Source organism: Curtobacterium sp. ZW137, from assembly GCF_003762905.1.
In the GTDB taxonomy this organism is placed as follows: domain Bacteria; phylum Actinomycetota; class Actinomycetes; order Actinomycetales; family Microbacteriaceae; genus Curtobacterium.
In genome coordinates this window covers 167,303-395,257 of record NZ_RJKS01000004.1, presented here as the reverse complement: position 1 = coordinate 395,257, position 227,955 = coordinate 167,303, and the positions used below count along the sequence as shown (strand labels likewise).

The window sequence follows — 227,955 nt, the reverse complement described above, 5'->3', positions numbered from 1 at the left end:
TCGGGGGTGACCGTCGCGCAGTCGTCTGCCGTGAGCTCACGAAGCTGTACGAAGAGGTCAAGCGCGGCTCGCTGGCCGAGCTGGCCGAGTGGGCCGCCGACGGCGTGAAGGGCGAGATCTGCATCGTCGTGGCCGGGGCGTCCGGTTCCGCGGACGACGTCACGATCGAGGAGGGGGTCCGCCTCGTGCTGGAGCGGGTCGCGTCGGGGACCCGGATGAAGGAGGCGTCAGCCGCCGTCGCGGACGCCACGGGGCTGTCCAAGCGGGACCTGTACGAGGGTGCGCTGGCGGCGCGGTAGACGCGACGAACACCGGACGGGAGGCCCGGTGCGGGCCCGCCACGGGCCTCCCGTCCGGGTTTTCCACAGTCCACTGCCGGACGCGTCATGCGGTTGCCGCGCGCCCGTAGGATGGTCCGCATGTCCGACGGCTCCTCGTTCAGCATCACCACGCCGATCTTCTACGTGAACGACGTTCCCCACATCGGGCACGCCTACACAGAGGTCGCCGCGGACTTCCTCGCGCGCTGGCACCGTCAGCGCGGTGACGACACCTGGCTCCTCACCGGCACCGACGAGCACGGGCAGAAGATCCTGCGCACCGCCTCGGCGAACGACGTCTCCCCGAAGGAGTGGGCGGACCGCCTCGTCACGGACGCCTGGAAGCCGCTGCTCGACACCGTCGACATCGCCAACGACGACTTCATCCGGACCACCGACGAACGCCACGAGCGCGGCGTGACCGCGTTCCTGCAGAAGCTCCACGACGACGGCTACATCTACGCCGGCGAGTTCGAGGGCTTCTACTGCGTGGGCTGCGAAGAGTACAAGCAGCCGAGCGACCTGGTTCCCGGCACCGGTGCGTACGAAGGCCAGCAGGTCTGCGCGATCCACTCCATCCCGGTGGAGGTGTTGTCCGAGCGCAACTACTTCTTCCGGATGTCCGACTTCGAGCAGCGCCTGCTCGACCTCTACGAATCGAACCCGGAGTTCATCCAGCCGGAGAGCGTCCGCAACGAGATCGTCTCCTTCGTCAAGCAGGGCCTCCGCGACCTCTCGATCTCACGGTCGAGCTTCGACTGGGGCATCAAGATCCCCTGGGACCACGACCACGTGCTCTACGTCTGGTTCGACGCGCTGCTCAACTACGTCACGGCGCTCGGCTACGGCAGCGACGACGACGAAGCCTTCCAGCGCCTCTGGCCGAGCGTGCACATCGTCGGCAAGGACATCGCCCGGTTCCACGCGGTGATCTGGCCCGCGATGCTGATGGCAGCAGGGCTCCCGGTCCCGAAGCGCGTCTTCGGCCACGGGTGGCTGCTCGTCGGCGGCGAGAAGATGTCGAAGTCGAAGCTGACCGGCATCGCCCCGTCGGAGATCACCGACACGTTCGGCTCCGACGCGTTCCGGTACTACTTCCTCCGCGCGATCACCTTCGGGCAGGACGGCAACTTCAGCTGGGAAGACATCTCGGCGCGGTACCAGGCCGAACTCGCGAACGGTTTCGGCAACCTGGCGTCGCGCATCCTGGCGATGCTCGAGAAGTACTTCGGCGGCGCGGTCCCGGCGCGGGGCGAGCTCTCGGCGTCCGACGTCGCGATCGACGACCTGGCGAAGTCCGTCACCGAGCGGGCCGACGCGGCGATCGCGGCCTTCGCACCGCACGACGCGATCGCGACCACGTGGGAACTCGTCGACGCGCTGAACGGGTACATCACCGAGCAGCAGCCGTGGGCCCTCGCCAAGGACGACGCCCAGCGCGAGCGCCTCGGCACGGTGCTGGCGACGGCGCTCCGTGGCCTCGGTACCGTCGCGGTCCTCGCCGCGCCCGTGATGCCGAAGGCGACCGAGAAGCTCTGGGCCTCCATCGGTGCCGGCGGGTCGATCGCCGAACAGCGTGTGGACCGCGCGTACGACTGGCAGGGCGCGTCGCAGGTGACGCCGCTCGAGTCCGGGCTGTTCCCGCGCATCGAGCAGGCGGAACAGGGCGCGGCGTGACCGACGCCCACCTCCGTTCGCGTGGCGACGGCGACGGGTCGAATCGCGACCTGACGTACCCGCCGCTGCCGGAAGCGCTCGTGGTGCCCGTCTACGACAACCACACCCACATGGAGATCGCCGACGGCGGTCCCGACGGGGCGCTCGACTACCGGGAACACCTCGACCGTGCGTCGAGTGTCGGGGTCCGCGGCGTCGTGCAGGTCGGGACCGACCTCGCGACATCGCAGTGGTCGGCGGCGATCGCGGCGCGCGAGCCGCGCGTGCTGGCCGCCGTGGCGCTGCACCCGAACGAAGCGCCGCTCCTGGCGGAGCAGGGGCTCCTCGACGAGCACCTCGCGGGCATCGAAGCACTCGCCGCGCTGCCGCGGGTGCGTGCGATTGGTGAGACCGGGCTCGACTTCTTCCGCACCGGCGACGACGGCCGTGACGCCCAGGTGCGTTCCTTCGAGGAGCACATCCGCATCGCGAAGGAGCACGACCTCGCGCTGACCATCCACGACCGCGACGCGCACGACGCCGTGGTCGAGGTCCTCGACCGCGTCGGCGCCCCGGAGAAGACGGTGTTCCACTGCTTCTCGGGTGGGCCGGACCTGGCACGCCTGTGCTCCGAGCGCGGCTGGTACATGTCGTTCGCCGGCACGGTGACGTTCAAGAACGCTGCGCTCCTCCGCGAAGCGCTCGAGGTCGCGCCGCGTCGCCTGCTCATGGTCGAGACGGACGCGCCGTACCTCACGCCGACGCCGTACCGTGGTCGCCCGAACGCGCCGTACCTCATCCCGCTCACCCTCCGGTCCATGGCCGACACCCTCGGCACGGACCCGTCGATGCTCGCGGCGCAGATCGCGTCGAACACCGAGCTCGTCTACGGCGCCTGGGATGCCGAGCCCGTGACGGTCGACGAATGAGCGCACTGCTCGGCCCGGCCGAGATCCGCGAGCTGGCCGCGCAGCTCGACGTCACCCCGACGAAGAAGCTCGGCCAGAACTTCGTGCACGACGCCAACACCGTGCGGCGCATCGTCGCCGCGGGTGGCGTGACCGCCGACGCACAGGTGCTCGAGGTCGGACCGGGCCTCGGCTCCCTGACCCTCGGGCTGACCGAGACCGGCGCTCCGGTCACCGCCGTCGAGATCGACGCCCGGCTCGCGGCGCAGCTGCCCACCACGGTGTCCGCGATGCAGCCGTCCGCGCGGCTGACGGTCGTGCACCAGGACGCACTGCAGGTGTCCGCGGACGACCTCCCCGCAGCACCGACGCACCTCGTCGCGAACCTGCCGTACAACGTCTCCGTGCCGGTCCTCCTGCACCTGCTCGCGACCTTCCCGTCGATCGAACGGTCGCTCGTGATGGTCCAGGCCGAGGTCGGGTACCGCCTCGCCGCGGACCCGGGCAGCAAGGTCTACGGGTCGCCGAGCGTCAAGGCCGCCTGGTACGGCACCTGGCGGATCGCCGGACAGGTCAGCCGCCAGGTGTTCTGGCCGGTGCCGAACGTGGACAGTGTGCTCGTGGGGTTCCAGCGGCACGATCCCCCGGGGGACGAGCAGCTTCGTGCGCAGGTCTTCGCCCTGGTCGACGCGGCCTTCCAGCAGCGGCGGAAGATGCTCCGGCAGGCGCTGTCGGGCGTCCTCGGCGGCAGTGCGCACGCGTCCGACGTGCTCGAGGCAGCCGGGATCGCCCCGACGGCCCGCGGTGAAGCGCTCGGCGTCGACGACTTCGTCCGGCTCGGTCGGACGGTCCTCGCCGAAGGCACCCGCGAGGGCGAAGACACCCGCGAGGGCGAAGGCACCCACGAGGGCGAGGGCGACGCCCAGGCCTAGTCCGCGCTCCCGGTCATGACGCGCTGACGTCGACCACCGTGCCGCCCGTCAGCGCGACGAGCTGGTCGAAGGTCAGCGGCATCACCGAGTTCGCCGTGCCGGCCGCCGACCACACCGGGTCGTACTCGGCGAGGGCGCGGTCGACCACGGTCCGGATCGGCTGCGGGTGTCCGACGGGGGAGACGCCGCCGATCGGCTGACCGGTGACCTCCCGCACCTGTTTCGCGGTGGCCATCCCGAGTTCCGCGACCCCGAGCGCTCCGGCGAGCACCGCGGTGTCGACGCGGTGCCGGCCGGAGGTCATCACCAGGAGCGGCTCGCCGTCGGCCAGGAAGAGCAGGCTGCTCGCGATGGCGCCGACCTCGGTGCCGAGCGCCGCCGCTGCCTGCGCTGCCGTGTGCGTGGAGTCGGGCAGCTCGCGGGCTTCGGTCTCGACGCCGGCCTCGGCGACGATCCGCTGGATGTCCTGCATGCGTGCGTTCACGTCCCCATCCTGTCCGCGGTCGCCGGAGCCTGTTCCCGGATGTTGCATACGGATTCCTTGCTCGCCATGCGTCAAGGCTCCTACCGTCGCTGCATCGACCACGAACTGCACCAACCGCGCGAACCGGAGGAACCATGTCGCCAAGGACCGACCACCGCAGCGCTCGACGAGCACGACTCATCGAGCGACGTATCGAAGAACGCGACCGCGAGCGACGCGCAGCGCGGCGACGGCTCATCGCCCGGCTCCCGTCGATGACCACGGACGAGCGCGTACGCGTCGTCCACGAAGCGACGACCGGCCTCCGGTTCCGGACCTCGTTCGACGGCATCGTGTAGCCGTGCCGTCTGTACCGCAGTCGCGCCGCTCCCGGGATCGCAACGTCGCGTCGTACGCCGACCTCGAGACCTTGCCGAGCGCGGTGGTTCTCGACACGTCCTTCGTCGTCCGTGCTCTCGTGGAGACTGAGGTCGGTCACGACGAGGCAGGGGCGTTCTTGAAGCGTCTGACATCGTCACGGTCGTTCGTGCTCTACAGCGCGTTGCTCGAGATCGAGTTGGCCGAAGCAGCCTTCAAGATCGCGATCAAGGAGCGTCACGGCAATCGTGCGTGGCCGATGAAACGATCGGACGGACGAGTCCGACGGCGTGCCGCGCGCGTCGCCGACGAACTCATCCACCGATGGCGGACCGCCGTCGGGCCGTCGCCGAGCACGAGCATCAACCTCGCCAGCGTCACTGATCCGGCCTTCCAGCTCATGCGCCGCTACGGTCTCGGCTCGTACGACGCCGTCCACGCGGCGACCGTCGCGTACACCGGCGCGACCGCGCTCGTCACGAACGACGTCGGCTTCGCGGCCGTGCCGGCTGGCGAGCTCCGGCTCCTCGTGGACGAGAGCCGGCTCGATGCTGCGCGCCGGCGCCGGGCAACTGCCGGACCAGGCGGATCAGTGGCGGCGTGATGCCAGCATCTCGATGAGCTGCTGCTGGTTCCCGTCGCGCTCCGCCCACCGCAGCGGCAGCACGTTCTGCACGAGGATCTCCGGCGCCGCTCCCGACTCCAGCAGCGCGATGACCTCGTCCAGGAACTCGTCGAGCGGCATCCCGCCGAAGTCAACGCCCGCACCCTGCAGGTCGGTGGCGACGGCCGGCGGCACGAGCTCCAGCACGGACACTGACGACCCGACGAGCTGCTGACGCAGGGACAGCGTGTACGAGTGCACGGCGGCCTTCGTGGCGTTGTACGTCGGGGTGGCGGCGAGCGGGGTGAACGCGAGTCCGGACGACACGGTGACGACGGTGGCCGCCGGTCGAGACAGCAGGTGCGGCAGGAACGCGTCGATCAGCCGGATGGTGCCGAGCAGGTTCGTCGAGACGGTGTCGACCGCGTCGGCCAGGTGCGACGACGACCGGAGGTCCTCCTGCCGCATGATCCCGGACATCGTGACGAGGGTGTCGAGCGCCGGGTACGCCTCGATGACGGATGCCGCGGCCGCGGTGATGGAAGCCGGGTCGCTCACGTCGATCTCGACGGTGCCGAAGCCGTGCTCGGCAGCGAGGGACTCGAGCAGTGCACGACGGCGTCCACCGATGACGACGGTGCTCCCCGCTTCCTGCAGACGGAGGGCGAGACCCAGGCCGATGCCGGACGTGGCGCCGGGGATGAAGACGGTTGCGTTGGTGATGTCCATGACGACCACGATCCGCGAACGAGCGGACGACAACCAGAGCCCGGTCATCGGGGGACCGCCGATCCCTGGCACGCGGAGAGGACGAGCAGGAGACTGGACGCATGGACCGTGCAGCGCTCGCCGACTTCCTCCGCCGTCGCCGTGAGCTGCTGCGCCCGGAGGACGTCGGCCTCGGCGAGGGCGCCCGACGCCGGACGCCGGGCCTCCGGCGTGAGGAAGTGGCGTCGCTCGCGGGCATGTCCGTCGACTACTACACCCGGCTCGAGCAGCAGCGCGGTCCGCAGCCGTCGGAGCAGATGATCGCCGCGATCGCCCGGGCGCTCCGCTGCTCACTCGACGAACGCGACCACCTCTTCCGTCTCGCCGGGCACAACGCGCCGGTCCGGGTGCACCGCAGCGACCACGTCGACCCCGCGATCCTCCGGGTGCTCGACCGGCTCGAGGACACCCCGGCGATCGTGGTGAGCGACCTCGGCGAGACCCTGGTCGAGAACCGCCTCGGCGCGGCGCTCCTCGGCTCCACCGTCGGCCTGACCGGGAACGAGCGGTACCAGCCGTGGCGCTGGTTCATGACGGCGGCGGAACCCGCGAAGTACGCGCCGGAGCAGCACGACCGGCTCGCTCGGGGCCAGGTCGCGGGACTCCGCGCGGCGGTGGGTGCCGCCGGGCCGGGTGACCGCCGGGCAGCGGCGCTGATCGCGGACCTCGAGGCGCAGAGCCCGGCGTTCCGCGACCTCTGGGCGTTGCACGAGGTCGCCTCCCGGTGGGAGGACCACAAGACCTTCGTGCATCCCGAGCTCGGTCGGATCACGGTGGACTGCCAGGTGCTGCACACGACGAACCAGGCCCAGGCGCTCCTGCTGTTCACCGCTCCTGCGGGCAGCGAGGACGCGCAGAAGCTCGAGCTCCTCGGCGTCGTCGGCCACCAGGTGTTCAGCAACTGACGCGGGTCGAACCGGTGCACCTCAGCCTGCTGGCTTCTCCTCGTCGGATGGCCTAGTCTTGCGGTGCAGGACGCCAACGAGCCTCCCGCACCCAGCCAACGCCCCGCTCACCGCGGGGCGTTGTGTCATTCCGGGCACCAGATGTAGTCGACGATCTTGATCTCGTCGACGAGAGTGACGATCTTGGCGACAGCCGCTGCGGACCGCGGATCCCGCTCCTCCACGGTCTTCGATCGATTGAGGAAGTACCTCGCGAAGTCGACGGCCTGCAGCATCCGGCTCTCGTGAGACGGGCCGAAGTAGATGGTGTCGGCGATCCGGGTCAGCGGCTGCTTCGTGTACCCGCTCGCGCTTCCCACCTTGAAACTGCGCAGGCTGCGTCTCGCGCCGGCTGCCGTGTGGTGCTCGTCGGCGAGGACGAGTCCGAGCTGTTCTTGCTCGTCGACCCAGGCGAGACGCTCGTGCACGCATTCGAGGAGTTGGGCGAGAGTCAGGAGATGCGCGGGGTAGGCGCGGGCTCCGTAGCGGCGTCGGTGTGCTCGGAGATCGATGCCTCGGAACACGATCGACGCCGTCGACCTTGCGAGGATCTTCGCCACGAGGATGCAGGCCTTCACTCGCCACGCGACGGGTACGCGCTTCCACTCTTGCTCGCCGTGGAACATGTCGACAGCGTGGAACTCTGTGGCGGGGTCGAAGCCCGGGATCTCCCTCGAGAGCAGTGTCGCGACGCCTTCGAGCCCCTGTTCGATCGAACGCACGGCGTCAGCGTCAGCCAACAGCGCGCCGAAGAAGTAGTAGGCATCGTCCCGAGCGGATTTGTCGATGAAGATGAGGCGCACGGCGGACCAGCATACTGATACTCCAGTTGTGGACGGGGAACCGCAACAGCGCGTCACACGCCTGGCAACGCCTGGTACACCATGCCTAGTGTGGGCGTGTGAGCACTCCGCGCGTGTACGTCATCCACGAGAACCCCGAGTGGTTCCCGCCGCTCGCCGCCGCCTTCGAGGCCGAGGGCGTCCCGGTCGAGGAGATCCTCCTCACCGAGGGCCAGATCGACCTCGCAGCAGATCCGGAACCGGGCGTCTACTGGAGCCGGATGTCGGCGTCGAGTCACACCCGCGGGCACGAGCACAGCAAGGAGTACACCCGCGCGGTCCTCGGCTGGCTCGAGCGTGCCGGGCGCCAGGTGGTCGGTGGCAGCCACGTGCTCGAGCTCGAGGTGTCGAAGGTCGCCCAGCACGGCCTGCTCCAGCGGGCGGGCTTCGACGTGCCCCGCACCACCGCGGTGTTCGGCAGGAGCACCCTCACGGCCGCGGCCCACGCGTTCACGGACGGCCAGGACGTGCCGTTCATCACGAAGCACAACCAGGGCGGCAAGGGCCTCGGCGTCCGTCGGTTCGACTCGCTCGCCGAGTTCGACGCGTACGTCGACTCGCCGGAGTTCGAGGAGCCGATCGACGGCATCACCCTGCTGCAGGAGTACCTGACGGCGCGCGAGCCCTTCATCACCCGGGTCGAGTTCGTCGGCGGCGAGTTCGTCTACGCCGTCCGCGTGGACACGAGCGCTGGCAGCTTCGAGCTCTGCCCGGCGGACGCCTGCGAGGTCCCCCAGGTCATCGCCGGAGCGGTGTGCGACGTCCCCGGAACGGACGGACCGAGCGCGTTCGCAGTACGAGGAGACGTCACCGCGACCCACCCGCTCGTGCAGCAGCTCCGCACGTTCCTCGCCGACCAGCGCATCCAGATCGCGGGCGTCGAGTTCATGGAGACCACCGACGGCCGCACCGTCGTCTACGACATCAACACGAACACGAACTACAACCCCGCCGTCGAGGAGACCGCGCGGGCCTCCGGCCCGCGCTCCATCGCGCGCTTCCTCGGCGGACTGCTCGACAGCGAGTACGCGACGGCACCGGCCGGCGCGGCCGTCACGGCCTGAGAACGCGACCGAACACCGGACGGGAGGACCGTGGCGGCCCCGCCACGAGCCTCCCGTCCGTCCCTCCCCACCTCCCCAAGGAACTCACCCCGTGCGATTCGGATACTGGACCCCGCTCTTCGGCGGCTGGCTGCGCAACGTCGACAACGAGCACATGCCGGTCACCTTCGACTACGTGAAGCGACTGGCGCAGCGCGCCGAGCGGATCGGCTTCGACCTGACGCTCGTGCCGGAGCTGAACCTCAACGACATCAAGGGCGTCGCGGCACCGTCGCTCGAGGCCTGGGCGCTCGCGGCGGCCATCGCGGCGACGACCGACCGCCTCGAGATCATGGCGGCGATGCGCCCGGGCTACCACCTGCCGGCCGTGACGGCGAAGCAGGCCGCGACGATCGACGACATCTCCGGTGGCCGCTTCACCTTCAACGTGGTGAGCGCGTGGTGGGCCGAGGAGGCACGCCAGTACGGCGGGATCTTCTCCGAGCACGACGACCGGTACAAGCGCACCGCGGAGTTCGTGGAGATCATGAAGGGCCTCTGGCGGGAGACCCCGTACTCGTTCTCCGGCGAGTACTACGACATCCAGAACGCCCACCTCGAGCCGAAGCCGCGCGTCACGCCGCGCATCTACGCCGGCGGTGAGAGCGAGGCCGGCAAGGCGAGCATCACCCACTACGCCGACGCCTACGTGACCCACGGCGGAACGGTCGAGGAGCTCCGGAAGAAGATCGCCGAGATGCGCCGTCGTCGTGATGAGGCCGGGCTGCCGCCGTTCGAGGCGTTCGGCATGGCCGCCTACGCGATCGTCCGGGAGACCGAGGAGGAGGCGCAGGCCGAGCTCGCGCGGATCACCGACGTCCAGCACGGCAACGCGTACGAGTCGTACCAGGACTTCATCTCGAAGTCGCAGCTCGAGCACGTGCCCTCGCTCGAGGACTACTCGGTGTCGAACCGTGGGCTCCGGCCGAACTTCGTCGGGACCCCGGCGCAGGTCGCCGAGCGGATCCGGGAGTTCGAGGACGCCGGCGTCGACACCCTGCTGCTGCAGTTCTCGCCGCAGCTCGAGGAGATGGAGCGGTTCGGCGAGCAGGTCATCCCGCTCGTGCGCCCGTCGGTCGTGCCGGCGGGAGCCGCGGGAGTCGTCTCGTGAGCGAGGGCGACTGGAAGTTCGAGACCCGGCAGATCCGCGCCGGCTTCAAGGCCGACCCGGGGTTCGGGGCGAACGTGCCGCCGATCGCGCAGAGCGCCGCCTTCGTCTACCCGTCGGGGGAGGACGCGGCGGACCGGTTCATGCTCAACGCGCCGGGGCACACGTACTCGCGCGTGAACAACCCGTCCGCGGCCGCGCTGGAGCGGCGGATCGCCGATCTCGAGGGCGGCGTCGCGGCGCTCGCGCTGGCGTCCGGCCAGGCCGCGACCTCGCTCGCGGTGCTGGGGCTCGCGCGCGCCGGGGACCACATCGTGTCGAGCGCCTCGTTGTACGGCGCGACCTACACGCTCTTCGCCTCGACGCTGAAGGACCTCGGCATCTCCTTCACGTTCGTGCAGGACCCGACGGACCTGGCCGAGTGGGCTGCCGCGGTGCGACCGGAGACCCGGGCGTTCTTCGGTGAGTCGATCCCGAACCCGCGCGGCGACGTGCTCGACTTCGCGGGGGTCGCGGGTGTCGCGCACGACGCCGGTGTGCCGCTCATCGTCGACAACACGATCGCGACGCCGTACCTGGTCCGCCCGATCGAGCACGGCGCCGACATCGTCGTGCACTCGGCGACGAAGTACCTGGCCGGCCACGGCAGCGCGATCGCGGGGTTGATCGTCGACGGCGGCACGTTCGACTGGGCGGCTCACCCGGAGAAGTACCCGCAGCTGACGTCGACGGAGCAGTCCGGCTTCGCGAACACGAACTTCGCGGAGAAGTTCGGACCGCGCGCGTTCATCCAGCGGACCCGGTCGAAGCTCTCGGCGGACCTCGGCCCCGCGATCGCGCCGTTCACCGCCTTCCTGGTGCTGCAGGGCATCCAGACGCTGTCGCTCCGGATGGACCGGCACGTGTCCAACGCCGCGGCCGTGGCGTCGTGGCTCGACGCGCACGACCAGGTCGAGCACGTGCACTACGCCGGGCTGCCGGACTCCCCGTGGCACCACCTGCAGCAGCGCTACGTCCCGAAGGGGCCGTCGGCGGTGCTGTCGTTCGACCTGGCCGGCGGGGTGGAGGCCGGACGCCGGTTCGTCGAGGCGCTCGAACTGTTCGACCACGTCTCGAACATCGGCGACGTGCGCTCGCTCGTCGTGCACCCGGCGTCGACGACCCACGTCCAGATGACGACCGCGGAGCGGGCATCCGCCGGCGTCGGGGACGGGCTCATCCGCCTGTCGATCGGCCTCGAGCACCAGGACGACATCCTGGCGGACCTGGAGCGCGGTTTCACGGCAGCGCGCGCGGGATAGGTTGGTCGCATGACCTCGCTGGCCGCACCCACGCGCGTGCGGACGCGCGCTCCCGGCAAGATCAACGTCTTCCTGTCCGTGGGTGCGCTGCAGGAGGACGGCTACCATGACGTGGCGACGGCCTACCAGGCGGTCTCCCTGTTCGAGGACGTCACGGCGGAGCTCGCCGACGACTTCTCGGTGTCGTTCACCGGCCCGATCGACACGTCGTCGGTGCCGGTCGACGGCTCGAACCTCGCGATCCGCGCGGCCCGGCTCGTCGCCGAGTCCGCCGGGTACACCGGGGGCGTCCGGCTCACCATCGACAAGCAGGTGCCGGTCGCCGGCGGGATGGGCGGCGGCTCGGCGGACGCCGCGGCGACGCTCCTCGCCGTGGACACGCTCTGGGGCACCGGGCTCGGTCGTGAGGAGCTGCTCCGGATCGCCGCGGAGCTCGGCGCCGACGTGCCGTTCGCCTTCGCGGGCGGGACCGCGGTCGGGACCGGGAGGGGCGACGAGCTCAGCCCGGCGCTCGCGAAGGGCGAGTTCCACTGGGTCCTCGGTCTGAGCGACGACGGGCTCTCCACACCGGCCGTGTACCGTGCGCTCGACGCGCACCGGGAGCGCTACCGGGCGGACATCGCGCCGGCGCCGTCGACCCCAGTGGTCGAGGCGAACGTGCTCCAGGCGCTCCGTGCCGGGGACCCGGACCTCCTCGCCGACTGCCTGCACAACGACCTGCAGGCGCCGGCGATGCGACTCCAGCCGTCGCTCGCCAAGACGCTCGAGTTGGGGGAGCGCTCCGGAGCGCTCGCGGGGCTGGTCTCCGGCAGCGGACCGACGGTGGCGTTCCTGGTGGCGGACACCGACTCCGCGCTCGAGGTCCAGGTGGCGCTGAGTGCCGCGGGTCTCGTCGCCGTCCGGGCGACGGGGCCGGTGCACGGCGCACGCGTCGTGCACTGACGACCAGCGTCAGTCGGCGAGGCGCTGGAACAGCACGTGGTCCTGCCACTCGCCGGCGATGCGCAGGTACCGCGGCGCGTAGCCGTAGCGCTCGAAGCCGTTCTTCTCGAGGACCCGCTGGGACCGCTCGTTGTGGGGGAGCGTCCCCGCCTCGACCCGGTGCAGCCCGAGCCGTTCGAACGCCATCCGGGTCGCGAGCCCCACGGCAGCGGTCGCGGCACCCCGGCCGGCGGCGTCCTCGGAGACCCAGTAGCCGAGCGTCGCGGAGCAGAACGCGCCCATCACGATCGAGTTGAGGTTCATCCGGCCGACCACGGCACCGTCGGTGGTGATCACGAGCGGCATCATCGTGCCCTGTTCGCGGCGGCGGATCGACGCCGTGACCTCGGTGCGCTGGCCGTCCTCGGTGAAGAACGAGTCCGGACGGTACGGGTCCCACGGGGCGAGCCAGGCGCGGTTCCGTGCGAGCAGGGACGCGAGGGCCGGGGCGTCGGCGGGTTCGATCGGGCGGACGTCGTGCTCCATCCCGGCAGCATGGCACAGGCCGCGACCGACGACGCCCCGACGCCCGGCAGCGCCACCAGGGCTGCGCCGTCAGTGCGCTCGGACGTACTCCGTCATGATCACGGTGCCGGTCTCCCAGTGCTGCTCCGCGACGAACCCGTGCGACCGGAGCACGGCGGCCGCCTCGGGTTCGATGTTCCGCGACGTCCCGCCGACGAACCACACGGTGTCGATGTCGTCGAGCCGGGCGGGGATCGTCGTCGCGAGGTCCCCGGTCCGGTTCCAGAGCACCCCCGACGCAGCGCCGTTCGACCGCACGCCGAGGTCGGTCATCCCGGTGAACGCCCACGGGTAGGACACCCGGATGATGTCGGCGGTGGTGCCCGGGTGCCCGTATACGCTGCCGAAGACGACACCCTCGTCCGCATCGGGGCGGTCGTCGCGCGCCCCGTTGATGATGGAGGCGGCGTTCGCCCACGTCGAGTCCTGCTTCGAGCGGGGGGTCTTCACGTCGATCGCGGTGGGGACGGAGAGCACGAGGGCGAGCACCACGGCGCCGGCCAGCACCGCGCGCGGACGGACGAGCGTGATCGCGAGGGCGATCAGGATCGCGACGAACGGCAGGCTGAGGCTGGCGTACTTCGGCGAGTAGAGGTGCTCGCCGGCCGCGGTGACGCCGACGAGGACGGCGGTCGGGACGACGGCGAGCGGCAGCGCCACCCGGACCGCCTGCATCCGGAAGAGGGCACGCACGCTGGGGGACCGGCGGTGCGACTGCACCACGGCGGTGACCACGCCGATGCCCATCAGCGTCCACGCGCCGGCGGCGTACCAGTCCACCCCGCCGAACCAGGCGGTCGCGAACACCTGCGCGTCGGTCCGGGACGTGATGCCCGCGATCCAGGACACCTGCTTCGACTGTGAGGACACGGCCAGCACGAAGGGGGAGACCGCGCCGGCGGCGGCGACGGCAGCGATCGCCCACAGCACCCAGGTCCGACGGGAGACCAGCGGTGCGGGGAGCGCGGCGTCGCGTCGCGCCATCGTGGCCCGGCGGACCTCGAATCGCCGGGCGAACGTGATCCAGAGCAGCACCACGGCGTGGGCGACCACGGCGAGCGCGAGGTAGACGTTGAACGTGACGGCGACCAGTGCGAGGACGCCGTAGGTGATCCACCACCGTGTCGGCCGAACGCCGGACCGGGTCCGGCGGACCGCGGTCAGGGCGACGAGGGTCAGGCAGACCGAGAGCGTGGTGATGGTGGCGTACGGGCGGCCTTCCCCGCCGGCCCACTGCACCCGGGGGAGCGCCATGAACACCAGCCCGGCGGTGATGCCGAGCCGTTTCCCGCCGAGTCGACGACCGAGGGCGACGACGAGACCGGCCGCGACGCCGATCGCGAGCGCGCTCGGGAACCGGAGCGTGAAGGGGGTGTAGCCGACGAGCCAGAACCAGACGTGCATCAGCGCGTAGTAGAGCCCGTGCACGGCGTCCACCGAGTGCAGCTCCGCCCAGAGCTGCGCCCACGTCCGCTGGGCGCTGGTGACCGTGGCCGCCTCGTCGTACCAGAGCGACGGGACCCAGGAGAAGGCGGCGGTGACGATGACCGCGATGGCCCCGACCGTGAGCTCGGGGGTGCGGACGACCGCGAGTCCGAGCGTGCCCGACGCACCACGCAGCCGCGCCCGCACCGACGACGCGGAGAGCGGACGGGGGACGCGGACGGCGCCGGTCCGGGGAGAACTCACGCGCTCGACGGTATCGAGGGCCCCTGGGCGAGGACCCGGGGTCGTTCCCCGTGCGGCTGTGAAGGTCACGGTGGGATTCGGAGTGCTCACAGGATCCGACGGGTCGCCCGGAGCGGCTAACATCCGGGACATGAGTCGGTTGCGGATCAAGGACGCTGCGCGGTACCTCGGGGTGAGCGACGACACGGTCCGTCGGCTGGTGGACGGCGGGACCTTCACACGCCTCGCCGACGAGTCCGGTCGGGCCGTGGTCGACGGACGGGAGCTCGCGCGCCACGCGAAGGGCCACGGCGCGGCGCTGCCCGACCCGGCCACCGGTGTACGGAGTTCGGCACGGAACCGGTTCGTCGGGATCGTCACGGACGTGGTCGTCGACACCGTGATGGCGCAGGTCGAGCTGCAGTGCGGGCCGCACCGGGTCGTGTCGCTGATGAGCGCGGAGGCGGTCCGGGACCTCGGGCTCGAGGTCGGTTCGGTCGCGGTGGCCTCGGTGAAGGCGACGATGGTCACGGTGGAGACGCCGGATGACGACGACTGACCCGCCGAACCGCGCGACGACCGACCGCGCGACGACCGACCGCGCGACGACGGACCGCGCGACGACGGACCGCGCGACGACCGACCGCGCGACGACCGACCCCCTCAGCCCCGCCCGCCGCCGCCTGGGGTCCCGGACGGCCGCGCTCGACGCCGGCGGCGACCGCACGCTCGAGCGCCTCGCCGCCGCGAGCGTCCTCGTCGTCGGTGCCGGCGGCCTCGGCGCACCGGTCATCGCCTACCTCGCCGGCAGCGGCATCGCCCGGCTGACGATCGTCGACCCGGACACCGTCGACCCGTCGAACCTGGCGCGGCAGACGCTCTTCAGCGCGGCGGACGTCGGACGTCCGAAGGCGCAGGTCGCCGCCGACCGTGCCCGGGCGGTGGACCCGGAGTGCCGGGTCGAGGCCGTCGTGGACTCCTTCCACCCCGGCATGGTCGCCGGACACGACGTCGTGGTGGACGCGGCCGACTCGGTCGTCGTCACGCGGGCGATCTCGGACGCGTGCGCCGCCGCGCGGGTGCCGTTCGTGTGGGGGAGCGTGCTCGGCTACGACGGGCAGGTGTCCGTGTTCGACGACACAGGCAGCGCGGGCGGCCCCGCGGTGGACTTCCACGACCTGCACCCGGAGGTCCGGCCGGACGAGGGCTCGTGCGCGCTCGACGGGGTCCTGCCGGCCCTCTGCGGTGCGGTGGGGTCGGTGATGGCCGCGCAGGTGACCGCGCTCGTGGCCGGGCTGGGGGAACCGCTCGTCGGACGGGTGCTCAGCGTGGACGCCCGTCGGTGGCGCTGGACGGAGAGCCCGCTGCGCCGCGGCCCGGGCTCCCGACGTCCGGGACCGGCCGCGGAGCACGAAGCACACGACGACGCCGTCCGCATCGCGCCCGCGGCGCTCGCTGCCCGCGTCGCCGACCCTGCGGACCCGGTGGTCGTCGTCGACGTCCGCACCCCGGCTGAACTGTCGACGGGCACGATCCCCGGCGCCGTCACCCCCGACCAGCTGCACACGACCGGCACCGACTCCGACACCGCCCTCGTCGTCGTCTGTGCCCGCGGCCCGCGTGCGGTGGCATGGGCCGCCACCGTCGACCGGCCGACGACGATCCTCGACGGCGGCATGGAGGCCTGGCGACGCGAGGGACTGCCGATCGTCTGATCCGCATCTGCGGATATGCTTGCGCTGATGTGCCGTACGTGCGGCACCAGCGGGGAGAATCGCATGCGTTCCAGGTCCATCGCCACCGTCGTCGTCGGCATCGCCGGAGTCGCACTCCTCGCCGGCTGTAGCACGAGCAGCGACACCGCGGGCGCGGGCACCACCAGCGCCAGCGCCAGCGCGACCGGCCCCGCGGGCAAGATCACCGTGTTCGCCGCGGCCTCCCTCCAGCAGACCTTCACCGAGCTCGGCAAGGACTACGAGCAGGCCAACCCCGGCACCTCGGTCACGTTCTCCTTCGCCGGCTCGAGCGACCTCGTCACCCAGATCCAGAACGGCGCGCCCGCCGACGTCTTCGCGAGCGCCGACGAGCCGAACATGCAGAAGCTCACGACGGCCGACCTCATCGCCGGCAGCGCGCCCGCCTTCGCGACCAACGTGCTCCAGATCGCCGTGGCGCCGGGCAACCCGAAGGGCATCGACGACTTCGCGGACCTCGACGCCTCCGGTCTGCAGGTCGTCACCTGCGCGGCCCCGGTCCCGTGCGGCGCGGCGACGCAGAAGGTGGAGTCCGCGACGGGCATCACCCTGCACCCCGTCAGCGAGGAGCAGTCGGTCACGGACGTCCTCGGCAAGGTCGAGTCGGGTCAGGCGGACGCGGGGCTCGTCTACGTCACCGACGTGCAGGGTGCCGGCGACAAGGTGCAGGGCGTTGACTTCGACGCCGCGGACAAGGCCGTGAACACCTACCCGATCGGTGTCGTCAAGGGATCGTCGAACGCCGCCCTCGCGAAGTCGTTCAGCGCCTACGTGCGCTCCGCCGACGGCGAGAAGGTCCTGCACGCGGCGGGCTTCGGCAAGCCGTGAGCGCCGAGGCATGAGCACCCACCCGTGAGCGCACCGTGACCAGGGCCCCGTGGTGGCTGCCGATCCCCGCGGTCGTCGGCGGTCTCTTCGTCGTCGTCCCGGTGCTCGCGATGGTCGGCCGCGTGGACTGGTCGTCCTTCGTCGCCCTGGTCACGTCCCCGGCGTCGCTCACCGCGCTCGGCCTGAGCCTCGGCACCGCCGCCGCCGCGACCGGCATCGCCTTCGTCCTCGGCTTGCCCCTCGCGATCGTCTTCTCCCGCGTCCGCTCCCGCTGGGTGGGCCTCGCCCGTGCCGTGGTCCTGCTGCCGCTGGTGCTGCCGCCGGTCGTCGGCGGGCTCGCGCTCCTCGCGGCCTTCGGCAGGATCGGCCCGGTCGGCGGGTTCCTCGCCGACCACGGCGTCCGGATCGCGTTCACCACGGCAGCGGTCGTGATGGCGCAGACCTTCGTCGCGATGCCGTTCCTGGTCAGCGCGATCGAGGGCTCGCTCCGGATCGGCGGTGACCGCCTCGAGCGGATCGCGTCGACCCTCGGTGCGGGTCCGACGCGCGTGCTGTTCACCGTGACGATCCCGCGTGCGCTGCCCGGGATCGCCTCCGGGCTGGTGCTCTGCTTCGCGAGGGCGCTCGGCGAGTTCGGCGCGACGCTCACCTTCGCGGGCAGCCTGCAGGGCGTCACGCGGACCCTGCCGCTGGAGATCTACCTGCAGCGCGAGGTCGACCCGGACACCGCGGTCGCGCTGGCCCTCGTCCTCGTCGTGGTCGCCGTCGTCGTGATCGGGTTGACGTCGGTCCGCGCCGGAGCACGGACGGTCGCCACGTGACCGGGCTGCGCGCGCACGTCGTCCTGCGGGACCGCGACGTGGACGTCACGATCGAGGTCGGCCCCGACGAGTGCGTCGCGCTCGTCGGTCCCAACGGCGCCGGCAAGTCCTCGGTCGTCGAGGCGATCGCCGGCCTCGTCGCCCTCGACGCCGGCGGCATCGAGATCGACGGTCGCACCGTCGACGGAGCACGGCGACCCGTCCCACCCCACCGCCGCCGGGTCGGCCTGGTCGCCCAGCGTCCCGACCTCTTCCCGAACCTGTCGGTCGCCCGCAACGTCGGCTACGGTCCGCGCGCATCCGGTCGGTCCGGACGGGAGGCACGGATCGCCGCACAGGAAGCACTTGCCGTCGTCGACGCGGTCGGCTTGTCGAGCCGCGCTCCGGCCACCCTGTCGGGCGGGCAGGCGCAGCGGGTCGCGATCGCCAGGGCCCTCGCCGCCGGCCCGGCGGTGCTGCTCCTCGACGAACCCACCTCGGCGCTCGACGTCGAGGCCCGGGAGAGCGTCCGGGCCGCCCTCGGCACCGCGATCGCCGGCCGGCCGAGCATCCTCGTCACGCACGACCCGATCGAGGTCGTCGCCCTCGCCACCCGCGTCGTGGTGGTCGAGCGTGGCCGCGTCGTCGAGACCGGCACGACCGCGGAGGTCCTCGGGCGCCCGACCAGCGCGTTCGGCGCCGCGTTCTCCGGACTCGCGCTCGTCCCGGGGACGGCCACGGGCACCGGCATCGCGCTGGACGGCGGGGGCGAGCTGGCGTCGGCGACGCCCACCGAGCCTCCCGGCGGTGCTGTCCTGGCCGCCTACCACCCGACGGCCGCCGTCGTGACGCGGGACGGGGACGGACCCGTGCGCACCGTGCGGAGCATCGAGCCGCGGGACGGACTCGTCCGCGTCAGGGCCGGCGAACTCGTCGCCGACGTGACCGTCGCGGCTGCCCGGCGCCTCGCACTCGCGAGCGGGGACGCGGTGCACCTCACGGTCCCGCCCGGCGAGGTGGACGTCTACGCGCCCGGACGATGACCGCTGAATCGCGCGGATGGTGTCGAATCGCGCGTAGGAGGTGGAATCGCGCGTGGGGAGTCGAATCGCGCGTAGGAGGTCGTTCCTTTCGACTGCCCACGCGCGTTGCAACTTCCCAGTGCGGGTGCGATGGGAAGGAACGTACGCGGGTCAGCCGCCGGCGAAGGGGGGCATCACGTCGACCAGGGCGACGCCGTCGAGCGGGGTCGATCGGTCGCGGGTGCTGATGCCGTCGACCAGGTACGAGCACCGTTCCTGCAGCGCTTCCCACCGCAGCGCGTCCTCCGCATCGACCGCACGGAGCGCACCGTCGAGGGTGGCCGCGTCGACGGTCGTCTCGTCGATGCCGACGGCAGCCCTGGCAGCCGCGAAGAACCGCATCGTGGTCATCGTCATCCGCCGATCGCGCTCATGCCGCGGGCCGGGTGCACCATGCCGTCCGCGTCGTCGCCGTGGTCGCGCGGCTTCGCCCACATCGCGAGCCGCCACGCGTCGAGGACCTCGGCATCGGAGGCACCCGCGCGCATCGGGCCGAGGAGGTCCGACTCCTCGTCGGAGAACAGGCAGCTGCGGACGTGCCCCTCGGCCGTGAGACGGGTGCGGGTGCAGTCCGCGCAGAACGACTCCGTCACGCTGGCGATGATGCCGACCGTCCCGAGGTGCGCTCCGGTGGCGCGCGAGGCGACCCGGAAGCGTTCGGCCGGGGCGCCGTCGCGCGGGGCGTCGTCCGGCGTCAGCACGTACTCCGCGCCGAGGATCCCGCGGGTCTCCGCGGCGGTGACCATGGTCGGGCCGTCCCAGGCGTGCCCGGGATCGAGTGGCATCTGCTCGATGAACCGCAGCTCGTGCCCGCGCTCCAGACACCAGGTGAGGAGCTCGGAGGCCAGGTGGTCGTTCACGCCGCGGAGGAGCACCGCGTTCACCTTCACGCCGAGGCCGGCCGCGTCCGCGGCGGCGATGCCGTCGAGCACCCGGTCGAGGAACGGACGCCGGGTCACGGTGGCGAAGACGTCCGGGTCGACGGTGTCGAGCGAGACGTTCACCCGGGTCAGCCCGGCGTCGCGGAGTGCCTGTGCGCGTCCGGCGAGGCCGATCGCGTTGGTGGTCAGCGACACCTCGACCGGGAGCGTCGCGCAGCGGGCGATCACGTCGACGAGGTCCCTGCGGAGGAGCGGCTCCCCGCCCGTGAAGCGGACCTTGCGGATGCCGAGGTGCTCGGCACCGAGGCGGACGAGCCGCTCGATCTCGGCCGCCGTCATCAGGGAGTCACCCGGGATGACCGGCAGCCCCTCCGCGGGCATGCAGTACGTGCAGCGGAGGTTGCAGCGCTCCGTCAGCGAGACCCGGAGGTCGATCGCCCGACGGCCGAAGCGGTCGACCAGCCCGTCGTCGCCGTCGGGCCGTGGCGGGACCGCGGTCGACGAGCGCACGCGCCGCAGCAGCCCGGTCGAGGGGAGTACGACGGCCGTCATGGCAGCGATGATACGTGCAGCCGCCGGTCACGCCCGGGGAGGAGCCGGTCGCGCCACCGCACCCAGTCCGACCGGTCCGTCCGGATCAGGGTGACGACGACGATGACCACGACCGCGGCGGCGAGCCACCAGCGGTAGGCGTCGACCGACGGCCACACCCCGCGGAGGGCGATGGCGAGCGCGACGGACATCCACTCCCAGCGGCCGGAGAGGACCACGAACGGGATGAGCAGAAGCGAGTACCAGGGGTAGCGCGGCGTCACCGCGAGGAACGTCACCCCGATCATCAGCACCTCGCCGGACCAGGGGCGCGACGGGTCGGACAGGCGCCAGGCGAGCACCGCGGCGACCAGGACGAGGAGTCCCACCACGATCGTCCCGGCGTCGCCCTTGACGACGAGCGAGACGAGGGCGAACCGGGAGCCGTCCTCGTAGCCCTCTTCCGTGAGGTAGCCGGGCAGGTACCCGAGCACCTTCGTCCCGGTGACCGCGACGTAGGGGACGTAGAGCAGGCCGAACACCGCGATGCCGACCGGGATCGCCCACCAGTTCCGCCACCGCCCGAGGAGCGGCGGGTAGACGATCGCCGGGATGAGCTTCGCGCAGGTCGCTGCGCCGAGCATGATCCCGCCCCAGATCGGCCGGCCGAACGCGACGAGCACGGCACCGGCGGTGGCGAGGGCGGCGCCGATGACGTCGACGTGCGAGTTCGTCACCGCCTCGGATGCGACGAGCGGCGACCACGCCCAGATCGCTGCCCACCACGCCGGACGGCCGGTGCGGCGGAGGACGGCGAGCAGCCCGACGGTGACGCCGAGCGAGACGACCAGGCCGGCGACCTGGAACGGCCAGTACGTCACCGTGACCGGGACGAACGCGCGGACCAGCGCGAACCAGAGCTCGGCCATCGGCGGGTAGATCGTCGGGACGTCCGGGCGGTTGATCGCCGTGCAGTGCCCGAGCGCGCCGTCGCCGAGCCCCCGGTAGCGGGGCTGGAGCGGGTCGCAGGTGCCGCCGATCTTGTCCGGGAACAGCCACTCCGGACGGAGGGCCGCGAGCGCCTCGGACTGCGGGGTGTGCGCGTACGGGGAGATCCCGGCGTGCTGGACGATGCCGTCCCAGGCGTACCGGGCCGAGTCGGTGCTCGTGTTCGGCGGCCCCGCCAGCGCGGCGAGTCCCACCACGACGGCACCGCCGAGGACGATGATGGTCACCAGTCGCGGTGGCACGAACCGGAGCGCGACGACAGCGATGACGAAGACCGCCCAAGCGATCAGGGTCCACGCAACGAATGGTTGACGATGACCCGACCGGAGGAACCCCAGATGCGTGACGCCGACGGCGATGATGCCCGCGAGGGCCAGCACGCCGACGACGGCGAGCACGGTCGAGAACGGGTGGCCGAGTCGCAGTCGCATGGTCCGTCGAGGCTACCGACGTTCGTCCGGACGGCGTTGCACGACGCGAGGGCCGCGATGGCGTCGCCGAACCGGAACGCCCGTTCCGCCGTCGTCCTCGGGCGCCTGCTCGGCATCGCCTTCCTGATCTGCTTCGGCACCGGGCTCTACAGCCACCTGCTGCAGGACCCGCTGCCCGGGATGCACTTCGCGACCCGGCCGGTCCGGCTCTACCAGTTCACGCAGGGGCTGCACATCACGGCGGGGATCGCGATCATCCCGCTGCTCCTCGCGAAGCTCAACACGGTGATGCCGGCGCTCGCCCAGGACCCGCCCGTCCGCGGGGCACTGCACCTGCTCGAACGGCTCTCCATCGCGGTGTTCGTCTCGGCCGCGATCGTGCAGGTCGGTACCGGACTCGTGAACACGTTCCAGTGGTACCCGTGGCCGTTCCCGTTCCGGCAGGTCCACTTCGCGCTCTCCTTCGTGCTGATCGGGTCGCTGGCGATCCACATCGGGACGAAGCTGCCGATCATCGTGCGGTACTGGCGGGCGCGGGACTCCTACGACGCGGACGGCCGGTTCGTCCACGACGACACCGTCGGCAGCGAACTGCCGGAGTACCACGGCACCGGGACGTACCCGCGGGGGATCACCGGCCGCGTGATGCGCTGGGCCGACGGGGCGGAGCCGCGCCGAGCCTCCAGGCCGTCGCCGTCAGGGTCCTCGGGGGCTGCCGACGGACGACGCGAGCGGATCGCCCGCCGTGGCTTCTTCACCGGTGTCGCCGCGGCGACGGCTGGCGTCGTCGTGCTCACCGCCGGCCAGTCCTCGAAGCTCGCCGAGCCCTTCAACGTGTTCGCGCCCCGCAAGCGCGGGCTCGGCCCGAACGGCCTGCCCGTGAACCGGACCGCGCGCGCGGCCGGGGTGCTCGCGACGGCGACCGCCGCGGACTGGACCCTGACCGTCGCCGGACCCGCCGTGACGCGGACGTTCTCACGCGCCGAGCTCGTCGCCCTCGGCACGGCCGAGGCGGCGCTCCCGATCTCCTGCGTCGAGGGCTGGAGCCAGATGGCCAGGTGGAAGGGCGTCCGGATGCGCGACCTGCTCGCAGCCGTGCAGGCCGACCCGGGGTCGCACGTTCGCGTGACGAGCCTCGAGCGGCACGGCGGCTACCGGATCATGGACATGGGACCGGAGTACGCCTCCGACCCGACGACCCTCGTCGCGCTCGAGCTGAACGGCGCGACGCTCGACCTGGACCACGGGTTCCCCGCACGGATCATCGCGCCCGGACGACCCGGGGTCCTGCAGACGAAGTGGATCGAGCGGATCGAGGTGCTCTCGTGAGGGTCGCCCGGATCGTGCTCGTCGTCCTCGGCGTGCTGGTGCTCGCGTTCGGTGCCTACGTGATGGTCACGACGGTGAAGCCGAACCGGATCGGTGGCCTCGCGACCTGGCTGCTCGGTGCCGTGATCCTGCACGACGCGATCCTGTCGCCGTTCGTCGTGCTCGTCGGCCTCGGGCTCCGTCGTGCCGGACGCGCCCTCCGCGTGTGGGTGCTCGTGGTGGTGCAGGCCGCGGTCGTGCTCGGCAGCGTCCTGGCGCTCGTCGTCATCCCGGAGATCGGGGCGAAGCACCACGGGGCGAAGAACCCGACCGTGGTGCCGTTCGACTACCTCGGGCGACTGCTGGTCGTCGAGGGCGTCCTGCTGGTCGTGGTGGTCGCCGCGCTCGTCGTGGGGTGGCTCACCGCGCGACGCCGATCAGCACTGGTTGAATCGACAACCATTTCGTAGGATGGGGTCATGACCGACGAGACACCCTGGCTGACGCGCGAACAGCTGCGCGCCTGGATGAAGCTCGTCGCCGTCATGGAACTCCTGCCGGCCGCGCTCGACCAGCAGCTCCAGCGCGACGCCGACCTGACGCACTTCGACTACATGGTCATCGCGATGCTCTCCGAGACCGACACCAGGACGCTCCGGATGTCGGCGCTCGCCGCGGCCACCAACGCCTCGCTGCCGCGGTTGTCGCACGTGGTGTCCCGGCTCGAGAAGCGCGGACTCGTCTCCCGGTGCCCGTCCGTCGACGACCGTCGGGCGACCGACGTCCGGCTCACCGACGCCGGGTACGCCACCATCGTCGACGCAGCGCCCGACCACGTCCGGACCGCGCGGAAGTACGTCATCGACGCACTGTCCGACGAGCAGGTCGCGCAGCTCGACGGCATCGCGAAGTCGCTGCTGTCGACGCTCGACCCCGAGGGACGGTTCGCGGCGCTGACGTACCCGCGGGACGCCGACGACGCCGCGATCTGCGAGGCCCGCCTGACGGGGACCGCGGCCGACTGACGGGGGCGCTGCGCGCGTGGGCGCTGCAAGCAGGCGCTGCGCGCGTGGGCGCTTGCAATAGGCTCGGCGGCATGAGCCAGCCCGACGCAGCGTCCGACACGTACAGCTACCTCGGACCCGCCGGCACCTTCACCGAGGCGGCGCTCAAGCTCGTCGAGGCCGCCGCCGGCAAGCCCTGGCGGAGCGTCAACAACGTCGGCGAAGCGCTCGACGACGTCGTCTCCGGCCGCTCGGTCGGCGCGGTGATCGCGATCGAGAACAGCGTCGACGGCGGTGTCAGCGCCACGCAGGACGCCCTCGCCCGGATCCCCGGCGTGCGGATCGTGGGGGAGTACCTGGTCCCGGTCGACTTCGTGCTCGTCGCGCGGCACGGCACCGCGCTCGCCGATGTCCGCACCGTGAACGCGCACCCCGTCGCCTACGCCCAGACCCACCACTGGCTCGAGGCGAACGTCCCCGGCCACGGGCACATCCCCGCGTCATCGAACGTCGCCGCGGCGACCGCGCTGCTCGACACGAACCCCACCGCCGACGCCGCCGTGGCCCCGCCCGGGATCACCGACCACCACGACCTCGTGGTCCTCGCCGACTCCATCGGGGACAACGCCAGCGCGGTCACCCGGTTCGTGCTCGTCTCGAAGACCCTGGCGATCCCGGCACGGACCGGTTCGGACAAGACGAGCGTCATCGTCGAACTCCCCGCCGACCACCCGGGTGCGCTCGTCGACATGCTCGAGCAGTTCGCGACCCGGGGGATCAACATGGGGCTGCTGACCTCACGGCCGATCGGCGACGAGCTCGGGCGGTACCGGTTCGTCATCGACCTGGACGGGCACGTGCTCGACGAGCGGGTGGCCGATGCGCTGCTCGGACTCCGGCGGTTCAGCCCGCGCGTGACGTTCCTCGGGTCGTACCCGCGGGCCGACCGGCAGGAGTCCGAGGTGCCGTTGCGCTACTCGGACGAGGCGTTCGTCGAGGCGCGGGACTGGCTCCGAGCGATCGTGTCGGGCTAGCCCGACCCGGCGTAGCACGCCTCGCCCCGGCGCGCTCCCCCCGCACTGTGCGAGGTTGCGTACTCCGTGCGAGGCGCCGCGGGTCGCACACTGTCCGGAACCTCGCACATTGCGCCCGCGCCCGCGCCCGCGCCCGCGCCCGCGCCCGCGCCCGTGGCGCCGCGCCGCGCTAGCCGCGCTTGCGCCCGCGCGTCGGGGCGTCCGACGGCGCCGGCACCCGCACGCGCAGGGACCCCGGGTCGATGCGCGCCCGGAACGCCGAGATCTCACCGACCGGGTCCCCGTCGATCTCGAACTCGTCGGGCTTCTCGAGGCGCAGCACGAACTCCGAACCGCGGAGGTAGCGCAGCGGCCGTTCCTGCTTGGCGCGCGAGACGATGCGCCGGCCGACGATGGTGTTGCCGAGCGACGAGCGGCGGAACCACCGCAGGATCGCGTTCTCCCAGAAGATGCGCGCGCCGATGCGCACCCATCCGAAGAACCCGCGGGGACGCATCACGACGATGTCGAACACCCCGTCGTCGATCTCCGCCTCGGGCAGCAGCATCGCGTTCGCCTGGAGCATCCCGCAGTTGCCGACGATCACCGAGTGCCCGCGCACGGACTTCGTCGTCGACTCGTCGAGCCGGTACCGGAAGTCGAAGCCGTCGATGTCCCGCAGGGAGCGGAACAGCGAGTCGACGTAGGCGAGCCACCCGACGCGCTTCTTGAGTCCGGGTCGGGTGTTCGCGAGCATCCGGGCGTCGAGCCCGAGGCCGGCCATCACGAGGAAGCCGAACTCCTCCCGCGCGCCGTCCGGTCGTTCCAGCCGGAGCAGCCCGAAGTCGATCGGGCGGTCGTGGCCGGAGAAGATCATGTGCGCGCTCGCACCGAGGTCGTCGAGCGGCAGCCTCATGTTGCGGGCGAGCAGGTTGCCCGTGCCGCTCGGCAGCAGGGCGAGTGCGGCGTCCGAGCCGTGCACCACCTCGGCTACGGCACGGACGGTGCCGTCACCGCCGGCCGCGGCGACCACGTCGGCGCCGGCGTCGAGTGCCGCGCGGGCCATCCCGCCGCCCGGGTCCGCTTCCGTGGTCTCGAACCACAGGGTCTCGTGCCAGCCGGCTTCGCGTTCGTACTTCGCCACCGTCCGCTTCAGTGTGGGGAGGTGCACCTTGACCGGGTTGTAGACGACGGCGGCGGTGCGGTGCTCGGTGGCGAGGGCGTCCGACTGCGCGGGCGCGGTCTCCGAGGGAGATGACATGGATCAACGGTACCGGCGGGGCCTGCCAGCAGCCCGGCTTGGACGCAACGCGGTCTGGCTAAGATGCATGGGTGATTGACCCCCAGCTGCTGCGCGACGATCCCGATGTCATCAAGGCCTCACAGGCTGCGCGCGGCGCCTCCGTGGAGATCGTCGACGACGCGGTCGCCGCGGACGCCGCCCGGCGGAGCGCGATCTCGTCGTTCGAGGCGCTCCGAGCCGAGCAGAACGCATTCGGCAAGACCGTCGCGAAGGCCCCGAAGGACGAGAAGGCCGCGCTCGTGCAGCAGGCCCAGGCCCTCGCCGCGCAGGTGAAGGAAGCCCAGGCGGCCGTCACCGCGTCCGAAGAGACGTTCAACCGGGTCGTCCGCTCGATCCCGAACGTCGTCCTGCCCGGCGTGCCCGAGGGCGGCGAGGACGACTTCGTCACGCTGAAGACCGTCGGCACCAAGCCGGAGTTCGACTTCGAGCCGAAGGACCACGCGGACCTCGGCGAGCTCCTCGACATCATCGACATCCCGCGCGGCGTGAAGGTCTCCGGGTCGCGCTTCTACTTCCTCAAGGGCCTCGGCGCCCGGCTCGAGATCGCGCTCATGTCGCTCGGCCTCGACCGTGCGATCCAGCACGGCTTCACACCGCTGATCACCCCGACGCTGGTGCGCCCCGAGACGATGGCCGGCACCGGCTTCCTCGGCGAGCACGCGGCAGAGGTCTACCGGCTCGAAGCGGACGACCTCTACCTCACCGGCACCAGCGAGGTCGCCCTCGCCGGGTACCACGCCGACGAGATCCTGGCCTTCCCGACCGACGGAAACGGCAACGGCAACGGCAACGAAGCCGACAGTGACGCCGCCGACCGCGCACTCCGCTACGCCGGCTGGTCCACCTGCTACCGCCGTGAAGCCGGCTCCGCGGGCAAGGACAACCGCGGCATCCTCCGCGTGCACCAGTTCAACAAGCTCGAGATGTTCTCCTACGTCCACCCGGACCAGGCGGACGCCGAGCACGAGAAGCTGATGTCGTACCAGGAGTCGATGCTCCAGGACCTCGGGCTGCACTACCGCGTGATCGAGACCGCCGCGGGGGACCTCGGCACGAGCGCCGCGCGCAAGTACGACCTCGAGGCATGGGTCCCGACCCAGGGCACCTTCCGTGAGCTCACTTCCACCTCGAACTGCACCACGTTCCAGGCCCGCCGCCTCGACATCCGCTACCGCACGGAGTCGGGCAAGACCGCGCCGGTCGCCACGCTCAACGGCACGCTCGCGACCACCCGCTGGCTCGTCGCGATCCTCGAGACGCACCAGCAGGCCGACGGCTCGGTCGTCGTGCCCGAGGTGCTCCGTCCGTACCTCGGCGGCGTCGAGGTGATCGAACCCCGATGAGCACCCCGCACGGTGGGCCGTCGACCCACGGCTCCGCGTCGACCACCCGCGTCAAGCGGTGGCTCGTCGCGCTCGACATCGACGGCACCGTGATGCGCGAGGACGGCGTCGTCACCCAGACGACCGTCGACGCGATCCGGGCCGCCGTCGCCGCCGGCCACCAGGTGATGCTCTCGACCGGCCGCAGCGAGGGCATGACCGTGCCCGTGCTGCAGACGCTCGGCATCGAGCCCGAGTACCTGGTCTGCGCGAACGGCGCGGTGACCCTGCGCCGCTCGGATGCTGCGCACGCGATCGACGGCTACGTCCGCGTCCACGTCGAGACCTTCGACCCGACCGACGTGCTGCAGACCATCCGCGGTGCGCTCTCGAATGCGGCGTACGGCGTCGAGTCGCCCGACGGCCACTACCTGCTCTCCGGCGAGTTCCCCGACGACGCGATGACCGCGTCCGGTGACCACGTCGACTTCGACGAACTGCTCGGCGTCGCGGCCACGCGTGTCGTCGTGATCTCCCCGGAGCACGGGCTCGAGGAGTTCCTGGCGATCGTCGACCGGATGGGCCTGCACAAGGTCTCGTACAACGTCGGCTGGACCGCATGGCTCGACATCGCACCCGAGGGCGTGACGAAGGCCACCGCGATGGAACGCGTCCGCGAGTGGCTCGACATCCCGCGCTCCCGCGTCTTCGCCGCCGGCGACGGCCGCAACGACATCGACATGCTGCGCTGGGCGTCGACGTCCGGCCGCGGTGTCGCGATGGGCCAGGCACCCGAAGACGTCGTCGACGCCGCGAGCGAGATCACCGGCGGCGTGACGGACGACGGCCTGGCGGCCGCACTGGACACCCTGCCGCGCTGAGCATGTCCGTCGCGTTGGCGACGCTGCGCGGCCGGGAGGCTCGGCTAGACTCCTCGGGACGCGGTCATGTCTCGCCACGTGGCCGCGTCGTGGAGGGTTGTCCGAGTGGCCGATGGAGCCTGTCTTGAAAACAGGTGGGCAGCGATGTCTCGTGGGTTCGAATCCCACACCCTCCGCACTGGGCTCTGAGGCGCCGGGCGTAGCGTCGGCGCAATGAGCGACATCATCATCTTCGGTGGCCACGGCAAGGTCGCGCTCCTCGCGACGCGCTTCCTCAGCGAGCGCGGCCACCACGTCACGTCCGTCATCCGGAACCCCGACCAGGCCGACGAGATCCGTGCCCACGGCGGTGACCCGGCGGTCGCCGACATCCAGGAGCTGACGCTGTCCGGCTTCGAGGACCTGGTCCGCGGGCAGGACGCCGTGGTGTGGTCCGCCGGCGCCGGCGGGGGATCGGTCGACCGGACCTGGGCGATCGACCGCGATGCGGCGGTGCTGTCCGTGCAGGCGGCGAAGCGCGCGGGCGTCGAGCGCTACGTGATGGTCTCGTGGTCCGGCTCGGTGCTCGACCACGGGGTGCCGCAGGACAACGACTTCTTCGCGTACGCGCAGTCGAAGATGATCGCCGACGCGGTCGTCCGGGACTCCGGGTTGGAGTGGACGATCGTCGCGCCGAGCACCCTGACCGACGACGAGCCGACCGGTGCGATCGACTGGGACGGCGAGGGCGCGAAGGTGACCCGCGGTGACGTCGCGCACGTGATCGCCGACGTGCTCGAGTCGAGCGGCACGGCGGGGAGCACCTACCGCTTCAACAGCGGCGGCACCGCGATCGCCGACTTCCTCCGCGCCGACCAGGCCTGAGCGGGCCCGAGCACCGTGAGCGGGCCGGGCCTCGCCGCTCGTCAGGGGCGGGCGGCGAGGTAGTCCAGCACGGCCAGGACCCGACGGTGGTCTCCCGCCGTCGGGGCCAGGCCGAGCTTGGTGAACAGCGTCGTCACGTGCTTCTCGACGGTGCCGGCGGCGAGGAACATCCGGTCGGCGATGGCGGCGTTCGTGCGTCCCTCCGCCATCAGCTCGAGGACCTCTCGCTCCCGGGCGGACAGCTTCGCGAACCGATCGGCACCACGGTCGATGAGGAGCGCCGCGACCTCCGGGTCGAGCACGAGGCCGCCGGCGGCGACGCGTTGCACGGAGTCGAGGAACGGGCGGATGTCGCCGACGCGTTCCTTGAGCAGGTAGCCGACGCCGGTCGGGGCGACGTCGAGGAGCATCCGCGCCCAGCGGGCCTCGGCGTACTGCGAGAACAGCAGGACACCCACGCGGGGCGAGGCCGCCTTGATCGCGATCGCCGCGTGCACGCCCTCGTCGGTGTGCGTCGGCGGCATCCGGATGTCCATCACGACGACCTCGGGCGCCTCCGCCGCGACGGCCTGGACGGCGGCGTCGCCGGAGTCCACGGCGCGGACCTCGTGGCCGCGTGAGGTGAGGAGCGAGACGAGCCCCTCGCGGAGGATGACGTTGTCGTCGGCGACGAGGATCCTCATGCCGCTGCTCCCGGGAAGCGCAGGGCGATGCGGGTCGGGCCGCCGCTCGGACTGTCGATCGCCAGGGTGCCGTCGACCGTCCGGAGCCGATCGGCCACGCCGGCGAGTCCGGTGCCGCCGGTCTGCGGGTCGAGCGGGACGTGTGCTCCGCCGACGCCGTCGTCCTCGACGGTGACGAGCAGGTCGTTGCCGTCCCGCGCCACGGTGACCGCTGCGCGTGTCGCCCGGGCGTGCTTGGTCACGTTCGTCAGCAACTCCACCACGGTGAAGTAGGCCACGCTCTCGGTGACGGCCGACAGCCGGACCGAGCGGTCGAACTCGACCGACACCGGCAGGGTGGTGCGGGACACGGCGGAGGCGAGTGCAGCCTCCAGGCCTTCGTCGAGTGCGGCAGGGTGGATGCCGCGCGCGATCTCACGGAGCTCCGCGATGGTCTCCTGCGTCGACCGCCGGGCGTTCTCGACGAGCCGGCCGACCTCGGCCGGGTCGCCGCCGCCGTCCAGGCGGTCCTGCGCGTCGCCGAGCGTCATCGCGAGCGCGACGAGCCGTGCCTGGGTGCCGTCGTGCAGGTCCCGCTCCACGCGACGGAGGGTGTCGTCCGCACCACGCACGCTGTCGTCGCGGGACCGGGTGAGCTCGTCGACCCGGCGTTCGGAAGCGGTGCTGCCGAGCAGTGCTCGGACGAGCGCGGCCTGACCGGCGGCGAGCCAACGGTTCAGCGGCGGCCACACGAGGACCAGCAGCAGGAACCCGACCACCGTCGCCACCGCCTGCATCTGCGGGGTGTCGACGAACACGGTGCCGACCTGCAGACCCGAGTGCAGGACGCCGTCCTCGTCCGTGACGGGCGTCAGCCAGTGCGTCCACACCCAGTTCGTCGCGAGGCCGGCGGCGGTGACGAGCACGGTGATCGTCACGATGAACGCGAACAGCGACGTGACGAACGCGATCAGTCCGAAGGCGAGGGCGCGCCAGCTCGGGCCGTGACGGAAGGCGGCGAGGGTCCAGCCGACGATGCCGGCCCGACCATGCGGTGCACTCGGGGCGTCCACCGCCGTGCCGAGCAGCCGGTTCGACAGCGCACGGAACGCCGTGCCGAACCAGGCGTTGCCGCGGAGCAGGAAGGCCGCGACGGGGAGGCCGACCCAGAGCGCGGCGAACGGGATGCCCGCCGAGGGGGTGAGCACGAACCAGGTGAAGCCGGCGATCGAGAGCGGCAGGGCGATCAGGTGGAAGGCGAAGTCGCGCCAGGTCTGCGGGTCCACGATGCCGAGCACGAACGTCCGGCGGTGTCGGTGGAGCGACGGGGCTGCGATCGGGGTCATGAGGACAGCGTGACAGTCCGGACACTCCCAGCGACACCGGGATTTCCCCCGTTCGTGGTCACTACCGTTGGGGGCGTGGTCGACGCGGGTGGGACAGGACGGCGCGCAGCGATCGTCGAGGCCGCGGCGCGGGACTTCGACCGCGACGGGTACGAGACCGCCAGCATCGCCGGGATCGCGCGGGGTGCCGGGGTGAGCCAGGGCGCGCTCCACCGGCTGTTCCCGACGAAGCGGTCCCTCGCGCTCGCGGTCATCGACGAGCAGAACGCCCGGACGTTCGCGGCCATGAGCTCGACCGACCCGTCCCCGATCGCGATGCTCATCCAGGCGTCGCGCGGGATCGCCGACCTGCTCATGAGCGACGTCGTCGTGCGCGCCGGGATCCGGATCTCCCTCGAGCACGGGGTGCTCGCCGGGCAGACGTCGAGCTTCTACGAGCAGTGGATCGCGGGTGTCGTCGACGTCTTCCGCCTCGCGGTCGCGAGCGGGGAGGTACAGACGACTGTGTCCGCGGAGGCGCTCGGCGCGACGCTCGTGCCGTACTTCACCGGGGTGCAGCTCGTGTCGGACGTGCGGTCCGGGCGTGCAGACCTGCTGCCGGCGGTGGGGACGATGTGGGAGGTGCTGATGCACGCGGTGGCCGAGCGTGCGCACCGGGAGCGGTTGCTCGGGGTCGTCTCCGCGACGTTCGGGTGATCCCCTGCTCTTCAGAAGATGTTCTGAAGTAGAGTTGGAGGATGCCGACCACCAAGCCCGTGTCCGCTCGCGTCCGGAGACACTTCCTCTCGTCCGAGCTCTCCCGCAACGCGCGCTCCGTCATGGACGCTGCGGAGTCGGAACCCGTCGAGATCGATCGACGCGACGGGAACCCCCTCGTCCTCATGTCGCAGCACGAAGCCGATGCGAAGGACGTGCTCCTGTCCCTCGCCGCACAGCTCATCGCCGTCGCGATCGACGATGACGACGGGCCGCTCGGGCAGCGCCTGGCGGAACGGTTCGACTGGATGCTCGCGTTGTCGGTCGAGATGCGGGAGACCTGCGCGTCCGCGATCATCCGGGCGGCCCGAGCGTCCTTCTCGACGGGGCAGGCGCACCTCGTCGTCGTCGAGCTCACGGCGTGGAAGGCAACGGCGGAAGCCATCGCCGCCGGGCTCGACCGAGACGAACTCGAGTGGGTCACCGACCCGCAGGCTGTCGAACGTCCGTGACCGTGGGTTCGAAGAAGGCAGACCCCCTCCCGAGGCCCGCCAAAGCGACTGACCACGTGGTCATCCCAGCGACGACGAACGCGGTGCGCGGCTGGAAGGACCTGGCAGCCACCCGACGGAGCGCACTGGCCGACGCCTGGGACCTCCTCACCGCGGACCCGACGAGGACCTCCCCGACGATGCACACACTCCGCGGAGACCTGCAGTTCGTCGCCCACGGCGGCCGGACGCACGAACAGTGGCAGCTCGAGCTGCCCGGTGGCGCACGGATCTGGTACTACGTGGACGACTCGACGGTGTACCTCGTGAAGGTGCACACCCGGCATCCGAACCAGACGAAGTGACCGTCTGCGCGCGGTGCTCGTCCAGGATCAGACGTCGCGGAGTTCGCGGTCGCGGAACCACTTGAGCAGCCACGCGGCGCTCGTCCGGTCGAACGACCGGGGGAAGTCGGTCGAGCCGGTCAGGAACGGGCTGAAGCCGTCCTCCGCCGTGACGTCGTGGTCGTCGAGGCCCCGGTAGGCCATCGACCAGCCCTCGAAACGACGGCGCTCGATGTCCTCGCGGATGAGTGAGGTGACCTCGCGGTGCCGCGGGTCCTGCGCGATCGTGGCGAAGCGGTCGTCGACGCTGATCGCCGGCCCTTCGAGGAGCTGCATGAAGCGGCCGTCCTTCGCCACCAGCAGGCCGGAGACACCGAGCGCTTCGTTCCGGAAGCGGGAGCCCCGCAGGAGCTCGGTCATCGCGGCGTCGTCGAACGGTTCCACCGCGCGACTCATGTAGACGATCGAGACCAGCACGCGTCCATCCTGCCGCGTCAGGCGGCCCGACGTCCCACCGACGACTGGAATCGGACGAGCGGGAAGGTGGTCGTTTCGCGCGGAGGAGGTCAGAACTTCCGCCTCACCACGCGCGATTCGACGTCCTACGCGCGATTCGACCTCCTGCGCGCGGATCGCGACGGGCCGACGCGGCGGCCCCGGGCGGACCTGTGGAGAACTCGCCGCGCCTAGGATCGAGCGCATGGCGACCGTCCTCCTCGTCCGGCACGGACGCACCACCGCGAACGCGACCGGGCTCCTCGCGGGCCGCACGGCCGGCGTCGCGCTCGACTCCGTCGGCAAGCAGCAGGCGGCGACGACCGCGGAACGCATCGGCGCGATCCCGCTCGCCGCGATCGTGTCCAGCCCGCTGGAGCGCTGCCGGCAGACCGCCAGGGCGATCACGGCGTTCCAGCAGGGGGAGCCGCAGCAGTTCGTCGAGCGGGGGATCACCGAGGCGGACTACGGCGAGTGGCAGAACCGGAAGCTCAGCGAGCTGGCGAAGGAGCCGCTCTGGCGCGTGGTGCAGTCGAACCCGAGCGCCGTGGTGTTCCCGGGCGGTGAGTCGATGCAGACCATGCAGTCGCGGGCGGTGGCGGCGATCCGGCGGCTCGACGCGCAGATCGAGGCGGAGCACGGCGCGAACGCGGTGTGGGTCGCGGTGAGCCACGGCGACATCATCAAGTCGGTGCTGGCGGACGCGCTCGGCATGCACCTCGACCTGTTCCAGCGCATCACGGTCGGCCCCGCGTCGGTGTCGGTGGTCCGGTACGGGGAGCACCGGCCCGAGGTGGTCGCGACGAACACCGAATCGGGTGACCTCTCCTGGCTGGCGAAGGCCCCGCCGACGGGCGACGCTCCGGTGGGCGGCGGAGGGGGTACTGCCAGTCCCTGAACGGTCGCAGCCGCCCGCTCCTACAATGCGGGTATGCCCACCATCGTCCACGGCTTCGACTGGCCGGACCGTCTCGTCGTCGGCACCATCGGGCGCCCGGGTGAACGGTCCTTCTACCTCCAGGCGCGCGCCGGCCGCCGCGTGGTGAGCGTCGCGCTCGAGAAGGAGCAGTCCGCCGTGCTGGCGGAGAAGCTCGACGAACTCCTCGACGAGGTCGCCACGGTGGAGGAGAACCGCTTCAGCGTCCCGCCGTCGGTCCCGCGCGAGCTGTACGACGTCGATCCGCTCGACCAGCCGGTGGAGGCCGAGTTCCGGGCGGGTGCGCTCAGCCTGGGCTTCGACCCGGCGACGGCACAGGTGGTCATCGAGGCGTACCCGATCGACGACGACATCGAGATCGTGTCCGAGGAGGACGAGGACGGCGTCGAGGTCGAGGCGGTCGTCGAGATCCCGGAGCCGACCGAGCTGCTTCAGGTGAAGATCCCGGTCGGGACCGCGCGGGCCTTCGTCGAGCGCACCCGCGAGGTCGTGGCCGCTGGACGGCAGCCCGGCGACGCATGAGCGACGGCGCCGGCCTGACCCTCACCGCCCGCATCCGCGAAGCCTCGAACGCCACCTTCCTCGCCGAACTCGACGGGCACGAGGTCGTCTACAAGCCCATCGCGGGCGAGAAACCGCTGTGGGACTTCCCGGACGGCACCCTCGCCGGTCGTGAGTACGCGGCCTTCCTGGTGTCCGAGGCGTTCGGCTGGCGGGTCGTGCCCCCGACCTGGCTCGGCGAGGGCCCTCTCGGTCGCGGCATGGTCCAGCGCTGGCAGGACGTCGACCCGGACCAGGACGCGGTGGACCTGCTGCCGACGGACGAGGCCGAGCAGGACGAGCGCGTCAAGACCGTCCTCGAGGCGATCGACGAGCACGACCGTCCGGTCACCCTGGTCCACGAGGACACCGCGGCACTCCGGCGGATGGCCGTCTTCGACGTCGTGGTGAACAACGCGGACCGCAAGGGCGGCCATGTGCTGGCGATGCCGGACGGGCACCGGCACGGGGTCGACCACGGGCTCACCTTCCACGTCGAGCACAAGCTCCGGACGGTGCTGTGGGGGTGGATCGACGAGCCGCTCGACGACGAGGAGCGCGCCGGACTGGAACGGGTCACCACCGCGTTGCACGGGGACCTCGGTGCGCAGCTCGAAGAGCACCTGACGGTCGACGAGATCGACAACCTCGAGGCGCGGTGTGCCGCCCTGGCGGCCGTCGGCCGCTTCCCCCCACCGGCCGGGTACGGTCCGGCGGTGCCCTGGCCGTTGTTCTAGACGCACCGGACACCGGACGGGAGGCCCGTGGCGACGCCGCCACGGGCCTCCCGTCCGGTGGGTGCGAACGTCAGCCGAAGCGGCCGAACCCGCCCCAGTCGTCGTCGCGGAAGAGCGCGCCACCGCGCCGCGACCCGAGGTAGGACCCGACCACCGCGACGCCGAGGTCGTCGTTCTCCGGCGCCGTGACGGTCCCGTCCACGCGCCGCGCCATCCCGTCGATGAACCGGGCGAGCCCCGGGTCGTCGCCGAGGCGGAAGAACGTCGTCTGTGCGCCGAGCCGGTGCGCGTTGTCGAGCTCGCGGACGCTGAGCGCGATCGTCATCGGGTCCGGCGGGTAGCTGAAGAACACCTGCCCGTTCGGTTCGAGGTGCGACGTCGGTTCGCCGTCGGTGACGATGAGCAGCACGGGCTGCGCCGTCGGGTGCTTCCGGAAGTGCCGGTTCGCCAGCAGCAGGGCGTGGTGCAGGTTCGTGCCCTTGTCCCACATCGCGTCGAGGCCGACGAGCTGTTCGACGTCCATCACCTCGGCCTCCCGACCGAAGGCGATCAGCTGCAGGTCGTCGCCGCGGAACCGCGTGGAGATCAGGGTGTGCAGTGCGAGGGCGGTGCGCTTCATCGGTACCCAGCGGTCCTCCATCGCCATCGAGAACGAGGTGTCGACGAGCAGCGCCACGCAGGCCTGGGTCCGCGCCTCGGTCTCCTGCACCTCGACGTCGTCGATGGTGAGCCGGACACCGGCCCCGGTGCGACCGGTCGCGGCCGTGCGGGTGACGGCGTTCGTGATCGTCCGCGGGATGTCCCACGGCTCGGTGTCGCCGAACGCCCATTGCCGGCTCGCCCCGGACGGCTCGCCGGAGGCGCCGGACCGCTGCAGGTCTCGTGCACCCTGGCGGCCGGACATCTTCTGGGCGACGTCCTTGAGCAGGCTCTTGCCGAGCTGTCGCATCGCCTTCGGGGTGAGCTTGTACTGCCCGTCCGCTCCGCGACGCATCGAGCCGGAGTTCTTCAGCGCCTTCTCGAGCTGCTGCAGCGTCCGGGCGTCGACCGCGGCCTCGGCGCCGAGCTGGCGGGCCAGCGACTCCAGGTCGAGGTCGTCGAGGTCGGATCCGGGGCTCGACTGGGCGAGCTGTTCGGCGAGCGAGTCGAGGTCGGCGATGTCCTGGAACACCCCGGTGCCGTCGCCGAGCCCGAGGCCCTGCTCACCGTCCATCTGCTCGGAGCCGCCCCAGTCCTCGCCGGGACGGAGGGCTCGGAGGTTCCCGTCGAGCTGGCTCAGCGCGCCCATCAGGTCGGGGCTCCCGAACGCCTGCTGCGCCAGCGCGTCGAGTTCGTCGCGCTGCTCCTGGGTCATCGAGTTCCGCATCCGCTGGGCGGCTGCGGCCCGGGCGGCGAGGTCGTCGAGCAGCTCGTCGACGTTCGTCGGGTTCGACGGGAAGTACTCGCCGTGCTTCGCCATGAACTCGTCGAACTGCTCCTGCGAGTCCGTCCCGGCGCGGTGGTCCTCGAGGAGCTGGTTGAGGTCCTGCATCATCGCCTGGACGTCGGCGCGGTCCTGGTCGTCGGCGTTCTCGAGCGCCTGCTTCATGCCCGCGAAGCGCTGGTCGAGCATCTCGCGGCCGAGCAGGTCCTTGATCTCCTCGTACTTCTGGCGCGCCGTCGGGCTCTTCCAGTCGTAGGTGCCGAGCTCGCTCACCGCGGCGGCGGGCGACGGCGGCAGGCTGTCGAGCTGCATCTCGGCCAGGGCACGGTCGCCGTCGTCCATCTCGGTGTCCCGTGCGAGCTGCCCGCGTTCGGCGAGCAGTGCCTCGTCGAGCAGCTCCTGCACCTGCCGCAGCGTGCCGTCCAGGTTGTGCTTCGCCGTGAGTTCGCGGCGCTTCTCGGCCACGCGGCGCGCGAGGTCGTCGAGCCCGCGCCGGTCCCGACCGCCACGCCGGAGGAACTCGCGCATGGCCCGCTCCGGGGAGTACCCGGCCATCACGTCCTGGCCGATGGCGTCGAGCGCCTCGGAGAGGTCCGCCGGTGGTGCGAGCGGGTCCGGGCCGCCCTCGTACCTGCCGTACCGGGTGTCCCGTGCCAGCCGGCGGTTCTGCCGGCTAGCCATAGACCGCTTCGCCCCCGCCCGACTCCTTGCTGATCTTCCGCGCGAGGAACAGGCCCTCGAGCGCGAGCTCGATCGCACCGGCCCGCTCGCCGTCGTTCGTGGCACCGAGCCGTTCGCAGATCTGGTCGTAGAGGTCGGACTCGCCGAGCGACGGCAGCCCTTCGAGGAAGGTGCGGGCGGAGACCTGCTCGCCGGTGGTCACCATCGTGCCGCCGTCGAGCGCCTCCACGAGCTGCCCCAGGTCGAGGCCGCGGAGGCGGGAGCGGACCGTCTCGGCGGTGGCGGTCCGGAGCAGGTGCTCGAGGACCTCGTCCGCGCGGTCTTCCTCGCCGGACTCGAACTCGATCTTGCCGCCGAGGACGTCGACCGCGGTCTCGAGGTCGATCGGGCGTGCGACCGGGTCGGTCTCGCCCTGTCGTGCTGCACGGTGGACCGCCGCGGCGGAGACCGTCTCGGCGCCGGCGATCGAGAAGCGGGCGCTGACACCACTGCGCTGGTCGACCGCGCTGGACTCGCGGAGGGCCCGGGTGAAGCGGGCGAGGATCTCGACCAGGGCGTCCGGCACCTCGGCTGTCAGGTGGGCCTCTTGCCGGATGACGGCGATCTCGTCGTCGAGCTCGATCGGGTAGTGGGTGCGGATCTCGGCGCCGAAGCGGTCCTTCAGCGGAGTGATGATCCGGCCGCGGTTCGTGTAGTCCTCGGGGTTGGCGCTCGCCACGACGAGGACGTCGAGGGGCAGTCGCAGCACGTAGCCGCGGATCTGCACGTCGCGCTCCTCCATCACGTTGAGCATCGCGACCTGGATGCGTTCGGCCAGGTCGGGGAGCTCGTTGATCGCGACGATCCCGCGGTGCGCGCGGGGGATCAGCCCGAAGTGGATCGTCTCCGGGTCGCCCAGGCTGCGGCCCTCGGCGACCTTCATCGGGTCGACGTCGCCGATCAGGTCGGCCACGGAGGTGTCCGGGGTCGCCAGCTTCTCGACGTAGCGGTCGTCACGGTGCCACCAGTCGATCGGCATCGAGTCGCCGAGGTCCTCGGCACGCTTCCTGCTCGCGGTCGTGATCGGTTCGTACGGGTGCTCGCCGAGCTCGGACCCGGCGATCACCGGGGTCCACTCGTCGAGGAGGCCCTGCAGGGTGCGGAGCAGACGGGTCTTGCCCTGCCCGCGCTCACCGAGGAGGACGACGTCGTGGCCGGCGATGAGGGCTCGTTCGAGCTGGGGGATGACGGTGGTCTCGAACCCGTGGAGGCCGGGCCACGGATCGGTGCCCTCGCGGAGGGCGCTCAGCAGGTTGTCGCGGATCTCGGCGCGGACCGTCTTCTGGACGTGACCAGAGGTGCGGAGCTCGCCGACCGTTCGGATGTCAGGTCGGGTCACCTCTTCGAGGGTACGCCCCGGCAACCCCGCGCTACTTGTGTCATCTCATGGCAGCCGCAATGATCATCAACAGGGTCGTCCGGCTGCCACTCTGCCGACGTGCCCGCGAACGGCGACGGAGCCGGATCACGAAATAGGGGGATTCGGCTCCGCGCCGGCCCCGCTCGTTCCGGCCGTGAACCATCCGGGCGATCCGCGCGTACGTTCTCATTCTGTGCCGGGCCTCGGGGGTCCGGCGAGTGAGGAGCATGCCGCGATGACGAGCGCGAGCGGGTTGCAGGAGGGGCAGGTCAAGAGCCTGGTCCCGGCCCGGATGGACCGACTGCCGTGGACGAGGTTCCACTGGAGCGTCGTGGTGGGACTCGGGATCTCGTGGGTCCTCGACGGCCTCGAGATCCAGATCGTCTCGAACGCCGGGTTCCAGGCGGACCTCGGGCTCTCCACCCAGCAGGTGACCTCACTCGGGACGATCTACCTCTTCGGCCAGGTCATCGGCGCACTCGTCTTCGGGCGACTGTCCGACCGGCTCGGGCGACGGAAGCTCTTCATCCTGACGCTCGCCATCTACCTCATCGGCTCCGGCATCGCGGGCTTCGCCGGGGACTTCTGGTTCCTCGCGGTCTTCCGGTTCGTCGCCGGGCTCGGCATCGGCGGCGAGTACGCGGCGATCAACTCGGCGATCGACGAGCTCATCCCGTCGAAGTACCGCGGCCACGTCGACATCGCCATCAACGGCACCTACTGGGGCGGCGCCGCCCTCGGCGCGTTCGCCAACATCTACCTGCTCGACACGTCCTACTTCGCCGAGAACATCGGGTGGCGCATCGGGTTCTTCCTCGGCCCGGTGCTCGGCATCGCGATCATCTTCCTGCGACGGCACATCCCGGAGAGTCCACGCTGGCTGATGACCCACGGCCGCGAGGAAGAGGCGGACGCCACCGTCGCCCGGATCGAGGCCGAGGTGGAGCGGGAGTCGGGCAAGCCGCTCGAGCCGGTCGACGAGTCGAAGGCCATGACCATCACGCCGATGGACAAGGTCCGCTTCACCACGATCGTGAAGGTGCTCTTCCAGCAGTACCCGACCCGCACGCTCGTCGGCGCGACGATGATGATCACGCAGGCCTTCCTCTACAACGCGATCTTCTTCACGTACGCGCTCGTCCTGACGAACTTCTTCGGCCTGAAGACCTCGGAGACCGCGGTCTACTTCTTCCCGTTCGCGATCGGCAACCTGCTCGGCCCGCTCGTGCTCGGCCGGCTGTTCGACACGTGGGGCCGTCGGCAGATGATCTTCTCCACGTACCTGATCTCCGGGCTCGTGCTCGCGGTGTCCGCGTTCCTGTTCCAGGCGGATGCGATCAGCGCGACGGTCCAGGTCGTGTTCTGGTGCATCTCGTTCTTCTTCGCGTCGGCGGGTGCGTCGAGTGCCTACCTGACCGTGAGCGAGATCTTCCCGCTCGAGCTGCGGTCGCAGGCGATCTCGTACTTCTTCGCCCTCGCGCAGATCTTCGGTGCGATCGCACCGAGCATCTACGGCGCGTTCATCGGCGACGGGTCCTCGCGCGAGCCGCTGTTCTGGGGCTACCTGCTCGGTGCCGCGATCATGGTCGCCGGTGGAGTCGTCGCGCTGATCTTCGGTGTCGACGCCGCGCGGAAGGGCCTGGAGGACATCACGCAGCCGCTCTCGGTCATCGCGAAGGAGGAAGAGGCCAAGCGCTGATACCCGAAATACGGAATGTTTAGCGACTGACGCTCGATCCTGCTCTACTCCTGGGAACGACCTCCGCCGGGGGTCTTCGACGGTGGGAGTGCAGTGATGCGGAACCGGGTGGCGCACGGCCTCCACAGGGCCAAGATCGGTGGATCCGTCCACCGATCCGGCCGACGGCACGACGGCGAGGCACGCCGTGCATGACGCTGGCGGCATGGGATTCCACGAGACGGCGGACATCCCGGACGTGTACGCGGGGCGCGGTCGGGAAGCACTCGGCGTGCCGCGCAGCCTGCTGCGGGACGCGGTGTTCCTCCGGCTGCTCGACCGGATCCTGCGTGGTGACTACCGACGCGGACAACGACTCCGCCTCGACGCACTCGCGTCGGACATGCGGGTCTCCCGGACGCCCGTCCGTGAAGCCCTGGTCCCGCTCGAAGCGCTCCAGCTCGTCTCGGTCCAGCGGTACGTCGGGGTGGTCATCACCCAGTGGTCGCTCGAACAGATGAAGGAACGGATCCGGCTCGGGTGCACGATGCTCGCCGAGCCGCCCGCGAACGCCGGCGCGACCACGGACCGGTTCGACCCGGCGTGGATCCGGGACTGCTCGACCGAAGCCGGCGCGTTCGTGGAACTGACGGCCTGGCTGTTGCGGCGCACGGGTGCCTCGGTGAGCGCGGACCTGTTGGCTTCGCAGCGGCCGGTGCTCGACATGTTCTACACGGACGACATCGCCATGGCGAACGGCATCGACGCAGTGGTCGACCGACGGCAGCGCCTGCTGCTGGTCGAACGGGCGCAGGACGCCGCGGCCGCCGACGACCTCGTCGAGTGCACCCGACTCGTCCGGGCCCTCGGGGAAGCGCTCATCGCCCTGCCCGACCGCTTCCGGGTCGCCGCATCGGCATGACCGGGCGCCGGGGCTGCGTACCCCCCGAACGAGGCACGCCGAGCCGACCGGGTTGCCGGGTGGCGAGTGCCCGCTCGGGTATCGTCCCCCGGCGAGCGGCCGGAACCCGAGGCCGCTCGGAGGGAGCGTGCCCGTGCCCGAATTCGACGACGTCCTCGACGCCCGGCGTCGCCCGACCGTGGTGTCCGGCCCCGGCTACCGGGTCAGCGGCGCTCGCCACAACCGCGGTCGGCGTGACCTCGGCGTCACGCGGCTCGTCACCGGGATCGGCATCGCCGTGGCGGTCGCCGTGACGAGCGCGACCTCCCTCTCCGCCTACGCCGCCTACGACGTCGGGCACGGGTTCCAGCAGCGCGCGGTCGACGTCGGCGGGGGAGCGGCCTCGACCGACGGGGCGTTCAACGTGCTCGCGATCGGCGCCGACAACGACCCGGACCAGGGCACCGCGTACGGGGACCGTGGCGCCACCCTCAACGACTCCAACGTCCTGCTCCACGTGTCCGCGGACCACACCAGCGCGGTCGCGGTGAGCTTCCCCCGTGACCTCGTGGTCGACCAGCCGGCCTGCGGCGGGGAACCCGCGGTCACGGACGCCCCGATCAACCTCGCCTACGGACGGGGCGGCATGGACTGTGTCGTGAAGACCGTGGAGCACGTGACGGGGATGGACATCCCCTACGCGGCACAGGTCAGCTTCCAGGGCGTCATCCGGATGTCCGATGCCGTCGGTGGCGTGCCGGTGTGCGTCACCGACGCCGTGGACGATCCCTACACCGGGCTCCAGCTCTCCGCGGGCGAGCACACGGTGTCGGGCAAGACGGCGTTGGCGTTCCTCCGCGACCGGCACGGCGTCGGGGACGGCAGTGACCTCTCCCGGATCTCGAGCCTGCAGCAGTTCTTGTCCTCGCTGCTCCGGAAGGTGAAGGGCGACGGCACCCTGAGCAACCCGACGAAGCTCTACGGCCTCGCGAAGTCGGCGTCGAAGAACGTGACGCTCTCCACCTCGCTCGCCAAGCCCTCGACGATGGTCGACATGGCCGGCGCGTTCGAGGGCATCGGCCTCGGGGACATCACCTTCGTGCAGTACCCGGGGAGCGTCGACGACCCGGCCTTCCCGGGCAAGGTCGTTCCGGACCAGACGACCGCGGACCGCCTGATGCGGGCGGTCCGGACTGACCGTCCGTTCAGGCTCGACGCCGGGGCGACCGGGCGGGGCGCGACCGATGCTGCCGCGGACGCCGGCTCTGGCTCCGGCTCCGGCTCTGGCGCCGACCAGACGGCGGACGCCGCCGGCGCGGACGACGCGAGCCGGGCCTCCAGGCAGGATGCGGCGGGTGCCGCGGCGGCTCCGAAGGCCGACCCGACGGCGACCGCGAAGCCCCAGGAGATGTCCGGAGTGACCGGGCAGACCGCCAAGCAGAAGACCTGCGCGGTGGCCGCCGAGTAGCGCCGCTCACCGGAGATCCACGCCGGTTCCACACTGAATCGCAAGCCGCGCCTGTGGCAGCCTTGTCCGGTTGCCGTCCCCGCGGTGCGGCCCGCCGGCCGTCGCGAGGGTCCCTCGGCGGCGTCGATCAGGGCGTCCGCCATCGTGTCCGCCGACGACAGGAGTGTCCGTGAACGACGTCCGTGATCGATCCCACCGCCTCAACCGAGCGACCGGGATCGCCCGCCACGGACGCCTCCACCGGCACCGCCCCTTCGGGACCATCGCGAAGGTGCTCTCCGGGGTCGTCGCGGTCGCACTCGTCAGCTCGTTCTCCGTCGCGGCGATCGCGGCGAAGCAGGTCTCTGACGACCTCGGCGACGGTGTGGCGATCCAGGGGCAGCCCGTCACGAAGGCGAAGAGCGGCGGCACCGCACTGAGCGCGTACAAGGGCGGCTTCAACATCCTCGTCGTCGGCACGGACAACGACCCGGCGCAGGGCACCGAGTACGGCAAACGCGACGCGACCCTCAACGACGTCAACATCCTGCTGCACGTGTCCGCCGACCACACGAACGCCACCGCGGTGAGCATCCCGCGCGACCTCGTCACGCCAATCCCCGCCTGTCAGAAGACCGACGGCTCCGGCACCACGTCGGCGATGGCCGCGCAGCCGATCAACACCGCCTGGGGCGACGGCGGCCTGAACTGCGTCGTGCAGACGGTGCAGGGGCTGACCGGCCTGGACATCCAGTACTCGGCGGCGGTGTCGTTCAACGGCGTGATCGAGATGTCGAACGCGATCGGCGGGGTGCCGGTCTGCGTCGCGTCGCCGATCCACGACCAGTACACGGGACTCGACCTGCCCGCGGGGACCACGACGCTGCAGGGGTCGCAGGCGCTGGAGTTCCTCCGCACCCGGCACGGCGTCGGCGACGGCTCGGACCTCGGGCGCATCTCGAGCCAGCAGGTGTTCCTGTCCTCGCTGCTCCGCACGGTCAAGTCGAACTCCACGCTGACCTCGCCGACGACGCTCTACAAGCTCGCTCGGGCCGCCGCGTCGAACATGCAGCTGTCCCAGAGTCTCAACGACATCGGGACGATGGTGCAGATGGGGCGGGCGCTGCAGGACCTGCCGCTCGCGCAGGTGAACTTCGTGCAGTACCCGGGTTCGACCGGTGGCACGGGCGTGTACGCCGGCAAGGTGGAGCCGACCACGTACCTCGCCGACGAGCTCTTCGCGAAGATCAAGTCCGACCAGTCGTTCTCGCTCGGGGCGGACAGCACGGGCATCGGGTCGGAGACCGCGCCGAGTGCGTCCGCGTCGCCGTCCTCTGCCGCGTCGGCTCCGGCAGCTCCGGCGTCCGCGCCGGCTGCCGCGTCGTCGCAGGCTGCGGCGCCGTCCACGAGCGCGCCGTCCGCTCCCGCGACGTCGTCCACGATCGACGGGCTGCAGGGGCAGTCTGCCGACGAGCAGACCTGCTCGAAGGCGTTCGGCTCGTAGCCTGCGGCCCGGCAGGCTGGCCCATCCCGCGGGCGCTGCGCGGGATGCAGCGCGGGTTCTGCGACGAAAGCGACAGCGCGCGGGCAGATGCGCGGCGCAGAGGTGTACGCGGTGTCGCTTTCGTCGCGCGCACCCCGCGCCCGGGCCGCCCGCCCCGCGCCCCGCGCCCGGACCGCCCGCCCCGCGCGCCCGCCCCGGACGCACAAGCGGGGACGCGGCCGGAGCCACGTCCCCGCGGAGCCGCTCCCCGGCGGACCCGGTCATCGGGCGAGCCGGGCCCAGGCCAGAGGAGCGACGTTGGGTGCTGTGTCGCGACGACGGGGACGAACCCCGGAATGTGATGCCGCGTCCCGATGAGACTAATGACCGGGGTACGTCCCGACAACCCCTCCGCGTCCCCACTTCGGGGGACCGTGCCGCTCGCCGCCGAAACGCCGAGCGGGTCGAGAGGACCGTCGTCCTCCTGTATGGTTGTGTGAGCGTCCGCAAGGGCGCATGGAGACGTCGCATAGTCCGGCCGAGTGCACCACCCTGCTAAGGTGGAGTCCCCTTTGAGGGGACCGAGGGTTCAAATCCCTCCGTCTCCGCACGAAGCCACGTACGAAGCCCCTCTGGTCAGTGACCGAGGGGCTTCGTCGTTCCCGGGAGCGGAGTTGACCCCGGACGAGTCAGGCGGCGCCGGTGGAGTCGAGCCACCGCATCCAGCCCTCGAGCTGCGCCTTCGCGCTGTCGAGCGTCCGGTGCTGCCCGCTCACCTCGCCGTCGGAGGACCGCACGGCGTACCCGTCGTCCCAGGAGACCTCACCGACCAGGTCGAGCCCGGAGGAGCCCTGCCAGTGGCTGTCGTCGACCTCGGTCCAGAGGATCCCGTCGTGGAGACTCATCGGCTGGACCCCGTGACGGCACGCGGTGCGGTGCGTGGTGATTGCATGACTGCTTCCGGTCGGCTTCGGACGAGCGTTCGTACCAGCGGCCAGGGGTCTGGGGTCACCTGACGTGGACAGTAGTCCGATCGGCTGCAGGTGGGCAGAAGACGGACTGGAGGCTCGGTGCAGGAACCGCACCGAGCCTCCAGTCCGTCGCCTGGTCGCCACTCACCCGGCGGTCGCGATGCTCCCGGTCGTCGCCGTGGTCGCCGGCCGGTGGGCGCGGCTGCGGCGCGGAACCGTCGCCGCGATCGTCACCAGCACGAGCCCGGCCAGCGTGATCGCGGCTCCGGCCCAGATCGGCGACGTGTAGCCGAGGCCGGCGGCGATCGTGAGGCCGCCGATCCACGCGCCGAACGCGTTGCCGAGGTTGAAGGCGGCGATGTTGGCGCCGCTCGCGAGGGTCGGCGCGTGGTCGGCGTAGTGCATCACGCGGGTCTGGAGCGCCGGCACGGTGGCGAAGCCGAACGCGCCCATGAGGACGAGGGTGATCACGGTGAGCACGGGGTTCGACGCGACGACGGCGAAGAGGCCGAGCACCACGGTGAGTGCGGCGAGGACGACGACGAGGGTGCGGTCGATGGACTTCGCGGCGAGGCGTCCGCCGGCCCAGTTGCCGACGAAGAGGCCGAGGCCGAACACGACGAGGAGCCACGGGACGGCGGCCGAGGCGAAGCCGGACACGGCGGTCAGCGTGTACGCGATGTAGGTGAACGCGCCGAACATGCCGCCGTAGCCGAGCACCGTGACGCCGAGCGAGAGCCACACCTGCCCGGAGCGGAACGCGCCGAGCTCCCGGATCAGGGACGGGGCGGTGTCCTGCCGGACAGCGGGGACGAGCAGTGCGACCCCGACGAGGGCGACGACGCCGATGGCGGCGATGGCCCAGAACGTCGCACGCCAGCCGAGTGCCTGGCCGAGGAACGTGCCGAAGGGGACGCCGAGGACGTTGGACGCGGTCAGGCCGGTGAACATCAGGGCGACGGCCGACGCACGCTTCTCCCGCGCGACCATGTTGGACGCGACCACGGAGCCGATGCCGAAGAACGCGCCGTGGCAGAGGGCGGCGATCACGCGGCCGAGCATCATGACGCCGTACTCGGGGGCGAGCGCGGAGAGGGTGTTGCCGACGATGAAGAGCACGAGCAGCCCGACGAGCACGGGCTTCCGGGGGAGTCGCGTGGTGGCGGCGGTGAGTCCGAGTGCGCCGACCACCACGGCGAGGGCATACCCGGTGACGAGCCATCCCGCGGTGGTCTCGCTGACGCCGAAGTCCGCCGCGACCTCGGGCAGCAGTCCGGTGATGACGAACTCGGTGAGTCCGATGCCGAACCCGCCGAGGGCGAGTGCGATGAGTCCCGCTGGCATGCGTGGTCCCTCTCTGTTCCCGGCGCCTGTTGTCCGCGGCGGGTGTGCCGCGTACGCTGGTAGTTGCAGACGCGGGACAAATAGTTGCACACGCTAGGTGTGTGCGCAAGCGGACAGTGCGCGCCTGCAACTACTTTCGGGAGGAACCATGAGCGTCGACGACACCTCCGTCGCCGTCCGAGCACACGGCTGGCGCACCCTCGGGGCGCTGCACGGCCTGATCGAGGCGCACCTCGAGCGGGCCCTGCGTGCGGTCGACCTGTCGGTCGTCGAGTTCACCGTGCTCGATGCCCTCCGGCGCCAGGACGGCTTCCACATGCGGATGCAGCAGCTCGCCCGTGCGGCGGCACTCAGCCCGAGCGCGACGACGCGGCTCGTGAACCGGCTCGAGGAGCGGGCGCTGCTGACCCGGGTCCTCTGCGCCGACGACCGTCGCGGGCTCTACACGGAGCTGACCCACGCCGGCTCGGTGCTCTTCGACGAGGCAGCGCCGATCCACGCCCGCGCGCTCGAGGCGGCGCTCGCCGAGGCGCACGGTGTCCCGGAGCTCGACGAGCTGGCGACCGCGGTCGAGCGGCTGGAGTACGAGCGGGTCTGACCCGGGGTGCGGTGCGGGGGTGCGGGCGCGGGCGCGCTGTCGAGTGCGTAGACGATGCGGCTCAGCGTCCGCTCCGGCACCACTGCTGCGCACTCGGCGCCCGTCGTCGCGACCGGCCATCCGCCTGCCGCTGGTCGGTGACACATCCTCCGCTCGCTGTCACCGGCCCGATGTAGCATGCGCGGACATCCCAACACGAGGAGACCTGCGTGCCGGAAGCCCCCGACCTCGCCTTCCCCATCGACCGGGTGCGTGACGCCGGCGCGGCGATCATGTCCGCCGTCGCGACGGTGGTGGACGGCAAGACCGACGCCATCCGCACGGCCCTGACGGTGATGCTCGCCGAGGGGCACCTGCTCGTCGAGGACGTCCCCGGCGTCGGCAAGACCGTGCTCGCCAAGGCGCTCGGTGCCTCGGTCGGCGGGTCGGTGAACCGGATCCAGTTCACCTCGGACATGCTGCCGTCCGACGTCACCGGGGTGAACATCTTCGACCAGTCCTCCGGGACCTTCCGCTTCTCGCCCGGCCCGGTGTTCGCGAACGTCGTCATCGGCGACGAGATCAACCGCACCAGCCCGAAGACGCAGTCGGCGCTGCTCGAGGCGATGGCCGAGTCGCAGGTCACCGTCGACGGCGTGACCCGGCCGCTGGAGTCGCCGTTCATGATCGTCGCGACGCAGAACCCGGTGGACATGGAGGGCACGTACCCGCTGCCCGAAGCCCAGCGGGACCGGTTCATGGCCCGCATCGCGATGGGGTACCCCAGCGTCGAGGCCGAGCGCCGGATGCTCACGGCCCGCGGCGGCCGCGACCCGCTGGAGTCGGTGCGCCCCATCGTCGACGTGGCGACGCTCCGCGCGATGGTCGACGCGGTCCACCAGGTCCACATCGCGCCCGACGTCGAGGCGTACGTCATCGCCATCGTCCGGGCCACCCGCACCCACCCGGACCTGGTGCTCGGTGCCAGCCCGCGCGCGACCCTGCACCTCGCGCAGGCCGCCCGCGCCCACGCCGCACTGCAGGGCCGGCCGTTCGTCACCCCGGACGACGTCGCGGAGCTCGCGCCGATCGTCCTCGCCCACCGACTCGTCCCCGTGGCGCGCGGCCTCGGCGGCTCCACCGAGGACACCGCGCGGGAGATCGTCGTGCGGGTCGTCGCGGAGACCTCCGTGCCGTTCACCGCGGCGCCCGTCCGCTCCTGATGTCCCGGTCCTGATGTCGCAGTCGCCGGTGTCCGCTCCGCTCCTCCGCCGTGCCGGTGCGGCGCGGTCGGTCCTCGCACGGTGGACCCGACGCGGCGCGGCGATGCTCCGGCGTACGCCCTTCCCGCTGCCGACCGCCCGCGGGTGGACCGTCATCGCGGTGGGGATCGGCCTGGTCGGCGGCGGGCTCGTCGCGACCACGAGCGTCGCGGTGTCCGCCGGGCTCCTGCTCCTGGTGCTCGTCGTGCTGGGGATCGCGATGGCGTTCCTCGTCGCAGCCCCGCTCCGGGGCACCCGGGTGGCGCCGCGGGCGATGGTCCAGGTGGGTGAGGTGTACCGCGAGCGGATCACACTGCGCGGATCGACGGTGGCCATCGGTCCGCGCTCGACGCTGCTCGTCCGTGAGCAGCTCGAGGACGCCTTCGCCAGCGTGTCCGACGCCGAGGCGTACGTGCAGGTCGGCCCGAACGTGCCGCCGGCGACCTTCGAGGTCGAGGCGCTCGCGATGCACCGCGGCCGGACGACGGTCGGCCCGGTGACGATCCGCGTGGAGGACCCCTTCGGCCTGCTCCGCATCGACCGCCCGGTGGTCGCCCCGGAAGAGGTGGTGGTCGTCCCGGCGTCGACCGCGCTGTCCGCGATGGACACCGGCGCACTCGCCGGAGCCGTCTCCGCGGACGAGGGCCGTGTCGGCCAGGGCGGCTCCGCCGACGACAGCGAACTCCGCCCGTACCGACCGGGCGACCCGATCCGCCGCGTGCACTGGGCGCAGAGCGCCCGCCGCGGGGAGCTCCACGTCCGCCAGACCACCCAGGCCCAGCCGCCGGAGGCCGTGATCGCGCTCGACCTCCGCCGCGAGTCGTACCAGCAGCTCGGGCGCGACGACCTCGCGGAGCTGTCCGACCTCGGCGGCGACGCGGCCTTCGAGCACGCCGTGGTCGTCGCCGCGAGCATCGCCCGGGCGCTGGCCGCCCGGACGTCCCGCGTCGTGCTCGTCACCGACGACCGGGGTGGCGACTCCCGGCACACCGGCGACGCCGGCGGGCTCACCGACGTGCTGGTCGGGCTCGCCGACGTGCACGTCCGGAGCGACGCCCGCGCGGTGACCGACGTGCTGCCCGACGTCCGCGGCCGTGACGTGCACGGCATGACCGCGGTGGTCACCGGGCACTGCACCGCCGAACAGGCCGCCGAGCTCGTCTCCGCGACGAGCGGGTCGAGCCGCGGGATCCTGGCGACGATCGTGCCGCCGGACCCGGTGGTCCGGGGGATCCTGGACCGCGGCGGGTGGCGCACACTCGTGATCCCGGTCGCCGGATCGGGGACGACCCGATGACCACGGCACGTCCGCAGGACACCCGACCCTCCGGCCAGCGGGCCGACGTCCGCGCGATCCTCGAGCGCGAGGACGACCGCCCGGCACCCTCGACCTGGGTCGTCGCACTCGCACCGGTCCCGGTGCTGATCGCGGCGCTCGCGTTCCGACCACTCGTCCAGGGCATCGCCTGGTGGACCTCCGCCCTCGTCATCACCGTGGTCCTCGTCGCGGTCGTGCTCAGCGTCCGCCGCCGTGCACCCGGCGTCCGGTTCATCGCCCTCGTGGCTGCGCTGATCGCCTGCTCGTGCGCCGCCGCGCTCGTCAACGACATCCAGCCGCTCGGGTGGATCGACGGCGACGGTGCGCTCGGGCAGACCATCGCCGCGATCCGGCTGAACCCAGCGCCGCTGCCCCAGACCGACCCGATCCGCCTCGTCGTGACGGTCGCGATCGCCTGGGTCGCCGCCGCGTCGCTCTTCCTGGCCACCGTCGCGCCGGCCGCCGCGCTCGCGGCAGCGCCGGCGCTCGTGATCCTCATCGTCCCCGGCGTCGTCACCGGCACCCCGGCCGGCACCGGGCTGGTGATCGCGACCGGTCTGGCCTTCCTCGCGATCCTGTGGCTCTCGGTCCGGCCGGTGCAGCGCGCCCTGCCGGCGACCGTCGTCGGCGCGATCGCACTGGTCGTCGCGGTCGGGCTCCCGTCCGTCGTGCCGTTGAACGCGAGCTGGCTGTCGGGGGTGACGGGAGCGATCCAGTCGCCGATCCTGCCCGGCCGCCCCGGCACGCTCCTCAACCTCGGGCAGGACCTCCGCCGGCCCAACGAGCTCGAGGTCTTCCGGTACCGCACGTCCGACGGGCAGCCGGAGTACCTCAAGCTCGCCGACCTCGACGACTTCGGCACGGGCGACTGGGTGCCGACCGTCACCGACGTCAGCGACGCCCCGACGGCCGACCAGCAGCAGTGGGCGGTCGGCGTGAACCCGCGGCTCGCCAGCCGCGGCGACGTGACGGTGCGGATCACCGGGCTCTCCAGCAACTACCTGCCGGTGCCCTCCGGTGCGGTGTCGATCGAGTCGAAGTCGACGAACCTCGAGCTCGACCAGTGGCGCTGGATGGGCAACTCGAACACCGTGCGCTCCACGGGCCCGGCGACCCGACGCGGTGCCACGTACGAGGTCTACGGCGCCTCGACCTTCGCGAACGCCTACCTCGACGCCGTGGACGCCTCCGGCCGGCTCGCACGCTTCGACGGGCAGGGCTACCCGACACCGTCCAGCGCCGAGCTCCGCACCGACACCGCACTGCCGAAGGACCTCCCGAAGAGCATCAGGAACACCGCCGCCCGGGTCGCGGGCAGCGCCTCGAGCGACTACGAGGAAGCGCGTGCACTCGAGCAGTGGTTCCGGAGCGACCTCTTCACCTACTCCGAGACCGCGCCCGTCGAACAGGGCTACGACGGCGACAGCATGGACGTCGTCGCGAAGTTCCTGCAGGTCCGCGAGGGCTACTGCGTGCACTTCTCCTCCGCCATGGCCGTGATGGCCAGGACCCTCGGCATCCCCTCCCGCATCGCCGTCGGCTACCGCGCCGGCGGCACCGCGGAGGACGGCGAGTACTCGGTCTCGAACCGACAGCTGCACTCCTGGCCGGAGCTGTACATCAAGGGCGCCGGCTGGGTCGCCTTCGAGCCGACGCCCGACTCCGACTCGGCGGCGGTCCCCAGCACCGAGCCGTCCGCGTCGCCGTCGGCGGCCGCACCCGAGACGCCGCTGCCGGCGCCGAACGAGACCACCGACCCGTCCTCGTCGGCCAGCCCCACCCCGAGCGCATCGGCCGAGGCCGGTGCCGCCGGTGGCGGCAACGGCGGTGGGAGCGGGCCGCTGGGGCTCGCCCTCGGCATCCTCATCGCGGCCGCCGTGCTGGTCGCACCCGCGTTCGTCCGCGGGGTCCGCCGACGCTCCCGGCTCACCGCGATCGGCGCGGGACGCTCGCCGGCGGTCACCGCGTGGCGGGAGCTCCTCGACGATGTCGCCGACCACGGGTACGCGCCGGGGCTCGCCCCGCCGGGCGACTCGGCCGCGGTCGCGCGCACCGCGCGGGCGGTGCTCGGGCGGCTCCGCGACGTCGTGCCGCCGTCGGTGGTCGGGGCACTCGACGAGGTCGTGGACGCGGTCGACCGGGAACGCTACGCACCGGTCGGTTCCGTCGACGGCGCTCGGCTCGTGACGGTCCTCCGGGAGGCCCGGGTCACCCTCGACGCGTCCGTCTCGTTCGCGGGGCGGGTGCGTGCACGGCTCCTCCCGCCGAGCCTGACGCCGTCCTCCGCGTGGTCCCACGAGGGACGGCGGCGCCGCCCGGCGTGAGGCGCCCGCCCACGCCCGCGTCAGCGGCGGCGGATGACGGCCTCGACGAGGGCCGCGATGACCTCGCCGGGGTCCACGCCGTCGAGCGCGGGGGAGTCGAACACGATGCCGACGTTCGCCCCGATCAGCGCGGTCGCGAAGAGGTCGAGCGGCATCCCGGCGTCGACCTCGGGGTGCGCGCCGAACCAGAGCCGGACGAGTCGCTCGACGCCGTCCTGCAGCACGCGGCGCTGCCGGATGAACTCGGGCATGAAGTCCGGGTGCCGGATCGCGAACCCGCGGAACTCCGACAGCAGCGCGAACTGGGCGCGCTGGTCGTGCATGCCGAACGCGGTGCGGACGATCTCGGCGATGTCGTGCGTCGTGACGTCCGCGCTGACGAGGTCCTGCAGCGACCCGAGCACCAGGTTCGTCCCGCGCTGCATCACCTGCGCGACGAGGTCCTCCTTGGAGGAGAAGTTCGAGTAGACGGCGCCCTTGCTGAACCCGGCGCGCGCTGCGACGTCGTCGAGCCGGGCCTCGTGCACGCCGTGCTCGGCGAAGACCTCGGCGCCGGCGATCAGCAGGCGCTCGCGGACCTCCGCCCGAGGGGTCCTGGCCGTGCCGCTGGTACCGGTGCTCGGGCGGTCGTCGTGGTCGGCGGCGTCGCTCATGGGGTCATTCTGGTCACTCCGCGCGGACACGGCGGACCTGCCGCGCCGTGCGTCTGATCACGCGCGGTGCGGTCGAGCCCCCATGGCTGCACATCCCGTTCGACGCCGTCACGATGGTGACCCGGTCGGGACCGCCGCGTTCGGGTCGCGTCGGTTCCCGACGATGGTCCCCGCCGGACGGGCGGATCCCGGGATGAGGGTGCCGGGCTCCGATACCCGGCGGTGTCGATGCTACGCCGGGCAGCGCGGCGACGACAGCCCGGATCGCGAGGCGGACACGGTGCTCACCGCTCCTCGTCGTCCGTGTGCACGCTCCCGGCTCCCTGACGCCGACCCGGGCGCCGGAGCAGCCGCACCGCACCCGGCCGCAGCGCACGGTTCCGGGGACGCCCGCGCCGCCGACCGCGGCGGAGCAGCGAGGCGAGCGTCGACTGCGGCTGCCAGTCGCGCCCGTTCGGCAGCCCCCAGCCCCAGCGGACAGCACCCCAGCGGAGCAGGAGCGACAGCACGACCGCGGCGACGATCCCGATCGTCGGTGAACCGAGCGCCGACGCGACGACCATCACCACGGAGGCGGCGACGGCCACGGACGCGTAGAGCGCGTTGCCGCCGAACACGGCGGGGACGCGGCGGAGCAGGAGGTCACGGCCCACACCGCCGCCGACGGCCGTGATCGTCCCCATGATGACCGCTGCCGGCCACTCGAGCCCGGCGTCGAAGGTCCGCTGCACGCCGACCACCGCCCAGAACCCGATGACGGCGGCGTCGAGGAACGTGAACAGCCGGTCCCACCCGCGTTCGGAGAACGACACGAAGAAGGCGATGAGCGCACCGGCGACGGCGACGGGCACGTAGAGGGGATCGGTGAGGGCGACGGGCGGCCCGTTCTGCAGCAGCACATCGCGGAGCATCCCGCCGCCGAGCCCGGAGACGAACCCGACGACGAGGAACCCGAACAGGTCGAAGTCCATCGCTCGGGCGACGGCGCCGCCGAGGAGCGCGGACGCGAAGACCCCGGCGAGGTCGAGCACGTTCGTGACGGCGGCGAGTCCGTCGACCGAGAGCAGGTTCATGAGAACCATCAAACCCCACGCCCACCGGGTCGACGGCGAGACCAAGGTAAGGCTAGCCTTGCCTTCGTCATGCTTGCCACCCTCGTCATCGGCCTCCGCGAAGGTCTCGAAGCCACGCTCATCGTCGGCATCATCGCGGCGTTCCTCCGACGCAACCGTGTGCCCCTGGCACCGATGTGGTTCGGGGTCGGCGTCGCGGTCCTGCTCAGCGTCGGCGTCGGCTTCGGCCTGCAGCTCGTCGAGCAGGCCCTGCCGCAGGCGCAGCAGGAGGGCATGGAAGCGGTCATCGGCATCGTGGCCGTCGTCTTCGTGACCGGGATGATCATCTGGATGCGCACGCACGCGCGCACCCTCAGCACCGAGCTCGAGGCGAGCGCGACCGAGGCGCTCGGCCGCGGCACCGCCTGGGCGCTCGCCGGCATGGCCTTCCTCGCCGTGCTCAAGGAGGGCTTCGAGACCGCGGTCTTCCTCCTCGCCACGTTCCAGGCGTCGAGCGACACCGGTCTCGCCGCGCTCGGCGCCGTGATCGGCATCGCGGGCGCCGTGGTGATCGGGTACGGGATCTACACCGGTGGTGTCCGGCTGAACCTGTCGAAGTTCTTCACCGGGACCGGCGTCTTCCTGGTGTTCGTCGCCGCAGGGCTCGTCCTCACGGTGCTCCGACGCGCGCACGAGGCCGGCTGGATCGTCATCGGCCAGCAGCGCACGGTGGACCTGAGCTGGCTCGCCCCGAACGGTTCGGTGCAGGGGGCCCTGATCACGGGCGTCCTCGGCATCCCGCCGGACCCCCGCGTCATCGAGGTCCTCGGCTGGCTGCTCTACGTGGTGCCGGTCCTGGCGCTCTCGCTCTGGCCGCGGTCCTGGCGCCCGGCGACGGCACGCGTCCCCGCGGTCCGCACCGCGGTCGCGGCCACCCTCGCGGTCGCCGCCGTCGCACTCGCGATCGCGGTCCCGGGCGGTGGCGTGCACGTTCCGGGCACGGTCACCACGACCGGTGACCAGACACGCGTGTCCGCCGAGGTCCACGGCGACACGGCGATCCTCCGCAGCACGGGCAACGGCCGACAGACCCGGGTGGACTTCCCGGCGTCGTCGCACCGCACCGTGACCCGCGCCGGCGTGACGGCCGACCGCTGGCGGTCCCGCACCGACCCGACCACCGACGGCGAACCGGCGAGCCTGACGCTCGACGACCTCGTCGGGTTGTTCGGTCGCATCCCCGTCGGCATCTCCCCGTCGACGAACCCCGGCCCGTTCGAGGCGAAGTGGGCTGTCTCGGAGACGACCACCCTCTGGAGCGTCGCCGGGGGTGTCCTGGACGCGACCAGCTCGCAACGTTCCGTACTGACGCTGAGCGGTGGGGGCCTCCCGTCCGCTCGGACCACGACGATCGACCGCAGCGTCTTCGCGGTGCCGGCCACCCGCGTGCAGGCGACCGCCACGGCCGTCGCGGCCGACCGGACCCGCTCCGCCGAACTCGCGCTCTGGAAGGCCTGGCTGCCGATCGCGCTCGCCGCCGCCGCCCTCGCACAGCTCGCACTCGCCCTCCGCGACCGTCGCCGCCCGGCGGCACCCGCGTCCCACGACCCCGCACCCGTCCCCTCCCGCGGCCCGCCCGCCGGGAACCCGACAAGGAGTTCCGCCCATGCCGTTCGGTAAGCAGACCGCACGACCCCTCATCACCCTCGGCGCGCTCGGCGTCGTGACCGCGCTCGCCCTCACCGGCTGCGCCGCGACCTCGTCGTCCGCGACGGACGACGCGACCGACTCGGGCAAGGTGTCCCGCGTCTCGATCACGCTGACGAACGACGGCTCCGACAAGTGCGCCGTGTCCACCACGAAGGTGCCGGCCGGTCCCGTCACCTTCACGGTGAAGAACGAGTCGTCGACCGCGATCACCGAGGTCGAGCTGCTGCAGGACCAGCGGATCTTCGGTGAGAAGGAGAACCTCGCGCCGGGGCTCGACCCGGTCTCCTTCACGAGCACCCTCGGCGGCGGAAAGTACCAGGTGTACTGCCCCGGTGCCGAGACGGAACTGACCGACTTCACCGTCACCGGCAAGGTCGCCTCGACCGCGAACAGCAGCGCTGCGACGCTCCTGAAGTCCGGCGCGACCGGGTACTCGAAGTACGTCGACGCGCAGGTCAGCGACATGGTGACCGCGGTCAAGCAGCTGCAGACGGACATCGACGCGGGCGACCTCGACGCCGCGAAGAAGGACTACGCCGACGCCCGGCCGTACTACGAGCACGTCGAGAGCGACGTCGACGGCTTCGTCAAGCAGGGGTACAAGGCCACCGACAACGCCGGCAACCTCGACTACCTGATCGACATGCGCGAGTCGAACCTCGACGACGCCGTCGGCTGGAGCGGTTTCCACGCCGTCGAGCGCGACCTGTTCCAGACCGGTGCGATCAGCGACGGCACGAAGCAGTACGCGAAGGACCTGACGGCGAACGTCGAGCTCCTCGCGAAGCTCGTGCCGACCCTGGACTACAAGCCCGAGGACCTGGCGAACGGTGCAGCCGGGCTCCTCGAGGAGGTCCAGTCGAACAAGATCACCGGTGAGGAAGAGGCGTACAGCCACATCGACCTCGTCGACCTCGCCGCGAACGTCGAGGGTGCCCGCCAGGCCTTCGCGTACCTCAAGCCGGGCCTGACCAAGCTCGACCCGACGCTGACGAAGCAGATCGCCGCGCAGTTCGACGCGACGAACACGCTGATGGACGGCTTCCGCAACGCCGACGACCTCGGCGGGTTCGACAGCTGGACGGATGCGACGAAGTCGGCGCACGCCAACGAGATCTCGCAGCAGGTCCAGGCCCTGCAGGACCCGCTGTCCCGTCTGGCCGAGAAGGTCGCCACCGCGTGACGGACGACCGTGAGCAGGCAGCCCGCGCCGTCTCCCGGCGCGGGCTGTTCGGCGCCGGGATCGGCGCTGGCGCGGGGCTCGTCGCGGCGGGTGCCGGCGTCGGCGCGGCGGCGGGCATCGCGGGGGCGACCGCCGCGACCGGCGTCAACCCGCTCGCGGCGGCGACCAACGGCGACGAGTCGATCGACCTGTCGCAGAGCCACCCGTTCTACGCGACCGCCGCCGGGCAGCCGCAGGGCGGGATCCGCACCACTCCGCAGCGGTACTGCGTCTTCATGACGTTCGACATGTCGTCGTCCGTCGCCACGGACCTGCAGGTCCTGCTGGCCCGGTGGTCCGCGTCGATCGCGCAGCTGCAGGCGGGCAAGACCGTCGGCTCCGTCGAGCCAGCGCACGGCGACGGCGTCGGTGCCGACACGGGGGAGGCGCTCGACCTCGGGCCCGCGTCGCTCACCGTGACGGTCGGTCTCGGCCCGGGGATCTTCGACGAGCGGTTCGGTCTCGCCGACAAGCGCCCCGCGTCGCTCGCAGCCATCCCGACGCTCCCGAGCGACCGGCTGCAGGACGAGCTGAGCGGCGGCGACCTGTCGCTGCAGGCCTGCGCCGACGACCCGCAGGTGGCGTACCACGCGGTCCGCGACCTCGCGCGGATCGCCCGCGGCACCGCGACCGTGCGGTGGACGGTGCTCGGCTTCGGCCGCGCGTCCGCCGGGCCGTCGCAGACCACGCCGCGGAACCTGATGGGCTTCAAGGACGGCACCAGGAACGTCACCACGGACGAGGAGTACGACCGGTTCGTCTGGCTCGGCGACGACGCCGGGTGGATGGCCGGGGGGACCTACCAGGTCGTCCGGAAGGTCCAGATGAACATCGAGATCTGGGACGCCGACGTCGTCAGCGACCAGCAGCGGGTGTTCGGGCGGACGAAGATCGAGGGCGCGCCGCTCTCCGGTGGCACCGAGCACACGACGCCGGACTTCACGGCGAAGTCGACCGGCGACGGGTCGTCGGACGGCACGGCGATCGACCCGACGTCGCACATCGCGCTCGCCGCGCACGAGAACAACGGTGGCGTGAAGATCCTGCGGCGGCCGTACAACTACACGGACGGGCTGAACCAGTACGGGCAGCTCGACGCCGGCCTGCTCTTCGCCGCGTACGTCAACGACCCCGAGCACTTCACCCGCATCCAGCGCCGGCTCGGTGCCGTGGACCGGCTCAACGAGTACATCGCGCACATCGGGTCCGGGGTGTTCGCGATCCCGCCGGCGCCGCGGAAGGGCTCCTACATCGGCGAGCGGCTGTTCCGCTAGACGCGGTGTGTGGTGGGTGCCCTCCGCCGTTTCCCTGGAGACGGAGGACACCCGCGCCGCGGAGTCTCGCGATCGGAACCACCGCTCGCGATGAGAGGCGACCCTGCGCGGCGCGTCGCGGTGCGACAGCGCTGAGATTACCCGCCGCCACCCCGAAAACACAGGGATCCGTCGTGACCGGATACGCCGAGGGCGGACGACGTGGGTCGCCCGCCCGTCGTCGCACCACAGGGCATCGGCCTGGAGGCTCGGTGCGGGCCCGTCAGGACCCGCACCGTGCCCGCCGGTGTCAGTCCAGTGCCGTCTCCGCACGTCGGGCGCGCTTCCGGCGGGCGACCACCATGGCGGTGATGCCCGCGAGGAGCAGGAGCCCGGCGACGACCGCGGGGGCCGTCAGTTCGGCACCCGTGTACGCGAGCGCGCCGTTCGCCGTGCCGTCCGCTGCGGGATCGGCTGCCAGGTCGGTGCCGGCGCCCGCGCCGTTGTCCGCACCGGGGCCCGCGCCGTCGTCGTCACCGTCGATCGGCTCCGATCCCGGCTCGCCCGGCTGGCCCGGCTGGCCCGGCTCGTCGGGGTCGGTGCCCGGGTCGACGGCCGCCGCGAGGGGGATCGTGACGGGCAGGACGATCCGGGTCGCGCCGACGGTGATGACGAGCGGCTCGTCGGTGGTGGCCGCCGCGGTGACGGCTGCGGCACGCGTCGCGCTGCCAGGAGCCGCCGGGGTCGCTGCGCCCGTTCCGGCGGTCGGGACCGTGAACGCGAGCGTCGCGGTGCCCTGCTCGTCGGTGGTGTCGACGATCGTCGGGTCGATGGCGCTGGTCGCGAGGACCTGGTCACCGGCGCTCACCCGCACCGACGTCGGCTGGTCGCCGGCGTTGCTGAACACCAGCGAGGACAGGTCCATCGAGACGTCGTCGCCGGGCTGGAAGCCGCCTGCCGGCGTCGCGGTCATCGTGACCCCGACGGAACGCTGGTCCGCGGCGACCGTGACCTCCGGGTTCGCCTCGAAGTACTCGACCTGCGCCTCGAGGTCCACCTTGCCGCTGTCCTGCTTCGCGGCCGCGGCGGCGAACGCGGTGAAGTTGTCCCCGCCGCTGGCGAGGAACGAGTTCACCGTGACCTTGTAGGTGGTGCTCGCATCGATCGGGGCGCCGTCGAGCGTCATCGCGGTGATCCGGGAACCGCTGGCGGCCGCCGGGTCGTAGGTGTACGCGAAGCCCTCGGAGACGCCGAGCTTCAGGAAGGGGCGGCTCGCCGTCGACGGCTGCCACTGCTGCTCGAGCGCCTGCTTGACCTGCGCCCCGGTCAGGTCGAGGACGACCAGCGTGTTCGCGAACGGCTGGACGACCGCGGCTTCCTTGTAGGTCACCGCACCGCCGGCGAGGTCCGCGCGGAGTCCGCCCGGGTTCATGAACGCGATCTGGGCCCCCTGACGCTCCTCGGTGGCGCTCCGCTGGACCTCGGCGACGAAGTTGCCGAGGGTGGACTCGCCACCGCGGTTCTCGCTGCCGTCCGACTGCAGGGCGCGGCGCATGTCGACGTCGGTCGTGCCGAGCTCGACCGCGCCGAGCACGTCCGCTTCCGCGACCGCGGCGCTGACCGTCGCGGCGACGCCGGCGTCCGGGGTGAACGTGCCGTCGACCAGGCGGATGTTCTCCGCCGCGGTGGCCGCGACCGAACCGTCGGCCGCGACCGTCAGCTGCAGGTGCCCCAGGTTGAAGCCGTACGACCCGGTCTGGATCACCGGACGGGCGACGGTGCCGCCGTCCGGGACGACGCTGTGGACGTAGGTCTGGTGGGTGTGGCCGGACAGGATCGCGGAGACCTTCGGCGAGACCGCGTGGACGGCGCGCGCGAAGGCGCTGTCGCCGTCGAGGTCGGACGCGGCGGCGGTCTCGGCGCCGTCGTGGACGAGCAGCACGAGGACGTCGGCCTCGCCGTTGTCCGCGACGCCGTCGGTGAGGTCGTCGGCCACGGCGTTCACCGAGTCGGTGATGTCGGCCATCTCGAGCGATTCGATGCCGGACGGGCTGACGAGCCCCTCGAGGTCGACCGTCGCGCCGATGAACCCGACGCGCTTGCCGCTGATCTCCTGGATCGAGTACGGGTCGAACGCGGGCTCGCCCGTCGCCGTGTCGAGGATGTTCGCGGAGACGTAGTCCCACGTCGCGTTGCGTGCGTCGTCGGGGCCGATCACGCGGTCCTCGAGGTCCGTGCGGCCCTTGTCGAGCTCGTGGTTGCCGATCGCGCTGACCGAGAGGTCCATCGCGTTCAGCACGTCGATCGTCGGCTGGTCCTGCTGGATGAAGGACTCGAACGTCGATGCGCCGATGTTGTCGCCGGCGCTGACGAACGCCGAGGTCGAGGTGTCCTCGCCACGCAGCTGCTCGAGCGCGCCGGCGAGCACCGCTGCGCCGGCGGCGTCGCCGTCCCGCGGTGCCGGTGTGCTCAGCGACTGGGCGATGCGCCCGTGGAAGTCGTTGACGTCGTAGATGTCGATCGTGGTGTCACCCTCGGCGGCCAGGGCCGCGGACGGGACGGAGAGGGCGACGAGGACGCCGGCGGTGGCCAGAGCGGCACCGCTGACGAGGCGGCGCCTGCGGGGGGTCGGTTTCGTGTTCATCGCCGACGAACCTATGAGGACGTACAGCGGGCGCGCCAGGGATGCCGCGATCTCGTCACACGAAGTTCACACACGCAACAGCTGTCGTCAGTCGCGGCCCAGGGCGCCCTTCACCCGCTCGACGGCCTCGGCCGCCATCGCCTTGGCGGAGTCCTTCACGACGCCGAGCTCCACCGGGTCGCCCTTGAGCAGGCTCTTCGCGGTGTTGATCGCGTACTCCTTCGTGATGTGCGGCGGGAGCGGCGGGACGTTCCGGCTGACGTACGCGTCGATCAGGGTGACGCCCTGGTGCGCGAACGCCCGCTCGACGGCGGCGTCCACCTCGGCGTCGTCGTGCACCGCGATGCCCTGGAACCCGAGCAGCGTCGCGTACCCGGCGTAGTCGACGGACTCGACGTCCTGCGAGCCCGGCCACATCGGGTTGCCGTCCTCGGTGCGCATCTCCCAGGACACCTGGCCGAGGTCGTCGTTGTGCATGACGACGATGACGAGCTGCTGGTTCGGCCACGCCGCCATGTACTTCTTCACGGTGATGAGCTCGTTCATCCCGAGCATCTGGAAGGCGCCGTCGCCGATCGTGCACACGGCCGGGCGGTCCGGGAACGCGAACTTCGCGGTGACGGCGTACGGCATCGCCGCGAGCATCGTCGCCAGGCGGCCGGACATGTCGCCGCGCATGCCCTTGCGGAGCCGGATGTGGTGGCCGTACCAGTCGGCGGTGGTGCCCGCGTCCGCCGTCACGGTCACACCGTCGGGGAGCCGGTCGTTCACCGCCTGGATGACACGACGCGGGTTCACGCCGTCGTCGTACGCCACCTCGGCCTGGGCGCGCATCTCGGACTCCCACTCGCGCATCTCGCTCGCGACGGTCTCCTGGAAGGACTTGTCCGCCTTGTCGACGAGCAGCGGCAGCAGGGCGTCGAGGGTGGCTCCGACGTCGCCCCAGAGGTTGAGCTCCGTCGGGTAGCGCAGGCCCAGCTGCTCCGGCTTGATGTCGACCTGGATGCCGCGCGCCTGCCCGGTCTCCGGCATGTACTCGCCGTAGGGGTAGTTCGTGCCGAGGAGCACGATGGTGTCGCAGTCGCGGATCTGGTGGAGCGACGGCAGCGACCCGAGGAGGCCGAGCTGCTGCGAGTGGTACGGCACGTCCGCGGGGACGACGTCCTTGCCGCGGAGCGCCGTGATGATGCCGGCCCCGGCCTTCTCGGCGGCGGCGAGGACCTGCTCGGTCGCACCGCGCGCACCGGCACCGACGAGGAACGTCACCTTCGCGCCCGCGTTGATGATCTCCGCCATCTTCTGGATCTCGTCGGCCGGCGGGGTGATCCGGGTCGAGGCCGGGACGTCGCTCGACCGCGACGCCCAGTGCTCGAGCGGCGGTGCCTCGTACGCCATCGCCTGGACGTCGTGGGGGAGGATGACGACGGCCGGCTGCTTCCGGAGCGCCGCCGTGCGGAACGCGGTGTCGACGACGACACCGACGGCCTCCGGGGTCGTGACCGTCTGGACGTAGCAGGCGACGTCGGCGAAGACGCGCTCGAGGTTCGACTCCTGCTGGGTGAACGAGCCGATCGACGCGAGCCCCTGCTGGCCGACGATCGCCACGACCGGCTGGTTGTCCATCTGCGCGTCGTACAGCCCGTTCAGCAGGTGGAACGCGCCGGGACTCGACGTCGCGATGCAGACCCCGACCTCGCCGGTGAACTTGGCGTGCGCGGTCGCCATCAGCGCGGCGATCTCCTCGTGCGTCGGGCGGACGTACTCCAGGCCCTCGCCCTTGCCCGCCGCCTTGCCGAGGGCACCGTCGAAGGCGCCGATGCCGTCCCCGGGGTACCCGAAGACACGGGAGACCCCCCACGCCTTGATGCGGTCGATGACGAAGTCGCTCACGGTCGTGCTCATGCCCCCAGCGTGCTCGGAACGGCCTGAGCGCGTTGTCACCGCACCGCGCTGTCACTCCATCGCGCTGTCACTCCATCGCGATGAGGGGGCGCAGCGTCCGGTGTGCGATCCGGAGGCCCTCGAGGACCTTCTCGTCGGTCCCGCCCCAGAGCGGGTCCTCGTGCTCGACGGACAGGGTGCCGTCGAACCCGGCCTCGTAGAGCCGGTCGACGACGTGCGGCCAGTCGACGACCCCGCGGCCGGGCACCCGGAACCGCCACCAGCCCATGTCCCACGGGTCGTCGCCCTTGTCGACCTTGCCGAAGAAGCCGTACTCGTCCCGCTTGCGCGGGAAGAGCTCGAGGTCCTTCGCCTGCGCGTGCACGATGTGCTCCGCGAACGGCAGGATCGTCTCGACCGGGTCGATGCCGATCCACGTCAGGTGCGAGGGGTCCCAGTTCAGGCCGAAGCCGAGGCCGGTGACCCAGCCCCAGAGCTCGGGGGAGTACGCGATGTTGCCGGGGTACCCGTCCGGGTGCCACCCCTCCATCACGCAGTTCTCGATGATGAGCTTGACGCCGTGTTCGCCGGCGTAGTCGACCAGCTCCGGCAGGACCCGATCACCGAGGCGCATGTTCTCGCGGACGGACTTCGCGTTGTCGCGACCGATGAACGTGCCGACGTAGGGCACGCCGAGCAGCTGCGCGGCATCGATAGCGTGGAACAGGTGCTCCTTGATCTCCGCACGGCGCCCGAGGTCCTGGTGCAGGTTGTTCTCGTAGTACGCGAACGCCGAGATCTCCAGGCCCGTGCGGTCGAGCAGCGCCCGGGTGGCTTCCGCGTCGGCCTCGGTGAAGCTGGCGACCGGCAGGTGCGCTGCCTCGAAGTCGCGGCCGCCGGTGCCGGGCCAGACACCGACCTCGAGCCGCTCGTAGCCCTGCTCGACGGCGAAGTCCGCGATCCGGTCGAGCGACCACCCGGGCAGGCAGGCGGTGAGCATCCCGAGCTTCATGCGATCTCCTTCCAGGCGTCGTCACCCGCACTGGCGACGACGGCGTCGATGATCTGCGCCGACCTGGCCCCGTCGGCGAAGGTCGGGAGGCCGTCGGGCGCGACCCCGGTCCGGACGGCGGTGTACGTGTCGGCGACGAAGGCCGCGAAGGCGTCGAGGTAGCCCTGCGGATGACCGGACGGCACCGTGGCCAGGCGGCGCTGGTCCGGTGAACCCTGTGCAGGGTCCCTGACCAGGATCTGCGCCCCGCGCTCGTTGCCGAACCACGCCGACTCCGGGCGTTCCTGGTCGAACGAGGCGGAACCCCGGGTGCCGTCCACCTCGAACCAGAGCCGGTTCTTCCGCCCGGCTGCGACCTGGGAGATCACCACGTTGCCGATCCGCCCGGAGGCCGTGCGGAACGTCGCGACGGCGGTGTCCTCGGTGGTGACCTCCGCCCGGGTGCCGGCATCGGCGAGCGGGTCCGGGTCTGGCGACCCGGAGAAAGAAGGGCCCGACGCCGCCGGCCGGGTCGGGTAGACGATGTCGGTGACGGCGCTCACGGTCGCGAAGCGCTCGCCGGTGACGAACTCGACCAGGTCGCACCAGTGCGAACCGATGTCCGCGAACGCCCGGGACAGCCCGCCGGCTCCGGCGTCCACCCGCCACGAGGACGAGTCCTCGTCGAGCATCCAGTCCTGCAGGTAGTGCCCGTGCACGGCGAGCACCCGGCCGAGGTCGCCGTCCGCGATCTTCGCGCGGACCTCACGCACCATCGGGTGGAACCGGTAGACGAAGGGGACCGTCGCCACGACGCCGGCTTCGGCAGCGGCGCGTTCGAGTTCGAGGGCCTGGGCGCTCGACACCGCGAGCGGCTTCTCGCACACCACGTTGATGCCCGCGCGGATCACGGCGAGGGCCTGCGGGTGGTGCTGGTCGTTCGGGGTGCAGACGTGGACGACGTCCGGGGCGTCCGCGATCACCTCGTCGAGGTCGGCGTAGCCGCGCGGCACGTCGAGCTGCCCGGCGACCTGGGCGGAACGGGCCGCGTTGCGCCCGAGGATCCCGAGGACCTCCGCTCCTGCGGCCTTCGCGGCGCGCACGTGCACCGCCGCGATCATCCCCGTCCCGACCACGACCACGCGCAGTCGTCGTCCGGTGTCCTCAGTCGTCATGGTGCTCCCTCGCGCCGTTCCGGTTCCCACAGTATTGGAACGACGTGGAGTCGTGACCACTACGTTCTGGGACATGGCGACCCTCCAGACCACACTCCTCATCCTCGGTGCCAGCGGGGACCTCTCGAAGCGGCTCCTCCTGCCCGGGCTCGCGACCCTGCTGGAGGTGAAGGAGGACTGGGACGTCCAGCTCATCGGCGCCGGTGTCGAGGACCTCGACGACGCCGCCTGGAAGCAGCTCGTGCACGACGCGTTCGAGGACGCACAGGCGTCGAAGAACGAAGAGGACGAGGGTGCCTCCGGGTCGGCTCCGCTGTCGGAGCGGCTGCAGGGTGTCGTGGACGCGTCGCGGTACCACAAGGCGGACGTCACCAGTGCCGACGACCTGACGACCCTGCTCGCGGACTGCGACCACGACCCGGCCGTGTACTTCGCCCTGCCGCCGGCGGTGACGGAGAAGAGCTGCGAGGTGCTCGCGGACCTCGACCTGCCCGCGGGGACCCGGCTCGCGCTCGAGAAGCCCTTCGGCACCGACGCCGCCAGCGCCGAGCACCTCAACGACGTGCTGCACTCGTTCCTCCCCGAGGAGCGCATCCACCGCGTCGACCACTTCCTCGGCCGGTCCACCGTCCTGAACCTCCTCGGCCTGCGCTTCGCCAACCGGATCGTCGAGCCGCTGCTCTCCTCCGTCCACGTCGAGCGCGTCGACATCGTCTACGACGAGACCCTCGGTCTCGAAGGGCGGGCGCGCTACTACGACAAGGCCGGCGCACTCGTCGACATGATCCAGAGCCACCTGCTGCAGGTGCTCGCCGTCGTCGCGATGGAGGCACCGGCGTCGATCGACGCCGACGACCTCCGTACCCAGAAGGAACTCGTCCTCCGAGCGGTCCGCCCGTGGGGCGGCGACCCGTTGACCGCCGGCAAGCGCGCCCGGTACACCGCGGGCACGGTGGGGGACCGGACCCTGCCGTCCTACGTGGACGAGGACGGCGTCGACCCGTCGATCGGTACCGAGACCCTCGCCCAGATCACCCTGGAGATCGCGAACTGGCGCTGGGCCGGTGTGCCGTTCACGCTCCGCTCCGGGAAGGCGCTCGGGGCGCAGCGCCGCGAGATCATCATCACGTTCAAGGACTCGCCGCACGTGCCCGACGGGCTGACCGGCGTGCAGCGACCCGACCGACTCCGCATCTGGATCGCCCCCGACCAGATGCAGCTCGAACTCAACGTGAACGGCCCGGGCGACCCGTACACGATCGACCACACGAAGCTCGAGGTCAGCTTCAACCCCGGTCGACTGAGCGCCTACGGCGAGGTCCTCGCCGGGGTGCTCGAGGGCGACGCGACCCTGTCCGTCCGCGGGGACAGCGCCGTGCAGGGGTGGAAGGTCGTCGAGCCGTTCCGCACCGCATGGCGTGCCGGCAAGGTCGACCTCGACGACTACGCGGCCGGGTCGTCCGGCCCCGATGGCTGGGACAACATCGACGCGTAGCGTCGAGCGCATGACCACGATCGACGACGTCCTGCAGACCGTTCCCGAACCCGCCGGTGCCGACATCCGTGTCGAACCCGTCCGCTACGACCACGAGGGGACCGCGCTCCTCGGTGTCCTCGCGAAGGACGTCGCCGTCTCGGGTCCGCGGCCGGCGGTCCTCGTCGTGCACGACTGGCACGGGGTGAACGAGCACGTCGAGGCCCGGGTCACGATGCTCGCGCGCCTCGGCTACGTCGCGTTCGGCGCGGACGTCTACGGCGAGGGGGTCCGTCCCGCCGACGACACCGCCGGACAGGTGGCCGGGTCGTTCTACCAGGACCTCCCGCTGATGCGCGCCCGCGTGCAGGCCGGCCTCGATCGCCTGCGCGAGGACCCCGACGTCGACCACTCCCGTGTCGTCGTGATGGGCTACTGCTTCGGCGGGTCCGCGGCGCTCGAGCTCGCCCGCACCGGAGCCGACCTCGCCGGGGCCGTCTCCTTCCACGGCAACCTGCTCACCCACGACCCGTCCGACGCGGGGGAGATCCGCGCGGCACTGCTGGTGCTGACCGGCGCCGCCGACCCGGTCGTCCCCGACGCCAAGGTCGCCGCCTGGCAGGAGGAGATGCGCGGGGCGCCCGAGGTCGACTGGCAGGTCGTGACCTACGCCGGGGCGATGCACGCCTTCGCGGTGCCGGGGACCGACGCGCCGGACCACGGCGCGCAGTACCAGGAGCGCGCCGATCGTCGCTCGTGGCAGGCGCTCGAGGTGTTCCTCGCCGAGGTCTTCGACGAGGAGCTCGCGGCGCTCTGACCCGGCGACACGCCGAGCGTCCGGGGAGGGCCCCCTCGATTGGCGCGCACGCCGCACCTGTTGTAGAGTCTTCCACGGCCGCTACGGCAGCCACGCGCTCGTAGCTCAATGGATAGAGCATCTGACTACGGATCAGAAGGTTGGGGGTTCGAGTCCCTTCGAGCGCACAGGACACCGAACAGAGAACGGCCCCGATGCATCGCATCGGGGCCGTTCTCGTTGATCGTCGGCAAGCGCTACGATCACCTCACCCGAACCCCCGGTCGTGATCGGAGCACCAGCGATGAACCCGTCGATCCCGTCCGTCGCCGAAGGCGACGACATGCCGACCCTCGACGCCGACCTGGACACCCGTCCGGACGTGCCGGAGCCCGGCCACCCGACGGTGTTCCTCGACGACGGCCCGGTGCTCGAGGAACCGGCCGCAGGATGACGGGAGGCCCGTGGCGACACCGCCACGGGCCTCCCGTCCGGCCTGGAGCCGGGATCTACGCGACGGTCGCGCCGCGCACGTCGGCCAGCGTCGGGTAGTCGGTGTAGCCCTCGGCGCCCTGGCCGTAGAAGAGCTCCGGACGCGGCTCGTTGAGCTCGGCGTCCTGCTCCCAGCGGTGGGCGAGGTCCGGGTTCGCGATCGCGGCACGACCGACACCGACGCCGTCGGCGTGGCCGCCGTCGACGAGGGCGAGTGCCTCGTCGCGGGTGGTCAGCGCGCTGAAGCCGGAGTTCGCGATGAACGGGGCCCCGACGGTGCGGCGGACGTGCTGCACGAGCTCGCCGGTCGGCTCGGCGTGCAGGACATCGAGGAACGCCAGGCCGAGCGGCGCCAGACCCTCGGCGACCGCGGTGTACGTCGCGTGGACGTCCGCTGCGTCGTCCTCGATGACGCCCTGGATGCCGTGCTCGGGGGAGAGCCGGATGCCGGTGCGGTCGGCGCCGATGGCCTCGGCGACGGCGGTGGTGACCTCGATCGCGAAGCGCGCGCGGTTCTCCGGGGAGCCGCCGTACTGGTCGGTGCGGGTGTTCGAGGCGGCGGACATGAACTCGTGCACGAGGTAGCCGTTCGCGCCGTGCACCTCGACGCCGTCGAGCCCGGCGGCGATCGCGTTGCGGGCGGCCTCGACGAAGCCCTGGACGGCGTCCTGGACCTCGGCGGTGGTCAGCTCGTGGGGGACCGGCATGTCGACCTTGCCGGTCGCGGTGTGCGTCTGACCGGGAGCGGCGACGGCGCTCGGGGCGACGATGCGCGGGGTCCCGGAGATCTCGGGGTGCGAGACGCGGCCGCCGTGCATGAGCTGCATCACGATGGTGCCGCCCTCGGCGTGCACGGCGTCGGCGACGCGGCGCCAGCCGGCGATCTGCTCGTCGGTCGCGATGCCGGGCTGCCCGGGGTAGGAGCGGCCCTCCTGCACGGGCCAGGTGCCCTCGGTGACGATCATGCCGAGACCGGCACGCTGGCGGTAGTGCTCGACCAGCAGGTCGTTGGGGATGCCGTGCTCGCCGGCGCGCACGCGGGTGAGCGGGGCCATGACGATGCGGTTCGCGAGGGGGAGAGCGCCGAAGGTGGCGGGTTCGAAGAGCTTCACGCCGAGGGGAACGACGTGTTGCTTGGTGCAATTCCGAGTCGGGGCGGAATGCTGCGGATTCTCAGTCGCGCGGGCAGACCAGCGTGGAGGAGCGGATCTGGCCCTCCGGCCGGATCACCTGGTGCCGGGAGAGCGACTTGCCGCACATCGGGCACGGTCGGTCGACGCTGCGGTCGTCCACGCCCTCGGGGTGTCCGGCGCCGATCTGCGACGGGCCCATCTTGCGGATGAGGGTGGTGTTCCACCGCTCGTACCAGCTGCCGAATCGTCCCACGGTGATCCTTTCGTTCGTGCACTCACTATTGTTGCACGAACGAGTATCGCGCGTCAGGTCGTCCGGCGATCAGATCCCGTCGACGAGCGTCAGGAGCTCGGTCAGTTCGTCCTTGAGCGCCTCGAGTCGGGCGAGCGGCCAGCCGAGGCGCTCGGCAACGGCGAGGGGGACCTCGCGCGCACGGTCGCGGAGCGCTCGGCCCGCGGTCGTCAGGGACACCTCGAGCTGGCGTTCGTCGGCGGTGCTGCGGGTTCGGCGCAGGTAGCCGGAGGCCTCGAGGCGCTTGAGCAGCGGGCTCAGCGTCGCGGACTCGAGGCGGAGCTCCCCGGCGATCTCGCGCACCGAGCGCGGGTCGTGCTCCCACAGGGCGAGCATCACGAGGTACTGCGGGTGCGTCAGGCCCATCGGCTCGAGCAGGTCGCGGTAGAGCCCGATCACACTGCGGCTGGTGGCGGCGAGTGCGAAGCAGAGCTGCCGGTCGAGGGCGAGCGGGTCGATCTCGGTCTGGGCCATGCGTCCCAGCGTACCGTTCGCGCACGAACGATCGTGCGGTGGGTGCATGGTCTGGATCGCAACGACGGGAGGCCCGGTGCCGGTCTCGTGGACCGGCACCGGGCCTCCCGGCTGGTGCGCTGGTGACGCGCGGTGCGCTGGCTGTGCGCGGTGCGCTGGCTAGGCGCGGTGCGCCGGCGGGTGCCCCGACTCGTGCGCGTTGGCGTCCGGCTCCACGGGGAGCGCGTGCGTCCCCGTGTGCGCGCCCTGCGTCTCCGTGTGCGTGCCCTCGGACTCGTGCCCCGCGACCGGGTGCGAGCGCTCCAGCTTCGCGCCCTCCACGTCGACGTCCGGCACGATGCGGTCGAGCCACTTCGGGAACCACCACGCGCTCTTGCCGAGCAGGTGCATCGCCGCCGGGATCAGCAGCATGCGGACCACGAACGCGTCGACGAGCACGCCGAACGCCAGGCCGAAGCCGATCGGCTTGATCGTGGAGGAGTCCGAGAAGATGAAGCCCGCGAACACCGAGATCATGATGATCGCCGCTGCCGTGACCACCGCGCGTCCGGCGTGCAGACCACGCTGGACGGCCACCTTCGCGCTGGCCCCGTGGGCGTACGCCTCGCGCATGCCGGACACCAGGAAGAGCTGGTAGTCCATCGCGAGCCCGAACAGGATGCCGATCTCGATGATGGGCAGGAAGCTCAGGATCGGTGCGGGGTCGTGCACCCCGAACACGCTGCCGAGCCAGCCCCACTGGTAGATCGCGGTCAGGCCACCGAAGGCCGCGAGGACCGACAGGATGAAGCCCGCCGTCGCCGTGATCGGGACGAGGAACGACCGGAACACGATGATGAGGATGATCAGCGACAGGCCGACGACCACCGCGAGGTAGAGCGGCAGCACGTTCGAGAGCTTCTCGGACACGTCGATGTTCGCGGACGCGTTGCCCGCGACCCCGAGGGTGGCCTTGCCGCCGTCCACGGTCACGTTCTGCGTCCGGAGGTCCTTGACGAGCTCCTCGGTGGAGACGCTGTCCGGGCCGCCGTTCGGCTTCACCTGGAAGGCGATGATCGAGCGGTCCTTCGACGCGCCGATGGGGAGCACGGCGTCGACGTCGGAGTTCTTCGCGATCGCCTGGCCGATGGTGACCTCGGTCGCCGTGACGTCGTCCTCGCTGATCGCCTTCGGCAGTGTGGCGACGACGAGGAGCGGGCCGTTCTGCCCGGCGCCGAACTCCTTGTCGAGCGTCTTGTACGCCTTGTACTGGCTGGAGTCGACGGACTCGGACGCACCGGTCGGCAGGCCGAGGCGCATCTGCGTCGCGGGGAGGGCGATCGTGCCGAGGACCAGGACGCCGGCGACGAGCGTGATGATCGCGCGCCAGGTCGACATCGGCTTGTTCGGGACCCGGGTGGAGCCCGTGTTGCCGATCCGCTCCCGCTCCTTGCGGCGGAGGATCCGCATGCCGATGAGCGACAGCAGCGCCGGGGTGAAGGACGTGGCGATGAGGATGGCGAAGAACACCGCGACGGCGCCGACGGTCCCCATCAGGCCGAGGAACGGGATCCCGGTGATGTTCAGCGCGAGCAGGGCGACGATGACGGTCGCACCAGCGAAGACCACGGCGTTGCCCGAGGTGCCGTTCGCGAGCCCGATCGACTCGTGCACCTGCATGCCCTGCTTCAGCTGGGTCCGGTGCCGGTTCAGGATGAACAGCGAGTAGTCGATGCCGACCGCCAGGCCCAGCATCACCCCCAGCACCGGCGTGACCGAGATGAACTCGACGAGGCTGGAGAACGAGAGTGCCGCGAGGGACGCGACGCCGACGCCGAGCAGCGCGCTGACGAGCGGCACCGCGGCGCCGATCACCGTGCGGAGCATGAAGAACAGCACGAGGGCGGCGATGATGACGCCGGCGATCTCACCGGGGCCGAGGATCGACGGGACGCCCTGCGCGATGTCGTTCGACACGAAGACGTCGACGCCGTCGATCTTCGCGGAGTCGGCCTTGTCGGAGATCGCGGTCTTGGTGCTCTGCGGCACCTCGTAGGTGGACTTCGTGAACTGCACGGTGCCGATGGCCGAGCTGTCGTTCGAGGAGACGAAGCGGATGTCCTTCGACAGGTCGAGGAGCTTCGTGCCCTGCTGGAGCTCCTGCTCGCTGTCGTCGAGCTTCTGGGTGTTCTGGTCGATCGTCTTCTGCGCGTCGGCGATCTGCTGCTCGCCGGCGGTGATCTGGGCCTGCTGCGCCGTGATCTGCGCCTGCGCCTGGGTGAGCTGGGCCTGCGCGGCCTCGGCTGCGGCTCCGGTGGCCGCGGCGGCCTGGGTCTTCTGCGCGTCGAGCTGCTGCTGCGCGGCCGCGATCTTGGCCTTGCCGTCCTCGAGCTGGGCCTTCTGCGCGTCGAGCTGCTTCTGGCCGTCCGCGATCTTGGTCCGGCCGTCGGCGATCTGCTGCTTGCCGTCGACGAGCTTCTGGCGCTGGTCGTCGAGCTGCTTCTGCGTGTCGAATCCGGACGTGGCGCCCTTGACGCCCTTCAGGTCCTCGAGGTCCTTCAGGAAGTCGGCGACCTCGGTCTTCTGGGTGTCCGAGAAGGCCTTGCCGTCCTTCGTCGCGAACACCAGCGTGCCGGTCCCGCCGTTCGCGCTCGGGAACTTGTCCGCGAGCTCGTCCTGCACCTGGCTGGTCTTGGTGCCGGGGATGGTGATCGAGGACGAGATCGTGCCGGAGAACAGGGCGAAGGTGCCGCCCGCGATCCCCATGATCACGATCCACGAGATGATCACGAGCCAGTGTCGCCGTGCGGAGAATCGTCCGAGGCGGTAGAGCAGACCGGCCATGCGGTGCCCCGTTCCTTTCGTCGTGGTTGGTGCTGGATGAGCGGGGCACGCCGGTGGACCCCTGGTGGTGCAGTCTCAGTGCGCGGGCATGTACCCGCTGCGGACGCTGTGCACGAGTCGTGCGAGCAGGGCGTCCCAGTGGTCGAGCGCCTCTTGATCGAGGCGCGGGCCGGTGGTCTGGAGCCAGTGTTCCGCGATGACGACGATCCCGCTCATCAGGGACTCGACGAGCAGTGCGGCGTCGAGGGCGTCCGCGGCGGGGTGCCGTCGGCGGACCTCGACCCGGAGTCGCTCGGTCACGCGCGAGAACGCCGTCTGGGTGAGGATCGCGGCGCGGGCGTCGGCGACGTCGTCCGGCTCGCCGATGATCGACTTCATCCGCACGATCGCCCGCGCGAGGTCGGCCCCACGCGCGGCGGACTCGATCTCGTCGAACATCGAGGAGCGGGTGCCGTCGCCGACCGGGGTGTTCGCCATGTCGGCGAGGAACCGGTCGATGATCACCGAGAGCACCTCTTCGCAGACGGTGAGCAGGACCTCGTCGAGTGAGGAGAAGTGGTTGAAGACGGTCCGACGGGCGACGTCGGCCCGCGCGGCGAGCTCGTCGACGCTGAAGCCGCGTCCGCCGCGTTCCTCGACCAGGTCGCGTGCGGCCTGCACGATCGCGGCGCGGTGCTTCGCCTTGAGGGCAGCACGGCGGTCGATCGACAGGGTCACGAAAGAGCACACTAAGTGCATCGATGCACTCGGTGCAACTTGTCCGAGCGGACCTTCAGGGTTGTCCCCCGCCGAGTGGAAGACTGGCGGGACCGCCCGCCCGTACGAAGGAGTACCGATGCCCGTCCGCCTGTCCCCGGAGACCCTCGACGAGATCGCCGCGAACGGCGTCGCCGTCCCGACCTACGACCGCGCCGGCATCACCGCCGGCATCGTCCACTTCGGCGTCGGCGGCTTCCACCGGGCGCACCAGGCGATGGTCATCGACCGGCTCCTGCAGCGCGGAGAGGCCCGGGAGTACGGCATCTGCGGCGTCGGCGTCCTCGAGCAGGACCGCCGCATGGCCACCGCGATGGCCGAGCAGGGCGGGCTCTACACGCTCGTCCTCAAGCACGCCGACGGCACCCGCGAAGCGCGCGTGATCGGCAGCATCGTCGACTACATGCTCGCCGTGGACGACCCGGATGCCGTGGTCGAGAAGATGGCCTCGCCGGAGACCAGGATCGTCAGCCTGACCATCACCGAGGGCGGCTACAACTTCGACCACGTGACCGGCGAGTTCGTGGCCGACGAGCCCGGCGTCGTCGCGGACCTCCGTGGTGACCAGCCGCCGCACACCGTGTTCGGCCTCGTCGTCGAGGCACTCCGGCGTCGCCGCGACCGGGGAATCGCCCCGTTCACGGTGATGTCGTGCGACAACATCCAGGGCAACGGGCACGTCGCCCGGGACATGTTCACCGCCTACGCGCGGCTGCAGGACCCGGCGTTCGCGGACTGGATGGACGAGCACGTCAGCTTCCCGAACTCGATGGTCGACCGGATCACGCCGGTCACGACCGACGAGGACCGGGCGTCCGTCCGTGACGACCTCGGCATCGAGGACGCCTGGCCCGTCGTCGCCGAGCCCTTCTTCCAGTGGGTGCTCGAGGACGCGCACCCCGCCGGACGCCCGCCCTACGAGGAAGCCGACGTCCAGCTCGTCGAGGACGTCGAGCCCTACGAGCTGATGAAGCTGCGGCTCCTCAACGCGAGCCACCAGGGGCTGTGCTACTTCGGGTACCTGTCCGGGTACCGCTACGCGCACGAGGCCACGCAGGACCCGGCGATCGCCACGTTCCTCCGCCGCTACATGGACGAAGAGGGAACGCCGACGCTGCAGCCCGTCCCCGGCATCGACCTCGAGGACTACAAGTCCACGCTCATCGAGCGGTTCCAGAACCCCGAGGTGCGCGACACCCTCGCCCGGCTCTGCGCCGAGTCGAGCGACCGCATCCCGAAGTGGCTGCTCCCCGTGGTGCGGGAGAACCTCGCGTCCGGCGGTCCCGTGACGATGTCCGCCGCCATCGTCGCGTCCTGGGCGCGCTACGACGAGGGGACGGACGAGTCCGGCGAGCCGATCGAGATCGTCGACCGGCTGGCCGACTCGCTCCACCGCATCGCGCTCACGCAGCGCGAGGACCGGCTCGCCTTCATCCAGAACCGGTCCGTGTTCGGCGACCTCGCCGACGACGAGCGGTTCGTCGCCGCGTACCGGGACGCCCTCGACGGGCTGATCGACGACGGCGCGCACGCGACCGTCGAACGGCTGTCGCGGCCTGTCGTCGATCGGTGAACCGGACTGATCGCCTCTACGCGCTGGTCGAGGAACTCCGGGCCGTCGCACCCGGGCGACGGAGCGCACGGTGGCTGGCCGACCGGTTCGCGGTCAGCGCGCGGACCGTCGAGCGGGACCTCGTCGCGCTGCAGGAGGCGGGCGTGCCGATCTGGGCCGAACCGGGCCGGACCGGCGGCTACACGATCGATGCCCGCGCGACCCTGGGGCCGCTCGGGTTGACCGTCGACGAGGCCCTGGCGGTCGCGATCGGTCTCGGGACGCTGGCGACGAGCCCCTTCCGGGATGCCGCGCTCCGTGCTGCGAGAAAGGTGACGGCCGTGCTGGCGGAGGACGACGCCCGTCGGACGGCTCGGCTCGCCGGGCGGGTGCACCTGCTCGAGTCCGGTGAACGCGCGCCCGCGCCGACCGGTCTCGCGCGGGCGCTGACCGGTGGACGGGTGGTCCGGATGACCTACCGGGACGCCGCCGGGCAGGAGTCCGAGCGGACCGTCGAGCCGCTCGGGTACATCGGCAAGGGCGAGGACTGGTACCTCGTCGCCTGGTGCCGCCTCCGGGAGGGGGTGCGTGCGTTCCGGGGTGACCGGGTGCTCGCGGTGGCGGAGACGGGCGAGCGGGTGCCGGCCCGGGTGGTGCGGGTCGAGGAGCTCGACATCCCGCACGGCGTGCTGCGCCCGGTGCTGCCGGGCTCGTCTCCGGATTCGTGAAACTCCGACAGGACGCTGTCGCCTCCCCGGAGGATGCTCTCCTCGTCGGCCACGGTGGTCGACGGGAAGGCAGCCATGGAGTTCGCATCGATCCGGATCATCACCGAGGACCTCGACGGGATGGTGACGTTCTACGAGCGGGTCACCGGCACCACGGCGCGGCGGCCGGCGCCGGTGTTCGCGGAGATCGTGACCGGCGGAGCCGTGCTGGCGCTCGGGACGCCGGCGACCGTGGCGATGCTCGGGGCGGGCGCGCCGACGGCCGGGGCGAACGGCAGCGTCATCGTCGAGTTCCTCGTCGGTGACGTGGACGCTTCGTTCGAGCGCCTGCGCCCGGACCTCGACGACGTGGTGCTCCCGCCCACGACGATGCCGTGGGGCAACCGGTCCGCGCTGTTCCGCGACCCGGACGGCAACCTCGTCAACCTCTTCACCCGCCCGTAGTCACCGGGTGTGACCGAGCTCCGCGCGGATCCGTGCCGCGAGCGCACGCTGGGCCGGCTCGGCATGCTCGGCCGCGTCGACGAGCGCAGCGATGCGCTCCGGGACCGAGCCGTTCGCGTCCTCGACACCGATGCGAGCGGCTCCGCGGCCGAGCAGACCGTCGACGTCCCCGCGCCCGCGGCGGAGCGCCTTGATCGCGGCGATGCCGTTCATGAGGGCACTCTCGGCGGCGGACCACGGACCGGCCCACGACGGGACGTCGGCGCCGAAGCGCCCGACGATCTCCAGATCGACGCGCTCGAAGACCGACCAGCCCTCGAACCGCACGAACACGAGTCGGCGCTCGGATTCGAGGGCGCTTTCCGGGTCGAGTCGCAGTGACGCGGGCCGGCCGACCCCACCGAGTGTTCCGGGAAGGTCCTCGAGCGCACCGTCGCCGTGTGTGCCGACCCGCCAGTCGAGGTCGATGTCACTCAACTCATCCGCGGTGCCTGCGGCCCGTGACCCGCGCAGCGCCACGACGCTCTCCGGCACCGCGTCCGTCAGCGCCGCGGTGAGCAGACGGATCCGGTCGCCGGTGCTCACAGGTACGGGCGGGTGAGCAGCTCGATGTAGTGGCCGGCGGGGTCGAGCAGGTAGACGCCACGGCCGTCGTGCTCGGTGTTCGTCTCGCCCGGGCGCTGCCGCTGCGGGTCGGCCCAGTGCTCTCGACCCTCGGCGGTGATCCGGGCGTAGGCGCGGTCGAAGTGGTCGTCGTCGAGCAGGAACGCGTAGTGCTGCGGCGGGAAGTCGATCGGCGGCGCGGCGAACTGGAGCAGGACGCCGTCCGGCAGTTGCAGGTTGGTGAAGGGGCCCCAGGACGGGGCCTCGGCGGCTTCGAGCAGGTCGCGGTGGAACGCCGCGGAGACCGCGGCGTCCTTCGCCGCGATGATCGTGTGGTTGAACGATGCGGTCATGCGGTGAGGCTAGCCCCGCGTGCGCCTCAGGGGGAGTCGTCCCACGGCACGGGCGTCGTCGTGCCGGTCTCCCAGTCCCGGCGCAGGATGCCGTAGCCCACCGATGCGCGCGGGCTGCCGCCCGCGACCGGCCAGCCCTCGCGGTAGTGCGCCTCCTTGACCCAGCCGGCGCCGGCGAAGACGCGGCGCATGGCGGAGTTGTCGTCGCGGGTCTGTCCCTCGAAGCGCGTGACCTCGGGCAGCGTTCGGAAGACGTGGTCGGTGAGCGCCCGGAGTGCCGGAACGCCGAGGCCGTGACCGCGGTGGGAACTGGCGATGCGGAGGTCGAACAGGGGCACGGGGGCGGACAGGTCGAAGTCCTCGGTGGTGAGGAAGAGGAGCAGTGCTCCGCGGTCAGACCCGGTCGGGTCAAGCCGGACGAGGCGGATGGCAGCTGTGGTCGATCGATCGGTCACGCGGCGAGGCTACCGACGGCTGTCCACAGATGCTCTCGGGCGCCTCTGGATTCCGTCAGCCACTGTCACGATCCGTAGGGTGACGAACGGAACTGGTCCTCGGGGCGCCGTGCGGCCTCGCCGGCCGATCGCGTTCGACTCCGGGGTGCGTGCCCGACACCGTGTGGCGACGGTGCGTGCGATCGAGACAGCCGCGGTCGCACTCGTCACGGAGCGGGGCTTCGAGGACGTCACGGCGCGCGACATCGCGGCCGAGGTCGGCCTGACCGAGCGGACGTTCTTCCGGTACTGCCCCGAGAAGGTGGACGCCTTCCGGTCCACGCTCCACATCGTGCACCGGTTCGCGGTGCCGGAGACGGGCGGGCCGGTCGGCTTCACGGACCTGACCGAGTGGATCGCCGAGTTCCTCGCGCGGCTCGAGCACGACCGGGCTGGTGCACGCGAGCGGCTCCTGGCGATCTGGCGCATCGTCGGAACGGACCCCGCACTGTCCGCCGCGATGGCCGCTCGGGACGCGGCGCAGTCCCCGCAGCTGCAGCAGCGCTGGCGGGGTGCGGATCCGTTCGCCGTGTCGTTGACGCTCCTGGCGCTGCGGGTGGCGCTCGAGACCTGGGCAGCGGACGCCGACCCGACGCTCGACGAGGCCTTCCGCGCGACGTGCGCGCGCCTGGGCGACAGCGTTCGCCGATGACGCAGGTCGGGATCGGATACTGGACGCATGCGTGCTTCGACGATGGTGTCCTCGGCAGCGATCGGCCTGGCGGTCGTGATGGCGGTGGCCGGGTGCAGCGGGGGTGTGGCACCGGCCGCCGACACCGACACCGCGACCCGGACCACCACGCCGACCGCGACCGCGACCGCGTCGACGGCGCAGCGGTCCGCAGACGCGTCGTTCCGGCGGCTCGAGCAGCAGCACGACGCCCGGCTCGGCGTCGTGGCCGTCGACACGGGCTCGGGACACCGGGTCGAGTACCGGCAGGGGGAGCGGTTCGCGTTCGCCTCCACCAACAAGACCTTCATCGCCGCGGCGGTCCTCGCCGGGGCATCCGACACCGACCTCGAGACCGTCGTGCACTACGACCGCAGCGACCTGCTCGACTACGCACCGATCACGAGCCGGTTCGTCGACACGGGCATGACCGTCCGGGAGCTCATCGACGCGTCACTCCGGTTCAGCGACAACACCGCAGCGAACCTGCTCGTCGAACGGCTCGGCGGCCCGGACGCCGTCGAGCGGTACCTGCGCGGCATCGGGGACCGCGTCACGAACGTGGACCGGGTCGAGCCGGAGCTGAACGAGGCCACCCCGGGCGATGCGCGGGACACCACGACCCCGGCGCAGTTCGCGACGGACCTGCGGAAGGTCGTGCTCGGGACGACGCTCGAGCCGACTGACCGGACGTTCCTCCGCGACACCATGCTCGACAACACCACGGGTGCGGGGACGGTGCGCGCCGGCGTCGACCCGGCGTGGCCGGTCGCCGACAAGACCGGTACGGGGGAGTACGGCGTCCGGAACGACATCGCGGTGGTGTACCCGTCGGGTCGCGCGCCCCTCGTCGTCGTCGTGATGACCTCCGGCAAGCAGTCGGACGCCACGGCCGACGACGCCCTGGTCGCCGCGGCCACGAAGGCAGCCGTCGCAGCCCTGCGCTGAGCGGGTCTGCGGGTCTGCGGGTCTGCGGGTCTGCGGGTCGGCGGGTCAGCGCGGCAGGGTGTGCGCCCAGCGGCCGATGGCCTCGTATGCCTGCTCGCGGACGGGGCCGGCGGAGAGCACCACGTCGTGCAGGGCGCCGTGGAGCCGTCGCACGGTCACCTCGTCCCCGAGGGACAGCGCCCGGTGCGCGACCGCGTCGACGTTCAGGGCGACGTCCGCGTGCGCCATGCCCTCGTCCCAGCGGGGCTGGAGCATGCTCTTGTCGCTCAGCATCGTGAGCACGGGCACCGCGATCCCGAGCCCGTGTTCCACGGTCCCCTGCCCGTCGAACACCGCGGCGAGCCACCCCGGGTGCAGCGGGAACCCCCGCTCCGGTCGCCACTCCTGGTCGTAGGTCCAGCGGCCCTCGCCGGTGGCCGAGACGGTGCGCGTGTAGAAGCCGGGGTCGACGGCAGGCAGCGGCGCGAGCGGGTTCCGGCGCGCTCCGAGCTTGATCATCGGAGCGACGAGCGCCCGGCCGACCGCCGACGCCTGGAACTCCAGCCACGGGCTGTTCAGGATGAGGCCGTCGACGGCCTCCGGGTGCCGTGCGGCCCAGAGGGACAGCGTGAGCCCGCCCGTCGAGTGCCCCATCGGCACGAGGCGACGGCGCTCGCCGTGGTGCTCGGCCCGGATGACGTCGAGTGCGGCGCCGATGTCCTCGTCGTACGTCTCGAGCGAGTCGATGAACCCCGGTGTCTGCCGTGGTCGGAGGCTCCGGCCGTACTTCCGCAGGTCCAGCGCGTGGAACCGTGCGCCGAGCCGCTCGATGCGCTCGGCGAGCTCGGTCTGGAAGAAGTAGTCCGACCACCCGTGCACGTAGAGCACGTCGGTGCCGTGCAGGGGACCGCCCGCGTGCAGGAGGTCGGCGGCGGAGCGACGTCGGCGGACGAGGGTCGCGACGACCGCACCCTCGGAGTCCTCACCGAGTGGGAGTTCGAGCCGCTCGTACGGCGCACCGAGGACGTCCTCCGTCCACTCGGTGCGTGTCATCCCTCGTTCCTACCGTGATCCGCCGGAGCGCGCCCAGCGGCGGACACGTACGCTCGGCGGCATGGCTGACTTCACCGAGGCGCAGGCCGCCGTCGTGCGGATCGAACGGGCAGAGGAAGGGCGCTGGGACCTCACGGTCATCAGCGACAGCGGCGTGAAGATGGGACACGGCGTGTACCTCTTCGAGCCGGAACGGGACGACGCCCAGGACGAGGTCGCGGGCGCCGCCGAGTTCGTCCGCGACTACGGCTTCCGCTTCGAGGCCGACGCCGTCGTCGCCGACGGCCCCGATGCGTTCTGGGCGCCGCTGCTCCCGCTGGACTGACGGCTAGGACAGCTTCTTGCTGTCGTCGAGCCAGCCCGCGAGCTTCGTCATGTAGTCGGCCTGCGACGCGTAGTCGAGGGCCGGGAACGTCCAGCTGTGGACCTGTCCGGCCTGCAATGCCGCGTTGTCCGCGAAGGTGGGCTGCTTCTCAAGGTCGGCGACCTGGTAGCCCTGCTGCGAGAGCAGGAGCACGTCGCCGGTGATCTGACCCGCGTTCTCCCAGCTGTAGATGCCCCAGTAGAAGCCCTTCGGCTTCGGGTTCACCAGGTCGACGCCGAAGTCGGTGTACATCTGCAGCGTCGGCTCGTCGGCCGGGCGGGTGACGTAGGCGCCGTCACCGTCCGCGTACATCGACACGACCGTCAGGTCGCTGTCCTTCGCCGCGGTCTCGAGCTTGCCCTTCGCGGTGTCGAACCGCTTCTCGGCGGCGTCCACCTTGGACTGCTTCGCGCCGAGCGACTCGGCGAGCCCGGTGATGTCCTTGATCACGTCGAGGCCCTTGCCGCCCCACCGCACCTGGGCGACCGGCGCGATGGCGGCGATCTGCTTCTGCTGCGCCATGTCCTTGAAGCCGTAGCCCGGCTGGGACGTGTCGAGCGTGCCCTTCTCGTCGGTCGGGTAGACCGAGGTGACCACGAGGTCGGGCTGCAGCGCGGCGAGCTTCTCGAGGTCGATGTCGCCGTAGCCCGTGCCGAGCTGCGTGATCCCGTCCGTGTCGAGGCCCGTGAACCGGGCGTCGTCGGCCATCGTGAGCTGCCCGAAGGTGCCGACGGGGTGCAGGCCGTACTGGACGAAGGAGATGGCGATGTCGTTGAGGACGACGACCTTCTTCGGCGTGTGGTCGACCTTCACCGTGGTGCCGGTGGCGTCCTTGTAGGACCAGGCGCCGTTCGACGCGGACGTGCTGTCCGAGCCGGCGGTGTCCGAGGACCCGGTCGACGAGCAGCCGGTGAGGAGGAGGGCCGACACGGCCACTGCGGTGAGGAGTACGGAACGGAGCTTCACGTTAGGAGAGGCTAACCTAAGAAAGCGCGGCTGGCGAGCCCGGCGTCCTCCTCCGGGACCGGGAGGTGGTCGAGGTCGTGCTCGTCGGCCTCCGGCACGACCATCGGTGCCCCGGTGACCGGGTCCGGGACGACCCGCGCGTGCAGCCCGAACGCGTGCTGGAGCACCGCGGGCGTCAGGACTTCGGCGGGGGTGCCGTCGGCGACCACACCGCCGTCGTGCAGCACGACGAGCCGGTCCGAGTAGCGGGCGGCGAGCGAGAGGTCGTGCAGGACCATCACGACCGTCGCACCCTGGTCGCGGTTGATCCGCCGGACGAGCCGGAGGACCTCGAGCTGGTGCGCGAGGTCGAGGTACGTCGTCGGTTCGTCCAGCAGCAGGGTGTCGGCGCGCTGGGCGAGCACGAGCGCGATCCACGCCCGCTGCCGCTGCCCGCCGGAGAGGCTCGCGACGTCCCGGTGCGCGACGTGCGTGAGCCCGGTGGCGGCGATCGCCTCCTCGGCGACGCCGGCGTCCTCGGCGGTCCACGGCTTCGCCCACGACTGGTGCGGGTTGCGTCCGCGCATCACGAGGTCGAGCACGCTCGTGCCGGCCGGGGCCACCGGGGACTGCGGGAGGATCGCGAGCTTCCGGGCGACCGCGCGGTTCGGCTCCTTGCGGATCGGGACGCCGTCGAGGTGGACCTCGCCCGCGATCGGCTTGAGCACGCGGCCGAAGGCCTTGAGGAGGGTCGACTTGCCGCAGCCGTTCGCGCCGAGGAACGTCGTCACGGTGCCGCGCTCGATGCGGAGGTCGAGGCCGTGGAGCACGGCGTGCCGCTCGTAGCCGACGGAGAGCCCGCGCGCTTCGAGGACCGGGGTCGTCGTCATCGGGACATCTCCTTGCGGTGGCGGATGAGGAGCCAGATCAGGTACGGCGCACCGATCACGGTCGTGACGATGCCGACGGGCACCTGCCACGGGAACGCCGAGCGTGCGAGCAGGTCGGCGGCGAGGACGAGGACCGCACCGAGGGCGGCGGAGAGCAGCAGCGGCGGCCGGTTCGTCCCGGCGAGGCGCAGGGCGATCTGCGGGACGACGAAGGCCACGAAGCCGACCGGGCCCGCTGCGGCGACGGCGGCGGCGGTCAGCACGACGGCGAGGGCGATGACGAGCAGCCGGTGCCGCTGGATGCCCAGCCCGACGCCGACCGCCACCTCGTCGCCGAGCTGCCCGATCCCGAGCGCCGCACTGGTCGCGAGGGCGATCGGGACCGCGACCGCGGCGACGACGAGCAGCGGCCAGACGCTCGCCCACGAGGTGCTCGACAGGCTGCCGACGAGCCACTGCGACGCCGCGGCCGCCTGGGTGATCTGCGCCCGGACGAGCAGGTAGCTGGTGACCGCGTCGAGCGTCGCGCTCACGCCGATGCCGACGAGCACGAGCCGGTAGCTCTGCACCCCGCCACGCCAGCCGAGTCCGTAGACGACGATCGCCGCGACGAGGGCGCCGATGGTCGCCGCGACCGGGATCCCGCTGCCGAGGACGACGGCGCCGATCGCGTACGACCCGCCGCCGAGGACGACCGCGGCGACGGCGCCGACGCTCGCACCCGAGGTCACACCGATGATGTCGGGAGTCCCGAGCGGGTTCCGGGTGAACGTCTGCGTGAGGGCGCCGGCGACCGCGAGGGTCAGGCCGACGAGCGCGCCGGTCAGCACCCGGGGGAGCCGCAGCACGGTGATGATGAACGCGTCCGGCCCGGTCTCCAGACCGAACAGCGAGCGGATGACCGTCGCCGGGGCGATCCAGGTCGAGCCGATCGCGACGCCGAGCACCACCAGGAGCAGGGCCGCCACGACGGCCGCGATCGTCATCCCGAAGACACGGGGGCGCCAGGCGAGCCCGACCGGCCCGAACCGCACACCGCGGAGCACCGGCGCGCCACCGTCGCCGGTCCCGTCCGCCGCGCTCACAGTGCCACCAGCGAACGGCGACGGGCGACGGCGACGAACACCGGACCGCCGATGACGGCGAGGATGATCCCGACCTCGACCTCGGCGAACCCGCCGACGAGCCGCCCGACCACGTCGGCGAGCAGCACCAGCGCTGCGCCGATCAGGGCCGACGCCGGGAGTGCCCAGCGGTGTCCGGTGCCGACGAGGGCACGGGCGACGTGCGGGACGGTCAGCCCGACGAAGCCGATCGGGCCCGCGGCCGCCGTGGCCCCGGCAGCGAGGAGTGTGATCCCGCCGAGCCCGACGAGCCGTGCGACGACGACGTTCTCGCCGAGGCCCTTCGCGAGCTCCGCACCGAGCCCGAGGGCGTCGAGCGCGCGGACGTTCAGGACCGCGAGCACGAGCCCGACGACGAGGAACGGCCAGACCGCGCCGAGGACGTCGAGCTGGCGACCGGAGAGCGACCCGACGACCCAGAGCCGGTACGCGTCGAGGGAGTCCCGGTCGGTCAGCACGATGAAGGAGGTCACGGCGCCGAGCAGCGCGGACACCGCGGCGCCGGCGAGGGCGAGCGGCACCGGACTGGCCGTCCCGCTGCCGGCGATCGTGACGGAGAACACGACGACGCTGGCCACGACGGCACCCGCGAGGGCGAACCACACCGTCACGCCGGTGTTCGTGATCCCGAAGACGTACACACCGAGCACCACCGCGAGTCCGGCACCGGCCGAGACGCCGAAGAGGCCGGGGTCGGCGAGCGGGTTCCGGGTGTGCCCCTGCATGAGGAGCCCGGCGATGCCGAGCGCTGCTCCGACGGCAGCGCCGATGAACGTCCGCGGGATCCGGGAGCCCCAGACGATCGCGTCGTCGGTGCTCGATCCGGTGTGGAGCAGGCCGGCGATGACCCGGTCGATGCCGATCCTGTTGCTGCCGAAGAGCATGCTCAGCGCCGCCGTGACCGCGAGGACCACGATCATCAGCACCACGAAGAGCATGCGACGACGGAAGGTCACCCGGTGGACGCCGGCGGCACCGACGGACCGGGAGACGGGGTCGGCCAGGGCAGTGGAGGGGGCTGGCACGGAGAACATCTTAGGTTAGCCTTGCCTCATGGCGAAGACCCCGCGGCTCCTGCCCACGAATCCCCGGCTCTTCCGTGCGCAGGTGCTCCGCTCCGAACGCGCGACGCCCTCGATGCACCGCGTGACGATCACCGGGGACGATCTCCACGAGTTCGCCTACATGGGGTTCGACCACTGGTTCCGCCTCTTCCTGCCGCTCCCGCACCAGGACGAGTTCCGGCTTCCGGAGCTCGACGGCACGAAGTGGTGGCCGCCGTTCCTCGCGATCCCCGAGGACGTCCGCCCGCACTGTGCGAACTACACCGTCGCCGCGTTCCGCCGAGCGACCCCCGCGACCGCGGCGGAGATGGACATCGACTTCGTGGTGCACACGAACGCCGACGGCGAGCTCGACGGCCGCGCCGCGCTCTGGGCCTGCGCCGCACGACCGGGCGACCGGCTCGCGATCCTCGACCAGGGCTGCATCTTCGACTGCCCCGACGACGCGACCGAGGTCCTGGTCGTCGCCGAGGAGACCGGTCTGCCGGGCGTCGTCGGGATCGCCGCGTCCCTGCCCCGCGACGCCGTCGGACACATCATCCAAGAGGTCCCCACGGCGGCGGACGTCCGCGAGCTCGACGCCCCGGCCGGTGTCACGGTCACCTGGATCGTCCGCGACGACGCACGTGGTGCCCACGACGGGCACGCCGTCCCCGGTGCCGCCGCGCTCGAGGAGCTCCGCCGGCACACCCCGGCCGACGACCGCGGGTACGCGTTCGTGGTGGGGGAGTCGCGCCTGGCGACCGAGGGGCGCCGTCACCTGCACCGCGCCGGACTCCCGAAGAGCCGCATCACCTTCAGCGGCTTCTGGAAGCACGAGGCCCGCGAGACCGTCGACGCCTGACCACGCGGGTCACGGCCGCATCGGGGCCGGCAACGCGACGGACGGGAGGCCCGGTGCCAGCTGGCACCGGGCCTCCCGTCCGATCTGTGGTGGCGTCAGCCCTTGAGGCCGGAACCCGTCACGCCCTCCACGATCTGCCGCTGGAAGATCAGGTAGAGGATGATCAGCGGCAGCGCCGCGAGGAGCGCACCGGCCTGGATGTCGGCGTACCGCTGGCCGAAGCTGCCCTGGACCGTGGCGAGCCCGACCGGGATCGTCATGAGGTCCGGGTTCGACAGCACGAACAGGGGCAGGAGCAGGTTGTTCCAGACCCCGACGAACGTCAGGATCGTCACCGCGGCGATGACCGGACGCGACAGCGGCAGGATCACCGACCAGTAGACCTTCCAGATGCCGGCACCGTCGATGCGTGCCGCTTCCTCCAGCTCGCGGGGGATGCCGTCGAAGAACTGCTTGAAGATGAACACCGCGATCACGGCGGGCACCTGCGGGAAGATCACCGACCAGTAGGTGTTCAGGAGGCCGACCGCGTTGAGCTCCTGGAAGATCGGGATGATCAGCACCTGGGTCGGGATCATGATCCCGAGGATGATCAGCAGGAACGCGACGTTCCGGCCGCGGAACACGAGCCGGGACAGCGCGAACGCCGCCATCGACGCGAACAGCACCGTCAGGAGCGCGGTGATCACGCTGGTGATCGCACTGGCGAGGTACCAGTTCCAGATGTCGCCGGCCTGGAACAGAGCCGCGTAGGAGTGCAGCGTCGGGTTCCAGTTCGACAGGATCGAGTTCGCGCCCAGTGCGGCGACGCCGTTGTCGGACAGCGACGTCTTCAGTGCGAACAGGCTCGGGATGAGCCAGATGATCGCGAAGACCGTCAGGATGATGCCCGACGCGATCGTGAAGCCCCTGCCGCTGACGCCGATCTTCGCGGCGCTCGTCGGTGCAGCCGACGAGACGCCGGTGCGGAGCTTGGTGCGACCCGTGGTGATGCTCTCGGTGGTGGACATCTCAGGCACCGATCTCTCGCTTGGCGGCAGCGCGCTCGACGAGCTGCCGGATGACTGCGATCGCGACGATCACGATGAACAGGAGCACCGACGCGGCCGACGCCGCACCCAGGCGGTTGTCGGTGAAGCCGACACCCGTGATGAGCTGCAGCGAGACCTGGGTCGAGATGCCCGGCCCGCCGTTCGTCATCAGGTACACCTGGTCGAAGATCTTCAGGCTGGCGATGATCTGCAGCAGGATGACGAGCGTCGTCGTGCGGCCGAGGAGCGGCAGGGTGATCGACTTGATCTGCTGCCAGTTCGACGCACCGTCGACGGCGGCCGCTTCGTACAGCTCGCGGGGGATCTCCTGGAGACCCGCCAGGTAGAGCACGAAGTTGAAGCCGAGCGTCCACCACACGGTGGCGATCGCGACACCGATCATCGCCGTGTTCGGGCTGGACAGGATGCCGGAGCCGGGGGTCATGCCGAGCGCGGACTGCATGCTCGCCCACAGGCCGGTCGCCGGCGTGAAGATGAACACCCAGATCAGGGAGATCGTCGCCGACGGCAGGATGAACGGCAGGAAGAACGCCAAACGGAAGAACCACTGGCCGCGGTTCATCCGGTTCGTCAGCACGGCGAACACGAACGCCAGGATGACGAGCGGCGGCGTCGTGTAGAGCGTGAACTGCAGGGTGTGCCAGAGGGCCGACCAGAAGTCGGAGCGCCCGAGCATCTCGGCGTAGTTGGCGAACCCGGCGAAGCTGCCGAGCCCGGTGCGGACGGTCGAGGTGTTGAAGAAGCTCGAGACGAGCATCCACACGGTCGGACCGAGGAGGAAGGCCAGGTAGAACAGGCCGAAGGGGGCGAGGAACAGCCATCCGCTGCGGCCCTGGCCGCGGGTGAGGCTGGTCCGGTAGGTGCGGATGCGGCGTGGAGCGGTCGCGGCGTCCGTCGGGCGGTCGAGGACTGGTGCTGTGGTCACGTCATCGTGCCTTTCGCGCGGTGTTCACGTCCCCGCTCACAGCGGGCTCGGGGTGTTGAGGTAGGTCGCGAGCTGGGACTTGATCGCCTTCAGCGCCTGCGCGGGGGAGGAGCTGCCCTGTTGCACGAGGGCGAGCTGGGCGCCGACGGTGCCCTCGAAGGTCGAACCGGAACCGCCGTACCAGGCGGCGTCGTCGAACACGGCGGTCTCGGCGGCCGCTGCGTAGTTGGACTGCGGCGTGAGCTTCTTGTACGCGGTGCTGTCGAACGTGGGCATGTAGGCGGGGACGTGGCCACCTTCGGCCCAGGTCATGCTCTGCTCGAGCATCTGCTTGATGAAGAGCATCGCCTGCTTGCGCTGTTCGGGGGTCCGGTCCTTGCGGGGGAGCACGAACGTGTGCGAGTCGGCCTGGGTGGCCGGCTTGTCGTAGAGCTGCGGGATCGGCGCCATGCCGAACTTCAGCCCCTTGATCGACTGCGCGGTGCTGATCTCCCACTCGCCCTGCATGAAGAACGCGGACTTGCCGGTGAACATCTGCGACTCCGCCGTGGCGTAGTCGAGGGCCTTGTTGAGCCAGCCCTGCTGCACCCACTTCTGCGTGCGGCTGGTGACCTCGTTGTAGGCGTCCTCGTTCACGGTGAGCTTCGCGCCACCGTCGCTGAGGAACGGGGTCGCGCCGTTGATCTGGTTGTAGAGCGTCCAGAAGAAGCGCCACGGGGTCGCGGTCTCGGGGACCACGTTCGCGACGTTCAGCGCCGTGCCGCCGGTGACCTTGGCGGCGGCGGCCATCGCTGCCTCGAACGTGTCCATGCCGGACAGGTCCTTGAGGTTGCCGTCCGAGTCGAGCAGGCCCGCCTTCTTGCAGATGTCAACGTTGTAGAAGAGCACGAACGGGTGGGTGTCGAGCGGGATGGCGATGTTCTTGCCGTCGGTCTTCTGCGCCGTCCACGCCTTCTGGTTGAAGTCGCTGGCGCTGAGGCCGACGCTCGCCAGGTCCTCCGACGTGATCGGGTCGAGGAGGTCCCCGTCCCACAGCGGCTTCGCCCGGGTCAGGTGGGCGACCGCGACGTCCGGCGGCTTGTTCCCGACGGTGGCCAGTGTCAGCTTCGAGTAGTACGGGTTGCCCCAGGCGAACGTCGTCGCCTGCAGTGACGAGGATCCGCCGTGCTGCTTGGCGTAGCCGGCCTCCATCGCCTGCATGCGGGCACCGTCACCACCACCGAACAGGTTCCAGAAGACGAGGGTCTCGGGGTTGAGGGCGCTCCCCGCGAGTCCGGCCGACAGCGGGCTGGAGCAGGCCGCCAGTGGCAGGACGGTCGCGGCAGCAGCACCTGCTGCCAGGAAGCCGCGTCGCGTGAGTCGCGACACGGGTGGGGTCGGTCGATTCGGCATGGCATCACTCCATCGGGATGGGCCGGGCTGGGAACACCTGGGCCGGTGCTCCGTGAGCGCTCACATTAGCCCGCAGTCCGTCGGCGCGCCACCCCTTTCGTGTCGGGGCGGATACCGGTAGCGTTGCAATCAGGTGAGCGCTCACTTTCGTGACGGGGTGCCACCCATCCGGATTCGCCCATGCCCGGTTCGCCGGGACCCCGGTTCGCCGGGAACCGGGTTCGCCCGGACCCGGGTTCGCCCGGACCGGGTCCGCCCGGACCCACACGTTGCACGCACGATCGAAGGAGATCCATGCCCCGCACACACCTCGTCCTGGACGCCGCGTTCACCGTGGGGCCGGTGCGCCGCCGTCTGTTCGGTGGCTTCGTCGAGCACCTCGGCCGCCACGTCTACGACGGCATCCACGAACCCGCCCACGAGACCGCCGACGAGCACGGCTTCCGCAAGGACGTCATCGAGCTCGTCAAGGAGCTCGGCGTCACCACCATCCGCTACCCCGGCGGCAACTTCGTCTCCGGCTACAAGTGGGAGGACGGCGTCGGCCCGGTCGACCAGCGACCCCGCCGCCTCGACCTCGCGTGGCACTCCACCGAGACGAACGAGGTCGGCCTCCACGAGTTCCAGCAGTGGCTCGACTCCGTCGGCTCCGAGATGATGCTCGCCGTCAACCTCGGCACCCGCGGCACCGACGCCGCCATCGAACTGCTCGAGTACGCGAACATCCCCGGCGGCACCGCCCGCTCCGAGGAGCGCAAGCGCAACGGCCGCGAGGAGCCCTTCGGCGTCACGATGTGGTGCCTCGGCAACGAGATGGACGGGCCCTGGCAGCTCGGCCACAAGAACGCCGACGACTACGGCAAGCTCGCCGCGATGACCGCGAAGGGCATGCGCCAGATCCAGCCGGACCTGGAGCTCGTCATCTGCGGTTCCTCCGGAGCGTCGATGCCGACGTTCGGCGAGTGGGAGCGCACCGTCCTCGAGCACGCCTACGACGACGTCGACTACATCTCCGCGCACGCGTACTACGAGGAGGGCGACGACCTCGCGTCGTTCCTCGCCTCCGGCGTGAACATGGACAAGTTCATCGACACCGTCACCACGGCGGCGGACCACGTGCAGGCGCACAAGAAGTCCGACAAGCGCATCGACATCTCGTTCGACGAGTGGAACGTCTGGTCGATCACGAAGTGGAACGAGCAGCAGCAGTCCTTCACGCTCGACGAGTGGCCGGTCGCACCGCGCCTGCTCGAGGACGTGTACACCGTGGCGGACGCCGTCGTCGTGGGCGGCTTGCTCATCTCGCTCCTCCGGCACGCGGACCGGGTCGCGTCGGCCTCCATCGCGCAGCTCGTCAACGTGATCGGCCCGATCATGACCGAGCCCGGTGGCGAGGCCTGGCGCCAGACCACGTTCTTCCCGTTCTCGCTGACGTCGCGCCTGGCGCACGGCACCTCGCTGCGGGTCGTCGCGTCGGGTGACACCGTCGACGGTGGCAAGTACGGGGACGTGCCGGTCGTCGACTCCGCCGCCACGGTCACCGAGGACGGCACGGCAGCCGTCTTCCTCGTCAACCGCCACCCGTCCGAGAGCACCACGGTCACGATCGACCTCGGTGGCCTCGCCGTGTCGGGTGACGTGCACGCCGAGGGTGTCTGGGACGACGACCTGCACGCGGTGAACGACCTCGCGAACACCGCGCGCGTCGGGCTCCGCACGAACGACACGGTCCGCCGCGAGGGCGACACCGTCACGATCGAGCTCCCCCCGGTGAGCTGGACGGCGCTGTCGATCGGGTAGGTGCTGCGCGTCCGCGGAGCGGCCGGCCGCGGCCGGGCGCGGAGCGGCCGGCCGGCCGGTCGGTCGCGGAGCGGCCGGGCGCGCGGTCGGTCGTTTCGCGCGTAGGTGGTCGAAACGCGCGTAGGTGGTCGGTTCTTCCGACCTCCTACGCGCGTTCCCGCTTCCCAGTGCGCGCGCGATGGGAAGGAACGTGGTGGGCAGTCGCGACCACCCCGCGCAGGTGGTCGAAACGCGCGTAGGTGGTCGGTTCTTCCGACCTCCTACGCGCGTTTCCTCTTTCCAGTGCGCGCGCGCTGGGAAGGAACGTGCGGACCACCGGGCGGGAGGCTCGGTGCGGGGCCGGCACGCGCCTCCCGTCCGCAGTGTGCGAGCTTGCGGACATGGTGCGGCCTGCCGCGCCGGGCACGGTGTGCGGAACCGCGCACACTGCGGGCGGACGGGCGCGCGGCGCGCGCGCCGGCGCGGCGCGTCAGCGCGCCGCGTAAGCGCGCCGGCGCGGCGCGTCAGCGCGCCGGCGGCGCCGCCGTGCTCGCGCGCACGACCAGGCGCACCGGGACGAAGTCCGTCGCGGCGGTGACCGGCGCGCCCTCGATCTGGGTGAGGAGCGTCGAGACTGCGCGGCGCCCGACCTCGTCGAAGGACTGGTGGACGGTGGTGAGCGGCGGCCAGAACGAGTCGGACTCCGGCATGTCGTCGAAGCCCACGATGCTGAGGGACTCCGGCACGGGGCGCCCGAGCTCGTGGCAGGCGCGGAGGATGCCGAGCGCGGTCTGGTCGTTCGCGGCGAAGACGGCGGTGATCTCCGGGCGGCGGGCGATCTCGAGGCCGACCCGGTAGCCGGACGACGTGCCCCAGTCGCCGTGGAACACCGGCGGGACCGGACGGTCGGCCGCGGTGAGGGTCGAGCGCCACGCCGCGAGTCGCCGGCTCGAGGAGTACGAGGAGGACGGCCCGGCGACGTGCCACACCGTCTCGTGCCCGAGGTCGAGCAGGTGCTGCGTGGCGAGCCGTGCGCCCTCAGCCTGGTCGGTGTCGATCGCCGGGTGCTCGGTCGTGCCGGTGGAGTCGACGACCACGACGGGGACGCCGTCGGGGAGGGCGACCTCGGCGGTGTCGATGACGTGCGACTCGATGATGATCACGACGCCGTCGACCGCCTGTTCGTGCAGGCGTGAGAAGGCCGAGCGCACCCCCTCTTCGGTGCGGGATGCCATCGGCAGGAGCGTGATCGTGAAGTCCGCGGCGCCGGCGGCGTCGGCGATCGCCTCGAGGGTGCGCATGTTGCCGAACGACGCGAGCGTGAACATGATCACGCCGATCGTGCGGAAACGCCCGGAGCGCAGGGCCCTGGCGGCACGGTTCGGGCGGTAGCCGAGCGAGGTCATCGCCGCCTGCACGCGGAGCCGGGTGTCCGGGCTGACGTTGTCGAAGCCGCGCGCCACGCGGGACACGGTCTGCATCGAGACGCCTGCGGCTTCGGCGACGGCGGCGAGCGAGGGGGCTCGACGGGCGGACGACAGATCGGTGCTCACGTCGCCCCCTCTCATTCGGAATGCCGCAGGAACACCCGGCGGCTGCCCCGAACGCTAGCGCATGTTGACGTTGCCATGCTATCGTCGCGCCGTTCGATGTTGACGTCAACATGACCGCGACGAAACCGCGACCAGCACGCCACGCGAACGCACCCGAACGCAGCAGACGAAGGAGTCACATGAGCACGCTCGCAGCGCGCCCGGCAGCGGCCACCGCTCCCGCCACGCCCCCGCGACGTCGGCCGAAGCCCCGCGGACGGTTCACCGGATGGCTGTTCGTCGGCCCGTTCGTGGCCGTCCTGGTCCTGATGCTCATCGTCCCGATCGGGTACGCGCTCTGGCTCAGCCTGTTCCGCGACCAGCTCGTCGGCGGCAACCAGTTCGTCTGGTTCGCGAACTACATCCAGCTCTTCCAGGACTCGCAGTTCTGGACCGGGTTCGGCCGCGTCGCGATCTTCCTCGTGATCCAGGTGCCGATCATGCTCGGCCTGGCGCTCGTCGCGGCGCTCGCCCTCGACAGCGCCCGCCTGTGGGGAACGAGCTTCTTCCGCATCGCGGTGTTCCTGCCCTACGCGGTCCCCGGCGTCGTCGCGGCGCTCATCTGGGGCTTCATCTACGGCAACCAGTTCGGCCTGACCGGTGCCGCGAACCACGCGCTCGGCATCGACCTCCTGCAGCCGTTCAGCCCGACCTGGGTCCTGACGTCCATCGGCAACGTGGTCACCTGGGAGTTCCTCGGCTACAACATGCTGATCTTCTACGCGGCCCTCCGCACCGTGCCCGGCGAGCTGTACGAGGCCGCCGAGCTCGACGGCGCCGGCCCGCTGCGCACGGTGTTCTCGATCAAGCTCCCGGCGCTCCGCGGCCCCATGGTCATCGCCACGATCTTCTCGATCATCGGCAGCTTCCAGCTCTTCAACGAGCCGAACCTGCTGAAGACCCTGGCCCCGAACGTCATCGGCAGTGCCTTCACGCCGAACATGTACGCCTACTCGCTGTCCTTCAGCGGCCAGCAGTTCAACTACTCCGCCACCGTCGCCATCGTGATGGGCGTCATCACCGCCGTGATCGCCTACGTCGTGCAGGTCCGCGGTACCCGACAGGAGAACCGATGAGCACCCTCCAGAGCCCCCCGGCCACGGTGACCGAGGCGACCACGACGCTCCGCGACGGCCGCGCCGGAGCGGGACGAGCCTCCCGGAAGGCGAAGCAGCCCGTCGACGGACGCAAGCCGAAGCGGTCCGGTCTGCTGACCGCCGTGATGGTCGTCTTCGTCGTCTACTCGTTCGCGCCGCTGTTCTACCTGCTCGTGAACAGCACGAAGACGCAGTCGTCGCTGCTGTCCACGTTCGGCCTCTGGTTCGGCGGGAACTTCAACCTCTGGCAGAACATCGTCGACACGCTGACGTACAACGACGGCATCTTCCTGCAGTGGTTCGGCAACACGCTGCTGTACGTCGTCGTCGGTGCCGGCGGGGCGACCCTGCTGGCGACGGTCGCGGGCTACGGCATGGCGAAGTTCGCGTTCCCCGGCCGCCGCGCGGTGTTCGCCGTGGTCCTCGGTGCGATCGCGGTGCCCGGCACGGCGCTGGCCGTCCCGACCTTCCTGCTCTTCTCGCAGGTCGGCCTGACGAACACCCCGTGGGCGATCATCCTGCCGTCCCTGATCAGCCCGTTCGGCATGTACCTGATCTGGACCTACGCGGTCGACGCGATCCCGACCGAGCTCATCGAGGCCGCCCGGATGGACGGCGCCGGCGAGTTCCGGATCTTCTTCACCATCGCGCTCCGACTGCTCGCGCCCGGCGTGGTCACGGTGCTGCTCTTCGCGGTCGTCGCCACCTGGAACAACTACTTCCTGCCGCTGATCATGCTGAGCGACCCGAAGTGGTACCCGCTCACCGTCGGCCTCAACCAGTGGAACGCGCAGGCCACCGGCTCCGGTGCCCAGCCGATCTACAACCTCGTCGTCACGGGATCGCTCCTCACGATCATCCCGATCGTGGTCGCGTTCCTCTTCCTGCAGCGCTTCTGGCAGTCCGGCCTCGCGGCCGGGTCCGTCAAGGCCTGACCCCGGGGCGGCTGCCCGGCGGACGCCGGCGGAGCCGCTCACCACAGCAGCACCACTCCCAACACGAAGAAGTGAAAGGCACCCGAATGAACAAGCGTCTCCGGCGCGGGCTGAGCGCCCTCGCCATCGGCGTCACCGCCGCCATCGCCCTGGCGGCCTGCGCCTCCGGCGGCTCGTCCGCCAGCGGTTCCGCCTCCGACATCGACAAGGCCCTCGAGAAGGGCGGCACGCTGACGTACTGGTCGTGGACCCCGTCCGCGAAGGCCCAGGTCGCCGCGTTCGAGAAGGCGCACCCGAAGGTCACCGTCAAGCTGGTCAACGCCGGCACCGGCGCCGACCAGTACACGAAGCTGCAGAACACGATCAAGGCCGGCTCGGGTGCCCCCGACGTCGCCCAGGTCGAGTACTACGCGCTCCCGCAGTTCTCGCTCTCCGAGTCGCTCCTCGACCTGTCGAGCTACGGGTTCGGCGACCTGAAGAGCAAGTTCGCGGCCAGCACCTGGAGCTCCGTCACCGACGGCTCGAAGATCTACGGCCTGCCGCAGGACTCCGGCCCCATGGCCCTCTTCTACAACAAGAAGGTCTTCGACGAGTACGGCATCGCCGTGCCGAAGACGTGGGACGAGTACGTCGCCGCTGCCGCGAAGCTGCACGCCGCCGACCCGGACGCCTACATCACCGCGGACTCCGGCGACGCCGGCTTCACGACGAGCATGATCGCCCAGGCCGGTGGCACCCCCTTCACCACGAAGGGCGACAAGGTCACGGTGAACCTCGCCGACGCGGGGACGAAGAAGTGGACCGCGACCTGGAACGAGCTGGTCGAGAAGGGCCTGCTCTCCAAGACCGTCGGCTGGACCGACGACTGGTACAAGCAGCTCGGCAACGGCCAGATCGCGACGCTCATCACGGGCGCGTGGATGCCCGGCAACCTCGAGGCGAGCGTCGCCGACGCGTCCGGTGACTGGCGTGTGGCCCCGATGCCGACCTACGACGGCACCACCGCCACCACGGCGAACAACGGCGGCAGCGCCGAGGTCGTCATGAAGCAGACGAAGAACCCGGCACTCGCCGCGGGCTTCCTGAAGTGGCTGAACTCGTCGAAGGCGTCCACGAAGGTGTTCATGGAGTCCGGCGGGTTCCCGTCGACCACCGCGGACCTGGAGTCGTCGTCGTTCCTCAACGAGGAGCCGTCCTACTTCGGTGGGCAGAAGATCAACGAGGTCCTCGTCGACGCGTCCAAGAGCGCTGACAACGACTTCACCTACCTGCCGTACCAGGTGTACGCGAACAGCGTCTACGCGGACACGGTCGGGCAGTCCTACGAGAAGGGCACCTCGCTCGACTCCGGCCTCGAGGCCTGGCAGGCTGCGCTCGTGAAGTACGGCAAGCAGCAGGGCTTCACGGTCTCGACCAAGTAGCACCCGCTCACCCCGAGGGGCCGCACGGACGACCGTGCGGCCCCTCCCTCCAGAAAGGGCGCGTGATGCGCTTCGCCATCGGCGACACCGACTTCCTGCTCGACGGCGAGCCGCACCGGATCCTGTCCGGCGCGATCCACTACTTCCGGGTCCACCCGGACCTCTGGGCCGACCGGATCCGCAAGGCCCGGCTGATGGGCCTCAACACCATCGAGACGTACGTCGCGTGGAACGCCCACGAGGCGACCCCCGGCACCTTCGACTTCACCGACGGCCTCGACCTCGGCCGGTTCCTCGACATCGTCGCGGCCGAGGGCATGCACGCGATCGTCCGCCCCGGCCCCTACATCTGCGCCGAGTGGACCAACGGCGGGCTGCCGTACTGGCTCTTCGCCGACGGCACCGTGGGCATCCGCCGCGACGAGCCGCAGTTCCTCGCGGCCGTGTCGCGGTACCTCGACGCCCTCGCCCCGATCCTCGTCCCGCGGCAGATCGACGAGGGCGGCCCCATCGTCCTCGTCCAGGTGGAGAACGAGTACGGCGCCTACGGCTCCGACCCGGTCTACCTCACCAAGCTCGAGGCGATGCACCGCGCGATCGGCCTCACCGTCCCGTTCACGAGCGTCGACCAGCCGATGGACTCGATGCTCGAGGACGGCTCGCTCCCGTCCCTGCACCGCACGGGTTCGTTCGGCTCCCGCGTCACGTCCAGGCTCGCCCGGCTGCGCCAGGCGCAGCCGACCGGTCCGCTGATGTGCTCGGAGTTCTGGGACGGCTGGTTCGACAGCTGGGGCGAGCACCACCACACCACCCCGGCCGCTGCCTCGGCTTCCGACCTCGAGGACCTGCTCGGCGCCGGCGGCTCGGTCAACATCTACATGTTCCACGGGGGCACGAACTTCGGCTTCACCAACGGGGCGAACGACAAGGGCGTGTACCGGCCGATCGCGACGTCGTACGACTACGACGCACCCCTCGACGAGGCCGGTCGGCCCACCGCCAAGTTCCACGCGTTCCGCGCCGTGATCGAACGGTACGCGCCGGTCCCGGCCCTGCCCGCATCGATGGAACCAGGTGGATCGGGTCACCTCGACGGGTCGTCGGCAGCCGGTCTGGAGGCTCGGCCCGCCCCCGCCACGGACGTCGCCGTCCGACTCGAGCGGGCCGGTGCCCTGCACGCGCTGCTCCCGCAGCTCACGTCGTGGACCGCGCACGACGGGGTCCCCACCTTCGACGCACTCGGCGCCGCGTCGGGCTTCGTGCTCTACCGCACCGAGGTCGACCTGCCTGCCGGCGGTGTGCTCACCGTCGGCGAAGAGGTCCGCGACCGTGCGATCGTCAGCGTCGACGGGCGGCCCGTCGGGGTCCTCGAACGCGAGTACCACGACCGCGCGATCGCGCTCCCACCGGTCACCGGCACGCTGGAGCTCCTCGTCGAGGACCAGGGCCGCGTCGACTACGGGCCCCGGATCGGCGAGCCGAAGGGCCTCATCGGCGGGGTGTCCGTCGACGGTGCGCCGCTCGAACGATGGACGGCGTCGCCGCTGGCGTTCGACCCGCTGCCCGCCGCCGCGCTCGATGCCCTGCGCTCCGTGGCCCCGACCGACGGGGACGTGCTCGCCGGGCCCGTCCTGGCGCTCGGGTCGTTCCACCTCGCCGCGCCGGGGGACCGCTACCTGTCGCTCGACGGGTTCCGGAAGGGCGTCGCCTGGGTGAACGGGTTCTGCCTCGGGCGGTACTGGTCGCGAGGGCCGCAGCAGACGCTCGCGGTGCCCGGGCCGGTGCTCCGCGAGGGCACGAACGAGGTCGTCGTGCTGGAGCTGCACGCCGCGGCGTCGCGCACGGTGTGCCTGCGCACGGAGCCGTCGCTCGGCCACACCGAGTCCTGACCCCGCGGTGCGCCCGGCGCCCGCGCTCCCGGTCCTCGCGCGCTCCCGAGCCCCGCGCTCCCGATCCCCGCGCGCTGCCCGGTGCCCTGCCCGCGGTAGGTCGAATCCCGCGCGCTGCCCGGTGCCCTGCCCGCGGTAGGTCGAATCCCGCGTGGTGAGTCGAATCGCGCGTAGGAGGTCGGTTCTTCCGACCCCCTACGCGCGATTCCGCTCCCCAGTGCGGGCGCGATGGGAAGGAACGCGCGTCAGGGATCGCGCGGGTCGAGGGCGTCGAGGTCCGCCGCGGCTCGCTCGGCATCGGCGACACGGTCGGCTTCCGGGCGCTCCCACCACGCCGGACCCCGCTCGCCCAGCCCGTGCTTCGCGATGCCGTTGCGGTGCCGTGCGGCGGCGAGGGCCTCGTCGTCGCCGGCGCGCTTCGCCTGCTTGACCGCGTTCCGCCCGCGGCCGAGGTGGGAGCGGAGCCGCGCGGCGAGGTCCTCGGGGATCGCCGGGTCCGTGCGCCGCCAGCGACGGCCGTCGACTACGAAGAAGTGGTCGTCGGGCTCGCTCATGACCCGAGTCTGCCCGGGTCCCGGGGGCGGCGTCAGGGGATCAGCCGGTCCTCGCGGTAGCGGGCGAACAGGTCCGCGAACGCCTGCTCGGTGCGGCGGTACCCGGTGAACCCGGCGTCGCGGCTCTTGCCCATGTCGGTGACGACCTCCATCGCCCGACCGAGGTCCGCGTCGGTGTGCCACCACGACGCGACCCGGGTGATGTCCGGCTCGGCGAGCCCGTGCCGTTCGGCGATGGATGCCCACGACGACTCGTACGGTGCCATCTGCTCCTCGAGCGGGCGCGGTTCGTCCTGGTACCCGACGACACGAGCCGGGTCCACCCCGAGGTGTGCGGCGAGCCGCGGCCACATCCAGCGCCACCGGAAGACGTCCCCGTTGACGATGTTGAACGGTTCGTTCGCGCCCTCAGGCGTGGTGGATGCCCAGACCATGTGCTCGGCGAGGAGTCCGGCGTCGGTCATGTCGGTCAGCCCGTTCCACTGCGCCTCGCTGCCCGGGAACACGAAGTCGAGGTCGAGCTCCTTCGCGATCGTCGCCTGCACCGCGAGCGTCAGGCCCATGTTCATCGCGTTGCCGACCGCGTGGCCGATGACCGTGTGTGAGCGGTGCACGGACCAGGTGAAGCCCTGCCGCTCGGCCGCGGCGAAGAGTTCGTCCTCCTGCGCGTAGTAGAAGTTCGGGGTGTCGAGACGAGGTTCCTCCTCGTGGAAGGGCGTGTCCGGCATCTCGCCGGCGGCGTACGCCTCGAACGGGCCGAGGTAGTGCTTCAGCCCGGTCACCAGTGCGACGTGTTCGAGTGGTGCGTGCTCGAGCGCGGCGAGGAGGTCGCGGACCATCGCCCCGTTGACGGCGATGTTCTCGGCCTCGGTCGCCTGTCGCTGCCATGCGGTGAAGAAGACGTGGGTCGGGCGTTCCCCGGCCAGCGCGGCCCGGAGCGCGTCGGGGTCGCGCAGGTCGGCGGCGACACCGCGGACACCATCGCGGCTGCCGGCACGGCGGGACAGCGCAGCGACGTCCCACCCGTCGCCGATCAGGTTCCGCACGAGGGCGGAGCCGGTGATGCCGCTGGCGCCCACGACGAGGGCGATGCGACGGTCGGAGTGCTGCGTGCTGGTGGTCTCGTCAGGAGTCATCGCGTTCCCCAACACCTGTCGCCCCGTGATCCTTCCCTCACGAGGTGGACCGCCGAGGTGTACACAAAAGCGAAACACGTGTAACACTTTTGTGTACACGGATGGAGGACGGCTGATGGAAGTAGCCGAGCCCTTGGCGACGCTCGTAGGACGGACGGCCGCCAGGGCCATCCGGGTCCCGGCGCGAACGGACAGCGGCATGACAGGGCGGCAGGTCGCTCGCGTCGCAGGCGTCGCGAGCCACACCGGCATCAAACGCGCGCTGGACAAGCTCGAGCTGGCGGGCCTCGTCGTCGTGGAACGGGGATTGCAGCACTCTTCCTACCGTGCCAACCGTTCGCACGTCCTGTGGCCGGCGATCGAGCTCGCGCTCGAGGCGCGTCAGGAACTGGAGCGCCGGATCGTTCATCTCGTCGACCGGAGTGACGTGGGCGTGATCTCGGTCTCCGTTTTCGGCTCGGTCGCCCGCGGGGACTCGACGGCTGCCTCGGACGTCGATCTCGTCGTCGTGTTCGACGACCACGTCGACACCGAGCTCATCGTGGAGCTCGGGTCGATGGTGCGGATCTGGAGTGGCAATGACTGCCAGGTCTTCGACGTGACGAGACCGGACCTCCGGCGATTCGCGATGGAGAACGACCCGCTGCTCGGCTCCTGGCGGGATGACGCGAAGACGGTGTACGGCCGCGACATCCGCGACCTGATCTGATGGCCGCGCGAACCAGGTCGATGGCACCGAACGAAGTCCAGCGGCGCCGGACGAAGCGAAGTCCCATCTCGAGGTAGCGCGGTTGTGCGTCGAGTCCGAGCTGAACGCTGATTGGAAGGCGGCTGGTGCCAATGCCGTTCTCGGCGGCATCGCGGCGGCCGACGCGATCTGCGGAAGCACGCTCGGGTACCACTTCAAGGGTGATGATCACGGCGAAGCGCGACGGCTTCTCGACAGGGCCTGTTCGCCCGATCGCCAGCCGGGCAACAACCTCAAGCGCCTGACGGACGAGAAAGCGCACTTCCAGTACTCCTCATCGCGCGTGACTCGCGACCAGACCCGGCAGCTGGTCACGGCGCTCGAACGCCTGGTCGGGCGGATGGAGCAGATCCTCGCCGCGTGAGTCCGATCGAGGAGTTCTCGATCTCGTGATCGACGTGACGGGTCGGCATGATCGCGTGCAGCTGGTCGGACTGAGCCTCACCGCGGGCGACGGATGCGGATCGGGCCCTTCGCCGTGGACGGGTCGACGACGTTCCCGCCCTGCGTGATCTCGACCTCGCCCCGCGCGACCATCCGCCGCGCGGCCCGGCGCGCCGGCTCCATCAGGTCGCGCCAGTCGTCCCCGCCGATCGCGCGCGCAGCGTCCGAGGGACAGGTGCTCGACGTGAGCGCCCGGGCGTCGAGGAGCTCGTCGATGGTCCGCTCGAGGTGGCGGTCGGTTTCGTCGAGCTTGTGCCGGCGGCAGGCGTCCGAACACCACCTGGCATCGGGCGCGGCGCTCGTCGGCATCCGGCGTCCGCACGACGCACAGGTCCGATCGGCGTGCGCTGCGGCGTTGCGCGCAGCATCGTCCTCGGTGCGGATCGCTCGTCCCATGCGCCCATCCTCGTCCGGAAGCGCACCGCCGTACCCAGCGAGCGCGGCGCCTGGCAGCATCGGAGTGGTGACCACCGACGACGCAGCCACCCGTCCGCCCGAGCCCGACTGGGTCCGGCACGTCATGTGGTGGCACGTGTACCCGCTCGGCTTCGTGGGAGCGGAGATCCGGCCGGAGACACCCGTGGCGGCTCGGCCCGTCGAGCACCGGCTCGGGCGGATCGCGGACTGGCTCGACCACGTCGTCGACCTCGGGCTGAACGGGCTGCTCCTCGGCCCGGTCTCCGCCAGCTCCACCCACGGCTACGACACCGTCGACCACCTGCGGATCGACCCGCGGCTCGGGGACGACGGCGACTTCGACGCGCTCGTGGCCGCGGCGCACGACAAGGGCGTCCGGGTACTGCTCGACGGGGTGTTCAACCACATCGGTCGGGAGCACCCGGCGTTCCGGGCGCTCGAGTCCGACGGCCCGGCTGCGGAGTCAGCCGCGCTGTTCGACATCGACTGGACCGGCTGGGCACCGGGCGACCCGGTGCCGGTCGGGCTGTTCGAGGGGCACGACATCCTGGTGGCGCTCGACCACGGCAGTGCGGCGACCGAGGACCTGGTGGTCGACGTGATGACGCACTGGCTCGAGCGCGGGATCGACGGGTGGCGGCTCGACGCGGCCTACGCGGTGCCGCCGGCGTTCTGGGCGCGGGTGCTGCCCCGCGTGCGGGAGCGGTTCCCGGACGCCTGGTTCACCGGCGAGGTGATCCACGGCGACGCGGCGGCGATCGTCCGGGAGTCGACGATGGACTCGACGACGCAGTACGAGCTGTGGCAGGGCGTCTGGCACGGCATCGCGGACCGGAACTGCCACGAGCTGGCGCACGCGATCGAGCGGCACGACGCACTGCTGGCGACGTTCGTCCCGAGCACCTTCGTCGGCAACCACGACGTCACGCGGATCGCGAGCGCCGTGGGGGAGCGGTTCGCCGGGCACGCGGCCGCCGTGCTCTTCACGGTCGCGGGGGTCCCGAGCGTCTGGGCCGGCGACGAGTACGGCTGGACCGGGGTCAAGGAGGAACGCATCGGTGGGGACGACGCCGTCCGGCCGGAGTTCCCGGACGCGCCGCCGGCACCGACGTCCCTGACGCACGCGTACGAGGCGCTCGTCGCGCTGCGCCGCCGCGAACCGTGGCTGCACCGGGCGCACACCGACGTGACCCACCTGACCAACACCGCGATCGTGCTGCGCACCGCGACCGCGGACGCCGCGGTGGTGACCGCCCTGAACCTGTCCGACGACCCGGTCGACCTGCCCGTGGCCGACGCGACCCGGGTGGAGGCGGGCGGGGGCGACCTGCGGGACGGGACCGTCAGCCTCCCGTCCGGGGGTTGGGCCGTCCTGACCAGGTGAGCGCGCAGCAACGGGTGGGTCCCGGACCGGAACCCACCCGTTGCTGCGCACTCGACCGCGGCGAACCGCGGCAGACAGCAGACCGCAGACCGCAGACCGCGGCAGACCGCAGACCGCGGCAGACCGCAGACCGCAGACCGCGGAAGACCGCAGACCGCAGACCGCCGCGGCCCGCAGCCCGCACCCGCTACTTGCGCGCGGACGCCGCCCGACGCTTGTTGAACACGTCGAACGCGACGGCGGCGAGCAGCACCAGGCCCTTGATGAGGGACTGGAACTCGGTGCCGACACCGAGGATCGACATGCCGTTGTTCAGGATGCCGATGATGAGACCACCGACGATGGCTCCCGGAACGGTCCCGATGCCACCGGTGACGGCAGCGCCGCCGATGAACACCGCGGCGATCGCGTCGAGCTCGAACCCGTTGCCCGCACTCGGCGACGCGAGGTTGAGCTGGCCGGTGAAGACCACGCCCGCCAGCGCCGAGATGACGCCCATGTTGACGAAGAGCAGGAACGTGACGCGCTTCGTCTTCACGCCGGAGAGCTGCGCCGCCAGGGCGTTGCCGCCGATGGCGTAGATGTGCCGGCCGAACACGGCGCTCCGCATCACGAGCGAGTACACGACCACGAGCACGCCGAGGATGACGAGCACGATCGGGGTGCCGTTGTAGCTGGCGAGGAGCAGCGCGACGTAGATGACGAGCGCGACGGTGAACGCGAGCTTGGTGATGAACCAGGCGACGGGTTCGCTCTCGAGCTGGTACTTCCGACGGGTTGCACGGCCGCGGAACGCGGTGACGACGAGGATCGCGGCGGCCGCGAAGCCGAGGATCATCGTCAGCGGCTCGTAGCCGGACGAACCGAACGCGGGCAGGAAGCCGGAGCCGAGCGAGCGGAAGCCCTCCGGGAACGGCGAGATCTGCTGGTTCTGCAGGGCGATCTGCGCGGCACCGCGGAACGCGAGCATGCCGGCCAGGGTGACGATGAACGCCGGGATCCCGAAGTACGCGATCCAGAAGCCCTGCCACGCACCGACGAGTGCACCGATGACCAGGCAGAGGACGACGGCGACGGGCCACGGCACGTGCCACTGCGTGATCATCACGCCCGCCATCGCGCCGGTGAAGGCGACGACCGACCCGACGGACAGGTCGATGTGGCCGGCGATGATGACCATCACCATGCCGATGGCGAGGATCAGGATGTAGCTGTTCTGGACGATCAGGTTCGAGACGTTGATCGGGGCGAGGGTGATCCCGCCGGTCGTCACCTGGAAGAAGATGACGATGACGATCAGCGCGATGAACAGGCCGATCTGTCGGAGCTGCCCGGTGAGGTAGCCGGCGGCGGACTTAAGCGCGTTCATTGACAGGGGTCTCCCGTTCCTGGGTCATGTACTGCATGAGGACCTCGGGCGTCGCCTCGGAGCGCGGGACGTCCGCCGTGATGCGGCCCTCGGAGAGCGTGTAGATGCGGTCGCAGATGCCGAGGAGTTCGGGGAGTTCGGAGGAGATCACGATGATCCCCTTCCCCTGGTCCGCGAGCGCGTTGATGATCGTGTAGATCTCGTACTTCGCGCCGACGTCGATGCCTCGGGTCGGTTCGTCGAGGATGAGGACCTCGGGGTCCGCGTACATCCACTTCGACAGGACGACCTTCTGCTGGTTGCCGCCGGAGAGCTTCCCGGTGACGACGTCGACGTTCGGCGCCTTGATGTTCAGGTCCTTGAGGAACTTCCGCGCGACGGTGGTCTCCTCGGACCCGTTCACGAAGCCCCACTCGGCGAGCTTCCCGAGCGCCGAGCCGGAGATGTTCCGCTTGATGTCGTCGAGCAGGTTGAGCCCGTAGCGCTTCCGGTCCTCGGTCGCGTAGGCGATGCCGTGGTCGATCGCCTGGGACACCGTGTGCGTCTTGATCGGTTCGCCGCGCTTGTAGACGGTGCCGGAGATGCCCGTGCCGTACGAGTGTCCGAAGACGCTCATCGCGAGCTCGGTGCGCCCGGCACCCATCAGCCCCGCGATGCCGACGATCTCGCCGGCGCGGACGGTGAGGTTCGCCTGGTGGATGATCTCGCGGGACGCGTCGAGCGGGTGGTGGACGGTCCAGTCCTCGATCCGCAGGAGCTCCTCGCCGACGTTCGACTCGTGCTCCGGGTAGCGGTTCGACAGGTCGCGGCCGACCATGCCCCGGATGATCCGGTCCTCGGAGACGTCGTCCGCGTGCATGTCGAGCGTCTCGATCGTCTGGCCGTCGCGGATGATCGTGACCTTGTCCGCGATCGCCTTGATCTCGTTGAGCTTGTGGCTGATGATGATCGCCGTCATGCCCTCGGCCTGCAGCGACCGGATGAGGTCGAGCAGGTGCGCGGAGTCGTCGTCGTTGAGCGCGGCGGTGGGCTCGTCGAGGATGAGGAGCTTCACCCGCTTCGACAGCGCCTTCGCGATCTCGACGAGCTGCTGCTTGCCGACGCCGATGTCGACGATCTTCGTGATCGGGTTGTCCTTGAGGCCGACGCGCGTCAGGAGCTCCGCGGCGGCGAGGTTCGTCTTGTTCCAGTCGATGAAGCCGGCCTTGGAGCGCTCGTTGCCGAGGAAGATGTTCTCGGCGATCGACAGGTAGGGGCTCAGTGCGAGCTCCTGGTGGATGATCACGACGCCGGCTGCTTCGGAGTCGTTGATGTTCGAGAACGACACGGCTTCGCCGTCGAGCAGGATCTCGCCGTCGAACGTCCCGGCCGGGTAGACCCCGGACAGCACCTTCATGAGGGTGCTCTTGCCGGCACCGTTCTCACCGCAGATCGCGTGGACCTGCCCGCGTTCGACCTCGATGGAGACGCCCTGCAGGGCCTTGACGCCGGGGAACGTCTTCGTGATGTCCCGCATCTCGAGGATGGTGTCCGTCACGTGGACCGCCTTCCGTTGTGCGCGTTGCGCGCGAGTGGAGACGGACGGGAGGCACGGTGCGGTCTGGCACCGCGCCTCCCGTCCGACAGTTGGTCGGGTCCTACTTGAGGTCGGCTTCGGTGTAGTAGCCGGAGTCCACGAGGACCTTCTCGTAGTTCTCCTTGGTCACGACCGTCGGCTGGAAGAGGAAGGTCGGGACGACCTTCACCTTGTTGTCGTAGCTCGTCGTGTCGTTGACCTTCGGCTTCTTGCCGGAGAGCATGTCCTCGGCCATGCTCGCGGACTTCTCCGCCAGCTGACGCGTGTCCTTGTAGATCGTCGAGTACTGCTGGCCGGCGATGATCGACTTCACTGATGCCTGCTCGGCGTCCTGACCGGTGATGGTCGGGAGCGGACGGCTGGACGTGCCGTAGCCGGCGCCCTGGAGTGCGGAGATGATGCCGATCGACATGCCGTCGTACGGCGAGAGCACGCCGTTCAGCGTGGTGCCGCCGGAGTACGACTTCGCGATGAGGTTCTGCATGCGGGCCTTGGCGGTCGCCGGGTCCCACTGCAGCGTGGCGGCCTGCGTGAAGCCGTCCTGGCCGGAGCCGATCTTCAGCGTGCCGTCGTCGAGGTACGGCTTGAGGGTCTTCATCGCGCCGTTGAAGAAGAACGTTGCGTTGTTGTCGTCGGGCGAGCCGGCGAAGACCTCGATGTTGAAGGGGCCCTTCTTGCCGGTCTTCTTGCCGTCGGCGTCGAGGATGCCGAGGCCGGTGAGCAGGGAGTTCGCCTGGTCGACGCCGACCTTCTCGTTGTCGAACGACACGTAGTAGTCGACGTTCTTGTTGCCGGTGAGCAGGCGGTCGTAGGAGATCACCTTGATGCCGGCCTTGGCGGCGGCGTCGAGCTGGTCGGAGAGCGACCCGCCGTCGATCGAGGCGACGATGAGGACCTTCGCGCCCTTGGTGATCATGTTGCTGACCTGCTGGACCTGCTGCGGGATCTTGTTGTCCGCGTACTCGAGGTCGACCTTGTAGCCGGCCTTCTCGAGGTCGGACTTGACCGCGTTGCCGTCCTTGATCCACCGCTCGGAGACCTTGGTGGGCATCGCGACGCCGACGAGTGCGCCCTTGTTGTCGCTGCTGCTGCTGCCCCCGTCATCGGTGGCGGCGCGTCCGCCGGCCGAGCATGCGGCCAGGGAGATGGCGATGCCGAGGGCGGCGACGCCCGCGACGATCCTGCGCTTCATCATCGAAGTACCTCTGTTTCCTCTCGCGTCGACGTCGACGCGCTCGGGTGACCCGGCTGCTCTGCCGGTGTCGGAGATGTGATTGCTCTGAGTGAGCGCTCACATACTGGGCTTTGTGTACCGCCCTGTCAACTCCGTCAGGTCGAATCGTCCGGGGAGTGCGGTTTCCGTGCCGCGCGGTACGGTTGCCCCGTGACGACCACCGCGGCCGCGAACGGCAAGGGGCGCAAGGCCCCGACGATCTTCGACGTCGCCGAACGCGCCGGGGTCTCCCACCAGACCGTCTCCCGCGTGATCAACGGCGACCCGACGGTCCGCGACCACTTCCGGTCCCGCGTCACCACGGCGATCGGGGAGCTCGGGTACCGCCCACGCGCCGCTGCCCGGGCGCTCGCCGGGGGCCGCAGCAAGGCCATCGGACTCGTCACCGCGGGTGACGCGCTCTACGGCCCGTCGAGCACCGCGATCGGGTTCGAACGCGCCGCCCGGCACGCCGGCTACCACGTGCTGCTCTCCACCCTGCCGGAGGACCCCCGCCCCGCCGACCTCTCCAGCGCCCTCACCACGCTCCTCGCCCAGGACGTCGCCGCGGTCGTGCTCGTCGCCGCCGACAACCGGGTGCTCGACGCGCTCGCCTCGTTGACCGTGCCGATCACCGTGCCGGTCGTCGTGTCGAACGCGGTGCAGCGGGACGCCGTGCCCGCCGGGTCATCCGCCGGACGGCTGCTGCCCTCGGTGGCCGCGGTCGCGATCGACCAGGTCGCGGGGACCACCCTGGCGATGCAGCACCTGTTCGACCGGGGCCACCGCCGGATCGTGCACATCTCCGGGCCGACCGTGTCGCAGGAGTCCGAGGTCCGCCGGGCGACGTACATCCGCCTGATGCAGTCCGCCGGTCTGGAACCGGTCGTGCTCGACGGCGACTGGACCCCGGGGAGCGGCTTCGCGGCCGGCCGGTCGATCGACGTCACGGCGGTGGACGCGGTGTTCTGCGGGAACGACCAGATGGCGCTCGGGGCACTGCACGCCTTCGCGGACGACGGGCTCCGGGTCCCGGACGACATCGCCGTGGTGGGGTTCGACGACATCCCCGAGGCCGAGCACTTCACGCCGCCGCTGACCACCGTGCGGCAGGACTTCATGGCGATGGGGGAGGGCGTGCTCGCGGCGGCGCGGTCCCTCATCGAGGGCGGCCCCGTCGACGAGACGCTCCTGCAGCCGTCGCTGGTGGTGCGGCGCAGCGCGTAGCCGGGCGCGCGCGGCGTCGGCGCTGAGATCGCACTTCGTGTCGGGTGCCCGCCAGGACAACCGACACGAAGTGCGATCTCAGCGGGGCGGCGGCCCGGCCCGGCGCGGCGCGGCGCGGCCCGGGCGCTCAGCCCTTGAGGGCGCCGGACGACAAGCCGGCGACGTAGAACCGCTGCAGGCCGACGTAGAGCGCGATGCACGGGATCATCGCCACGACCGAGCCCGCCACGAGGTTGCCGTACGACACCTGCCCGTACGCTCCCGTCTGCAGGTTGAGCAGCGCGACCGGCAGCGTGTACAGCGAGTCCTTCGTGAGGAACGTCAGCGCCCCGAGGAACTCCGTCCACGACGCCAGGAACGCGTACAGCGCCGCCGTCGCCGCCCCGGGGAGCAGCAGCGGGCGGAGCACCGACACGACGACCCGGAAGCGGGAGGCCCCGTCGACGAACGCGGAGTCCTCGAGCTCGGTCGGGATCGACTCGAACGCGTTCCGCATCACGAACACCCCGAACGGCAGGTTCACCGTCGTGTAGAAGAGCACCAGCCCGAGCAGCGAGTTCGTCAGCCCGAGCGCGTTCATCTCCAGGTACAGCGGGGTCAGGATCGCCTGGAACGGCACCATCATCGTCAGCAGCACGAGCCCGAAGACGAGCCCGGAGCCGCCGAACCGGAAGCGGGCGAACCCGTACCCGGCCATCGTCGCCAGGATCGCGGTCAGCACGGCGGTGCAGACCGAGACGATGACCGAGTTGAGGACACCGGTGAGCAGGTGCGACGACGCCCCGAAGACGGCGGCGAAGTTCTGCCAGCCGAGCTGGAAGAACGTCGACGCGTCCGGCGCCGAGGTGATCGTCGCCTCGGACTGGAACGCCCGGAGGATCGACCAGATCAGCGGGACGCCGAAGACCAGCGCGGAGCCGATGCCGGCGATGGCGTAGAGGGTCCGCTTGACGGTCGTGTCGCGCGGGTGCTGCACGCTGCCCTGCTGGTGGCGGCGGCGTCGGCCGGGGTCGGTCGTCAGGCTCCTGGTCGAGGTGTCCGGACCGGGCGCGACCGCACGGGTGGTGGTGGTGCTCATGGCGTCAGTCCTTCTCTCGCAGTGCCCAGAACTGGAACAGGGTGACGGCCGCGATGACGACCACCAGGGCGATCGACTCCGCGGTGGCGGCACCGAGCTGCAGGTTCACGAACCCGCGGTTGTAGATGGCGTTGACGATCGTGGTGGTCTCGGTGCCGGGGCCGCCCTGCGTCAGGATGTAGAACTGGTTGAAGGCGAGCAGCGAGCCGATCACCGAGATGATCACGCTCAGCGCGATCGTCGGGCGGATCATCGGCAGCGTGATCAGCCGCTCGGTCTGCCACCAGGAGGCGCCCTCGAGCTGCGCGGACTCGTACACCTCGTCGGGGACGCCCTGCATCGCCGACATGAGCAGCACCATCGTCAGCCCGGACACCGCCCAGACGACGAGCACGCAGATGAGCAGCGTCGCGAGCGGGCCGTTCACCAGCCACGCGGTCGAGCCGTCGGTGATGTGCAGCGCCTGCAGCACGATGTTGACGGCACCGGATCCCGGCTGTGCCTCGAGCACGAGCATGAAGCTCAGCGTCGTGAGGCCGACCACGTACGGCAGGAAGAACACCGTCCGCAGGAGCGTCGAGCCGCGTCGTCGCGCCCGGACGAGGACCGCCAGGAAGTACCCGAGCACCAGGATCGGCACGGTGACGATCGCGGTGTACAGCAGCGTGTAGCCGATCGCGTGCACGAACGTCGGGTCCTGGAACAGCGTCGCGTAGTTCTGCAGGCCGATGAACCGGTACGGCCCGATCAGCGGCCAGTTCGTGAACGAGATGTAGAGCGCGAACAGCAGCGGTGCGAGCACGAAGACCGCGACGAACGCGATGGCCGGGGTGACGAGCAGTGCGCCGGCGCGTGGCGGGTGGGTGAGCGAGTTGCGGGACGGTCCGCGGCCGCGTCCGAGTGGACGGCGGCCGACGGCGGATCGTCGGGCGGAGATGGTCGACATGACGTGCACCTCACTGTGCAGAGCGGAGCAGGACGGAGCAGGAGCAGGGCGGAGCCGGACGCGATCAGGCCTGGACCTGGTCGAGGATGCGCTGGTAGTCGGACTGGGCGGTCCGCATCGCACTGGAGACGCCGGCGCCGAACACGGCCTCGCGGAACATCGCGAAGTACGGCGAGGAGGGCTGGTTCACGAGCAGGTTGTACGCCAGGGTCTGCGGCGCGTAACCCTTGTCGATGGCGTCGAGCGGCCCGAACGCCAGCGGGAACTGCTTCCGGTACGCGGGCGTCGCGGCGTCGGCCCTGGTCGGGAAGTAGCCGCCGTTCGGCAGGAGCTGCTGCTGCTCGAGCGAGTTCGCGTACTGCATGAACGCCCAGCCACCCGAGGGGTTCGCGGCCCCGTTCGGGATGCACATGTTGTCGCCGCCGTCGAAGAACGACCGCCGACCGTCGGCGCTCGGGATGAGCACCGTCCGCATCTTCGCGCGCATCGCCTTCGTCGCCGCCGGCACCGCCGCCCCGTACGAGGTCGGCATGATCCCGACCTTCCCGGCGCGGAAGTCCGCACCCCACGTGGTCCCGGCGTCCGAGTACGTCGCACGGCTGAGCACGCCGTCCTTCCAGAGCTGCCGGTAGAACTCGAGCATCTGCTGCAGGGCGTCGTTGCCGGTGATGTTCGCCTGCTGCTTGCCCACCTCGCCGGACATCATGTCGACTCCGGTGGCCCAGACGTGCGGCTGCGTGACGAACCCGATGATGCCGGCCGCGTTGCCGGAGATCGTCCACCCGTACACGTCGTCGCCGAGCTTCCGCAGGGCCTTCGCGGCCACGAGCAGGGAGTCCAGGTCCTTCGTCGAGTCGTCGACGTCGAGCCCCGCCCGCTCGAACAGTTCGGTGTTCACGAACAGCTGCGAGTTGTCGGCCAGGTACGGCAGCCCGTACAGCCGGTCCCGGTACTCGAGCAGGCGCAGGTGCCCGGTGGAGAGCTCGTCGTAGTAGTCCAGGCCCTTCACGACGTCGGTCAGGTCGGCGAACGCCTCGCGGAAGATGAACAGCTGCGAGTTGATGTCGTCGAGGTCTACCACGTCCGGCGGCTCACCACCACGGATCGCGGTCGCGAGCTTCGTCACGTACTGGCCGTCCGGCACCGGGGTCAGCTCGACCTGCAGGTGCGGGTGGCTCTTGTTGAAGCCGGCGACCGCGCTGGTCAGGCCGGCCTGGGTGGCCGACCGGCACCAGACGTGCACGGTGCCGGTCGCCGTGGTGCCGAAGCCCGCCACCTGCGCGTCCACCTTGGGCAGGGTGCCGGAGCACCCTGCCAGGGCGAGGGCCGCGCCGCCGGCGAGACCGCCGACGAGGAACGCTCTGCGGTCCACGGTGTCAGTCCGCGCTCAGCGGGAGCCACACCCGCATCGGGACGGCGCCGCGGTTGGCCCAGGCGTAGTACGGGATCGCGACGGCCGTCACGGACCCATCGGTGGTTCCGGTGGTTCCGCCCGTTCCGTTCGTGTCGGACGGGAGGCCGGGGTCGGCCCCGCCGCCGGTCGTCGCGTCGTCGACGCTGGTCGCGGTGCGGGCCGCAGCCGCGCCTCCCGACCGGGTCGTGTCCAGACGGCGGTACGGCCAGGCCGGCTGCGCGTGGTCCGCCGGCGCGTGTGCCGGGACCCGCAGCGTGACGATCCCGTCGAGCAGGTCGTCGCGGGACTCCTCGGTGATCGGCGCGTCCGCGTCGATCGTCAGGTCGTCGACCGTGAAGCCGTCCTGGTCGGGCTGCTCCACCGCGTACACGAGCGGACCACGCTCGATGGCGACCTGCCCACGGGCGGCGTCGATGCGGGCATCGGCGACGAAGCGGTGCGGGGTGGTGTCGAAGACGACCTCGACGGTGTCGCCGACGTGCCACTCGCGGTCGATCGTGTGCAGGGCGCCGGCACCCGGGTGCTGCGTGTCGCCGTCGAGCGTGATCGTCGTCGTGTCCGACCATGCCGGGACCCGGATGCCCAGCGCGAGCGGGCCGTCCTGGGTGAGCGTGATCCGGACGTGGCCGTCGTGCGGGTAGCCGGTCTCCACGGACACCGGACCGAGGTCGGCGGTCGCGTACTGGTGGAGCTGCAGGCCGCCCTCGGTTGCCGTGGCGAGGTAGCCGTCGAGGCTCGCGAAGGTCCGCATGATGTTCGGCGGGCAGCACGCGCAGTCGAACCAGCCGCGGCGCCCGTGGGCGGGGGAGCGGTTCTCGTCGGCGTGCGCGTGGTCGCGGTGCTGGAGCGGGTTGACGTAGAAGTACTCGGTGCCCGCGAGGCTGACTCCGGGCAGGAACGCGTTGTACAGCAGACGCTCGACGGCGTCCGCGTACTCCGGCTTCCCGGTGGCCAGCAGCAGGCGCCACGCCCACTGCACACCACCGATCGCGGCGCAGGTCTCGGCGTAGCCGCGGTCCGTCGGGAGCTCGTACGGGTCGCCGAACGCCTCCCAGTCCCAGCGCGCACCGAGGCCGCCGGTGATGAACGCCTTCGTCGCCATCATGTCGGCGAACTGCCGCTCGCTCGCGGCGAGGAGCTCGGTGTCGCCGGTCTCGATCGCGACGTCCACCGCGCCCGCAGCCAGGTACACGGCGCGGACGGCGTGGCCCTCGACGGTCGTGGCCTGCCGGCTCGGGACCCGGTCCGAGAAGTACGTCGGCTCGCCGCCCGCGCGCTCGATGATGCCGGTGCCGCGGGCGTCGACGAACCAGTGCGCCAGGTCGAGGTAGGCGCGGGTCCCTGTTTCCCGGTACAGCTCGACGAGGCCCATCTCGACGACCGGGTGGCCGTCGATGTCACGGGTCTTGTCGTCGCCGTCGCCGAACGTCCTGACCAGGTGGTCGGCGTTCTTCACGGCGACGTCGAGCAGCGCCGTGTCGCCCGTCGCCCGGGACTGCGCCACCGCCGCCTGCATGAGGTGCCCGGCGCAGTACATCTCGTGGCTCCACTTGAGGTCCGAGTACCGCGTCCCGACCCCTCGGACCTGCTGCACGGAGTCGATGTAGCCGTCGTCGGCCTGCGCTGCCGCGACGAGCTCGGTGACCTCGCGCTGGAGGGCACGGAGGTCGTCGGCCGGTTCGCGTCCGAGCTCCCAGGCGACCGCCTCGAGCCACTTGTAGACGTCCGAGTCCATGAAGATCGGCCCGACGACCTCGCCCTCCTCGGTCCCCGCAGCGATGCGGAGGTTCCGGAAGTTCCCAGCGGTCTCGAGCTGGCGGTAGCCGTCGCGGATCGCGTCGCGGCCGTTGCGCTCCTGGCGGAGGTGCCAGAAGCCGCCGGTGATCCGGGCCGTCCCCTCGGGGAGCGGGCGGAACGCGAGGTGCGCGTCCGCGGTCGGGAGGACCGGGGTCGCGGTGCGTGCCCGGTGCTCGGTCGCGAGCGTGGTGGTCATGTCGGCTCCTGGTGTCGTCGTTGACGAGGCCGCTGGTCGCTACGGTGCTGGTCGCGTCAAACGGAAAACGGTTTCTGGGGCGTGACGCTACGACAGGTCCCGGCGGTGCGCAAGGGGCGGTTCCTGAGATGATCGTATGATCGTGCTCTCGCCGACGATCCGGAAAGGGGATTGCCGTGACCCTGGAACGACCCGTTCGGATCACCGACGTGGCAGCGCTCGCCGGGGTGTCGATCGGCACCGCGTCGAAGGCGCTGAACGGCACCGGGCAGCTCCGGGACGCGACGCGGATGCGGGTCAAGGAAGCCGCCGAGAAGCTCGGGTTCGTCGGGGACGCCCGGGCCCGCGCGCTCTCCTCGGGCCGGACCTACACGGTCGGCATGATCACCACCGACTCGTTCGGACGGTTCTCGATCCCGGTGCTGCTCGGCGCCGAGGACGTGCTCTCCGCGGGGCAGATGGCGGTGCTCCTCTGCGACACCCGGGACGACCACGTCCGCGAAGCCCACTACCTCCGCTCGCTCGTCGCCCGCGGGGTCGACGGCATCATCGTCACCGGGCGCTCCGCCGATGCCCGGCCCCCGATCGACGTCGCGATCCCCGTCGTCTACGCGTTCACGCCCTCGACCGACCCCGCCGACGTGTCGATCACCGTCGACGACGAGCACGGGGCGGGGCTCGTCGCGTCGCACCTCGTGACGCTCGGGCGGCAGCGGGTCGCGATCGTGACCGGGCCCGCACGGCACCACTCCGCGTCCGGCCGTGTGACGGGAGCGTCCGCGGTCCTGGGGTCGCGGCTCGTGGTGCCGCCGATGTACGGCGAGTGGTCGGAGCGCTGGGGGCGTCAGGCCGCCGACGTCCTGCTGCGCGGCGACGAGCCGATCGACGCGATCGTGTGCGGGTCGGACCAGATCGCGCGGGGCGTGTGCGACCGGCTGCGGGAGGCCGGCCGCTCGGTGCCCGAGGACGTCGCCGTCACCGGGTTCGACGACTGGGCCGTGATGGCGCTCGCGAGCCGGCCGCCGCTGACCACGGTGGACCTGCGGCTCGAGGAGCTCGGGCGGGTCGCGGGCCGGGCGCTGCTCGACCGCATCGACGGCTCGCCCGCCGAGTCCGCCGTCGTGACCCCGTCCCTCGTCATCCGCGAGAGCACCGTCGGCGCCTGACGCGCCCCGCGCCGCGCCGCGCCGCGCCGCGCCGCGCCGCGCCGCGCCGCGCCGCGCGGCGCCGCGCCGCGCCGCGCGGCGCCGCGCCGCGCCGCGCCGCGCCGCGCCGCGCGGCGCCGCGCCGCGCCCTCGCGGCGTGGCACCCCCCCCCCCCCCCGGTGAGATCGCACTTCGTGTCGCATGCGTCGCGGGGACGCGACACGAAGTGCGATCTCGACGGGGTTCGGGGGCGTTCCGGGGTGCCGGGGTGCGGGGTGTGGGGGTGTGGAGGTGGGTGTGTGGGGACGTTCGGAGCATGGAGTGCGTCGGGCCGCCGCCGCGGGCACGCGCGCGCCTCTCGGCCGGTGAGATCGCACTTCGTGTCGCATGCGTCGCGGGGACGCGACACGAAGTGCGACCTCGACGGGACGGGACGGGACGGGACGGGACGGGAGCGCGAAGCGCGGGGCGCGGGGCGCGGGAGCGCGGGAGCGCGGGGCGCGGGAGCGCGGAGCGCGGGGCGCGGGAGCACGGGAGCACGGGAGCGCGGGGCGCGGGGCGCGGGGCGCGGGAGCGCGGGAGCGCGGGAGCGCGGGAGCGCGGGGCGCGGGGGCGCGGGAGCGCGGGAGCGCGGGAGCGCGGGAGCGCGGGAGCGCGGGAGCGCGGGAGCGCGGGAGCGCGGGAGCGCGGGAGCGCGGGAGCGCGGGGCGCGGAAGCGCGGCGGGGCGGCATTGCGAGAGTGAGCGCTCACGTGGCAGGATGTGAGCGCTCACCCGACGCCGGGTGCACGGACGACGGAGTCTCGGGAGGACAGCATGGGCGTGGACCGCCGACAGGGGATCGCGGAGGGCCGGACGACCCTCGGGATCGAGCTCGGGTCGACCCGCATCAAGGCCGTCCTGGTGGACGAGGACCTGGTGCCCGTCGCCTCCGGCTCGCACGAGTGGGAGAACGAGTTCGTCGACGGGCGCTGGACGTACTCCCTCGACGCCGTCGAGACCGGGCTCCGCGCCGCGTACGCCGACCTCGTGGCCGACGCGGAAGCACAGCACGGCGTCCGTCCGACGACGTTCCGGGCGCTCGGCGTGTCCGCGATGATGCACGGGTACCTGGCCTTCGACGCCGCCGGGGAGCTGCTCGTCCCGTTCCGCACGTGGCGCAACACCTCGACCGGCCCCGCCGCCGAACGGCTCTCCGAGGCGTTCGGCTTCAACGTCCCCCTGCGCTGGTCGATCGCGCACCTGTACCAGGCGGTCCTCGACGAGGAGCCCCACGTCGCCGAGGTCGCCGGCATCACCACGCTCGCCGGGTACGTGCACCGGCGTCTGACCGGGCGGAACGTCCTCGGGATCGGCGACGCATCCGGGGCGTTCCCCATCGACCTGGCGACCCGGGACCACGACGCCGCGATGCTCCACACCGCGGACGCACTGCTCGGGCAGCCGGTCCGCCCGCTCCTGCCCGAGGTGCTCGTCGCCGGCCAGGACGCCGGCGCGCTGACCCCCGACGGTGCCGCGTGGCTCGACCCGACCGGCACGCTGGAGCCCGGCGTCCCGCTCTGCCCACCCGAGGGCGACGCGGGCACCGGCATGGTCGCGACGAACGCCGTCGCTCCCCGCACCGGCAACGTCAGCGTCGGCACGAGCATCTTCGCGATGGTCGTCCTCGAACGCGCGATGGCGACCCCGCACGAGGAGCTCGACGTCGTGACGACCCCCGCCGGGGACGCCGTGGCGATGGTGCACTGCAACAACGGTGCGAGCGAGATCGCCGCGTGGGCCCGGGTGTTCGGCAGGTTCGCCGAGGCCGCCGGGACGCCGATCGAGATCGACCACGTGTACGCCACCCTGCTCGCCGAAGCCGAGCGGGCCGACCCGGACGCCGGCGGCCTGCTGTCGTACAACTACCTCGCCGGTGAGCCGGTCACGCACGTCGAGGACGGCCGCCCGCTCCTGGTCCGCGGCGCCGGCAGCGACTTCACGCTCGGCAACCTGGTCCGCGCCGAGGTCCAGGGCGCGTTCGCGACGCTCGCGATCGGCATGGACGTCCTGGCGACCGAGGACGTCCGGGTCGACCGGATGACCGCGCACGGCGGCCTGTTCCGCACGCCGGGCACCCCACAGCGCCTGCTCGCCGCCGCACTCCGCGTCCCGGTCGCCCTCGAGGAGACCGCCGGTGAGGGCGGGGCGTGGGGGATCGCGGTGCTCGCGGCGTACCTCGAGCACGCCGGCGACACCGACCTGACCGAGTACCTCGCGACGCGGGTGTTCGGCGGGGACGCTGTGCACGTGGCCGAGCCGGACGAGCGCGACGTCGCCGGGTTCCGCGCGTACCTCGAGCGCTTCCGTGCCGGCCTCCCGATGCAGGCCGCGGCGGTCGCCGCGACCCGGCCGACCCAGCAGGACGAGCAGACGCAACCGCCCACGGACGGCGAGCCGACGACGGAAGCCGAACCGAGCCTCCAGACCGAGAAGGAGCCGACCCGATGACCGACGCAAGCCAGCCCGCCGACGCGGGCCACCAGGACCCCACCACCCAGGAGGCCGTGGCCGCCACCCGCGAACGCGTCGCGCGCCTGCACGGCGAACTCGTCCGCTACGGCCTCGTGATCTGGACCGGTGGCAACGTCTCCGAGCGCGTCCCCGGCACGGACCTCTTCGTGATCAAGCCGAGCGGGGTCGCGAGCGAGGACCTCACGCCGGAGAACCAGGTCGTCTGCACCCTCGACGGCGTCCCCGCGGACGGCTGGGGCAACGCCCACGGCCCGAGCTCCGACACCGCGGCCCACGCCCACGTCTACCGGAACATGCCCGAGGTCGGCGGCGTCGTGCACACGCACTCGACGTACGCGACCGCCTGGGCGGCCCGGGCCGAACCGATCCCGTGCGTGATCACCGCGATGGCGGACGAGTTCGGCGGCCCGATCCCGGTCGGCCCCTTTGCGATCATCGGTGACGACTCGATCGGCCGCGGCATCGTCGAGACGCTCACCGGCCACCGCTCCCGCGCGGTCCTCATGCAGAACCACGGCGTGTTCACGATCGGCAAGGACGCGAAGGACGCCGTGAAGGCCGCCGTGATGTGCGAGGACGTGGCACGCACCGTCCACATCGCGAAGCAGGGCGGCGAGGTCGTCCCGATCGCCGAAGCAGACATCGATCGACTCTTCGATCGCTACCAGAACGTGTACGGCCAACGGCCGTCAGAAGACACAGCCGGACAGAACCCCGAAGGAGCCATGCAATGACGCAGGACAACCCCGTCGACCCCCAGGCGACCCTGGACAGCTACGAGATCTGGTTCCTGACCGGGTCCCAGGGCCTGTACGGCGAGGAGACCCTGCGTCAGGTGGAGGAGCAGAGCCGCGCGGTGCACGCGGAACTCGCCGAGCACGTGCCGGTGAAGCTCGTCTGGAAGCCCGTGCTCAAGGACGCCGACGGCATCCGCCGCGCGCTCATCGAGGCCAGCGCGGACGACAAGGTGATCGGTGTGACCGCCTGGATGCACACCTTCAGTCCCGCGAAGATGTGGATCGGCGGCCTGAACGCCCTGACGAAGCCGCTGCTGCACCTGCACACGCAGGCGAACGTCGCGCTGCCGTGGGCGGACATCGACTTCGACTTCATGAACCTCAACCAGGCCGCGCACGGCGACCGCGAGTTCGGGTACGCCCTGGCGCGGATGGGTGTCCGGCACGCCACCGCCATCGGGCACGTGTCCGACGAGCGCGTGCAGCAGCGCGTGGCGAACTGGTCGCGCGCCGCCGCCGGTGCCGCCGCGATCCGGTCGCTCAAGTTGACGCGCTTCGGCGACAACATGCGCTACGTCGCCGTCACCGAGGGTGACAAGACCGAGGCCGAGATCGAGCTCGGCGTGCAGGTGAACACCTGGGCGGTGAACGAGCTGGCGGCAGCCGTGGCAGCGGCCACCGACGAGCAGGTCGACGAGCTCGTCGCCACGTACGAACGCGACTACGACGTGGACCCGTCCCTGCGTCGCGACGGCGGCGACCGGCACGGTGCCCTCCGCGACGGCGCCGCGATCGAGGTCGGCCTCCGCGCGCTGCTGGAGCAGAACGACAGCGCCGCGTTCACCACGAACTTCGAGGACCTCGGCGACCTCAGGCAGCTCCCCGGCCTCGCCGTGCAGCGCCTGATGGCCGACGGCTACGGCTTCGGCGCCGAGGGTGACTGGAAGACCGCGGTCCTGGTCCGCGCGATGAACGTCGCCGGCGCCGGCCTGCCCGGTGGGGCGTCGCTCATGGAGGACTACACGTACGACCTCACGCCCGGTGCGGAGAAGATCCTCGGCGCGCACATGCTCGAGGTGTCGCCCACGCTCACCAGCACCAGGCCGACGCTGGAGATCCACCCGCTCGGCATCGGCGGCAAGGACGACCCGGTGCGGCTGGTCTTCACGGCCGACGCCGGGGAGGCCGTCGTCGTGGCGCTCTCCGACACCCGCGACGGCTTCCGCCTCACCGCGAACGTCGTCGACGTCGTGCCCCCGACGGAGGCGCTGCCGAAGCTGCCGGTCGGCCGTGCCGTCTGGGAGCCCCGCCCGTCGTTCCCCGTCGCCGCCGAGGCCTGGCTCACCGCCGGCGCCGCCCACCACACCGTGATGACGACGGCCGTCGGGCTGCAGGTGATCGAGGACCTCGCGACCATGGTCGGCACCGAGTTCCTGGTCATCGACGAGCACACCACGTCCCGCGGGTTCCGCGACGAGGTGCGGCTGCAGCAGACCTGGCACCGTCTCGACCGCGGGTTCTGAGGGTCCGTACGATGAGCGACGTGATCGCAGCGGAGCGCACCAACTGGGCCGGCAACGTCACCTACCGGGCGGCCGGACTGGCGCGGCCGACGAGCGTGTCCGAGCTGCAGGAGCTGGTCCGCACGACGCCGCGCCTGACGGCGCTCGGGTCGACGCACTCGTTCAACGAGATCGCCGACACCGACGCGCTCCAGGTGTCGCTCATCGACATGCCCCCGGTGCTCGAGATCGACACGGCCCGACGCGTGGTGCGGGTCGCCGCCGGCATGACGCACGCGCAGGTCGCGGCCGGTCTGGAGGCTCGTGGCTGGGCACTCGGGAACCTCGCGTCCCTGCCGCACATATCCACGGCCGGGGCCGTCGCCACGGGCACACACGGCTCCGGCACACGGAACCCCTCGCTGGCGCAGGCGGTGGTCGGGCTGGACGTGGTCCGCGCCTCCGGTGCCGTCTCGTCCGTCGGGTCGGACTCCGCCGCGGGACAGCTCGACGCCCACCGGGTGGCACTCGGTGCGCTCGGGGTCGTCACCGCGGTGGAGCTCGCGATCGTGCCGACGTTCCAGGTCGCGACCACCGTGCACCTGGACCTGCCGTGGGACGCCGTCGAGGAGCACTTCGACGCCGTGATGTCGGACGCGTACTCGGTGTCGATGTTCACGTCCTTCGACGACCGTGGCGCGCGCCAGGTGTGGACGAAGCACCGCGTGGACGAACCCGCACCGTCGGTCGACCTCGAAGCCCTCGGCGCCCGCCGCGCCACCGAGGCCGTGCACCCGGGCGAGAACGACGCCGCCAGCGTCACCGAACAGGGCGGCGTCCCCGGGCCGTGGTCCGAGCGGCTGCCGCACTTCCGGTCGACGTTCTCACCGTCCACCGGCGCGGAGATCCAGGCGGAGTACCTGGTCCCCGCGGAGTTCGCGGTGCCGGCGCTCCGCGCCCTGCGGCCGCTCGCCGGGCTCTTCGCGCCGCTGCTCATCGCGGCCGAGGTCCGGACCGTCGCGCCGGACACCGCGTGGCTCGCACCGTCGTCGGAGCGGCAGTCGGTGGGGATCCACTTCACCTTCCGGCGGGACGCCCCGGCCGTCGCCGCCGCGGTCCTGCGGATCGAGGAGGCGCTCGAGCCCTTCGACCCGCGGCCGCACTGGGGGAAGGTGTCGGCGGGCACGCCGGCGCGCCTGCACGAGGCGTACCCGCACCTGGCGGCGTTCGCGGCCCTGGCGCGGGAGCTGGACCCGGAGGGCCGCTTCCGCAACCCCTTCCTGGACCGCGTCCTGTCCTGACGGCGCCGACCCGGGCCTCCCGTCCGGCGCCCGCGCGGCCCGCTCCCGCTGCCGTCACCAGCGGGCGAGCGGACTGGTCAGCCGGTGCGGACGAGGGCGTCGCCGATGTCGCTCCGGTAGTACAGGACCGCTCGGCCGTACCGCGTCCGGTTGAGCAGGGCGCTGCGCTCGAGCACGCGCAGGTGCTGGTTCACCGCCGACGTCGACACGCCGAACCGCATCGCGAGGTCCGTCGAGGACGCCGGCTCGCCGAGCGCGTGCAGCAGCGCCGACCGTGTGCCGCCGAGCAGGTCCCGCACGGCGCCCTGGTCGGGGTGGCCCGTGGTCGACCACATCGCGCCCTGCCCGCGTGCCGGGTACATGATCGTCGGCGGGAGGTCGTCGTCGATCGGCGTGGAGGCCCGGACGACGAACATCGACGGCACCAGGGTGACGCCCTCGCCCTGCACCGGACGGTCGCGGGCGATCGGGCTCGACAGGCGGACGTCGAGGTGCCGGCCGTCGAACCGGACGGCGTCGGACAGTCCGCGGAGCACGGCTCCGATGCCCTCGTGCGCTGCGAGGCGGCCGCGGTGGGTGATGTCGGACTGCATGACGGCGCGCATCCGGAGCCAGGACGGGGCGAAGCAGAGCTCCCACGCGGTGGCGAGCGCGCGCTGGAGCCGTTCGACGACCGCCTCGTGCCGCCCGGTGAACACGGCGGGCACGGTGCCGTGCACCCGTTCGAGGTCGGCGTGCAGTCGGGTGCGGGAGATCCGGCCGAGCGTGACCAGCTCGTCGTCGAACGAGGTCAGGGGAGACGCCGGCCGGGGGTTCACGAAGTCGGCGACCCAGCGTCGTTCGTCGACCAGCCCGAGCAGGACCTCGTCGTCGAGGAGCGGGCGGACGGCGGCGATGCCGTCGAGCCACCGACGTTGCAGTGGGTAGCGGTCGGGCGCGCGGAACGCCCGGAGTCCGAGGCCGAGTTCGGAGAGCGGCGAGATGCCGAACCGGATCGTCGACACGTCCGACGCCTCGAGCTGGTACCGGATCATGAAGCCCGAGGCTACATCCATTGGGGCCGGCCACGCGGCAGGGCAGAAATGGACCATGAGCACCACCGCCGTCCCGATCCGCCGTCTCGTCCAGCAGGACGCCACGCTCCGACGTCTGTTGGCCGTCACGCTCGTGGACACGGTCGGACGTGGCGCGTTCTTCACGCTGACCTCGCTCTACCTCACGACGATCGTCGGCATCCCCGCGGTGGCGGTGGGGCTCGGACTGACGGTCGCCGGCGCGGTCGGGGTGATCAGCTCGCTCGGGTTCGGGCACCTCGCGGACCGGTGGAGCTCCCGCCGGATGCTCGTCGGGCTGCACCTCGTCCAGGGCCTCGCGCTCGTCGGGTACGTGCTCGTCCACGACCTGCCGACGCTGGTGCTCACGGCGTCCGTCGTGACCCTTGCACAGCAGGGCGGTTCGTCGGTCCGGTCGGCCGCGATCGGCCGGGCGTTCCCGGGTGGCGAGCGCGTCCGGGTCCGCGCGACGATGCGGACCGTGACGAACATCGGGATCGCCGCGGGGACGGCGTTCGCAGCGATCCCGCTCGCGGTCGGGACGGGGGAGGCGTACCGGGTGACGATGGTGGCAGCCGGCGTGCTCTTCGTCGCGTCGGCGTTCCTGCTGCTCGGGCTGCCGGCGGTCCGGGTGGACGCCGCACCGGCCGAGCGCACCGAGACGGGCTCGATCGTCCGGCCGGACCTCGGCGGGCGGTCGCCGTACCGGGACATCCGGTTCCTCGGCGTCACGGCGCTGACCGGGGTGTTCGGCATCCAGTTCGGCCTGTTCGAGGTCGCCGTCCCGCTCTGGGTCGTCGGGCACACCGTCGCTCCGGACGTCCTCGTCTCGCCGCTGCTCCTCGTGAACACCGCGGTGGTCATCGCGCTGCAGGTCCGGATGGCGCGCGGCACCGGGACGATCGCGGGCGCCGGTCGGGCGATGCGGCACGCCGGGTGGCTGATGGCGCTGGCGTGCCTGCTCTGGGCGGCCGCCGGCTGGGTTCGAGGAGACGACTGGACGTCGGCGGCGGTCGCCGCAGCAGTGCTGGTGGTCGCTGCGCTGGTGCACTCGCTCGCGGAGATCACGTCGAGTGCCGCCGGATGGAGTCTCAGTTTCGAGATGGCGCCGGCCGACCGGGTCGGGGCCTACCAGGGCGTGTACGGCACCGGGTACGCGATGGGCGCGATGGTGGCGCCGGCGGTCGTCACGCTCACCGCGATCGACCTCGGGACGCTCGGATGGGCGGTGCTCGCGGTGGTGTTCCTGGGTGCGGCACTGGGGACTGCGGCCATCGCGCGACGCGCCGCGCCGGAACACAGCGTGCCGATCGGGAATGCCCAGCCGTAACAGACGACTTGGATTGTTTCGTCGTGCGTCCCGCCGGTGTGCCCGGTGTCCGGGCCCGGTGCCAGGATGGACGCCGCCAGAGCAGCACGGCCGAGCACCCGAACCGGGCAGCACTGCACTGCACAGCACAGCACAGCACAGCACAGCACCGCAGCACCAACCCCACGAGGAGCACCCCGTCATGAGACGCCCGAAGCGCCTGACCATCACCGCGGCCGTGGCCGCAGCAGCAGCCCTGGTCCTGACGGGCTGCTCGGGCGGCGGCGCCTCGGACGACGCCACGAGCGCGACGTCCAAGGGCGGGACGCTCAACATCCTGACGACGGCCACCGCGGTGCACCTCGACCCGGCGACCAGCCAGAACCTCAACATCACGACGCTCGGCCTGGTGCTCCGCCGCCTGACCGCCTGGGACGTCGAGCCCGGCAAGACCGCCAAGGTGGTCCCGGACCTCGCGACGAACACCGGCGACTCGAGCGACGGCGGCAAGACCTGGACCTACCACCTCAAGAAGGGGCTGAAGTTCCAGGACGGCTCGGCGATCACCACGAAGGACATCAAGTGGGGCATCGAGCGCTCGTTCGCGCCGACCCTCACCGGTGGCCTGAGCTACCACAAGTCGCTCCTGGTCGGCGGTGACACCTACAAGGGCCCGTTCGACGGCAAGACGCTCGACAGCATCGAGACCCCGGACGACTCGACCATCGTCTTCAAGCTGAACGCGGCGTACGGTGACTGGCCGTGGCTCGTGTCGATGCCCGCGTTCGCCCCGGTCCCCGAGGGTGACGGCACGGACACCGGCGCCTACGACGCCAAGCCCGTCGCGAGCGGCCCGTACCAGGTGCAGTCGAACCAGCAGGGCTCGCAGATCACCCTGGTCCGGAACAAGTCGTGGAGCGCGAAGACCGACTCGGTCCGCACCGCCGGTCCGTCGAAGGTCGTGTTCAAGGAGTCGCAGGACCCCTCGACGGTGACCCAGACGCTCATCGCCGACAACGGCGATGCGAAGGACTCCTTCGGCGCCACCTACCTCGGCGCGGCCGAGTTGAACCAGGTGCGCTCGAACCCGTCCGCGCAGGACCGCCTCGCCACGTCGAAGGCCGGCCCGATCCAGTACATGGCCATCAACACGCAGAAGGGGTCGCTCAAGGACCTCAAGGTGCGCCAGGCCCTGCAGTACGCCGTGGACAAGAAGTCGTACCGGATCGCCGCGGGCGGTGCGCTCGCCGGCACCTACGCGTCGACGCTGATCACGCCGGGCATCGCCGGGCGGCAGGACTACGACCTCTACGAGACGAAGGCCACCGGCGACGTCGCCAAGGCGAAGTCGCTCCTGCAGCAGGCCGGCGCGACCGACCTGAAGCTGACGCTCCTGACGCCGAACGACCCCTCGTCGCTCGCCGAGTCCCAGGCGCTGCAGTCCGGCCTGAAGCGCGCCGGCATCACGGTCACACTGAAGCCGGAGGACTCCGACTCGTTCTACACGGACGCGACGAACGGCAGCGACTACGACCTCGCACTGTTCGGCTGGCAGCCGGACTTCCCGAGCGCGAACGCCAACATCCAGCCGCTCTACGCCTCGTCGCAGGTCGGTGACGGCGGCTACAACGTCTCGCAGTACAGCAACCCGGACGTCGACAAGCTGATCGACGAGGCCACCGGAACGGTCGACCAGGACGCCGCGCAGAAGCTCTGGGCGCAGGCGGACAAGAAGATCATGGAGGACGCTCCGGTCGTCCCGCTGATCTACGCGAAGCAGTCGTTCCTCGCCGGGTCGAACGTGCAGGACTTCCAGATCGCGGACTTCCCGGCGTACCCGAACTACCTCAAGGTCTCGCTCGGCAAGTGACGGATCCGATCCTGCAGGTCGAGGGGCTCCGCGTCGCGTTCGGCGACGCGGAGCCCGTCGTCCGTGACGTCTCCTTCGACCTGACGCCCGGTCGGGTGCTCGCCCTGGTGGGGGAATCCGGCTCGGGCAAGTCCGTCAGCGCCATGAGCGTGCTCGGGCTGCTGCCGCCGCAGGCCCGGGTTTCCGGCAGTGTGCGGTTCCGCGGCGCCGAGCTCGTCGGAGCATCGGTGGACGAACTCCGAGCGGTCCGCGGGGCGGGCATCGGCGTGGTCTTCCAGGAGCCGATGAACTCGTTCACGCCGGTCCTGTCGATCGGCACGCAGATCGCCGAGGCGGTCCGGGCGCACCCGCGTGGGCTCGACCGCGCCGGGGTGTCCGCTCGCATCGACGAGCTGTTGCGTTCCGCCGGCCTCGCCGATCCGGCGCGGATCCGGAAGGCGTACCCGCACGAGCTCTCCGGTGGGCAGCTCCAGCGCGCGATGATCGCGATGGCGCTCGCCGGTGACCCGGTCGCGCTGATCGCGGACGAGCCGACGACGGCACTCGACGTGACCGTGCAGGCCGGCATCCTCGACCTGTTGCGGACGCTCTGCCGTGAGCGTGACCTCGCAGTCCTCCTCATCACGCACGACATGGGCGTGGTCGCGGACGTCGCGGACGAGGTCCTGGTGATGCGTCGGGGCGAGCCCGTCGAGCACGGTGCGGTGGACGCGCTGTTCGCGGGGCCGCAGGCCGCGTACACGCGCGCACTGCTGGCAGCCGTTCCCAGCCTGGAGGCTCGGCATGCGTCCGCAGGGTCGGTGACGGCTCTCGATGCGGCCGGTCCGCAGGGCCGCGCCTCCGTTGCGGACGCCAGCCCAGCCTCCCGTCCGGTGGTCGCCCGTCTGCGCGACGTGAGCGTCCGCTACGACCGTCGGGGTGCACCCACCGTCTCCGGGATCGACTTCGAGCTCCGTGCCGGCGAGACCCTCGGGCTCGTGGGGGAGTCCGGCTCCGGCAAGTCCACGATCGGGCGGGCGCTGGCCGGCCTGGTGCCGGTCGTCGGCGGCGCGGTCGAGGTGGACGGCAGCGACCTCCGGACCGCCCGCGGACGACGGCTGCGCGAGATCCGCAGCCGCGTCGGCATCGTGTTCCAGGACCCGGCGTCCTCGCTCAACCCGCGGCAGACCATCGGGTGGAGCATCGCGGAGCCGCTGCTCGTGCACGGCTCGTCGTCGGCCGACCGCGGCGTGCGGGTCCGCGACCTGCTCGAGGCCGTGCAGCTCGACCCGACCTGGGCCGAACGCTTCCCGCACGAGCTCTCCGGCGGACAGCGCCAGCGCGTTGCCGTCGCGCGGGCACTGGCCCTGCGGCCCGCACTCGTCATCGCCGACGAGCCGACGTCCGCGCTCGACGTGACCGTGCAGGCCGCCGTGCTCGACCTGCTCTCGGCGCTGCAGGACGAGTTCGGGTTCGGCATGCTGCTCATCAGCCACGACCTCGCGGTCGTGCGCCAGCTCGCCGACGAGGTCGTCGTCCTGCACGACGGCCGGGTCGTCGAACGGGGCGTCACCGAGGCCGTGCTGGACGACCCGCAGGAGGACTACACGCGCATGCTGCTCGCCGCCGCTCCCGTGGCCGACCCCGCCCGCCAGGCCGAACGCCGGGATGCGTGGCGCGAGCTCGTCGGAGGTGCCTCGTGACCGCGAACGTCGTCGACCGGCCCGTCGCCGCGTCGGCGGGGCGCTCGACCGGCTTCCGCGCCGTCGTCCGGCGCGTCCGCCAGGACCGCTGGGCCGTCGTCTCGGCGATCGTCATCGTCGTCTTCCTCGTCGTCGCCGTGTTCGCGCCGGTGATCGCCGCGATCAGCGGACAGGACCCGTACGGGTACAACATCAACGCGCTCAACTCGTTCGGAGCGCCCAAGGGTGCGCTCGGCGGGGTGAGCGGGACGCACTGGTTCGGGGTCGAGCCGCTGACCGGCCGCGACCTGTTCGCGATCGTGACGTACGGCGCGCGGACCTCGCTCGGGATCGGGCTCGCGGCCACCGCGATGTCGATCGTGATCGGCGTGCTCGTCGGCGTCACGACCGGGTTCTTCGGCGGCTGGTACGACCGCGTGCTCTCGCGCGTGGTGGACGTGATGTTCGGCTTCCCGTCGCTGGTCTTCATGATCGCGCTCACCGCGATCGTGCCGACGTCGTTCCCGAAGCCGCTGCTCGTCGTCCTGGTCATCGGGTTCTTCGGCTGGCCGTCCGTCGCGCGCGTGATCCGCGGCCAGACGCTGTCGCTGCGCACCCGGAACTACGTCGTCGCGTCCACCGCGCTCGGCGCCGGACGCTGGCACGTGATCCGGACGCAGCTGCTGCCGAACCTGGCGGCGACGATCACCGTCTACGCGACGATCTCGATCCCGTCGATGATCGGGGCCGAGGCCGCCCTGTCGTTCCTGGCCGTCGGCGTCACCCCGCCGACGCCGTCCTGGGGCCGGAGCATCGGCGACGCGATCGGCTGGGTGCAGACCGACCCGATGTACCTCGTCTTCCCCGGCGCCGCGCTGTTCCTGATCACCCTGGCGTTCAACGTCCTCGGCGACGCCCTCCGCGACGCGCTCGACCCCCGAGGAGGCTCCCGGTGAGCACGCTCCGATTCCTGCTCGTCCGCGTGCTCGGTGCCGTCGTCGTGCTGCTCGTCGTCGCCGCGGTGACGTACGCCCTGTTCATGCTGCTGCCGACGAACCCCGCGCGGGCGATCTGTGACAAGCCCTGCACGCCCGACCGGTTGCGCGAGGTGCAGGCGTTCCTCGGTACCGACAAGCCGTGGATCGCGCAGTTCCTGGCGTACCTCGGCGGCATCTTCACCGGGCGGAGCTTCGGCAGCGGCGTCTCCGCGATCCAGTGCGCGGCACCGTGCTTCGGGTACTCCTTCCAGCTGCACGAGAGCGTGACGTCCCTCATCGTCACGCGCCTGCCCGTCACCGCCTCGATCGCGGTCGGGGCGGCCGTGCTGTGGCTCGTCGCCGGCGTCGCCGGCGGAGCGGCCTCGGCACTCCGCCGTGGTTCCGCGCTCGACCGCACCGTGATGGGCATCGCCGTCGCGGGCGTCTCCGCACCGTCCTACCTGGTCGGGCTCCTCGGCATCCTGCTGTTCGGGTTCGTCCTCGGGATCCTGCCGACGAGCGGGTACGTGCCGTTCACCGAGGACCCCGTCGGATGGCTGACGCACCTGATCCTGCCGTGGTGCGTCCTCGCGTTCATCAGCGCGGCGATCTACGCCAGGCTGACCCGCGGCGAGATGCTCGAGGCGATGTCGCAGGACTTCGTCCGGACCGCCCGCGCGAAGGGCATCCGCGAACGCCAGGTGGTCGTGCGGCACGGCCTCCGGACGGCGATCCTGCCCGTGGTGACGCTGTTCGGGCTCGACCTCGGGTCACTGCTCGGCGGGGCGGTCATCACCGAGAAGGTGTTCTCGATGCAGGGCCTCGGGGCACTGCTGATCGACGCGGTGCACACGCTCGACCTGCAGGTCGTCGTCGGGTTCACGCTGTTCTCGGCGTTCCTCGTGGTGACGGCGAACGTCATCGTCGACGTGGTCTACGCGTTCGTCGACCCGCGGGTGCGGCGCCGGGCGTAGGCGAACGCGGCGCCGATCGGCGCCGCACAACCGAAAACACCCCGAACCACGGGAATCCGTGGTTCGGGGTGCTTTCTGTTGTGCAAAGGCGCGGCGCAGCTGCGCCGCGGCCGCGGCGGCGCAGCCGCCCGCCGCCCGCGCCTCAGAAGTACGTGATGCCGTGCGGGGTCCGGGCCGGCAGGAGCATCGCGCGGAGGCGCACCGCGACCGCCGGGTCCGCCGCACGCAGCAGCCCCGCCGCCGCGAGCGTCACCGGGGACACCGACCCGAGCAGCAGCGTACCGAGGTCCGCCACGTCGAGCGAGACGTCCGGCGCGTCGGACACCCGCGTGACCGTCCCCACGCCGGACGCCACGTCGAGCCGGTACGTCCCCGCGGCGAACCCGAGCGAGTCCGACACCTCGAGCACGATCGACCCGTCGACGGCGTACGGCCGCGAGCGCAGCGTCGCCGGGACGTCGAGCACCCGGAGCCACACGTGGTCCTCCTCGTGGTCGACGTCGTACGCCCGGTTGTCCCCGAGCGCCGTCACGATCGGGTCGTCGAGCCGCGAGCGGTTGTACTTCACGACGTCGTTGAGGTCGATCGAGAGCAGGAACTCCCAGAGCGAGAGGTAGGCGGCGTCGGTCGCGTAGACGAGGTCGACGACCTCGACGGCGGTGTCCTTCCCGTCCTGCTTGACCCGCCACGTGACGTACCCGTCGACGACGTCGGACCCGTCGGCCCGGTGCACGGCGGCCCGGACGTCCTTGGCCTTCTCGCCGTCGCCGGTGAACTCGCCGAAGACCACCGGCCAGGTGCCGGTGTTCCGCACCATCGACCCCGGGGTGCGCTCGTGGAACCGCGCGAAGACGTCCTTCCCGACGCCGTCGGCGAGCCAGGCGAGCGGCACGACGGTCACGGTGCCCGTCGTCGGCGCGAGGAACGGGAGCGCACGGTTCCGGCGGACGCTGACGGCGCGCTCGCGGATCGCGCTGCCGAACCCGAAGCGGCGGTAGATCGTGCCCTCCGACGCGGTGAGGGACGCCATCGCGTAGCCCTCTTCGACCCCGCGGGTGAGCGCGTGCGTCATCATCGCGCGGAGGATGCCCCGGCGCCGTTCGGTCGGCCGGACGGTGACCGCGGAAATGGCCTGCGTGTCGACGGAGGACCCGTCGCCCCAGCTGAGCGGCTTGCGGAACCAGGTGAACGTGCCGGCGGGCCAGGTCTCGTCCACGGAACCGGGGAGGGGCTGCCGGACGTACACGCCGAGGAAGGTCTCCTGGTCGGCGACGAAGTACGACGCCATCCGCGCAGCGTTCTCCGGTGAGCCAGTGCTCTCGTGGAAGCCCATCGCGACGGCTTCCAGCCAGGCGGCGGTGCGCTCGTCCGGTGCCCCGTCGGCATCGGTGCCGGGGGTGAACTCGCGCAGGTCGAAGCGGTCGGTGAAGTCGTCGTTGATCTGGGCCACGTGCCGACCCTATCGGTGGCGTGTGACGCGCTGCCCTGTCAGGATGCCCACATGGGGGAACGAACGAGACGCGCGGGCCTGGTGCTCGCCGCGCTGACCGCGATGACGCTCTCCGGGTGTGCGGTCCAGGGTGGCCCGGCCGCGCTCGAGACGCCGGGCAGCGCCACACCGGTCAGCACACCGGGCGCCACGCCGGGCACGACACCGGGCGGCGCCGGGGACGGGCCGCCGCAGTACTCGCTGAACAAGCGCCACCATGAACGCACCGAGGTCCGTGACGTCGACCGCCCGGCACTCCAGAGCGCCGCGGGCACGGTCCGCCGTGCGCTCGCGGATGCGCCCCGTCCGGTCACCGAGGCGGCAGCACGCCAGGCACTCGCCGACGCCGGCGCACCCGACCCGTGGCTCGTCGTGGACGCGACGACCGGTGCCGTCCGGTTCGAGGCGCAGGTCGACCAGCACGGCTGCCTGGTCGGCGGCGTCGACGAGGACGGCACGGTCACCGCGGAGCCCGACGGCTTCGTGCTCGACGGCGGCTGCCACGCGCTGGACGGCCACTGAGCCGACACTCGTTCAGCGGCGGCCGAGCACCTGCCGGCCGAAGACCGCGCCGAACCGGCCGACGGATCCGATCGACAGTGCCGAGCCGACGGAGCCGACCGACAGGAACGACCCGACGGACAGCACCGACGCGAACGACCCGATGCTCAGCACTGCGACGCTGCTGAACAGCGCGCCGACGGCGCACCAGGACGCGACGGACGCGATGCTGCGGGACGACGCGATCGCGCCGACCGAGTCGGTGGACGCGACGGAGCGGCTGTGGGACATGGCCTCACCGTACGCGCGGACGGGAGGCCCGGCTCGCCGCCGCCGCTCGGCCGACGGTCCGTCGGCGGCAGGCCCGGCACTCAGTCGGTCGCGCCCGCCGGCGGGTCGACGAGCAGGCCGACCCGGTCGACCAGGTAGTCCGCGAGCGGCACCGTCGAACCCGCAGTGGGGGACCAGCGGACGAGCGGCACGTCGTCCTGGACGAGGAGCACCCCGCCGCCGTCGACGAGCGTGTCGTCGAGCGGGATCGGCGTCGCGCCGTGGTTCACGGTGTCCCCGGCGTCGAAGTGTCCACGGACGGCGGCAGCCCGGTACGCCCGTCGGGTCTCGGCGGACACCGACTGGAACTGCGCGCGGCCCGGGTCGGTGACCCGCGTGATGGTGCCCGTCGCCCACACCCGCCCGCCGGTCTCGATCGAGGAACCGATGAGCAGCGCGCCGACCCGCCAGACGCGGCCGAGGGACCGGATCGCCGGTTCGCGGTGGATGCCGAGCACCGACTTCGGCTGCACGTACTCACCGAGCGCCTCGTCCGGGGCACCGGCGGCCCGGAGCCGTCGTGCCGCGTCGTCGAGCAGCTCGCGGGTCCGCGTCACACCGTCCGTCACGACGCCCGAGCCTAGACCGAGTGCGCTCCACGACGTCGGCCACGACGTCGGTCCCGGTCCCGGTCCCGGGCCCGGCCACGGTCACGGTCCCCGGCCCGCCCACGCCGGCGCCGGACCGAGGAGACGACACCGACCGTCACCGTGACCGCGCTGTACGCGAGCAACACGCCCGCCACGGCGGGGATGAGCCAGCTCCGCGAGCCGTTGACGAGCTGGTTGACGTACCCGACCTCGGGGACGCTGTACCAGACGACGCCGCGGACCTGCGCTGCCGTCACCGGCTGCGCATCGGGGGCGGCGTTGTTGTCGCCCTTGAGGACGAACGTGCGGGAGCCGTCGGACGAGGACGCGATCGAGACGACCCGGTGGCTGATCACGGCCGGCTGTCCGGACACGATCTGGTAGGTGACGACGTCCCCGACGTGGATGTCCGCGATCGGCGTGGGGCGCACGACGATCAGCGTGCCCGGGGGCAGCGTCGGCTCCATCGACTGCGTGAGCACGGTCAACGGCGTCGACCCCGAGGCCTTCGGGATGACGATGAGCACGACCGCCAGGCCGGCGACGAGCAGGAGGAGCCCCGTGCTCGCGCCGAGGACGACCGCGTGCACGACGGCACGCCAGCCGGTACGCCGGGCCGGGGCGGCGGCGGATGACGTCAGGCGCCGCATCGGATCGCCGCCCCGTCGTTCTGGGTGAAGAGCGTCACGGGGCCGCTGCCGGCGACGGTGGTCGTCGCGTTGCCCGCGCTGTCGATGACCTTCACGGTCACCGTGACGGTGCCGCTCGACGCGACGCTCTTGGGGATGTCCTGCGGCGCGAGGGTGATCCGCGCGGAGTAGTCCTGCGCCTTCTGCCCGACCATCGTGGTGCCGACGAACGCCGCGTACCAGGTGTCGGTCGGACGGGACGACGCCGGCCACGTGACGTCGACGTAGTTCCCGCTGTGGTCGGTGCACGTGAGCGCTGCCGCCGCGGCGGACGTGTTGAGGTAGAAGCCGCCCTGCAGGACGCCCGAGGTCCACGTGCCCGCGGTGAGCGTGAGGTTGACGTTGACGTTCGTGGTGGTGGAGGCCGGCGCGGACGAGGTCGGCGTGCTGCGCGTGCACCACACGGCGCTGGCACCGGCGGCGAGCTTCGACGACATGCTCGGGAGCGATGCCCAGGTGCCCGTGACGGAACCGCTGCCGACGGCCGTCGAATCGGTGCAGGCCGCAGCCGATGCGACCGGCCACGCGACGACCGTGACCGCCTGTGCCAGAGCGGTCGAGCTGCCGGACACGACGGAGACCGTGGTCGAGGTGGTCCCGGCGATCGACCCGGAGTTGGTGAACGTGACCGGCTTCGTCACGGAGGTCACGGTGGACGAGAACGTCGTCGTGATCGCACTCGTGCCGCTGATCGACGCGGAGACCTTGCCGATCGTGACGCTGGACGCCGTCGTGGCGGTGGCAGTCCACAGCGCCCACGCCGCGCTCGAACCGCCGGCGACGAACACCGCGGTGAGGAGTGCGGCGAGGAGCACGCGGAACCGGCGGCTCACGACGCCACCTGCGTCCCGGTGACGGTGAGCGTGAAGTCGGTGACGGCGCCGGCGACTGACTGGGGGGCGTCGGCGTCCAGGTCGAGCTCGACGCAGCCGATCCCGCTGGCGCCGACGGGGAGGGTGTAGTAGCCGCTGCCCGTGTCGAACGTCGCCACGCGGGCGCTGGCACCGGAGAGTCCGGCCCGGCAGTCCGCGGCGGTCGCGACGACGGACAGCTTCAGGGTCTCATCACCCAGCACGGTCGCACTGGAGGCGCTGGTCGCGTACGCCACGGTCGTCGCGGTGGTCGAGACCCGCATCGAGAGCGGGACGGTGCCCGTGTTCGCGACGGTGAAGGTCCCGGTCACGCCGGTCCCGGGTGCGAGGACCGCGGTGTTCATCGCCGTCAGCGCACCGACGCGAATGGTGGCCGTCCCGGACTTCACGGTCGACGCCGTGGTGCTCGCCGCGCCGTTCCAGAGGGCGTACGTGCCGCCGGTGCCGACCAGCGCGACGACGACCGCGACGACCAGGGCGAGCACCGTCGGCCAGACCCAGCGCGCGCGGCGGGGTGCGCGGTGGCGCCCCGTCCTCGTCGCTGTCCCGGTCATGCTCGTTCCCCTGGTCGTCGTGGTCGTGTGGGTGGACTCGGCGTGGTGAGCGGATCAGGGACCCACCACGCCGAGGCTCAGGACGCGATCGCGGTCTGCGTCAGCGTGAAGGCGAGGGCGCCGACGTTGAGCGTGCCGCCCTGGCCGTTCGTCGCGGAGCTCGGCAGGGAGATCGTGAAGACGACCTTGACGGTGGAGGTGGACGCCGAGGGCGACACCACGAAGGTGTTCGCATTCGACGTCGACTGCACGACGGAGGCGCTGGACGACGTGACCGCGAGGGTCTTCGTGGTGGCCGCGAGGAGTGTGGCGTCGCCGGTGATGCTCTGGCTGGCGTAGGTCAGGTTCGCCTTGAGGTCCTGACCGGTCGCGCCGATGTTCAGCGTCTGCGTGAACTGGTACGTGTTGCCCGGGACCATGAGCGCGGTCGTCGGGTTGATCGCGGCGGAACGGCCGTTGGTGATGTCGGTCCAAGCGCCGTCGTTGTTGGCGCTCAGGGTCAGGGTGCCCGAGCTGATCGAGGACGCGGCGCTCGAGGCGCTGGCGTTCCAGAGTGCGAAGGTGCCCGCTCCGCCGAGGAGGAGGGCGACGCCGGCGGCGCCGGCGATGGCACCGGTGACGATCTTGTGCATGGGGGTGTCCGTTTCTGCGCAGGGGGGAGCGCTGAAGGCCACGGGCACGGTGGTTCGGGTTGTCGTGCCGGTGGGACGTTGTCATCGACCCAGTGGTTCGAGGGGTCGCGGCTGACCTGTGCCGGGAGTGGATCGCCGGGCTCCGAGGCTCTGAGCGACTCGGGCGGGCTGGATCCGCTCCGGTATCGAATCTAGCCGGTCCCCCAAAGTGCCGACAAGAGGGAACATGCACTCGCATGGACCCAGTCCGGGGGTGATTTTCGTCCCCGACAGTGCGGACATGGTTTGTACCCCGATTCGAGTGCGGGTGCGGCGGAATGCCGGACCGACCCATACGGTTGCATCGACCGGAAACGAGGAGGGACCCATGGGCATCGTGCACTGGCTGTTCGACGCGCAGATCGTCATCGGTGACCAGACGGTGCTCTGGCGCGAGGTGATCGGCAACGTCTTCGGTCTGCTCAGTGCGCTCGGTGGCATGCGCCGGAAGGTCTGGGCGTGGCCGGTCGGCATCATCGGGAACGCCCTGCTCTTCACGGTCTTCATGGGGGCGCTCTTCGACACCCCGAACCCGGTCAACCTGCTCGGTCAGGCCGGTCGCCAGGTCATGTTCGTCATCGTGAGCATCTACGGCTGGTACCGGTGGACGCACCGTCCCGCGGAGGCGACGAGCGTGATCGACCCGCGCTGGGCCTCCTGGCGGACCCGTCTCCTGCTCGTCGTCGCCCTGGTGGGCGGCGCCGCGGTGCTGACGCCGATCTTCCGCGCGCTCGGCTCGTACGAGCCGGTCTGGTCCGACGCCTGGATCTTCGTCGGCTCGCTCCTCGCCACCTACGGGATGGCGAAGGGTTGGGTGGAGTTCTGGCTCATCTGGGTGGCCGTCGACCTGGTCGGCGTCCCGCTGCTCTTCTCCGCCGGGTACTACGCGTCCGGGCTGATGTACGTCTTCTACGGCGTCTTCACCCTGACCGGCTTCTTCGTCTGGGCGAAGCAGCGCACGAAGCCCCCGGCGGCACCGGTCACCGTCGGCTGAGCATGCCTCAGCGCCGCCGAGCATGATGGGCGCATGAGCGAGGGCGCCTTCGGCACCGGGTGGCGCGTGTACCGCGCACATCGACGGGAGTTCCTGGACCCGGTCCGGCTCCGTCGTCGCACGATCGTCGGCGCGGCCGTCGCGTTCGTCGCGGGCGCGGTCCTCGTCGTCACCGACCTGCTGACGCCGTGGACCGGGAGCACCCTGGCTGCGTCGCTGGTGATGGCGGTCGCCTGGGCCGGCGCCGTCGGGTGTTTCTCGGCGGCGTTCACGCGGTCCGCCGGCCGTGTCCCCGTGCCGTCCGGGCCCCGCCTGGTCGGGTGGCGGCGTTCCGAGCGCATCGGTCGTCAGTTCGCGGCCCGGCCGCCCGAGCTGTTGCCCGAGGACCGGGACGAGGTCATCGCGAGGGCCACCGAGACGATCGGACCGGCGATCGGGAGCATCGACCGGCTGCGGTGGGTGCCGCTCGGCTGGTTGGCGGTGTGGATCGGAGCACTCGTCAGCGGCCTGGCATGGCAGTCCGTGATCGCGCTGCTCCTCGCGCCGGCGTCCATGCTGCTGCAAGGTGGGACCTGGTTCACGGCCGTCGTCTGGCTCGGTCGTGCGGAACTGACCCGCCGCCGCGTCGAGGCCACCCCGCCGTACACGCCCCCGCCCCCGAACGCCGCGCGGAACACGGAGCCGCGCGGCTCGAAGCTCGCCCTCCCCGACGCGTGAGCGGCAAGGCGCCGCGCGAGACGCCGCACGCCGCGCGAGACGCCGCCGAAGAGCGAGGCGTCTCGGCAGGACGGCGGCGCCTCGTGCACACGAGGGCGCCTCGCACGCGCCAGCACGCACCGGAACGGGCGCGACTACACCGGCTGGACGGCCCCCGGTCTGGGTCGAGACACCCGCCCGCCGATGGGGTGGGATGGTCCCGTGGAGACCCTCACTGACGACACGATCGTCGACGAACAGACGACCGCGGAGCGCCTCATCAGGGCCGCCATCCGTGCGTACCGCCTGCACCCCTTCAACCAGGTCGACGCCGCCGTGATCGCGGACGTCGCCGGCCTGCCGCTCGACGCCGTCGCGCGGGCGTTCCCCACGTGGGACGCCCTGCTGCTCGTGACCTACGACCACTGGACGACCCTCCGCGGGTCGACCCGGCTCCGGAAGCCGACGTGCACCATCGACCACGTGCGGATGACCCTCGCCGAGGATGTCGCCGACCCGGGCCTGGTCCGGGTCCTCGCGGGCGTGATCAACATCGCCGGTGCGGACACGACCTTCGCGGGACTGTTCCGGAAGCGCTACGAGGAGTACGTCGCCACGCTGACGGCCGGGCTCCAACGTGACTTCGACCGCGGTGCGGAGGACTTCGTCGTCCCCGCCGACCGCGCTGCGACGCAGCTCCTCGCGCTCTACGAGGGCTTGCAGATCCAGCTGCTCGTGCGCCCGCACCTCGACGTGCTGGCCGAGTACGACCACGCGGTGCACGCCCTCCGCGAGGGTTGGCGCCGCCGCGAGGTCCCCGCGTGGGACCTCGACCTGATCCCGGCGTCGTCGGCCCCGAGGTCACCGGTCCTGGCGGACTGACCCGCCGGACGTGACGGCCGCCACGGGGCCACCCCGTGACGGACGGGAGGCACGGCGCCTGCCCGCACCGTGCCTCCCGTCCGATCCCCGGTCGCGTTCCTACGCGCGCAACCAGGCCGTCCCCACGCCCGCCAGGGCGCCGTCTGCCACCGGAGCCGAGGCGAGCAACAGCTCACCGGCGGGGAGGTCGTAGGGCTCGTCGCCGAACACCGTCACACTCGTCCAGCCGTTCGGCCGGCGGAACGCGAGGACGTCGTCGCGACCCGTCTCGAGCCACTCGAGGTGCTCCTCGGACTGCAGCTGCCCGCGGAGACCGAGCGCCTTCCGGTACAGGTTCAGCGTCGAGTCCGGGTCGGTGTCCTCGGCCTCGACGGAGGACGCGCCGAACCAGGCCGGCTGCGGCAGGTGCGAGCCGCCGGGACCGAAGCCGAACGAGGAACCGGTGCGGGTCCACGGGATCGGGACGCGGCAGCCGTCGCGGCCGACGTCGACGCCCGGGTTCCGGAAGAACGCCGGGTCCTGACGGTCGGCGTCGGGGATGTCGCCGACCTCCTGCAGGCCGAGCTCCTCGCCCTGGTACAGGTACGCGGAACCGGGCAGGGCGAGTTCGAGCAGCGTCGCGGCCTTCGCCCGACGGAGCCCGAGGTCCTGGTCGAGGTCGTCCTGCGAGCCGCCGGCGAGGAGCCAGGCGCCGCCCTGCTTCTCGGTCGTGCCGTTCCGGGCGGGGAGCGCGTAGCGGGTGGCGTGCCGGACGACGTCGTGGTTGGAGAACACCCACGTCGTCGACGAGCCGGACTGCTCGGCGAGGCCGAGGTTGAACTCGATGATGCTGCGGAACGACCCGGCGTCGAAGTCGGCCTCGAGGAGGTCGAAGTTGAACGCCTGCCCGAGCCCGTCGGCGCTCGCGTAGCGGGCGCGGCGGTCCGCGGCGACCCACGCCTCGGCGACGGCGGTGCGTGCCGGCGTGTACTCGTCGAACACCTTCCGCCACTCGGCGTAGATCTCGTGGACGTCGTCCCGGTCCCAGAGCGGGTGCGTGCCGTCCTTCGGCAGTTCGGCGAGCTCGGCCCAGGTCGGCAGCACCTCGCCGAGGTCCTTCGCGAGCCCGTGCGCGACGTCGATGCGGAAGCCGTCGACCCCGCGGTCGGACCAGAAGCGCAGCGTGTGCAGGAAGTCGTCGCGGACCTCGCGGTTCGCCCAGTTCAGGTCGGGCTGCTCCTTCGCGAAGGAGTGCAGGTACCACTGGCCGTCGCCTGCGGCGGTCCAGGCCGGGCCGCCGAAGATCGAGATCCAGTCGGCGGGCGCCGCGCTCTTGTCCGGACCGGTGCCGTCGCGGAAGACGTACCGGTCGCGGGCGGGGGACCCGGCCGGGCTGGCGAGGGCCTCGCGGAACCACGCGTGCCGGTCGCTCGTGTGGTTCGGGACGATGTCGACGATCACCCGGATGCCGGCGCCGTGCAGGGCCTCGACCATCGCGTCGAAGTCGTCGAGGGTCCCGAGCTTCGGGTCCACGTCGCGGTAGTCGTCCACGTCGTAGCCGCCGTCGGCGAGGGCGGACGGGTAGAACGGGCTGAGCCACACCGCCTCGACGCCGAGCGACGCCAGGTACGGCACGCGCTCGGTGATGCCGCGCAGGTCACCGATCCCGTCACCGTTCGCGTCCGCGAAGGAGCGGGGGTAGATCTGGTAGACGCTCGCCTGTCGCCACCAGGTCTCGTCGGTGGCGGTGGTCGCGGTGGCCGGCTGGGCCAGGATGTCGGTCATGGGGTCCTCTCGGGGGTCCGGTCGATCACTTGATGGCACCCTGCGTCACGCCCGCCATCACCCATCGCTGGGTGACGAGGTAGACGATGATCGCGGGGGCCATGGCCATCAGGTACGAGGCGAACGACACGTTGTAGTTGTTGCTGAACTGGGTCTGGAAGATCTGCTGGAGCACCGGCAGCGTCTGGAGCGCCGGGTCCGCGGTGATGAGCGCCGGCATCATGTAGTCGTTCCACGAGGCGAGGAAGGCGAAGATGCCGACCGTCGCGCTCATCGGTGCGAGCAGCGGGAACACCAGCTGCCAGAACACCTGCCACGTGCTCGCCCCGTCGATGCGGGCGCTCTCCTCGAGCTCCCCGGGGATCGACCGGAGGAACGCGGTGAAGAGCATCACGCTGAACGACAGCTGGAACATGACGTGCAGGATCGCGACGCCGAACGGGTTGTCGAGCCCGACCATGCCGGTCAGCTTCACCTGCGACAGCGCGAGGACCGGGAACGGCAGGAACATCGCGGCGAGCAGGTAGAAGAACGACCAGCGGAACAGTCGGCGCTCCCAGTTCCGGGCGATCGCGTACGCCGCGAACGACGCCAGCAGGATCGTCCCGACGACGGTGATCGCGGCGACCATCACCGAGACGCCGAACGCCCGCGGGAAGTCGGTCAGCTGCCAGGCCTCGACGAAGCCCTGCACGCTGAACGGCGCCGGCAGCGAGAACGCGTTGCCGTCGACCGCCTGGCCGGTGGTCTTGAACGCCATGCTCAGCGTGACGTAGAGCGGGATCAGGACGGAGAACGCGCAGACGACCAGGACGATGGTCAGGGTCCAGTTGCCTCGCCCGCGGCGGCCGTGGGTCTTGTCGGCGTCCACGGAGCGGACGCTGCCGGTGAGCGTGGTGCGGGTGTTGAGCGGTGCTTGGACGGTCATCAGAACGAGGCCTTCCCGCGGGTGGCCCGCAGCTGGACGATGGCGATGACGACGGCGATCACGAAGAAGATCGTGGCGTTCGCCATCTGGTACGAGTAGTCGCCGTTGGAGAACCCGTTGAAGATCGACATCGCGACGCTGGTCGTCGAGGTGCCGGGGCCGCCGTTCGTGAGACCGACGATGACGTCGTACGCGTTCAGGAAGTTCTTGAACCCGATGACGAGGTTGATGACGATGTAGCCCGCGGTGAGCGGCACCGTGATCGAGAGCAGCTGCCGCCATGACGACGCGCCGTCGAGCGATGCCGCCTCGTACACGTCACCGGGGATCGAGAGCACGCCGGCGATGTAGATGAGGAGCGTCGACGGGATCGCCTGCCACGCGGTGACGATGACGATCGCGATCCACGCCAGGTCCGGGTTCGCGAGGATGCTCTGCTCGAGCGGGCCGAAGCCGAGCGCGGTCGCCGCGGCCGGCAGGCTGTTCGAGAACAGGAACGAGAACACGTAGGCGATGACGATGCCGGAGATCACCATCGGCAGGACGAACACCGCGCGGAGGGCGATCTTCCCGCGGATCTTGGACGTCAGGCCGATGGCGAGCAGGAACGCGATCGCGTTCACCAGCAGCACCGTGACGAGCGCGAAGCCCATCGTGAAGAGGTACGCCTGCAGGATCGCGGGGTCGGAGAACACGGCGCGGTAGTTCGTCAGCCCGATGAACCCGAACTCGCCGAACCCGACGGAGTCGGTGAAGCTCAGGACGATGCCCATCACGGCCGGCAGCGTGATCGCCAGCGTGAAGATGACGAGCGTCGGCAGGAGGAACGCGAGGAAGACCGGGTCGAGTCGCCGCCGCGGACGGCGCATGCCGGCCGGGAGGCCCGGTGCAGCTCCGCCACGGCGGCGGCGGTCCGCCGTCGTGATCGATTCAGTGGTCGTGGTTGCCATTCGTCGACTCCTTAGGCGGACCGGAGCGCGAGCCGCGCCCAGTCGGCGTCGAGGGTGCGGAGCTGCCGCGCGGGGTCGCCGCCCAGGGCGATCGCCTGGGCGTAGTTCGCGACGGGGATCTCGGCGGGGATGAGCTGCGAGGCGCCGAGGGAGAACGCGGCGGAGTCGTAGAACGACTGCATGCCGGCGAGCGCGGGGTTCGAGGCCGGCGGGGCGTCCTTCCGGACGCCGAAGCCGTTGTTGTCCGCGTTGTACTTGTCGTTGACCTTCGGCTGCATCAGGAAGGTCAGGAAGTCGCGGGCGGCTTCCTGCTTCTTCGACTGCTCCGGGATCCAGAGTGCGAGGTCGACGTTGACCCGGACCTTCCGGTCGTCCGGGTCGTCGGTGACGGGCAGCGGGAACGTGCCGAGGTCCATGTTCTTCGTGGTCTTCGCGATCTCGCCGAGTGCCCACGGTCCCTGCATGTACATCGCGGCCTTGCCCTGGGCGAACGCCAGGTTGCCGTCGCCGTACCCACGGCTGGCGGCGTCCTTGTTCGACCACTTCGCGAGCTGCGTCATGCGCTGCATCGGCATCGCGAAGTCCTTCTCGAACGACACCTTCGAGTCCTTGCCGACGCTCGTGCCCTCACGCTGCAGGGACGCGAAGGTCGCCGGCACGTCGAGTGCACCGCCGATGCTGTAGTCGAACATCCCCTGGGCGATCGTCCACGTGTCCTTGTAGGTGTTGTAGAACGGCGTGACCCCGGCGGCGGTGAGCTTGTCGCAGACGGCGGCGAGCTCGGTCCAGGTGGTTGGGACGTCGACGCCGTTGTCGGCGAACAGCTGCTTGTTGTAGATCACGCTGGCGGACATCACCGAGTAGGGGAGTGCGCTCTTGCGGCCCGGGTAGTCCGCGGTCTGCTCCATGAGCGGCCACAGGTCGGGGTTGATCGTGTCCGCCTGCTCGAGGTCGGACAGGTCGGTGAGGGCGCCGTGCTCGACGAACGGCACGACCGAGAAGTTGTAGTTCCAGCACCCGAGGTCCGGCGGCGCGTTCCGCACGAAGTTCGCGGACATGTTCGACGTCGAGTCGCGGATCACCCGCACGCTCGACTGGCTGTCGTGGAACTGGGCGATCAGGTCGTCGAAGTACCCGATGACCTCGGGCTTCGACACGTAGAACGTGATCGTCTCGGGTCGCTTCGATGACGATCCGATCGGGGCGCACCCGGCGAGTGCGAAACCGCTGGCGATGCCGCCGGCCCCCAGCAGGAACGACCGTCGGCTGACCCCCGCGGTGTTCCGAGTCGTGGCGTGTTGCTTCACGTCGTCTCCGTCCGTCCGGACCCGGCGTCCCTGCCGTTCCGGAATCGCGGACCGGCTCCGGCGCCGCCCGCAGGACTAAATGTAGCGAGAAAATCTAATAGCGCAAGGAACTCGCGTCGCGGTAGTGTCACGACATGCCGCAGCGCCGTGGAACCGCACGCGGGTCGAGTGCCGAGATCGTGCTCGACCATGCGTTCGCCGCGCGCGCCTTCACCGCGACAGAGGCGATGGACGCCACGGGCCTGACCCGCTCCACCGTGCTCGCGGCCTGCGACGAACTCGTCCGGCTCGGCTGGATCCGCGAGCTCGACGACGCCCGCGCGGCGGGGGAGTACCGGATGGGACGGCCGGCCCGGCGGTACGGGCTCGACGAGCGCGCAGGCGTGGTCGTCGGCATCGACGCCGGGCAGCACCGGATCGCCGTGCTCGTCGCCGACCTGCGCGGGACCGTGCTCGGGCGTGCCTCCGGCGACCTCGGGGAGGCCGGCCTCGACGTCCCCGTCCGGCTCGGGGTCATCCGGGACACGGTCGCACGGGCACTTGCGGCGGCCGCGGTCCCCGGCGACGACGTCCTGGTCACCACCGTCGGGGTCCCCGCGCCCGTCGATGCCGTCGGTGCCTCGCCGGCCGACGACGGCGGCTACTGGGCGGCGATGAACCCCGGCTTCGGGGCGGTGCTCCGGCAGGGCACCGTCGTGGTCGAGAACGACGCGAACCTCGCGGCCGTCGCCGAACGCGGTGCCGGTGGCGACGGTTCGTTCGCCGCACTGCTCGCCGGCGAACGGTTCGGCACCGGCCTGGTGGTCGACGGCACCCTGCTCCGCGGCGCGCACGGCGGCGCGGGCGAGATGCGCGTGCTCGACCTGGTGGCCGGCGTGGGTTCGCCCGAGGGACTCGGGAGCACGGCTCGGGTGCTCGCCGCCGAGGCGGTCGCGGACGGCCGCGTGCTCCCCGGCACCCCGCTCGCCGCGGCCACGGACGGCATCGACGCAGCGGCCCTGTTCGCCGCCGCCGAGGCCGGCGACGCCGTCGCGGTCGAGCTCGTCGAACGGCTCGGCGACCGGCTCGCCCGGGTCTGCGTGGTGCTCGCGAGCCTGCTCGACATCGACCGCGTCGTGGTCGCCGGCGCCATCGCCGAGCCGGCGGAGGTCGTCATCGCCCACGCCCGCCGGCTGCTCGACACGTGGCACTACGACCCCGTGCCGACGATCGTCGCGTCCACGCTCGGCGCGGACGTCGTCGTCCGCGGTGCGATCGCGCTGGCGCTCGACGTGGTGCGCGAGGCACCGCTTGCGCTCAGTCTGCCCGGGCGGACCGCGATCGTCGCGTGACGGTAACGGTGACGGTGACCGTCATGGTGACTGCGGCCACGCGCGTGCGGGTCAGCGCCGCCGCCAGGAGAGCACCTGCCGGACGGTGACCTTCGACCCGTACTGGGCGACCGAGTGCCGGAACAGGTACTGCGCGAACCAGAGCAGCACGAACGCGACGGCGAACACCTCGACGACGCAGATCACCGACTCCACCGGGGACAGCGCACCGACCGCGTTCCGCACCATCGCGGTGACCGGGGTGAACGTCGGGAAGTAGGTGAAGAAGGTGGCGACCGGCGACGACGGGCTCGTCATCACGAAGAACGCCGCGTAGACCGGGATGATCAGCGAGAAGATCGCCGCCGACTGCAGCGTCGAGGCGTCCTTGATCGAGGGGACGGCGGCGCCGACGGTCACGAAGAGCGCCGACGCGAGCAGCACCCCGCCGAGCAGCAGCAGGGCGCCGACGAGCATCCGCCACGGGTCGATGACCACGTCCCCAACCCGGCCGGCGACGAGCGGGACGACGACCACGAGCGAGAGCAGGCCGGGCACCAGGAACACCCCGATCTGGACCAGACAGACCAGCAGCATCGCGACGACCTTGCCGCGGATGAGGTCCCCGGCGGTCACCGTGGTGAGGATCATCTCGGAGATGCGGTTCTCCTTCTCCTCCACGACCACCGTCACCATGCGGGCGGCGAGCAGGATCACCAGGCCGAAGAACGCGGCGACGTAGACCAGCGGCGGCACGATCGACAGCCACCCGGGCGCGACCTTCCCGTTCGCGTAGGCCGTCACGTCCGCGGTCGGTGGGGAGCGGAGGATGCTGACCGCCTCCGGGTCGTCGACCTCCGCGGCCACGCTCTGCTCCAGCACGCGCTGCGCGAGCGATGAGTACCCGCCGTTCTCGAACAGCCCGCGGTCCTTCGCGGTCACCGTGATCGAGTCCGTCGACGGGGACTCGGGGAACACGACGAGCGCGTCGAGCCGGCCGGCGACCACGTCGGCCCGGTCCCCGGACGGATCGGTGGACGGGGTCCCGCCCCAGCGTGCCGCGACGGACTCCGAGACCAGGCCGGAGTGGTCGACGTAGTGGAACGGGGTCTTCGTCGCCGACGAGCTCGAGACCGCGGAGTCGGTGCCGGCGGCCTGCCCGACCCCGACGAGCAGGGACACCACGATGATGACGAACGGGAGCGCGAGGGTGCCGATCCAGAACGCGGGCTTCTTGACCGCGCGGACGAACTCGAACCGGATGACCGTGCCGATACGGCTCATCGTGCTCCTCCCGCCATGCGCTCGTCGGCGCCCGCGTCGTGGCCGTAGACCTGCACGAAGATCTCGTCGAGCGGGATCCGGCGCATCTCGAAGCCGGTGACGTGCACGCCGGCGGCGACCAGCGACGCCAGGATGTCCGACCCGTCCGCTGCTGCCGACGTCGAGGGCACGAGGTAGGCGACGTGCCCCTCGTGCCGGGCGAGCTTGTAGAGCGGGGACGGCGGGACCGGACCGTCGAGCGCGACCTTCGCGACGGCGCCGCCGAAGGTGTCCTGCACCTCGGGGATGGAGCCGTACGCGGCCGCGGTGCCGTCCTTGAGCAGGAGGATCCGGTCGCAGAGCCGCTCGACCTCGTCCATGTGGTGCGTCACGAGGATCACCGTCGCACCGTCGGCCTTCCGCTCGTCGACCAGGTCGAGCAGCAGCCGGCGGTTCACCGGGTCGAGGCCCTTCGTCGGCTCGTCGAGGATGAGCAGGCGCGGCCGGTCCATGATCGTGATCCCGAGCTGGACCTTCTGCTGCTGCCCACCGGAGAGCTTGTCGACGCGGGCCTTCGCCCGGTCCGCGAGCCCGACCCGCGCCAGGTAGTCCATCGACCAGGCCGTCGCCGCGGGGCGCTTCATGCCGCGGAGCGCCGCGAAGTACGTCATCACGTCGAGGACGGACTCCTTGCGGTACAGCCCGCGCTCCTCGGGGAGGTACCCGATCCCACCGGTGGCCGGCCGGTACGGGTGCCCGTCGATCGTGAGCGTGCCCGAGGTCGGCGACGTGATGCCGAGCAGCGCGCGGATCGTCGTCGTCTTGCCGGAACCGTTGCTGCCGAGGAGCCCGAAGGTCTCACCGGGGGCGATGTCGAACGAGAGCCCGTCCACCACCGCACGGTCCCCGAACCGCATCACGAAGTCCTGCACGCTGATGCTCGCCCCGGCCATGGAGCCCCCTTCTCGCTCCGCCGACCCTACCGGCCGCCGCTGGACCGCCCCCTCCGGGGACGGTCCGGATCGACGCTGACTACCGGCCGAGGGGCACCAGGCGCGCCAACTGGGTGACGTGACCGGGCTCGAGCTCCTCGAGCGACGCGACACCGAGCAGGCGCATGGTGCGCTCGATCTGTTCGGAGAGGATCTGGATCATCCGGTCCACCCCGGCCTCGCCACCCGCCATCAGCCCGTAGAGGTACGCCCGGCCGACCATCGTGTACCGCGCACCGAGGGCGACGGCGGCGACGATGTCCGCGCCGGACATGATGCCCGTGTCCAGGTGCACCTCGGTGTCGTTCCCGACCTCCTTCACGACCTGCGGCAGCAGGTGGAACGGCACCGGGGCGCGGTCGAGCTGCCGGCCGCCGTGGTTCGAGAGCGTGATGCCGTCGACACCCATGTCGGCCAGGCGCTTCGCGTCCGCCAGGGACTGGACGCCCTTGACGACGACCTTGCCCTTCCACTGCGAGCGGATCCAGGCGAGGTCCTCGTAGGTGACGGTCGGGTCGAACATGTGGTCGAGGAGCTCCCCGACGGTGCCGGACCAGCGGTCGAGCGAGGCGAACGCCAGCGGTTCGGTGGTGAGGAAGTCGAACCACCACCACGGCCGCGGGATCGCGTTCACGATGGTCTTCACGCCGAGCTGCGGCGGGATCGAGAACCCGTTGCGCTTGTCGCGGAGCCGCGCTCCCGCGACGGGCACGTCGACGGTGACCAGGAGCGTGTCGAACCCGGCCTTCTCGGCGCGGGACACGAGCGCCATCGACTTCTCGCGGTCCTTCCACATGTAGAGCTGGAACCAGTTCCGACCGTGCGGGTTGGCATCGCGGACGTCCTCGATCGCGGTGGTGCCCATCGTGGAGAGCGCGAACGGGATGCCCGCGCGTCCGGCGGCGCGGGCTCCGGCCCGCTCGCCCTCGGTCTGCATCATCCGCGTGAACCCGGTCGGCGCGATGCCGAACGGGTACGCAACCGGCGACCCGAGCACGTCCCAGGAGGTGTCGACCGAGGACACGTCGCGCAGGATCGCGGGCGTGAACTCGATGTCCTCGAACGCCTGGCGCGCACGGGCGAGCGAGATCTCCGCCTCGGCGGCGCCCTCGGTGTAGTCGAACGCGGCACGCGGGGTGCGGCGCTCGGCGATGTCCCGGAGGTCCCAGATCGTCAGCGCCTGGTCGAGCCGCCGACGCCGGGCGTTCAGGTCCGGCTTCTTGAACTGCATGAGCGGCGCGAGGTCGCGCACCGTCGGCAGCTGCCGCTTGACCTTCGGCCGTGCGGTCGACGCGCTCCCCGGCCCGGGGAACGGTGCTCCGGTCGCGGGGTCGATGCGCTTGCCGTCGTCGGTGGTGGTCATGCGTGGCTCCTGACGTTGGTCCGGTCGGGTTCGGCGCGCGACGGCGCCGTGGGGGAGTAGCGCACGGGCTCGACGGTCCGCGCGACGATGCTCCGGAGTGCCTCCAGTGAAGCCCCTCCGAGGCCCGCGAGTCCAGCGGCGCGCGCCTGGACGAGCACGTTGCCGAGCGCCGTGGCCTCGACGGGGCCCGCCAGGACGGGCAACCCGGTGCGGTCCGCGGTGAGCTGGCAGAGCAGCCGGTTCTGCGATCCGCCGCCGACGACGTGCACGACACGGATGTCCTTGCCCGTCACCTCGGTGATCGTCCGCAGGGTGGACGCGTAGGCCGCGGCGAGTGACTCGAGGATCGACCGCACGAACTCCGCGCGGGTCGTCGGTGCGGGGAGACCGCGCGCCGAGCACCAGGCCGCGATCCTGGTCGGCATGTCGCCGGGCGGCGTGAACGACTCGTCCGCGGGGTCGAAGACGGTGACCGGGGTGGTGACGGCCGCGGCGGAGGCGATGAGGGCCTCCAGGTCGATGCTCGCGCCACCACGCTCCCAGGTCCGGACGCTCTCGGAGAGCAGCCAGAGCCCGGACACGTTCTTGAGGAACCGGACCCGGCCGTCGACGCCGCCCTCGTTCGTGCAGTTCGCGTCGCGCGCCGCGTCCGACAGGACGGGCGCGTCGAGCTCGACGCCGACCAGGGACCAGGTGCCGGAGGAGATGTAGGCGAAGTCCGGTTCGGTCGCGGGGACCGCGACGACGGCGGAGGCCGTGTCGTGCGACCCGACCAGCGTGACGGGTGCGCTGTGCCGACCGGTCCTGGCACCGACCAGGTCGGCCACGGACGGCAGCAGGGGACCGAGTCGGTCTCCGGGATCGCGCAGGGTGGGCAGCAACCCGGCCGGGAGGCCCGCAGCAGCCCGCAACGCCGGGTCCCACCCACGCGTGGTGGCGTTCAGGGCCCCGGTCGTCGATGCGTTCGTGCGCTCGGCCGCCTCGACGCCGGTGAGCCAGTACCCGAGGAGGTCCGGGACGAGCAGGGCACGGTCGGCTCCGCCGACCGCCGGGTCCGCGGCCCACTGGAACAGCGTGTTGAACGGCAGGTGCTGCAGGCCGTTCCGGCGGTACAGCTCGGCGGCGTCCATGCGCGCGTGCACCTCGGCCACCCCGCGCTCGTGCCGCTCGTCGCGGTAGGCGTACGGCAGCCCGAGCAGCCGGCCGTCACGGAGCAGGCCGTAGTCCACCGCCCAGGAGTCGATGCCGATGCTGGCGATGTCCGGGTGCCGGGCGACGGCGTCACGCAGCCCGACGGTCACCTGCCGGTAGAGCTCGACGACGTCCCAGTGCAGGGCGTCCCGGTCGTGCTCGTGGAGCGTCACGGGACCGTTCGGGAACCGGGCGACGTGCTCCATCCGCACGCCGTCCGTGTCGACGTGCCCGACGATCACCCGGCCGCTCGTGGCGCCGAGGTCGACCGCGGCCACGCTGCCGCTGCTGCTGGCCATGGCGCTAGCGCAGGAACGCCGCGGCGACGCCCGCGTCCACGGGCACGTGCAGCCCCGTGGTGTGCGAGAAGTCGTCCGTGCAGATCGCGTAGACGGCGTTCGCGACGTTCTCCGGCACGACCTCGCGCTTGAGGATCGTCCTCTGGGCGTAGAACTTCCCGAGGTCCTGTTCCTCGATGCCGTAGGTCTTCGCGCGGTTCGCACCCCAGCCGGACGCGAAGATTCCCGAGCCGCGGACCACCCCGTCGGGGTTGATGCCGTTGACGCGGACGCCGTGCTCGCCGAGCTCGGCCGCCAGGAGTCGCACCTGGTGGGCCTGGTCGGCCTTCGTGGCGGAGTAGGCGATGTTGTTCGGGCCGGCGAACACCGAGTTCTTGCTCGAGATGTAGACGATGTCGCCGCCGAGCCCCTGCTCGATGAGGACCTTCGCGGCGGCCTTGGACACCAGGAACGAGCCCTTCGCCATCACGTCGTGCTGCAGGTCCCAGTCCTGCTCGGTGGTCTCCAGCAGGGACTTCGACAGGCTCAGCCCGGCGTTGTTGACGACGAGGTCGAGGCCGCCGAAGTGCAGCAGGGTCTCCTGGACCGCACGCTCGATGTCGGCGGCGCTCGTGACGTTCGCGCTGACGCCGATCGCCCGGTCGGTGTTGCCGATCTCCGTCGCGGTCGCCTGTGCCTTCTCGAGGTCGAGGTCCGCGATGACCACCGCCGCCCCCTCGGCCGCGAGACGCTTCGCGATCGCCTTGCCGATGCCGCTCGCCGCGCCGGTGACCAGGGCGATACGGGTGGCGAGCTTCGCCGGTGCGGGCATCCGCTGGAGCTTCGCCTCTTCGAGGGCCCAGTACTCGATGCGGAACTTCTCGGCCTCGTCGATCGGGGCGTAGGTGCTGAGGGACTCCGCGCCGCGCATGACGTTGATCGCGTTGCCGTAGAACTCGCCGGCGACGCGGGCGGTCTGGGCGTCCTTGCCGTAGGAGAACATCCCGACGCCGGGGACCAGCACGATGAGCGGGTCGGCACCACGGATCGCGGGGGACTGCTCGTCGGCGTGCCGGTCGTAGTACGCCTGGTAGTCCTCGCGGTAGGTCGTGTGCAGCTCGTGCAGGCGTTCGATCTGCTCCTCGGCGGTGGCCGTCGCGGGCAGGTCGAGGATGAGCGGCTTCACCTTGGTGCGGAGGAAGTGGTCCGGGCAGCTCGTGCCCAGGGCCGCGAGTTCCTCGGCGCGTGCGGACGCCAGGAAGTCGAGGACGACGTCGCTGTCGGTGAAGCTTCCCACGACCGGCTTGTCGTGGCCGGCGATGCCGCGGATCGTCGGGGCGAGCGCGGCCGCACGGGCACGTCGTTCGTCGACGGGCAGCGCCTCGAAGCCCGGGCGGACCGGGCCGAACGGGTCCGCTGCGCCGTGCTGTGCGATGTACTGCTCCGCGGTGTCGATGATCCAGCGGGAGTTGCGCTCGGCCTCGTCGCTGGTGTCACCCCACGCCGTGATGCCGTGGCCGCCGAGGATCGTGCCGATCGCCTCCGGGTGGTCGCGCTTGATCGCGGCGATGTCGAGCCCGAGCTGGAACCCCGGACGGCGCCACGGGACCCACACGACCTTCTGGCCGAAGATCGTCTCGGTCAGGGCCGGGCCGTCGGCCGCGGTGGCGATGGCGATGCCGGCGTCCGGGTGCAGGTGGTCCACGTGCGGGGCGTCGACCAGTGCGTGCATCGCCGTGTCGATCGACGGCGCGGCGCCGCCCTTGCCGTGCAGGCAGAAGTCGAACGCGGCGACCATCTCGTCCTCGCGCTCGACGCCTGGATAGACGTCCTGGAGTGCGCGGACCCGGTCGACCCGCAGCACCGCGAGGCCAGCGGGGGTCAGCGTCCCGAGGTCGCCCCCGGAGCCCTTCACCCACAGCAGCTCCACCGGTTCGCCGGTCACCGGGTCGGTGGCGGTGCCCTTCGCGGAGGTGTTCCCGCCGGCGTAGTTCGTGATGCGGGGATCGGAGCCGAGCGCGTTCGACCGCGCGATGAGGGCACTGATCGTGGTGTCTGCGTCGGTGTCGCGCGTTGCGGGGTCCACCCGGGCCTCCAGGCTGTTGCTCATGGTCACGCGCCCCAACCGGCCTGGACGCCGCCGACACGCTCGTCGGCGATCGTGCGCTGGTAGCCGGAGTCGAGGTAGGCGCGCATCGGGTTCGCGGGGAGTCCGCGGGACTCGCGCCAGGCGGCGAGGTCCGGTCGGACGTCCGTCTGGAACGCGTCCATGAAGATCTCGTTCGCGCCGAGGACGTCGTGGGCTTCCTGCGCGGCGGTCAACGCCACGCGGTCGAGCAGCAGCGCACGGGCGGTCATCTCCTGCACGTTCAGCACCGAGCGGATCTGGCCGGGGATCTTGTCTTCGACGTTGTGGCACTGGTCGAGCATGAACGCCACATCGGGGTTGTCGTAGCCGCCGCCGCGGACGACCTCGACCAGGATGCGGAACAGCTGGTACGGGTCCGCGGCGCCGACGATCAGGTCGTCGTCCGCGTAGAAGCGCGAGTTGAAGTCGAAGGAACCGAGCTTCCCGAGACGCAGGAGCTGCATCACGATGAACTCGATGTTCGTGCCCGGGGCGTGGTGGCCGGTGTCCAGGCAGACCATCGCCTTGTCCCCGAGCGCGCTCGTCTGGACGTAGCTGGTGCCCCAGTCCGGGACGTCCGTGTGGTAGAACGCCGGCTCGAAGAACTTGTACTCGAGCACCAGGCGCTGGTCGTCCCCGAGCCGATCGTAGATCGTCGACAGGGAGTCGTGCAGGCGGTCCTGGCGGCTCCGCATGTCCTCCTGCCCCGGGTAGTTCGAGCCCTCGGCGAGCCAGATCTTCAGGTCACGGCTGCCGGTGGCGTCCATCACGTCGATGCAGCGGAGGTGGTGGTCGATCGCCTTCTGCCGGATCGACTCGTCGACGTGGGTCAGTGCGCCGAACTTGTAGTCGTCGTCCTGGAACGTGTTCGAGTTGACGGTGCCGAGGGAGACCCCGTGCTCCTGGGCGTGACGCTTCAGGTCCGCGAAGTCGTCGACGACGTCCCACGGGATGTGGAGCGCGACGGTGGGGGCGAGCCCGGTGTACCGGTGCACCTGCGCGGCGTCCGCGATCTTCTCGTAGGGGTCGCGCGGGGTGCCGGGTGTGCTGAACACCTTGAAGCGGGTGCCGGAGTTGCCGAAGGCCCAGGACGGGAGTTCGATCTGCTGGCGCGCCAGTTGTTCGGCGACGGAGCTGAAGCTCGCTGATGTCATCGTGTCACTTCCTCGTGTGCGATTGAATCGTTTCACACCGTACGCGTGCGTCGCGGGCTGCGCAAGCCCCGTCCTCGCTTCCTGCTCGGGGTGACGGAGTCGCCATGATCCTGCTGGTCACGACTCGGTAGCGGGGCTTGACGATGCGTCGGGTTCGCTCTACCTTCGGCGTTGAAAGGTTTCATCTCGCGTCAACGAAGTCGTGGAGCACGATCAATGCCGATCACCCAACCCGTCAGTGGACCACCGGTTCTCGAGCTCGAGCAGGTCTCGAAGTCCTTTGGCTCCGTGGTCGCCCTCACGTCGGCGACCCTCACCGTCGCCGCGAACTCCATCCACGCCCTCGTCGGCGAGAACGGCGCCGGGAAGTCCACGCTGGTGAAGATCGTGGCCGGGCTGTACCAGCGCGACAGCGGCGCCTTCCGGTTCCGTGGCGAGCCGGTGGACTTCTCGTCCACCGCGGCCGCGAAGCAGGCCGGCATCGCCGTGATCTACCAGGAGCCGACACTCTTCCCCGACCTGACGGTGACCGAGAACATCTTCATGGGCCGGCAGCCGAAGGACCGCTTCGGACGCATCGACCGTCGTGCGATGCGCGCCGAGGCGCTGGGCATCTTCGCCCGGTTGTCCGTCTCCATCGACCCGGACCGACTGGCCGAGGGCCTGTCGATCGCCGACCAGCAGATCATCGAGATCGCGAAGGCGATCTCGCTCGACGCCCGGCTGCTCATCATGGACGAGCCGACCGCCGCGCTCAGCGGCGTCGAGGTCGAGCGGCTCTTCCAGGTGGCCCGCAGCCTCCGGGACGAAGGCCGCGGCCTCGTGTTCATCTCGCACCGGTTCGACGAGGTGTTCGCCCTCTGCGACACCGTCACCGTGATGCGCGACGGCGCGTACGTCTCGACGGACGCCGTGACGGACGTCACCGAGGACGAGATCGTCCGGAGGATGGTCGGACGTGAGGTCAGCAACCTCTTCCCGAAGCAGCCGGCGACCATCGGCGACGTCGTCCTCGAGGTGCAGGGGCTCTCCACCCCCGGCGTCTTCCACGACGTCTCGTTCACGGTGCGTGCGGGGGAGATCGTCGGGCTCGCCGGACTCGTCGGCGCAGGGCGGAGCGAGATCGCCCGCGCGGTCTTCGGGGTCGACGACTACCGGACCGGCTCCGTGTCGGTGCTCGGCCGAGCCGTCGCGAAGCACGACCCCGGCGCGGCGATGCGCGCGGGGATCGGGTTCGTCCCGGAGGACCGCCGCAAACAGGGCCTGGTCCTCGACTCCTCGGTCGCACGCAACACGACGCTCGCGATCCGCGAGTCCCTCGCACGCTGGGGCTTCCTGCGGTCGCGCGACGAGAACGCGGCCGCTGCACTCTGGGCCAGCCGCCTCGAGGTGAAGACGAACGCGCTCGACACCCTCGTCGGGACCCTGAGCGGCGGGAACCAGCAGAAGGTCGTCATCGCGAAGTGGCTCGCCACCGCGCCGAAGCTGCTCGTCATCGACGAACCCACCCGCGGCATCGACGTCGGCACGAAGTCCGAGGTGCACCGGCTCATCAGCGAGCTGGCCGGCCAGGGGCTCGCGATCCTGATGATCTCGTCGGAGCTGCCCGAGGTGCTCGGGATGGCGGACCGTGTCCTCGTGGTCCGCGAGGGCCGGATCACCGCGCGGTTCGACCAGTCGGACGCGACGAGCGAGAACGTCATGTACGCGGCGACGCACGCCGCCGGTGTCGACGGTGCGGCGGGGGTGGCGGCATGAGCGCCGCGGTCTCCCAGCGGTCCACGGCGACGACCGCCGGCGGCCCGAGCCACCAGAACGCGTTCGGCCGCGGCGTCCGTCGGCTCATCCGGGCCCGCGAGACGACGATCTTCGGTGTCGCGGTCCTCATCGTCGTCGTCACCACCATCGTGAACCCGAACTTCCTGTTCTCGACCGACGGGTGGCGCGACCTCCTGCTCACCCCCGCGATGCTGATGCTGCTCGCCGTCGGCCAGGCGATGGTCATCATCACCCGGAGCGTCGACCTGTCCGTCGGCTCCGTGGTCGGGCTGACCGCGTACCTGACCGGACAGGTCTTCATCGGGATCCCGGGGATCCCGATCCTCCTGGTGTTCCTCATCGGCGCGGTCGCCGGAGCGCTGCTCGGCGTCGTCAACGGTGCCCTGGTCGCGCTGGCGAAGGTCCCGGCGCTCGTCATCACCCTCGGCACGCTGTACGTCTACCGCGGCGTGAACGTCCTGTGGACCGGCAGCAACCAGATCAACCCGTCCCAGCTGCCGCAGGGGTTCCTCGACATCGGGACCGCCTCCGTCCTCGGCATCCCGACCCTGTTCCTCGTCGCGATCGTCGTGGTCCTGGTGGCCGGCTGGTACATGCGCAACAAGCCGAGCGGCCGGGAGCTCTACGCGATCGGGTCGGACCCCGCGGCCGCCGAGCTCTACGGACTCCGCGTCCGTCGGCGGATCTTCTGGGCGTTCGTGATCTCCGGAGCACTCGCCGGGCTCGCCGGGGTGCTCTTCACGGCCCGCTACGGGACGAGCAACTCGCAGACCGGATCCGGCATCGAGCTGCAGGCGGTCGGCGCGGCGGTGATCGGCGGCGTCGCGATCTTCGGCGGCAGCGGCACGGTCTACGGCGCGGCGATCGGCGCGTTCCTGCTCATCACCATCAGCCGGGCGCTCCCGATCCTCGGCGTGCAGAGCTTCTGGCAGCAGGCCGTCGTCGGTGCACTCATCATCGGGGCGATCGTCCTTGACCGGTACCTGGCGGTCCGGCTGTCCAGACGGCTCATCGCAGAACGGGAAGACGCATCATGAGCGGCATCGAACTCGGCTCCGGCCGCGCGGCCACCAGCACCCGACCGATCCGCGCACACGGCACACCGCTGTGGCGCCGCCTGCTCGCCTCCCGTGAGGCCACCGTCGCGGCGGTCCTCGTGATCGCGGCGATCGTCGCCACGATCGTGGTGCCCTACTTCGGCACGACGACGACGCTGGCGTTCCTGCTCCTCGACGCGACCCCGATCCTGATGATCGCGCTGCCGATGACGTTCGTGATCATCACCGGCGAGATCGACCTGTCCGTCGGCAGCACGGTCGGCCTGAGCAGCGTCGTCCTCGGGCTCCTCACCCAGGCCGGCGTGCCGTTCCCGGTGTCGATCCTCGTCTGCCTGGTGGTCGGGCTCGCCTGCGGTGCCCTCAACGGCTTCCTCGTCACCGGTTTCGGGCTGCCGTCCATCGCCGTGACGATCGGCACGATCGCGCTGTTCCGCGGCATCGCGGTCGGACTCCTCGGGACGACGTCGATCGCGACCTTCCCGGCGTTCTGGCTCGACCTCGCACAGCGGCAGATCGGCACCACCGGCATCCCGGTCGTGATGGTGCTCGTCATCGTGCTCATCCTGGTCTTCGCGGCGGTGCTGCACTTCACGCCGTTCGGCCGGGGGCTCATCGCACTCGGGCTGAGCAGCGACGCGGCGACCTTCTCGGGGGTGCGCGTGGCGCGGTCGAAGTTCATCGCGTTCGTCCTGTCCGGGGTGGTCTCCGCCCTTGCCGGGGTGTTCTGGACGCTGCGCTACAGCACCGCCCGCGGGGACAACGCCACCGGGCTGGAGCTCTCCGTGATCGCCGCCGTGCTGCTCGGGGGCGTGTCGATCTTCGGCGGCAAGGGGTCACTGCCGGGCGTCGTCGCCGGTGTGCTCCTCATCGGCGTCCTGCAGAGCGCGCTCCAGCTCGCGAGTGTCAGCTCCGATGCCATCACCGTCGTCACCGGCGTCGTGCTGATCCTGTCCGTGGTCGTCCCGCAGATCGTCACGCGGGTCCGGGTGCGGCGGCCCCAGACCGGCTGACACCTCCTGTCCGCGACCTCCTGTCCCGACCTCCTGCCCTACTCACCTCCTGTCCCGCACGATCTCAGTACCGAAGGAAGAACAACGATGTTCCACACCTCCTCCCGTCGCTCCAAGCGACTCGTCGCGGTCGCGTCCGCGACCCTCGGCCTCGCCCTCCTGGTCACCGGATGCTCGAGCGGCAGCGATGCCGGCACCGGCGGCAGCAGCGGCGGCTCGAAGAACTACAAGATCACGTTCCTGCCCAAGTCCCTCGGGAACAACTACTTCAAGGCGTCCGACGGCGACGGCGGGAAGTCCGCGGTCGAGAAGTTCGACGGCACCTACGCCGAAGTCGGCCCGACGACCACCGGCGCCTCAGCACAGGTGAGCTTCATCAACACCCTCACGCAGCAGCACGTCGGCGCCATCGTCCTCTCCGCGAACGACCCGAACGCGCTCTGCACGTCGCTGAAGCAGGCGAAGACCGCCGGGGTCAAGGTCGTGACCTTCGACTCCGACGTCGACCCCGCCTGCCGCGACGTCTTCGTGAACCAGGCCTCCAGCGACGGGATCGCGCAGGCGCAGGCGGACAACATCGCCGACGAGATCGGTGGCAAGGGCCAGATCGCGATCCTCTCGGCCTCGGCGAACGCGACGAACCAGAACGCCTGGAACAAGGCGATGACCGCGTACATCGGGAAGAAGTACCCGGACATCGACATCGTGAAGACCGTCTACGGGAACGACGACGACCAGACCTCGTTCGACGAGACCGCCGCGCTCGTCCAGCAGTACCCCGATCTCAAGGGGATCGTCTCGCCCACCACGGTGGGCATCGCGGCCGCTGCCCGGTACCTCTCGACGTCGCAGTACAAGGGCAAGGTCGCGCTCACCGGCCTCGGCACCCCGAACCAGATGCGTGCCTACGTCAAGGACGGCACCGTCGGCAACTTCGCCCTCTGGAACCCGAGCGACCTCGGCTACCTGGCGGCGTACACGGCGAAGGCACTGATCGACGGCACCATCACCGGCAAGGACGGTGACTCGTTCAAGGCGGGCAAGCTCGGCGAGTACAAGGTCGGCGCCGACGGCACGGTGCTCCTCGGGAAGCCGACGACGTTCGACGCGAAGAACATCGACAAGTTCGACTTCTGACCCAGCCGCACAGCGCACGGGCCGGGGCAGGCGCCTCGGCCCGTGCTCCGTGTGTCGGGGCAGGCACCCCGGCCCGTGCTGCTCTGGTCGGCGCAGGCGCCTCGGCCCGTGCTCAGCGTTCGCGGACCGTGGACTGGCGCACCACGAGCTCCGGCGTGAACTCCACGTGCTCCAGGTCGACGTCCTGCCCGTGCTCGACCTGACGCACGAGCAGCTCGATCGCCTGACGACCGAGGTCCTGCGCCGGCTGCCGGATCGACGTCAGCGGGACCACGGCGGCCTCGGCGAACGCGATGTCGTCGTAGCCCACGATCGCGATCTCGTCGGGCACGACGACGGACCCGCGCATGATGAACGCCTGCTCGAGTCCGACGGCGATGAGGTCGTTCGCCGCGAACACGGCGTCCGGGCGCGAACCGGCGGGGCGGCGCTGGAGCTCCTCGCCGATGCGCCGTCCCTCGAGCACGGAGAGCGACGTCGTCCGCAGCACCTCGAGCGACGCGCCCGCTGCGGTCGCCGCGGCCAGTGCTCCGGCGTGCCGGTCCGCCACCTGCCGGATCCCGAAGGGCCCTCCGACGAAGGCGATGCGCTGGCGGCCGATCGCGAGCAGGTGCGACACCGCGATCCGGCCCCCGGCGACGTCGTCCACCGAGACCGACGCGAAGTGCTCGTCGTCGGCACGCCGGTCCACGAGGACCACCGCAGTGCCCTGGTCCCGGAGTCGTGCGAGCCGCGCGAGGTCGTCGCCGGCGGGGGAGATCAGGAGTCCGGCGACGCGGCGCTCCTCGAACAGGTCGACGTAGGTGGCCTCCCGCTCGGTGGACTCGTCGGAGTTGCCGATCAGGACCGCGAGGCCCTTCGACATCGCGGCGTCCTCGGCGCCGCGTGCGACGTCGGTGAAGAAGGGGTTGCCGCCGTCGAGGACGATGAGTCCGACGGTGGAGCTCCGGCCCGCCCGGAGCTGGCGCGCGGAGTCGTTCCGCACGAAGCCGAGCTCGGCGATGGCGTTCTGCACGCGTTCGACCGTCGCGGGGGCGACCTTCTCGGGGCGGTTCAGGACGTTCGACACCGTGCCGAGCGACACGCCCGCGAGCGCTGCCACTTCACGAACGCTCACCGTCATGCGGTCATCCTGGCATCCCGGTGGCCCCGCACCGTGCGAGGCGCGCCTCGCAGTGCCCGCTCGTTCCTTCCCATCACGTCCGCGATGGGAAGTGGAATCGCGCGTGGGTGGTCGAAAGAACTGACTTCCTACGCGCGATTCCACCTCCTACGCGCGATCCGACCCCCCCCGACTCCCGACCCCCGACCCCCGCACCCCGCACCCCACCTCGCCCTGCACTTGCGGCGAGGGAGCGGGACCGGATATCGTCCTCGCGCAGCGTTGAAACGATTCACTGACGAAACGGACGAACGGAGGACCAATGGCGGTCCGCATCGGAGCGAGCAACACCACCGGCTGGAAGGCCACCATCTCGGTGGCCATGTCGAACTACATCGAGTCCGGGTCGATCATCGCGATCGCCACGAGCCTGGCGTTCTGGCAGGCGCAGTTCCACATCGGCGACCTCGGCGTCGGGCTCCTCGCGAGCCTGTCCTCGAACGCCTTCGGCGCCGCGATCGGCGCGGCCATCGGTGGCCCGCTCTGCGACCGCTACGGCCGCAAGTTCATCTACACCTACGACCTGCTCCTCTACATGCTCGGCGTCGTGCTCGCGGTGTTCGCCGGCAACTACGGCATGCTCCTCACCGGCTTCATCCTCTGCGGCATCGCCGTCGGCGCGGGTGTCCCCGCGAGCTGGACGTACATCGCCGAGCAGGCCCCCGCGGGCAAGCGTGCTGCCCACGTCGGCACGGCGCAGCTCGCGTGGTCAATCGGCCCGATGGTCGGCTTCGCGCTCGCCATCGCCGCAGCGCCGCTCGGTCTGCTCGGCAGCCGGCTCATCTTCGCGCACCTGTTCGTCGTCGCGGCCGTGGTGTGGTGGCTCCGCCGCGGGCTCCCGGAGTCGAACATCTGGAAGGACGAGCGTGCCGCCACCGGTCAGGTCAGCTTCTTCCACGGTGTCGGCCAGCTCTTCAGCAAGCGGATCAACCTCGTCGCGATGCTGTTCCTGTTCGGCGTCTACGCGATGTGGAACACCGTCGCGGGGCAGGCCGGCATCTTCCAGCCGCGCATCTACGCCGCCACCGGGGTCACGAGTGTGATCGAACAGGACTCCCTGCAGGTCCTCGTGTGGTTCTGCACGGTGCTGACGACGTACTTAGTGTTCATGCGGTTCGGCGACCGGATCAGCCGACGCCTCCTGTTCGCCGTCGGGGCCGCACTCGCGATCCTCACCTGGGCGGTCCTGATCTACGGCCCCGCGAACCTCGGGACCCTGCTCTTCTTCGCGATCGGCTGGGGGATCTCGTCCGGCATCGGCGCGCAGGCGTTCTACGGCCTGTGGACGAGCGAGCTCTTCGCCACCCGCTACCGCGCGAGCGCCCAGGGCGTGCTGTTCCTCGCTGCCCGGGTCACGGTCGGTCTGCTGAGCATGTGGTTCCCCGTGCTCCTCACCGACATCGGCCTCCGTCCGCTCGGTGGCCTGATCATCGGCCTGCTGGCGGTGTCGTTCCTGGTCGGGACGATCTGGGCACCGGAGACGCGGGGCAAGTCCCTCGAGGAGATCGAGGTCGAACGCTACGGCACGGTCACCAGCGGCACGGGCACGGTCCGCACGGTCGACGAGCGCGCGGAAGCGTCCCGGTGATCGAGTCCACGGGTCAGCACCCGACGGGAGGCCCGGATCACGTCACCCGCGTCTGCTTCCGTCTGCAGGTGGCCGAGCAGCACATGGACGCCTACCGGGAGCGCCACGCCACCGTCTGGCCGGCGATGCTCCGCGCGATCGCCGGCGCCGGCCGACGGAACTACTCCCTGTTCCTCGACGACGACGGGCTCCTGATCGGCTACTACGAGACGGACTCGGTGGCCGATGCCGATGCGGCGCTCGCGTCGAGCGAGGTCGCGGCGGCGTGGGAGTCGCACATGCAGGACCTCTTCGACGGCGCGACGGGCCGGGCCGACCAGACCGCCCGGATCCTGCCGGAGGTCTTCAACCTCGAGGACCAGCTCGCCGCCGCCGACGCTCCCGACTGACGTGCGCCGCCCCCTCGCACGGTGCGAGGGGGCGCACACTGCTGCCCCGGCGCTCGGGACGCGGCGGGTAGCGTCCGCGCCATGGCTGACGTCACACACGCCGAGGACCTCGGGATCGACCTGTCCGACGGCAAGCCCCAGCAGCTCTACCGGTGGTTCCTCGCGAGCATGCTGTTCGGCAGGCCGATCCGGCAGCAGCTGGCGGCCGACACGTACCGCGCGCTCATCGACCAAGGGTTCACGAGTCCGGGGAAGTTCGCCGAGGCCGGTCGTGAGGGGCTGCGGAAGGTCCTGGACGAGGGCGGCTACGGGCGCTTCGACTACCAGATGACCGATGCGCTGCACGAGACCATGCACACGCTCGACGCCGACGAGGGCTCGGTGTCACATCTGGTGAAGACGGCGAGTTCGCGGCAGGAACTGCGCGACCGACTGGGCGAGCTCAAGGGTGTCGGGCCGAAGACGATCGAGATCTTCCTGCGCGACGTGCCCGACGCGGTCCTGCCCGACTGACGCCGGGCAGGACCTCGACGCGGTCCTGCCCGACTGACGCCGGGCAGGACCGCCGGTCACACCGGGACGGACGCCTCCCACATGCCGTGCGCCAGGTCGATCGGCGCGGCACCCGGCAGGTCGAGCACCGCGGTCGCCCCGACCGGGACCCGCGCGCTGACGGACAGCGTGCCGTCGGCCACCGACCAGTCGATCGAGGCGCGACCGTACGGGGTGTCGAGCGTCGCTCCCGCCGAGGTCAGCCCGCCGCCCGGCCGCGGTGCGAACCGGATGGTCCGGTACCCGGGGGAGGCGGGTGCGATGCCGGCGACCACGCGGTGCATGAAGTCGGCGACCGACCCCAGTGCGTAGTGGTTGAACGAGGTCATCCCGCCGGAGTTCACCCGGCCGTCGGGCAGCAGGGAGTCCCAGCGCTCCCAGATCGTCGTCGCGCCCTGCGTCAGCGGGTACAGCCACGAGGGGCAGGAGTCCTCCAGGAGCATCCCGTAGGCGTCGTCGGGGTGCCCGGCGAGCAGCAGCGCGTCGCAGACCACCGGGGTGCCGGCGAAGCCGGTCCCGATGCGGTGCCCGTTCTCCCGCACGAGCTCGGACAGTCGCGCACCGACCGGCCCTGCAGCGTCGACGAGCCCGAACACGATGGCGATCGCCGACGATGCCTGGGAGTCGTCGATCACGGTGCCGTCCGAGCGCAGGAAGCGGTCCTGCCACGAGACGCGGATCCGGGACGCGACGCCCGCGTAGTGCGCGGCCTCGTCCGTGTGTCCGAGCACCGCTGCCCACTGTGCGAGCACCGACGTCGACCGGTACGAGTACGCGGTCGCGAGGCAGTACTTGTCCGCCTTCGCCGCGGCGGCGTCCTCCGGCGGCGCGAGCGGGTCGAGCCAGTCGCCGAACTCGAAGCCGTCCACACGCACGAGTGCCTCGTCCGAGGTGGCGAGCACCCCGTCCACCCAGGCCTTCGCGGACGCCCACTGGTCCTCGAGGAGCCCCTGGTCGCCGAACGCCTGGTACAGCCCCCACGGCGTCAGCGTCGCCGCGTCGCCCCACACCGCGGCGTGGTGTCCGGCTGGGTCGGAATCGGGCAGCGTCGGCACGAAGAACGGCACGCCGCCGTCCGGGCGCTGTTCGAGCGCGAGGTCGCGGAGCCACGACCGCACCACGCCGGCGCAGTCGTAGAGGAACGCGGCGGTCGGCGTGAACACCTGCAGGTCCCCGGTCCACCCGAGGCGCTCGTCGCGCTGCGGGCAGTCGGTCGGCACGTCGACGAAGTTGCCACGCATCGACCACACCACGTTCTCGTGCAGTTGTTCGAGCCGCGGGTCCGAGCAGCGGAACCAGCCGGTGCGGCGCATGTCCGAGTGGATCACCTCGGCGACGACGTCGCCCGGCTCCAGCTCGGCGGCCGGCCAGCCCTCGACCTCGGCGTAGCGGAAGCCGTGCACCGTGAAGCGCGGCTGCCACGTCCCGCTGCCGTCGTCGCCGGGCCCGGAGTAGTAGACGTCGGTGGCCTTCGCGGTGCGCAGGGGCCGGGTCGCGAGCTCGTCGTCCTGCATCACCTCGGCGTGCCGCATCGTGACGCCGAACGGCCCGACCTCCTTGTTCCGGATGCGCAGGCGCCCGGGCAGGTTCTGACCGAAGTCGAGCTGGATCGCGCCGGCGTCCCAGCGGCGCGACCACACCGGTTCGCGTTCCTCGGTCACGCGGACCACCGGCCCGTCGAAGGGGACGAGTGCCGCGTCGGGACGGTCGACGACCTCGACCGCGTCCCACGCGGCGTCGTCGAACCCGACGGCCTGCCAACCGTCGGGTTCGACCCTGCCGTCCCACTTCTCTCCGTCGTAGAGTCCGGAGAGCAGGATCCCGCCGCGCGCCGCGCGCCAGGAGTCATCGGTGCCGAACGTCTCGGTGGAGCCGTCGGCGTACTCGACCTCGAGCTGGGCGATGAGCGCCAGCCGGTCGCCGTACACGTCGCGGACGCGGTCGTCCCAGGTGATCCGGCCGCGGTACCAGCCGTCGCCGAGGCGCGCACCGAGCGTGACGGTCCGCGGGCCGCCCGTGAGCATCGGCGTGGCGTCGTGCACGAGGTAGCGGACGCGGTGGCCGTACGAGGTCCAGCCGGGTGCGAGTTCGGCGTCGCCGACGCGGACGCCGTCGATCGTGACCTCGTGCAGCCCGAGGCTCGCCACGGCGAGCCGTGCGCGGACGACGTCGCCGGTCAGTGTGACCTCGCGCCGGAGGATCGGGGGCGCCTGGTCGACGCGGGTGTTCTCCCGCCAGGGCGCCGCGACGAACGAGGCGGTCCAATCGGTGTCGGACAGGAGGCCCGCCTCGACCTCCAGGGGCTCGCTCCAGTCGGTCGCGGTGCCGTCCACCCCGAGGGTGCGGACCCGCCACGTGGCGCGTTCCCGGGATGCCAGCGGGGCGAACGGCCACGGGACGAGGACCCCGGAGACGTCGACCTCGGCCACGGTGCCGGTGTCGGTCCCCGCGGAGCGGTGCAGGAGTTCGACCTCGGCGAGGCCGGGCTCCCAGCCGGAGTCGGCCTCCGCGACGTGCCAGGAGAGCCGCGGCTCGGCCACGCCGATCCCGAGCGGTTCGCGGACGTGTTCGACGGCGAGTCCCGTCGGGGCGAGCGCTGCGGTGGGAGCCGAGCCGGGCCTCCCGTCGGTCGATGCGGAACCGGCCACCCGCCGGGCCGTCAGGATGTCTGTCGTGTCGGTCATGCGTGGTCCTTTCGTCAGTCCTTGATCCCGGACATCGTGATGCGCCCGGGTTGGATTGCATGAACGTCTTCTGCGCTCAGTCCTTGATCCCGGACATCGTGATTCCTTGGATGAACGTCTTCTGGGCGAAGAAGAACAGCACCACGATGGGGATGAGGATGATGGTCGAGACGGCCATCAGCGGGCCGACGGCGGTGTCGCCCTGGGCCCCCTGGAAGAACGTCAGGCCGAGCGACAGCGTGTACTGGCTCGACTTCGTGAGGTAGAGGAGCGGTCCGAGCAGGTCGCTCCACGACGCCAGGAACTGGAACAGCATCACCGCTGCCAGCGCCGGCTTGCAGAGCGGCAGGATCACCTGGATGAAGATCCGCAGCTCGCCGGCGCCGTCGATCCGGGCCGCGTCGGACAGTGCCTCCGGGATGCCGAGGAAGAACTGCCGCATCAGGAAGATGAAGAACGGGATGCCGAAGAACGTCGGGACGATGAGCGGCAGGTACGTGCCCGTCCATCCGATGTCGCGGTAGGCCACGAACAGCGGGACCATCGTCACGTAGAACGGCACCATCATCGTCGCGATGAGGATCGTGAAGACGCCGTTCCGCCACGGCCACCGGATCTTCGAGACGCCGTAGCCGACCATCGCGCTGGAGAGCGCGGCGCCGATCATCGACGGGACGCAGATCACGAGTGTGTTCCAGAAGTACTGCAGCAGCGGGAACGTGGCGAGCCCGTAGGAGAAGTTGCCCGTCGTGATGGTCTCCGGGAACCACTTCACCGGGAACGCCCCGATGTCCGCCTGCGTCTTGAACGCACCCGTCACCATCCAGAACAGCGGCATCAGGAACACGACGCTGAGCACGATGAGGACGGAGTGCTTCGCGATCGACTCGGCGATCTGCGGCCAGGTCCGGCGGCGGTGCCGGGGGACCGGCTTGCTCGGTGCGGTGTTCCGCCCGGGTTCGCGAGCGGCCGCCGCGGCGGCGGTCGGGTTCTGGATGGCGGTCATCGCGCCTCACCTCCGTAGTAGACGCGCCGGCCGATGATCCGGTACGCGAGGATCGAGACGGCGGCGATGATGATGAACAGCACCCACCCGACCGCGCTCGAGAATCCGAGTTGGTAGTGGTAGAACGCCGACTGGTACAGGTAGACGCCGGACACCAGGGTCGAGCCGGCTGGATCGCCGTACCCGCCCGTCATCACGAACGCCTGCGTGAAGTACTGGAAGCCGGCGATGAGGCCCGTGATCGTCGCGAAGAGCAGCTGCGGGCTGATGAAGGGCAGCGTCACGTTCCGGAACTGCTGCCAGGAGCCGGCCCCGTCGAGGGAGGCTTGTTCGAGGAGGTCCTGCGGCACGCCCTGGAGTCCCGCGAGCAGGATCACCATGAGGTTCCCGACGCCCCAGAGCCCGAAGAGGATCAGCGCGGGCTTGGACCAGTCCGGGTCGGAGAGCCACCCGGGCCCCTGGATGCCGAACAGCCCGAGGACGTTGTTGATCACGCCGTACTGCGGGTTGAGGACGTACGCCCAGATCACGGCGCTCGCGACGATCGGCACGATCGACGGCACGAAGAAGACCACGCGGTAGAACCCGAGGCCCTTCACGCGCCAGTTGAGCAGCAGCGCCAGGCCGAGGGCGACCGCGATGCCGAGCGGCACCGAGATCACGGTGATGAACAGCGTGTTGCCGAGGGAGAGCCACCACTGCCCGTCACCGAACAGCTGGCGGTAGTTGTCCCACCCGACCCACTGCCGGGTGCCGCCGAGCAGGTTCGCGTTCGTGAAGCTGTTCACGGCGCTGGTGATGATCGGACCGCCGGTGAAGGCGATGAGCCCGATGATGGCGGGCGCGGTGAAGAAGAGGCCCCACAGGAACGTCTGGCGTTGCGCGCGCGTGCGTGGGATCCAGTGGGTGAACCAGGACGTCCCGCGCGGCTTGGCACCGCGCGTCGTGATGCTCCGTGTGACGCTCACGGGTGCTCCTTCCGGAACTCGTCGAGGGCCGAGTTGACCTGCGAGGCGACGCTCTGCAGCGCCCGCTTCGGGGTCGTCTTGCCGTAGATCGCGCTGCTGACGGCGACGTCGAGCGCGGTCGCGTAAGTGCTCGCGACCGGGATGGTCGGGCGGATGTTCCGGGCGGCGAGCAGGCCCTCTCGGTAGATCGCGACGTTCGGGTCCTTGCGGAACTCCTCGAGCACCGGGGACTTCGTGTAGCCGGGCAGGAGCGTGCCGTACTCGTAGTTCGACTCGGTTCCCTTGTCCGACACCGTTGCGAACTGCAGGAAGTCCCAGGCGGCGTCGTGCTCCTTGGACTCCTTCGGGATGAAGAGGTCGTAGCCGCCGAGCCAGGTGGCGCCGCCGGGCTGGCCGAGCCCCTCCGCGTAGGGGAAGAGCGCCGCACCGAGCTCGACCTTCGCCTTGTCGCCCTGCTTGTAGACGTTCGAGCTGTCGGTCGTGGTCATCGGCGCCATGCCGACGTTGCCGCTGGCGATCGTCGGCAGGGTCTGTGACGGCGCGGTGACGGCCAGCTGGCTCGCGCCGCCCACCTTCTTCGCGTAGTCGCACATCCACTGCAGCGCCTGCACGATGTTGTCGTCGTCGGGCGTCGCGACCTGGTTGTCGTCGCTCATGAACTTGCCGCCGAAGGCGAAGCCCATCGTGAACATCGAGTTGCTGAAGCCGTAGTAGTCCCACGGGATGGTGCCGATGCGGGTGACCCGACGGCCGTCCTTCGTGAGGATCGCGTCCGAGAAGCGGTCGAGCTCGTCGATCGTCTTCGGGGGTGTCTCCGGGTCGAGCCCGGCGGCGGCGAACACCTTCTTGTTCCAGAACAGCGGGAAGTTCACGTCGACGAGGATCGGGTGCGCCCAGATGCCGTCGGTCGCGGTCATCTGCTTCCAGACGGCGGGAGCGTAGTCCGCTTCGCCCAGCCCGGCCTTCGCCATGTAGCCGTCCAGGCGGGTCACGACGCCGTAGCCCGCGAACTGCGGGTACTCCTCCGGGGTGCAGAAGGCGAGGTCCGGCGGGGTGCCGGCGGCGATCGCGGTCTGCAGGCGGATCTGGGTGTTGCCGGACAGCGGTGCGTAGGTCACGCGGACGCCGGTGTGGGACTGGGACCGCTCGTACAGCTCGGCGAGCATGACCCAGGCGTTGCCGAGCGTGCCGCCCCAGATGTTGTACATCTCGACGACGTGCTCGCGACCCGATGCCGGGTCCTTGCTGAGGCGGATGCCCTGCTGGTCGGCGGCGACGGCGCCGCCGGAGATCACGGTGCAGCCGGCGAGCCCGATGGTGGCCGTGCCGGCAGCGAGTGCGGCGAGGAACGCCCGTCGGGACACGTCGCGTGCCGCGGGCCTGGTGGGCGGGAATGGTGGTCTCGTCATCGAGTACCTCCGGTCGTCGTCGTTGATGATCGGGCGCCGTGGGTGGCGTTCATCGTTCGCGATGAATCGTTTCAGCGGTGTGGCGATGAATATACGCATCCGTGGTCATGGGCGCCAGTGTTAATTCACAATGATGGATGAAACTGACTGGCGGTCGGTGTTGGGCTCCTCCGCATCCCGTGCGCGGTCCCACGCGACGACGACGGCGCCCGCCTCGTAGGTCGCCACGGGGTTCGCGAACGGCAGCGGGCGGAGTTGCTCGGCGTCGACCAGGCGGAGCCCGGGCAGGCCGGTCAGCAGCCGGGTGATCGCCAGGCGGATCTCCAGCCGGGCGAGCTGCTGGCCGATGCACCCGTGCGGACCGTGGCCGAAGCCGAGGTGCCCGAAGGCGTCCCGGTCCACGTCGAACCGCTCGGGGTCCTCGAAGCGCCGGGGGTCCCGGTTCGCCCCGACCGGGGAGACCGACACCGTCTGACCCGCACGGACGGCCACGCCCTCGATCTCCAGGTCCTCGGTCGCCGTCCGCGGGAACAGCGTCAGGAACATCGCCCCGGTGCGCATGAACTCCTCGATCGCGGGGGCGACCCGCGCCGGGTCCGCCCGGAGCCGCTCGAGCTGGTCGGGATGGGTCAGGAGCGCGACCGTCGCCGTCGCGATCAGGTACGCCACCGAGTCGTGGCCGGCGCTCATCAGCTGGAAGACCAGGCCCTCGAGCTCCTCGCGCGAGAAGTCCGAGGCGAGCAGGTCCGTGATGACGTCCTCGCCCGGGTCCGCCGCCCGCCGGTCGACCACCCGGCGGATGAAGTCGAACCGCTCCTGCGTCGTGGTGCCCCGGACGAAGTGCCGGGAGAACTCGGGGACCAGGTCCTCGTGCACACCGATCACGCTGCAGTGGGTCCGCGCGGCGATCGGCTGGGCGTACTCCGCGAAGAGGTCGACCGGGCCGCCGGTGCTCCGCAGGTGTTCGAGCTGTCGCTCGACGGACGCGTGCACCTCGGGCTCGCGGCCGCGCACCTGCTTCGCCGAGAACCGTCCGGTCACGCCGCGGCGCATCCGCTGGTGGACGTCGCCGTCGAGCGCGAGCAGGTTCGCCGCGTCGATCGAGCGCCGGGCGGCGTCGTCGAGCGGTGGCGTGGGCGGTGGCGCGGGCGGCGCAGCCGGGTCCGGGTCGTGGTCCGGCGTCCCACCCTCCGCCGGGTCCGGCGCGGGACCGCAGGGCATCCGGTGCGGCACCTGGCTGAAGCGCGGGTCCCCGAGCACCGCCCGCGCGGCGTCGTACCGCGTGACGACCAGGCCGACGTGGCCGTCCTGGTACTCGAGCGGGGTGGCCGGGCCGGCGTCCCGCCACGCGGCGAACCGCAGGGACGGTGTGAGCGGGGTGCTGTCGGCGGGCAGCTGGTGGAACGAGCATCCGGACACGGGGGCCTCCTGGGGGTTCATGCCCGCACGGGCACGGGCACGGGCACGGGCACGGGCGCGGATCGGTCGAGTTCGGTTCGGGCGCGCCGGAACGCCCGCGGTGCACCCCATCCGACGACGCCGGTGGTGGTGCCGACGCCGTCCCGCTGCACGAGCACGTCGGGGTCGTCGGGCCACGGGGACAGCGGCAGCGCGGCGTCGAAGGTGCCGGCGGCCTGGATCCGGAGCCCGTGCACCTCGGACCAGAAGAACGGCGTCGACGCGGGCGTCGCGGCGCTGCCGGTGATCGTCGCCGCGACCGAGAGCGCCTGTTCGACGGCGTTCGTCTGGTGCTCGACGCGGACGGCCCGACCGGAGCGCGGGTCCCGCCATCGGGCGACGTCGCCGATCGCGTACACGTCCGGGGCGGCACGGCCGAGTTCGTCGCAGCCGACGCCGTCGGACACGTCGAGCCCGGACCCGGCGAGCCACGAGGTCCGCGGTCGCCCGCCGGTCGCCGCGACGACGAGGTCGGTGGCGACGGAGTCCCCGTCGCCGAGGAACACCGTCGCCGCGCCGGTCCGCACACCGGCGCCGGTCGCCGCGCCGGCACCGGCGTGTGCGACACCGCGCACTCCCACGCCAGCCCGCACGTCCACCCCGTTCCCGCGGTGCAGCGCCAGCAGTCGATCGGACAACAGCGGCCCGACGGTGCCCGCGGACAGCCGTCCGCTCCGCCCGACCACCACGACCTCGCGGTCGTCCCGACGGGCCGCCGAGGCGATCTCCGACCCGAGGACCCCCGTCCCGATCACGGTGACGTGCCGGGCCGTGGCCCACGCCGCCCGCAGCGCGAGGGCGTCGTCGAGGGTCCGGAGCTGCCGGACGCCGTCGGCACCGGGGAACGACGGACGGACCGCCTCGACCCCGGTCGCGACGACGAGCACGTCGTACGCCAGCAGCTCGTCCCCGACCTCGACGCGGTGTGCGAGCGGGTCGAGTGCCGTGGCGGCGGCACCGCTCCGCAGCGTCACGTCGAGCTCCCGCAGCGCGGCGGCCGTCCGGAGCGTGGCGCGTGCCGGCTCCCACGACCCGTCGAGCACCTGCTTCGACAGCGGCGGCCGGGCGTACGGATCGTGTGGTTCGGCGCCGACCAGCGTGATCGGCCCGGTGTGCCCGGCGGCCCGCAGCCCCTCGGCGCAGGTGACGCCCGCGACCGAGGCGCCGACCACGACGACGTGCACGCTCACTCCTCGATCGTGATCGCGCGCGCCGGGCAGAGCGCCGCGGCACGTCGGGCGTCGGGCTGGTCGGGCCCGTCCGGCCGCTCGACCAGGAGTTCGACGATCCCGTCGTCGTCCTGGTCGAACAGCTCGCCGGCGACGAGGGCGCACTGGCCCGCCCCGACGCACGCACTGGTGTCGGCGATGATCCGCATGGTGCCTCCCGTGGCTCCGCCGGCCGTGTGTCGACCGGTCCCGTCGACGCTAGGTCGACGATCGCGCGCAGCCCATGGGGTGAGCGACCACAACATGGACGTTCCGGTCACCACGGGCAGCAGCTACCCTCGCTGCATGGACGAAGGCGTCGGCCCCGTGGTGGTCGCGGCGAATTGGTACCGCTTCCGCGCCGGGGAGCGGATCCGGCACGAGCGCGTGCGGAGCGAGTGCTTCCTGTGGGTGCTCGGCGGCACCGGCCGGGTGCGCTCGCGCGACGAGTGGTTCACGCTGTCGACGGGCGCGGTCCTCCGCCTGCCGTGGGACCACGACGTCGAGTACCGCGCCGACGCCCGCTCGCCCTTCCGCCTCGGCACCGTGCACGTGGTGCCGCGGCACGCACGCGGCGTCCCGGTCGTGCCCGCCGTCGCGCACCAACCGGGCGACCCGCTGTACGCCTCCGCGGCCCGCGACGGCGACCCCGGTCACCCGGTGCACTCCGGGGCGTCGACGGCACTGGCGCGCCGGATCGCCTCGCTCGGCCGGTACACGGTCGAGCGCTTCGGGGAGGAGGCGTGGGACGAGTCCGCGAGCCGCGCACTCGGTGAACTCTTCCGCGCCGAGTCGGTGCACACCGCCGGCCAGGGTGACGGGATCCCCGCCGCGCTCGAACGCATGACCGCCTTCGTGACCGAGCGCCTCGACACGCCGCTCACGGTTGGCGACGTGGCCGCTGCGGGCGGGTGCAGCGTCTCCACCGCCGGTCGCCTGTTCGCCGCGCACCTCGGCACGTCGGTCGCCGCGTGGATCCGGAACGCCCGGATGCGGGAGGCCGCTGAACTCCTCCGCACGAGCGGACTCCGCGTCGGCGAGGTCGCCCGGGCCGTCGGCTTCACCGACCCGCTGTACTTCTCGCGCGTCTTCCGTGCGACGTTCGGGGAACCGCCGAGCCGCTACGGGCTCGGGCAGATCCGCCCTTGACACGAGGCGCCCGGGCAGTGAATCGTTTCACGCGGTCGGTGCGCCGGTGCACCGCGGCATGGAGGAGCAATGGAGCCCCTGGGCACCACGGACGGTCGGATCGACGCGGTCGGCACCGCTGACCAAGGGGTGCGGTTCGCCTGGACGCCGACCGGACCGCAGACCGCGGTGCGCGTCGTGGTCCGGGACGGCGACGCGGTCGTCTGGGACTCCGGCCCCGTCGCGACGTCCGAACCGTGGCTGCGATCGCCGAGCGGCGTCCGGTTCGCACCGTGGCGGCGACACGATTGGGAGGCCCGGATCGACTCCGGCGCGTCCGTCACCACCGCACGCGGAGCGTTCACACCCGCCCCCACCGACGAGCGCGCCTGGCACGACGCCGACTGGGTCGCGGCGACCGACGGCGCGCCAGAGACCGACCACGCGCGGGAGCGGTCGCGGGACGGCAGCCTCGCGGCACCGGTGCTCGCCCGGACGATCGCTGCGGGGGCTCCCGTCACCCGTGCGCTCCTCGCCGTCACCGCCGGCGGGCACGTCGACGTCCGCGTCGACGGACGCCTGGCCACGGACGAGGTCCTCTCGCCGACGACCACGCACTGGGACCAGCGGGTCCAGGTCGTCCTGCACGACCTGACGCCCGCGTTCGCCGACGGCGGCGGGCACGACCTCGGGCTCGAACTCGGCCGCGGGTTCTTCGGCATGACGAACGCGAACGTCTGGGCGTGGGAGCGCGCGCCGTGGCACGCCGAGCCGCGCGTCCGGGCGCTGCTGCGGCTGGAACGGGAGGACGGGGCAGTGGAGGTGATCGGCACCGGGCCCGACTGGACCGCCCGACGCGGGACGATCCTCCTGGACGACCTGTACGGCGGCGAGATCCACGATCTCCGCCGTCGACCCGGCCGACCGTCCGCCGGGGCCGTGCGCCCCGCCGTCGTCGTGCCCGGACCCGGCGGCCGGCTCGAAGCGCGGCTCGAGCAGCCGATCCGCGTCGTCGAGGAACTCGTCCCGGACTCGGTGGTCGAGACGGCACCGGGGGAGTGGGTCGTCGCGTTCCCCCGCGTCATCGCGGGGTGGGTGCGCCTCCGCCTGCCCGGTGGTGCTGCCGGCAGCACCGTGCGGATCCGGTACGGCGAGCGGCTCCGCGCCGACGGACTGCCGAACGCCGACGACGAGAAGCACTACTTCGCGGACGGCTTCCAGACGGACGAGGTCACGCTCGACGACGACGCCGTGACCTGGGAACCGCGGTTCTCCTACAAGGGGTTCCGGTACGTGCAGGTGTCCGGATGGCCCTCGGACGCCGGACCCGCCCCGTCCGACTTCGTGGCGTGCGTCGTCCGCACCGACGCCGCCGTCACGAGCACGTTCACGGTCGACGACGACCTGCTGCAGTGGATCCACGACGCCACCGTGCGGACCATGGAGAACAACCTGCACGGGTACCCGACGGACACCCCGAAGTACGAGAAGAACGGGTGGACCGGAGACGCCGCCGTCGGGGCGGACATGTTCCTGACCGACCTCGACGCCGCGGCCGTCCTCACGAAGTGGGTCGGCGACCTCGCCGAGACGACCACGCCGGGTCACCCGCCGGCGCTCATCGCCCCGAATGCCGGGGTCTTCGGCGTCGACGAACGGGCACCCGTCTGGCACGCCGCGCTCGCGACGGTGCCGTGGGACCTGTACCGGCACACGGGGGACCCGGCCGTGCTCGGGGCGCACGTCGAGACCATCGAGGAGTACGCCCGCTTCGAGCTGTCCCGCTCGCCCGGCGGGATCGCGGACACGATCCTCGGCGACTGGGTCGCACCGGGCACGGACCCCGGCGGCGGCAACCCACCCGAGGACTCCCGCGTCCCGGCGACGGCGTTCCTGGTCCGGATCCTCGACACCGTCGCCCGGATCGACGACGTGCTCGGCCGGGACGGCTCGTGGGCGGCCACCGCAGCCGACGACGTGCGACGCGCGTTCGTGGACGCGTTCGTCGTCGACGGTGTCGTGCGAGGTCCGCGCGACGAGGGGTTCCGGCAGTCGCACCAGGTGCTCGCGCTGGCGTTCGACGTGGTGCGCTCGCCCGCCGACCGGGCGTCCATCGCGGCGGCGCTCGCCGCGGACGTCCGGGCCCGAGGAGACCACCTGGACACCGGGGCGATCGGGACGAAGTGGCTGCTCCCGGTGCTGACCGACGCTGGGTACGCGGACGTCGCGCTCGCGGTCGCCCGGCAGACGACGGTGCCGTCGTGGGGTGCTTGGTGGGCGGCCGGCGCGACGTCGACCTTCGAGCACTGGGACCTCGCCGCGCGGTCGCACGGGCACTACTTCCTCGGCACGGTCGACGACTGGCTCACCGGGTACGTCGCCGGGCTGCGGCCGGTGTCGCCCGGGTGGCGGCGGTTCCTCGTCGCGCCGGCCGTGTGCGGGGCCGTCGGGGCAGCGTCGTGCTCGGTCCGGACGCCGTACGGGACGGCGGGGGTGCGGTGGTCCGCTGCGGGTGGGGTCGTCACCCTGACGGTCGACGTGCCGCCGGGGACGACGGCCGAGGTCCGACTGCCCGACGGTTCATCGACGGAGTTCGGCCCCGGGTCGCACACCGTGTCGAGCGCGCTCGCTTGACGGCCCGCCTGCCGGCTGCCGGTCCGGGAGGGGGCTTCGTCGAGAGCGCAGCAAGTGGCGTCTCGCATGCTGCAGAGCGCCACTGTTGCGCACTCGGCGAAGGCAGACCAGAATGCAACATGTTGCACACTGGATGATCGAGAGGACGATGATGTTCACGACGACGAAGACCAGCACCACCGCGACGGCAGTAGCGCTCGCCGTCGCCGGAGCGCTGCTGCTCGGCGCCGCACCGGCCCAGGCGGACCCGGACGCGCCCGGCTGTGCCGTCACCTCGGCGGAGGCGGACCACGTCCACGGCGTCGTCGTGTTCGACCTGCGCTGCGACGAACCCCGCGACGTCGTGGTCGACGCGACCGCCTGGCACGGCGACGCCGACGACCACCAGGTGGTCGACACGAGGACCGTCACGAAGCACGTGGGAGCAGGGGAGCGGTGGAGCTCCGCGATCGCGTTCGCGACCGACACCGACCCGTCCACGGACCAGATCACGGCCCAGGTGCTCTCCTGGATCGACCAGGGTGACACCCAGGAACGCCCGGCGATCCTCGCGACGGTCGCGGGCTGAGCGCTCCGGTCGCTAGCGTGGCGCCATGCAGACCCCCGCTCCCGGCACGCTCCGCGTCCTGCACCTGTCCGACACCCACCTGACCGGCGACGGTGCCCTGCACCAGGGGACGGTCGACACCACGGCGGTGCTCGACACGTTGCTCGAACGACTCGACGCGGTCGAGGGGGTCGGCCTCGTCGTCGTCTCCGGGGACGTCTCCGAGGACGGTTCGCCCGAGTCCTACGCGGTGCTCCTCGAACGCGTCGGGGGCTGGGCGACCCGACACGGCGCGGCCCTCGTCACGGTGCCGGGCAACCACGACCAGCGCGAGGGGTTCCGGCAGGTCCTCGCGAACGGGCACGTCCTCGGCGAGGGCGGCCGCCCCGTGATGCACACGATGGAGTACCACCCGCCCACCGTCCCCGTCTGGGGCCAGTCGCTCGTCGCCGGGCGTCGGGTGCTCACCGTCGACACGAGCGTTCCCGGTGCCGGCTACGGCGCCCTGAGCGAGGAGACCCTCCACCGCCTCCGGACGGCACTCGCCGAGGACGCGGGCGCGCCGCACGGGTCGATCGTCGTGCTGCACCACCCGCCGCTGCCCGCACCGACCGCCCTGCACGAAGCGCTGCGACTGCAGAACCCGGGCGACCTGGCCGACGTGCTCCGGGGCTCGGACGTGCGGGTCGTCCTGGCCGGGCACTACCACCACCACTTCGCCGGCAGCATCGGCGGGGTGCCGGTCCTCGTCGCCCCGGGCGTCGCGAACGACACCGACGTGATCGGTGCTTACGGCTCCGAGACGGCGTACGTCGGCACAGGCGCGCTGGTCGTGGACGTCGCGGAGGACGGCTCGCTCTGGTCCACCCCGGTCCGGGTCCCCGTCGCGGGATCGGACACGGTGGCCGTGCACCACGACACGGACGCGGTCGCGGCGATCATCGCCGAAGCCGGCGCGCACTGAAGCCGGCCGTCGGATCGCCGCGGCCGACGGGTCGGACGCACGCCGTACCTCCCGTCCGGTGCAGCGGAGCTGCCGGTACCCCGGACGCGCAGGCAGTTCCTCGGCAGCGCGAGTAGGCCGGTGCAACAACGTCCGAAGGAGTGCGCCATGCGAACCGGCAGTGCAGTGCAGTACGACCGCTACGGCGGATTCGACGTCGTCGAGCTCGTCACCCAGGAACAGCCGAAGCCCGGACCGGGCGAGGTCGTCGTCGAGGTGTCGGTCGCCGGGTTGAACCACATCGAGCGGTTCCTCCGCGAAGGCCGGCTGCAGGACCACGTCGACCTCGAGTTCCCAGCACACCAGGGCGTCGACTTCGCCGGCGTCGTCCGCGCCCGCGGTACCGAGGTGCGCGACCTGCACGTCGGCGACGAGGTCATGGGGCACGCACCCCACGGCGGCGCGCATGCGACGTGGGTGACCGTCCCGCGCGGCGCGGTCGTGAAGAAGCCCTCCACGATGACGTTCGAGGTCGCGGGCAGCCTGTACCTCGCCGGGTGCACGGCGCTCTCGGTCGTGCGGTCGCTGAAGCTCGGGCCGCAGGACACGGTCGTGATCAGCGCCGCGGCGGGTGGCGTCGGACACATCGAGTGCCAGCTCGCGCACGAGGCCGGCGCGACCGTGATCGGGCTCGGCAGTCCGCGCAACCACGACGCGCTCCGGCAGATCGGGACGCTCCCTGTTGCCTACGGCGACGGGGAGGCGGACCGGATCCGGGAGATCGCCGACGGCCGCCCCATCACGGCCTTCATCGACAACCGGGACGAGGGCGAGAACGCTGCCCTCGCGGAGTCGCTCGGTGTCCCGGAGAAGCGGTTCGTCTCCAGCGAGGACCGGCGCGACCTCGAGATCCGGTTCCTGCGGGCCCCCGGCGACGACCAGGAGGCGATCGAGATGCTCACCACCCTCGGTGACCTGGTGCAGCGGCACAAGGTGCAGTTCATCATCTCGGGGTACTACCCGTTCGAGTACATCGTCGACGCGTACGAGGACCTGGCGGAGATGCACTCGCGCGGCAAGGTCGTGGTCGGCATGCAGCCGGTCGAGACCGGCGCGCGACTGCACTGGTACAAGTCCGAGAAGTCCCGCGACCTCAGGGACCCGGTGTCGAGCGGCACGCCGGCACGGCCCGAGGCGCAGTGAGCGCTAGCTGAGGACGTCCTTCGTCGCGAACCGGCCGTACGCCAGCGTGCCGAAGACCGCGACGTAGCCGAGCTGCAGCAGCGCGTTGCTGCCGAACGAGTCGAACGCGATCGGGTCACGGAGCAGGTCCCCGAACCCGAGCCACTGGTGCGAGAACAGGAACGGGTGCAGCCAGTCCAGCTGCGGGAGCTGGTCGAGCACCTGGGATGCCCCGGCCAGCACCACCGTCGCGGCCATCGCACCGACCGGCACGTTCGTCAGGGAGGACGCGAACAGCCCGATCGCGGACAACCCGAGCATCGACAGCGTCACGTAGAGCGCCAGCAGCAGGGCACGACCGGCGTACGACCAGCCGTCGACCTGCGTCCCGGAGAGCAGCGTCACCGGCCCGATCGGGAACAGCGCGGCGCCGATCGCGGCACCGACCAGCACGATGAGGAGCGTCGCGGCGAGGCAGAACGCGACCGCGCCCGCGTACTTGACGAGGATGAACCGGAGGCGACCGGTCGGCGCGACGAGCAGGTAGCGGATCGTGCCGTGACTGGCCTCGCCCGCGACCGTGTCACCCGCGACGACGCCGACGGTGAGGGGCAGGAACAGCGGGATCGACACCGTGAGCGCCGTGAACGAGACGAACAGGCCGTTGTTCGTGATGTCGCCGAGGAACGCGGGGCCGCCGGAGTCGTCCCCGGTGGTCAGCCGGACCGCGACCGCGATGAGGATCGGGACGAGCGCCAGCGCGCCGAGCATCGCCCACGTGCGGCGACGGCGGAACACGAGCGCGAGCTCGGAGCCGAGCAGCGCGAAGGGCCGGGACCGCGTCGGGGGAGCCGTGCGGGCCGTCTGCGCCGGGGTCGCCGTGCGCTCAGGCTGCGACATCGAAGCCCTCCCCGGTGAGCGCGACGAACAGGTCTTCGAGGGTGCCACCACCGACGGCGACGCCGCGGACCCTGACGTCCGCGCGCACGAGTTCCGCCACGATCGTCTCGGGGAGGAGCTCGACGGGCAGGTCGGCCACCAGCGCATCGGCGCCGCCGTCGTGCCGCGGGGTGAGCCCGAGCCGCATCAGCACCGACCCGGCCTGACCGAGGTCCGGCGTGTGGACGGTCACCGTGCGTGCGCCGGCGGACCGGAGGTCGTCGAGGGTGCCCTGCGCGACGAGCTTGCCCGTGCGCATGACCCCGGCGTGCGTGCAGACCTGTTCGATCTCGGCGAGCAGGTGGCTCGACACGAACACCGTCGTGCCGTCGTCCGCCAGGGACCGGATGAGGTTGCGGACCTCGCGGGTGCCCTGCGGGTCGAGGCCGTTCGTCGGCTCGTCGAGCACGAGCAGGTCGCGCGGCGAGAGCAGCGCGTTCGCGAGGCCCAGCCGCTGCTTCATGCCGAGCGAGTACGCGTGCGCCTTCTTGTCCGCGGCGTGCGAGAGCCCGACACGGTCGAGTGCCGCCGCCACACGGTCCTTCCGGCTGCGCGGGTCCGAGGTCGGATCGGCAGCGTCGAAGCGGCTGAGGTTCGCGCGGCCGGAGAGGTACGGGTAGAACGCCGGGCCCTCGACGAGCGCACCGACGCGGGGGAGCACCGAGTGCAGCGCCGAGGGCATCGACTCGCCGAGCACCTCGATGGTGCCGCCCGTCGCGGACGACAGGCCGAGCAGCATCCGGATGGTGGTCGTCTTCCCCGAGCCGTTCGGCCCGAGGAACCCGAAGACGGCACCCCGGGGGACGGCGAGGTCGATGCCGTCGACCGCGCGTTGCTTGCGGAAGACCTTCTGGAGGCCCGTGGTGCGGATCGCGAAGTCGGCTGCGGTCGTCGGGGCGCCCGCGTCGGTCGTGTCGGGTGCCGGGTCGGTCGGGCTCACTTCGCGGCGGCGACCAGGCTCGACACCGGCACGGCGCCCGCGAGGACACGGCCGTCGTCGGTCAGGTACACGGACACGAGCGAGGTCTGGATCGCACGGCCGCCGTCGACGGCCTTCGTGAGCTGGTTCAGCAGCGTCGAGGCATCGTCACCGAGGCCGCTCTGGTCTGCGGTGCCGGCCGGGAGCTCGGCGATCGTGGACCAGCCCTTGCCGGTCAGCGTCGGAGCGCCGTCGTGGCTCGTGGATCGGTCGCCCTTGCCGGCGCCCGCGTGGTCAGCGGCGTCGGACAGGTCCTTCGTCGTGACCTTCGCGCCGGACGGGGGCGTGAAGTCGAACAGCCGGGACGCCGGTGCGCCGTAGGACAAGCTGGTGAAGCGGACCTGGAACGCCGGGTCGGACTGCCCCTTCGCCTCGATCGCAGCGCGGAGCGGGAGACCGGTCTGCTTGTCCACAGCGAGCTGGACGCTGCCGACGAGGGTGCCGGACGACTTCGGGGTGAGCGTGATCTGCCAGGCGCTCTGCCCGGCGACCTTCGTGGTCGTCGGCTTCGAGACGGTGGTGCTCGGGCGGATCGCGTCGATCGCCTGCTTCGCGATGTCGGCGGGGGTCGTGGTGCCGTCCTGCATCGACTTCGCGGTGTCCGCCGGCAGGGTCACGTGCGTGGCCTGGCGCTCCTTCGAGTCCCACGTCCAGACGTCACTGCCGTTGCGGATGAGGTCCTGCTCGGCGAGCTGCTCCGTCACCTGCACGCGCTGCTTCGTCGCACCGTCGACGTACACGCGCGCGGTGTGCGACGCGGTGAGGAGGCTCAGCGCGTCGGAGGCGTTGCCCTCGAGCGAGGACCCGCCGGACCCGGTGGGGAGTTCCGGGAGGCCGAGGTCGCTGGTCTGCGCGAGCTTGCCCGAGTACTGCGCGCCGGAGGACTTCGCGACGCTGGCGATGACGTCCGCCGCGGTCGGGTTCGCCCCCGCGAGCGGCGTGCTGGCGGCGTTGGCGAGTGCCGGCGCCGCGATGGCCCCGGCGACGACCACCGGCGCGATGACGGCGGGCAGCCATGCGGACTTCTTCATCGGGTTCCCCTCGGTACAGCGTTCGAGTGCTCAGCACACTAGGTCGGGCAACCGACAGTCCGCTGTGCACCCGTCCGGCCCCGCGACGTGTTGTCCACAGTCACGCTCGCATGCCGACGACCGGAAGGGTGTCACCGCCGGCGAACGTCGACCTCGAACACCTCGAGACGACCGTCGGCGAGCACCGCATCGACGAGGTCGCGTGGACCGGCGACGATGGTGGAGTCCCAGTCGATCTCCGATGCCACGACCCACTCGTGGCCCTCCGGCCACAGCATCTGCGGCGGCTGTCGGCGGGTGCAGGATCCTGGCGTACGCCGCGAACCCGATGCCGGCGACGCCGCCCGGTGTCGCCCATCGCCCCACTCGGTCGAGCAGCCACGCCCCTCGCTCGACATCGTCCGTCCACTGCACGGTGCGAGCGTAGGCCCGCCGCACAACCGAGAACAGTCCGCACCACGGACTTCCGTGGCGCGGACTGCTTTTGGTTGTGCGAAGCACGCGAAGCACGCGAAGCGCGCGAAGCACGCGGGGCCCCGCGACGGTCCGGGCCCGAGCCCGAGCCCGGGCCGCCGACGTCAGACCGCGTCGACCCCGGCGGGGGCGCTGCCGTCGTAGGCGCAGATCGCGGCGACCTTCTCGGCCGACGCCGAGGACGTGTCGAACGAGTACCCGAGCCACTCCTTCGCCAGGCGCCGCGCCAGCTCGACCCCGATCACACGCTGCCCCATGCAGAGCACCTGCGCGTCGTTCGAGAGCACCGAACGCTCGACGCTGTACGAGTCGTGCGCGGTGACGGCCCGGATGCCCGGCACCTTGTTCGCGCTGATCGCCACCCCGAGCCCGGTCCCGCAGATCAGGATCGCCCGGTCGGCCTCGCCCGAGGCCACCAGCCGAGCGGCGTCGACGGCCACGTGCGGGTACGCCGTGTGCCCGTCGGCGTCGACACCGACGTCCACGACACTCGACACCCGGTCGTCCGCGAGCAGGTCGCGCTTGATGATCTCCTTGTAGTCGAACCCGGCATCATCCGAGCCGATCACCAGTCGGTACGTCATGCAGCCCAGTCTGCGCGGACGCAGGACATTTGTCCAGCACACAATTTCTGCTGCGCGTGGCGCGCTACGATCACCCCATGTCGGCCGAGACCCCCACCCCGGACGGCGCCCGCAGCCGTTTCCCGCTCGACACCGTCTACCAGGCGGCGCGGATGTACTACCTCGAGGACGCCACGCAGGTGGAGATCGCCGCTCGGCTCGGCGTCTCCCGGCCGACGGTGTCGCGCCTGGTCTCCGAGGCCCGGCGCGCCGGGCTCGTCCGCATCGAGGTCGTCGACCCGTTCCAGGACGAGACGGTCGCACTCGCCGAACGGCTGCAGGTCGTGCTCGGGCTCCGGGCCGTGCACCTCACGGCGGTCACGCACGCGGCGACGCTCGGCGCCGACCTCGCCGCGCCGGTCGCCGCAGCCGTCGAGGGCATGGCGCTCCAGCCCGGCGACGCGGTCCTGATGTCCTCCGGTCGCACGGTGTACGACGTCGCACGCTCCGGGATGCCGCAGCTCCACGGCGTGCAGCTCGTCCCGACGGTGGGCGGGCAGGCGGACCCGATGCCGTGGTTCCAGACGAACGAGATCACCCGGACGGCCGCGGAGCGCTCCGGTGCGATCCCGGCCTTCCTCTTCGCGCAGGCGCTGCCGTCGGAGGCGATGCGCGCCTCCCTCGACGAGGACCCGGCGTTCCAGCACGTCATCGGGCTCTGGGGTCGGGCGAAGGGCGCGATCCTCGGCATCGGTGCGCCGATCCCGACCCGCGACGCGATGACCCGGGGCATCCCGGTGGAGGACGAGGCGCTCGACCGTGCGGCCGGCGACGTCTGTCTGAACTTCTACGACGCCGACGGGCGGGCGATCGAGTTCGCGGGCAGCGACCGGATGGTGCGCACCGCGCGCGAGGTCCTCTCCGCCGTCCCGCACGTCGTCGGCCTGGCGGTCGGGGAGTCGAAGGTGCCGAGCATCATCGGGGCGGTCCGTGGCGGCCTGGTCAACGAGCTGGTGACGGACGCCGCGACGGGACGGGCCCTGCTGGACGCGCTCGCCTGACCCGACACCACACGGGTGACGCGGCTGCGGCCCCGGACGTGGGACGAGACGGTCTGGAGGCGCGGTGCGGGTCCGACCCGCGCCTCCCGTCCGCTGGTCGGCGCGTTCCCACCCACCGCGCGCTCGTCAGGAGGTGGGAACGCGCGTACCGGGTCGAAAGGAACGACCGCCTACGCGCGTTTCGACTGCCTCCGCGCGTTGGGACTGCCTACGCGCGTTTCGACTGCCTCCGCGCGTTGGGACTGCTTACGCGCGATCCCGCCGCACGTCCCAGAGGTGGTGCACCGGGTCGTGTGCGTAGTAGGTGGCGAGCGTCGCGACGGTGAACGCGCTGCCGTCGGAGCGGAGGCCGGTGCGCTCGAGCTGGTCGTCCCGGACGTTGTCGAACGCCCGAGCCGCGCGGTGGGCGGCCTCGCCGAGCTCGCGCGCGACGGTGGCCGGGTCCTGCTCGCCGTAGTGGTCCTCGATCGCGGTGGCGTCCTGGTCCCAGTTCGGGAACGTCGGGGCGTCCTCGGCGAGCATGAGCGCGAGGCGTTCGGTCATCTTCCGGTGCACGTCGCGGACGTGCGCGCCGTACTCGAGCGCTGACCAGGTGTCCTCGTCCGGACGGTCGCGGACGCCGGCCCGCGCGAGCTCGCCGGGCCAGCCGGTCGCGTTCGCCTCGATGATGCCCGGGACGTCGCGGATCGTCACCGTGCTGCCGTCGTAGCCGCACTCGGGGCATGCGCTCTCGATGACCCAGGTCCAGTTCTTCGTGTCCGGTTCGATCGCCATGGGCCGATGTTATGACCTCGTTACTCAGGTTCACGCTTCCGTGTCCCGCTGCGGATCGGACGTGCCCCTCGTTCGGGTGACACGCCGTTGCCTGGGAATCACCGGCCAATGACATTTCGGTTGCTCGGTAACGTCGTGGCCCGTTCACCGACCCGGCCGATCCGGGTCCGTCCCGAGTCCCGACCCGAGGAGAAACACGTGGGTTCCGATCCCAGCAGTACCGAGCGCCGACGGCCAGCCGAACAGCCGGCCCGTCGGCTCCGCGAGAGCGACGTCACCGTCGTCGACAAGAGCATGATGCGCAAGGCCGTCAGCGGCATGGTCGTCGGCAACACGATGGAGTGGTACGACGTCGGCGTGTACGGCTACCTCGCCGTGACCATGGGGCGGGTGTTCCTGCCGACCGCCGAGCCCGCGGTGCAGATCCTGTTCAGCCTCGGGGTGTTCGCGGCGACGTACGTCGCGCGGCCGCTCGGCGGGATCGTGTTCGGGCGCCTCGGGGACCGGATCGGTCGCCAGAAGGTGCTCGCCACGACACTCATCCTGATGGCGTCGTCGACCTTCCTCATCGGGGCGCTGCCGGCGTACGCGACGATCGGGGTCTTCGCACCGATCGTCCTCGTCGTGCTCAAGCTCCTGCAGGGCTTCTCGACCGGCGGTGAGTACGCCGGCGCGACCACGTTCGTGACCGAGTACGCCCCCGACCGTCGTCGCGGGTTCTTCGCGAGCATCCTCGACTTCGGCAGCTACATGGGCTTCGCGCTCGGCGCCACGGTGGTGTCGGTGCTGCAGATCACCCTCGGCGACGACGCGATGACCGCGTGGGGCTGGCGGCTGCCGTTCCTGGCCGCCGGTGTGATCGGCGCCGTGGCGATCTGGTTCCGTCTGCGCATCGAGGAGTCCCCGGTGTTCGCCGCGACCCAGGCCGCGCAGGCCGCGTCCTCCGAGGTGCTCGCCGACGCGTCCGGGGACCGCCCCGCGAACGTGTTCGCGATGATCCGCGAGCACTGGCGGCCGATCGTCATCGCGATCATGCTCGTCGCCGCGTCGAACACCGTCGGCTACGCGCTGACCTCGTACATGCCGACGTACCTCACCGACTCGCTCGGGTACTCCGCGCTCGACGGCACGCTGCTCACGATCCCGGTGCTGGTACTCCTCGCCGTGATGCTGCCGCTGACCGGCAAGCTGTCCGACAAGCTCGGCCGTCGCGTCGTGATGTGGATCGGTGCCGCGACGACCGTCGTGCTCGTCGTCCCCGCGTTCCTGCTCATCGGGCACGGCGAGCAGTGGTCGACGCTGTCCGGCCTCGCGCTCCTGGCGCTGATGACCGCGCTGTGGGTGTCGAACCAGGCGGCGTCGCTGCCGGCGCTGTTCCCGACCTCCACCCGGTACGGCGGGATGGGCTTCGCGTACAACATCGCGATCGCGGTGTTCGGCGGGACGACGCCGCTCATCGTGCAGGCGCTGCTCACGGCGACGGGCGACGAGCTCGCGCCGGCGTACTTCCTGATGGCGATGAGCGTCGTCGGTGCGATCGGGGTGTTCTGCATGAAGGAGTCCTCGCAGCGACCGCTCCCCGGGTCGATGCCCGCGGTGGAGACGGCCGAGGAGGCCCGCGAGCTCGTCCTCACGCAGGACACGAACCCGAACCTCGACCTCGGGGACCTGCCCTTCGCCGCCGAGGACGCGGTCCGGGCGGCCCGGGAGCGGGAGCTGTCCGCGGCACGCTGACGTGCCCGCACCGACGGTGGCGTCGGGGCCCGGGCCGGGCTCCGACGCCGCCGTAGGGTGGGAGCATGCGACTGCTGCTCATCCGACACGGCCAGACCCCCGCGAACGTGAACGGCGTCCTCGACGCCGAGGTGCCCGGTCCGGGCCTGACGGAGCTCGGGCAGCAGCAGGCAGCAGCACTGCCGGCGGCGCTCGCGGACCGCGGCATCGAGCGGCTCTTCGTCTCCTCGATGCTCCGGACGCACCACACCGCGGCTCCGCTCTCCGCCGCGCTCGACATCGACCCCGTGGTGCTCCCGGGCCTCCGCGAGATCGAGGCCGGGGACCTGCAGGGAGCGCGGGACCAGACCTCCGTGCAGCGGTACCTGGCCGCCTGCTACGCGTGGGCGTCGGGGGAGCGCGAGGCCCGGATGCCCGGCGCGGAGACCGGCGAGGACTTCTTCGACCGCTACGACGAGGCCGTCCGGCAGATCGAGGACACCGGCGTCGCGGTCGCCGCGGCGTTCAGCCACGGTGCGGCGATCCGGATCTGGGCCGCCACGACCGCGCAGAACGTGCCGAACGACCTCGGCGCGGACCGGCACCTGGAGAACACCGGCGTCGTCGAGCTCGAGGGGTCGAGTGCCGACGGGTGGCGCCTCGTGGACTGGGAGGGCGAGCCGATGGGCGGCGACGACCTCATCGACCGGACCGCGCAGGACCCGACCGGCGAGCGGTTCTAGACCCGCTCCGGGTCGAACCGACCTCGCAGGCTCGGTCGGCGCTGGCGCCGCGCGCCGCTGGCGCGTCGCACCATGCGGAGCGCGGACGGGAGGCCCGGTGCCAGCTGGCACCGGGCCTCCCGTCCGTCAGTGGTGACGACCACCCACCTGGCCGCGACTACGCGCGGGCGGCGGCTGCCGTCAACGGCACGATCACGCCGTGCGACTCGCGCAGCACGTCGAGGGTGCGCTGGACCTCGTCCGAGCGCTCCTCCGGCGACCAGCCGAGGACACCGGCGAGCACGTCGGCGAGCTCGTCGAGGAGGTCGATGGTGACGCCACCGACGAACGCGAGGTTCGTGCGGCGGAGCACCACGTCGACCAGGTGCACGGCGTGCTCGTGCTCGGCGAAGTACGCGACCTCGGCGCGGGTCAGCGCAGGGTCGGACTCGAGTGCCTCGACCGGGCCGTCGGTGAGGACGTCCACGACCTCGGCCGCGCGGGTGCCGTAGCGCTCGAGCAGACCTTCGACCAGCTTCGCGTCGAGCCCGTCGCGGTGCGACTTGATCCACAGGGCGCGCTGGGCGTCCGTGGTCGGGTACTCCTTGCCGCCGCCGATGGCCATGCCCGTCGTGTCGACCTTGCGGGCGACACCGAGCTTCGTCGTGGCCTCGGTCGAGAGGTGCGCGGCGAGGGCACGGAACGTCGTCCACTTGCCGCCGACGAGCGACAGCACGGTGCTCTTCGGCAGACCGGCGATGGGGGTGTCCACGATCCGGTAGTCACGGGAGACGAAGCCGGGGGCGGTGTCCTCGTGGCGGGGGAGCGGACGGATGCCGGAGTAGCTGTAGACGATGTGCTCGCGGGTGACGTCGATCTGCGGGAAGACGTGCTTCACGAGGCCGAAGAAGTAGTCGATCTCCTCGTCCGTCGTGGTGACCGGCTTCGCGGGGTCGGCGTCGATGTCCGTCGTGCCGATGAGGACCCGGCCCTTGAGCGGGTAGATCAGCACGATGCGGCCGTCGTCGTTCTCGAAGAACAGCTCGCGGCCCTTGGTGGCCTCGAGCAGCTCGTCGTTGTGCACGACGATGTGCGAGCCCTTCGTGCCGCCCATGAACTTGGTCTCGCCGCCGAACGCGCCGTTGGTGAGGTCGGTCCAGGGGCCGGAGGCGTTGATCACGACGTCGGCGGTGAAGACGAACTCGTCGCCGGTCTCGCGGTCGCGGAGCAGGACGCCGCCGTCGCGGGTGCCGGCTGCCTCGACGTAGTTGGTGGCGCGGGCGGTGGCCGCGCTGGTGGTGGTCCCGTCGGCGCTCGTGCCGGCCGTGAGGCCGTCCTTGAGGACGTCGAGCGCCAGGCGCTCCGGCTCGTGCACGGAGGCGTCGTAGTAGGTGCCCGTGTACTTGAGGTCCTTGTTCAGGGCCGGCATGTCCGCGAGCGCGGCCTTCTTGGTGCGGAAGACGTGCTTCGGGACCGAACCGCCGTCACGGGAGAAGGAGTCGTAGATCGTCATGCCGATCTTGATGAGCATCGCGCCGCGCTCCTTCGTGGAGCGCTGCTTGTGCGTGAGCATCCGCAAGGGGGCGTTCATGATGCCGGAGAACGTCGAGAAGATCGGCATCGTCGTCTGCAGCGGCTTGACGTAGTGCGGGGCGATGCGGATCAGGCCGTTGCGCTCCTGCACGCTCTCGCGCACCAGGCGGAACTCGCCGTTCTCGAGGTAGCGGATGCCGCCGTGGATCATGTGGCTCGACGCCGCGGAGGCGCCGGAGGCGTAGTCGCCACGCTCGACGAGCGCGACGTCGACGCCCTGGAGGGCCAGGTCGCGGAAGGTGGCGATGCCGTTGATGCCGCCACCGACGATGAGGACCTGTGCGTTCGGACGCTCGGTGAGGTTCGTCACTGTGCGTCGGGGCTGCGTCGTCTTCGACATGTGCGTACGCGTCGCTTTCTGTGGGTCGGTTCGCTGGGTTCGAGAACGATCGTGCTCCTCCGGTGAGAGGCCGGGCAACTCGCGTGCACGAACGTGCAGCACACGTGTCGACGTGTCCGATTCCGGTTCGGCACGGGCGGTCGGGCTTGCAAGCGCCATGCACGTCCGTGCATGGTTGCTCCATGAGCGATGCCGCCCAACCGATGCGCACGCAGCAGGCCCTGCGGGCCGCGCACCTCTACTACCTGCAGGACCTGACGATGGACGCGATCGCCGACGAGCTCGGCACGTCCCGCTCCTCGGTGTCCCGCCTGCTCAAGCACGCCAGGGACACCGGACTCGTCGACATCCAGATCCGGTCCCCCCTCGACCAGGCCGCAGCGCTCAGCCGGAACATCCGTGCACGGTTCGGCGTGCACGCGCACGTCGTCCCCGTGCCGGACCACACGAGCGACGTCGACCGGCTCGAGCGGGTCGCGCTCTCCGCCGCTCGGATCCTGACCCAGTACATCGAGTCGAACATGGTGATCGGGATCTCCTGGGGCTCGACGGTCAGTGCGGTCAGCCGGTACCTCGTGCCGAAGACCACCCACGGGTCGACGGTCGTGCAGGTGAACGGCGCCGCGAACACCCGCACCACGGGCATCGTCTACGCGTCCGAGATCCTCCGGCGCTTCGGCGAGGCGTACGGCGCGCTCGTGCAGCAGTTCCCGGTCCCGGCGTTCTTCGACGACCCCACCACGAAGGAGGCGCTGTTCCGCGAACGCTCGATCCGCCGCGTGCTCGACCTGCACGAGCGGATGGACGTCGTCGTGTTCGGCGTCGGCGCCCCGCAGGCCCCGGTCCCCTCGCACGTGTACTCCGGCGGGTACCTCGACCCCGCCGACCGCGAGGAACTCACGAAGGCCAAGGTCGTCGGTGACGTCTCCACCGTGTTCTACCGGGCGGACGGGTCCTGGCGGGACATCGGGGTGAACGCCCGCGCCGGTGGGCCGGACCTGGACACGATCAAGCGGGCTCCGCGGCGGATCTGCGTCGTGGCCGGGCGGGGGAAGGCGGCGTCGCTCAAGGGGGCACTGGCCGCGGGACTGATCACCGACCTCATCCTCGACGAGAGCATCGGGCAGGCGATCCTGCAGAACTGAGCCGGGGGACGTGGATCACGGGTCACTGTCGGTGGTCGCGCGTACCTTCTCGGCCATGGTGCTTCCCACGGACTCCCGTCCGCCGGCCACGGCGGTGAGCGCCACACCTGTGTCCCCGATCGACGCCGCCGACCGACCCGATCGTCGCTGGTCCAAGCGGCTCGCCGGCACCGACGTCGACCAGGCACTGGCCTTCTTCTCGGCTGGTTACGAGCTCCGCTCCCCGAACGTCCGGCGGACCTCGCCGCGCAGCGCGTGGAGCTTCGCCGGGGTCGGCGACGAGCGGATGTCCCTGCGGACCGCACGCTTCGACGTCGACATCCGGAGCGAGAGTCGCGCGGACGCCGAGTTCATGGTCATCTGGCTGCGCTCGGGCACGAGCACCCTGACCTACGGCGGCCAGTCCGTCGACCTGCAGGCTGGCGTCCCCCTGGTGCTGCCCATCGACGACACCTGGGACCTGCACCACCGGGACATCTCGCTGAACATGGTGCAGCTCGACCGCTCCTTCCTGAGCTCGCTCGCCGGTGAGGACGACTTCGCCTTCGAGCCGATGCAGCGGGCGTCCGGCGACGGACTGCGAGCGTGGCAGCACGCCGTCCGGTCACACTCGGCGACGTGGCTCGACATGGACCACGTCCTCGGTGACGTCGAGCGCCGGGTCGTCGCCGAGTCGTTCGGCACGGCAGCGCTCCGTGCGTTCCCGCGCCGGACCCTCTGGCGCGCCTCGGTGCCCGGCACCGGGCCGGAGCACGCGCGACTGCGCCGGGCGCTGGAGTTCGTGCACGCCCACGCGAACGAGCCGATCGGCACGCCGGAGATCGCCGCGGCCGCGGGGCTCAGCCCCCGCGGGCTGCAGCAGTCGCTCCGCCGGCACCTCGACCAGACGCCGGGGGACCTGCTGCGGCAGGTCCGGCTCGACGGCGCGCACGCGGACCTCCGTCATGCCGACCGTGACGAGGTCTCGGTCGCCGAGATCGCCCGGTCGTGGGGGTTCGGTCACCTCGGCCGGTTCTCCGCCGCGTACCGGTCGCGGTTCGGCGAACTGCCGAGTGAATCGCTCCGCGCCCGGAGCTGAGCAGCCGAATCCCATCGCACGGATCGGGATCTGATCAGCGGGATGTTCGGCCGTAACGCGCCGGACACGCACGAGTGGCTGGATGGTGGTCGCCCGCCGCTCGCAGCCCACGAAGGAGTCCGCCATGCTCATCGGCGTCCCCACCGAGATCAAGAACAACGAGTTCCGCGTCGCCGCCACCCCTGCCGGTGTCGCCGAGCTGACGATGCACGGGCACGACGTGCTCGTGCAGGCCGGGGCCGGTGACGGTTCGTCCTTCCCGGACGCCGAGTACGCCGCCGCCGGTGCGACGATCGTCCCGTCGGCCGCCGACGTGTGGAGCCGTGCCGAGCTCGTCCTCAAGGTGAAGGAGCCGGTCGCGTCCGAGTACGCGTCGATCCGACCCGGGCAGGTCCTCTTCACCTACCTGCACCTCGCAGCCGACCGCCCGCTGACCTCCGCGCTGATGGACTCCGGCGCGACCGCGATCGCGTACGAGACCGTCCAGCTTCCCGATCGCTCGCTGCCCCTGCTGTCGCCGATGTCCGAGATCGCCGGTCGGCTCTCGGCCCAGGTCGGCGCGAACCACCTGATGCGCGCGAACGGTGGCCGCGGGCTGTTGCTCGGCGGCGTCCCCGGCACGCCGAAGGGCCGCGTGGTCGTCATCGGCGGTGGTGTCGCCGGTGAGCACGCCGCGGCGATGGCGCTCGGGCTCGGTGCCGAGGTCACCGTGTTCGACATCAGCCTGCCGCGCCTGCGAGCACTCGACGCCCGGTTCGACGGGCGCATCACGACCCTCCGGTCCTCGTCGCACGCGATCGCCTCGGCGCTGCAGGACGCGGACCTGGTGATCGGTTCCGTGCTCATCCCCGGGGCGTCGGCGCCGAAGCTCGTCACCGACGCGATGGTCGCGGACATGCGTCCGGGGTCGGTGCTCGTGGACATCGCGATCGACCAGGGCGGGTGCTTCGAGGGCTCGCGGCCGACCACGCACGACGACCCGACGTTCCGGGTGCACGACGCCGTGTACTACTGCGTGGCGAACATGCCCGGTGCCGTCCCGCGCACCTCGACCATCGCGCTGACGAACGCGACGCTGCCCTACGCCGTGGCGATCGCGAACCAGGGCTGGGAAGCGGCGCTCGAGTCCGACCCGGCGCTCGCCCGCGGGCTCAACGTGCACGACGGCCACGTGACGAACGAGGCCGTCGCTGCCGCGCACGGGCTGACGGCCGCCGCGCGCTGAGCCGCGGGGCTCTGCTGGCCGGCGGCGGCGCACCCGCGCACCCGCACCGGCGCACCCGCGCCGGCGCACCCGCGCAGGCCGTCGGGCACGCGGCCGGGCGGGGGAAGCGACACCGCGTACACGATTGCGCCGCGCAAAGGTGTACGTGGTGTCGCTTTCGTCGCTGCGGGGATGATGTACGCGCATCGGGCGACATCGGATACACGATTGCGTGGCGCATCCGGCCGCGTGGTGTCGCTTTCGTCGCGTGTCCGGTGCCGCAGCGCGGCGCTACCGGACCGCGCGGGGCGCGTGCGCGGCCGGAGCGCGGAAGCCAGCGCGCGCCCGCACGACGAGCGTCACCACGACGGCGAGCGCAGCGGCCACGAGTGCCGCGACCGCGGTCGGCACGGACACCAGGGGGCCGTCGAGCCGCGCGACCGCGACCCACGCCAACCCCCACGCGAGCGACGCCGTCGGAGCCAGGCGCCCACGACCGGCCACGGCGATGAACACCCCGACGAGCCCGGCGACGAGGGCCACGACGACACCCCAGACGTCCTGCGACAGCCCGAAGCCCCGGAAGCCGGCGGCCGTCAGCACCGCGGCCGTGTTCGCCGCCGTCGCGACGCACACCCACCCGAGGTAGAGCCCGAAGGTGCCGTCGGTGACGATGGCCTCGACGATGCCGGAGGGGCGGGTGCGTCGGAGGATGACGAACGTCCACGCGAGGACCGCGAGCAGCGCGACGATGATCGGTTCGCTCAGCCAGAGGAAGCCGAACTGCACGGACAGGATCCACGCGGCGTTGAGCAGCAGGGACAGCGTCGCGGGGACGGCGAGCCGGTCGTGGCGGGCCTCGTCACCGCGGCGGGGGAGGAACTGCCACACGGCGAAGGCGATCAGGCCGACGTAGATGACGCTCCAGATGCCGAAGGCCGGCCCGTCGGGGGCGATCGCCGTGGACGACGCCGACAGTGCCCCGCCCGCTGCGTCCTGGATCGGCGTGCCACCGGCGGCGCCGGACCCGATGAACGAGCCCACCACGGCGACGACGGCGCTCGCCGCGATCACGATCTTCCGGAACCATCGCATGGCCACTCCCTTCGTCGACACGCCTTCGTCAGCATGCTGATGACCTGCACGGTAGACGGATCATCCACCCGCGCGTGCAGGCGGGGTCCAGCGAGCGGGGGACATGCGGCCCCGGGACCTGCGTAGGTTGGGGTCGTGACCGTCGAGCTCAACACCGCGTACATCGACCGCATCGCACCGATCGCGAGTCCGACGCTCGACGACACCTTCCGGATGATGCACGAGCAGGACGCCAGCGCCTGCGTGGTCCTCTACCAGCCCGACGCCGTGGAGCTCGGGGACGTGGCGGTCGCCCTCGGACTGCACGAGCTCGCGGTGGAGGACTCCGCCGAGGGGCACCAGCGACCGAAGCTCGAGCGCTACGGCTCGACGCTGTTCGCGGTGCTGAAGCCGGCGCTCTACAACGACCAGCGTGAAGAGGTCGAGTTCGGCGAGGTGCACGCCTTCGTCGGGGAGGACTTCTTCCTGGCCGTCGTGCAGGCCGACCCCCGCGGGAAGCACGTCGTGCCGCGAGCACTGCAGCGGATGAGTGGCAAGCCGGGGCTCGTGACCGCGGGGCCGCAAGCGCAGCTGTGGGCGCTGATGGACTCGATCGTGGACGACTACATCCCGGTGATCGAGGGCCTCGAGGAGGACATCAACCAGATCGAGGACCAGCTCTTCGCCGGGGTGGCCGGGGTGTCTCGTCGCATCTACGAGCTGTTCGGGGAGGTCGTCGACTTCCAGCGCGCCGCCCGGCCGCTCATCCACATGATCGAGAACATCCACCGCGGCGCCGAGAAGTACCACCTGCCGGTCGAGATGCAACGCCGCTTCCGTGACGTCCTCGACCACGCGATCCGGACGGTCGAGCGCATCGACACCTTCCGGCAGCTGCTGCAGAACGCGCTGACGGTCGACGCGACCCTGGCGGCGCAGAAGCAGAACGACGACACGAAGAAGATCTCCGGCTGGGCGGCGATCCTCTTCGCGCCGACCCTCATCGCGGCGATCTACGGCATGAACTTCACGCACATGCCGGAGTTGACGTGGACGTGGGGCTACCCGCTGGCGGTGATCGCGATGGTCGCGTTCGCCGCTGCGCTGTTCGTCGTCTTCAAGGTGAAGCGCTGGTTCTGACGACCTGACATACTTACGCAACAAAAGTAAGCCGACCAGGAGCTCCGATGACGCACTCCCTCGTCCACCTGACCACCGCCGGGGTCTCCCTCGTGCTCGACTGCACCGACGCCCGCCTGCCCTCGGTGGTGCACTGGGGTGCCGCCCTCGGGGAGTTGTCCACCGAGGACCTGCAGGCGATCGTCACCGCGGGCCGTGAGCCCATCGTGTCGAACGCCGTCGACGAACCGATCCGCGTGGCGATCCTGCCCGAGCCGCACGCCGGCTGGTCCGGGAAGCCGGGCGTGAGCGGACACCGGGACGGGGAGGACTGGTCGCCCCGGTTCACGACGACGAGCATCGACGTGATCGGAGAGGCCCACGAGACACGGGCCCACGAGACGCCTGGGCGTGAAGCCGCCCCCACCCGCATCGACGCCGGCCCCGCGACCGTCGTCGTCGAGGCCGCCGATGCCCACGCCCAGCTCGCCGTCCGCCTGGAGATCGAGCTGCTGCCCTCCGGCCTCGTCCGCACCCGCGCCGCCCTCACGAACACCGGCACCGGGACGTACACGGTCGACGACCTCACGGTCGCGCTCCCGATCCCGACCAGGGCCCGCGAGGTCCTGGACTTCGCCGGCCGCTGGGGCAAGGAGCGCACCCCGCAGCGCCGCGAGCTCGTGGTCGGCATCCACGAGCGCGAGGGCCGGAAGGGCCGCACCGGGGCCGACGCCGCCACGGTCCTGAGCGTCGGCGTCCCCGGGTTCGGTTTCGCCGACGGGGAGCTCTGGGGCGTCCACGCCGCGTGGAGCGGCAACCACCGCCACTTCGCGGAACGGCTCTTCAACGGCAAGCAGGTCATCGGCGGCGGCGAACTCCTGCTGCCGGGCGAGGTGCGCCTGGGCGCGGGGGAGACCTACGAGGGCCCGTGGCTCTTCGGCGCGTACGCGAACGGCCTCGACGAGCAGGCCCGCCGCTTCCACCGGTACCTCCGCAGCCGTCCGCAGCACCCCCGGAGCGTCCGCCCGATGACGATCAACGTCTGGGAGGCGGTCTACTTCGACCACGACCTGGCCCGGCTGGAGGACCTCGCCGACCGGTCCGCCCGCCTCGGCGTGGAGCGTTTCGTCCTCGACGACGGGTGGTTCCGCCACCGTCGCAACGACTTCGCGGGCCTCGGCGACTGGTTCGTCGACGAGGACGTCTGGCCCGAGGGGCTGTCGCCGCTCGTCGACCACGTCCGTGCCGCCGGCATGCAGTTCGGCCTGTGGTTCGAGCCGGAGATGATCAACGAGGACAGCGACCTCGCCCGGGCGCACCCGGAGTGGATCATGCAGGCCGACGGACGCCTGCCGGTCCGGTCCCGGCACCAGCAGGTCCTCAACCTCGCGATCCCGGAGGCGTACGAGTACGTGCTCGACCGGATGACCGTGATCATCGACGAGTACCGGATCGACTACGTGAAGTGGGACCACAACCGGGACCTGGTCGAGGCCGGGTACCGGGACGGCGGGGCGGCCGTGCACGAGCAGACCCTGGCGGCGTACCGGCTGATGGCGGCGCTCAAGGACCGTTTCCCGGGCTTCGAGATCGAGTCGTGCTCGTCGGGTGGTTCCCGCGTGGACCTCGGCGTCATCGAGCACACCGACCGCGTCTGGGTCTCGGACTGCATCGACCCGCTCGAGCGGCAGCAGATGAACCGCTGGACGATGCAGCTGCTGCCGGCGGAGCTCCTCGGCTCGCACATCGCCAGCGGCGTGAACCACACGACGGGGCGCTGGCACGACCTGTCGTTCCGGGCGGGCACCGCGCTGTTCGGGCACCTCGGCATCGAGTGGGACCTGTCCAAGGCCACCGCGGCCGAGGAGCGGGACCTCGCCGAGTGGATCGCGCTCTACAAGGACACCCGGGCGCTGCTGCACGGTGGTGACCTGGTACGCGTCGACCAGGTCGACGACACGCTGAACGTCTACGGCGTGGTCGCGCCGGACCGCCGGGAGGCGATGTTCTTCCTGGCGTCCCTCGCCGCCCCCGAGGTGAGTCTCCGCGGTCGGATCACGTTCCGCGACCTCGACCCGGACGCGCGGTACCGCGTCGACCCGGTGCTCATCGGCAGCGGTGCCGACGGCGTCCGTGCCCCGGAATGGTGGTCCGGTGCGCGGGTCTTCACCGGTCGCGTCCTCGCGTCGGTGGGCCTCGAGGCCCCGGCCACGTACACCGAGCGCGTGGTCCCGTTCCGGCTCACCGCGATCTGATCCGGACCCCGTGACGGCCTGGAGGCTCATGGCGGCGCCGCCACGAGCCTCCAGGCCGTCAGCTGGTCACCACCTCGTCGTGGCGACCTCTTGACACCGCTTTCTTTTGTGGCGACACTAAACCCGTCCGGGGCTGCCACCCGGACGGCAACCACGTTGACGAAGGAGTCACGATGGCCACCGAAACACCCTTGACGGTGCCGGTCCGGCGCAGCCGACCGAGCGCCGACACCGAGACAGCGGCCAGGACCGCCGCTCTGCGGAAGCGACGACCACGCAACGACCTGTGGCTGGCGCTCGCCTTCATCGCACCAGCCGCGATCGGGTTCGCGCTGTTCCTGCTCTGGCCGACGATCCGCGGCATCTACCTGAGCTTCACGTCCTACAACCTGCTCACCCCGCCGGTGTTCACCGGGCTGCAGAACTACGAGCGCCTCGTGCAGGACTCGATCTTCTGGCACTCGATGGCGGTGACGGTCGAGTACGTGCTGCTGAACATCGGGTTCCAGACGGTCCTCGCCCTGTTCATCGCGGTGATGATGCACCGGCTCACGAAGTCCACGTTCGTCCGGGGGATCGTCCTCGCGCCGTACCTGGTGTCGAACGTCGTCGCGGCGCTGATCTGGCTCTGGATCCTCGACACGCAGCTCGGCATCGGCAACGAGGTGCTCTCCGCGCTCGGCATCGGACGCATCCCGTTCCTGCAGAGCGACGTGTGGGGCATCCCGACCATCGCGTTCATCAACGTCTGGCGGAACGTCGGCTACACCGCGCTCCTCATCTTCGCGGGACTGCAGGCCCTGCCGGAGCAGGTCTACGAGGCTGCCCGCATCGACGGTGCGAGCGAGTGGAAGATGTTCTGGCGCATCACGGTGCCGCTCCTCCGCCCGATCCTGTCGCTCGTGCTCATCATCACGATCATCGGGTCGTTCCAGGTGTTCGACACCGTCGCGGTGACCACCCAGGGCGGACCCGCCAACGCCACGAACGTCGTGCAGAACTACATCTACAACCTGGCCTTCGGCCGGTTCCAGTTCGGCTACGCGTCCGCCGTCTCGGTGGCCCTCCTCATCGTCCTCAGCGTCATCACGTTCATCCAGTACCGACTCTCGCGTTCCGGCGAGAGCGATCTGGACTGACCGGCCACGGACCCCGAAAGCGAGTCGAAGATGACCAGCACACTGCCCCCCGTGGCCGACCCCACGACCACCCGCGCGCTCACCACCCGCGGTGCCAAGCCCCCACGTCCGAAGCCGTCCGTCGGCCGGGTGTTCGCCTGGATCGCGATGATCGCGGTGATCGTCGTGACCCTCTTCCCCTTCTACTGGATCCTCCGCACGGCGCTGTCGTCGAACGGTGCGATCTCCGCGGACCCGACCTCGCTCCTGCCGACCGGGTTCAGCCTCGGCGGGTTCGAGCGCGTCTTCGGCCTGCAGTCCACGAAGGAGGCGCTCGCCCAGGGCGGCTCCGGCGCGGCGATCAACTTCTGGCAGTACCTGCTCAACTCCGTGATCACCGCGACGATGATCACCGTCGGGCAGGTGTTCTTCTCCGCCGGCGCCGCCTACGCCTTCGCGCGGCTGCGGTGGCCGGGACGCGACAAGGTGTTCGCGGTGTTCCTCGCCGGGCTCATGGTCCCGACGATCTTCACGCTCCTGCCGAACTTCGCGCTCATCAAGTCGCTCGGCCTGGTCGACACCCTGCTCGGGATCTCGCTGCCCTCGATGCTGATGACGCCGTTCGCGGTGTTCTTCCTCCGGCAGTTCTTCCTCGGCATCTCGAAGGAGGTCGAGGAAGCGGCCCTCATCGACGGCGCCGGGAAGGTCCGGGTGTTCTTCCGGCTCATCCTGCCGATGGCCTCCGCACCGATCGCGACGCTCGCCGTGCTGACGTACATCACCGCGTGGAACGACTACTTCTGGCCGCTGATGGTGTCGTACACCGACAGCTCGCGGGTGCTCACCGTCGCGCTCGGCGTCTTCAAGTCGCAGGCCCCGCAGTCCGGCACCGACTGGTCCGGGCTGATGGCGGCCACGCTCGTCGCAGCGCTTCCGATGATCGTGCTGTTCGGCGTCTTCGCCAAGCGCATCGTCAACTCCATCGGCTTCTCCGGCATCAAGTAGGGACGCTCCCCATGACGAACTCCATCACCCGCCGCGCGCTCTTCGCCGGCGGTGCATCCGCCCTCGCCCTCGGTGCGCTCGCCGCGTGCTCGTCGCCCGGCCGCGCGTCCTCCACCGGCGGTGCGACCGGCACCGTGTCGTACTGGCTGTGGGACTCGAACCAGCTCCCCGCCTACCAGGCGGTCGCGAAGGCCTTCGAGCGCGAGAACCCCGGCATCACGATCAAGATCACCCAGCTCGGCTGGAACGACTACTGGACGAAGCTCACCGCCGGGTTCATCGCCGGCACCGCGCCCGACGTCTTCACCGACCACCTGACGAAGTTCCCGCAGTACGCCGACCTCGACGTGCTCTACAAGCTGGACGAACTCGAGGCCACCGCATCGATCCAGGACGCCGACTACCAGTCCGGGCTCGCCGAGCTCTGGAAGGGCCAGGACGGCCACCGCTACGGGTCCCCGAAGGACTGGGACACCATCGCGATGTTCTACGACACCAAGGTGATGGCGAAGGCCGGTGTCACCGCCGACCAGCTCGCCGCACTCGAGTGGAACCCCGACGACGGCGGCACGTTCGAGCAGATGCTCGCCCACCTGACCATCGACGGCAAGGGGCGCCGCGGCGACGAGCCCGGCTTCGACAAGACCGACATCGCCGTCTACGGGATGAGCGCGAACGGCAGCGGCGGCGACGGCTTCGGGCAGACGCAGTGGTCGCCGTTCACCGGGTCGACCGACTGGTTCTACACGAACAGCAACCCGTGGGGGAACAAGTTCCGCTACGACGACGCCGGGTTCCAGAAGACGATCTCCTGGTACTTCGGGCTCGCCGAGAAGGGCTTCATGCCGAAGTACGGGGTGTTCTCCACCACGACCGGGCCGGACGTGCAGCTCGGGGCGAAGAAGGTCGCGCTCTCGTTCAACGGCTCGTGGATGATCGGCGCGTACGGCAACCTCGCCGGCATCGACGTCGCCATCGCACCGACCCCGTCCGGGCCGGTGGGGCACCGCGCGTCGATGTTCAACGGCCTGGGGGACTCGATCACGAAGCAGGCGCGGAACCCGGAGGCCGCGGCGAAGTGGGTCGCGTTCCTCGGCGGGTCCACCGCGCAGCAGATCGTCGGGAAGGCCGGGATCGTCTTCCCGGCGCGGCCCGAGGGCACCGCTGCAGCCGTCGCGGCGTTCGGGAAGAAGGGCTTCGACGTGTCCGCGTTCACCCAGCAGGTGGCCGACAAGACGACGTTCCTGTTCCCGGTGACGCGGAACCCGGGCGACATCCAGGCGCTCGTCCAGCCGGCATTCGACGACATCTACGCCAACGGCAAGCCGGTCAGCACGCTGACCGGGGTCAACGACCAGGTGAACACGCTGCTGCAGCTGACGTAGGCGGGGCGGGCGGCGGGTGCGGCCCCTCGCACGGTGCGAGGGGCGCTCGGGGCGCCGGGTCGCACGGTGCGAGGGGCGCGGGCGCGGGCGCGTGGGGGTCAGGCGCCGAGGGCGTGCATCTGGATGGCGACCGCGGCCGCGCCCCGTGCCCACTCGTTGAAGCGGAACGGCTGCGCGATGACGGTGGGCGCCGGCGTCGACCAGTGCCGGGCGGCCTCGACCGAGCGGTCGAGCGCTGCCCGCCCGACCTCGGCGACACCGACGAGCTCCCCGGAGAGCAGGACGACCTCGGGGTCGACGACGTTCACGACGTCCGCCACGAGGAGCCCGAGCGCCTCGGCCGCGGTGTCGACCACCGTGCGGGCAGCGCGAGCGTCGGCACCCGTGCCGTCGCTACGCGCCACGTCGAGCAGATCGGCGGCCGACACCTGACGGCCGAGCGACGCACTGCCCGCGAGGGCGATCGCCCGGGCGCTGATGACCGCCCGTGCACACCCGCGGTGCCCGAACTCGCAGCGGAGGTCCGACGTCCCCGCGGTCCCACCGAGCCGCTGGTGCCCGATGCTGCCGGCGGCTCCGTGGGCGCCTGCCACGACCGTGCCGCCGACGACCAGACCGAGACCGATGCCGGCACCGATCGTCAGGAGCGCGAAGGACCGGTGGTCACGCCCTTCCCCGAACCAGTGCTCGGCGTGGGTGAGCGCCCGGACGTCGTTCTCCACCGAGCACGGCAGTCCGGTCGCGTCGGCGAGCAGCGCTGCGAGCGGGACGTCTTCCCAGCCGAGGAACGGCGCCCGACGGACGGTCCGGCGGTCCTCGGTCGCGCCGCCGAGCGCGACGCACACGCCCCGGACCCGGTCGTCCGCTGCGGTGATGGCGGCGATCACCTCGGCGACCCGGGCGACGACGGCGCTGACGTCCCGGTCGGCGAGTGGTTCCTCACGCTCGGTGAGGACCTCGCCGCGGTGGTCGGTCGAGACGGCGAAGAGGCTGTCGCCGGTGAGCTTCACGCCGATGAAGTGGTGGGCGTCCTGGTCGATGTCGAGCGGGATCGAGGGGCGGCCGGTCACCGTCTGCTGCACGCCGTCGCGCTCGATCAGGATCCCCGCTTCGAGCAGCGGCTTCGTGATCCGGGACAGGCTCGGGCCGGAGAGGCCCAGTCGGGCGGCGAGCTCGGTGCGCGGACGCGGCCCGGCACGGAGCACTTCGAGGACGACGGACTGCGCGCTGCCGACCAGCGGCTCCCAGCCGTGCTGGGGTCCTGCGTCGGGCATCTCGGGCACGTCGTCAGCCTAGGGCGCAGGCGCTGGTGCCGGGTCCTGCCGGCGCCGGGCGGCGGACACTCCGGTGATCCACAGACGCTGTCCAGGGGTTCCGCACGGGCGGCACACACGCGGTCGACAGGATCGATCGCAGTGCGCACCTCGCGCCGATCGGAAGGACCTCCTCATGCAGTGCCCCAACGACCAGGCGACCCTCGTGATGTCGGAGCGATCCGGCATCGAGATCGACTACTGCCCCGAGTGCCGCGGTGTGTGGCTCGACCGCGGCGAGCTCGACAAGATCATCGAGCGAGCAGCGCCGTCCGCGCCCACCGCGACCGCGGCGCCCGCGGCTCCGGCCCCCGGTCCGCACGCGGTGCCGGCCGCCCCTGCGCCCGGGTACGTGCCCGGGTACACGTCCGGCATGGCGGTCCCGCGGAACGGGTACGCGTCCCCGGGATCGCCGGGCTCGCCCGGGTCGTGGGACAAGGGCCGCCGCGGGTACGGCCAGCAGCAGTACGGCCAGCAGTCCAGCCAGCAGTACGGCCAGCAGCCGTACGGGAAGAAGCGCCGCGGGAACTGGCTCAGCGAGCTCTTCGACTGACGACGCCCGGCGGTGACGGGGCCGGAGCGGCGGGCCCGCGGCCGATAGGGTTTCCGATATGCCGCACACCGCACACACGACCCCGGGCTGGGTGCTGAAGCTCGTCGTCGTCACCGGACTCGTCGGGGTCGCGGGTGGCATCGCCGGGGTCTCGGTGTGGCTCGCGCTGCAGCTCATCCAGTTCGTCGCGTTCGGGTTCCCGTTCGCCGGCCACCTCGAAGCAGCCGACGCCCCGTCCGCGCTGAACCGGTTCCTCGCCCTCGTCGCCGCCGGCATCCTGACCGGGTTCGCCTGGTGGGCACTCCGACGGTGGGGCCGACCGATCGTCTCCGTGCCCGGTGCGGTCAACGGCAAGCGGATGCCGGCGCTCGCGACCCTGGCGAACGCCGGTGTCCAGATCCTCGCGGTCGGCCTCGGTGCCTCCATCGGCAAAGAGGTGGCGCCGCGGGAGATCGGCGCCTGGCTCGCCCAGCTCATCACCGCCCGCGCGGGACTGTCGAAGCGCGAGACGAAGATCCTCGTCGCGTGCGGCGCCGCCGCCGGCCTCGCCGCCGTGTACGACGTGCCGCTCGGCGGTGCGCTCTTCGCGGTCGAGGTCCTGCTCGGCGAACTCACCTTCGCCACCGCGCTGCCGGCGTTCGCCACGAGCGCCGTCGCGGCCTTCGTCGCGCGACTCGTGATCCCGGACGAGGTGCTCTACCACGTGCCCGCGATGCACATGTCGCCGTCGCTGCTCGTCTGGGCCGTCGTCGTCGGACCGGTGCTGGGCTTCGCCGGCGTCGGGTTCGTGAAGCTGACGAACCGGCTGCAGGGCATCGCGCCGAAGGGCTGGCACCTGCTCGTCGTGCTGCCGGTCGTGTTCGCGATGGTCGGGCTCATCGCCGTGCCGTTCCCGGAGATCCTCGGCAACGGCCGGGCGCTCGGCATCCTGGCGATGAACACCTCCGTCGACGACGGCTCGATGCTCGGCTTCGCGCCGATCGTGCTGCTCCTCGTGCTCGGTCTGATCCGGACCATCACCACCTCGGCCACGATCGGTGCCGGTGCGGTCGGCGGCACCCTGACGCCCTCGATCGCGATCGGCGCGGCGTTCGGCGGGTTCCTCGGCGGTGCGTGGATCCTGCTCTGGCCGGCGGACGGCCCCGGTCTGGCGTCCTTCGCGTTCATCGGCGCCGCGGCGTTCCTCGCGACGACCATGCGCGCGCCGTTCACCGCGCTCGTGCTCGTCGTCGAGTTCACCGAGCAGGGCACCGACATCCTCATCCCGTCGCTCCTGGCGGTCTCCGGGTCCGTCGCGGTCGGCTACGTGCTCGCGCGCCGACGCAGCGCCCAGATGGCCTGACCGCCGCACCCGACCCACACGCGCGCGACCCGACCGGCCTACCATCGGCGGCACGCGGCGGGGCGACCGGCTCCGCGCCGAACGAGAGGCACGGACATGGCGGGGTTCGACGACATCACGAAGAAGGCGCAGGACTTCCTCAAGGACGGCAAGGTCCAGGACGCCCTGAAGAGCGAGAAGGCCGAGGGCATCAGCGACAAGGTGCTCGACGGCGTCGCCGACGCCGTGAAGAAGGCCACAGGCGGCAAGTTCGACGACAAGATCGACGGCGCCCGCGACTCCGCCGACAAGCACGTCGGCAACGAGTAGCGTGCGCACACCGAACGGCCCCGCCCCGGCAACGGGTCCGGGGTCGTTCGCTGTCGGGGGACCGGCTGGACTCCTGGCGGAACAACCGGGACCATGGAGCGGTTGTCCCCGACGACAGTGAGTCGTCCCCGACGACCAGGAGGATCAAGCGCAGTGACGATCGTGGCACCGAACCAGCCGCTCACCGACGACCAGGTCGAGCGGATCAAGGCCGACTTCCCGATCCTGCAGCAGCAGGTGAACGGCGAGCCGCTGGCGTACCTCGACTCCGGCGCCACCGCCGAACGGCCCCGCCAGGTGCTCGACGCCGAACGCCGCTTCCTCGAGCACGACAACGCGGCCGTCCACCGTGGCGCGCACACCCTCGCCGCCCTGGCCACCGACGCCTACGAGGACGCCCGCGCCACCGTCGCCGGCTTCATCGGTGCTGCGAACCCGAGCGAGGTCGTGTGGACGAGCAACGCCACCGACGCCCTCAACCTCGTCGCGTACGGCATCGCGAACGCCAGCCGCGGCCGCGGGGGAGCGGACGCCGAACGCTTCCGGATCGGCCCGGGTGACGAGGTCCTGGTGACCGAGGCCGAGCACCACGCGAACCTCGTGCCCTGGCAGGAGCTCGCCATCGCAACCGGCGCGACGCTCCGCTGGGTGCCCGTCGACGACGACGGCTGTTGGAGCGCCGCCGACGCCATCGCGCTCATCACCGACCGCACGAAGGTCGTCGCCTTCGCGCACGTCTCCAACGTCACCGGGATGATCGCCCCCGTCGCCGAGATCGTCGCGGCGGCACACGCGCAGGGTGCCCTGGTGGTCCTCGACGCCTGCCAGTCCGCACCGCACCGCCCCCTCGACGTGCAGGCCCTCGGCATCGACTTCGCCGCGTTCTCCGGGCACAAGATGCTCGGCCCGAACGGCATCGGCGTGCTCTGGGGACGCAGTGAACTCCTGAACGCACTGCCCCCGTTCCGCACCGGCGGCTCGATGATCACCACCGTGACGATGGAGCACACCGACTTCATGCCGGCACCGGAGCGCTTCGAGGCCGGCACGCAGCCCGTGTCCCAGGCCGTGGCGCTCGCCGAGGCGGTCCGCTACCTGCAGGCCATCGGCATGGAGCGGGTCCGCATGCACGAGGAGCACCTCGCCCAGCGGATGCTCGACGGGCTCGCCGCCGTCCCGGGCATCGCCGTCGTCGGTCCGGCAGCGGGCATCCCGCGCTCGGGTCTGGTGTCGTTCGACGTCGACGGGGTGCACGCGCACGACGTCGCGCAGTACCTCGACGCGCAGGGCATCGCCGTCCGCTCCGGGCACCACTGCGCCCAGCCGCTGCACCGCCGCCTCGGTCTCACCGCCACCAGCCGCGCGAGCACGTACGTGTACACGACCGAGTCGGACGTGGACCGCTTCGTGCAGGCCGTCAGCGAGATCCGCGGCTACTTCGGTGCGGACGGAGTGGCCTCGTGAACGCGCTCGACTCCCTGTACCAGCAGGTCATCCTCGACCACGCGAAGGCCCGGCACGGCGACGGTGCGCTCGCCGATGCCGACGCGTCGCACTTCGAGCGGAACCCCACGTGCGGCGACGAGATCACCGTCAGCGTGCGGCTCGAGCCCGGTTCGGACCGCATCGCCGGGCTCGCCTGGCAGGGCGACGGGTGCTCGATCTCGATGGCCTCGGCGTCGGTGCTCACCGACATGGCCGTCGGCCGGACCACCCCGGAGCTGCTCGCCCTCACCGAGGAGTTCCGCGCGATGATGCGGTCCCGAGGAGTCGGCGAACCGGACGAGGACGTCCTGGAGGACCTGATCGCCTTCCACGGGGTCTCCAAGTTCGTCATGCGCGTGAAGTGCGGGATGCTCGCGTGGGTCGCGGCGGAAGCCGCCGTGCGCGAGGCGAGCGCGGCCCGCTGACACGACCCGGAACCGGACGGGAGGCCCGTGGCGGCGCCGCCACGGGCCTCCCGTCCGTCATCGTCCGCGTCTACGACCCGACAGGCTGACCGATGACCGTGTCGCCGGAACCCGGCTCGAGGACCACGGAAGGATCCCCCACCGCGTCCTGGTCGACCGTGAACGTGGCATCGCCATCACCGGAGTGCGGCGTCAGCATGAGCGCGTCCTCGGTCGGACGGGCGAGTGTCCCTGCCTCCTGACCGACGGACGCGGCGGAGGCGACCGCCGTTCCGCCGAGCACACTCGCTCCGACGGCCGTGAGGACGATGCCGCTCGCGAGGACCTTCTTCGTGACGGGCATGGTGTTCTCCTTCGTTTCGTCGACGCCTCGGTGACGCCGTGCAGGACCAGGAGACGACATCCGGTGTTTCGCCGACGTGTCGCTACGGTGATCTGATGCGCTCGCTCATCCGCCTCGACGACTGGTCCGACTCGGACATCGCGGGGGTCTTCGACCTCGCCGACGCCTACCGCGACGGCCGCGGTCCCGTCACCTCCGGGTGCGCGGTGCTGTTCTTCCCCGCCTCCAGCCTGCGGACGCGGGTGACGTTCGAGCGGGGGGCGGCGCTGATGGGCCTGCAGCCGATCGTGTTCCCCGAGACGACGCTCGACAAGCCCGAGGCACTCGCCGACGTCGCCGGGTACCTCGACGCCTGGGCCGACATCGTGGTCGCCCGGCACCCCGATCTCGCGGTCCTCGACGGGTTGGACTCGGTGCCGTCCCTCCCCGTCGTGAACGCCATGACGGACGGCAACCACCCGTGCGAGGTGCTGTCGGACCTGTACGCCCTGCGGCTCGGTGCGGAACTCCGGTCGCTGCGGTTCCTGTTCGTCGGCGCCGACGGCAACATCGCGCGTGCCTGGCAGGAAGCGGCACGGGCGATGGAGCTCGACCTCGTCCAGTGCTGCCCGGCGCAGGTCGCGACCCCGGGTGCGCGGTGGACGGACGACCTCGACGTGGCGATCCGCTCCGCCGACGTGGTGCTCACCGACGGTCCGGGCCCGCACGCCGAACTCCTGGCGCCGTACCGGATCACCGCCGCGCTCCTGGATGCGGCGCCGTCGGGCGTGCGGCTGAACCCGTGCCCGCCGTTCCTGCGGGGGCGCGAGGTCAGCGCGGATGCCCTGGAGCACCCGGCGTTCGTGGGGCACGCGTTCAAGGCGTCGCTGCTGCCGGTGCAGCAGGCCGTGATGGCGACCTGTCTGGGGCTGGGATGACGCTCAGCGGGGCGCCGGTGCTGCTGACCGCGTCCGCCGGCGACTACCGGGTGATCGCGTCCACCAGGTGGGCGATGCCGTAGTCCCACGCGCGGTCGATGTCCCCGCCGAGGCGGAACGCGCCGTTCAGCTCCATGCTGATGAAGCCCGTGGCCCACGCGGTGAGCAGGCGCGCTGCCTCGAGCGCTTCCGCCTCGCCGGCCAGTGCGGCGGCGACCCGGAGGATGGCCGCGCTCGACGCCGCCTGCACCGCGGTGTCGGCGACCGGTGTCCCGGCGCCCGGGGTCATCACCAGCCGGAACGCCGCGGGGCGCTCCTTCCCGAACCCCCGGTAGGTGTCGAGCAGCGCGCGGGCGTCGGCTGCCGCGTCGAGACGCGCGGTGAGCTCGAGGAGGGTCTCCTCGGCGACGAGCTGGAGCAGCCGGTCGCGGTTCTCCACCCGCTTGTACAGCGACGGTGCGCGCACGCCGACGCGGACGGCGACGCCCTGCATCGTCACGCCGGCGAGCCCGTCCTCCTCGAGCAGGTCGCGCGCGGCGGCGACGATGGCGTCGAGGGTGGTCCGGTCCGGAGTGGGCATGGACCCGAGTATAGCTATTGACAGTAGCCATGATGGCTATGTAGCGTAGCCATCATGGAACTCGCACCCAACCTCCGCCGCATCGGCAGCGACGTGGTCTCCGCCTACCTCGTCGAGACGCCCGAGGGCATCACCGTGATCGACGCCGCCCTCCCCGGCCACTGGCGTGACCTCGTCGCCGAGCTGGCGTCGATGGGGCGCTCGCTCGATGATGTCCGGGGCGTGGTGCTCACCCACGGCGACTCCGACCACGTCGGCTTCGCCGAACGGCTGCGTCGCGAACACGGCGTGCCGGTGTACGTGCACGCCGCCGACGCCGAGCGCGCCAAGGGTGGTCCGAAGCCCAAGGGCGGGAAGCAGCGGATGCGGATCGGGGCACTCCTCGGCTTCGTGGCTTACTCGCTGCGCAAGGGCGGCGCACGGCCGGTGTGGCTGCAGGAGGTGGTCGAGGTGCACGACGGCGACGTCCTCGACCTGCCGGGTGCGCCGCAGGTCATCGCCATGCCGGGACACTCGCCGGGGAGCATCGCGGTGTGGGTACCGGCGGTCGACGCGGTGTTCGTCGGCGACGGGCTCACCACCCGGCACGTGCTGACCGGAGCCGTCGGCCCCGCGCCCGCGCCGTTCACCGACGAGCCGGCCCAGGCGATCGCGTCGCTCGGCGCCCTGCTGCCCACTGGGGCGACGTGGGTGCTGCCGGGGCACGGGGCACCGTTCCACGGTGGGGTCGCTGCAGCGGTCGCCGCGGTGGAAGCGGCGGCGCGCTGACCTACCAGACGAGCTCGTCGAGGTGGTCGTGCCCCTCGAGCAGTCGCGTGACGCGTCCTCGCGCCACCTCACGCACCGTGGGGTCGGGGTGGTGCGCGAGGATCGCGAGCTCGACCTCCATGTCGAAGAACCGCAGTCGCTCGCGCAGGTGCTCGCGCGCGAACAGCTCCGGGTACGCGCCGCGCAGCCATCCGGGGACCTCCGCCAGGGTCGATGCGTCGAGCCCTCGGCCGTCGGGTGTGGCCGGGAACTCCAGCGGTCGAGCGCACCAGCGCAGGATGGTGTCGAGCTCGACGTCGGCCGGCTGGGCCACCGCCTCGGCGAAGTCGATGAGCCCGGTGACGCGCCCCTGGTCGACCATCACGTTCGACCCGTGCAGGTCACCGTGGACGAGGACGAGCCGGTCGTCGGCGAAGAGCGGCAGTCGCGCGTCGACCCAGCGGGCGACGTGCTCGAACAGCCCGGCGTCGCCGCCGGCGTGACGGGCCTCGTCGACCAGATGCTCGGCCGCGCCGACGACGGGCGGGTGGTACGCGGGCCACGATCCGCCGGCGAGGGCATCGGCCAGCCACGGCGGCATGAGGTCCGCGGGTGCCGGGACGCGGTGGAGCTCGCGGAGCGCTGATCCGAGGCTCTCGATCATGGTCCGGCGGGCCTCCGGCGAGGCGGTCGGCCAGGCGTCCTGCAGCGTGCGGCCGGGCAGTCGCGTCGACACGGACCAGGCGCCGTCCGGTTCGTCGCCGTGCGCGATGCGTCGAGCGTGCGGGACGTCGCTGCCGGCGAGCAGGTCGACGACCTCGGCTTCGTGGCGGTAGGCGTCGCGGATCGCGCCGTTGCTCGCCCGGACGACGACGTCGTCGCCGATCCAGGCGTGGCTGACCCAGCCGCCCTTCTCGACGAAGTGACCCGTCGTCGGCAGACCGGCGGCCGCCAGTGCGCGCGCCAGGCGCGGATCCGCCGTGGGGTTCACGTCGACTGCCGGGGCACGAGGAAGCACTCCGCGGTGCGGACGCCGCCCGCGACCTGGTCGCCCTGGATCATCCGCATGAGCAGGGCTGCCGCGCGGCGGCCGACCTCGCGCAGGTTGAGGTCCACGGACGTGATGCTCGGCCGCGCCGCGTCGGTGATGACGCTCCAGTTGTCCACGCCGACGACGCCGACCTGGGTGGGCACCACGATCCCGGCTTCGCGCAGGCAGTCCACGACGCCGCGCGCGATCTGGTCGCTCGTGCAGAAGACGCCGTCGAACTCGCTCCCGAGCAGCCGGGTCGCCGCCTCGTACCCCCAGCGCTCGCTCCACTCGCCGTAGAGGGCGTCGCCACCGGCGAGCGTCGCTCCGGCAGCGGCGATGGCCCGTTTCGCGCTCTCGACGCGGTGCGAACTCGCGGTGTGCCGCCGGGCACCCGAGACGACCGCGATGGAGCGGCGTCCGGACCCGATCAGGTGGTCGATCGCGCGGGCGGCGCCGGCTTCGTCGTCCGGCACGATGGAGACGTCGTCCGGGTCGAGGGACGGCGCGAGCGCGTACACGGCCGGCACCCCGAGGAGTCCGGTGATCGACGGTCGGGGGTCGCTGGAGCGACCGGTCACCACGATGCCGTCGACCCGCTGGTTCAGGAACGTCTGCACGTAGTGCGCTTCACGGATGGGGTCGCCGCGGCTCTCGGCGAGCAGCATGGACACCTCGCCGGGGCCGAAGGTGTCCTCCGCCCCGGTGAGGATCGGGATGGTGAAGCGCCCGTAGGCATCCGTCGAGAGCACGCCGACCAGGAAGGAGCGGCCGGGAGGCTGTGCTCGCGTCTCGGCGCGCACGACCAGTCCCAGCTCGCTCGCCACCAGGGCCACACGTTGCCGCGTCGCCTCGGCGATCTGTCCGCGGCCGTTGAGGACCTTGGAGACCGTCCCGACCGAGACACCGGTCTGCGCGGCGACGTCGGCGAGCGTCACCTCACGTCGATTGACCACGGCGTCCTCCTTGCGATGCATCGTACGGCACTCGGCAAACCTTGCCGTATCACGATTGCGACGTCAAGCATTGACACGGCCATCGCCAGGTTCTACCTTCGGCAAACACAGCAAATCTTGCCGCAACGACGCGGCAAGCAGAGATGCGGAGATGACGATGAAGACATCCACGATCCGGCGGACCGCGATCGCGGCAGCCGCTCTGACCGTCGCGGCGATCGGGCTGGCCGGGTGCTCCTCGAGCGGGACGGCCGACACCGGTGGCGCGGCGAAGGGCACGGTCACGCTCTGGCAGCGCGACGGCGGCGTCGACCTGACGGCGCAGGTCAAGGCGTACGAGAAGTCGCACCCCGGCGTCACCGTGAAGCTCTCCACGATCCAGGCCGACCAGTACCTCACCAAGCTCGCCAACTCCGCACGTGCGGGGTCGGTGCCGGACCTCGTCAGCTACGACATCGTCAACACCCCGCTCCTCGCGACGCAGGGCCTGCTCGCCGACGTCACCGACAAGGTGAAGGGGCTCTCGGACAAGGGCGACCTCGCGCCGGCCGGTGTCGAGATCGGCACGCTCGACGGCAAGAACTTCGCGCTCCCGGTCGCGCTCACCGGCTCGCAGATGTTCTGGAACAAGTCGCTCTTCAAGGAGGCAGGACTCGACCCGACGAAGCCGCCGACGTCCCTCGCCGAGGTCAAGGCGGACGCGCAGAAGATCCAGGCGCTCGGCGGCGGGGTCACCGGGTTCTCGACCCTCGGCGGCGTCGGCCAGGCCTGGACCGGCTTCCCGAGCTCGTGGGCCAAGAGCGGCAGCGTCCTGACCGCCGCTGGGAAGGACCAGAAGGCCGAGTTCACCAGCCCGGAACTCGTCGGGATGGTCGACTGGTACCAGGACATGTGGAAGTCCGGGCTCATGCAGAAGACCGACCAGCCCAACCAGGACCCGGGCAACGTCGGGCAGGAGAACGCGCTGAACGGCAAGGTCGGCATCCTCTTCGGCGGTGCGAACACGCTCACCGCGAAGAAGGCCGACTTCGGCAGCGCGGTCGGGATCCCCGGCGTGGACGGCGGCTCCGGCTCGTTCCTCGGTGGTGACGAGATCGGCATGACCGCCGGTGCGAAGAACACCGACGGCGCCTGGTCGCTCATGAAGTGGCTGGTCAGCTCGAAGGAAGCGGCGAAGATCGACCTGTCGCAGGGCTGGATCGCGCCGGACCTCACCGTGGCGAAGAGCCTGGCGACCGACGAGTGGTCGAAGGACATCGTCGACACGCTCGCGATCGGCAAGCTCCCGAAGAGCATCGCCTACAACGCCGTCATCAACGACCCGAACGGCCCGTGGGCGCAGCAGTCCCAGAAGGTCATCTTCCAGGGCGCGGACGCGACGACCGCCCTCGCGAGCGCGGAGAAGCAGGCGAACTCGCTCATCGAGCAGGCGTACAGCCAGGTCGGGCAGTGACAGCCGTCACCTCCACGGCGCTCGCCGGGGTCGCGGACGGGAGCACACGCTCCCGTCCCCGGCCCGGGAGCCGGCGCCGCCAGACGCTGGCGTGGGTGCTCGTCGCCCCCGCGCTGGTCCTCGCGCTCGTGTTCTTCGTCGTCCCGATGGTGCTGCTCGTCGGGATGTCGTTCTCGAACTGGCCGCTGCTCGGCAAGGTCAGCCTGGCCGGCTTCGGGAACTACGCGCAGGCGTTCCAGGACGCGGCGTTCTGGCGTTCACTCGTCTTCTCGCTGCTGTTCACCGTGGTCGCCGTGCCGCTCGGGATGGCCGTGAGCTACGGTGCGGCGACGATGGTCCGCGGTGAGGGCCGGTTCGTCTCCTTCGTCCGGACGGCGTTCTTCATGCCGGTCGTCATCGGCTTCACCGCCGCCGCGTACATGGCGAACGTGCTGCTCGTCCCCGGCACCGGGGTGATCAACGTGCTCCTGAAGTCGGTCGGGCTCACCGACGGGGACACCGCCTGGTTCACGGCGCCCGGTTCCGCGTTCTGGGCGGTCATCGTCCTGACCGTGTGGAAGTCGATGGGCGTTGCGATGATCCTGCTGATGGCCGGCATGCAGGCGGTGCCGACCGAGGTGATCGAGGCCTCCAAGATCGACGGCGCCGGCTGGTGGCGACGCGAGGGATCCGTGATCTTCCCGCTCGTCCGACGACAGTTCGCGCTCTGCCTGCTGCTCGCGGTCTCCGGCTCGATCCTGGTCTTCGACCAGTTCTACGTGCTGACCAAGGGCGGCCCCAGCGGATCCACCACGACGACGGTCATGTACACGTACCAGCAGTCGTTCGTCCGGTACGACCTCGGCTACGGCGCCGCCCTGTCGATGATCCTCACGGTGATCATCCTCGCCATCGCGGTCGTCCAGCTGCGGGCGCTGCGCTCGACCGGAGCGGAGGACGACCGATGAGCGCGACGGACGTGACCAAGCGCACGACCGCAGCGTCTCGACGCGGGGCGGGTCGAGCCTCCGGACCGGATGCGGTGGACCGGACCGACGCACCGGACGTGACCCGTCCCGGGCCACGGCGCCGTCGTGTGCACGCGAGTGGCGTCGCGTACGTCGCCGTGGGCACGGTGCTCGCCTTCCTGTTCATCGCGCCGATCGTCTACATCCTGTTCCGGTCGTTCCTGCCGGCCGACGCCGACGCCCGGGGGATCGGGCTGGAGTCGATCGCGACGCTGACGCTCCGGAACTACGCGAAGGTGTTCGACCCGTCGGTGGACCTGCGGCAGAACATCGTCAACTCGTTCGTCGTCGCCATCGCGGTCGCGGTGCTCGTCGCCCTCGTGTCGACGCTCGCCGCCTACGCACTGTCGAAGATCCGGTTCCGCGGGTCGTCGATCGTGTTCGTGCTGCTGCTCGCGCCGCTCGTCGTGCCGTTCCAGGGGCTGCTCACGCCGCTGTCGATCGTGCTCGGCAAGCTCGGGCTGCTCGACTCCCTGGTCGGCGTGGTGCTCGTCCTCGTGACGCTGCAGCTGCCGTTCTCGGTGTTCGTGATGCGGAACACGTTCGACGGGATCCCGTCCGAGCTCGAGGACGCTGCGGCCATCGACGGCGCCGGAACGGGGCGGATCCTGCGCTCCGTGATGCTCCCGCTCGCGTGGCCCGGGCTCGTCACCACCGCACTGTTCGGCTTCATGGCCGGCTGGAACGACCTGCTCAGCTCGGTCACGTTCCTGTCGACCGACAGCAAGTACACCCTTCCGCTCGCGCTCTCGAGCATCAGCACGTCCTTCAAGATCCCCGGCGTCCCGGTGATCGACCCGGGACTCCTCACCGCCGTCGCGTGCGTCGCGACCGTGCCGGTGGTCGTGCTGTTCCTCGCCCTGCAGCGGTACTACACCCGAGGTCTCATCGGAGGATCCATCAAATGACCATGTCCTACACGTCGACCCCCACCGGCAGCACCGCCGGCAGCTCGACCGGCGTCTCCGCCGGCACCGCCGGTCGGCCGCACCGTCCGCTCCCGCTCGGGAGCATCACCCCGCGCGGCTGGCTGCTCGACCAGCTCCGGCTGCAGGCTGACAACATCACCGGGCAGCTCGAGGCGATCTGGCCCGACGTCGGCCCGGACAGCGGCTGGCGTGGCGGGCCCGGCGAGAACTGGGAACGCGGGCCGTACTACTTGGACGGGCTGGTCCCGCTCGCGCACGTGCTGCAGGACGCGCGGCTGACCGCGCTGGCCGAACCGTGGATCGAGTGGATCCTCGGGTCGCAGCGCGACGACGGCTTCTTCGGTCCGACCGGGAACGACGACTGGTGGCCGCGGATGGTCGCCCTCAAGGTCCTCACCCAGCACGCCGAGGCGACCGGGGACGAGCGGGTCGCACCGTTCCTGTCCCGGTACTTCCGCCACCAGCTCGACCACCTGCCCGGCCGGCCGCTGACGTCATGGGGGCGTGCCCGTGGTGCCGACAACGCGCTGTCCGTCTGGTGGCTGTACGAGCGGACCGGCGACGCCTGGCTCCTCGACCTGGTCGACCTGCTCGCGGCGCAGACCACGCGGTGGGACGACTACCTGGCGGACGAGCTCATCACCGGGCCCGCGCGGACGTTCTCGCACCGCACCCACGGACCGAACGTCGCGATGGGCCTGAAGACCGGAGCCGTCGCCGCGCTCCGCGACCACGACCTCGCCGGGCACGCGGACCGGACCGAGACGTCCTTCGGCGCGCTCGACCGGTGGCACGGGCAGGCGAACGGGTGGTTCTCCGGTGACGAGTGGCTCGGCGGCCGCGAAGCCACCGCCGGCATCGAGACCTGCCAGGTCGTCGAGATGATGTTCACCGCGGCGGTGCACGCCCAGGTGTACGGGCGCGGGGTCGACGGCGACCGGCTGGAGTCCCTCGCCTACAACCTGCTGCCGGCGTCGAGCGACCCCGAGATGCGCGGGCACCAGTACCACCAGCAGGCGAACCAGGTCGAGGTGTCCGTCGCCCGGCGGGAGTGGAGCTTCTCCTCCGACGACGCCGGCATCTTCGGGCTCGAACCGCACTTCGGGTGCTGCACGGCGAACCTGCACCAGGGATGGCCGAAGTTCGTGTCGCACCTGTGGCTGCGCGACGACGACGGGTTGCGGGCCGTCGCGTACGCGCCGTCCGAGGTCGCGACCTCCGTCGACGAGGACCCGGTGGCGATCACGGTCGACACCGAGTACCCGTTCGACGAGACGGTGACGATCCGGGTGTCGACCGCGCGCACGACGCCGTTCGCGCTGCGACTCCGGATCCCGGAGTGGGCGACTGAGGCGTCGTTGACGGTGGGCGGGGTGGTGGTGCCGCTCGGCGTCTCCGTCGTCGACGGGTACGTGACGCTGGTGCGGGACTGGACCGCCGCGGGGGACGTCGTGCTCGTCCTGCCGATGCGTGCCCGGGTCGTCCGGCGGGAGCGCCAGGCCGCAGCCGTCCGGCTCGGCCCGCTGACGATGGTCTACTCGCCCGGCGAGCGGTGGGTGTCCCACGACGGGGCACCCGGTATCGGGGAGTGGGAAGTGCACCCGCGCGGGTCGTGGAACTGGGCGCTCGCCGAGGTCCGGGACGCGGGGGAGTGGCGCGTCACGCGTGGCACGGTACCCAGCGCGCCGTGGTCGTTGCGAGACCGCCGGAGCGCGGCCGTGGTGCTGCATGCGCCGGGGGCGCGGGCGACCGAGTGGCGGAAGGACGGCGCACAGGCGTCGGTGCCGCCGGCGAGCCCGGTGCTCGACCACGGGCCGGACGACGACCTGCGGTTGGTGCCGTACGGGTCCGCGCGGTTGCGGGTCACGGAGTTCCCGGTGATCGGGAACTGGCGGGACGTCGACGACCTGGAGGAGCCGACGGGGCGGTGACGGGGCGGCCCGGGGGAGCGGTGGTCCGCACCCCCGGGCCGAGGCCGGCATCGCGGGCCATCAGCCGACCCGCGTCTCCGGTTGGATGGGGTCATGCATCAGCCGGGGGAGACCACACAGGATCGACGCCGACGGCGCACCGTCATCGTCCTGACGGTGGTCGCGGTCGTCCTCTGGGTCGTCGCCGTCGCGCTTGCGACGCTCGTCCTCGTGCTCATCGCGCGTCTGCCGGGCTCGGACCCGGACCGGACGGCGCGGGGGCTGGTCATCGCGGCCGGTGCCTTCACGACGTTCGCGCTCCCGGCCGTCGGGGCGACGATCGGGGCCGTCAGCGCCCGCCTGGCCCGAGCGCGAGACACCGACATGTGAGGGTCCGGGCAACGACGGACCCGGGATCTCGAGGATCAGCCGACCCGGCGACGCTGGACCAGGAGCGCGGCGCCGAGTGCGACGAGCAGGATGCCGGCGCACCAGGCGAGTGCGATCCAGAGGTCCGCTTGCGGGGACTGCCCGGCGAACAGGGCCCGGATCGAGTCCACGATGGACGTCACCGGTTGGTGCTCCGCGAACCAGCGGACCGGACCCGGCATCGTGTCCGTCGGGACGAAGGCCGAGCTGATGAACGGCAGGAAGATCAACGGGTACGAGAACGCGCTCGCCCCGTCGACCGACCTCGCCGACAGGCCCGCCACGACCGCGATCCAGGTGAGTGCGAGCGTGAAGAGCACCAGGATGCCGAGCACCCCGAGCCACGCGCCGATGCCGGCGCTGCTCCGGAAGCCCATGAGCAGGGCGACCCCGACCACCACGGTCACCGAGACCAGATTGGCGACGAGCGAGGTCAGGACGTGCGCCCAGAGCGACGCCGCGCGGACGATCGGCATGGACCGGAAGCGCTCGTCGATGCCCGACTGCAGGTCGAGGAACAGCCGGTACGAGGTGTACGCGACGCCGGACGCGACCGTGATGAGCAGGATCCCGGGCAGCAGGTAGTCGACGTACGAGGTGCTGCCCGTGTCGATCGCGCCGCCGAAGACGTACACGAACAGGAGCAGGAAGGCGATGGGCATCACGGCGGTCGTGATGATCGTGTCCGGGCTCCGCCAGACGTGCTTGAGGGAGCGGCCGGTCAGGACGGCGGTGTCGTGGATCGGGTGGGTGGACATCAGGCGACCTCCTCCTGGTGCGGCGCGGTGGTGGCTTCTTCGTGTGGCGCAGCCGTGGCTGGGCCGTGACCGATGACGGCGAGGAAGACGTCCTCGAGCGTCGGACGCTTCTCGACGTACTCGACCCGCGCGGGCGGGAGCAGGCGTCGCAGCTCGGCGAGGGTGCCGTCGGCGATGATCCGTCCCTCGTGCAGGATCGCGATGCGGTCCGCGAGGTGCTCGGCCTCGTCGAGGTACTGCGTGGTGAGCAGGACCGTCGTGCCGCTCGCTGCGAGTGCGCGGACGGCATCCCAGACCTCGAGCCGGGCCTCGGGATCGAGTCCGGTGGTCGGCTCGTCGAGGAACACCACCTGCGGATCGCCGATGAGGCTCATCGCGATGTCGAGTCGACGGCGCATGCCGCCCGAGTAGGTCCCCGCCCGACGCGAACCGGCCTCGGTCAACGAGAACCGTCCCAGGAGCTCGTCGGCGATGCGGCCGGCGTGCGGGAGGTGCCGGAGCCGGGCGACGAGGACGAGGTTCTCGCGGCCCGTGAGCACCTCGTCCACGGCCGCGAACTGTCCGGTGAGGCTGATCGCCTCGCGGACTGCGCCCGGTTCGGTAGCGACGTCGTGCCCAGCGACTGTGGCCGTGCCACCCGTGGCCGCGGCGAGGGTCGCGAGGATGCGGATCGCGGTGGTCTTGCCCGCACCGTTCGAGCCGAGCAGGGCTGAGACGGTGCCGGCCTCGACGTCGAGGTCGACGCCGCGGAGGACGTGCAGGTCGCCGAAGGACTTCGTGAGGCCCCGGACCCGGATGGCGTTGGTCACGACGGTTCACCTCCTCGATGAGCGTCCGCCTGGTCTGCCTCGTCGATCGCGGCGATCAGACGCTGCTGCTCCTTGCTCAGCCACGAGCCGAGCCCGTAGTTCGCCTTGAAGTCCTCGGCGAAGGCGATCGGGTCGTCGCCGACGACGGTGCGGACGCTCGTGCCGTCCGCGGCGCTCTGTTCGAACAGGTCCGCGAGGTCGTCGAGCATGCGCATGAGCTGGTCGCCGTCGCTCGGGCCCGTGTACATGAGGTACCGCTCGATGCCGTCGACGGCGGTGCGGTGGCTCGCCGGCAGGGTCGCCGTCCGGGCCTTGTACGCCCGCCAGCGCTTCTTGTCGCCGATGAGCTTGGTCGTGATGTCCGAGATCGAGATGGCCATGGTCAGTCCTGTCCGTTCGTGCTGGTCGCGTTGTGCAGGTGCTCGAGGCGGTCGGCGAGGAAGGTCCACGCCGACCAGAAGTCGTCGAGCTGTTCCCGGCCGCGGGCGTTCAGGGTGAACACCTTCCGCAGCGGCCCCTTCTCGGAGGGGACCTTCTCGACGTCGACGAGGCCGCGCTGCTCGATGCGGACGAGCAGGGCGTAGACGGTGCCCTCGGCGATGTCGGTGAAGCCCTGCTCCCGGAGCGAGGCGGTGATCTCGTACCCGTGGGCCGGACGGCCGACGAGCACGGCGAGGACGATCCCCTCGAGGATGCCCTTGAGCATCTCCGTCTCCTGCTTGGCCATGCGTACCTCCTGGTCGAAGTGGTACTCAGCGTTGCTGACTACCGGTAGATAGTAACACTGAGTACCGCTTGCGCAAGAGCCGGTGTCCGAGCCGGGGGCCATGATGGAGCCGTGCCGCACGAGGGGATCGACCAGGAATGGTTGCGGGTCGTCGTGCAGGGTGTCGGCGGAACCGTCGACCGCATCGTGCCGTTGCGCGGCGGCGCGGTGAACCACACGTACCTGGTTGAACGCGTCGACGCCGACCCCGTGGTCCTCCGGTTCCCGGTCGATCCGCTCCGCGAGGACGAGTACCCCGTCGAGTCGTGGGCCGCGGCAGAGGCGGTTCGCATCGGCATCCCGGTCGCGATGCCGCTCGCGCACGGTGTCGAACGCGGGGTGCCGTTCGCCATGTCCGAGTACGTGACGCCGGACGCGCGGGCGATCGACCACCCCTGGACGTGGCTCGGCACCTACGCCCGCGCGGTCGCCGGGATCTCGCTCCGCGATGCGCCGCCGTCCCTCTACTCGCGGTTCGGCGCCGACGTGCCGCGTGCCTGGTCGGCACACCTCGACTACAACATCCGCGCCCTCGGGGACGACGACCGGCTCCTCCGCGACGGCGCGTACACGGAGCCCGCGCGCCTGCGCGATCGCCTCGGCTCGTTGCAGGACGATGCGCACGACTTCGGACTCGCGCACGGCGACCTCGCGCCGCGCAACCTCCTCTCCCGAGGTCCCGACCTGCCACCCGTGCTCATCGACTGGGGCGCCGCCGAGACCGGACCGTCACCCTGGACCGACGCCCGACGGGTCTTCGAATGGGCGTGCGTCGACGGGTCGATCACCCTCCAGGAACATGCCGAGTTCGCTGCCGCTGCGGGGCTGGCGTCGGCCGCCGATCACCGGCGCCTCGCCACGATGACGGAACTGCACCTGCTGGACGTGACCCGTTGGGCGCTCGACAAGCGGCCGGACCTGTACGACGAGTACCGGGATCGCTGCCGAACGGGCCTCGAGCGGATCCGGCAGGTCGTCGGGTAGCCGACCGGAACGCGCCTCAGCCGGAGCGGTCAGGGCAGCACGTAGTCTGTGCACCGTCAACTGCTGCTCGGAGGCGAAGTGTCCGGACCTGATCGCGATCGCCCGTTCGGTGACGACGGGTTCACGAACCCGAAGCGGCACGGGTGGGCGACCACTGTGCTCATCGCTGTCGTCCGGGCGATCACCGGCGTCGGCGCAGGGACCGACGGTCGCCAGTGGCCGCGACAGCTCCCGCTCGACCAGTCCGACGAGAACCGGGACTACCGGCCGTAGCAGTGCGGACGTCGGGATCCGTCTCGTCACGGTTCGTCACCTTGCGTGACCCGCGGAGCAACCATCCGTAGCGTCGCGACCGTGACGGACTCGACGAACCCGACCCCGACGACCCCGCGGCAGATCCGCTTCAACGCGTTCGACATGAACTGCGTGGCGCACCAGTCCTCGGGCCTGTGGCGGCACCCGAGGGACCGCTCCCGCAACTACCGCGACCTGACGTACTGGACCGACCTCGCGAAGACGCTCGAGGGCGGGGCGTTCGACGGCATCTTCATCGCGGACGTCCTCGGCACGTACGACGTGTACGGGGACTCGAACGAAGCCGCCCTGCGCACGGGGTCGCAGGTCCCGGTGAACGACCCGATCCTGCTCGTGTCGGCGATGGCGTCGGTGACGGAGCACCTCGGGTTCGGGATCACGGCGGGCACGGCCTACGAGCACCCGTACCCGTTCGCGCGGCGGGTGTCCACGCTCGACCACCTCACGAAGGGCCGCGTCGGCTGGAACGTGGTGACTGGGTACCTGCCGAGCGCGGCGCGGAACATGGGGCAGACGGACCAGCTGAGCCACGACGACCGGTACGACGTCGCCGACGAGTACCTCGAGGTCCTCTACAAGCTGTGGGAGGGCTCGTGGGAGGACGACGCCGTCGTGCTCGACAAGGAGAACGGCGTCTTCACGGACCCGGCGAAGGTGCACCCGATCGAGCACCACGGCAAGCACTTCGACGTGCCGGGGATCCACCTCTCCGAACCGTCGGTGCAGCGCACGCCGGTGATCTACCAGGCGGGGGCGTCGCCGCGGGGGATCGCGTTCGCGGCGGAGAACGCGGAGGCGATCTTCGTCGGTGCGCCGACCCTGCCGCAGCTCGCTTCGACGGTGACGAAGATCCGCGATGCACTCGAGGCGGCTGGGCGGGACCGGTACGCGGCGAAGATCTACACGCTGCTCACGATCATCACGGACGCGACGGACGAGCTGGCGCAGGCGAAGTACGAGGACTACCTCTCCTACGCGTCGGAGCTCGGCGCGCTCGTGCTCAACTCCGGGTGGATGGGCGTCGACCTGTCGCAGTGGGACCTCGACGAGCCGCTCGGGGACGTCGAGTCGAACGCGATCCAGTCGGCGGCGGCGAACATCTCGGCAGCGACGGGGGAGGACGGGAGCGCCTGGACGATCCGGGACCTCGCGCGGCACACGGCGATCGGCGGGCTCGGGCCGGTCGCGGTGGGTGGGGGAGCGACGATCGCCTCACAGCTGCAGGAGATCCAGGAGCAGACGGACGTGGACGGGTTCAACCTGGCGTACGCCGTGACGCCGGGCACGTGGGAGGACGTCATCGAGTTCGTGGTCCCGGAGCTCCGCGCCCGGGGCGTGTACCCGGAGGCGTACGAGGCGGGGTCGCTCCGGCACAAGCTGCACGGACGCGGGGACCGGCTGCCCGCGGAGCACCGCGGGGCCGGGTACCGGATCGGCAGCGACGCGGTCGTAGGCTGATCGGGTGATCGAGTCGTCCGTGGTCGTGCGTACCGCCGCCCCGGACGAGGTCCCCGCGTGCATCGACCTGTGGGCTGCCGCGGTCGCTGCGCGTGACGAGATCCCGGAGCACCCGGCGACGCGGGCCCGGGCGCAGGAGAAGTTCGCCGCGCCCCGGGTGGCGTGCCTGGTGGCCGCGGGGCCGGACGGTGTCGTGGACGGGTTCGCGCTCGTCACGGCGCCGGGGACCGGGCGGCCGACGGACCCCGTCGATGCTGCGTACCTGTCGCTGCTCGCCGTACGTCCGGGGCTCGAGGCGCGCGGGGTCGGTCGTGCCCTGCTCACGGGTGCCCAGGACGCAGCACGAGCGGAGGGGCACCCCGCCGTCGCACTGCACGTCCTGGCGGACAACGACCGCGCGGTGCGGCTGTACGAGGCCGGCGGGTTCGTCCCCACCGGCGAGGAGTTCCCCCACGTGATCACGGGCGTGGCGACGCGGACGTACGTCGCGCGGCCCTGACCCGGACCGCCTGCCGGGCCGGCGGGCGCGTTGCGGGCGTGCGCCGAGCCTCCAGGCCGGGTGCAGCGTGTGCCGATGCGCCTCGGCGACCACGCGCGATCCTTCCCACACCGCCCGTGATGGAAAGTGGAATCGCGCGTAGGGGGTCGGAACTTCCGACCCCCTACGCGCGAAACGACTCCCTACGCGCGAAACGACTCCCTATGCGCGAAACGACTCCCTATGCGCGAAACGACCGAGCGCGGGACGACCCCGGCCACCCCGGATCGTGCGGTTGCGCGATGCCGCACGTTCCGGACAACGCGTTCCGGCGGGACACCACCCGGTGTCAGCATGTGCGCAGCCCCGGCACAGGGAGCCGAGGCACGAGAAGGGGTCCGACATGTACAGAGCCGCACTGACCGCTGTCGCAGCGGTCGCGCTCATCGTGGGAGGAGCACTGCCCGCGCAGGCCGCACCAGCGGCCGCGACGCCCGGCGCTCCGACCGCCGTCAAGGTCACGGGCGTCGGCGGCGATGCCGACGTCAGCTGGAGCGCACCGCGCACCGGCCCGAAGATCACCGGCTGGCGCGTGACGATCTCGCCGGCCGAGAACCAGCCCACCCACGGTGTCGACAAGCTCAAGGCGTCGGCGCGGACGGACCACTTCGGCGCCCTCACGGCTCGGACGACGTACTCGTTCGCGGTGCGCGCGGTCGGTGCGAAGGGCCTCGGCCCGGCGGTCACGGTGAAGCACACCGCGACCGGCGCCACGACCGACCCGACCGTGCAGTCCCTCTTCGCACTGAACGCGGCCGGTGCCGTGGTGCGCTTCCCGGTGAGCGGCACGGGCGCCCCGACGACGATCGCGGCGAAGGGCGCCGGCTTCACCGCTGACGACCGGGGTGACGTGTTCGTGCCGTCTGCGGACCTCACGTCCATCGTGATGTACCCGGCGGGCGGCGGCGCGGCGAAGACCGTCGCGACGGGCCTGCACCTGACCGCTGACCTCCGCTCGGACGTCCCCGGGAACCTCTACTGGGTCGACTCGGTGTCCGGCTCGATCGTGAAGCTGCCCGTCACTGGTGGTGCTCCGAAGACGCTGCTCGGGTTCGGCGCCCCGAGTGCCTCGATCCAGCGCGCCTGGGGCGTCGGACGGGACGGAACCGTCGCGACCCAGGCCGGCAACGGCGACTCGCTCGTCGTGAACACGGCGTCCCCGTCCGGGACGACGACCGCCCGCACACTCACCTACGCGGGCGGCAACGACACGCTCGGCTACGCGACGGCGGTCGTCGTCGACGGCCACGGGAACCTGTACCTCAACGAGCGCTCGCCCGGCGGTGCCGGCTACTGGGGCTGGTACCTCCTGAAGCCCGGTGCGACGGTGCAGCAGCACATCGGCACGCACATCGCCTTCGAGTACGCCGCGACGAACTCCGGGACGTTCTCGCTCCTGCAGTCCGCCGAGTGGTGCACGAGCCCGGCGGAGTACGGCACCCCCGGCGGCTGCGCGATCGACCGGAGCATCCCGAACATGCTCGTCCTCGGCTCGACCGGGTCCTCGAAGACCGTGCCGGTCTCCGGGATCACGGCGGGTTCCCGTGGTGCGAACATCGGTGCGGCGACCGAGTCCGGTGACGTGTACATCGACATCGACCAGGCCCCGACTGCCGGGCTCTGGCGGGTGCCCGCGGCCGGTGGCCCTGCGCAGCAGGTGTCGGCAGCGCAGTTCACGCGCCTGCTGGTGATGTGATCGTCACCACGTGACGGACGGGAGGCCCGGTGCCAGCTGGCACCGGGCCTCCCGTCCGTCACGGGGTCAGCCCAGGGCCGCGGTGGCGGCGCGCAGCTCGGCGAGCGCCGCGAGCGTGTGCCGTGCGAGCCCGTCGTCGTCGTTCCGCGCGGTGCCCGACCACCGGTCGAAGCCCTGCTTGAAGGCCAGGACGCCGATCTCGCTGGCGAGTCGTGCGGGGGCCTCGGCGACACCGCGGGCGACGAGTGCCGAAGTCATGGCTGCGGCCATCCCGACGCTCTTCAGGGCGTCACGTTCCTGCAGCTCGGCGCTGGCGGCCACGGCGGCCTTCAGGCGTGGTCCGAGTTCCCGGTTCATCGGGCCCATCTCGCCGGAGGCGCGGTCGAGCCCGGCGGCGACGGCGTCGAGCGGGCTGCTGCCAGCGGGTGCGTCGGCGATGCCCTCGGCGAGGAGGCGGCTGAGGGTCTCCTGGCCGGCGACGAGGAGTTCGCGCTTGTCGGGGAAGTGCCGGAAGAAGGTGCTCTTGGTGACCCCGGCGCGTTCGGCGATCTGGGTGACCGTCGTCTCGTCGTAGCCCTGTTCGGAGAACAGGTCGACGGCGGCCAGGACGAGCCGCTCACGTGCACCGGGTTCCCATCGCGCCATGGGCCCATCCTAAGCGATAGGACAAGAGTGCCATTACTGGCGTATGGTGATGGCACAACAGTCCCATCACTTGAGGAGTCCCCATGCACGTCTTCGTCACCGGCGGCACCGGCACCATCGGCACGGCGGTCGTCGCCGAGCTCATCACGGCGGGCCACAGCGTCTCGGCGCTCGCCCGCTCCGACCGCGCGGCAGCGGCGCTCGCCGCGGCCGGCGCGACGCCCGTCCCCGGCGCGATCACGGACCTCGACGTGCTGCGGGCCGGCGCCCGCCACGCCGACGGTGTCGTCAGCCTGGCGTTCTCGAACGACTTCAGCTCCCCGGAGGCCCTGACCCGCGCCATCGAGGAGGAGTCCGCGGCGATGGCCGCGCTCGGCGGGGAACTCGTCGGCACCGACCGTCCGTTCGTCGTCGTGTCGGGCACGCCCTGGATCACCGGACGTCGATCGGTCGAGACGGACCCACTGCCGCTGGAGGGCCCGGTGGCCGGGCGTGCCCGTTCCGTCGGCGCCGCGCTCGCACTGGCCGCTCGCGGCGTCCGGACGTCGGCGATCCGGCTGCCGCGGACCGTGCACGCCGACGGTGCCGGTGGCTTCGCGGGGCTCCTCACCGAGACCGCCAGGCAGAGCGGGGTCGCGGGGTACCCGGGCGACGGCGAGCAGCGGTGGCCGGCGGTGCACGCCCGCGACGCCGCGGTCCTGTTCCGGCTCGCGCTCGAGGGCGCGCCGGCGGGGACGGCCTGGCACGCCGTGGCGGACGAGGGGGACCGCGTCCGGGACATCGCCGCGGTGATCGGACGGCGCCTCGGCCTGCCGGTCGAGCGCGTCGCGGACGAGACGTTCGGCGCGTTCGCCCCGATCTTCGCCACCGACCAGCCGTCGTCGAGCGAGATCACGCGCCGGACGCTCGGATGGGAGCCGGTGCACCCGAGCCTGCTGGCGGACCTGGAGCACGTGCAGCCCTGACTCGCTGGCCCGCCCTGGAACGAGCGTTTCAGGGTGGGTGGCGTGACACACGGTCGTTACAAGGGGGAAACGGCCGGGGCGAACGGGGTCCGTAGCTTTCTCGACAAGCAAGCACCGCCCCGCTTCCCACTCCCATCGGAGGACGCCATGGCTACAGAGATCGCGACACCCGTCGCAGCGCCCCACGCCCCCGTCACGCCGGACGCCCCCGCGGGCGCCGGCGTCATCAAGCCCGGGTACGACCCGGCCCTCACCAACGAGGACCTCGCCCCGCTCCGCAAGCAGTCCTGGACGAGCTACAACATCTTCGCGTTCTGGATGTCCGACGTGCACTCGGTCGGTGGGTACGTGACCGCCGGGTCGCTCTTCGCCCTCGGCATCGCGAGCTGGCAGGTGCTCATCGCCCTGGTGGTCGGCATCCTCATCGTGCAGGTGTTCGCGAACCTCGTCGCGAAGCCGTCGCAGCGCACCGGGGTCCCGTACCCGGTGATCAACCGGGCGGTGTTCGGCGTCCTCGGCGCGAACGTCCCCGCGATCATCCGCGGCCTCATCGCGATGGCCTGGTACGGCGTGCAGACGTTCCTCGCCGCGCAGTCGCTCAACATCATCTTCCTCAAGTTCATCCCCGCCTCGGCCGGGCTGCTGGACCACTCGTTCCTCGGGTTGTCCGCACTCGGGTGGATCTCCTACGCGATCCTGTGGGTGGCGCAGGCCGCCCTCTTCTCGATGGGGATGGAGGCGATCAAGAAGTTCATCGACTGGGCCGGTCCCGCCGTCTACGTCGTGATGATCGCGCTGGCGATCTACCTGGTGAGCAAGGCCGGCATCGGGAACATCTCGTTCAACCTCTCCGCCGGCAAGCCCCTGTCGTTCGGCGCGAGCATCCCGGTGATGCTGTCCGCGGTCGCCATCGTGGTCAGCTACTTCTCCGGCCCGATGCTGAACTTCGGTGACTTCTCGCGCTACGGCAAGTCGTTCCAGGCGGTCAAGCGCGGCAACATGTGGGGTCTGCCGGTCAACTTCCTGTTCTTCTCGATCCTCACCGTCCTCTGCGCGAGCGCCACGGTGCCGGTCTTCGGCAAGCTCATCACCGACCCGATCCAGACGGTGCAGGCGATCGACGCACCGTTCGCGATCCTGCTCGGCGGCCTGACCTTCGTCACGGCGACCGTCGGCATCAACATCGTCGCGAACTTCATCAGCCCAGCGTTCGACTTCTCCAACGTCGCCCCGCGGAAGATCAGCTGGCGGATGGGCGGCATGATCGCCGCCGTCGGTTCCGTGCTCCTCACCCCCTGGAACTGGTACGGCAACGACCAGGCGATCCTCTACACGCTCGGCATCCTCGGTGCGCTGATCGGACCGCTGTTCGGGATCCTCATCGCCGGCTACTACCTGGTCGCGAAGCAGCGCGTCGCGGTCGACGACATGTACACGAAGAACACCGGCGCCCGGTACTGGTACCGCCGTGGGTTCAACCCGAACGCGGTGTGGACGCTGGTCGGGACCGGGCTGGTCTCCGTGGCGAGTGCGGTGCTGCCGCCGGCCCTCGGCATCCTGCCCGGCCTCAGCAACTACAGCTGGTTCATCGGCTGCGGCCTCGGACTCCTGGTGTTCTGGGGCCTCGAGCGGGTCCGCCCGAGCATGCCGGTCCTCGACGCCGACGACCCGACCGTCGACGACGGCGCCGCCATCGGTCGCGCCTGAGCGCCGACGCCGCGACCCGTCCTCCACCGACGGGTCGCGGCGTCCGTCCGTCCACAGTCCGGGCACTCCGACCTGGAGGCTCGGCTCGGCCCCGCAACGATGGTCACGACCAGCTGTTCCACCGCTCCACCGGAAGGACCCCGATGCGCATCCGCGTCGTCAACCCCAACACCACCGCCTCGATGACCCGGTCGATCGGCGCCGCCGCATCGGCGGTCGCCGGCGTCGGCACCGTGGTCGAAGCGGTGAACCCGACGATGGGGCCCGCCTCGATCGAGAGCCACTACGAAGAAGCCCTGGCGGTCCCGGGGCTCCTCGAGCAGATCGCCCTGGGGGAGCAGGACGGCGTGGACGCCTACGTCGTCGCGTGCTTCGGCGATCCGGGGCTCGACGCCGTTCGGGAACTCGCGAGCGGCCCGGTCATCGGGATCGCGGAAGCCGGGTTCCACGCTGCGGCGATGCTCGGTCGCCGGTTCGGGGTCGTCACCACGCTCGCCCGCACGACGGGCCGGGCGCACGAGCTCGCCGAGCGCTACGGCTTCGCCCCGCTCGTCACCGAGATCCGTGCGTGCGAGGTCCCCGTGCTCGAACTCGACGACCCGGCGTCCGGCGCGCGCGACCTCGTCACCGCGGAGTGCCGTGCCGTCATCGCCGGCGGCGCCGACGCCGTGGTGCTCGGGTGCGCGGGGATGGCGGACTTCTGTGCCGAGGTCTCGCGGGCGATCGGCGCTCCGGTCGTCGACGGGGTCGCCGCCGCGACGGTGCTCGCGGAGTCCCTGGTGCGGCTGGGACTCACGACGGGCAAGCGCGGCGAGTACGCGGCCCCGCCGTCCAAGGCGATGTCCGGGTTGCTGGCCCCGTTCGAGCGCGCCGCGCGGGTGGACGCATGACCGTCTTCCGCGCCGAGCGCGCGTGGATCGACGGGGCGTTCCGGCCGGCCACCGTCGTGGTGCGGGACGGGCGGGTCGCTGAGATCTTGCCGCTCGACGCGACCGTCCCCGACCCGGACGTACAGGTCGTCCCGGACGGCCACGTGCTGCTCCCCGGGCTCGTCGACACGCACGTGCACGTCAACGAGCCGGGTCGCACCGAGTGGGAGGGCTTCGCCTCCGCCACCCGCGCCGCAGCACTCGGCGGCGTGACCACGATCATCGACATGCCGCTCAACTCGATCCCCGCGACGACGACGCCCGGGGCGCTGGCCGTCAAGCAGGCCAGCGCCGAGGGACGGGTCGCGGTCGACGTCGGCTTCTGGGGCGGTGCGGTCCCCGAGGTCCTCGGGTCGCTCGACGCCCTGCACGACCGCGGCGTCTTCGGGTTCAAGTGCTTCACCGCACCGTCCGGCGTCGACGAGTTCCCGCACCTCGACGCCGCGCAGCTGCAGGGCGCGATCGAAGAGGTCGCCGCGATCGACGCGCTCCTCATCGTGCACGCCGAGGACCCGGAGCACCTCATCGACCACGACGAGCTCGGCGCTCACTACGCGGACTTCCTGGCGACCCGGCCGGCCCGCGCCGAGCGGTCGGCGATCGCGCAGGTCATCGACGGAGCGCGGGCGACCGGCGCGCGCGTGCACGTCCTGCACCTCTCGGACGCGGGCGCCCTGGGGATGATCCGCGCCGCGAAGGACGACGGCGTGCGGATCACGGTCGAGACCTGCCCGCACTACCTCGCGTTCGACGCCGCCACGATCCCGGACGGCGCCACCGAGTTCAAGTGCTGCCCGCCCATCCGTGACGACGCCAACCGCGACGCGCTCTGGCAGGGCCTGCTCGACGGCACGATCGACATGGTCGTCTCGGACCACTCCCCGTCCACCGCCGACCTCAAGGTCGACGACTGGGGGCTCGCATGGGGCGGGATCGCCGGGCTCCAGGTCGGCTTCCGCGCCGTCTGGACCGAAGCGTCACGACGCAGCATCCCGCTCGAGCGCGTCCTGCCCTGGTTCACGACCGGCCCGGCGTCGCTCGCCGGCTTCACCGACCGCGGCCGGATCGCCCCCGGAGCCCTCGCCCACCTCGCCGTGTTCGACCCCGCCGCCACCGCGGTCATCGAGGCGGCCGGGCTCGCGCACCGGAACGCGGTCTCCGCGTTCGCCGGGCTGGATGCACTGGGGCGCGTCACCGAGACCTGGTTGCGCGGGGAGCGGATCACGACCACCACCGACGGCGTCACGTCCGTCTCGGTGATCGCCGGAGCGCTGGTGCCACGTGGGTGAGTTCCTGGGGTCCACGCCCGACGACGTGCTGTGGGGACGGCTGCCGTCCCGGACGGACGCGCCGGTGCTGTCCGTCGCGCCGGGGACCGTCGTGACGATCGACACCGTCTCGCACGAGGGCATCCTCGCCGACCAGGGATCGGACCCGGTCGGGTACTTCGGCCGGCACGGTGTCGCCGCCGCGGAGGTGCTCACCGACGCCGTCGACATCGCGCGGACGCTCACCCGTGACCCCGCCGACGGCCCACACGTGGTGTCCCGGCCGATCGCGGTCACGGGTGCGGAGCCCGGGGACGTGGTCTCGGTCACGATCCTCCGGGCCGAGCCGCGGGTGCCGTACGGGGTCATCTCGAACCGGCACGGTCGTGGCGCCCTGCCCGGCGAGCTGCCCCGTGCCGAGGAACCGGTGTCCGTGTTCGCCGACGTCGTCTCGCGTGACGGGGTCGACCACGGCCGGCTCCCCGTCGTCGAGGGCGGACCCCGGACGATCACGTTCCCGCTCGCCCCCTTCCCAGGGATCGTCGGGGTCACACCCGACTCCGACGTGCGGGCGCACTCGGTGCCGCCGGGGCCGCACGGCGGGAACGTCGACATCGCCCTGCTCACCGCCGGCGCCACGCTGCACCTGCCCGTGTTCGTCCCGGGCGCCGGCGTGTACGTCGGCGACCCGCACTTCGCGCAGGGCGACGGAGAGGTGGCACTCACGGCCATGGAAGCCTCGCTCCGCCTGACCCTGCGCCTGGACCTCGTTCCCAGAACCGAAGCGCTCCGACGATTCGGCGCGCTCGTCGGCCCGATCGCGGAGACGACCGAGTACCTCGTCCCGACCGGCATGCACGAGGACCTCGACGAAGCAGTCCGCCGCTGCGTGCGTGCCGCGATCGCACTGCTCCGGGCGCGGTGGGGTGTCGACGAGCACATCGCGTACGCGTACCTCAGCGCGGCGACCGACTTCCGGATCTCGCAGGTCGTCGACCTGGTGTGCGGTGCCCACGCCACCGTGCGCAAGCGCGACTTCGCGGCGGTCGGCGCATGATGCTGACCGGCGTGTGGCCGGACGGCCTCGAGCCGGCGTTCACCGCCTACGAGGACGCCCTGATGGCGGACGACACCGCAGCGCTCGACGCGCTGTTCGCGCCCGGCCCGGAGACGCTCCGCGGCGACGACACCGGACTCCTCCGCGGGCACGACCGGATCAGCGCGTTCCGGGGTGGTCGGGGCGGCGTCGCGCGGCGGGTGATCACGGCCGTGGACGTCCACCAGCTCGCCCCGGACGCCGCGCTCGTCGTGGGGGAGTCCGAGTTCGTCGGCGGCGGTCGTGGCCTGCAGACCCAGCTCTGGTGCCGGACCGAGGGGCGCTGGCGGATCCGCACGGCCCACGTCACCGGTCGGCCGAAGGCGTTCGACCGGTCGATCTGGCGGGTCGTCGGGGACCCCCTCGTGCACGGAGCCGCCGACGGTCCCCTCGCCGGGGTCCGGGTGGCCGTCAAGGACCTGTTCGCCGTCGCCGGGCACGTCGTCGGCGCGGGCAACCCGACCTGGGAGCGCTCGGCACCGGTGTCGACCCGGTCGGCATCGGCGGTGCAGGTGCTCCTCGACGCCGGCGCGGTCGTCACCGGGATCGCCCGCACCGACGAGTTCGCGTACGCGCTCGCCGGCCGGAACGCCCACTTCGGGTCGCCGCCGAACGGGGCCGACCCGATGCGGATCGGGGGCGGATCGACCTCGGGTTCGGCGTCTGCCGTCGCGCTGGGGGAGGCGGACCTCGGTCTCGGCACGGACACCGCCGGGAGCCTCCGCGTGCCGGCGTCGTACCAAGGGCTGTGGGGGCTCCGGACGACGCACGACGCCGTCCCGCGCGACGGGGTGCTGCCGCTCGCGCAGTCGTTCGACACGGTCGGGTGGATCGCCCGCTCGTCATCGGTGCTCGCCGCTGCCGCCGCGATCTCGCTGCCGGGGCGCTGCACCGCGGTCGACGACGAGGAACTCCTGGTCAGCGACGCCCTGCTCGCCGCCGTCGAACCCGACACCCGCGCGGCGTTCGACGCCTGGCTGCAGCGCCACGGACGGGCCGTGCGGCGCATCGAGCTGCCGGCGCTCGACGACCTCGCGGAGACGCTCCGGGTCGTGCAGGCAGCAGAAGCCTGGCGGAACGACGGACCCTGGATCGCCGAGCATCCCGGGGCCCTCGGCGACGACGTGGCAGCGCGCTTCGCCACGGCCGCCACGATCACGGCGGCGGCCGAGGGTGCGGCGCGCGTGCGGCTCGAGGAGCTGCGCACCCTGGTGCGGGACGCGATCGGCGGTGGCGTGTTGTGCCTCCCGTCCGTTCCGGGACCGGCCCCGCTGCGGACCGCATCCGGGGACGCCGTCCTGCGCACGCGCGCCGCCACCCTGCGGATGACGGCCGTGGCCGGCGTCGGCGGCCTGCCCGCCGTGAGTGCGCCGCTCCTCACCGTCGACGGCGCTCCCGTCGGGGTCTGCCTCGTCGGCCCGGCCGGCTCGGACCGGGCGATCGTCGAGCTCGCCGAAACACTGCTGTAACGATCGTTCCAGTAGTCTCGATCACGGAACGGAGAGACCAATGCACCCGGTGAACCCACCCGCCCGGCTCCTCATGGGCCCCGGCCCGATCAACGCCGACCCCCGCGTGCTGCGCGCGCTCTCGACGCCGCTCGTCGGACAGTACGACCCCTGGATGACCGGGGCGATGACCGAGACGCAGGCGCTGTACCGGCAGGTGTTCGGCACCGAGAACGACGCGACCGTGCTCGTCGACGGCACCTCCCGCGCCGGCATCGAAGCGGCGCTCGTGTCGCTCCTCGCACCGGGGGACCGCGTGCTCGTCCCGGTGTTCGGCCGGTTCGGGCACCTGCTCGCCGAGATCGCCGGACGTGCCGGAGCCGACGTGCACACCATCGAGACGGCCTGGGGGCAGGTGTTCCCGACCTCCGTGATCGAAGACGCGATCGTCCGGGTCCGGCCGAAGCTGC

General features: G+C 71.3%; 213 protein-coding genes and 3 tRNA genes (2 of these 216 only partly in view). 124 read left to right on the top strand and 92 right to left on the bottom strand.

Annotated features, from left to right (window positions below):
• From rsmI to rsmA, 4 genes are all read left to right on the top strand, one after another.
• Window positions 1-299 carry the final stretch of a 16S rRNA (cytidine(1402)-2'-O)-methyltransferase gene (rsmI, locus tag EDF55_RS15205; RefSeq protein ID WP_123655790.1) on the top strand. Its footprint begins 523 nt before the window's first position, so the window shows 299 of its 822 coding nt (coding positions 524-822); its start codon lies beyond the left edge, outside the window; its stop codon occupies window positions 297-299.
• Between the two features lie 120 nt (window positions 300-419).
• Entirely contained in the window at window positions 420-1,997 is a 1,578-nt protein-coding gene (gene metG, locus EDF55_RS15200; protein ID WP_123655789.1) for a methionine--tRNA ligase, read from the top strand.
• Entirely contained in the window at window positions 1,994-2,905 is a 912-nt protein-coding gene (locus EDF55_RS15195; RefSeq protein ID WP_123655788.1) for a TatD family hydrolase, read from the top strand. Before metG ends, EDF55_RS15195 begins: the two co-directional genes overlap by 4 nt.
• On the top strand, window positions 2,902-3,816 hold the full coding sequence (gene rsmA, locus EDF55_RS15190) for a 16S rRNA (adenine(1518)-N(6)/adenine(1519)-N(6))-dimethyltransferase RsmA (RefSeq protein ID WP_123655787.1): 915 nt from the start codon (window positions 2,902-2,904) through the stop codon (window positions 3,814-3,816). Before EDF55_RS15195 ends, rsmA begins: the two co-directional genes overlap by 4 nt.
• Window positions 3,817-3,829: 13 nt before the next feature.
• Here rsmA and EDF55_RS15185 read toward each other — a convergent pair whose 3' ends face one another.
• Complete coding sequence (locus EDF55_RS15185) at window positions 3,830-4,300, bottom strand: YbaK/EbsC family protein (protein WP_395867555.1); 471 nt, start codon at window positions 4,298-4,300, stop codon at window positions 3,830-3,832.
• Between the two features lie 134 nt (window positions 4,301-4,434).
• Between EDF55_RS15185 and EDF55_RS18905 the strand changes: the two genes are divergently transcribed.
• Both EDF55_RS18905 and EDF55_RS18900 read left to right on the top strand, forming a co-directional pair.
• On the top strand, window positions 4,435-4,638 hold the full coding sequence (locus EDF55_RS18905; RefSeq protein ID WP_165931407.1) for a hypothetical protein: 204 nt from the start codon (window positions 4,435-4,437) through the stop codon (window positions 4,636-4,638).
• Between the two features lie 158 nt (window positions 4,639-4,796).
• Window positions 4,797-5,261 carry a type II toxin-antitoxin system VapC family toxin gene (locus EDF55_RS18900; RefSeq protein WP_395870438.1) on the top strand — a complete coding sequence of 155 codons (465 nt, stop codon included), beginning with the start codon at window positions 4,797-4,799 and terminating at the stop codon, window positions 5,259-5,261.
• Here EDF55_RS18900 and EDF55_RS15175 read toward each other — a convergent pair.
• Window positions 5,247-5,990, bottom strand: a complete 744-nt coding sequence (locus EDF55_RS15175; RefSeq protein ID WP_185017442.1) for an SDR family oxidoreductase — start codon at window positions 5,988-5,990, stop codon at window positions 5,247-5,249. The genes EDF55_RS18900 and EDF55_RS15175 overlap by 15 nt on opposite strands.
• Before the next feature lie 101 nt (window positions 5,991-6,091).
• On the opposite strand from EDF55_RS15175, the gene EDF55_RS15170 reads away from it, so the two are divergent.
• A complete protein-coding gene (locus tag EDF55_RS15170; RefSeq protein WP_123655784.1) occupies window positions 6,092-6,934 on the top strand; it encodes a helix-turn-helix transcriptional regulator in 843 nt (280 codons plus the stop codon).
• Between the two features lie 125 nt (window positions 6,935-7,059).
• Here EDF55_RS15170 and EDF55_RS15165 read toward each other — a convergent pair whose 3' ends face one another.
• Entirely contained in the window at window positions 7,060-7,776 is a 717-nt protein-coding gene (locus EDF55_RS15165; RefSeq protein WP_185017440.1) for a DUF3800 domain-containing protein, read from the bottom strand.
• Between the two features lie 98 nt (window positions 7,777-7,874).
• Here EDF55_RS15165 and EDF55_RS15160 point away from each other — a divergent pair, with 98 nt between their 5' ends.
• From EDF55_RS15160 to EDF55_RS15145, 4 genes are all read left to right on the top strand, one after another.
• Complete coding sequence (locus EDF55_RS15160) at window positions 7,875-8,879, top strand: RimK family alpha-L-glutamate ligase (protein ID WP_123655782.1); 1,005 nt, start codon at window positions 7,875-7,877, stop codon at window positions 8,877-8,879.
• Window positions 8,880-8,970: 91 nt separating this feature from the next.
• Window positions 8,971-10,029, top strand: a complete 1,059-nt coding sequence (locus EDF55_RS15155; protein ID WP_123655781.1) for an LLM class flavin-dependent oxidoreductase — start codon at window positions 8,971-8,973, stop codon at window positions 10,027-10,029.
• Window positions 10,026-11,327 carry an O-acetylhomoserine aminocarboxypropyltransferase/cysteine synthase family protein gene (locus tag EDF55_RS15150; protein WP_123655780.1) on the top strand — a complete coding sequence of 434 codons (1,302 nt, stop codon included), beginning with the start codon at window positions 10,026-10,028 and terminating at the stop codon, window positions 11,325-11,327. The genes EDF55_RS15155 and EDF55_RS15150 overlap by 4 nt, the downstream gene beginning before the upstream one ends.
• Window positions 11,328-11,336: 9 nt before the next feature.
• On the top strand, window positions 11,337-12,269 hold the full coding sequence (locus EDF55_RS15145; RefSeq protein WP_123655779.1) for a 4-(cytidine 5'-diphospho)-2-C-methyl-D-erythritol kinase: 933 nt from the start codon (window positions 11,337-11,339) through the stop codon (window positions 12,267-12,269).
• A 9-nt stretch (window positions 12,270-12,278) separates the two neighbouring features.
• Here the strand turns inward: EDF55_RS15145 and EDF55_RS15140 are convergent, their stop codons facing one another.
• Window positions 12,279-12,794, bottom strand: a complete 516-nt coding sequence (locus EDF55_RS15140) for a GNAT family N-acetyltransferase (RefSeq protein WP_123655778.1) — start codon at window positions 12,792-12,794, stop codon at window positions 12,279-12,281.
• Between the two features lie 69 nt (window positions 12,795-12,863).
• On the bottom strand, window positions 12,864-14,522 hold the full coding sequence (locus EDF55_RS15135) for a glycosyltransferase family 39 protein (protein WP_165931404.1): 1,659 nt from the start codon (window positions 14,520-14,522) through the stop codon (window positions 12,864-12,866).
• 130 nt (window positions 14,523-14,652) lie between these two features.
• Here EDF55_RS15135 and EDF55_RS15130 point away from each other — a divergent pair, with 130 nt between their 5' ends.
• From EDF55_RS15130 to EDF55_RS15110, 5 genes are all read left to right on the top strand, one after another.
• A complete protein-coding gene (locus tag EDF55_RS15130; RefSeq protein WP_123655776.1) occupies window positions 14,653-15,060 on the top strand; it encodes a molybdopterin-binding protein in 408 nt (135 codons plus the stop codon).
• A complete protein-coding gene (locus EDF55_RS15125; RefSeq protein WP_123655775.1) occupies window positions 15,047-16,216 on the top strand; it encodes a ThiF family adenylyltransferase in 1,170 nt (389 codons plus the stop codon). The genes EDF55_RS15130 and EDF55_RS15125 overlap by 14 nt, the downstream gene beginning before the upstream one ends.
• A gap of 63 nt (window positions 16,217-16,279) precedes the next feature.
• The gene (modA, locus tag EDF55_RS15120) at window positions 16,280-17,083 is read left to right on the top strand and encodes a molybdate ABC transporter substrate-binding protein (protein WP_123655774.1); all 804 of its coding nucleotides are present in this window, start codon (window positions 16,280-16,282) and stop codon (window positions 17,081-17,083) included.
• Between the two features lie 35 nt (window positions 17,084-17,118).
• Window positions 17,119-17,904, top strand: a complete 786-nt coding sequence (locus EDF55_RS15115) for an ABC transporter permease (RefSeq protein ID WP_123655773.1) — start codon at window positions 17,119-17,121, stop codon at window positions 17,902-17,904.
• Window positions 17,901-18,926, top strand: a complete 1,026-nt coding sequence (locus tag EDF55_RS15110; RefSeq protein ID WP_260236074.1) for an ABC transporter ATP-binding protein — start codon at window positions 17,901-17,903, stop codon at window positions 18,924-18,926. The genes EDF55_RS15115 and EDF55_RS15110 overlap by 4 nt, the downstream gene beginning before the upstream one ends.
• A 150-nt stretch (window positions 18,927-19,076) precedes the next feature.
• Here the strand turns inward: EDF55_RS15110 and EDF55_RS15105 are convergent, their stop codons facing one another.
• The 3 genes from EDF55_RS15105 to EDF55_RS15095 are packed head-to-tail and all read right to left on the bottom strand — an operon-like array spanning window position 19,077 to window position 21,816.
• Entirely contained in the window at window positions 19,077-19,322 is a 246-nt protein-coding gene (locus tag EDF55_RS15105) for a MoaD/ThiS family protein (RefSeq protein ID WP_123655772.1), read from the bottom strand.
• A complete protein-coding gene (moaA, locus tag EDF55_RS15100) occupies window positions 19,319-20,398 on the bottom strand; it encodes a GTP 3',8-cyclase MoaA (RefSeq protein ID WP_123655771.1) in 1,080 nt (359 codons plus the stop codon). The genes EDF55_RS15105 and moaA overlap by 4 nt, the downstream gene beginning before the upstream one ends.
• Window positions 20,395-21,816 carry a glycosyltransferase family 87 protein gene (locus tag EDF55_RS15095; protein WP_123655770.1) on the bottom strand — a complete coding sequence of 474 codons (1,422 nt, stop codon included), beginning with the start codon at window positions 21,814-21,816 and terminating at the stop codon, window positions 20,395-20,397. Before EDF55_RS15095 ends, moaA begins: the two co-directional genes overlap by 4 nt.
• 57 nt (window positions 21,817-21,873) lie before the next feature.
• Between EDF55_RS15095 and EDF55_RS15090 the strand changes: the two genes are divergently transcribed.
• From EDF55_RS15090 to pheA, 4 genes are all read left to right on the top strand, one after another.
• Complete coding sequence (locus EDF55_RS15090; RefSeq protein WP_123655769.1) at window positions 21,874-23,145, top strand: molybdopterin-dependent oxidoreductase; 1,272 nt, start codon at window positions 21,874-21,876, stop codon at window positions 23,143-23,145.
• The gene (locus EDF55_RS15085) at window positions 23,142-23,594 is read left to right on the top strand and encodes a hypothetical protein (protein ID WP_123655768.1); all 453 of its coding nucleotides are present in this window, start codon (window positions 23,142-23,144) and stop codon (window positions 23,592-23,594) included. Before EDF55_RS15090 ends, EDF55_RS15085 begins: the two co-directional genes overlap by 4 nt.
• A gap of 9 nt (window positions 23,595-23,603) precedes the next feature.
• A complete protein-coding gene (locus tag EDF55_RS15080) occupies window positions 23,604-24,149 on the top strand; it encodes a MarR family winged helix-turn-helix transcriptional regulator (protein ID WP_123655767.1) in 546 nt (181 codons plus the stop codon).
• A gap of 71 nt (window positions 24,150-24,220) precedes the next feature.
• The gene (gene pheA / locus EDF55_RS15075; protein ID WP_123655766.1) at window positions 24,221-25,162 is read left to right on the top strand and encodes a prephenate dehydratase; all 942 of its coding nucleotides are present in this window, start codon (window positions 24,221-24,223) and stop codon (window positions 25,160-25,162) included.
• Window positions 25,163-25,331: 169 nt separating this feature from the next.
• On the opposite strand, the gene EDF55_RS15070 is transcribed toward pheA, so the two are convergent.
• The gene (locus EDF55_RS15070; RefSeq protein WP_123655765.1) at window positions 25,332-26,402 is read right to left on the bottom strand and encodes a diacylglycerol kinase family protein; all 1,071 of its coding nucleotides are present in this window, start codon (window positions 26,400-26,402) and stop codon (window positions 25,332-25,334) included.
• A 71-nt stretch (window positions 26,403-26,473) separates the two neighbouring features.
• Here EDF55_RS15070 and serS point away from each other — a divergent pair, with 71 nt between their 5' ends.
• From serS to EDF55_RS15050, 4 genes are all read left to right on the top strand, one after another.
• On the top strand, window positions 26,474-27,787 hold the full coding sequence (gene serS, locus EDF55_RS15065; protein WP_123655764.1) for a serine--tRNA ligase: 1,314 nt from the start codon (window positions 26,474-26,476) through the stop codon (window positions 27,785-27,787).
• On the top strand, window positions 27,784-28,647 hold the full coding sequence (locus tag EDF55_RS15060; RefSeq protein WP_123655763.1) for an HAD family hydrolase: 864 nt from the start codon (window positions 27,784-27,786) through the stop codon (window positions 28,645-28,647). Before serS ends, EDF55_RS15060 begins: the two co-directional genes overlap by 4 nt.
• Window positions 28,648-28,738: 91 nt before the next feature.
• Window positions 28,739-28,823, top strand: a tRNA-Ser gene (locus EDF55_RS15055).
• A 37-nt stretch (window positions 28,824-28,860) separates the two neighbouring features.
• A complete protein-coding gene (locus EDF55_RS15050) occupies window positions 28,861-29,511 on the top strand; it encodes an SDR family oxidoreductase (RefSeq protein ID WP_123655762.1) in 651 nt (216 codons plus the stop codon).
• Between the two features lie 41 nt (window positions 29,512-29,552).
• Here the strand turns inward: EDF55_RS15050 and EDF55_RS15045 are convergent, their stop codons facing one another.
• Together EDF55_RS15045 and EDF55_RS15040 are read right to left on the bottom strand one after the other, a co-directional pair.
• Window positions 29,553-30,194, bottom strand: a complete 642-nt coding sequence (locus EDF55_RS15045; RefSeq protein ID WP_123655761.1) for a response regulator transcription factor — start codon at window positions 30,192-30,194, stop codon at window positions 29,553-29,555.
• A complete protein-coding gene (locus EDF55_RS15040) occupies window positions 30,191-31,519 on the bottom strand; it encodes a sensor histidine kinase (protein ID WP_123655760.1) in 1,329 nt (442 codons plus the stop codon). The genes EDF55_RS15045 and EDF55_RS15040 overlap by 4 nt, the downstream gene beginning before the upstream one ends.
• 75 nt (window positions 31,520-31,594) lie before the next feature.
• Between EDF55_RS15040 and EDF55_RS15035 the strand changes: the two genes are divergently transcribed.
• The 3 genes from EDF55_RS15035 to EDF55_RS15025 are packed head-to-tail and all read left to right on the top strand — an operon-like array spanning window position 31,595 to window position 33,071.
• Entirely contained in the window at window positions 31,595-32,215 is a 621-nt protein-coding gene (locus EDF55_RS15035) for a TetR/AcrR family transcriptional regulator (protein WP_185017436.1), read from the top strand.
• 41 nt (window positions 32,216-32,256) lie between these two features.
• Complete coding sequence (locus tag EDF55_RS15030; protein ID WP_123655758.1) at window positions 32,257-32,727, top strand: prevent-host-death protein; 471 nt, start codon at window positions 32,257-32,259, stop codon at window positions 32,725-32,727.
• A 56-nt stretch (window positions 32,728-32,783) separates the two neighbouring features.
• A complete protein-coding gene (locus tag EDF55_RS15025) occupies window positions 32,784-33,071 on the top strand; it encodes a hypothetical protein (protein WP_260236073.1) in 288 nt (95 codons plus the stop codon).
• A gap of 27 nt (window positions 33,072-33,098) precedes the next feature.
• Here the strand turns inward: EDF55_RS15025 and EDF55_RS15020 are convergent, their stop codons facing one another.
• Window positions 33,099-33,527, bottom strand: coding sequence for a BLUF domain-containing protein (locus EDF55_RS15020; protein WP_123701805.1), 429 nt, complete (start codon window positions 33,525-33,527; stop codon window positions 33,099-33,101).
• 223 nt (window positions 33,528-33,750) lie between these two features.
• Here EDF55_RS15020 and EDF55_RS15015 point away from each other — a divergent pair, with 223 nt between their 5' ends.
• The 3 genes from EDF55_RS15015 to EDF55_RS15005 are packed head-to-tail and all read left to right on the top strand — an operon-like array spanning window position 33,751 to window position 35,759.
• Window positions 33,751-34,443, top strand: a complete 693-nt coding sequence (locus tag EDF55_RS15015; protein ID WP_123655755.1) for a histidine phosphatase family protein — start codon at window positions 33,751-33,753, stop codon at window positions 34,441-34,443.
• Between the two features lie 33 nt (window positions 34,444-34,476).
• Window positions 34,477-35,004, top strand: coding sequence for a DUF3090 domain-containing protein (locus tag EDF55_RS15010; protein ID WP_123655754.1), 528 nt, complete (start codon window positions 34,477-34,479; stop codon window positions 35,002-35,004).
• On the top strand, window positions 35,001-35,759 hold the full coding sequence (locus EDF55_RS15005; RefSeq protein ID WP_123655753.1) for an SCO1664 family protein: 759 nt from the start codon (window positions 35,001-35,003) through the stop codon (window positions 35,757-35,759). The genes EDF55_RS15010 and EDF55_RS15005 overlap by 4 nt, the downstream gene beginning before the upstream one ends.
• A 70-nt stretch (window positions 35,760-35,829) precedes the next feature.
• Here the strand turns inward: EDF55_RS15005 and EDF55_RS15000 are convergent, their stop codons facing one another.
• Together EDF55_RS15000 and EDF55_RS14995 are read right to left on the bottom strand one after the other, a co-directional pair.
• The gene (locus tag EDF55_RS15000) at window positions 35,830-37,863 is read right to left on the bottom strand and encodes a VWA domain-containing protein (protein ID WP_123655752.1); all 2,034 of its coding nucleotides are present in this window, start codon (window positions 37,861-37,863) and stop codon (window positions 35,830-35,832) included.
• A complete protein-coding gene (locus EDF55_RS14995; protein ID WP_123655751.1) occupies window positions 37,856-39,241 on the bottom strand; it encodes a sigma 54-interacting transcriptional regulator in 1,386 nt (461 codons plus the stop codon). Before EDF55_RS14995 ends, EDF55_RS15000 begins: the two co-directional genes overlap by 8 nt.
• Before the next feature lie 256 nt (window positions 39,242-39,497).
• Between EDF55_RS14995 and EDF55_RS14990 the strand changes: the two genes are divergently transcribed.
• The 5 genes from EDF55_RS14990 to EDF55_RS14970 all read left to right on the top strand — a co-directional run bounded on the left by EDF55_RS14990 (window position 39,498) and on the right by EDF55_RS14970 (window position 45,379).
• On the top strand, window positions 39,498-40,961 hold the full coding sequence (locus EDF55_RS14990) for an MFS transporter (RefSeq protein ID WP_123655750.1): 1,464 nt from the start codon (window positions 39,498-39,500) through the stop codon (window positions 40,959-40,961).
• 205 nt (window positions 40,962-41,166) lie between these two features.
• Window positions 41,167-41,862 (top strand): GntR family transcriptional regulator, encoded by a 696-nt coding sequence (locus tag EDF55_RS14985; protein WP_123655749.1) that lies wholly within the window; start codon window positions 41,167-41,169, stop codon window positions 41,860-41,862.
• Window positions 41,863-41,995: 133 nt separating this feature from the next.
• Entirely contained in the window at window positions 41,996-43,309 is a 1,314-nt protein-coding gene (locus tag EDF55_RS14980; RefSeq protein WP_123655748.1) for an LCP family protein, read from the top strand.
• Between the two features lie 169 nt (window positions 43,310-43,478).
• Complete coding sequence (locus EDF55_RS14975; RefSeq protein WP_123655747.1) at window positions 43,479-44,792, top strand: LCP family protein; 1,314 nt, start codon at window positions 43,479-43,481, stop codon at window positions 44,790-44,792.
• Between the two features lie 497 nt (window positions 44,793-45,289).
• Window positions 45,290-45,379: transfer RNA gene (locus EDF55_RS14970), tRNA-Ser, on the top strand.
• Between the two features lie 81 nt (window positions 45,380-45,460).
• Here the strand turns inward: EDF55_RS14970 and EDF55_RS14965 are convergent.
• Window positions 45,461-45,676 carry a hypothetical protein gene (locus EDF55_RS14965; protein ID WP_123655746.1) on the bottom strand — a complete coding sequence of 72 codons (216 nt, stop codon included), beginning with the start codon at window positions 45,674-45,676 and terminating at the stop codon, window positions 45,461-45,463.
• Window positions 45,677-45,886: 210 nt separating this feature from the next.
• A complete protein-coding gene (locus tag EDF55_RS14960) occupies window positions 45,887-47,086 on the bottom strand; it encodes an MFS transporter (RefSeq protein WP_123655745.1) in 1,200 nt (399 codons plus the stop codon).
• 148 nt (window positions 47,087-47,234) lie between these two features.
• Here EDF55_RS14960 and EDF55_RS14955 point away from each other — a divergent pair, with 148 nt between their 5' ends.
• The 4 genes from EDF55_RS14955 (at window position 47,235) to EDF55_RS14940 (ending at window position 52,567) form a co-directional block, all read left to right on the top strand.
• On the top strand, window positions 47,235-47,684 hold the full coding sequence (locus EDF55_RS14955) for a MarR family winged helix-turn-helix transcriptional regulator (protein ID WP_123655744.1): 450 nt from the start codon (window positions 47,235-47,237) through the stop codon (window positions 47,682-47,684).
• A 209-nt stretch (window positions 47,685-47,893) separates the two neighbouring features.
• Entirely contained in the window at window positions 47,894-48,886 is a 993-nt protein-coding gene (locus EDF55_RS14950) for a MoxR family ATPase (RefSeq protein WP_395867588.1), read from the top strand.
• 28 nt (window positions 48,887-48,914) lie between these two features.
• Window positions 48,915-50,222, top strand: a complete 1,308-nt coding sequence (locus tag EDF55_RS14945) for a DUF58 domain-containing protein (protein ID WP_185017434.1) — start codon at window positions 48,915-48,917, stop codon at window positions 50,220-50,222.
• A complete protein-coding gene (locus tag EDF55_RS14940) occupies window positions 50,219-52,567 on the top strand; it encodes a DUF3488 and transglutaminase-like domain-containing protein (protein WP_123655742.1) in 2,349 nt (782 codons plus the stop codon). The genes EDF55_RS14945 and EDF55_RS14940 overlap by 4 nt, the downstream gene beginning before the upstream one ends.
• A 20-nt stretch (window positions 52,568-52,587) precedes the next feature.
• Here EDF55_RS14940 and EDF55_RS18895 read toward each other — a convergent pair whose 3' ends face one another.
• Entirely contained in the window at window positions 52,588-53,220 is a 633-nt protein-coding gene (locus EDF55_RS18895) for a TetR/AcrR family transcriptional regulator (RefSeq protein ID WP_185017432.1), read from the bottom strand.
• A gap of 284 nt (window positions 53,221-53,504) precedes the next feature.
• Window positions 53,505-54,293 carry a trimeric intracellular cation channel family protein gene (locus EDF55_RS14930; protein ID WP_123655741.1) on the bottom strand — a complete coding sequence of 263 codons (789 nt, stop codon included), beginning with the start codon at window positions 54,291-54,293 and terminating at the stop codon, window positions 53,505-53,507.
• A gap of 69 nt (window positions 54,294-54,362) precedes the next feature.
• Between EDF55_RS14930 and efeU the strand changes: the two genes are divergently transcribed.
• From efeU to EDF55_RS14915, 3 genes are read left to right on the top strand one after another with little or no spacing between them, the layout of a single operon-like run.
• On the top strand, window positions 54,363-55,952 hold the full coding sequence (gene efeU / locus EDF55_RS14925; protein ID WP_123655740.1) for an iron uptake transporter permease EfeU: 1,590 nt from the start codon (window positions 54,363-54,365) through the stop codon (window positions 55,950-55,952).
• Window positions 55,939-57,165 (top strand): iron uptake system protein EfeO, encoded by a 1,227-nt coding sequence (efeO, locus tag EDF55_RS14920; RefSeq protein WP_123655739.1) that lies wholly within the window; start codon window positions 55,939-55,941, stop codon window positions 57,163-57,165. Before efeU ends, efeO begins: the two co-directional genes overlap by 14 nt.
• Window positions 57,162-58,478 (top strand): Dyp-type peroxidase, encoded by a 1,317-nt coding sequence (locus tag EDF55_RS14915; protein ID WP_221180765.1) that lies wholly within the window; start codon window positions 57,162-57,164, stop codon window positions 58,476-58,478. Before efeO ends, EDF55_RS14915 begins: the two co-directional genes overlap by 4 nt.
• A 289-nt stretch (window positions 58,479-58,767) precedes the next feature.
• Here the strand turns inward: EDF55_RS14915 and EDF55_RS14910 are convergent, their stop codons facing one another.
• The 4 genes from EDF55_RS14910 to EDF55_RS14895 form a co-directional block, all read right to left on the bottom strand.
• On the bottom strand, window positions 58,768-61,101 hold the full coding sequence (locus EDF55_RS14910; protein WP_123655738.1) for a bifunctional UDP-sugar hydrolase/5'-nucleotidase: 2,334 nt from the start codon (window positions 61,099-61,101) through the stop codon (window positions 58,768-58,770).
• Between the two features lie 87 nt (window positions 61,102-61,188).
• The gene (locus EDF55_RS14905; RefSeq protein WP_123655737.1) at window positions 61,189-63,003 is read right to left on the bottom strand and encodes a thiamine pyrophosphate-requiring protein; all 1,815 of its coding nucleotides are present in this window, start codon (window positions 63,001-63,003) and stop codon (window positions 61,189-61,191) included.
• 67 nt (window positions 63,004-63,070) lie between these two features.
• Complete coding sequence (locus tag EDF55_RS14900) at window positions 63,071-63,994, bottom strand: sugar phosphate isomerase/epimerase (RefSeq protein WP_123655736.1); 924 nt, start codon at window positions 63,992-63,994, stop codon at window positions 63,071-63,073.
• Complete coding sequence (locus EDF55_RS14895; RefSeq protein WP_123655735.1) at window positions 63,991-65,148, bottom strand: Gfo/Idh/MocA family protein; 1,158 nt, start codon at window positions 65,146-65,148, stop codon at window positions 63,991-63,993. Before EDF55_RS14895 ends, EDF55_RS14900 begins: the two co-directional genes overlap by 4 nt.
• Window positions 65,149-65,221: 73 nt before the next feature.
• On the opposite strand from EDF55_RS14895, the gene EDF55_RS14890 reads away from it, so the two are divergent.
• From EDF55_RS14890 to EDF55_RS18890, 4 genes are all read left to right on the top strand, one after another.
• A complete protein-coding gene (locus EDF55_RS14890) occupies window positions 65,222-66,643 on the top strand; it encodes a glucose-6-phosphate dehydrogenase (RefSeq protein ID WP_123655734.1) in 1,422 nt (473 codons plus the stop codon).
• A gap of 10 nt (window positions 66,644-66,653) precedes the next feature.
• Window positions 66,654-67,439, top strand: a complete 786-nt coding sequence (locus EDF55_RS14885) for a dienelactone hydrolase family protein (RefSeq protein ID WP_123655733.1) — start codon at window positions 66,654-66,656, stop codon at window positions 67,437-67,439.
• 94 nt (window positions 67,440-67,533) lie between these two features.
• Window positions 67,534-67,606, top strand: a tRNA-Arg gene (locus tag EDF55_RS14880).
• A 116-nt stretch (window positions 67,607-67,722) separates the two neighbouring features.
• On the top strand, window positions 67,723-67,872 hold the full coding sequence (locus tag EDF55_RS18890; protein ID WP_165931401.1) for a hypothetical protein: 150 nt from the start codon (window positions 67,723-67,725) through the stop codon (window positions 67,870-67,872).
• Window positions 67,873-67,927: 55 nt separating this feature from the next.
• Here the strand turns inward: EDF55_RS18890 and EDF55_RS14875 are convergent, their stop codons facing one another.
• The 5 genes from EDF55_RS14875 to EDF55_RS14855 all read right to left on the bottom strand — a co-directional run bounded on the left by EDF55_RS14875 (window position 67,928) and on the right by EDF55_RS14855 (window position 73,349).
• Window positions 67,928-69,022: an alkene reductase gene (locus EDF55_RS14875; protein ID WP_123655732.1), complete on the bottom strand. Its 1,095-nt coding sequence runs from the start codon at window positions 69,020-69,022 to the stop codon at window positions 67,928-67,930.
• 61 nt (window positions 69,023-69,083) lie between these two features.
• Window positions 69,084-69,296, bottom strand: coding sequence for a hypothetical protein (locus EDF55_RS14870; protein WP_123655731.1), 213 nt, complete (start codon window positions 69,294-69,296; stop codon window positions 69,084-69,086).
• Window positions 69,297-69,365: 69 nt separating this feature from the next.
• Entirely contained in the window at window positions 69,366-69,809 is a 444-nt protein-coding gene (locus EDF55_RS14865) for a MarR family winged helix-turn-helix transcriptional regulator (RefSeq protein WP_123655730.1), read from the bottom strand.
• A 159-nt stretch (window positions 69,810-69,968) separates the two neighbouring features.
• Window positions 69,969-72,632: an MMPL family transporter gene (locus tag EDF55_RS14860; RefSeq protein WP_123655729.1), complete on the bottom strand. Its 2,664-nt coding sequence runs from the start codon at window positions 72,630-72,632 to the stop codon at window positions 69,969-69,971.
• Between the two features lie 75 nt (window positions 72,633-72,707).
• Complete coding sequence (locus tag EDF55_RS14855; protein WP_185017430.1) at window positions 72,708-73,349, bottom strand: TetR/AcrR family transcriptional regulator; 642 nt, start codon at window positions 73,347-73,349, stop codon at window positions 72,708-72,710.
• A gap of 118 nt (window positions 73,350-73,467) precedes the next feature.
• Between EDF55_RS14855 and EDF55_RS14850 the strand changes: the two genes are divergently transcribed.
• The 3 genes from EDF55_RS14850 to EDF55_RS14840 all read left to right on the top strand — a co-directional run bounded on the left by EDF55_RS14850 (window position 73,468) and on the right by EDF55_RS14840 (window position 76,112).
• A complete protein-coding gene (locus EDF55_RS14850) occupies window positions 73,468-74,961 on the top strand; it encodes a mannitol dehydrogenase family protein (protein WP_123655727.1) in 1,494 nt (497 codons plus the stop codon).
• The gene (locus EDF55_RS14845) at window positions 74,958-75,668 is read left to right on the top strand and encodes a YafY family protein (RefSeq protein WP_123655726.1); all 711 of its coding nucleotides are present in this window, start codon (window positions 74,958-74,960) and stop codon (window positions 75,666-75,668) included. The genes EDF55_RS14850 and EDF55_RS14845 overlap by 4 nt, the downstream gene beginning before the upstream one ends.
• Before the next feature lie 75 nt (window positions 75,669-75,743).
• Window positions 75,744-76,112, top strand: coding sequence for a VOC family protein (locus tag EDF55_RS14840; RefSeq protein ID WP_123655725.1), 369 nt, complete (start codon window positions 75,744-75,746; stop codon window positions 76,110-76,112).
• On the opposite strand, the gene EDF55_RS14835 is transcribed toward EDF55_RS14840, so the two are convergent.
• The 3 genes from EDF55_RS14835 to EDF55_RS14825 are packed head-to-tail and all read right to left on the bottom strand — an operon-like array spanning window position 76,113 to window position 77,523.
• On the bottom strand, window positions 76,113-76,697 hold the full coding sequence (locus EDF55_RS14835) for a hypothetical protein (RefSeq protein ID WP_123655724.1): 585 nt from the start codon (window positions 76,695-76,697) through the stop codon (window positions 76,113-76,115).
• Window positions 76,694-77,068, bottom strand: coding sequence for a VOC family protein (locus EDF55_RS14830; RefSeq protein ID WP_123655723.1), 375 nt, complete (start codon window positions 77,066-77,068; stop codon window positions 76,694-76,696). The genes EDF55_RS14835 and EDF55_RS14830 overlap by 4 nt, the downstream gene beginning before the upstream one ends.
• Window positions 77,069-77,094: 26 nt before the next feature.
• Complete coding sequence (locus tag EDF55_RS14825) at window positions 77,095-77,523, bottom strand: GNAT family N-acetyltransferase (RefSeq protein ID WP_123655722.1); 429 nt, start codon at window positions 77,521-77,523, stop codon at window positions 77,095-77,097.
• Between the two features lie 172 nt (window positions 77,524-77,695).
• Between EDF55_RS14825 and EDF55_RS14820 the strand changes: the two genes are divergently transcribed.
• Complete coding sequence (locus EDF55_RS14820; protein ID WP_221180764.1) at window positions 77,696-78,214, top strand: TetR/AcrR family transcriptional regulator; 519 nt, start codon at window positions 77,696-77,698, stop codon at window positions 78,212-78,214.
• Between the two features lie 27 nt (window positions 78,215-78,241).
• Window positions 78,242-79,180, top strand: coding sequence for a class A beta-lactamase (gene bla, locus EDF55_RS14815; RefSeq protein ID WP_123655720.1), 939 nt, complete (start codon window positions 78,242-78,244; stop codon window positions 79,178-79,180).
• Window positions 79,181-79,225: 45 nt separating this feature from the next.
• Here bla and EDF55_RS14810 read toward each other — a convergent pair whose 3' ends face one another.
• Window positions 79,226-80,212, bottom strand: coding sequence for an alpha/beta hydrolase (locus EDF55_RS14810; RefSeq protein ID WP_123655719.1), 987 nt, complete (start codon window positions 80,210-80,212; stop codon window positions 79,226-79,228).
• A gap of 61 nt (window positions 80,213-80,273) precedes the next feature.
• Here EDF55_RS14810 and EDF55_RS18885 point away from each other — a divergent pair, with 61 nt between their 5' ends.
• A complete protein-coding gene (locus EDF55_RS18885) occupies window positions 80,274-80,537 on the top strand; it encodes a hypothetical protein (protein ID WP_123701943.1) in 264 nt (87 codons plus the stop codon).
• A gap of 3 nt (window positions 80,538-80,540) precedes the next feature.
• On the opposite strand, the gene EDF55_RS14800 is transcribed toward EDF55_RS18885, so the two are convergent.
• Genes EDF55_RS14800 through EDF55_RS14785 form a run of 4 tightly spaced genes read right to left on the bottom strand, consistent with a single transcriptional unit; the run spans window position 80,541 to window position 84,560 of the window.
• Window positions 80,541-81,542 carry an ABC transporter substrate-binding protein gene (locus tag EDF55_RS14800; protein ID WP_123655718.1) on the bottom strand — a complete coding sequence of 334 codons (1,002 nt, stop codon included), beginning with the start codon at window positions 81,540-81,542 and terminating at the stop codon, window positions 80,541-80,543.
• A gap of 11 nt (window positions 81,543-81,553) precedes the next feature.
• The gene (locus EDF55_RS14795) at window positions 81,554-82,411 is read right to left on the bottom strand and encodes an ABC transporter ATP-binding protein (protein WP_123655717.1); all 858 of its coding nucleotides are present in this window, start codon (window positions 82,409-82,411) and stop codon (window positions 81,554-81,556) included.
• A complete protein-coding gene (locus EDF55_RS14790; RefSeq protein WP_260236072.1) occupies window positions 82,408-83,496 on the bottom strand; it encodes an iron chelate uptake ABC transporter family permease subunit in 1,089 nt (362 codons plus the stop codon). The genes EDF55_RS14795 and EDF55_RS14790 overlap by 4 nt, the downstream gene beginning before the upstream one ends.
• Window positions 83,493-84,560 carry an iron ABC transporter permease gene (locus tag EDF55_RS14785; RefSeq protein ID WP_260236071.1) on the bottom strand — a complete coding sequence of 356 codons (1,068 nt, stop codon included), beginning with the start codon at window positions 84,558-84,560 and terminating at the stop codon, window positions 83,493-83,495. The genes EDF55_RS14790 and EDF55_RS14785 overlap by 4 nt, the downstream gene beginning before the upstream one ends.
• A 28-nt stretch (window positions 84,561-84,588) precedes the next feature.
• Here EDF55_RS14785 and EDF55_RS14780 point away from each other — a divergent pair, with 28 nt between their 5' ends.
• Window positions 84,589-85,443: a siderophore-interacting protein gene (locus EDF55_RS14780; RefSeq protein ID WP_123655715.1), complete on the top strand. Its 855-nt coding sequence runs from the start codon at window positions 84,589-84,591 to the stop codon at window positions 85,441-85,443.
• 95 nt (window positions 85,444-85,538) lie between these two features.
• Here the strand turns inward: EDF55_RS14780 and EDF55_RS14775 are convergent, their stop codons facing one another.
• Genes EDF55_RS14775 through EDF55_RS14765 form a run of 3 tightly spaced genes read right to left on the bottom strand, consistent with a single transcriptional unit; the run spans window position 85,539 to window position 88,812 of the window.
• Complete coding sequence (locus EDF55_RS14775; protein ID WP_123655714.1) at window positions 85,539-86,453, bottom strand: carbohydrate ABC transporter permease; 915 nt, start codon at window positions 86,451-86,453, stop codon at window positions 85,539-85,541.
• A gap of 1 nt (window position 86,454) precedes the next feature.
• A complete protein-coding gene (locus tag EDF55_RS14770; RefSeq protein ID WP_123655713.1) occupies window positions 86,455-87,420 on the bottom strand; it encodes a carbohydrate ABC transporter permease in 966 nt (321 codons plus the stop codon).
• Between the two features lie 36 nt (window positions 87,421-87,456).
• Window positions 87,457-88,812 (bottom strand): extracellular solute-binding protein, encoded by a 1,356-nt coding sequence (locus EDF55_RS14765; protein ID WP_123655712.1) that lies wholly within the window; start codon window positions 88,810-88,812, stop codon window positions 87,457-87,459.
• Window positions 88,813-89,106: 294 nt separating this feature from the next.
• On the opposite strand from EDF55_RS14765, the gene EDF55_RS14760 reads away from it, so the two are divergent.
• A complete protein-coding gene (locus EDF55_RS14760; protein ID WP_123655711.1) occupies window positions 89,107-90,612 on the top strand; it encodes an alpha-N-arabinofuranosidase in 1,506 nt (501 codons plus the stop codon).
• A gap of 503 nt (window positions 90,613-91,115) precedes the next feature.
• On the opposite strand, the gene EDF55_RS14755 is transcribed toward EDF55_RS14760, so the two are convergent.
• Window positions 91,116-92,159, bottom strand: a complete 1,044-nt coding sequence (locus tag EDF55_RS14755; RefSeq protein WP_123655710.1) for a LacI family DNA-binding transcriptional regulator — start codon at window positions 92,157-92,159, stop codon at window positions 91,116-91,118.
• 164 nt (window positions 92,160-92,323) lie between these two features.
• On the opposite strand from EDF55_RS14755, the gene EDF55_RS14750 reads away from it, so the two are divergent.
• From EDF55_RS14750 to EDF55_RS14735, 4 genes are all read left to right on the top strand, one after another.
• Entirely contained in the window at window positions 92,324-93,259 is a 936-nt protein-coding gene (locus EDF55_RS14750; protein WP_123655709.1) for a carbohydrate ABC transporter permease, read from the top strand.
• Window positions 93,256-94,215, top strand: coding sequence for a carbohydrate ABC transporter permease (locus EDF55_RS14745; RefSeq protein WP_123655708.1), 960 nt, complete (start codon window positions 93,256-93,258; stop codon window positions 94,213-94,215). Before EDF55_RS14750 ends, EDF55_RS14745 begins: the two co-directional genes overlap by 4 nt.
• 86 nt (window positions 94,216-94,301) lie before the next feature.
• On the top strand, window positions 94,302-95,636 hold the full coding sequence (locus EDF55_RS14740; protein WP_185017428.1) for a sugar ABC transporter substrate-binding protein: 1,335 nt from the start codon (window positions 94,302-94,304) through the stop codon (window positions 95,634-95,636).
• Between the two features lie 65 nt (window positions 95,637-95,701).
• Window positions 95,702-97,525: a beta-galactosidase family protein gene (locus tag EDF55_RS14735; RefSeq protein WP_123655706.1), complete on the top strand. Its 1,824-nt coding sequence runs from the start codon at window positions 95,702-95,704 to the stop codon at window positions 97,523-97,525.
• Window positions 97,526-97,770: 245 nt separating this feature from the next.
• Here the strand turns inward: EDF55_RS14735 and EDF55_RS14730 are convergent, their stop codons facing one another.
• Together EDF55_RS14730 and EDF55_RS14725 are read right to left on the bottom strand one after the other, a co-directional pair.
• Window positions 97,771-98,079: a biopolymer transporter Tol gene (locus EDF55_RS14730; RefSeq protein ID WP_123655705.1), complete on the bottom strand. Its 309-nt coding sequence runs from the start codon at window positions 98,077-98,079 to the stop codon at window positions 97,771-97,773.
• Between the two features lie 32 nt (window positions 98,080-98,111).
• Window positions 98,112-99,215, bottom strand: a complete 1,104-nt coding sequence (locus EDF55_RS14725) for an SDR family oxidoreductase (protein ID WP_123655704.1) — start codon at window positions 99,213-99,215, stop codon at window positions 98,112-98,114.
• 91 nt (window positions 99,216-99,306) lie between these two features.
• On the opposite strand from EDF55_RS14725, the gene EDF55_RS14720 reads away from it, so the two are divergent.
• Together EDF55_RS14720 and EDF55_RS14715 are read left to right on the top strand one after the other, a co-directional pair.
• The gene (locus EDF55_RS14720) at window positions 99,307-99,924 is read left to right on the top strand and encodes a nucleotidyltransferase domain-containing protein (protein WP_185017426.1); all 618 of its coding nucleotides are present in this window, start codon (window positions 99,307-99,309) and stop codon (window positions 99,922-99,924) included.
• 82 nt (window positions 99,925-100,006) lie between these two features.
• Window positions 100,007-100,327 (top strand): hypothetical protein, encoded by a 321-nt coding sequence (locus tag EDF55_RS14715; protein WP_123655702.1) that lies wholly within the window; start codon window positions 100,007-100,009, stop codon window positions 100,325-100,327.
• A 77-nt stretch (window positions 100,328-100,404) separates the two neighbouring features.
• Here EDF55_RS14715 and EDF55_RS14710 read toward each other — a convergent pair whose 3' ends face one another.
• On the bottom strand, window positions 100,405-100,803 hold the full coding sequence (locus EDF55_RS14710) for a DUF3253 domain-containing protein (protein WP_123655701.1): 399 nt from the start codon (window positions 100,801-100,803) through the stop codon (window positions 100,405-100,407).
• 124 nt (window positions 100,804-100,927) lie between these two features.
• Between EDF55_RS14710 and EDF55_RS14705 the strand changes: the two genes are divergently transcribed.
• Window positions 100,928-102,208, top strand: a complete 1,281-nt coding sequence (locus EDF55_RS14705) for an alpha-amylase family glycosyl hydrolase (RefSeq protein WP_123656007.1) — start codon at window positions 100,928-100,930, stop codon at window positions 102,206-102,208.
• A gap of 187 nt (window positions 102,209-102,395) precedes the next feature.
• On the opposite strand, the gene mmsB is transcribed toward EDF55_RS14705, so the two are convergent.
• From mmsB to chvE, 3 genes are all read right to left on the bottom strand, one after another.
• Window positions 102,396-103,577 carry a multiple monosaccharide ABC transporter permease gene (gene mmsB / locus EDF55_RS14700; protein ID WP_123655700.1) on the bottom strand — a complete coding sequence of 394 codons (1,182 nt, stop codon included), beginning with the start codon at window positions 103,575-103,577 and terminating at the stop codon, window positions 102,396-102,398.
• A complete protein-coding gene (mmsA, locus tag EDF55_RS14695) occupies window positions 103,564-105,114 on the bottom strand; it encodes a multiple monosaccharide ABC transporter ATP-binding protein (protein ID WP_123655699.1) in 1,551 nt (516 codons plus the stop codon). The genes mmsB and mmsA overlap by 14 nt, the downstream gene beginning before the upstream one ends.
• 100 nt (window positions 105,115-105,214) lie before the next feature.
• Window positions 105,215-106,348: a multiple monosaccharide ABC transporter substrate-binding protein gene (gene chvE, locus EDF55_RS14690; RefSeq protein ID WP_123655698.1), complete on the bottom strand. Its 1,134-nt coding sequence runs from the start codon at window positions 106,346-106,348 to the stop codon at window positions 105,215-105,217.
• A 189-nt stretch (window positions 106,349-106,537) separates the two neighbouring features.
• Between chvE and EDF55_RS14685 the strand changes: the two genes are divergently transcribed.
• Window positions 106,538-107,593 (top strand): substrate-binding domain-containing protein, encoded by a 1,056-nt coding sequence (locus EDF55_RS14685; RefSeq protein ID WP_165931398.1) that lies wholly within the window; start codon window positions 106,538-106,540, stop codon window positions 107,591-107,593.
• 127 nt (window positions 107,594-107,720) lie between these two features.
• Here the strand turns inward: EDF55_RS14685 and EDF55_RS14680 are convergent, their stop codons facing one another.
• From EDF55_RS14680 to EDF55_RS14665, 4 genes are all read right to left on the bottom strand, one after another.
• Window positions 107,721-108,671 carry a carbohydrate ABC transporter permease gene (locus EDF55_RS14680; RefSeq protein ID WP_123655696.1) on the bottom strand — a complete coding sequence of 317 codons (951 nt, stop codon included), beginning with the start codon at window positions 108,669-108,671 and terminating at the stop codon, window positions 107,721-107,723.
• A gap of 4 nt (window positions 108,672-108,675) precedes the next feature.
• On the bottom strand, window positions 108,676-109,617 hold the full coding sequence (locus EDF55_RS14675) for a carbohydrate ABC transporter permease (RefSeq protein ID WP_123655695.1): 942 nt from the start codon (window positions 109,615-109,617) through the stop codon (window positions 108,676-108,678).
• Between the two features lie 64 nt (window positions 109,618-109,681).
• Entirely contained in the window at window positions 109,682-110,989 is a 1,308-nt protein-coding gene (locus tag EDF55_RS14670) for a sugar ABC transporter substrate-binding protein (RefSeq protein WP_123655694.1), read from the bottom strand.
• Window positions 110,990-110,993: 4 nt separating this feature from the next.
• On the bottom strand, window positions 110,994-113,024 hold the full coding sequence (locus tag EDF55_RS14665) for a glycoside hydrolase family 127 protein (RefSeq protein WP_123655693.1): 2,031 nt from the start codon (window positions 113,022-113,024) through the stop codon (window positions 110,994-110,996).
• Between the two features lie 176 nt (window positions 113,025-113,200).
• Between EDF55_RS14665 and EDF55_RS14660 the strand changes: the two genes are divergently transcribed.
• From EDF55_RS14660 to EDF55_RS14640, 5 genes are all read left to right on the top strand, one after another.
• Window positions 113,201-114,190, top strand: a complete 990-nt coding sequence (locus EDF55_RS14660; RefSeq protein ID WP_123655692.1) for a LacI family DNA-binding transcriptional regulator — start codon at window positions 113,201-113,203, stop codon at window positions 114,188-114,190.
• 794 nt (window positions 114,191-114,984) lie between these two features.
• Window positions 114,985-116,658 carry a xylulokinase gene (locus tag EDF55_RS14655; RefSeq protein ID WP_123655691.1) on the top strand — a complete coding sequence of 558 codons (1,674 nt, stop codon included), beginning with the start codon at window positions 114,985-114,987 and terminating at the stop codon, window positions 116,656-116,658.
• The gene (locus tag EDF55_RS14650) at window positions 116,655-117,416 is read left to right on the top strand and encodes an L-ribulose-5-phosphate 4-epimerase (RefSeq protein ID WP_185017424.1); all 762 of its coding nucleotides are present in this window, start codon (window positions 116,655-116,657) and stop codon (window positions 117,414-117,416) included. Before EDF55_RS14655 ends, EDF55_RS14650 begins: the two co-directional genes overlap by 4 nt.
• Window positions 117,413-118,942 (top strand): L-arabinose isomerase, encoded by a 1,530-nt coding sequence (gene araA / locus EDF55_RS14645; RefSeq protein ID WP_123655690.1) that lies wholly within the window; start codon window positions 117,413-117,415, stop codon window positions 118,940-118,942. Before EDF55_RS14650 ends, araA begins: the two co-directional genes overlap by 4 nt.
• Window positions 118,943-118,953: 11 nt before the next feature.
• Window positions 118,954-120,222 carry a D-arabinono-1,4-lactone oxidase gene (locus tag EDF55_RS14640; RefSeq protein ID WP_123655689.1) on the top strand — a complete coding sequence of 423 codons (1,269 nt, stop codon included), beginning with the start codon at window positions 118,954-118,956 and terminating at the stop codon, window positions 120,220-120,222.
• A 77-nt stretch (window positions 120,223-120,299) separates the two neighbouring features.
• Here the strand turns inward: EDF55_RS14640 and EDF55_RS14635 are convergent, their stop codons facing one another.
• Window positions 120,300-121,256, bottom strand: coding sequence for a DUF5937 family protein (locus EDF55_RS14635; protein ID WP_123655688.1), 957 nt, complete (start codon window positions 121,254-121,256; stop codon window positions 120,300-120,302).
• A gap of 55 nt (window positions 121,257-121,311) precedes the next feature.
• Here EDF55_RS14635 and EDF55_RS14630 point away from each other — a divergent pair, with 55 nt between their 5' ends.
• The 5 genes from EDF55_RS14630 to EDF55_RS14610 all read left to right on the top strand — a co-directional run bounded on the left by EDF55_RS14630 (window position 121,312) and on the right by EDF55_RS14610 (window position 128,065).
• A complete protein-coding gene (locus EDF55_RS14630; protein ID WP_185017422.1) occupies window positions 121,312-122,604 on the top strand; it encodes an MFS transporter in 1,293 nt (430 codons plus the stop codon).
• Between the two features lie 181 nt (window positions 122,605-122,785).
• Window positions 122,786-124,453: an ABC transporter substrate-binding protein gene (locus EDF55_RS14625; RefSeq protein WP_123655686.1), complete on the top strand. Its 1,668-nt coding sequence runs from the start codon at window positions 122,786-122,788 to the stop codon at window positions 124,451-124,453.
• Entirely contained in the window at window positions 124,450-126,135 is a 1,686-nt protein-coding gene (locus tag EDF55_RS14620; RefSeq protein WP_123655685.1) for a dipeptide ABC transporter ATP-binding protein, read from the top strand. Before EDF55_RS14625 ends, EDF55_RS14620 begins: the two co-directional genes overlap by 4 nt.
• Entirely contained in the window at window positions 126,132-127,070 is a 939-nt protein-coding gene (locus EDF55_RS14615) for an ABC transporter permease (protein WP_123655684.1), read from the top strand. Before EDF55_RS14620 ends, EDF55_RS14615 begins: the two co-directional genes overlap by 4 nt.
• Window positions 127,067-128,065 carry an ABC transporter permease gene (locus tag EDF55_RS14610; protein WP_123655683.1) on the top strand — a complete coding sequence of 333 codons (999 nt, stop codon included), beginning with the start codon at window positions 127,067-127,069 and terminating at the stop codon, window positions 128,063-128,065. Before EDF55_RS14615 ends, EDF55_RS14610 begins: the two co-directional genes overlap by 4 nt.
• Window positions 128,066-128,207: 142 nt before the next feature.
• Here the strand turns inward: EDF55_RS14610 and EDF55_RS14605 are convergent, their stop codons facing one another.
• Window positions 128,208-129,515, bottom strand: coding sequence for a GNAT family N-acetyltransferase (locus EDF55_RS14605; RefSeq protein ID WP_123655682.1), 1,308 nt, complete (start codon window positions 129,513-129,515; stop codon window positions 128,208-128,210).
• A 51-nt stretch (window positions 129,516-129,566) separates the two neighbouring features.
• Between EDF55_RS14605 and EDF55_RS14600 the strand changes: the two genes are divergently transcribed.
• A complete protein-coding gene (locus EDF55_RS14600; protein ID WP_123655681.1) occupies window positions 129,567-130,076 on the top strand; it encodes a hypothetical protein in 510 nt (169 codons plus the stop codon).
• Between the two features lie 12 nt (window positions 130,077-130,088).
• Here EDF55_RS14600 and EDF55_RS14595 read toward each other — a convergent pair whose 3' ends face one another.
• The 6 genes from EDF55_RS14595 to EDF55_RS14570 all read right to left on the bottom strand — a co-directional run bounded on the left by EDF55_RS14595 (window position 130,089) and on the right by EDF55_RS14570 (window position 133,722).
• Complete coding sequence (locus tag EDF55_RS14595) at window positions 130,089-130,346, bottom strand: hypothetical protein (RefSeq protein WP_123655680.1); 258 nt, start codon at window positions 130,344-130,346, stop codon at window positions 130,089-130,091.
• Window positions 130,347-130,426: 80 nt separating this feature from the next.
• Window positions 130,427-130,954 carry a hypothetical protein gene (locus tag EDF55_RS14590; RefSeq protein ID WP_123655679.1) on the bottom strand — a complete coding sequence of 176 codons (528 nt, stop codon included), beginning with the start codon at window positions 130,952-130,954 and terminating at the stop codon, window positions 130,427-130,429.
• Window positions 130,955-130,965: 11 nt separating this feature from the next.
• Entirely contained in the window at window positions 130,966-131,565 is a 600-nt protein-coding gene (locus EDF55_RS14585) for a signal peptidase I (RefSeq protein ID WP_260236068.1), read from the bottom strand.
• 47 nt (window positions 131,566-131,612) lie between these two features.
• Window positions 131,613-132,497 (bottom strand): hypothetical protein, encoded by an 885-nt coding sequence (locus EDF55_RS14580; protein WP_123655677.1) that lies wholly within the window; start codon window positions 132,495-132,497, stop codon window positions 131,613-131,615.
• Window positions 132,494-133,090: a TasA family protein gene (locus EDF55_RS14575; protein ID WP_123655676.1), complete on the bottom strand. Its 597-nt coding sequence runs from the start codon at window positions 133,088-133,090 to the stop codon at window positions 132,494-132,496. The genes EDF55_RS14580 and EDF55_RS14575 overlap by 4 nt, the downstream gene beginning before the upstream one ends.
• A gap of 77 nt (window positions 133,091-133,167) precedes the next feature.
• The gene (locus EDF55_RS14570) at window positions 133,168-133,722 is read right to left on the bottom strand and encodes an alternate-type signal peptide domain-containing protein (RefSeq protein WP_123655675.1); all 555 of its coding nucleotides are present in this window, start codon (window positions 133,720-133,722) and stop codon (window positions 133,168-133,170) included.
• A gap of 367 nt (window positions 133,723-134,089) precedes the next feature.
• On the opposite strand from EDF55_RS14570, the gene pnuC reads away from it, so the two are divergent.
• The 3 genes from pnuC (at window position 134,090) to EDF55_RS14555 (ending at window position 136,333) form a co-directional block, all read left to right on the top strand.
• On the top strand, window positions 134,090-134,755 hold the full coding sequence (gene pnuC / locus EDF55_RS14565; RefSeq protein WP_123655674.1) for a nicotinamide riboside transporter PnuC: 666 nt from the start codon (window positions 134,090-134,092) through the stop codon (window positions 134,753-134,755).
• A gap of 33 nt (window positions 134,756-134,788) precedes the next feature.
• A complete protein-coding gene (locus EDF55_RS14560) occupies window positions 134,789-135,472 on the top strand; it encodes a hypothetical protein (RefSeq protein WP_123655673.1) in 684 nt (227 codons plus the stop codon).
• Between the two features lie 201 nt (window positions 135,473-135,673).
• Window positions 135,674-136,333, top strand: coding sequence for a hypothetical protein (locus tag EDF55_RS14555; protein ID WP_123655672.1), 660 nt, complete (start codon window positions 135,674-135,676; stop codon window positions 136,331-136,333).
• Between the two features lie 99 nt (window positions 136,334-136,432).
• Here EDF55_RS14555 and EDF55_RS14550 read toward each other — a convergent pair whose 3' ends face one another.
• From EDF55_RS14550 to EDF55_RS14535, 4 genes are read right to left on the bottom strand one after another with little or no spacing between them, the layout of a single operon-like run.
• On the bottom strand, window positions 136,433-138,097 hold the full coding sequence (locus EDF55_RS14550) for a glycoside hydrolase family 13 protein (RefSeq protein WP_123655671.1): 1,665 nt from the start codon (window positions 138,095-138,097) through the stop codon (window positions 136,433-136,435).
• A 25-nt stretch (window positions 138,098-138,122) separates the two neighbouring features.
• Window positions 138,123-139,025, bottom strand: coding sequence for a carbohydrate ABC transporter permease (locus EDF55_RS14545; protein WP_123655670.1), 903 nt, complete (start codon window positions 139,023-139,025; stop codon window positions 138,123-138,125).
• The gene (locus tag EDF55_RS14540; protein ID WP_123655669.1) at window positions 139,025-139,975 is read right to left on the bottom strand and encodes a carbohydrate ABC transporter permease; all 951 of its coding nucleotides are present in this window, start codon (window positions 139,973-139,975) and stop codon (window positions 139,025-139,027) included. The genes EDF55_RS14545 and EDF55_RS14540 overlap by 1 nt, the downstream gene beginning before the upstream one ends.
• Before the next feature lie 11 nt (window positions 139,976-139,986).
• Complete coding sequence (locus EDF55_RS14535) at window positions 139,987-141,282, bottom strand: ABC transporter substrate-binding protein (RefSeq protein ID WP_123655668.1); 1,296 nt, start codon at window positions 141,280-141,282, stop codon at window positions 139,987-139,989.
• Window positions 141,283-141,416: 134 nt separating this feature from the next.
• On the opposite strand from EDF55_RS14535, the gene EDF55_RS14530 reads away from it, so the two are divergent.
• Window positions 141,417-142,613 carry an ROK family protein gene (locus EDF55_RS14530; protein ID WP_123655667.1) on the top strand — a complete coding sequence of 399 codons (1,197 nt, stop codon included), beginning with the start codon at window positions 141,417-141,419 and terminating at the stop codon, window positions 142,611-142,613.
• Window positions 142,614-142,664: 51 nt separating this feature from the next.
• Here EDF55_RS14530 and EDF55_RS14525 read toward each other — a convergent pair whose 3' ends face one another.
• From EDF55_RS14525 to rhaI, 6 genes are all read right to left on the bottom strand, one after another.
• On the bottom strand, window positions 142,665-143,876 hold the full coding sequence (locus EDF55_RS14525) for an ABC transporter permease (RefSeq protein WP_123655666.1): 1,212 nt from the start codon (window positions 143,874-143,876) through the stop codon (window positions 142,665-142,667).
• Window positions 143,873-144,808 (bottom strand): ABC transporter ATP-binding protein, encoded by a 936-nt coding sequence (locus EDF55_RS14520; protein WP_123655665.1) that lies wholly within the window; start codon window positions 144,806-144,808, stop codon window positions 143,873-143,875. The genes EDF55_RS14525 and EDF55_RS14520 overlap by 4 nt, the downstream gene beginning before the upstream one ends.
• A 79-nt stretch (window positions 144,809-144,887) precedes the next feature.
• Complete coding sequence (locus tag EDF55_RS14515; RefSeq protein ID WP_123656005.1) at window positions 144,888-146,078, bottom strand: alpha-hydroxy acid oxidase; 1,191 nt, start codon at window positions 146,076-146,078, stop codon at window positions 144,888-144,890.
• 128 nt (window positions 146,079-146,206) lie between these two features.
• Complete coding sequence (locus EDF55_RS14510; protein WP_123655664.1) at window positions 146,207-147,700, bottom strand: rhamnulokinase family protein; 1,494 nt, start codon at window positions 147,698-147,700, stop codon at window positions 146,207-146,209.
• Between the two features lie 4 nt (window positions 147,701-147,704).
• Entirely contained in the window at window positions 147,705-149,789 is a 2,085-nt protein-coding gene (locus EDF55_RS14505) for a bifunctional aldolase/short-chain dehydrogenase (protein ID WP_123655663.1), read from the bottom strand.
• A gap of 2 nt (window positions 149,790-149,791) precedes the next feature.
• Window positions 149,792-150,961, bottom strand: coding sequence for an L-rhamnose isomerase (gene rhaI / locus EDF55_RS14500; protein WP_123655662.1), 1,170 nt, complete (start codon window positions 150,959-150,961; stop codon window positions 149,792-149,794).
• Between the two features lie 216 nt (window positions 150,962-151,177).
• Between rhaI and EDF55_RS14495 the strand changes: the two genes are divergently transcribed.
• From EDF55_RS14495 to rhaS, 4 genes are all read left to right on the top strand, one after another.
• Window positions 151,178-152,719: a sugar ABC transporter ATP-binding protein gene (locus EDF55_RS14495; RefSeq protein WP_123655661.1), complete on the top strand. Its 1,542-nt coding sequence runs from the start codon at window positions 151,178-151,180 to the stop codon at window positions 152,717-152,719.
• Window positions 152,716-153,777 carry an ABC transporter permease gene (locus tag EDF55_RS14490; RefSeq protein WP_123655660.1) on the top strand — a complete coding sequence of 354 codons (1,062 nt, stop codon included), beginning with the start codon at window positions 152,716-152,718 and terminating at the stop codon, window positions 153,775-153,777. Before EDF55_RS14495 ends, EDF55_RS14490 begins: the two co-directional genes overlap by 4 nt.
• Window positions 153,774-154,808 carry an ABC transporter permease gene (locus tag EDF55_RS14485; RefSeq protein ID WP_123655659.1) on the top strand — a complete coding sequence of 345 codons (1,035 nt, stop codon included), beginning with the start codon at window positions 153,774-153,776 and terminating at the stop codon, window positions 154,806-154,808. The genes EDF55_RS14490 and EDF55_RS14485 overlap by 4 nt, the downstream gene beginning before the upstream one ends.
• Before the next feature lie 87 nt (window positions 154,809-154,895).
• Window positions 154,896-155,945 carry a rhamnose ABC transporter substrate-binding protein gene (rhaS, locus tag EDF55_RS14480; RefSeq protein ID WP_123655658.1) on the top strand — a complete coding sequence of 350 codons (1,050 nt, stop codon included), beginning with the start codon at window positions 154,896-154,898 and terminating at the stop codon, window positions 155,943-155,945.
• A 112-nt stretch (window positions 155,946-156,057) separates the two neighbouring features.
• Here rhaS and EDF55_RS14475 read toward each other — a convergent pair whose 3' ends face one another.
• Window positions 156,058-157,068, bottom strand: coding sequence for a LacI family DNA-binding transcriptional regulator (locus EDF55_RS14475; RefSeq protein ID WP_123655657.1), 1,011 nt, complete (start codon window positions 157,066-157,068; stop codon window positions 156,058-156,060).
• Between the two features lie 301 nt (window positions 157,069-157,369).
• On the opposite strand from EDF55_RS14475, the gene EDF55_RS14470 reads away from it, so the two are divergent.
• From EDF55_RS14470 to EDF55_RS14460, 3 genes are all read left to right on the top strand, one after another.
• A complete protein-coding gene (locus EDF55_RS14470) occupies window positions 157,370-158,695 on the top strand; it encodes an MFS transporter (RefSeq protein WP_221180763.1) in 1,326 nt (441 codons plus the stop codon).
• The gene (locus tag EDF55_RS14465; RefSeq protein ID WP_243698251.1) at window positions 158,692-159,084 is read left to right on the top strand and encodes an L-rhamnose mutarotase; all 393 of its coding nucleotides are present in this window, start codon (window positions 158,692-158,694) and stop codon (window positions 159,082-159,084) included. The genes EDF55_RS14470 and EDF55_RS14465 overlap by 4 nt, the downstream gene beginning before the upstream one ends.
• 81 nt (window positions 159,085-159,165) lie before the next feature.
• The gene (locus tag EDF55_RS14460; protein WP_123655656.1) at window positions 159,166-159,597 is read left to right on the top strand and encodes a DNA methylase; all 432 of its coding nucleotides are present in this window, start codon (window positions 159,166-159,168) and stop codon (window positions 159,595-159,597) included.
• A gap of 56 nt (window positions 159,598-159,653) precedes the next feature.
• On the opposite strand, the gene EDF55_RS14455 is transcribed toward EDF55_RS14460, so the two are convergent.
• The 7 genes from EDF55_RS14455 to EDF55_RS18880 form a co-directional block, all read right to left on the bottom strand.
• Window positions 159,654-162,320 carry a glycoside hydrolase family 78 protein gene (locus EDF55_RS14455; RefSeq protein ID WP_123655655.1) on the bottom strand — a complete coding sequence of 889 codons (2,667 nt, stop codon included), beginning with the start codon at window positions 162,318-162,320 and terminating at the stop codon, window positions 159,654-159,656.
• Between the two features lie 76 nt (window positions 162,321-162,396).
• Window positions 162,397-163,326: a carbohydrate ABC transporter permease gene (locus tag EDF55_RS14450; RefSeq protein WP_123655654.1), complete on the bottom strand. Its 930-nt coding sequence runs from the start codon at window positions 163,324-163,326 to the stop codon at window positions 162,397-162,399.
• Complete coding sequence (locus EDF55_RS14445) at window positions 163,323-164,294, bottom strand: carbohydrate ABC transporter permease (RefSeq protein ID WP_207909581.1); 972 nt, start codon at window positions 164,292-164,294, stop codon at window positions 163,323-163,325. The genes EDF55_RS14450 and EDF55_RS14445 overlap by 4 nt, the downstream gene beginning before the upstream one ends.
• Window positions 164,291-165,703, bottom strand: a complete 1,413-nt coding sequence (locus tag EDF55_RS14440; RefSeq protein WP_185017418.1) for an extracellular solute-binding protein — start codon at window positions 165,701-165,703, stop codon at window positions 164,291-164,293. The genes EDF55_RS14445 and EDF55_RS14440 overlap by 4 nt, the downstream gene beginning before the upstream one ends.
• Before the next feature lie 120 nt (window positions 165,704-165,823).
• Window positions 165,824-167,143: a cytochrome P450 gene (locus EDF55_RS14435; RefSeq protein WP_123655652.1), complete on the bottom strand. Its 1,320-nt coding sequence runs from the start codon at window positions 167,141-167,143 to the stop codon at window positions 165,824-165,826.
• Window positions 167,140-168,351 (bottom strand): NAD(P)/FAD-dependent oxidoreductase, encoded by a 1,212-nt coding sequence (locus EDF55_RS14430; protein WP_185017416.1) that lies wholly within the window; start codon window positions 168,349-168,351, stop codon window positions 167,140-167,142. Before EDF55_RS14430 ends, EDF55_RS14435 begins: the two co-directional genes overlap by 4 nt.
• A complete protein-coding gene (locus EDF55_RS18880; RefSeq protein WP_185017414.1) occupies window positions 168,348-168,539 on the bottom strand; it encodes a ferredoxin in 192 nt (63 codons plus the stop codon). The genes EDF55_RS14430 and EDF55_RS18880 overlap by 4 nt, the downstream gene beginning before the upstream one ends.
• A gap of 136 nt (window positions 168,540-168,675) precedes the next feature.
• Here EDF55_RS18880 and EDF55_RS14425 point away from each other — a divergent pair, with 136 nt between their 5' ends.
• From EDF55_RS14425 to EDF55_RS14405, 5 genes are all read left to right on the top strand, one after another.
• Window positions 168,676-169,518, top strand: coding sequence for a helix-turn-helix transcriptional regulator (locus tag EDF55_RS14425; RefSeq protein WP_123655650.1), 843 nt, complete (start codon window positions 168,676-168,678; stop codon window positions 169,516-169,518).
• 69 nt (window positions 169,519-169,587) lie between these two features.
• Window positions 169,588-172,131 (top strand): alpha-L-rhamnosidase, encoded by a 2,544-nt coding sequence (locus tag EDF55_RS14420; RefSeq protein WP_123655649.1) that lies wholly within the window; start codon window positions 169,588-169,590, stop codon window positions 172,129-172,131.
• 133 nt (window positions 172,132-172,264) lie between these two features.
• Window positions 172,265-172,699: a hypothetical protein gene (locus EDF55_RS14415; RefSeq protein WP_148079028.1), complete on the top strand. Its 435-nt coding sequence runs from the start codon at window positions 172,265-172,267 to the stop codon at window positions 172,697-172,699.
• Between the two features lie 25 nt (window positions 172,700-172,724).
• Window positions 172,725-173,642: a metallophosphoesterase gene (locus EDF55_RS14410; protein ID WP_123655647.1), complete on the top strand. Its 918-nt coding sequence runs from the start codon at window positions 172,725-172,727 to the stop codon at window positions 173,640-173,642.
• Window positions 173,643-173,789: 147 nt separating this feature from the next.
• On the top strand, window positions 173,790-174,824 hold the full coding sequence (locus EDF55_RS14405; protein ID WP_123655646.1) for an NADP-dependent oxidoreductase: 1,035 nt from the start codon (window positions 173,790-173,792) through the stop codon (window positions 174,822-174,824).
• Between the two features lie 3 nt (window positions 174,825-174,827).
• Here EDF55_RS14405 and EDF55_RS14400 read toward each other — a convergent pair whose 3' ends face one another.
• The 4 genes from EDF55_RS14400 to EDF55_RS14385 form a co-directional block, all read right to left on the bottom strand.
• Window positions 174,828-175,703, bottom strand: a complete 876-nt coding sequence (locus EDF55_RS14400; protein WP_123655645.1) for an ABC transporter permease — start codon at window positions 175,701-175,703, stop codon at window positions 174,828-174,830.
• The gene (locus tag EDF55_RS14395; RefSeq protein WP_123655644.1) at window positions 175,690-176,682 is read right to left on the bottom strand and encodes an ABC transporter ATP-binding protein; all 993 of its coding nucleotides are present in this window, start codon (window positions 176,680-176,682) and stop codon (window positions 175,690-175,692) included. Before EDF55_RS14395 ends, EDF55_RS14400 begins: the two co-directional genes overlap by 14 nt.
• On the bottom strand, window positions 176,679-177,752 hold the full coding sequence (locus tag EDF55_RS14390) for an outer membrane lipoprotein carrier protein LolA (RefSeq protein ID WP_123655643.1): 1,074 nt from the start codon (window positions 177,750-177,752) through the stop codon (window positions 176,679-176,681). Before EDF55_RS14390 ends, EDF55_RS14395 begins: the two co-directional genes overlap by 4 nt.
• Before the next feature lie 578 nt (window positions 177,753-178,330).
• Window positions 178,331-178,810: a ribose-5-phosphate isomerase gene (locus EDF55_RS14385; protein ID WP_123655642.1), complete on the bottom strand. Its 480-nt coding sequence runs from the start codon at window positions 178,808-178,810 to the stop codon at window positions 178,331-178,333.
• A gap of 77 nt (window positions 178,811-178,887) precedes the next feature.
• Between EDF55_RS14385 and EDF55_RS14380 the strand changes: the two genes are divergently transcribed.
• Window positions 178,888-179,850 (top strand): sugar-binding transcriptional regulator, encoded by a 963-nt coding sequence (locus EDF55_RS14380; protein WP_123655641.1) that lies wholly within the window; start codon window positions 178,888-178,890, stop codon window positions 179,848-179,850.
• Window positions 179,851-180,096: 246 nt separating this feature from the next.
• On the opposite strand, the gene EDF55_RS14375 is transcribed toward EDF55_RS14380, so the two are convergent.
• Window positions 180,097-180,624: a DinB family protein gene (locus EDF55_RS14375; protein WP_123655640.1), complete on the bottom strand. Its 528-nt coding sequence runs from the start codon at window positions 180,622-180,624 to the stop codon at window positions 180,097-180,099.
• Between the two features lie 198 nt (window positions 180,625-180,822).
• Between EDF55_RS14375 and EDF55_RS14370 the strand changes: the two genes are divergently transcribed.
• The gene (locus EDF55_RS14370; RefSeq protein ID WP_123655639.1) at window positions 180,823-182,358 is read left to right on the top strand and encodes an MFS transporter; all 1,536 of its coding nucleotides are present in this window, start codon (window positions 180,823-180,825) and stop codon (window positions 182,356-182,358) included.
• 65 nt (window positions 182,359-182,423) lie between these two features.
• Window positions 182,424-183,080, top strand: coding sequence for a histidine phosphatase family protein (locus EDF55_RS14365; RefSeq protein WP_123655638.1), 657 nt, complete (start codon window positions 182,424-182,426; stop codon window positions 183,078-183,080).
• Between the two features lie 157 nt (window positions 183,081-183,237).
• Here the strand turns inward: EDF55_RS14365 and EDF55_RS14360 are convergent, their stop codons facing one another.
• Window positions 183,238-184,992 (bottom strand): glycerol-3-phosphate dehydrogenase/oxidase, encoded by a 1,755-nt coding sequence (locus EDF55_RS14360; protein WP_123655637.1) that lies wholly within the window; start codon window positions 184,990-184,992, stop codon window positions 183,238-183,240.
• Between the two features lie 182 nt (window positions 184,993-185,174).
• Here EDF55_RS14360 and EDF55_RS14355 point away from each other — a divergent pair, with 182 nt between their 5' ends.
• From EDF55_RS14355 to ald, 3 genes are all read left to right on the top strand, one after another.
• Entirely contained in the window at window positions 185,175-186,137 is a 963-nt protein-coding gene (locus tag EDF55_RS14355; RefSeq protein WP_165931393.1) for a sugar-binding transcriptional regulator, read from the top strand.
• 55 nt (window positions 186,138-186,192) lie between these two features.
• Window positions 186,193-187,215: an AraC family transcriptional regulator gene (locus EDF55_RS14350; protein WP_123655636.1), complete on the top strand. Its 1,023-nt coding sequence runs from the start codon at window positions 186,193-186,195 to the stop codon at window positions 187,213-187,215.
• Window positions 187,216-187,339: 124 nt separating this feature from the next.
• Window positions 187,340-188,440 carry an alanine dehydrogenase gene (gene ald / locus EDF55_RS14345; protein ID WP_123655635.1) on the top strand — a complete coding sequence of 367 codons (1,101 nt, stop codon included), beginning with the start codon at window positions 187,340-187,342 and terminating at the stop codon, window positions 188,438-188,440.
• Window positions 188,441-188,710: 270 nt separating this feature from the next.
• Here ald and EDF55_RS14340 read toward each other — a convergent pair whose 3' ends face one another.
• The gene (locus EDF55_RS14340) at window positions 188,711-189,514 is read right to left on the bottom strand and encodes a tryptophan-rich sensory protein (RefSeq protein ID WP_123655634.1); all 804 of its coding nucleotides are present in this window, start codon (window positions 189,512-189,514) and stop codon (window positions 188,711-188,713) included.
• A 135-nt stretch (window positions 189,515-189,649) separates the two neighbouring features.
• Between EDF55_RS14340 and EDF55_RS14335 the strand changes: the two genes are divergently transcribed.
• The 5 genes from EDF55_RS14335 to EDF55_RS14315 all read left to right on the top strand — a co-directional run bounded on the left by EDF55_RS14335 (window position 189,650) and on the right by EDF55_RS14315 (window position 196,375).
• The gene (locus EDF55_RS14335; RefSeq protein WP_123655633.1) at window positions 189,650-190,633 is read left to right on the top strand and encodes a magnesium and cobalt transport protein CorA; all 984 of its coding nucleotides are present in this window, start codon (window positions 189,650-189,652) and stop codon (window positions 190,631-190,633) included.
• Between the two features lie 47 nt (window positions 190,634-190,680).
• Window positions 190,681-192,867 carry an alpha-galactosidase gene (locus EDF55_RS14330; RefSeq protein WP_123655632.1) on the top strand — a complete coding sequence of 729 codons (2,187 nt, stop codon included), beginning with the start codon at window positions 190,681-190,683 and terminating at the stop codon, window positions 192,865-192,867.
• 173 nt (window positions 192,868-193,040) lie between these two features.
• On the top strand, window positions 193,041-194,006 hold the full coding sequence (locus EDF55_RS14325) for a carbohydrate ABC transporter permease (protein ID WP_123655631.1): 966 nt from the start codon (window positions 193,041-193,043) through the stop codon (window positions 194,004-194,006).
• 30 nt (window positions 194,007-194,036) lie between these two features.
• A complete protein-coding gene (locus tag EDF55_RS14320; protein WP_123655630.1) occupies window positions 194,037-194,990 on the top strand; it encodes a carbohydrate ABC transporter permease in 954 nt (317 codons plus the stop codon).
• Window positions 194,991-195,001: 11 nt separating this feature from the next.
• Window positions 195,002-196,375 carry a sugar ABC transporter substrate-binding protein gene (locus EDF55_RS14315; protein ID WP_123655629.1) on the top strand — a complete coding sequence of 458 codons (1,374 nt, stop codon included), beginning with the start codon at window positions 195,002-195,004 and terminating at the stop codon, window positions 196,373-196,375.
• 98 nt (window positions 196,376-196,473) lie between these two features.
• Here the strand turns inward: EDF55_RS14315 and EDF55_RS14310 are convergent, their stop codons facing one another.
• A complete protein-coding gene (locus tag EDF55_RS14310) occupies window positions 196,474-197,649 on the bottom strand; it encodes an ROK family transcriptional regulator (protein ID WP_260236089.1) in 1,176 nt (391 codons plus the stop codon).
• Between the two features lie 175 nt (window positions 197,650-197,824).
• Between EDF55_RS14310 and EDF55_RS14305 the strand changes: the two genes are divergently transcribed.
• From EDF55_RS14305 to sufU, 5 genes are all read left to right on the top strand, one after another.
• Window positions 197,825-198,241, top strand: a complete 417-nt coding sequence (locus EDF55_RS14305) for a zf-TFIIB domain-containing protein (protein ID WP_123655627.1) — start codon at window positions 197,825-197,827, stop codon at window positions 198,239-198,241.
• Window positions 198,242-198,299: 58 nt separating this feature from the next.
• On the top strand, window positions 198,300-199,583 hold the full coding sequence (locus EDF55_RS14300; RefSeq protein ID WP_123655626.1) for a chloride channel protein: 1,284 nt from the start codon (window positions 198,300-198,302) through the stop codon (window positions 199,581-199,583).
• A gap of 96 nt (window positions 199,584-199,679) precedes the next feature.
• Window positions 199,680-199,892, top strand: coding sequence for an Rv0909 family putative TA system antitoxin (locus tag EDF55_RS14295; protein WP_123655625.1), 213 nt, complete (start codon window positions 199,680-199,682; stop codon window positions 199,890-199,892).
• 162 nt (window positions 199,893-200,054) lie between these two features.
• Window positions 200,055-201,356: an aminotransferase class V-fold PLP-dependent enzyme gene (locus EDF55_RS14290; protein ID WP_260236088.1), complete on the top strand. Its 1,302-nt coding sequence runs from the start codon at window positions 200,055-200,057 to the stop codon at window positions 201,354-201,356.
• Window positions 201,353-201,802 (top strand): Fe-S cluster assembly sulfur transfer protein SufU, encoded by a 450-nt coding sequence (gene sufU, locus EDF55_RS14285; protein WP_123655623.1) that lies wholly within the window; start codon window positions 201,353-201,355, stop codon window positions 201,800-201,802. The genes EDF55_RS14290 and sufU overlap by 4 nt, the downstream gene beginning before the upstream one ends.
• 70 nt (window positions 201,803-201,872) lie before the next feature.
• Here the strand turns inward: sufU and EDF55_RS14280 are convergent, their stop codons facing one another.
• On the bottom strand, window positions 201,873-202,145 hold the full coding sequence (locus tag EDF55_RS14280) for a hypothetical protein (protein ID WP_123655622.1): 273 nt from the start codon (window positions 202,143-202,145) through the stop codon (window positions 201,873-201,875).
• Between the two features lie 95 nt (window positions 202,146-202,240).
• Between EDF55_RS14280 and EDF55_RS14275 the strand changes: the two genes are divergently transcribed.
• Complete coding sequence (locus EDF55_RS14275) at window positions 202,241-203,062, top strand: ornithine carbamoyltransferase (protein ID WP_123655621.1); 822 nt, start codon at window positions 202,241-202,243, stop codon at window positions 203,060-203,062.
• 43 nt (window positions 203,063-203,105) lie between these two features.
• Here EDF55_RS14275 and EDF55_RS14270 read toward each other — a convergent pair whose 3' ends face one another.
• Window positions 203,106-203,642, bottom strand: a complete 537-nt coding sequence (locus tag EDF55_RS14270) for a TetR/AcrR family transcriptional regulator (RefSeq protein WP_123655620.1) — start codon at window positions 203,640-203,642, stop codon at window positions 203,106-203,108.
• 54 nt (window positions 203,643-203,696) lie between these two features.
• On the opposite strand from EDF55_RS14270, the gene EDF55_RS14265 reads away from it, so the two are divergent.
• The gene (locus tag EDF55_RS14265; protein WP_123655619.1) at window positions 203,697-204,410 is read left to right on the top strand and encodes an MBL fold metallo-hydrolase; all 714 of its coding nucleotides are present in this window, start codon (window positions 203,697-203,699) and stop codon (window positions 204,408-204,410) included.
• 1 nt (window position 204,411) lies between these two features.
• Here EDF55_RS14265 and EDF55_RS14260 read toward each other — a convergent pair whose 3' ends face one another.
• Complete coding sequence (locus EDF55_RS14260) at window positions 204,412-205,380, bottom strand: phosphotransferase family protein (RefSeq protein ID WP_260236067.1); 969 nt, start codon at window positions 205,378-205,380, stop codon at window positions 204,412-204,414.
• On the bottom strand, window positions 205,377-206,375 hold the full coding sequence (locus tag EDF55_RS14255; protein WP_207909580.1) for a LacI family DNA-binding transcriptional regulator: 999 nt from the start codon (window positions 206,373-206,375) through the stop codon (window positions 205,377-205,379). Before EDF55_RS14255 ends, EDF55_RS14260 begins: the two co-directional genes overlap by 4 nt.
• 151 nt (window positions 206,376-206,526) lie before the next feature.
• On the opposite strand from EDF55_RS14255, the gene EDF55_RS14250 reads away from it, so the two are divergent.
• The 5 genes from EDF55_RS14250 to EDF55_RS14230 all read left to right on the top strand — a co-directional run bounded on the left by EDF55_RS14250 (window position 206,527) and on the right by EDF55_RS14230 (window position 212,064).
• Complete coding sequence (locus EDF55_RS14250; RefSeq protein WP_123655616.1) at window positions 206,527-207,828, top strand: ABC transporter substrate-binding protein; 1,302 nt, start codon at window positions 206,527-206,529, stop codon at window positions 207,826-207,828.
• Window positions 207,825-208,775: a carbohydrate ABC transporter permease gene (locus EDF55_RS14245; RefSeq protein ID WP_123655615.1), complete on the top strand. Its 951-nt coding sequence runs from the start codon at window positions 207,825-207,827 to the stop codon at window positions 208,773-208,775. The genes EDF55_RS14250 and EDF55_RS14245 overlap by 4 nt, the downstream gene beginning before the upstream one ends.
• Window positions 208,772-209,743, top strand: coding sequence for a carbohydrate ABC transporter permease (locus EDF55_RS14240; protein ID WP_123655614.1), 972 nt, complete (start codon window positions 208,772-208,774; stop codon window positions 209,741-209,743). The genes EDF55_RS14245 and EDF55_RS14240 overlap by 4 nt, the downstream gene beginning before the upstream one ends.
• Window positions 209,740-211,695 (top strand): beta-L-arabinofuranosidase domain-containing protein, encoded by a 1,956-nt coding sequence (locus EDF55_RS14235; protein WP_123655613.1) that lies wholly within the window; start codon window positions 209,740-209,742, stop codon window positions 211,693-211,695. Before EDF55_RS14240 ends, EDF55_RS14235 begins: the two co-directional genes overlap by 4 nt.
• A 93-nt stretch (window positions 211,696-211,788) precedes the next feature.
• The gene (locus tag EDF55_RS14230; RefSeq protein ID WP_123655612.1) at window positions 211,789-212,064 is read left to right on the top strand and encodes a hypothetical protein; all 276 of its coding nucleotides are present in this window, start codon (window positions 211,789-211,791) and stop codon (window positions 212,062-212,064) included.
• A gap of 35 nt (window positions 212,065-212,099) precedes the next feature.
• Here the strand turns inward: EDF55_RS14230 and EDF55_RS14225 are convergent, their stop codons facing one another.
• Genes EDF55_RS14225 through EDF55_RS14210 form a run of 4 tightly spaced genes read right to left on the bottom strand, consistent with a single transcriptional unit; the run spans window position 212,100 to window position 214,397 of the window.
• Window positions 212,100-212,861: an ABC transporter permease gene (locus EDF55_RS14225; RefSeq protein ID WP_123655611.1), complete on the bottom strand. Its 762-nt coding sequence runs from the start codon at window positions 212,859-212,861 to the stop codon at window positions 212,100-212,102.
• Window positions 212,861-213,670, bottom strand: coding sequence for an ABC transporter ATP-binding protein (locus tag EDF55_RS14220; RefSeq protein WP_123655610.1), 810 nt, complete (start codon window positions 213,668-213,670; stop codon window positions 212,861-212,863). Before EDF55_RS14220 ends, EDF55_RS14225 begins: the two co-directional genes overlap by 1 nt.
• Window positions 213,667-214,050, bottom strand: coding sequence for a DUF1048 domain-containing protein (locus EDF55_RS14215; RefSeq protein ID WP_123655609.1), 384 nt, complete (start codon window positions 214,048-214,050; stop codon window positions 213,667-213,669). Before EDF55_RS14215 ends, EDF55_RS14220 begins: the two co-directional genes overlap by 4 nt.
• Before the next feature lie 2 nt (window positions 214,051-214,052).
• Window positions 214,053-214,397 carry a PadR family transcriptional regulator gene (locus EDF55_RS14210; protein WP_123655608.1) on the bottom strand — a complete coding sequence of 115 codons (345 nt, stop codon included), beginning with the start codon at window positions 214,395-214,397 and terminating at the stop codon, window positions 214,053-214,055.
• Window positions 214,398-214,508: 111 nt separating this feature from the next.
• On the opposite strand from EDF55_RS14210, the gene EDF55_RS14205 reads away from it, so the two are divergent.
• The 5 genes from EDF55_RS14205 (at window position 214,509) to EDF55_RS14185 (ending at window position 219,427) form a co-directional block, all read left to right on the top strand.
• On the top strand, window positions 214,509-215,420 hold the full coding sequence (locus tag EDF55_RS14205; RefSeq protein ID WP_185017412.1) for a phosphotransferase: 912 nt from the start codon (window positions 214,509-214,511) through the stop codon (window positions 215,418-215,420).
• Between the two features lie 78 nt (window positions 215,421-215,498).
• A complete protein-coding gene (locus EDF55_RS14200) occupies window positions 215,499-215,693 on the top strand; it encodes a hypothetical protein (RefSeq protein WP_123655606.1) in 195 nt (64 codons plus the stop codon).
• An 81-nt stretch (window positions 215,694-215,774) separates the two neighbouring features.
• The gene (locus EDF55_RS14195; RefSeq protein ID WP_260233386.1) at window positions 215,775-217,193 is read left to right on the top strand and encodes an LLM class flavin-dependent oxidoreductase; all 1,419 of its coding nucleotides are present in this window, start codon (window positions 215,775-215,777) and stop codon (window positions 217,191-217,193) included.
• A gap of 4 nt (window positions 217,194-217,197) precedes the next feature.
• A complete protein-coding gene (locus EDF55_RS14190; protein WP_123655605.1) occupies window positions 217,198-217,692 on the top strand; it encodes a GNAT family N-acetyltransferase in 495 nt (164 codons plus the stop codon).
• A 382-nt stretch (window positions 217,693-218,074) separates the two neighbouring features.
• A complete protein-coding gene (locus EDF55_RS14185) occupies window positions 218,075-219,427 on the top strand; it encodes a fibronectin type III domain-containing protein (RefSeq protein WP_123655604.1) in 1,353 nt (450 codons plus the stop codon).
• A gap of 66 nt (window positions 219,428-219,493) precedes the next feature.
• On the opposite strand, the gene EDF55_RS14180 is transcribed toward EDF55_RS14185, so the two are convergent.
• Entirely contained in the window at window positions 219,494-220,072 is a 579-nt protein-coding gene (locus EDF55_RS14180) for a TetR/AcrR family transcriptional regulator (protein ID WP_123655603.1), read from the bottom strand.
• An 83-nt stretch (window positions 220,073-220,155) separates the two neighbouring features.
• On the opposite strand from EDF55_RS14180, the gene EDF55_RS14175 reads away from it, so the two are divergent.
• From EDF55_RS14175 to EDF55_RS14145, 7 genes are all read left to right on the top strand, one after another.
• Entirely contained in the window at window positions 220,156-221,037 is an 882-nt protein-coding gene (locus EDF55_RS14175) for an NAD-dependent epimerase/dehydratase family protein (protein ID WP_123655602.1), read from the top strand.
• A gap of 147 nt (window positions 221,038-221,184) precedes the next feature.
• Window positions 221,185-222,744, top strand: coding sequence for an NCS1 family nucleobase:cation symporter-1 (locus tag EDF55_RS14170; RefSeq protein ID WP_123655601.1), 1,560 nt, complete (start codon window positions 221,185-221,187; stop codon window positions 222,742-222,744).
• A gap of 143 nt (window positions 222,745-222,887) precedes the next feature.
• Window positions 222,888-223,634, top strand: coding sequence for an aspartate/glutamate racemase family protein (locus tag EDF55_RS14165; protein WP_123655600.1), 747 nt, complete (start codon window positions 222,888-222,890; stop codon window positions 223,632-223,634).
• Complete coding sequence (allB, locus tag EDF55_RS14160) at window positions 223,631-224,962, top strand: allantoinase AllB (protein ID WP_123655599.1); 1,332 nt, start codon at window positions 223,631-223,633, stop codon at window positions 224,960-224,962. The genes EDF55_RS14165 and allB overlap by 4 nt, the downstream gene beginning before the upstream one ends.
• Window positions 224,955-225,998: an acetamidase/formamidase family protein gene (locus EDF55_RS14155; protein WP_123655598.1), complete on the top strand. Its 1,044-nt coding sequence runs from the start codon at window positions 224,955-224,957 to the stop codon at window positions 225,996-225,998. Before allB ends, EDF55_RS14155 begins: the two co-directional genes overlap by 8 nt.
• The gene (locus EDF55_RS14150) at window positions 225,995-227,506 is read left to right on the top strand and encodes an AtzH-like domain-containing protein (RefSeq protein WP_243698249.1); all 1,512 of its coding nucleotides are present in this window, start codon (window positions 225,995-225,997) and stop codon (window positions 227,504-227,506) included. Before EDF55_RS14155 ends, EDF55_RS14150 begins: the two co-directional genes overlap by 4 nt.
• A gap of 40 nt (window positions 227,507-227,546) precedes the next feature.
• A protein-coding gene (locus tag EDF55_RS14145) for an alanine--glyoxylate aminotransferase family protein (RefSeq protein WP_123655597.1) crosses the window boundary here: on the top strand, window positions 227,547-227,955 show its 5' end (the start). 872 nt of this gene lie beyond the right edge of the window; 409 of the gene's 1,281 nt are visible here — the first part of the coding sequence; its start codon is at window positions 227,547-227,549; the stop codon falls past the right edge of the window.

Coding starts and splice junctions, on each gene's coding strand:
- EDF55_RS14655 (WP_123655691.1), top strand. CDS start 114,985: ATGGGCGTGGACCGCCGACAGGGGATCGCGGAGGGCCGGACGACCCTC.
- EDF55_RS14340 (WP_123655634.1), bottom strand. CDS start 189,514: ATGCGATGGTTCCGGAAGATCGTGATCGCGGCGAGCGCCGTCGTCGCC.
- EDF55_RS15000 (WP_123655752.1), bottom strand. CDS start 37,863: ATGGCTAGCCGGCAGAACCGCCGGCTGGCACGGGACACCCGGTACGGC.
- EDF55_RS14450 (WP_123655654.1), bottom strand. CDS start 163,326: ATGACCGCCATCCAGAACCCGACCGCCGCCGCGGCGGCCGCTCGCGAA.
- EDF55_RS14180 (WP_123655603.1), bottom strand. CDS start 220,072: ATGGCGCGATGGGAACCCGGTGCACGTGAGCGGCTCGTCCTGGCCGCC.
- EDF55_RS14375 (WP_123655640.1), bottom strand. CDS start 180,624: ATGGCGATCGAACCGGACACGAAGAACTGGACCTGGGTCATCGAGAGC.
- EDF55_RS14380 (WP_123655641.1), top strand. CDS start 178,888: ATGTCGGCCGAGACCCCCACCCCGGACGGCGCCCGCAGCCGTTTCCCG.
- EDF55_RS14930 (WP_123655741.1), bottom strand. CDS start 54,293: ATGAACCTGCTCTCGGTCGACGGACTCGCCGCCGTCACGAACGTGCTC.
- moaA (WP_123655771.1), bottom strand. CDS start 20,398: ATGACGGCCGTCGTACTCCCCTCGACCGGGCTGCTGCGGCGCGTGCGC.
- metG (WP_123655789.1), top strand. CDS start 420: ATGTCCGACGGCTCCTCGTTCAGCATCACCACGCCGATCTTCTACGTG.
- mmsB (WP_123655700.1), bottom strand. CDS start 103,577: ATGAACGCGCTTAAGTCCGCCGCCGGCTACCTCACCGGGCAGCTCCGA.
- EDF55_RS14990 (WP_123655750.1), top strand. CDS start 39,498: ATGACGAGCGCGAGCGGGTTGCAGGAGGGGCAGGTCAAGAGCCTGGTC.
- EDF55_RS14475 (WP_123655657.1), bottom strand. CDS start 157,068: ATGACGGTGAGCGTTCGTGAAGTGGCAGCGCTCGCGGGCGTGTCGCTC.
- EDF55_RS14540 (WP_123655669.1), bottom strand. CDS start 139,975: ATGGCAACCACGACCACTGAATCGATCACGACGGCGGACCGCCGCCGC.
- EDF55_RS14530 (WP_123655667.1), top strand. CDS start 141,417: ATGCCGCAGCGCCGTGGAACCGCACGCGGGTCGAGTGCCGAGATCGTG.
- chvE (WP_123655698.1), bottom strand. CDS start 106,348: ATGATGAAGCGCAGGATCGTCGCGGGCGTCGCCGCCCTCGGCATCGCC.
- EDF55_RS14300 (WP_123655626.1), top strand. CDS start 198,300: ATGCCGCACACCGCACACACGACCCCGGGCTGGGTGCTGAAGCTCGTC.
- EDF55_RS14840 (WP_123655725.1), top strand. CDS start 75,744: ATGGAGTTCGCATCGATCCGGATCATCACCGAGGACCTCGACGGGATG.
- EDF55_RS14315 (WP_123655629.1), top strand. CDS start 195,002: ATGACGAACTCCATCACCCGCCGCGCGCTCTTCGCCGGCGGTGCATCC.
- EDF55_RS14595 (WP_123655680.1), bottom strand. CDS start 130,346: ATGTCCCACAGCCGCTCCGTCGCGTCCACCGACTCGGTCGGCGCGATC.
- EDF55_RS14850 (WP_123655727.1), top strand. CDS start 73,468: ATGCCCGTCCGCCTGTCCCCGGAGACCCTCGACGAGATCGCCGCGAAC.
- EDF55_RS14955 (WP_123655744.1), top strand. CDS start 47,235: ATGAGCGTCGACGACACCTCCGTCGCCGTCCGAGCACACGGCTGGCGC.
- EDF55_RS14765 (WP_123655712.1), bottom strand. CDS start 88,812: ATGCCGAATCGACCGACCCCACCCGTGTCGCGACTCACGCGACGCGGC.
- EDF55_RS14420 (WP_123655649.1), top strand. CDS start 169,588: ATGGAGCCCCTGGGCACCACGGACGGTCGGATCGACGCGGTCGGCACC.
- EDF55_RS14410 (WP_123655647.1), top strand. CDS start 172,725: ATGCAGACCCCCGCTCCCGGCACGCTCCGCGTCCTGCACCTGTCCGAC.
- EDF55_RS15050 (WP_123655762.1), top strand. CDS start 28,861: ATGAGCGACATCATCATCTTCGGTGGCCACGGCAAGGTCGCGCTCCTC.
- EDF55_RS14900 (WP_123655736.1), bottom strand. CDS start 63,994: ATGAAGCTCGGGATGCTCACCGCCTGCCTGCCCGGGTGGTCGCTCGAC.
- EDF55_RS14600 (WP_123655681.1), top strand. CDS start 129,567: ATGGGGGAACGAACGAGACGCGCGGGCCTGGTGCTCGCCGCGCTGACC.
- EDF55_RS14215 (WP_123655609.1), bottom strand. CDS start 214,050: ATGGCCATCTCGATCTCGGACATCACGACCAAGCTCATCGGCGACAAG.
- EDF55_RS15175 (WP_185017442.1), bottom strand. CDS start 5,990: ATGGACATCACCAACGCAACCGTCTTCATCCCCGGCGCCACGTCCGGC.
- allB (WP_123655599.1), top strand. CDS start 223,631: ATGACCGTCTTCCGCGCCGAGCGCGCGTGGATCGACGGGGCGTTCCGG.
- EDF55_RS14665 (WP_123655693.1), bottom strand. CDS start 113,024: ATGACCACCACGCTCGCGACCGAGCACCGGGCACGCACCGCGACCCCG.
- EDF55_RS14740 (WP_185017428.1), top strand. CDS start 94,302: ATGAACAAGCGTCTCCGGCGCGGGCTGAGCGCCCTCGCCATCGGCGTC.
- EDF55_RS14185 (WP_123655604.1), top strand. CDS start 218,075: ATGTACAGAGCCGCACTGACCGCTGTCGCAGCGGTCGCGCTCATCGTG.
- EDF55_RS14630 (WP_185017422.1), top strand. CDS start 121,312: ATGAGCACCACCGCCGTCCCGATCCGCCGTCTCGTCCAGCAGGACGCC.
- EDF55_RS14170 (WP_123655601.1), top strand. CDS start 221,185: ATGGCTACAGAGATCGCGACACCCGTCGCAGCGCCCCACGCCCCCGTC.
- EDF55_RS14295 (WP_123655625.1), top strand. CDS start 199,680: ATGGCGGGGTTCGACGACATCACGAAGAAGGCGCAGGACTTCCTCAAG.
- EDF55_RS14520 (WP_123655665.1), bottom strand. CDS start 144,808: ATGGCCGGGGCGAGCATCAGCGTGCAGGACTTCGTGATGCGGTTCGGG.
- EDF55_RS14860 (WP_123655729.1), bottom strand. CDS start 72,632: ATGGCCGGTCTGCTCTACCGCCTCGGACGATTCTCCGCACGGCGACAC.
- EDF55_RS15015 (WP_123655755.1), top strand. CDS start 33,751: ATGGCGACCGTCCTCCTCGTCCGGCACGGACGCACCACCGCGAACGCG.
- araA (WP_123655690.1), top strand. CDS start 117,413: ATGACGCAGGACAACCCCGTCGACCCCCAGGCGACCCTGGACAGCTAC.
- EDF55_RS14545 (WP_123655670.1), bottom strand. CDS start 139,025: ATGACCGTCCAAGCACCGCTCAACACCCGCACCACGCTCACCGGCAGC.
- rhaI (WP_123655662.1), bottom strand. CDS start 150,961: ATGACATCAGCGAGCTTCAGCTCCGTCGCCGAACAACTGGCGCGCCAG.
- EDF55_RS14775 (WP_123655714.1), bottom strand. CDS start 86,453: ATGTCCACCACCGAGAGCATCACCACGGGTCGCACCAAGCTCCGCACC.
- EDF55_RS14400 (WP_123655645.1), bottom strand. CDS start 175,703: ATGTCGCAGCCTGAGCGCACGGCGACCCCGGCGCAGACGGCCCGCACG.
- EDF55_RS14225 (WP_123655611.1), bottom strand. CDS start 212,861: ATGTCCACCCACCCGATCCACGACACCGCCGTCCTGACCGGCCGCTCC.
- EDF55_RS14745 (WP_123655708.1), top strand. CDS start 93,256: ATGAGCACCCTCCAGAGCCCCCCGGCCACGGTGACCGAGGCGACCACG.
- pheA (WP_123655766.1), top strand. CDS start 24,221: ATGAGCCAGCCCGACGCAGCGTCCGACACGTACAGCTACCTCGGACCC.
- EDF55_RS14360 (WP_123655637.1), bottom strand. CDS start 184,992: ATGTCGAAGACGACGCAGCCCCGACGCACAGTGACGAACCTCACCGAG.
- EDF55_RS14985 (WP_123655749.1), top strand. CDS start 41,167: ATGGGATTCCACGAGACGGCGGACATCCCGGACGTGTACGCGGGGCGC.
- EDF55_RS14305 (WP_123655627.1), top strand. CDS start 197,825: ATGCAGTGCCCCAACGACCAGGCGACCCTCGTGATGTCGGAGCGATCC.
- EDF55_RS14755 (WP_123655710.1), bottom strand. CDS start 92,159: ATGAGAGGGGGCGACGTGAGCACCGATCTGTCGTCCGCCCGTCGAGCC.
- EDF55_RS14885 (WP_123655733.1), top strand. CDS start 66,654: ATGACCACGATCGACGACGTCCTGCAGACCGTTCCCGAACCCGCCGGT.
- EDF55_RS14650 (WP_185017424.1), top strand. CDS start 116,655: ATGACCGACGCAAGCCAGCCCGCCGACGCGGGCCACCAGGACCCCACC.
- EDF55_RS14175 (WP_123655602.1), top strand. CDS start 220,156: ATGCACGTCTTCGTCACCGGCGGCACCGGCACCATCGGCACGGCGGTC.
- EDF55_RS14640 (WP_123655689.1), top strand. CDS start 118,954: ATGAGCGACGTGATCGCAGCGGAGCGCACCAACTGGGCCGGCAACGTC.
- EDF55_RS14550 (WP_123655671.1), bottom strand. CDS start 138,097: ATGACCGACATCCTGGCCCAGCCGGCCACCGCGACCACCGCCACCGAC.
- EDF55_RS14575 (WP_123655676.1), bottom strand. CDS start 133,090: ATGACCGGGACAGCGACGAGGACGGGGCGCCACCGCGCACCCCGCCGC.
- EDF55_RS14440 (WP_185017418.1), bottom strand. CDS start 165,703: ATGACGAGACCACCATTCCCGCCCACCAGGCCCGCGGCACGCGACGTG.
- EDF55_RS14210 (WP_123655608.1), bottom strand. CDS start 214,397: ATGGCCAAGCAGGAGACGGAGATGCTCAAGGGCATCCTCGAGGGGATC.
- EDF55_RS14515 (WP_123656005.1), bottom strand. CDS start 146,078: ATGCAGTTCAAGAAGCCGGACCTGAACGCCCGGCGTCGGCGGCTCGAC.
- EDF55_RS14355 (WP_165931393.1), top strand. CDS start 185,175: ATGAGCGATGCCGCCCAACCGATGCGCACGCAGCAGGCCCTGCGGGCC.
- pnuC (WP_123655674.1), top strand. CDS start 134,090: ATGGGCATCGTGCACTGGCTGTTCGACGCGCAGATCGTCATCGGTGAC.
- EDF55_RS14965 (WP_123655746.1), bottom strand. CDS start 45,676: ATGAGTCTCCACGACGGGATCCTCTGGACCGAGGTCGACGACAGCCAC.
- EDF55_RS14780 (WP_123655715.1), top strand. CDS start 84,589: ATGGCGAAGACCCCGCGGCTCCTGCCCACGAATCCCCGGCTCTTCCGT.
- EDF55_RS15145 (WP_123655779.1), top strand. CDS start 11,337: ATGACCTCGCTGGCCGCACCCACGCGCGTGCGGACGCGCGCTCCCGGC.
- EDF55_RS14495 (WP_123655661.1), top strand. CDS start 151,178: ATGCCGATCACCCAACCCGTCAGTGGACCACCGGTTCTCGAGCTCGAG.
- EDF55_RS15090 (WP_123655769.1), top strand. CDS start 21,874: ATGGCGTCGCCGAACCGGAACGCCCGTTCCGCCGTCGTCCTCGGGCGC.
- EDF55_RS15140 (WP_123655778.1), bottom strand. CDS start 12,794: ATGGAGCACGACGTCCGCCCGATCGAACCCGCCGACGCCCCGGCCCTC.
- EDF55_RS14735 (WP_123655706.1), top strand. CDS start 95,702: ATGCGCTTCGCCATCGGCGACACCGACTTCCTGCTCGACGGCGAGCCG.
- EDF55_RS14910 (WP_123655738.1), bottom strand. CDS start 61,101: ATGAACACGAAACCGACCCCCCGCAGGCGCCGCCTCGTCAGCGGTGCC.
- EDF55_RS15080 (WP_123655767.1), top strand. CDS start 23,604: ATGACCGACGAGACACCCTGGCTGACGCGCGAACAGCTGCGCGCCTGG.
- EDF55_RS14510 (WP_123655664.1), bottom strand. CDS start 147,700: ATGGCCAGCAGCAGCGGCAGCGTGGCCGCGGTCGACCTCGGCGCCACG.
- EDF55_RS14560 (WP_123655673.1), top strand. CDS start 134,789: ATGAGCGAGGGCGCCTTCGGCACCGGGTGGCGCGTGTACCGCGCACAT.
- EDF55_RS14415 (WP_148079028.1), top strand. CDS start 172,265: ATGATCGAGAGGACGATGATGTTCACGACGACGAAGACCAGCACCACC.
- EDF55_RS14350 (WP_123655636.1), top strand. CDS start 186,193: ATGGTGCTTCCCACGGACTCCCGTCCGCCGGCCACGGCGGTGAGCGCC.
- EDF55_RS14890 (WP_123655734.1), top strand. CDS start 65,222: ATGGCGACCCTCCAGACCACACTCCTCATCCTCGGTGCCAGCGGGGAC.
- EDF55_RS14635 (WP_123655688.1), bottom strand. CDS start 121,256: ATGATCCGGTACCAGCTCGAGGCGTCGGACGTGTCGACGATCCGGTTC.
- EDF55_RS14235 (WP_123655613.1), top strand. CDS start 209,740: ATGACCATGTCCTACACGTCGACCCCCACCGGCAGCACCGCCGGCAGC.
- EDF55_RS14675 (WP_123655695.1), bottom strand. CDS start 109,617: ATGTCGACCATCTCCGCCCGACGATCCGCCGTCGGCCGCCGTCCACTC.
- EDF55_RS14505 (WP_123655663.1), bottom strand. CDS start 149,789: ATGAGCAACAGCCTGGAGGCCCGGGTGGACCCCGCAACGCGCGACACC.
- EDF55_RS14435 (WP_123655652.1), bottom strand. CDS start 167,143: ATGAACCCCCAGGAGGCCCCCGTGTCCGGATGCTCGTTCCACCAGCTG.
- EDF55_RS14320 (WP_123655630.1), top strand. CDS start 194,037: ATGACCAGCACACTGCCCCCCGTGGCCGACCCCACGACCACCCGCGCG.
- EDF55_RS18880 (WP_185017414.1), bottom strand. CDS start 168,539: ATGCGGATCATCGCCGACACCAGTGCGTGCGTCGGGGCGGGCCAGTGC.
- modA (WP_123655774.1), top strand. CDS start 16,280: ATGCGTTCCAGGTCCATCGCCACCGTCGTCGTCGGCATCGCCGGAGTC.
- EDF55_RS14625 (WP_123655686.1), top strand. CDS start 122,786: ATGAGACGCCCGAAGCGCCTGACCATCACCGCGGCCGTGGCCGCAGCA.
- EDF55_RS14485 (WP_123655659.1), top strand. CDS start 153,774: ATGAGCGGCATCGAACTCGGCTCCGGCCGCGCGGCCACCAGCACCCGA.
- EDF55_RS14810 (WP_123655719.1), bottom strand. CDS start 80,212: ATGACACGCACCGAGTGGACGGAGGACGTCCTCGGTGCGCCGTACGAG.
- EDF55_RS14265 (WP_123655619.1), top strand. CDS start 203,697: ATGGAACTCGCACCCAACCTCCGCCGCATCGGCAGCGACGTGGTCTCC.
- EDF55_RS14525 (WP_123655666.1), bottom strand. CDS start 143,876: ATGAGCCGTATCGGCACGGTCATCCGGTTCGAGTTCGTCCGCGCGGTC.
- EDF55_RS14165 (WP_123655600.1), top strand. CDS start 222,888: ATGCGCATCCGCGTCGTCAACCCCAACACCACCGCCTCGATGACCCGG.
- EDF55_RS14795 (WP_123655717.1), bottom strand. CDS start 82,411: ATGACGACGACCCCGGTCCTCGAAGCGCGCGGGCTCTCCGTCGGCTAC.
- EDF55_RS14680 (WP_123655696.1), bottom strand. CDS start 108,671: ATGAGCACCACCACCACCCGTGCGGTCGCGCCCGGTCCGGACACCTCG.
- EDF55_RS14405 (WP_123655646.1), top strand. CDS start 173,790: ATGCGAACCGGCAGTGCAGTGCAGTACGACCGCTACGGCGGATTCGAC.
- EDF55_RS15040 (WP_123655760.1), bottom strand. CDS start 31,519: ATGACCCCGATCGCAGCCCCGTCGCTCCACCGACACCGCCGGACGTTC.
- EDF55_RS14760 (WP_123655711.1), top strand. CDS start 89,107: ATGCCCCGCACACACCTCGTCCTGGACGCCGCGTTCACCGTGGGGCCG.
- EDF55_RS15105 (WP_123655772.1), bottom strand. CDS start 19,322: ATGACGATGACCACGATGCGGTTCTTCGCGGCTGCCAGGGCTGCCGTC.
- EDF55_RS14330 (WP_123655632.1), top strand. CDS start 190,681: ATGACGCACTCCCTCGTCCACCTGACCACCGCCGGGGTCTCCCTCGTG.
- EDF55_RS14750 (WP_123655709.1), top strand. CDS start 92,324: ATGAGCACGCTCGCAGCGCGCCCGGCAGCGGCCACCGCTCCCGCCACG.
- EDF55_RS15095 (WP_123655770.1), bottom strand. CDS start 21,816: ATGCGACTGCGACTCGGCCACCCGTTCTCGACCGTGCTCGCCGTCGTC.
- EDF55_RS14710 (WP_123655701.1), bottom strand. CDS start 100,803: ATGGGACGAGCGATCCGCACCGAGGACGATGCTGCGCGCAACGCCGCA.
- EDF55_RS15130 (WP_123655776.1), top strand. CDS start 14,653: ATGAGTCGGTTGCGGATCAAGGACGCTGCGCGGTACCTCGGGGTGAGC.
- EDF55_RS15170 (WP_123655784.1), top strand. CDS start 6,092: ATGGACCGTGCAGCGCTCGCCGACTTCCTCCGCCGTCGCCGTGAGCTG.
- EDF55_RS18895 (WP_185017432.1), bottom strand. CDS start 53,220: ATGAGCGACGCCGCCGACCACGACGACCGCCCGAGCACCGGTACCAGC.
- EDF55_RS14425 (WP_123655650.1), top strand. CDS start 168,676: ATGGACGAAGGCGTCGGCCCCGTGGTGGTCGCGGCGAATTGGTACCGC.
- EDF55_RS14905 (WP_123655737.1), bottom strand. CDS start 63,003: ATGAGCACGACCGTGAGCGACTTCGTCATCGACCGCATCAAGGCGTGG.
- EDF55_RS14275 (WP_123655621.1), top strand. CDS start 202,241: ATGCGCTCGCTCATCCGCCTCGACGACTGGTCCGACTCGGACATCGCG.
- EDF55_RS14725 (WP_123655704.1), bottom strand. CDS start 99,215: ATGACTCCTGACGAGACCACCAGCACGCAGCACTCCGACCGTCGCATC.
- EDF55_RS14230 (WP_123655612.1), top strand. CDS start 211,789: ATGCATCAGCCGGGGGAGACCACACAGGATCGACGCCGACGGCGCACC.
- EDF55_RS14280 (WP_123655622.1), bottom strand. CDS start 202,145: ATGCCCGTCACGAAGAAGGTCCTCGCGAGCGGCATCGTCCTCACGGCC.
- EDF55_RS14365 (WP_123655638.1), top strand. CDS start 182,424: ATGCGACTGCTGCTCATCCGACACGGCCAGACCCCCGCGAACGTGAAC.
- EDF55_RS18905 (WP_165931407.1), top strand. CDS start 4,435: ATGTCGCCAAGGACCGACCACCGCAGCGCTCGACGAGCACGACTCATC.
- EDF55_RS14325 (WP_123655631.1), top strand. CDS start 193,041: ATGGCCACCGAAACACCCTTGACGGTGCCGGTCCGGCGCAGCCGACCG.
- EDF55_RS14940 (WP_123655742.1), top strand. CDS start 50,219: ATGACCACGGCACGTCCGCAGGACACCCGACCCTCCGGCCAGCGGGCC.
- EDF55_RS15060 (WP_123655763.1), top strand. CDS start 27,784: ATGAGCACCCCGCACGGTGGGCCGTCGACCCACGGCTCCGCGTCGACC.
- EDF55_RS14470 (WP_221180763.1), top strand. CDS start 157,370: ATGGCGGTCCGCATCGGAGCGAGCAACACCACCGGCTGGAAGGCCACC.
- rhaS (WP_123655658.1), top strand. CDS start 154,896: ATGTTCCACACCTCCTCCCGTCGCTCCAAGCGACTCGTCGCGGTCGCG.
- rsmA (WP_123655787.1), top strand. CDS start 2,902: ATGAGCGCACTGCTCGGCCCGGCCGAGATCCGCGAGCTGGCCGCGCAG.
- EDF55_RS15125 (WP_123655775.1), top strand. CDS start 15,047: ATGACGACGACTGACCCGCCGAACCGCGCGACGACCGACCGCGCGACG.
- EDF55_RS18890 (WP_165931401.1), top strand. CDS start 67,723: ATGAACCCGTCGATCCCGTCCGTCGCCGAAGGCGACGACATGCCGACC.
- efeU (WP_123655740.1), top strand. CDS start 54,363: ATGCTTGCCACCCTCGTCATCGGCCTCCGCGAAGGTCTCGAAGCCACG.
- EDF55_RS15010 (WP_123655754.1), top strand. CDS start 34,477: ATGCCCACCATCGTCCACGGCTTCGACTGGCCGGACCGTCTCGTCGTC.
- EDF55_RS14250 (WP_123655616.1), top strand. CDS start 206,527: ATGACGATGAAGACATCCACGATCCGGCGGACCGCGATCGCGGCAGCC.
- EDF55_RS14150 (WP_243698249.1), top strand. CDS start 225,995: ATGATGCTGACCGGCGTGTGGCCGGACGGCCTCGAGCCGGCGTTCACC.
- EDF55_RS14240 (WP_123655614.1), top strand. CDS start 208,772: ATGAGCGCGACGGACGTGACCAAGCGCACGACCGCAGCGTCTCGACGC.
- efeO (WP_123655739.1), top strand. CDS start 55,939: ATGCCGTTCGGTAAGCAGACCGCACGACCCCTCATCACCCTCGGCGCG.
- EDF55_RS14490 (WP_123655660.1), top strand. CDS start 152,716: ATGAGCGCCGCGGTCTCCCAGCGGTCCACGGCGACGACCGCCGGCGGC.
- EDF55_RS14455 (WP_123655655.1), bottom strand. CDS start 162,320: ATGACCGACACGACAGACATCCTGACGGCCCGGCGGGTGGCCGGTTCC.
- EDF55_RS14865 (WP_123655730.1), bottom strand. CDS start 69,809: ATGGCCCAGACCGAGATCGACCCGCTCGCCCTCGACCGGCAGCTCTGC.
- EDF55_RS14960 (WP_123655745.1), bottom strand. CDS start 47,086: ATGCCAGCGGGACTCATCGCACTCGCCCTCGGCGGGTTCGGCATCGGA.
- EDF55_RS14730 (WP_123655705.1), bottom strand. CDS start 98,079: ATGAGCGAGCCCGACGACCACTTCTTCGTAGTCGACGGCCGTCGCTGG.
- EDF55_RS15005 (WP_123655753.1), top strand. CDS start 35,001: ATGAGCGACGGCGCCGGCCTGACCCTCACCGCCCGCATCCGCGAAGCC.
- EDF55_RS14385 (WP_123655642.1), bottom strand. CDS start 178,810: ATGACGTACCGACTGGTGATCGGCTCGGATGATGCCGGGTTCGACTAC.
- EDF55_RS14270 (WP_123655620.1), bottom strand. CDS start 203,642: ATGCCCACTCCGGACCGGACCACCCTCGACGCCATCGTCGCCGCCGCG.
- bla (WP_123655720.1), top strand. CDS start 78,242: ATGCGTGCTTCGACGATGGTGTCCTCGGCAGCGATCGGCCTGGCGGTC.
- EDF55_RS15045 (WP_123655761.1), bottom strand. CDS start 30,194: ATGAGGATCCTCGTCGCCGACGACAACGTCATCCTCCGCGAGGGGCTC.
- EDF55_RS14390 (WP_123655643.1), bottom strand. CDS start 177,752: ATGAAGAAGTCCGCATGGCTGCCCGCCGTCATCGCGCCGGTGGTCGTC.
- EDF55_RS14570 (WP_123655675.1), bottom strand. CDS start 133,722: ATGCACAAGATCGTCACCGGTGCCATCGCCGGCGCCGCCGGCGTCGCC.
- EDF55_RS14895 (WP_123655735.1), bottom strand. CDS start 65,148: ATGACGACTGAGGACACCGGACGACGACTGCGCGTGGTCGTGGTCGGG.
- EDF55_RS15030 (WP_123655758.1), top strand. CDS start 32,257: ATGCCGACCACCAAGCCCGTGTCCGCTCGCGTCCGGAGACACTTCCTC.
- EDF55_RS18885 (WP_123701943.1), top strand. CDS start 80,274: ATGGCTGACTTCACCGAGGCGCAGGCCGCCGTCGTGCGGATCGAACGG.
- EDF55_RS14705 (WP_123656007.1), top strand. CDS start 100,928: ATGTGGTGGCACGTGTACCCGCTCGGCTTCGTGGGAGCGGAGATCCGG.
- ald (WP_123655635.1), top strand. CDS start 187,340: ATGCTCATCGGCGTCCCCACCGAGATCAAGAACAACGAGTTCCGCGTC.
- EDF55_RS15070 (WP_123655765.1), bottom strand. CDS start 26,402: ATGTCATCTCCCTCGGAGACCGCGCCCGCGCAGTCGGACGCCCTCGCC.
- EDF55_RS14830 (WP_123655723.1), bottom strand. CDS start 77,068: ATGACCGCATCGTTCAACCACACGATCATCGCGGCGAAGGACGCCGCG.
- EDF55_RS14310 (WP_260236089.1), bottom strand. CDS start 197,649: ATGCCCGACGCAGGACCCCAGCACGGCTGGGAGCCGCTGGTCGGCAGC.
- EDF55_RS14460 (WP_123655656.1), top strand. CDS start 159,166: ATGGCTGACGTCACACACGCCGAGGACCTCGGGATCGACCTGTCCGAC.